The 230,686-nt window shown below is 61.4% G+C and carries 211 protein-coding genes, 2 tRNA genes, 1 pseudogene and 1 riboswitch (1 of these 215 cut by a window edge); of the genes and pseudogenes, 125 read left to right on the top strand and 89 right to left on the bottom strand.

What is annotated here, in order from left to right:
* A protein-coding gene (locus IC609_RS08860) for a ferredoxin--NADP reductase (RefSeq protein WP_191819143.1) crosses the window boundary here: on the bottom strand, window positions 1-562 show its 5' portion. It extends 215 nt beyond the left edge of the window; only the first 562 of its 777 coding nucleotides appear in the window; it begins with the start codon at window positions 560-562; its stop codon lies beyond the left edge, outside the window.
* A gap of 208 nt (window positions 563-770) precedes the next feature.
* On the opposite strand from IC609_RS08860, the gene IC609_RS08855 reads away from it, so the two are divergent.
* Window positions 771-1,046 carry an oxidative damage protection protein gene (locus IC609_RS08855; protein WP_191819142.1) on the top strand — a complete coding sequence of 92 codons (276 nt, stop codon included), beginning with the start codon at window positions 771-773 and terminating at the stop codon, window positions 1,044-1,046.
* Between the two features lie 6 nt (window positions 1,047-1,052).
* Entirely contained in the window at window positions 1,053-2,855 is a 1,803-nt protein-coding gene (gene mnmC / locus IC609_RS08850; RefSeq protein ID WP_333473670.1) for an FAD-dependent 5-carboxymethylaminomethyl-2-thiouridine(34) oxidoreductase MnmC, read from the top strand.
* A 6-nt stretch (window positions 2,856-2,861) separates the two neighbouring features.
* Here mnmC and IC609_RS08845 read toward each other — a convergent pair whose 3' ends face one another.
* Window positions 2,862-4,802 carry a M61 family metallopeptidase gene (locus tag IC609_RS08845; protein ID WP_225224100.1) on the bottom strand — a complete coding sequence of 647 codons (1,941 nt, stop codon included), beginning with the start codon at window positions 4,800-4,802 and terminating at the stop codon, window positions 2,862-2,864.
* A 139-nt stretch (window positions 4,803-4,941) separates the two neighbouring features.
* Between IC609_RS08845 and IC609_RS08840 the strand changes: the two genes are divergently transcribed.
* The gene (locus tag IC609_RS08840) at window positions 4,942-6,537 is read left to right on the top strand and encodes an FMN-binding glutamate synthase family protein (protein ID WP_408611016.1); all 1,596 of its coding nucleotides are present in this window, start codon (window positions 4,942-4,944) and stop codon (window positions 6,535-6,537) included.
* A gap of 39 nt (window positions 6,538-6,576) precedes the next feature.
* Here IC609_RS08840 and IC609_RS08835 read toward each other — a convergent pair whose 3' ends face one another.
* Window positions 6,577-8,424 (bottom strand): methyl-accepting chemotaxis protein, encoded by a 1,848-nt coding sequence (locus IC609_RS08835; RefSeq protein WP_191819140.1) that lies wholly within the window; start codon window positions 8,422-8,424, stop codon window positions 6,577-6,579.
* A gap of 301 nt (window positions 8,425-8,725) precedes the next feature.
* Window positions 8,726-9,898 carry an ABC transporter substrate-binding protein gene (locus tag IC609_RS08830; protein WP_191819838.1) on the bottom strand — a complete coding sequence of 391 codons (1,173 nt, stop codon included), beginning with the start codon at window positions 9,896-9,898 and terminating at the stop codon, window positions 8,726-8,728.
* A 158-nt stretch (window positions 9,899-10,056) separates the two neighbouring features.
* Here IC609_RS08830 and IC609_RS08825 point away from each other — a divergent pair, with 158 nt between their 5' ends.
* The 12 genes from IC609_RS08825 (at window position 10,057) to IC609_RS08770 (ending at window position 22,026) form a co-directional block, all read left to right on the top strand.
* The gene (locus tag IC609_RS08825) at window positions 10,057-11,295 is read left to right on the top strand and encodes an MFS transporter (protein WP_191819139.1); all 1,239 of its coding nucleotides are present in this window, start codon (window positions 10,057-10,059) and stop codon (window positions 11,293-11,295) included.
* Between the two features lie 105 nt (window positions 11,296-11,400).
* Complete coding sequence (locus IC609_RS08820) at window positions 11,401-12,192, top strand: sulfite exporter TauE/SafE family protein (protein WP_191819138.1); 792 nt, start codon at window positions 11,401-11,403, stop codon at window positions 12,190-12,192.
* Between the two features lie 21 nt (window positions 12,193-12,213).
* Window positions 12,214-14,025, top strand: coding sequence for a nitrite/sulfite reductase (locus IC609_RS08815; protein WP_191819137.1), 1,812 nt, complete (start codon window positions 12,214-12,216; stop codon window positions 14,023-14,025).
* 18 nt (window positions 14,026-14,043) lie between these two features.
* Complete coding sequence (locus IC609_RS08810; protein WP_191819136.1) at window positions 14,044-14,421, top strand: DUF934 domain-containing protein; 378 nt, start codon at window positions 14,044-14,046, stop codon at window positions 14,419-14,421.
* Entirely contained in the window at window positions 14,421-15,176 is a 756-nt protein-coding gene (locus IC609_RS08805; protein WP_191819135.1) for a phosphoadenylyl-sulfate reductase, read from the top strand. The genes IC609_RS08810 and IC609_RS08805 overlap by 1 nt, the downstream gene beginning before the upstream one ends.
* 146 nt (window positions 15,177-15,322) lie before the next feature.
* Window positions 15,323-16,252 carry a sulfate adenylyltransferase subunit CysD gene (gene cysD / locus IC609_RS08800; RefSeq protein WP_191819134.1) on the top strand — a complete coding sequence of 310 codons (930 nt, stop codon included), beginning with the start codon at window positions 15,323-15,325 and terminating at the stop codon, window positions 16,250-16,252.
* Between the two features lie 16 nt (window positions 16,253-16,268).
* On the top strand, window positions 16,269-17,549 hold the full coding sequence (locus tag IC609_RS08795) for a sulfate adenylyltransferase subunit 1 (RefSeq protein WP_191819133.1): 1,281 nt from the start codon (window positions 16,269-16,271) through the stop codon (window positions 17,547-17,549).
* 64 nt (window positions 17,550-17,613) lie between these two features.
* On the top strand, window positions 17,614-17,943 hold the full coding sequence (fdxA, locus tag IC609_RS08790) for a ferredoxin FdxA (protein ID WP_191819132.1): 330 nt from the start codon (window positions 17,614-17,616) through the stop codon (window positions 17,941-17,943).
* Window positions 17,944-17,950: 7 nt separating this feature from the next.
* On the top strand, window positions 17,951-18,979 hold the full coding sequence (locus tag IC609_RS08785) for an NAD(P)/FAD-dependent oxidoreductase (RefSeq protein WP_191819131.1): 1,029 nt from the start codon (window positions 17,951-17,953) through the stop codon (window positions 18,977-18,979).
* A 199-nt stretch (window positions 18,980-19,178) separates the two neighbouring features.
* The gene (locus IC609_RS08780) at window positions 19,179-21,314 is read left to right on the top strand and encodes a TonB-dependent siderophore receptor (RefSeq protein ID WP_191819130.1); all 2,136 of its coding nucleotides are present in this window, start codon (window positions 19,179-19,181) and stop codon (window positions 21,312-21,314) included.
* A gap of 78 nt (window positions 21,315-21,392) precedes the next feature.
* A tRNA-Asn gene (locus IC609_RS08775) sits at window positions 21,393-21,468 on the top strand.
* A gap of 63 nt (window positions 21,469-21,531) precedes the next feature.
* Window positions 21,532-22,026 (top strand): hypothetical protein, encoded by a 495-nt coding sequence (locus IC609_RS08770; RefSeq protein WP_191819129.1) that lies wholly within the window; start codon window positions 21,532-21,534, stop codon window positions 22,024-22,026.
* A 48-nt stretch (window positions 22,027-22,074) separates the two neighbouring features.
* On the opposite strand, the gene IC609_RS08765 is transcribed toward IC609_RS08770, so the two are convergent.
* Entirely contained in the window at window positions 22,075-22,320 is a 246-nt protein-coding gene (locus IC609_RS08765) for a helix-turn-helix domain-containing protein (protein WP_191819128.1), read from the bottom strand.
* Between the two features lie 152 nt (window positions 22,321-22,472).
* Between IC609_RS08765 and IC609_RS08760 the strand changes: the two genes are divergently transcribed.
* The gene (locus tag IC609_RS08760; RefSeq protein WP_191819127.1) at window positions 22,473-23,216 is read left to right on the top strand and encodes a Crp/Fnr family transcriptional regulator; all 744 of its coding nucleotides are present in this window, start codon (window positions 22,473-22,475) and stop codon (window positions 23,214-23,216) included.
* 98 nt (window positions 23,217-23,314) lie between these two features.
* Here the strand turns inward: IC609_RS08760 and IC609_RS08755 are convergent.
* The 6 genes from IC609_RS08755 to cysS all read right to left on the bottom strand — a co-directional run bounded on the left by IC609_RS08755 (window position 23,315) and on the right by cysS (window position 28,841).
* Window positions 23,315-23,407: transfer RNA gene (locus IC609_RS08755), tRNA-Ser, on the bottom strand.
* Between the two features lie 18 nt (window positions 23,408-23,425).
* The gene (locus IC609_RS08750; RefSeq protein WP_191819126.1) at window positions 23,426-24,688 is read right to left on the bottom strand and encodes an aspartate kinase; all 1,263 of its coding nucleotides are present in this window, start codon (window positions 24,686-24,688) and stop codon (window positions 23,426-23,428) included.
* Window positions 24,689-24,808: 120 nt separating this feature from the next.
* A complete protein-coding gene (gene tilS, locus IC609_RS08745) occupies window positions 24,809-25,753 on the bottom strand; it encodes a tRNA lysidine(34) synthetase TilS (RefSeq protein WP_191819125.1) in 945 nt (314 codons plus the stop codon).
* A gap of 45 nt (window positions 25,754-25,798) precedes the next feature.
* Window positions 25,799-26,773 (bottom strand): acetyl-CoA carboxylase carboxyltransferase subunit alpha, encoded by a 975-nt coding sequence (locus IC609_RS08740; RefSeq protein ID WP_191819124.1) that lies wholly within the window; start codon window positions 26,771-26,773, stop codon window positions 25,799-25,801.
* Between the two features lie 44 nt (window positions 26,774-26,817).
* Window positions 26,818-27,459, bottom strand: coding sequence for a DNA-3-methyladenine glycosylase family protein (locus IC609_RS08735; RefSeq protein WP_333473669.1), 642 nt, complete (start codon window positions 27,457-27,459; stop codon window positions 26,818-26,820).
* Window positions 27,456-28,841, bottom strand: a complete 1,386-nt coding sequence (cysS, locus tag IC609_RS08730; protein WP_191819123.1) for a cysteine--tRNA ligase — start codon at window positions 28,839-28,841, stop codon at window positions 27,456-27,458. The genes IC609_RS08735 and cysS overlap by 4 nt, the downstream gene beginning before the upstream one ends.
* Before the next feature lie 221 nt (window positions 28,842-29,062).
* Here cysS and IC609_RS08725 point away from each other — a divergent pair, with 221 nt between their 5' ends.
* From IC609_RS08725 to IC609_RS08705, 5 genes are read left to right on the top strand one after another with little or no spacing between them, the layout of a single operon-like run.
* A complete protein-coding gene (locus IC609_RS08725; RefSeq protein WP_191819122.1) occupies window positions 29,063-29,590 on the top strand; it encodes a tetratricopeptide repeat protein in 528 nt (175 codons plus the stop codon).
* A 15-nt stretch (window positions 29,591-29,605) separates the two neighbouring features.
* Complete coding sequence (locus IC609_RS08720; RefSeq protein WP_191819121.1) at window positions 29,606-30,283, top strand: peptidylprolyl isomerase; 678 nt, start codon at window positions 29,606-29,608, stop codon at window positions 30,281-30,283.
* Window positions 30,284-30,288: 5 nt separating this feature from the next.
* On the top strand, window positions 30,289-30,795 hold the full coding sequence (locus tag IC609_RS08715; protein WP_191819120.1) for a peptidylprolyl isomerase: 507 nt from the start codon (window positions 30,289-30,291) through the stop codon (window positions 30,793-30,795).
* A gap of 16 nt (window positions 30,796-30,811) precedes the next feature.
* A complete protein-coding gene (locus IC609_RS08710; RefSeq protein WP_191819119.1) occupies window positions 30,812-31,600 on the top strand; it encodes a UDP-2,3-diacylglucosamine diphosphatase in 789 nt (262 codons plus the stop codon).
* On the top strand, window positions 31,597-32,310 hold the full coding sequence (locus tag IC609_RS08705) for a phosphatase PAP2 family protein (RefSeq protein WP_191819118.1): 714 nt from the start codon (window positions 31,597-31,599) through the stop codon (window positions 32,308-32,310). The genes IC609_RS08710 and IC609_RS08705 overlap by 4 nt, the downstream gene beginning before the upstream one ends.
* Before the next feature lies 1 nt (window position 32,311).
* Here IC609_RS08705 and IC609_RS08700 read toward each other — a convergent pair whose 3' ends face one another.
* Window positions 32,312-35,005 (bottom strand): DUF349 domain-containing protein, encoded by a 2,694-nt coding sequence (locus IC609_RS08700; RefSeq protein ID WP_333473668.1) that lies wholly within the window; start codon window positions 35,003-35,005, stop codon window positions 32,312-32,314.
* Between the two features lie 364 nt (window positions 35,006-35,369).
* On the opposite strand from IC609_RS08700, the gene IC609_RS08695 reads away from it, so the two are divergent.
* From IC609_RS08695 to nrdR, 3 genes are all read left to right on the top strand, one after another.
* Window positions 35,370-36,140 (top strand): transglycosylase SLT domain-containing protein, encoded by a 771-nt coding sequence (locus IC609_RS08695; protein ID WP_191819117.1) that lies wholly within the window; start codon window positions 35,370-35,372, stop codon window positions 36,138-36,140.
* 34 nt (window positions 36,141-36,174) lie between these two features.
* Window positions 36,175-36,333: riboswitch (ZMP/ZTP riboswitch) on the top strand.
* A 52-nt stretch (window positions 36,334-36,385) separates the two neighbouring features.
* Window positions 36,386-37,630 carry a serine hydroxymethyltransferase gene (gene glyA, locus IC609_RS08690; protein WP_191819116.1) on the top strand — a complete coding sequence of 415 codons (1,245 nt, stop codon included), beginning with the start codon at window positions 36,386-36,388 and terminating at the stop codon, window positions 37,628-37,630.
* 10 nt (window positions 37,631-37,640) lie between these two features.
* Window positions 37,641-38,087 (top strand): transcriptional regulator NrdR, encoded by a 447-nt coding sequence (nrdR, locus tag IC609_RS08685; RefSeq protein WP_191819115.1) that lies wholly within the window; start codon window positions 37,641-37,643, stop codon window positions 38,085-38,087.
* A 5-nt stretch (window positions 38,088-38,092) separates the two neighbouring features.
* On the opposite strand, the gene IC609_RS08680 is transcribed toward nrdR, so the two are convergent.
* On the bottom strand, window positions 38,093-38,641 hold the full coding sequence (locus IC609_RS08680; RefSeq protein ID WP_191819114.1) for a GspH/FimT family pseudopilin: 549 nt from the start codon (window positions 38,639-38,641) through the stop codon (window positions 38,093-38,095).
* A gap of 125 nt (window positions 38,642-38,766) precedes the next feature.
* On the opposite strand from IC609_RS08680, the gene IC609_RS08675 reads away from it, so the two are divergent.
* From IC609_RS08675 to ribD, 5 genes are all read left to right on the top strand, one after another.
* Window positions 38,767-39,228, top strand: coding sequence for a type IV pilin protein (locus tag IC609_RS08675; protein ID WP_191819113.1), 462 nt, complete (start codon window positions 38,767-38,769; stop codon window positions 39,226-39,228).
* Window positions 39,229-39,259: 31 nt separating this feature from the next.
* Window positions 39,260-39,883, top strand: a complete 624-nt coding sequence (locus IC609_RS08670; protein WP_191819112.1) for a PilW family protein — start codon at window positions 39,260-39,262, stop codon at window positions 39,881-39,883.
* On the top strand, window positions 39,880-41,103 hold the full coding sequence (locus IC609_RS08665) for a hypothetical protein (protein ID WP_191819111.1): 1,224 nt from the start codon (window positions 39,880-39,882) through the stop codon (window positions 41,101-41,103). Before IC609_RS08670 ends, IC609_RS08665 begins: the two co-directional genes overlap by 4 nt.
* Window positions 41,100-41,495, top strand: coding sequence for a type IV pilus modification PilV family protein (locus tag IC609_RS08660; RefSeq protein WP_191819110.1), 396 nt, complete (start codon window positions 41,100-41,102; stop codon window positions 41,493-41,495). The genes IC609_RS08665 and IC609_RS08660 overlap by 4 nt, the downstream gene beginning before the upstream one ends.
* Window positions 41,496-41,590: 95 nt before the next feature.
* Complete coding sequence (gene ribD / locus IC609_RS08655) at window positions 41,591-42,691, top strand: bifunctional diaminohydroxyphosphoribosylaminopyrimidine deaminase/5-amino-6-(5-phosphoribosylamino)uracil reductase RibD (RefSeq protein WP_191819835.1); 1,101 nt, start codon at window positions 41,591-41,593, stop codon at window positions 42,689-42,691.
* A gap of 82 nt (window positions 42,692-42,773) precedes the next feature.
* Here ribD and tsaD read toward each other — a convergent pair whose 3' ends face one another.
* The gene (gene tsaD / locus IC609_RS08650) at window positions 42,774-43,817 is read right to left on the bottom strand and encodes a tRNA (adenosine(37)-N6)-threonylcarbamoyltransferase complex transferase subunit TsaD (protein ID WP_191819109.1); all 1,044 of its coding nucleotides are present in this window, start codon (window positions 43,815-43,817) and stop codon (window positions 42,774-42,776) included.
* Between the two features lie 111 nt (window positions 43,818-43,928).
* Here tsaD and IC609_RS08645 point away from each other — a divergent pair, with 111 nt between their 5' ends.
* The 3 genes from IC609_RS08645 to cobA are packed head-to-tail and all read left to right on the top strand — an operon-like array spanning window position 43,929 to window position 46,355.
* Entirely contained in the window at window positions 43,929-44,618 is a 690-nt protein-coding gene (locus IC609_RS08645) for a substrate-binding domain-containing protein (protein WP_191819108.1), read from the top strand.
* Between the two features lie 52 nt (window positions 44,619-44,670).
* Window positions 44,671-45,579 carry a DNA-binding protein YbiB gene (gene ybiB / locus IC609_RS08640; protein ID WP_191819107.1) on the top strand — a complete coding sequence of 303 codons (909 nt, stop codon included), beginning with the start codon at window positions 44,671-44,673 and terminating at the stop codon, window positions 45,577-45,579.
* On the top strand, window positions 45,576-46,355 hold the full coding sequence (gene cobA, locus IC609_RS08635) for a uroporphyrinogen-III C-methyltransferase (RefSeq protein ID WP_191819106.1): 780 nt from the start codon (window positions 45,576-45,578) through the stop codon (window positions 46,353-46,355). Before ybiB ends, cobA begins: the two co-directional genes overlap by 4 nt.
* A 2-nt stretch (window positions 46,356-46,357) precedes the next feature.
* Here the strand turns inward: cobA and IC609_RS08630 are convergent, their stop codons facing one another.
* A complete protein-coding gene (locus tag IC609_RS08630) occupies window positions 46,358-46,687 on the bottom strand; it encodes a CcdB family protein (RefSeq protein ID WP_191819105.1) in 330 nt (109 codons plus the stop codon).
* Window positions 46,688-46,697: 10 nt separating this feature from the next.
* On the bottom strand, window positions 46,698-46,943 hold the full coding sequence (locus IC609_RS08625) for a type II toxin-antitoxin system CcdA family antitoxin (RefSeq protein WP_191819104.1): 246 nt from the start codon (window positions 46,941-46,943) through the stop codon (window positions 46,698-46,700).
* 66 nt (window positions 46,944-47,009) lie between these two features.
* Between IC609_RS08625 and IC609_RS08620 the strand changes: the two genes are divergently transcribed.
* Complete coding sequence (locus tag IC609_RS08620; protein WP_191819103.1) at window positions 47,010-48,236, top strand: BaiN/RdsA family NAD(P)/FAD-dependent oxidoreductase; 1,227 nt, start codon at window positions 47,010-47,012, stop codon at window positions 48,234-48,236.
* Here IC609_RS08620 and IC609_RS08615 read toward each other — a convergent pair.
* The gene (locus IC609_RS08615) at window positions 48,226-50,397 is read right to left on the bottom strand and encodes a patatin-like phospholipase family protein (RefSeq protein WP_191819102.1); all 2,172 of its coding nucleotides are present in this window, start codon (window positions 50,395-50,397) and stop codon (window positions 48,226-48,228) included. The genes IC609_RS08620 and IC609_RS08615 overlap by 11 nt on opposite strands.
* Before the next feature lie 334 nt (window positions 50,398-50,731).
* On the opposite strand from IC609_RS08615, the gene rpsU reads away from it, so the two are divergent.
* Complete coding sequence (rpsU, locus tag IC609_RS08610; RefSeq protein ID WP_092756237.1) at window positions 50,732-50,944, top strand: 30S ribosomal protein S21; 213 nt, start codon at window positions 50,732-50,734, stop codon at window positions 50,942-50,944.
* A 110-nt stretch (window positions 50,945-51,054) separates the two neighbouring features.
* Window positions 51,055-51,501: a GatB/YqeY domain-containing protein gene (locus tag IC609_RS08605; RefSeq protein ID WP_191819101.1), complete on the top strand. Its 447-nt coding sequence runs from the start codon at window positions 51,055-51,057 to the stop codon at window positions 51,499-51,501.
* Window positions 51,502-51,568: 67 nt separating this feature from the next.
* On the opposite strand, the gene pmbA is transcribed toward IC609_RS08605, so the two are convergent.
* Entirely contained in the window at window positions 51,569-52,981 is a 1,413-nt protein-coding gene (gene pmbA / locus IC609_RS08600) for a metalloprotease PmbA (RefSeq protein ID WP_191819100.1), read from the bottom strand.
* Between the two features lie 69 nt (window positions 52,982-53,050).
* Here pmbA and yjgA point away from each other — a divergent pair, with 69 nt between their 5' ends.
* From yjgA to rpoD, 3 genes are all read left to right on the top strand, one after another.
* Window positions 53,051-53,710: a ribosome biogenesis factor YjgA gene (gene yjgA / locus IC609_RS08595; RefSeq protein ID WP_191819099.1), complete on the top strand. Its 660-nt coding sequence runs from the start codon at window positions 53,051-53,053 to the stop codon at window positions 53,708-53,710.
* Window positions 53,703-54,305: a molybdopterin adenylyltransferase gene (gene mog / locus IC609_RS08590; RefSeq protein WP_191819098.1), complete on the top strand. Its 603-nt coding sequence runs from the start codon at window positions 53,703-53,705 to the stop codon at window positions 54,303-54,305. The genes yjgA and mog overlap by 8 nt, the downstream gene beginning before the upstream one ends.
* Before the next feature lie 288 nt (window positions 54,306-54,593).
* The gene (gene rpoD / locus IC609_RS08585) at window positions 54,594-57,038 is read left to right on the top strand and encodes an RNA polymerase sigma factor RpoD (RefSeq protein WP_191819097.1); all 2,445 of its coding nucleotides are present in this window, start codon (window positions 54,594-54,596) and stop codon (window positions 57,036-57,038) included.
* A gap of 81 nt (window positions 57,039-57,119) precedes the next feature.
* Here rpoD and IC609_RS08580 read toward each other — a convergent pair whose 3' ends face one another.
* The 4 genes from IC609_RS08580 to IC609_RS08565 all read right to left on the bottom strand — a co-directional run bounded on the left by IC609_RS08580 (window position 57,120) and on the right by IC609_RS08565 (window position 62,104).
* Complete coding sequence (locus tag IC609_RS08580) at window positions 57,120-58,559, bottom strand: hypothetical protein (protein WP_191819096.1); 1,440 nt, start codon at window positions 58,557-58,559, stop codon at window positions 57,120-57,122.
* Between the two features lie 114 nt (window positions 58,560-58,673).
* Complete coding sequence (gene paaZ / locus IC609_RS08575) at window positions 58,674-60,719, bottom strand: phenylacetic acid degradation bifunctional protein PaaZ (protein WP_191819095.1); 2,046 nt, start codon at window positions 60,717-60,719, stop codon at window positions 58,674-58,676.
* A gap of 182 nt (window positions 60,720-60,901) precedes the next feature.
* On the bottom strand, window positions 60,902-61,747 hold the full coding sequence (locus IC609_RS08570; protein WP_191819094.1) for a class III extradiol dioxygenase family protein: 846 nt from the start codon (window positions 61,745-61,747) through the stop codon (window positions 60,902-60,904).
* A 15-nt stretch (window positions 61,748-61,762) separates the two neighbouring features.
* A complete protein-coding gene (locus IC609_RS08565) occupies window positions 61,763-62,104 on the bottom strand; it encodes a protocatechuate 4,5-dioxygenase subunit alpha (RefSeq protein ID WP_191819093.1) in 342 nt (113 codons plus the stop codon).
* Window positions 62,105-62,180: 76 nt separating this feature from the next.
* Here IC609_RS08565 and IC609_RS08560 point away from each other — a divergent pair, with 76 nt between their 5' ends.
* From IC609_RS08560 to IC609_RS08535, 6 genes are all read left to right on the top strand, one after another.
* The gene (locus IC609_RS08560) at window positions 62,181-63,089 is read left to right on the top strand and encodes a LysR family transcriptional regulator (protein ID WP_191819092.1); all 909 of its coding nucleotides are present in this window, start codon (window positions 62,181-62,183) and stop codon (window positions 63,087-63,089) included.
* A 113-nt stretch (window positions 63,090-63,202) separates the two neighbouring features.
* On the top strand, window positions 63,203-64,414 hold the full coding sequence (locus tag IC609_RS08555) for a 3-hydroxybenzoate 6-monooxygenase (RefSeq protein WP_191819091.1): 1,212 nt from the start codon (window positions 63,203-63,205) through the stop codon (window positions 64,412-64,414).
* 18 nt (window positions 64,415-64,432) lie between these two features.
* Complete coding sequence (locus IC609_RS08550; RefSeq protein WP_191819090.1) at window positions 64,433-65,470, top strand: cupin domain-containing protein; 1,038 nt, start codon at window positions 64,433-64,435, stop codon at window positions 65,468-65,470.
* A gap of 21 nt (window positions 65,471-65,491) precedes the next feature.
* Window positions 65,492-66,193 (top strand): fumarylacetoacetate hydrolase family protein, encoded by a 702-nt coding sequence (locus IC609_RS08545; protein ID WP_191819089.1) that lies wholly within the window; start codon window positions 65,492-65,494, stop codon window positions 66,191-66,193.
* Between the two features lie 7 nt (window positions 66,194-66,200).
* Entirely contained in the window at window positions 66,201-66,839 is a 639-nt protein-coding gene (gene maiA, locus IC609_RS08540) for a maleylacetoacetate isomerase (RefSeq protein WP_191819088.1), read from the top strand.
* A gap of 99 nt (window positions 66,840-66,938) precedes the next feature.
* Window positions 66,939-67,319, top strand: a complete 381-nt coding sequence (locus IC609_RS08535; protein ID WP_191819087.1) for a BLUF domain-containing protein — start codon at window positions 66,939-66,941, stop codon at window positions 67,317-67,319.
* Window positions 67,320-67,324: 5 nt separating this feature from the next.
* On the opposite strand, the gene IC609_RS08530 is transcribed toward IC609_RS08535, so the two are convergent.
* The 3 genes from IC609_RS08530 to IC609_RS08520 all read right to left on the bottom strand — a co-directional run bounded on the left by IC609_RS08530 (window position 67,325) and on the right by IC609_RS08520 (window position 72,397).
* Entirely contained in the window at window positions 67,325-68,326 is a 1,002-nt protein-coding gene (locus tag IC609_RS08530; RefSeq protein WP_191819086.1) for an aldo/keto reductase, read from the bottom strand.
* 57 nt (window positions 68,327-68,383) lie between these two features.
* Window positions 68,384-69,781, bottom strand: a complete 1,398-nt coding sequence (locus tag IC609_RS08525) for a helix-turn-helix domain-containing protein (protein WP_191819085.1) — start codon at window positions 69,779-69,781, stop codon at window positions 68,384-68,386.
* 351 nt (window positions 69,782-70,132) lie between these two features.
* Entirely contained in the window at window positions 70,133-72,397 is a 2,265-nt protein-coding gene (locus IC609_RS08520; protein ID WP_191819084.1) for a polysaccharide deacetylase family protein, read from the bottom strand.
* Between the two features lie 199 nt (window positions 72,398-72,596).
* Here IC609_RS08520 and IC609_RS08515 point away from each other — a divergent pair, with 199 nt between their 5' ends.
* From IC609_RS08515 to IC609_RS08475, 9 genes are all read left to right on the top strand, one after another.
* A complete protein-coding gene (locus tag IC609_RS08515; RefSeq protein ID WP_191819083.1) occupies window positions 72,597-73,970 on the top strand; it encodes a glycosyltransferase in 1,374 nt (457 codons plus the stop codon).
* Window positions 73,967-74,716: a bactofilin family protein gene (locus IC609_RS08510; RefSeq protein WP_191819082.1), complete on the top strand. Its 750-nt coding sequence runs from the start codon at window positions 73,967-73,969 to the stop codon at window positions 74,714-74,716. The genes IC609_RS08515 and IC609_RS08510 overlap by 4 nt, the downstream gene beginning before the upstream one ends.
* The gene (locus IC609_RS08505; protein ID WP_191819081.1) at window positions 74,713-75,666 is read left to right on the top strand and encodes a hypothetical protein; all 954 of its coding nucleotides are present in this window, start codon (window positions 74,713-74,715) and stop codon (window positions 75,664-75,666) included. Before IC609_RS08510 ends, IC609_RS08505 begins: the two co-directional genes overlap by 4 nt.
* The gene (wecB, locus tag IC609_RS08500; RefSeq protein ID WP_191819080.1) at window positions 75,663-76,802 is read left to right on the top strand and encodes a non-hydrolyzing UDP-N-acetylglucosamine 2-epimerase; all 1,140 of its coding nucleotides are present in this window, start codon (window positions 75,663-75,665) and stop codon (window positions 76,800-76,802) included. The genes IC609_RS08505 and wecB overlap by 4 nt, the downstream gene beginning before the upstream one ends.
* 10 nt (window positions 76,803-76,812) lie before the next feature.
* Window positions 76,813-77,628, top strand: coding sequence for a YaiO family outer membrane beta-barrel protein (locus tag IC609_RS08495; RefSeq protein ID WP_191819079.1), 816 nt, complete (start codon window positions 76,813-76,815; stop codon window positions 77,626-77,628).
* A 74-nt stretch (window positions 77,629-77,702) separates the two neighbouring features.
* Complete coding sequence (locus tag IC609_RS08490; protein WP_191819078.1) at window positions 77,703-78,449, top strand: hypothetical protein; 747 nt, start codon at window positions 77,703-77,705, stop codon at window positions 78,447-78,449.
* Window positions 78,446-80,296, top strand: a complete 1,851-nt coding sequence (locus tag IC609_RS08485; RefSeq protein WP_191819077.1) for a polysaccharide deacetylase family protein — start codon at window positions 78,446-78,448, stop codon at window positions 80,294-80,296. Before IC609_RS08490 ends, IC609_RS08485 begins: the two co-directional genes overlap by 4 nt.
* A gap of 95 nt (window positions 80,297-80,391) precedes the next feature.
* Window positions 80,392-80,676 (top strand): hypothetical protein, encoded by a 285-nt coding sequence (locus IC609_RS08480; protein WP_191819076.1) that lies wholly within the window; start codon window positions 80,392-80,394, stop codon window positions 80,674-80,676.
* Window positions 80,673-81,752 carry a hypothetical protein gene (locus IC609_RS08475; protein ID WP_225224096.1) on the top strand — a complete coding sequence of 360 codons (1,080 nt, stop codon included), beginning with the start codon at window positions 80,673-80,675 and terminating at the stop codon, window positions 81,750-81,752. The genes IC609_RS08480 and IC609_RS08475 overlap by 4 nt, the downstream gene beginning before the upstream one ends.
* Before the next feature lie 51 nt (window positions 81,753-81,803).
* Here the strand turns inward: IC609_RS08475 and IC609_RS08470 are convergent, their stop codons facing one another.
* Entirely contained in the window at window positions 81,804-82,838 is a 1,035-nt protein-coding gene (locus IC609_RS08470; protein ID WP_191819075.1) for a TadG family pilus assembly protein, read from the bottom strand.
* Window positions 82,839-82,842: 4 nt separating this feature from the next.
* Window positions 82,843-83,286, bottom strand: coding sequence for a TadE/TadG family type IV pilus assembly protein (locus IC609_RS16230; protein WP_191819074.1), 444 nt, complete (start codon window positions 83,284-83,286; stop codon window positions 82,843-82,845).
* A gap of 297 nt (window positions 83,287-83,583) precedes the next feature.
* Here IC609_RS16230 and IC609_RS08460 point away from each other — a divergent pair, with 297 nt between their 5' ends.
* The 9 genes from IC609_RS08460 to IC609_RS08420 are packed head-to-tail and all read left to right on the top strand — an operon-like array spanning window position 83,584 to window position 91,523.
* Complete coding sequence (locus tag IC609_RS08460; RefSeq protein WP_225224095.1) at window positions 83,584-83,763, top strand: Flp family type IVb pilin; 180 nt, start codon at window positions 83,584-83,586, stop codon at window positions 83,761-83,763.
* Window positions 83,764-83,791: 28 nt separating this feature from the next.
* On the top strand, window positions 83,792-84,328 hold the full coding sequence (locus IC609_RS08455) for an A24 family peptidase (protein ID WP_191819073.1): 537 nt from the start codon (window positions 83,792-83,794) through the stop codon (window positions 84,326-84,328).
* Window positions 84,329-84,355: 27 nt separating this feature from the next.
* Complete coding sequence (gene cpaB / locus IC609_RS08450; protein ID WP_225224094.1) at window positions 84,356-85,207, top strand: Flp pilus assembly protein CpaB; 852 nt, start codon at window positions 84,356-84,358, stop codon at window positions 85,205-85,207.
* 44 nt (window positions 85,208-85,251) lie between these two features.
* Window positions 85,252-86,670 carry a type II and III secretion system protein family protein gene (locus IC609_RS08445; RefSeq protein ID WP_191819072.1) on the top strand — a complete coding sequence of 473 codons (1,419 nt, stop codon included), beginning with the start codon at window positions 85,252-85,254 and terminating at the stop codon, window positions 86,668-86,670.
* Window positions 86,667-86,969, top strand: a complete 303-nt coding sequence (locus IC609_RS08440; RefSeq protein WP_191819071.1) for a hypothetical protein — start codon at window positions 86,667-86,669, stop codon at window positions 86,967-86,969. The genes IC609_RS08445 and IC609_RS08440 overlap by 4 nt, the downstream gene beginning before the upstream one ends.
* Window positions 86,970-86,977: 8 nt before the next feature.
* Complete coding sequence (locus IC609_RS08435) at window positions 86,978-88,237, top strand: AAA family ATPase (RefSeq protein WP_191819070.1); 1,260 nt, start codon at window positions 86,978-86,980, stop codon at window positions 88,235-88,237.
* Between the two features lie 16 nt (window positions 88,238-88,253).
* Window positions 88,254-89,585: a CpaF family protein gene (locus tag IC609_RS08430; RefSeq protein WP_333473694.1), complete on the top strand. Its 1,332-nt coding sequence runs from the start codon at window positions 88,254-88,256 to the stop codon at window positions 89,583-89,585.
* A complete protein-coding gene (locus IC609_RS08425) occupies window positions 89,582-90,553 on the top strand; it encodes a type II secretion system F family protein (RefSeq protein ID WP_191819069.1) in 972 nt (323 codons plus the stop codon). Before IC609_RS08430 ends, IC609_RS08425 begins: the two co-directional genes overlap by 4 nt.
* Before the next feature lie 13 nt (window positions 90,554-90,566).
* Window positions 90,567-91,523, top strand: coding sequence for a type II secretion system F family protein (locus IC609_RS08420; RefSeq protein WP_191819068.1), 957 nt, complete (start codon window positions 90,567-90,569; stop codon window positions 91,521-91,523).
* Window positions 91,524-91,530: 7 nt separating this feature from the next.
* On the opposite strand, the gene IC609_RS08415 is transcribed toward IC609_RS08420, so the two are convergent.
* From IC609_RS08415 to IC609_RS08345, 15 genes are all read right to left on the bottom strand, one after another.
* Entirely contained in the window at window positions 91,531-92,484 is a 954-nt protein-coding gene (locus IC609_RS08415; protein ID WP_191819067.1) for a hypothetical protein, read from the bottom strand.
* Between the two features lie 135 nt (window positions 92,485-92,619).
* Window positions 92,620-93,498 (bottom strand): sugar phosphate isomerase/epimerase family protein, encoded by an 879-nt coding sequence (locus tag IC609_RS08410; protein WP_191819066.1) that lies wholly within the window; start codon window positions 93,496-93,498, stop codon window positions 92,620-92,622.
* A gap of 8 nt (window positions 93,499-93,506) precedes the next feature.
* Window positions 93,507-94,388 carry a 4-hydroxyphenylpyruvate dioxygenase gene (locus IC609_RS08405; protein ID WP_191819065.1) on the bottom strand — a complete coding sequence of 294 codons (882 nt, stop codon included), beginning with the start codon at window positions 94,386-94,388 and terminating at the stop codon, window positions 93,507-93,509.
* A gap of 34 nt (window positions 94,389-94,422) precedes the next feature.
* On the bottom strand, window positions 94,423-95,256 hold the full coding sequence (locus IC609_RS08400) for a shikimate dehydrogenase family protein (RefSeq protein WP_191819064.1): 834 nt from the start codon (window positions 95,254-95,256) through the stop codon (window positions 94,423-94,425).
* 98 nt (window positions 95,257-95,354) lie between these two features.
* Window positions 95,355-96,389 (bottom strand): TRAP transporter substrate-binding protein, encoded by a 1,035-nt coding sequence (locus IC609_RS08395; protein ID WP_191819063.1) that lies wholly within the window; start codon window positions 96,387-96,389, stop codon window positions 95,355-95,357.
* Window positions 96,390-96,468: 79 nt separating this feature from the next.
* Window positions 96,469-97,746, bottom strand: coding sequence for a TRAP transporter large permease subunit (locus IC609_RS08390; RefSeq protein WP_191819062.1), 1,278 nt, complete (start codon window positions 97,744-97,746; stop codon window positions 96,469-96,471).
* Between the two features lie 21 nt (window positions 97,747-97,767).
* A complete protein-coding gene (locus IC609_RS08385; protein ID WP_191819061.1) occupies window positions 97,768-98,307 on the bottom strand; it encodes a TRAP transporter small permease in 540 nt (179 codons plus the stop codon).
* A gap of 97 nt (window positions 98,308-98,404) precedes the next feature.
* Window positions 98,405-99,007, bottom strand: a complete 603-nt coding sequence (locus IC609_RS08380) for a TetR/AcrR family transcriptional regulator (RefSeq protein WP_333473667.1) — start codon at window positions 99,005-99,007, stop codon at window positions 98,405-98,407.
* Between the two features lie 226 nt (window positions 99,008-99,233).
* Window positions 99,234-100,064 (bottom strand): shikimate dehydrogenase, encoded by an 831-nt coding sequence (aroE, locus tag IC609_RS08375; RefSeq protein ID WP_191819059.1) that lies wholly within the window; start codon window positions 100,062-100,064, stop codon window positions 99,234-99,236.
* Between the two features lie 99 nt (window positions 100,065-100,163).
* On the bottom strand, window positions 100,164-101,114 hold the full coding sequence (locus IC609_RS08370) for a Gfo/Idh/MocA family oxidoreductase (protein ID WP_191819058.1): 951 nt from the start codon (window positions 101,112-101,114) through the stop codon (window positions 100,164-100,166).
* A gap of 12 nt (window positions 101,115-101,126) precedes the next feature.
* Window positions 101,127-102,005 carry a class III extradiol dioxygenase subunit beta gene (locus IC609_RS08365; protein ID WP_191819057.1) on the bottom strand — a complete coding sequence of 293 codons (879 nt, stop codon included), beginning with the start codon at window positions 102,003-102,005 and terminating at the stop codon, window positions 101,127-101,129.
* A 2-nt stretch (window positions 102,006-102,007) separates the two neighbouring features.
* Window positions 102,008-102,445, bottom strand: coding sequence for a protocatechuate 4,5-dioxygenase subunit alpha (gene ligA, locus IC609_RS08360; protein ID WP_191819056.1), 438 nt, complete (start codon window positions 102,443-102,445; stop codon window positions 102,008-102,010).
* Window position 102,446: 1 nt separating this feature from the next.
* The gene (locus tag IC609_RS08355) at window positions 102,447-103,379 is read right to left on the bottom strand and encodes an amidohydrolase family protein (protein WP_269902670.1); all 933 of its coding nucleotides are present in this window, start codon (window positions 103,377-103,379) and stop codon (window positions 102,447-102,449) included.
* Window positions 103,380-103,389: 10 nt separating this feature from the next.
* On the bottom strand, window positions 103,390-104,073 hold the full coding sequence (gene ligK / locus IC609_RS08350) for a 4-carboxy-4-hydroxy-2-oxoadipate aldolase/oxaloacetate decarboxylase (protein WP_191819055.1): 684 nt from the start codon (window positions 104,071-104,073) through the stop codon (window positions 103,390-103,392).
* 29 nt (window positions 104,074-104,102) lie between these two features.
* Window positions 104,103-105,131: an amidohydrolase family protein gene (locus tag IC609_RS08345; RefSeq protein ID WP_191819829.1), complete on the bottom strand. Its 1,029-nt coding sequence runs from the start codon at window positions 105,129-105,131 to the stop codon at window positions 104,103-104,105.
* A 167-nt stretch (window positions 105,132-105,298) separates the two neighbouring features.
* Between IC609_RS08345 and IC609_RS08340 the strand changes: the two genes are divergently transcribed.
* The 3 genes from IC609_RS08340 to IC609_RS08330 all read left to right on the top strand — a co-directional run bounded on the left by IC609_RS08340 (window position 105,299) and on the right by IC609_RS08330 (window position 107,243).
* Window positions 105,299-106,210 carry a LysR substrate-binding domain-containing protein gene (locus IC609_RS08340; protein ID WP_191819054.1) on the top strand — a complete coding sequence of 304 codons (912 nt, stop codon included), beginning with the start codon at window positions 105,299-105,301 and terminating at the stop codon, window positions 106,208-106,210.
* A gap of 185 nt (window positions 106,211-106,395) precedes the next feature.
* The gene (locus IC609_RS08335) at window positions 106,396-106,896 is read left to right on the top strand and encodes a cyclic nucleotide-binding domain-containing protein (protein WP_191819053.1); all 501 of its coding nucleotides are present in this window, start codon (window positions 106,396-106,398) and stop codon (window positions 106,894-106,896) included.
* Complete coding sequence (locus IC609_RS08330; RefSeq protein WP_191819052.1) at window positions 106,893-107,243, top strand: cyclic nucleotide-binding domain-containing protein; 351 nt, start codon at window positions 106,893-106,895, stop codon at window positions 107,241-107,243. Before IC609_RS08335 ends, IC609_RS08330 begins: the two co-directional genes overlap by 4 nt.
* A 59-nt stretch (window positions 107,244-107,302) precedes the next feature.
* On the opposite strand, the gene IC609_RS08325 is transcribed toward IC609_RS08330, so the two are convergent.
* The 10 genes from IC609_RS08325 to IC609_RS08280 form a co-directional block, all read right to left on the bottom strand.
* Window positions 107,303-108,256 (bottom strand): AEC family transporter, encoded by a 954-nt coding sequence (locus IC609_RS08325; protein ID WP_191819051.1) that lies wholly within the window; start codon window positions 108,254-108,256, stop codon window positions 107,303-107,305.
* Window positions 108,257-108,264: 8 nt separating this feature from the next.
* On the bottom strand, window positions 108,265-109,215 hold the full coding sequence (locus tag IC609_RS08320; RefSeq protein WP_225224092.1) for a Bug family tripartite tricarboxylate transporter substrate binding protein: 951 nt from the start codon (window positions 109,213-109,215) through the stop codon (window positions 108,265-108,267).
* Window positions 109,216-109,347: 132 nt separating this feature from the next.
* Complete coding sequence (locus tag IC609_RS08315; RefSeq protein WP_191819049.1) at window positions 109,348-109,656, bottom strand: 2Fe-2S iron-sulfur cluster-binding protein; 309 nt, start codon at window positions 109,654-109,656, stop codon at window positions 109,348-109,350.
* Window positions 109,653-110,705 (bottom strand): aromatic ring-hydroxylating oxygenase subunit alpha, encoded by a 1,053-nt coding sequence (locus IC609_RS08310; protein ID WP_191819048.1) that lies wholly within the window; start codon window positions 110,703-110,705, stop codon window positions 109,653-109,655. Before IC609_RS08310 ends, IC609_RS08315 begins: the two co-directional genes overlap by 4 nt.
* An 11-nt stretch (window positions 110,706-110,716) precedes the next feature.
* The gene (locus IC609_RS08305; protein WP_191819047.1) at window positions 110,717-111,424 is read right to left on the bottom strand and encodes an ABC transporter ATP-binding protein; all 708 of its coding nucleotides are present in this window, start codon (window positions 111,422-111,424) and stop codon (window positions 110,717-110,719) included.
* Window positions 111,421-112,182 (bottom strand): ABC transporter ATP-binding protein, encoded by a 762-nt coding sequence (locus IC609_RS08300; RefSeq protein WP_191819046.1) that lies wholly within the window; start codon window positions 112,180-112,182, stop codon window positions 111,421-111,423. The genes IC609_RS08305 and IC609_RS08300 overlap by 4 nt, the downstream gene beginning before the upstream one ends.
* Window positions 112,179-113,150: a branched-chain amino acid ABC transporter permease gene (locus IC609_RS08295; RefSeq protein WP_191819045.1), complete on the bottom strand. Its 972-nt coding sequence runs from the start codon at window positions 113,148-113,150 to the stop codon at window positions 112,179-112,181. The genes IC609_RS08300 and IC609_RS08295 overlap by 4 nt, the downstream gene beginning before the upstream one ends.
* A complete protein-coding gene (locus IC609_RS08290) occupies window positions 113,150-114,016 on the bottom strand; it encodes a branched-chain amino acid ABC transporter permease (RefSeq protein WP_191819044.1) in 867 nt (288 codons plus the stop codon). The genes IC609_RS08295 and IC609_RS08290 overlap by 1 nt, the downstream gene beginning before the upstream one ends.
* 49 nt (window positions 114,017-114,065) lie before the next feature.
* Window positions 114,066-115,232, bottom strand: a complete 1,167-nt coding sequence (locus IC609_RS08285) for an ABC transporter substrate-binding protein (protein ID WP_191819043.1) — start codon at window positions 115,230-115,232, stop codon at window positions 114,066-114,068.
* A 47-nt stretch (window positions 115,233-115,279) separates the two neighbouring features.
* Window positions 115,280-116,050 carry a GntR family transcriptional regulator gene (locus IC609_RS08280; protein ID WP_191819042.1) on the bottom strand — a complete coding sequence of 257 codons (771 nt, stop codon included), beginning with the start codon at window positions 116,048-116,050 and terminating at the stop codon, window positions 115,280-115,282.
* Window positions 116,051-116,234: 184 nt separating this feature from the next.
* On the opposite strand from IC609_RS08280, the gene IC609_RS08275 reads away from it, so the two are divergent.
* From IC609_RS08275 to IC609_RS08250, 6 genes are all read left to right on the top strand, one after another.
* On the top strand, window positions 116,235-116,588 hold the full coding sequence (locus IC609_RS08275; RefSeq protein ID WP_191819828.1) for a hypothetical protein: 354 nt from the start codon (window positions 116,235-116,237) through the stop codon (window positions 116,586-116,588).
* Complete coding sequence (gene chrA, locus IC609_RS08270) at window positions 116,585-117,913, top strand: chromate efflux transporter (RefSeq protein WP_191819041.1); 1,329 nt, start codon at window positions 116,585-116,587, stop codon at window positions 117,911-117,913. Before IC609_RS08275 ends, chrA begins: the two co-directional genes overlap by 4 nt.
* A gap of 157 nt (window positions 117,914-118,070) precedes the next feature.
* Window positions 118,071-118,382, top strand: coding sequence for a hypothetical protein (locus tag IC609_RS08265; protein WP_191819040.1), 312 nt, complete (start codon window positions 118,071-118,073; stop codon window positions 118,380-118,382).
* A gap of 109 nt (window positions 118,383-118,491) precedes the next feature.
* Window positions 118,492-118,824 carry a GYD domain-containing protein gene (locus tag IC609_RS08260; protein WP_191819039.1) on the top strand — a complete coding sequence of 111 codons (333 nt, stop codon included), beginning with the start codon at window positions 118,492-118,494 and terminating at the stop codon, window positions 118,822-118,824.
* 92 nt (window positions 118,825-118,916) lie between these two features.
* The gene (locus tag IC609_RS08255; RefSeq protein WP_225224091.1) at window positions 118,917-119,288 is read left to right on the top strand and encodes a nuclear transport factor 2 family protein; all 372 of its coding nucleotides are present in this window, start codon (window positions 118,917-118,919) and stop codon (window positions 119,286-119,288) included.
* Between the two features lie 121 nt (window positions 119,289-119,409).
* Complete coding sequence (locus IC609_RS08250; protein ID WP_191819037.1) at window positions 119,410-119,733, top strand: antibiotic biosynthesis monooxygenase family protein; 324 nt, start codon at window positions 119,410-119,412, stop codon at window positions 119,731-119,733.
* 33 nt (window positions 119,734-119,766) lie between these two features.
* On the opposite strand, the gene IC609_RS08245 is transcribed toward IC609_RS08250, so the two are convergent.
* The 9 genes from IC609_RS08245 to IC609_RS08205 are packed head-to-tail and all read right to left on the bottom strand — an operon-like array spanning window position 119,767 to window position 130,445.
* A complete protein-coding gene (locus IC609_RS08245) occupies window positions 119,767-120,735 on the bottom strand; it encodes a Bug family tripartite tricarboxylate transporter substrate binding protein (RefSeq protein WP_191819036.1) in 969 nt (322 codons plus the stop codon).
* A gap of 24 nt (window positions 120,736-120,759) precedes the next feature.
* Window positions 120,760-122,094, bottom strand: coding sequence for a glucarate dehydratase (gene gudD / locus IC609_RS08240; RefSeq protein WP_191819035.1), 1,335 nt, complete (start codon window positions 122,092-122,094; stop codon window positions 120,760-120,762).
* A 25-nt stretch (window positions 122,095-122,119) separates the two neighbouring features.
* Window positions 122,120-123,592, bottom strand: a complete 1,473-nt coding sequence (locus IC609_RS08235; protein WP_191819034.1) for an aldehyde dehydrogenase (NADP(+)) — start codon at window positions 123,590-123,592, stop codon at window positions 122,120-122,122.
* 26 nt (window positions 123,593-123,618) lie between these two features.
* Window positions 123,619-124,740, bottom strand: coding sequence for an L-talarate/galactarate dehydratase (locus IC609_RS08230; RefSeq protein ID WP_191819033.1), 1,122 nt, complete (start codon window positions 124,738-124,740; stop codon window positions 123,619-123,621).
* A 10-nt stretch (window positions 124,741-124,750) separates the two neighbouring features.
* Window positions 124,751-125,731 (bottom strand): Bug family tripartite tricarboxylate transporter substrate binding protein, encoded by a 981-nt coding sequence (locus IC609_RS08225; protein WP_191819032.1) that lies wholly within the window; start codon window positions 125,729-125,731, stop codon window positions 124,751-124,753.
* Window positions 125,732-125,784: 53 nt separating this feature from the next.
* A complete protein-coding gene (garD, locus tag IC609_RS08220) occupies window positions 125,785-127,359 on the bottom strand; it encodes a galactarate dehydratase (protein ID WP_225224090.1) in 1,575 nt (524 codons plus the stop codon).
* Window positions 127,360-127,361: 2 nt separating this feature from the next.
* Window positions 127,362-128,651: a glucarate dehydratase family protein gene (locus tag IC609_RS08215; RefSeq protein ID WP_191819031.1), complete on the bottom strand. Its 1,290-nt coding sequence runs from the start codon at window positions 128,649-128,651 to the stop codon at window positions 127,362-127,364.
* Between the two features lie 21 nt (window positions 128,652-128,672).
* Window positions 128,673-129,584, bottom strand: a complete 912-nt coding sequence (gene kdgD / locus IC609_RS08210) for a 5-dehydro-4-deoxyglucarate dehydratase (protein WP_191819030.1) — start codon at window positions 129,582-129,584, stop codon at window positions 128,673-128,675.
* A gap of 57 nt (window positions 129,585-129,641) precedes the next feature.
* Window positions 129,642-130,445 carry an NAD-dependent epimerase/dehydratase family protein gene (locus IC609_RS08205; protein WP_191819029.1) on the bottom strand — a complete coding sequence of 268 codons (804 nt, stop codon included), beginning with the start codon at window positions 130,443-130,445 and terminating at the stop codon, window positions 129,642-129,644.
* 84 nt (window positions 130,446-130,529) lie between these two features.
* Here IC609_RS08205 and IC609_RS08200 point away from each other — a divergent pair, with 84 nt between their 5' ends.
* From IC609_RS08200 to IC609_RS08190, 3 genes are all read left to right on the top strand, one after another.
* Complete coding sequence (locus tag IC609_RS08200) at window positions 130,530-131,276, top strand: FadR/GntR family transcriptional regulator (RefSeq protein ID WP_191819028.1); 747 nt, start codon at window positions 130,530-130,532, stop codon at window positions 131,274-131,276.
* An 86-nt stretch (window positions 131,277-131,362) separates the two neighbouring features.
* Entirely contained in the window at window positions 131,363-131,701 is a 339-nt protein-coding gene (locus IC609_RS08195) for a zinc ribbon domain-containing protein YjdM (protein ID WP_191819027.1), read from the top strand.
* Between the two features lie 6 nt (window positions 131,702-131,707).
* The gene (locus tag IC609_RS08190) at window positions 131,708-132,049 is read left to right on the top strand and encodes an ATPase with chaperone activity (RefSeq protein ID WP_191819026.1); all 342 of its coding nucleotides are present in this window, start codon (window positions 131,708-131,710) and stop codon (window positions 132,047-132,049) included.
* Here the strand turns inward: IC609_RS08190 and IC609_RS08185 are convergent.
* The gene (locus IC609_RS08185; RefSeq protein ID WP_191819025.1) at window positions 132,046-132,918 is read right to left on the bottom strand and encodes an amidohydrolase family protein; all 873 of its coding nucleotides are present in this window, start codon (window positions 132,916-132,918) and stop codon (window positions 132,046-132,048) included. The genes IC609_RS08190 and IC609_RS08185 overlap by 4 nt on opposite strands.
* Before the next feature lie 196 nt (window positions 132,919-133,114).
* Here IC609_RS08185 and IC609_RS08180 point away from each other — a divergent pair, with 196 nt between their 5' ends.
* The 15 genes from IC609_RS08180 (at window position 133,115) to IC609_RS08110 (ending at window position 150,525) form a co-directional block, all read left to right on the top strand.
* On the top strand, window positions 133,115-133,921 hold the full coding sequence (locus IC609_RS08180; protein WP_191819024.1) for a crotonase/enoyl-CoA hydratase family protein: 807 nt from the start codon (window positions 133,115-133,117) through the stop codon (window positions 133,919-133,921).
* A 32-nt stretch (window positions 133,922-133,953) separates the two neighbouring features.
* Complete coding sequence (locus IC609_RS08175) at window positions 133,954-135,807, top strand: feruloyl-CoA synthase (protein WP_191819023.1); 1,854 nt, start codon at window positions 133,954-133,956, stop codon at window positions 135,805-135,807.
* Window positions 135,808-135,831: 24 nt separating this feature from the next.
* On the top strand, window positions 135,832-137,082 hold the full coding sequence (locus IC609_RS08170; RefSeq protein ID WP_191819022.1) for a thiolase family protein: 1,251 nt from the start codon (window positions 135,832-135,834) through the stop codon (window positions 137,080-137,082).
* Window positions 137,083-137,112: 30 nt separating this feature from the next.
* Window positions 137,113-137,877 (top strand): SDR family NAD(P)-dependent oxidoreductase, encoded by a 765-nt coding sequence (locus tag IC609_RS08165; RefSeq protein WP_191819021.1) that lies wholly within the window; start codon window positions 137,113-137,115, stop codon window positions 137,875-137,877.
* Window positions 137,878-137,887: 10 nt separating this feature from the next.
* Window positions 137,888-138,307 (top strand): acyl-CoA thioesterase, encoded by a 420-nt coding sequence (locus tag IC609_RS08160; RefSeq protein WP_191819020.1) that lies wholly within the window; start codon window positions 137,888-137,890, stop codon window positions 138,305-138,307.
* A 77-nt stretch (window positions 138,308-138,384) separates the two neighbouring features.
* The gene (locus IC609_RS08155; protein ID WP_191819019.1) at window positions 138,385-139,386 is read left to right on the top strand and encodes a Bug family tripartite tricarboxylate transporter substrate binding protein; all 1,002 of its coding nucleotides are present in this window, start codon (window positions 138,385-138,387) and stop codon (window positions 139,384-139,386) included.
* A 72-nt stretch (window positions 139,387-139,458) separates the two neighbouring features.
* Entirely contained in the window at window positions 139,459-141,180 is a 1,722-nt protein-coding gene (locus tag IC609_RS08150; RefSeq protein WP_191819018.1) for an acyl-CoA dehydrogenase family protein, read from the top strand.
* A 17-nt stretch (window positions 141,181-141,197) separates the two neighbouring features.
* Window positions 141,198-141,710 carry a MarR family winged helix-turn-helix transcriptional regulator gene (locus IC609_RS08145; protein ID WP_191819017.1) on the top strand — a complete coding sequence of 171 codons (513 nt, stop codon included), beginning with the start codon at window positions 141,198-141,200 and terminating at the stop codon, window positions 141,708-141,710.
* 95 nt (window positions 141,711-141,805) lie between these two features.
* A complete protein-coding gene (locus IC609_RS08140; RefSeq protein WP_191819016.1) occupies window positions 141,806-142,975 on the top strand; it encodes a fumarylacetoacetate hydrolase family protein in 1,170 nt (389 codons plus the stop codon).
* Window positions 142,976-143,028: 53 nt separating this feature from the next.
* On the top strand, window positions 143,029-143,379 hold the full coding sequence (locus IC609_RS08135) for an FKBP-type peptidyl-prolyl cis-trans isomerase (protein ID WP_191819015.1): 351 nt from the start codon (window positions 143,029-143,031) through the stop codon (window positions 143,377-143,379).
* A 138-nt stretch (window positions 143,380-143,517) separates the two neighbouring features.
* Window positions 143,518-144,063, top strand: a complete 546-nt coding sequence (gene grpE / locus IC609_RS08130) for a nucleotide exchange factor GrpE (protein WP_191819014.1) — start codon at window positions 143,518-143,520, stop codon at window positions 144,061-144,063.
* Between the two features lie 135 nt (window positions 144,064-144,198).
* Complete coding sequence (gene dnaK, locus IC609_RS08125) at window positions 144,199-146,118, top strand: molecular chaperone DnaK (protein WP_191819013.1); 1,920 nt, start codon at window positions 144,199-144,201, stop codon at window positions 146,116-146,118.
* A 101-nt stretch (window positions 146,119-146,219) separates the two neighbouring features.
* Window positions 146,220-147,359 carry a molecular chaperone DnaJ gene (dnaJ, locus tag IC609_RS08120; protein WP_191819012.1) on the top strand — a complete coding sequence of 380 codons (1,140 nt, stop codon included), beginning with the start codon at window positions 146,220-146,222 and terminating at the stop codon, window positions 147,357-147,359.
* A gap of 91 nt (window positions 147,360-147,450) precedes the next feature.
* On the top strand, window positions 147,451-148,815 hold the full coding sequence (locus IC609_RS08115; RefSeq protein WP_191819011.1) for an MBL fold metallo-hydrolase RNA specificity domain-containing protein: 1,365 nt from the start codon (window positions 147,451-147,453) through the stop codon (window positions 148,813-148,815).
* A 63-nt stretch (window positions 148,816-148,878) separates the two neighbouring features.
* Complete coding sequence (locus IC609_RS08110) at window positions 148,879-150,525, top strand: phosphoethanolamine transferase (RefSeq protein ID WP_191819010.1); 1,647 nt, start codon at window positions 148,879-148,881, stop codon at window positions 150,523-150,525.
* A gap of 4 nt (window positions 150,526-150,529) precedes the next feature.
* Here IC609_RS08110 and IC609_RS08105 read toward each other — a convergent pair whose 3' ends face one another.
* The gene (locus tag IC609_RS08105; RefSeq protein WP_191819009.1) at window positions 150,530-150,991 is read right to left on the bottom strand and encodes a cyanophycin metabolism-associated DUF1854 family protein; all 462 of its coding nucleotides are present in this window, start codon (window positions 150,989-150,991) and stop codon (window positions 150,530-150,532) included.
* Window positions 150,988-153,279: a cyanophycin metabolism-associated ABC transporter gene (locus tag IC609_RS08100; protein ID WP_191819008.1), complete on the bottom strand. Its 2,292-nt coding sequence runs from the start codon at window positions 153,277-153,279 to the stop codon at window positions 150,988-150,990. The genes IC609_RS08105 and IC609_RS08100 overlap by 4 nt, the downstream gene beginning before the upstream one ends.
* 152 nt (window positions 153,280-153,431) lie before the next feature.
* On the opposite strand from IC609_RS08100, the gene IC609_RS08095 reads away from it, so the two are divergent.
* Window positions 153,432-155,609: a cyanophycin synthetase gene (locus tag IC609_RS08095; RefSeq protein ID WP_191819007.1), complete on the top strand. Its 2,178-nt coding sequence runs from the start codon at window positions 153,432-153,434 to the stop codon at window positions 155,607-155,609.
* A 24-nt stretch (window positions 155,610-155,633) separates the two neighbouring features.
* The gene (gene cphA / locus IC609_RS08090) at window positions 155,634-158,198 is read left to right on the top strand and encodes a cyanophycin synthetase (RefSeq protein ID WP_191819006.1); all 2,565 of its coding nucleotides are present in this window, start codon (window positions 155,634-155,636) and stop codon (window positions 158,196-158,198) included.
* Here the strand turns inward: cphA and IC609_RS08085 are convergent.
* The 5 genes from IC609_RS08085 to IC609_RS08065 all read right to left on the bottom strand — a co-directional run bounded on the left by IC609_RS08085 (window position 158,190) and on the right by IC609_RS08065 (window position 163,971).
* Window positions 158,190-159,335 carry an acyltransferase family protein gene (locus IC609_RS08085; RefSeq protein WP_225224089.1) on the bottom strand — a complete coding sequence of 382 codons (1,146 nt, stop codon included), beginning with the start codon at window positions 159,333-159,335 and terminating at the stop codon, window positions 158,190-158,192. The two genes, cphA and IC609_RS08085, sit on opposite strands and share 9 nt — an antisense overlap.
* Before the next feature lie 4 nt (window positions 159,336-159,339).
* Entirely contained in the window at window positions 159,340-160,293 is a 954-nt protein-coding gene (locus IC609_RS08080) for an NAD(P)H-dependent flavin oxidoreductase (protein WP_191819005.1), read from the bottom strand.
* Between the two features lie 79 nt (window positions 160,294-160,372).
* Entirely contained in the window at window positions 160,373-162,196 is a 1,824-nt protein-coding gene (locus IC609_RS08075) for an acyl-CoA dehydrogenase (protein WP_191819004.1), read from the bottom strand.
* A gap of 75 nt (window positions 162,197-162,271) precedes the next feature.
* Window positions 162,272-163,204 carry an electron transfer flavoprotein subunit alpha/FixB family protein gene (locus tag IC609_RS08070; protein WP_191819003.1) on the bottom strand — a complete coding sequence of 311 codons (933 nt, stop codon included), beginning with the start codon at window positions 163,202-163,204 and terminating at the stop codon, window positions 162,272-162,274.
* An 11-nt stretch (window positions 163,205-163,215) separates the two neighbouring features.
* Window positions 163,216-163,971, bottom strand: a complete 756-nt coding sequence (locus IC609_RS08065; protein WP_191819002.1) for an electron transfer flavoprotein subunit beta/FixA family protein — start codon at window positions 163,969-163,971, stop codon at window positions 163,216-163,218.
* A 273-nt stretch (window positions 163,972-164,244) separates the two neighbouring features.
* Here IC609_RS08065 and IC609_RS08060 point away from each other — a divergent pair, with 273 nt between their 5' ends.
* The 3 genes from IC609_RS08060 (at window position 164,245) to IC609_RS08050 (ending at window position 167,115) form a co-directional block, all read left to right on the top strand.
* On the top strand, window positions 164,245-165,261 hold the full coding sequence (locus tag IC609_RS08060) for a TRAP transporter substrate-binding protein (RefSeq protein ID WP_191819001.1): 1,017 nt from the start codon (window positions 164,245-164,247) through the stop codon (window positions 165,259-165,261).
* A gap of 88 nt (window positions 165,262-165,349) precedes the next feature.
* Complete coding sequence (locus IC609_RS08055; protein ID WP_225224088.1) at window positions 165,350-165,826, top strand: TRAP transporter small permease; 477 nt, start codon at window positions 165,350-165,352, stop codon at window positions 165,824-165,826.
* On the top strand, window positions 165,823-167,115 hold the full coding sequence (locus IC609_RS08050; RefSeq protein ID WP_191819000.1) for a TRAP transporter large permease: 1,293 nt from the start codon (window positions 165,823-165,825) through the stop codon (window positions 167,113-167,115). Before IC609_RS08055 ends, IC609_RS08050 begins: the two co-directional genes overlap by 4 nt.
* A gap of 65 nt (window positions 167,116-167,180) precedes the next feature.
* Here the strand turns inward: IC609_RS08050 and IC609_RS08045 are convergent, their stop codons facing one another.
* Genes IC609_RS08045 through IC609_RS08035 form a run of 3 tightly spaced genes read right to left on the bottom strand, consistent with a single transcriptional unit; the run spans window position 167,181 to window position 170,236 of the window.
* Entirely contained in the window at window positions 167,181-168,461 is a 1,281-nt protein-coding gene (locus tag IC609_RS08045) for a mechanosensitive ion channel family protein (protein ID WP_191818999.1), read from the bottom strand.
* Window positions 168,449-169,261 (bottom strand): enoyl-CoA hydratase, encoded by an 813-nt coding sequence (locus IC609_RS08040; RefSeq protein ID WP_408611014.1) that lies wholly within the window; start codon window positions 169,259-169,261, stop codon window positions 168,449-168,451. Before IC609_RS08040 ends, IC609_RS08045 begins: the two co-directional genes overlap by 13 nt.
* 21 nt (window positions 169,262-169,282) lie before the next feature.
* A complete protein-coding gene (locus IC609_RS08035) occupies window positions 169,283-170,236 on the bottom strand; it encodes a histone deacetylase family protein (RefSeq protein ID WP_191819824.1) in 954 nt (317 codons plus the stop codon).
* Window positions 170,237-170,376: 140 nt separating this feature from the next.
* Between IC609_RS08035 and mltB the strand changes: the two genes are divergently transcribed.
* Both mltB and IC609_RS08025 read left to right on the top strand, forming a co-directional pair.
* Complete coding sequence (gene mltB / locus IC609_RS08030; protein WP_191818997.1) at window positions 170,377-171,522, top strand: lytic murein transglycosylase B; 1,146 nt, start codon at window positions 170,377-170,379, stop codon at window positions 171,520-171,522.
* 500 nt (window positions 171,523-172,022) lie between these two features.
* Complete coding sequence (locus IC609_RS08025; protein ID WP_225224087.1) at window positions 172,023-172,880, top strand: DUF6671 family protein; 858 nt, start codon at window positions 172,023-172,025, stop codon at window positions 172,878-172,880.
* A 111-nt stretch (window positions 172,881-172,991) separates the two neighbouring features.
* Here IC609_RS08025 and IC609_RS08020 read toward each other — a convergent pair whose 3' ends face one another.
* Window positions 172,992-173,903 carry an SDR family NAD(P)-dependent oxidoreductase gene (locus IC609_RS08020; RefSeq protein WP_191818996.1) on the bottom strand — a complete coding sequence of 304 codons (912 nt, stop codon included), beginning with the start codon at window positions 173,901-173,903 and terminating at the stop codon, window positions 172,992-172,994.
* A gap of 162 nt (window positions 173,904-174,065) precedes the next feature.
* Here IC609_RS08020 and IC609_RS08015 point away from each other — a divergent pair, with 162 nt between their 5' ends.
* The gene (locus IC609_RS08015; protein ID WP_191818995.1) at window positions 174,066-174,950 is read left to right on the top strand and encodes an NUDIX hydrolase; all 885 of its coding nucleotides are present in this window, start codon (window positions 174,066-174,068) and stop codon (window positions 174,948-174,950) included.
* Window positions 174,951-174,994: 44 nt separating this feature from the next.
* Entirely contained in the window at window positions 174,995-175,354 is a 360-nt protein-coding gene (locus IC609_RS08010) for an Hpt domain-containing protein (RefSeq protein WP_191818994.1), read from the top strand.
* A 27-nt stretch (window positions 175,355-175,381) separates the two neighbouring features.
* Here IC609_RS08010 and IC609_RS08005 read toward each other — a convergent pair whose 3' ends face one another.
* Both IC609_RS08005 and IC609_RS08000 read right to left on the bottom strand, forming a co-directional pair.
* A complete protein-coding gene (locus IC609_RS08005) occupies window positions 175,382-176,329 on the bottom strand; it encodes a tRNA dihydrouridine synthase (RefSeq protein ID WP_191819822.1) in 948 nt (315 codons plus the stop codon).
* Window positions 176,330-176,373: 44 nt separating this feature from the next.
* Window positions 176,374-176,892, bottom strand: coding sequence for a GNAT family N-acetyltransferase (locus IC609_RS08000; protein WP_191818993.1), 519 nt, complete (start codon window positions 176,890-176,892; stop codon window positions 176,374-176,376).
* Window positions 176,893-176,983: 91 nt separating this feature from the next.
* On the opposite strand from IC609_RS08000, the gene IC609_RS07995 reads away from it, so the two are divergent.
* From IC609_RS07995 to bktB, 5 genes are all read left to right on the top strand, one after another.
* A complete protein-coding gene (locus IC609_RS07995) occupies window positions 176,984-177,736 on the top strand; it encodes a c-type cytochrome (RefSeq protein WP_191818992.1) in 753 nt (250 codons plus the stop codon).
* Window positions 177,733-179,058, top strand: coding sequence for a c-type cytochrome (locus IC609_RS07990; RefSeq protein ID WP_191818991.1), 1,326 nt, complete (start codon window positions 177,733-177,735; stop codon window positions 179,056-179,058). Before IC609_RS07995 ends, IC609_RS07990 begins: the two co-directional genes overlap by 4 nt.
* A complete protein-coding gene (locus tag IC609_RS07985; RefSeq protein WP_191818990.1) occupies window positions 179,006-179,704 on the top strand; it encodes an RluA family pseudouridine synthase in 699 nt (232 codons plus the stop codon). The genes IC609_RS07990 and IC609_RS07985 overlap by 53 nt, the downstream gene beginning before the upstream one ends.
* Before the next feature lie 46 nt (window positions 179,705-179,750).
* Entirely contained in the window at window positions 179,751-180,509 is a 759-nt protein-coding gene (locus IC609_RS07980; protein WP_191818989.1) for an SDR family NAD(P)-dependent oxidoreductase, read from the top strand.
* 96 nt (window positions 180,510-180,605) lie between these two features.
* Complete coding sequence (gene bktB, locus IC609_RS07975) at window positions 180,606-181,790, top strand: beta-ketothiolase BktB (protein ID WP_191818988.1); 1,185 nt, start codon at window positions 180,606-180,608, stop codon at window positions 181,788-181,790.
* Between the two features lie 301 nt (window positions 181,791-182,091).
* On the opposite strand, the gene IC609_RS07970 is transcribed toward bktB, so the two are convergent.
* Entirely contained in the window at window positions 182,092-182,862 is a 771-nt protein-coding gene (locus tag IC609_RS07970) for an IclR family transcriptional regulator domain-containing protein (RefSeq protein WP_191818987.1), read from the bottom strand.
* Between the two features lie 148 nt (window positions 182,863-183,010).
* Between IC609_RS07970 and pobA the strand changes: the two genes are divergently transcribed.
* A complete protein-coding gene (pobA, locus tag IC609_RS07965; RefSeq protein WP_191818986.1) occupies window positions 183,011-184,210 on the top strand; it encodes a 4-hydroxybenzoate 3-monooxygenase in 1,200 nt (399 codons plus the stop codon).
* A gap of 128 nt (window positions 184,211-184,338) precedes the next feature.
* Window positions 184,339-185,208 carry a CoA transferase gene (locus tag IC609_RS07960; protein WP_191818985.1) on the top strand — a complete coding sequence of 290 codons (870 nt, stop codon included), beginning with the start codon at window positions 184,339-184,341 and terminating at the stop codon, window positions 185,206-185,208.
* 6 nt (window positions 185,209-185,214) lie between these two features.
* On the opposite strand, the gene IC609_RS07955 is transcribed toward IC609_RS07960, so the two are convergent.
* Window positions 185,215-186,438, bottom strand: coding sequence for an MFS transporter (locus IC609_RS07955; RefSeq protein WP_191818984.1), 1,224 nt, complete (start codon window positions 186,436-186,438; stop codon window positions 185,215-185,217).
* Window positions 186,439-186,519: 81 nt separating this feature from the next.
* The gene (locus IC609_RS16240) at window positions 186,520-187,686 is read right to left on the bottom strand and encodes a Crp/Fnr family transcriptional regulator (protein WP_333473664.1); all 1,167 of its coding nucleotides are present in this window, start codon (window positions 187,684-187,686) and stop codon (window positions 186,520-186,522) included.
* Between IC609_RS16240 and IC609_RS07945 the strand changes: the two genes are divergently transcribed.
* From IC609_RS07945 to IC609_RS07935, 3 genes are all read left to right on the top strand, one after another.
* A complete protein-coding gene (locus IC609_RS07945) occupies window positions 187,630-189,732 on the top strand; it encodes an alpha/beta hydrolase domain-containing protein (RefSeq protein ID WP_191818982.1) in 2,103 nt (700 codons plus the stop codon). The genes IC609_RS16240 and IC609_RS07945 overlap by 57 nt on opposite strands.
* Window positions 189,733-189,978: 246 nt before the next feature.
* Window positions 189,979-190,464 carry a cyclic nucleotide-binding domain-containing protein gene (locus IC609_RS07940; RefSeq protein WP_333473663.1) on the top strand — a complete coding sequence of 162 codons (486 nt, stop codon included), beginning with the start codon at window positions 189,979-189,981 and terminating at the stop codon, window positions 190,462-190,464.
* Window positions 190,461-190,847: a cyclic nucleotide-binding domain-containing protein gene (locus IC609_RS07935; protein WP_191818980.1), complete on the top strand. Its 387-nt coding sequence runs from the start codon at window positions 190,461-190,463 to the stop codon at window positions 190,845-190,847. Before IC609_RS07940 ends, IC609_RS07935 begins: the two co-directional genes overlap by 4 nt.
* On the opposite strand, the gene IC609_RS07930 is transcribed toward IC609_RS07935, so the two are convergent.
* From IC609_RS07930 to IC609_RS07885, 10 genes are all read right to left on the bottom strand, one after another.
* Window positions 190,822-191,262 carry a hypothetical protein gene (locus IC609_RS07930; RefSeq protein ID WP_191818979.1) on the bottom strand — a complete coding sequence of 147 codons (441 nt, stop codon included), beginning with the start codon at window positions 191,260-191,262 and terminating at the stop codon, window positions 190,822-190,824. The two genes, IC609_RS07935 and IC609_RS07930, sit on opposite strands and share 26 nt — an antisense overlap.
* 5 nt (window positions 191,263-191,267) lie before the next feature.
* Window positions 191,268-194,489 carry a chemotaxis protein CheA gene (locus IC609_RS07925; RefSeq protein WP_191818978.1) on the bottom strand — a complete coding sequence of 1,074 codons (3,222 nt, stop codon included), beginning with the start codon at window positions 194,487-194,489 and terminating at the stop codon, window positions 191,268-191,270.
* Window positions 194,490-194,551: 62 nt separating this feature from the next.
* Window positions 194,552-194,956 (bottom strand): response regulator, encoded by a 405-nt coding sequence (locus tag IC609_RS07920; protein WP_191818977.1) that lies wholly within the window; start codon window positions 194,954-194,956, stop codon window positions 194,552-194,554.
* Between the two features lie 19 nt (window positions 194,957-194,975).
* Window positions 194,976-196,058 carry a chemotaxis-specific protein-glutamate methyltransferase CheB gene (gene cheB / locus IC609_RS07915; RefSeq protein ID WP_191818976.1) on the bottom strand — a complete coding sequence of 361 codons (1,083 nt, stop codon included), beginning with the start codon at window positions 196,056-196,058 and terminating at the stop codon, window positions 194,976-194,978.
* Window positions 196,055-197,086: a CheR family methyltransferase gene (locus IC609_RS07910; protein ID WP_191818975.1), complete on the bottom strand. Its 1,032-nt coding sequence runs from the start codon at window positions 197,084-197,086 to the stop codon at window positions 196,055-196,057. Before IC609_RS07910 ends, cheB begins: the two co-directional genes overlap by 4 nt.
* A gap of 16 nt (window positions 197,087-197,102) precedes the next feature.
* Entirely contained in the window at window positions 197,103-198,479 is a 1,377-nt protein-coding gene (locus tag IC609_RS07905; RefSeq protein WP_191818974.1) for a chemotaxis protein CheW, read from the bottom strand.
* 11 nt (window positions 198,480-198,490) lie between these two features.
* Entirely contained in the window at window positions 198,491-199,993 is a 1,503-nt protein-coding gene (locus IC609_RS16100) for a methyl-accepting chemotaxis protein (protein WP_225224086.1), read from the bottom strand.
* Window positions 199,959-200,489 (bottom strand): PAS domain-containing protein, encoded by a 531-nt coding sequence (locus IC609_RS07895; protein ID WP_191818973.1) that lies wholly within the window; start codon window positions 200,487-200,489, stop codon window positions 199,959-199,961. The genes IC609_RS16100 and IC609_RS07895 overlap by 35 nt, the downstream gene beginning before the upstream one ends.
* A 41-nt stretch (window positions 200,490-200,530) precedes the next feature.
* Window positions 200,531-201,709, bottom strand: coding sequence for an adenylate/guanylate cyclase domain-containing protein (locus tag IC609_RS07890; RefSeq protein WP_191818972.1), 1,179 nt, complete (start codon window positions 201,707-201,709; stop codon window positions 200,531-200,533).
* Between the two features lie 22 nt (window positions 201,710-201,731).
* Window positions 201,732-202,106, bottom strand: coding sequence for a response regulator transcription factor (locus IC609_RS07885; RefSeq protein ID WP_191818971.1), 375 nt, complete (start codon window positions 202,104-202,106; stop codon window positions 201,732-201,734).
* A gap of 158 nt (window positions 202,107-202,264) precedes the next feature.
* On the opposite strand from IC609_RS07885, the gene IC609_RS07880 reads away from it, so the two are divergent.
* The 5 genes from IC609_RS07880 (at window position 202,265) to IC609_RS07860 (ending at window position 211,477) form a co-directional block, all read left to right on the top strand.
* Window positions 202,265-205,975 (top strand): PAS domain S-box protein, encoded by a 3,711-nt coding sequence (locus IC609_RS07880; RefSeq protein ID WP_191818970.1) that lies wholly within the window; start codon window positions 202,265-202,267, stop codon window positions 205,973-205,975.
* A 202-nt stretch (window positions 205,976-206,177) separates the two neighbouring features.
* Window positions 206,178-208,127, top strand: coding sequence for a HAMP domain-containing methyl-accepting chemotaxis protein (locus tag IC609_RS07875; RefSeq protein ID WP_333473662.1), 1,950 nt, complete (start codon window positions 206,178-206,180; stop codon window positions 208,125-208,127).
* 39 nt (window positions 208,128-208,166) lie between these two features.
* Window positions 208,167-208,631, top strand: coding sequence for a cache domain-containing protein (locus IC609_RS07870; protein ID WP_225224085.1), 465 nt, complete (start codon window positions 208,167-208,169; stop codon window positions 208,629-208,631).
* A 66-nt stretch (window positions 208,632-208,697) separates the two neighbouring features.
* On the top strand, window positions 208,698-210,641 hold the full coding sequence (locus tag IC609_RS07865) for a methyl-accepting chemotaxis protein (RefSeq protein ID WP_225224084.1): 1,944 nt from the start codon (window positions 208,698-208,700) through the stop codon (window positions 210,639-210,641).
* Window positions 210,642-210,649: 8 nt separating this feature from the next.
* Complete coding sequence (locus IC609_RS07860) at window positions 210,650-211,477, top strand: hypothetical protein (RefSeq protein ID WP_191818969.1); 828 nt, start codon at window positions 210,650-210,652, stop codon at window positions 211,475-211,477.
* A gap of 39 nt (window positions 211,478-211,516) precedes the next feature.
* On the opposite strand, the gene IC609_RS07855 is transcribed toward IC609_RS07860, so the two are convergent.
* Window positions 211,517-213,517, bottom strand: coding sequence for a methyl-accepting chemotaxis protein (locus IC609_RS07855; RefSeq protein ID WP_191818968.1), 2,001 nt, complete (start codon window positions 213,515-213,517; stop codon window positions 211,517-211,519).
* A 458-nt stretch (window positions 213,518-213,975) separates the two neighbouring features.
* Here IC609_RS07855 and IC609_RS07850 point away from each other — a divergent pair, with 458 nt between their 5' ends.
* From IC609_RS07850 to IC609_RS16225, 12 genes and pseudogenes are all read left to right on the top strand, one after another.
* Window positions 213,976-214,386, top strand: coding sequence for a hypothetical protein (locus tag IC609_RS07850; protein WP_191818967.1), 411 nt, complete (start codon window positions 213,976-213,978; stop codon window positions 214,384-214,386).
* Window positions 214,376-215,002, top strand: a complete 627-nt coding sequence (locus IC609_RS07845; RefSeq protein WP_191818966.1) for a helix-turn-helix transcriptional regulator — start codon at window positions 214,376-214,378, stop codon at window positions 215,000-215,002. The genes IC609_RS07850 and IC609_RS07845 overlap by 11 nt, the downstream gene beginning before the upstream one ends.
* A 993-nt stretch (window positions 215,003-215,995) precedes the next feature.
* Window positions 215,996-218,146, top strand: coding sequence for a hybrid sensor histidine kinase/response regulator (locus IC609_RS07840; protein ID WP_191818965.1), 2,151 nt, complete (start codon window positions 215,996-215,998; stop codon window positions 218,144-218,146).
* 37 nt (window positions 218,147-218,183) lie between these two features.
* The gene (locus IC609_RS07835; RefSeq protein ID WP_191818964.1) at window positions 218,184-218,903 is read left to right on the top strand and encodes a LuxR C-terminal-related transcriptional regulator; all 720 of its coding nucleotides are present in this window, start codon (window positions 218,184-218,186) and stop codon (window positions 218,901-218,903) included.
* An 82-nt stretch (window positions 218,904-218,985) separates the two neighbouring features.
* The gene (locus IC609_RS07830) at window positions 218,986-219,612 is read left to right on the top strand and encodes a response regulator (protein WP_191818963.1); all 627 of its coding nucleotides are present in this window, start codon (window positions 218,986-218,988) and stop codon (window positions 219,610-219,612) included.
* 100 nt (window positions 219,613-219,712) lie between these two features.
* Window positions 219,713-221,737: a hybrid sensor histidine kinase/response regulator gene (locus IC609_RS07825; protein ID WP_191818962.1), complete on the top strand. Its 2,025-nt coding sequence runs from the start codon at window positions 219,713-219,715 to the stop codon at window positions 221,735-221,737.
* Between the two features lie 312 nt (window positions 221,738-222,049).
* Window positions 222,050-222,763, top strand: coding sequence for an autoinducer binding domain-containing protein (locus tag IC609_RS07820; RefSeq protein ID WP_191818961.1), 714 nt, complete (start codon window positions 222,050-222,052; stop codon window positions 222,761-222,763).
* A 33-nt stretch (window positions 222,764-222,796) separates the two neighbouring features.
* Window positions 222,797-223,210: a DUF4902 domain-containing protein gene (locus IC609_RS07815; protein ID WP_191818960.1), complete on the top strand. Its 414-nt coding sequence runs from the start codon at window positions 222,797-222,799 to the stop codon at window positions 223,208-223,210.
* Between the two features lie 48 nt (window positions 223,211-223,258).
* Window positions 223,259-223,828, top strand: coding sequence for an acyl-homoserine-lactone synthase (locus IC609_RS07810; protein WP_191818959.1), 570 nt, complete (start codon window positions 223,259-223,261; stop codon window positions 223,826-223,828).
* Window positions 223,829-223,837: 9 nt separating this feature from the next.
* Complete coding sequence (locus tag IC609_RS07805) at window positions 223,838-225,112, top strand: phage integrase SAM-like domain-containing protein (RefSeq protein WP_191818958.1); 1,275 nt, start codon at window positions 223,838-223,840, stop codon at window positions 225,110-225,112.
* Window positions 225,113-225,136: 24 nt separating this feature from the next.
* A pseudogene (locus IC609_RS16095) lies at window positions 225,137-226,189 on the top strand (putative Ig domain-containing protein); the annotation flags it as partial.
* Between the two features lie 84 nt (window positions 226,190-226,273).
* Window positions 226,274-230,686, top strand: a 4,413-nt coding sequence (locus tag IC609_RS16225) for a beta strand repeat-containing protein (RefSeq protein WP_191818957.1), incomplete at its 3' end; no start/stop codon positions are given.

Here is a 230,686-nt window from a genome sequence, read left to right as displayed (position 1 = left end):
TTTTGTAGGGCTCACGGGTCACGGTGGGGTAGTACAGCAGCTGGTTCGTGACCATCTCGCCCAGGAACTCGTTGGCGGGCAAATCTTTCGTGATGTACTCGTGGTAGGCCAGTTCGTTGACCTGACGCACGCCGTGCACCAGGATGACCTTTTCGAAACGCTCATAGGTCTCGGGGTCGCGGATGATGCTCATGAACGGGGCCAGGCCCGTGCCGGTGGACAGCAGGTACAGGTGCTTGCCGGGCAGCAAATAGTCGCACAGCAAGGTGCCGGTGGGCTTGCGCCCCACCACAATGGTGTCGCCCACCTGGATGTGTTGCAGCTTGGAGGTCAAGGGGCCATCAGGCACCTTGATGCTCAGGAATTCGAGGTGTTCTTCGTAGTTGGCGCTGGCGATCGAGTAGGCGCGCAAGAGCGGTTTGCCGTTGTCCTGGCGCAGGCCGATCATGGTGAAGTGGCCGTTGGAAAAGCGCAGGGCCTGGTCTCGGGTGGTGGTGAAGCTGAACAGGCGGTCGGTCCAGTGGTGAACGCTCAGCACGCGTTCTTCAAGAAAAGCACTCATTTGGGTCAAGCAGGTTGGACCGGGGTCAGACCCCAAGTCACGAGGGGGATGCAGAAGATTGCTACAGTTGCGGTCTGAGAGACCACTGAAAAGGCAGCCGCATCATGCGACAGGGCTGTATTTTCCAGTGATTCGCACACAACTGGAAATATGAAGATTTTATATCCCTATAACCAGCACTCATAAAGACACCAAAGGCAACACACACATGGCACGCACCGTTCAATGCATCAAACTCGGCACCGAAGCAGAGGGCCTGGACTTTCCGCCCTACCCCGGCGAGCTGGGCAAACGCATCTGGGAAAGCGTCAGCAAGCAGGCCTGGGCCGACTGGCTCAAGCACCAGACCATGCTGGTCAATGAAAACCGCCTGAACCTGGCCGACCTGCGCGCCCGCCAGTACCTGGCCCGCCAGATGGAAAAGCATTTCTTTGGCGAAGGCGCTGACGCGGCGCAAGGCTTCGTGCCCCCACCCCAAGCCTGAACTGCAGTGACTGCTGCACCCGTGCCCAGCGGCTGGCAGGGCCAGCGGCACTGGCATGTTCTGGGCATCGGCCAGGGGCTGGCGCTGGACTTTCTGCAGACCTGGCAAGCCTGGCAGCAAGATCCCCAAGGGCCTGAACGTCTGTTCTACACCGCCGTGACGGACAGCCCGGACTCGGCCAGCGAACTGGCCCGCCTGGGCCACGCGAACCCCACACACCAAGACCTGATGGCCGAGCTGGGCCCGCTCTGGCGCGGCCTGCTGCCGGGTGTGCACCGCCTGGTGCTGGGCCATGGGCGTGTGCAACTGACACTGTGTGTGGGCCCGGCCGACAAAATGCTGCGCGAAACCGATGTGGCAGCAGACCGGGTGTGGCTGGCGCAATGGCCCACAGCGGGCGATGCTGCGCAGCACATGCTCAAGGCGATCTCGCGCCTGTGCAAACCAGGCACCCACTTGCACTGCGGCACGGCATGGCCTGACGATGCGCCAGCTGTGCTGCTGCCTTGCGGATTTGACACCGACAACGCCTCCCAGGGCGGGACCATGCGGCACGCCGTGTTTGCCCCCCGCTGGACAACGCGCACACGCCAGCGCAGCGCCAGCCGCCCTGATGGGCAACCGCGCCAGGCACTGGTGTTGGGTGCTGGCCTGTCGGGCTCGGCCACGGCTTTCAGCCTGGCGCAGCGGGGCTGGCAGGTGCACGTGCTCGATGCGGGCACAGCCCCCGGTGCCGGGGCTTCGGGACTGCCTGCGGGCCTGACCGCACCGCACGTCTCGCCCGACGACAACATCCTCTCGCGCATCACCCGCGCCGGGGTGCGCGCCACCGTGCAACGGGCACGCCAATTGCTGAAGACCGGGCAAGACTGGGCGCCCACGGGCGTGCTGGAGCACCGGGTCGAAGGCAAACGCAGCCTGCCTGTCAGCGAGGCCTGGCCCCTTGCAGGCCACGAATGGAGCACCCCAGCCAGCAGCGAACACCTCACCCAGGCGGGCTTGCCCGCGCATGCCCAGGCGCTGTGGCACAGCCTGGGTGCCTGGATACGCCCCCGGCAACTGGCCCGCGCCCAACTGCAGGCCTGTGGCGTGCAGGTGCACTGGCAATGCCGCGTGGCCCGGCTGGTCCGCACGGGTCAGGACTGGCAGGCGCTCGACGCCCAAGGCCAGGCACTCGGCCGCGCGCCCGTGCTCATCGTCGCGGGAGGCTACGACACACGGGCCCTGATGCAGGACCTGTCGCCAGCGCATGCGCCCTTGCCCCTGAACCCCTTGCGGGGCCAGATCAGCATGGGGCCGCTGTCAGCGCTGCCCGAGGCCATCGCCCAGCAGTTGCCGCCCTTTCCGGTCAATGGCCACGGCAGCTTCATCACGGGCGTGCCCATGCCGGGACACGCGCCAGACACTCCCGGCGAAGCCGGGTGGTACCTGGGTTCCACCTTCGAGCGGGCCTGCCCCGAGGCCCTGCTGCGGGATGAAGACCACGCCGCCAACCATGCACGCCTGGCCACTTTGTTGCCCGCCTTGAGTGAGCCTATGCGACCGGCTTTTGCCTTGGACCAGGTGAGCGGCTGGGCAGGTTTGCGCTGCACCCTGCCCGACCGCGTCCCTGCGGTGGGCGAACTCGATGCCGAGCGCTGGCCGGGCCTGCACATTTGCGCAGGCATGGGGGCCCGGGGCATCAGCCTGTCGGTGCTGGCGGGCGAGCTGATCGCCGCGCAGCTCGAAGGCGAGCCCCTGCCGCTGGCGCCGTCTCTGGCGCAGCACCTGGCGGCTTCTCGCTTCGCGGCACGCCAGCTGCAGGCCTGAGCCACCTCACTGGCGGGCCTTGAGCACCCCGGCGTCGAGTCCTTCGGGCATACCCTCGATGCGCACCAGGCGCGGGTAACGCAGGCCCTGGCGGTAGTCCAGCGTCAGCGTGCGGTACTGCTCGCCTTCCTTGACCAGCAGTTGCAGCGGGGCTTGGCCCGACTTGTTGGCAGTGATGGCGGCAGACAGCCGCTCGGCCTTGTAAGCCTTGCCCTGCACAGCGACCACCGAGAGTGCCGGGCTCATGCCGGCTTCAAAGGCGGGGCTGTTCCAGCGCACCTGCTGCACCTGCCCATCGGGCTGGAGCACCAGGCCCAGCGAGTAGCTGAAGTCATCGGCCTGGCCTCGCCCGTTGCCGCTGCGCGACCACTCGCTGGGAGTTTCGGCCCAGTCCAGACGCCAGCCAGCGCGCTGCAAACCGTCCAACGGTGCGGCCAGCGCGTGGCTGTCGAGGCGTTCACGCAAAAAGGCTTTCCAGTCGTGCGGCTGCACTTTGTTGAGCGCCGCCACGATGTCGTCGAAGGTGTAGGTCAGTGGCGCCACACGGTCGGGTTCCACCCCGAAAAACAGCTTGGCAAAGTCGTCCAGCGAACGCTGCCCCTTACTCTTGTCACGGATCAGGGTGTCGGCGTCCAGCCAGATCAAGGATGACTCGTCGTAATAGTCCGAGCCCCGCTGCCAGTCGCGCCAGGTCGCATTGCGCCCAGAGCGCATCGTGCCTTCGTTGGTGGTGTCCTGCAGGTTGCGCCACAACTTGCCTGCCCGGTAGGTGTACTCGGCGGCCGTGCGCGCCATCAGGTCGCGGGTCTGCTCGGGCGTGACCAGGCCACTGCGCGCGGCCAGCACCCGTCCCCAGTACTGGGTCTGCCCCTCATAGAGCCACAGCAAGCTGTTGCGCATGGGCTGGTTGAAATGCGGGGTCCACAAGTCGGCGGGGCGACGGAATTTGCCGTTCCACGAATGCACGTACTCGTGGGGCAACAGTTCGCGGGCACCGACGGACTTGGCCCAGTCCTTGAAGTAGTCTGGAAGCACGCCGTTTTCGCTGCTTTCATGGTGTTCCAGACCGATGCCGCCCATGCGCTCGGACAGGGCCAGCAAAAAGTCGTAATGCCGGAAGTGACGCGAGCCCATGAGCCGATCGGTCTGCTGGACCAGCTGGCGGTGGGCTTCGATTTGCGCGTCGGACGCCTGCAACTGCTCAGGCGCGTCGGCAAACAGGTGGAGCACCACGGGCTTGGCCGCGCCCTGGGGATCAAGCGCGATTTGTTGGTGGTGGCGACCGGCAAAAATGGGCGAGTCGACCAGGGTCTCCAAAGAAGTGGGCTCAAACTGCCAGGTGTCGCCCTGGCGGCCTGTGACGCGCAGTGCCGTCGCGGCGTGCCAGCCTGCGGGCAGCGTCACGCTGGCCTGCACCGCAATGCCTTTGGCTTGGAAGCCGCCGGGATAAATCACCTGGCTGATCCATTGCAGGTTGAGCATGTCGCGGGTCATGACCACGCGGCCTGTCTGCCCGCGCACCTCGCTCAAGAACTGGAACTCCAGCCCCAGCTCATTCACCCCGGCAGGCACCTGCACATGGAAGCTGTAGGGGTCCACCGTGTCCCGCTGCCAGGCCAGGGTCTGGCCTTGGGCGCGGATCTGCAACCCGGCCATGCGCTCGATCTCGCCGTAGGGACCATGCGTTCCAGGCAAAAAACGCGGGTAGTGGAGCGTCAACGCGCCGGGCTTGACGGGCAAGGTCTGCTGGATGCGGAAGATGCGGCGATCCAGGTCGGTGGCATCCACATGCAGGCGCAAGACGCCGGGATAGCGCTCACCTGATGCGGAGTGCGAAGACACAACCGTGCCCCCCTGCGCCAAGACAGGCTGCGCCACGGCCGATCCCAGCATGGCCAGCAGCACGCACAACAAGGCCCTGCGACACCCCATTCCTGCCAATCTCATCACCGCCCACTCCGCCAGACAAAAACATGATTTTGTCGCAAACCCGCGATGGCCCAAAAATCAAATAACTGAAAAATTTGCCAATCCAAACGGCCATGTGACATGATCCAACCCTCCCCCAGCGCAGGAACTTTTGCCCGTGCACAGCATTGTCCGATTCACCCCTTGGCTGGTCACTGCCCCTGTGGCCGTGGTGTGCTGGCCTGTTTCGACACCCTTATCGCTGGTATTTCTGGGTTTGTTTGCCCTGGGTGTCCAGGATGTCTTGCAGACCAAGCAGGCCGTTCGCCGCAATTACCCGGTCACTGGCAGACTGCGTTACGCACTCGAATACATCCGCCCGGAACTGCGCCAGTACTTTCTGGAAGACGATGAGCAAAAGCTGCCCTTCTCGCGCAGCGAGCGTGCCATGGTCTATGCCCGATCCAAAGAACAAAACGACCAACGCGGTTTTGGCAGCATCAAGGACATGTACCAGGCTGGCACCGAGTGGATCACGCACTCGATGCGCCCTGAACAGCTCGACCCGGCGTCGCTGCGCATCACGGTGGGTGGATCGGACTGCCGCCAGCCCTATGCGATGTCGCTGCTGAACATCTCGGGAATGAGCTTTGGTGCACTGTCCCCCAACGCCATCAAGGCCCTCAACAAAGGTGCCGCCAAAGGCGGCTTTGCGCACGACACCGGGGAAGGCAGCATCTCGGTGCACCACCGCGAGCACGGTGGCGACCTCATCTGGCAAATCGCGTCGGGCTACTTTGGCTGCCGCACGCCCGAAGGGCGCTTTGACCCCGAACGCTTTGCCGCTCAGGCCCAGTCACCTCAGGTGAAGATGATCGAGATCAAGCTCTCGCAAGGCGCGAAACCGGGCCATGGCGGCGTGCTGCCCAAGGCCAAAGTCAGCGCGGAAATTGCCGAAGCACGGGGCGTGCCCATGGGCCAGGACTGTGTTTCACCCGCCCGACATTCGGCGTTTTCGACCCCGGTGGAACTGCTGAATTTTGTGAGCGAGTTGCGCCATTTGTCTGGCGGCAAACCGGTGGGCATCAAGCTGTGTGTGGGCCATCCTGGCGAGTGGTTCGCCATCGTCAAGGCCATGCTGCACACCGGGCAGACGCCAGACTTTGTGGTGGTCGACGGCAGCGAGGGCGGCACGGGGGCGGCCCCCATCGAGTTTGCGGACCACGTGGGCATGCCGCTGCGCGATGGCCTGCGGCTGGTGCACAACAGCCTGGTGGGGACGGGCTTGCGCGATCGCATCAAGATAGGTGCCTCCGGCAAGGTGATCTCGGCCTTTGACATGGCGCGTTGCCTGGCCTTTGGCGCGGACTGGTGCAACTCCGGACGGGGGTTCTTGTTCTCGCTGGGCTGCATCCAGTCACGCAGTTGCCACACCGACCACTGCCCCACAGGCGTGGCCACACAAGACCCCGTGCGCCAGCGTGCCCTGGTGGTGACGGACAAGGCCGAGCGGGTGTTCCACTTTCACAGCCACACGCTGCAGGCCTTGGCAGAACTGCTGGGCGCAGCGGGCCTGAGCTCGCCGGATCAGCTGCGCTGCGACCACATCATGGTGCGAAACGAGGCGGGACAGGCCCAGCCCTTGTCTGCGCTGATCGACACACTGGCGCCCGGTGCCCTGCTCAAGGACACGGAAACACCCGCTGCCCTGCCCGCTTTGTATGCCAGCCACTGGCCCAAGGCGCAGGCCCACAGCTGGTCTCAATCCGGCTAAAGCGCGCCGGGGCTTGCGCGGCCCCGGGTCTCAAGCCACTCAGACCGAGAAGCGCTGGACTTCGCGACGCGTTGCGTCGGCGATTTTGGACAGCTCGACCACGGTGGCCGCGATCTCCTCAGACGCAGAGGAGTTGCTGCGGGCAATCTGGTCCAGGTTGTTCAGGTTGCCATTGATCTGATCCACCGCTGCGCTTTGCTGGTCCAGCGCCGCGACGATGCGTTGCAGCATTTCGTCGGTGGCCTGGGTTTCGCGTTCGATGCCCGACATGTCCTGGCTGACGTCCATCACGGCAGTGACCGCACTGCGGGCTTCTTCCACCGCCTGCTTGACCAGGGTGGCAATTTCCTGCGAGCTCTCGGCGCTGTTGAGGGCCAATTTGCCCACCTCTTCGGCCACCACGGCAAAACCTTTGCCATGCTCGCCAGCGCGGGCCGCTTCAATGGCCGCGTTGAGGGACAGCAAGTTGGTTTTGTTGGCGATTTTTTCAATCACATCTGTGATTTTGTTGATCTTTTCGGAGTTGGTCGCGATGTTGTTGACCACCTTGACCATCTCATCCATTTTTTCCATGCTGGCGCGCACCAACGCAAACGATTGGCGTGACTTCTGGCTGGCCAGCTCGGTGTTTTGAGACACATCGGCCACGGAAGCCACGGTCTGGCGCACAGCGCTGGAGACGTGGCTGATGGCATCGGTCTGGTGGCGCGCCCCATCGGAAATTTGACCGATGGCATTGGACGCCTCATCGGAGGCGGTGGCCACCTGACGGGCATTTTGGTTGATGGTGGTCATGGCACCACGCAATGCATCGAGCGACTGGTTGATGTTCTGCTTGAGCAGCTCCAGATCGCCCATGGCCTGGGCCGACACGCGGCGCTGCAGATTGCCGTCGGCAACCCCTTGCATGACATGGGTGATGTCCTGGAACACGATCTGCTGGGCAGCCATGCTCTGGTTGATGCTTTGCTTGAGGCCGTCGAGCTCGCCTTTGGCTTCGGCGGTGACCCGCAGTCCGAAATTGCCTTTGGCGACGCCTTGCATCACGTGCGTGATGTCCTGGAACACCGACTGCTGCACCTGAATGCTCTGGTTGATGTTTTCCTTGAGGGCGCCCAGGTCCCCACGGGCTTCGACCGTGACGCGGCGATCCAGGTGCCCCTGGGCAACAGCGGTCATGACCCCCACGATGTCTTGCAGTGTGGACTGCAGCGATTTCTGCATCTGGGAAACTTTGTAAAGCAGGGGCAGCTCCGAGGCACTGACAGCCGGGCCGCGGGGCGAGAAGTCGCCTTCGCTGATCTGACCCGAGAGTTCCGCCACCAGGGCCGATTCCACGGCCTCTCGGCGCAGGATGGTGGCCATGAAGATCAGCATCGCCGCTTCAAAAACCACATAGGCCGCGTGCAGGATGATGGTCGTGACGTGCACATCGCCTTCCAGCACCGTGATGCCCACCGAATCGGTGGCCTGCAAATAACCAAACACCACGTGGTGCACGGCGATCAAGCCCGCAGCTGCCACGATGGGGCGCCAGTCGCGGTAGTACAGCAGGAAAGCCAGCAAGGTGAAAATGCCAAAGTGGCTCTCGATCATGCCCTGGCTTTGCTGGATGGTCAGCGCAGAAAACACCATCAGGGCGCAGGCAATCGACAGCCGGGAGGCCAGCGAGCCCGGCGCGCCCTTGTAAATGGCCCAGGGGACCAGCAGTGCGGGCACCGCCACAACGAGCGTCAACATCCAGGTGGAGGTGAAATAAGCCACCCCGAAACACACCGCCAGCAAAAACACCATCATGCTCAGCATGATCCGGTCCGCGGCGGCGCGCTGGGGTTGCAAAATCTGGTCGCTGCGGCGCGAGGCCGACAAACTGCTGTTCACACTCATTTCATCTCGTCCTGCAAATGCTGCCCATGAGCGCAGGATCGTTCAGGACATACCACCCCAAGGCCGAGAAGGTGTAAATCAGCCAGGCCAGCAACAGCCACCAAACCCAGTGGGGTGTGGCGCCGTTCAGGGAATGAACACGTCTTAAAAGCATCCTGCACGTTCAACAATTAAGTTTGAATTAAATGTCAATTTAATCAAATTTAACGATTTAAACCACTATACAGGAGATGCTTCCCCCCAGCTGCCCGGCATGTGAAAAACCGCCCAGTGCGACGGGGTTTCTTGCCCCGCGACCGCGTCACTTCATCGCGTCTGCAGGGCGGCGGCCTTTGACATACGCGTCGGTGGGCTGGTAGTTCTTGCCGTCGGCGTAGTGCCACTGGACCATGGTGCCCTTGCCGCCGCGCTGGTCGAGCTTGCCCACATAAGCGCCCATGGTGGACTGCTGGTCAATGGCGCGGAACTCGGCTTGGCCAAAGGGTGTGCTGAATTTCAAGCCACGCATGGCGGTGACCAGCTTCTCGTTGTCGGTGGAGTTGGCCTTTTTGATGGCCGCAAAGATGGCCTGCAGGGTGGCATAGCCCACGACCGAGCCGACCTTGGGGTTCTCGTTGAACTTCTTGTAATAGTTGGCGGCAAAGCTGGCGTGCTCCTTGTTGTCGAGCTGGTCCCAGGGGTAGCCGGTCACGATCCAGCCCTTGGGCGTTTCGTCTTTCAGCACCTCCAGGTACTCCGGCTCGCCCGACAGCAGCGACACCACCGGGGTCTTGGGGAACACGTTGCGCTGGTTGCCCTCGCGCACCAGCTTGGCCAGGTCCGCGCCAAAGGTCACGTTGAAGATGGCGTCGGGCTTGCTCGCCATGGTGGCCGTCAGGGTGCTGCCCGCGTCGATCTTGCCTTGGGCGGGCCACTGCTCGCTCACAAACTCCACATCGGGGCGCTTGGCCTTGAGCAGCTCCTTGAAGCTGGCGACGGCGCTTTGGCCGTATTCGTAGTTGGGGGCAATGGTGGCCCAGCGCTTGGCGGGCAGCTTGGCCGCTTCTTCGACCAGCATGGCCGACTGCATGTAGGTGCTGGGGCGCAGGCGGAAGGTGTAGCGGTTGCCCTTGTCCCAGACAATGGCGTCGGTCAAAGGCTCGCTCGCCACAAACAGGCGCTTGTTCTTGGCGGCGTGGTCGGCCAGGGCCAAGCCGACGTTCGACAAAAAGCCCCCGGCCAGCACGTCCACTTTTTCTTTGGAAGTCAGCTCGATGGCGTGGCGCAGGGCCTCCTCGGGCTTGCCCGCGTCGTCACGGGCAATCACTTCAACCTTGCGGCCGAGCAGGCCGCCCTGGGCGTTGATCTCTTCAACCGCCAGTTGCCAGCCTTGTTTGTAGGGCTGGGTGAACTGGGGAATGGCGGAATAGCTGTTGATTTCGCCGATGCGGATGGGGGTCTGGGCCGAGGCCTGCAGGCCGCAGCCCAAGGTCATGAACGCGGTCAATGTGAGCTGGCGCAAGGAAGCGGGCAAAGCCATGGTTCTCTCCAAAAGCCGAGACTCTATCACCAATGTGACAGCCCCACGGTGCACCGGAAAAGGGTGTCGCACAAGGGCTGACCGGGGCAGAACAACGCCCAATAATGGGTGTGATGAAACAAACCGACTTGTCCCGCTACCAGGTGGCATGGATCCTAGGCGGCGCGGCCTTGATGCTGAGTCTGGCCATGGGCATGCGCCAGAGTTTTGGCCTCCTGCAACCGCACATGATCCGCGACATCGGCATCACGGCGGCCGATTTTTCGCTGGCCATCGCCATCCAAAACATCGTCTGGGGGGCCACGCAGCCTTTCGTGGGCATCCTGGCCGACCGACACGGCGCCCGGCCCGTGGCGCTGATGGGGGTGGCGGTTTATGGCCTGGGCCTGGCTTTGGCGCTGACGGCCACCTCGGCCTGGAGTGTGACGCTGGGCATGGGCCTGTGTGTGGGCCTGGCGCTGTCGTGCACTGCGTCCAACATCGCCATGAGCGTGACGGCCAAGGCGGTCTCGCCGCTCAAGCGCAGCATGGCCATGGGTTCGGTGTCGGCGCTGGGCTCGCTGGGGCTGACCCTGGCCTCGCCCATGGCGCAACACCTGATCAGCAGCTCGGGCTGGCAGGCGGCCCTGATCGGTTTCCTGGGGCTGGCAGCGGTCATGGTGCCCGCCGCCTTCATGGCCAGCCGGGCCGACCAGATCGAGGTGCCTGCGCCTTTGGGCGCCTCGCAAACCGTGGGCGAAGCGGTGCGCGAGGCCCTGGGCCACCGGGGCTACCTGGTGCTGGCCATCGCCTTTTTTGTGTGCGGCCTGCAACTGGTGTTCATCACCACACACTTGCCCACCTATCTGGACATTTGCGGCATCGACCCCAGCGTGGGCAGCACCGCCCTGGCGCTGGTGGGCCTGTTCAACGTGCTGGGCTCCTACCTGTTTGGCTGGCTGGGCGGGCTGTATTCCAAGCGGGTGCTGCTGGGCGGCATCTATGTGCTGCGCTCGCTGTTCATTGAGCTGTATTTCATGACGCCACCCTCCCCGACCAGCACCCTGGTGTTTGCCGCCGCCATGGGCACGCTGTGGCTGGGCGTGGTGCCGCTGGTGTCGGGCCTGGTCATCCATTTGTTCGGGCTGCGCTACATGGCCACCTTGTCGGGGGTGGCGTTTTTCAGCCACCAGGTGGGCTCCTTCATCGGGGCCTGGGGCGGCGGGGTGATTTACAGCCGCGTGGGAAATTACGACCTGGCCTGGCAAGGCGCAGTGGCCATTGGCCTGGCCGCGGGCCTGTTCCAGATGACCATGAACGTGCAGCCTTCGGCCCGGATCATGGCCGAGCGCACCCAGCCCCTGCCCGGCTAAAGGGCCCCAGTGAGGCGACGCCCAAGGCCTCTTATGCTCATTTGGAATATATCTACAACGAATAAATCGTTTGTTTTGGCATAAAGAGCGGCTACAGTCGCCGCCATGATCGATCTGGGCTATGTCTTTGCGGGTTTCTTTGTCGGCACCATCGTCGGCCTGACGGGGGTGGGCGGCGGCTCGCTGATGACGCCGCTCTTGATCTTTTTCTTTGGCGTGAAGCCCTACATGGCTGTAGGCACCGATCTGCTGTTTGCGGCCTTCACCAAGCTGGGGGGCACCGTGAGTTTTGCCCGCCAGCGCATCGTGCCCTGGCGTGTGGTGGGGCTGCTGAGTGCGGGCAGTATCCCGGCCTGCCTGGTGACGATCGGCGTTTTGCGCTGGGTGGGCCCGGCCGACCCCAAGGTGCAGGCCCTGATGACCAGCACGCTGGGCGTGGCCCTGCTGCTGACGGCTGCAGCCATGCTCTACAAGGCCGTGCGCGGCAAGCAGGTGCCCCGCCAACTGGCCGCCGAGGACGAAGCCCGCGCCACCACGCCCCGCCACTGGAGCCTGCCTTTACTGTTTGGTGCCCTCATCGGCACCCTCGTCACACTGACCTCGGTGGGTGCTGGCGCCATCGGCGTGACGGTGCTGATGGTGCTGTATCCTCTGCTGCCTTTGCCGCGCATCGTGGCGGCCGACATCGCCTATGCCGTGCCACTGACCTTGGTGGCAGGTCTGGGCCATGCGTCTCTCGGTTCGGTGGACTGGCCTTTGCTGGCCAAGCTGCTGACCGGGTCGATCCCCGGCATCTGGCTGGGCTCGCGCCTGACCCACCACACGCCTGACCGCGTGATCCGCTCCTTGCTGTCCGTGCTGCTGGCATGGGCCGGCACCAAGCTCGTCCTGATCTGATTTTTCTCACACCCGACGCCTATGTACCAGTACACCGAATTTGACAAAGCCTTTGTGCGCGCCCGCGCTGCAGAGCACCGAGACCAACTCGAGCGCTGGCAGGCCGGTCAACTGAGCGACGACCAGTTTCGCCCCCTGCGTCTGCAAAACGGCTGGTATGTGCAGCGCTACGCGCCCATGCTGCGCGTGGCTGTGCCCTATGGCGAAATCAATGCGGCCCAACTCAAAGTGCTGGCCAAGATCGCACGCGACTACGACACGCCCGATGCTGCCCTGCTGGCTGAAGCCCAGGCCACGCAAGACAAGCTCCCTGGCCTGGCCCCCAAGCTGACCACCAACTACGGCCACTTCACCACACGCCAGAACGTGCAGTTCAACTGGATTCCGCTGTCCAAGTCGGCCGATGTGATGGAGTTGCTGGCCACCGTGAACATGCACGGCATCCAGACCAGCGGCAACTGCATCCGCAACACCACCACCGACGAGCTGGCCGGTGTGGCGGTGGACGAAGTGGTCGATCCGCGCCCGTATGCCGAGCTGATCCGCCAGTGGAGCACCCTGCACCCCGAGTTCGCGCACCTGCCGCGCAAGTTCAAGATCGCCATCACAGGTGCCACAGAAGACCGCGCTGCCATTGGCTGGCACGACGTCGGCTTGCAGGTGCTCAAGAACGAGGCCGGTGAAGTCGGCTTCAAGGTGCTGGTGGGTGGCGGCATGGGCCGCACCCCGATCAACGGCGTGGTGATCCGCGAATTCCTGCCCTGGCAGGACATCATGAACTACCTTGAAGCCGTGGTGCGCGTCTACAACCGCTGGGGCCGCCGCGACAACAAGTACAAGGCCCGCATCAAGATCCTGGTCAAGGCCGAAGGCCAGCGCTACTTTGACGAAGTCGAGACCGAGTTCCGCGAAATCCTCGAACGCGATGGCGCACCCCACACCCTGCCACAGGCCGAACTCGACCGTGTGAAAGCCGGTTTTGTCGACCCTGCACTGAACTTGCCTGAGAGCACCGACGAGTGGTTGGCCCAGGCCGAAGCGCAGCTGAGCATCGAAGCGGCCAAGACGCCCGCCTTTGCCCGCTGGCTGGCGCGCAATGTGCGCCCGCACCGCAACCCGCAGCTGCGCGCCGTCTCGCTGTCCTTCAAGCGTCCGGGCTACGCCCCCGGTGACGCCACCGCCGAGCAGCTCGACGCGGCCGCAGCCTTGGTCGAGAAATATTCTGCAGGCGAAGCCCGCGTCTCGCACACCCAAAACCTGCTGCTGCCCTGGGTGCGTCTGGACCAGCTGCACGCGCTGTGGCTCGAAGCCAAGGCGCTGGGCGTGGCCCAGCCCAACATCGGTTTGCTGACCGACATGATCGCCTGCCCCGGCGGCGACTACTGCGCGCTGGCCAATGCCCGCTCCATCCCCACGGCCAGCGCCATCACCGAGCGCTACCAGGACCTGGACGAACTGGAAGACCTGGGCCACATCGACTTCCACATCAGCGGCTGCATCAACTCCTGTGGTCACCACCACTCGGGCCACATCGGCATTTTGGGGGTCGATAAAGACGGCAAGGAGTGGTACCAGGTCACGCTGGGTGGCTCGGACGGCAAGGACCTGTCCGGCGCAGCCACACCCGGCAAGGTGGTTGGCCCGTCGTTCTCTTCGTTTGAAGTGCCCGATGTGATCGAAGCCATTCTGGACACCTACAAGCAGCTGCGCGTGAGCACTGGCCACGGCAAGCAGGAAGCCTTCATCGAGACGCTGCGCCGCGTCGGCCACGAGCCGTTCAAGGCCGCAGCCAATGCCGCACGCCACCCGGCTGCAGACGCCGAAACGGTCTGAACGCAGGGAGAACACGACATGAAAATCATCACCGCACAAGAACACCAAACCGCTGAATCACCGGCCGTCCTCACGCTGGCCAACGACGTGGACCCCCGCACGCTCGACCTGAGTGGCGTGACCCGCATCGACCTGCAGTTTCCGGCCTTCACCGATGGCCGCGCCTACAGCCAGGCCTTTTTGCTGCGCCGCCGCCTGCGCTTTGCGGGCGAGCTGCGCGCCACGGGCGATGTGCTGATCGACCAGTTGGTGCAAATGCAGCGCACTGGCTTTGACGTGGCTGTGCTCAAGGAGGGTGTGGATGCCAGCGCCGCCCAGCGCCAGCTGGACCGCTATGCCGGCTTCTACCAAGGTTCGGCCGTGGACACGCAACCGCACTTTGCCAAGGCCGCGTGATGTCCTCCAGCCTGATTTCTTCGCGCAACGCCCCGGCCAAAGCCACCGAGCTGCACGCCCAAGCCAGCCCCGACTTTGCCGCCAAGCTGGCCGAGACCGAGGCGCTGCTGCAGCGCGCTGCGGCCGAATTTGCCCCCGTGACGCAGGCGTCCAGCCTGGGCGCCGAGGATGTGGTGATCACGCACCTCATCAACGGCTTGCAATTGGACATTCCGGTCTTTGTGCTGGAGACCGGCGCACTGCACACCGAAACCCTGGCCCTGCTGGAGCGCACCCAGGCGCATTCGCGTGCGCCGATCAACGTCTTCCGCCCGGCGCAGGAGTCGGTGATCCGGTTCGTGCGCGAGCGTGGCCAGGACGCGATTTACAAAACGATCGAGCTGCGCAAGGAATGCTGCGGCGTGCGCAAGATGGAGCCTCTGGGTCGTGCGCTCAAGGGCCAAAAGGCCTGGATCACGGGTCTGCGCCAGGAGCAGTCCGCTGCCCGGGCCGAGGTACCTTTGCTCGACGAGAGCGAAGTGGCCACCAAGTCGCTGTACAAGTTCAACCCTTTGGCCAAATGGACATGGGGGGATGTGTGGCACTACATCGCCACGCACCAGGTGGACTACAACCCGCTGCACGATCAGTTTTTCCCGAGCATCGGTTGCGCGCCATGCACGCGGGCCATCAGTCTGGGCGAGGAGTTCCGCGCCGGGCGCTGGTGGTGGGAGGACGAGGCGGCCAAAGAATGTGGACTGCACGTTAAGCAATGATTTTTGGGGTGTGATGTGTGGGGCGCGGCAGGCTCCTCAGAAGTCGCTTCGCGCCACACATCGTCGCCTCCCGCGCCCCACACATCAAGTCGATCGCCTTTGGATATTTTGGACGTCTCCTTGACCGCATTTAAAGAGCAATGAACATGAACGCCATGACACAAAACGAGTTGCACACCCTGAGCAACAGCCACCTGGACGCGCTGGAAGAAGAAACCATTTTCATCCTGCGCGAAGTCGCCGCCGCTTTCGAGCGCCCCGCCCTGCTGTTTTCGGGCGGCAAGGACTCGCTGGTCATGCTCAAGTGCGCCGAGAAGGCGTTTGGCGCAGGTCGCCTGCCCTACCCGCTGTTGATGATCGACACCGGGCACAACTTCCCTGAGGTGACCGATTTCCGTGACTTCCGTGCCAAGGAGCTGGGGGCCGAGCTGATCGTGCGCAGCGTCGAGGACTCGATGAAACGCGGCACCGTGCGCCTGGCCCACCCGGGCGAGAGCCGCAATGTGCACCAGTCGGTCACGCTGCTCGAAGCGATTGAGGAGTTCCGCTTTGACGCGCTGATCGGTGGTGCCCGCCGTGACGAAGAAAAGGCCCGCGCCAAGGAGCGCATCTTTTCGCACCGCGACAGCTTTGGCCAGTGGCAGCCCAAGGCCCAGCGCCCCGAGCTGTGGACGCTGTTCAACACCCGCCTGCAGCCGGGCGAGCACTTCCGCGTGTTCCCGATCTCCAACTGGACCGAGCTGGATGTGTGGCAGTACATCGCCCGCGAAAACATCGCCCTGCCTTCGATCTACTACACCCACAAGCGCGAAGTGGTCGACCGCCGCGGCCTCTTGGTGCCAGTGACCGAGCTGACCCCCCCCAAGGACGGCGAGCAAGTCGTGCTGCGCGATGTGCGTTTCCGCACCGTGGGCGACATCACCTGCACCTGCCCGGTGGAGAGCGATGCGGCCACGCCCGAGCAAATCGTGATCGAGACACTGGCTGCCGACGTGAGCGAGCGCGGCGCAACCCGCATGGACGACAAGACGTCCGAGGCTTCGATGGAGAAGCGCAAAAAAGACGGCTATTTCTGATCAGGGAGCCAAAGACATGAGCAACAACCAACACTTTTCTGCCCTCAAATTCATCACCTGCGGCTCGGTCGACGACGGCAAAAGCACACTGATCGGCCGCCTGCTGGTGGACACCAAGGCCGTGCTGCAAGACCATCTGGCGGGCGTGCAACGCTCGGGCGAAACCGATCTGGCCCTGCTGACCGACGGCCTGAGCGCCGAGCGCGAGCAAGGCATCACCATCGATGTGGCCTACCGCTACTTCAACACCGAAGCGCGCAAGTTCATCATCGGTGACGCGCCCGGCCACGAGCAGTACACCCGCAACATGGTCACGGCGGCATCGAGCGCCGACGCGGCAGTGGTGCTGGTCGACGCCATCAAGCTCGACTGGGCCAACCCCGACCTGCAACTGCTGCCACAAACCCGCCGCCATTCGCTGCTGGTCAACCTGCTGCGCGTGCCGTCCATCGTGTTCGCCATCAACAAGCTCGACGCCGTGGCCGATGCCGCCGTGGCCTACAAGAACATCGCTGGCGCCCTGGAAAAATTCGCCCAAGAAGCCGGGATCACCGTCACCGCCATGGTGCCCGTGTCGGCGCTCAAGGGCTGGAACGTGGTCACCACCGAGAACAACGACCAAGCCGACTGGTGTGGCTACACCGGCCCCAGCCTTTTGAGCATCCTCGAAGACTTGCCGGTCACGCCAGCAGAGACCGATGTGGCCTTCAGCTTCCCGGTGCAGTGGGTCGAGAAGTTCCACGACTCGGGCGTGACCACCCAGGGCCGCCGCGTGTTCTGGGGCCGCGTGGCCACGGGCAGCATCGAGCCGGGCCAAACCATCAAGGTCTTCCCCAGCGGCCAGACCGCCGTGGTGTCGCAAGTGCTGTCGGCCACCCGCCAGCCGCAGGACAAGGCTGCAGGCCACAGCGCAGGCATCGTGCTCGACCGCGAGGTGGATGTGTCGCGTGGCGACTGGCTCTTGGCAGCCGAAGGCGCACCCGAAGGTCAGCGCCAGCTGAGCACCACCATCGCCTGGATGGACGACGAACCCCTGGTCGCTGGGCGCCTGTATTGGGCGCTGCACGGTCACCGCTGGGTCAAGGCCAAAGTGCAACGCGTGGTGCACCGCCTCAACGTCAACACCCTGGCCGAAGAAGAAGCCACCGAGCTGGCGCCCAACGCCATCGGCCACGTCACCCTGGCCCTGCAGGAGCCGCTGGTCACTCTGCCATTCACGCAGTCGCGCATCCTGGGTGCGCTGGTGCTGGTGGACACGGCCAGCCACAAGACCTCAGGCGCCGTGCTGGTGAACTGATCTCCTTTAAAATCACGGGTTTGGCGCTGCACGTGCAGCGCACAGCCCATTTTCCGAGTCCATCATGACCCACGTTGTTTCCGAATCCTGTATCCAGTGCAAGTACACCGACTGTGTGGACGTTTGCCCTGTGGACTGCTTCCGCGAAGGCCCTAACTTCCTGACCATCGACCCCGATGAGTGCATCGACTGCGCCGTGTGCATCCCCGAGTGCCCGGTCAACGCCATCTACGCCGAGGAAGACCTGCCGGCTGACCAGCAGCACATGACCAAAATCAACGCCGAGTTGGCCCTCTTGCCCACCTGGAAGAGCATCACCAAGCGCAAGGCCCCGCTGCCCACCGCCGAAGAGTGGAAAGACAAGACCGGCAAGCTGGCCGAACTGATCCGCTGATCTCCCCATGGCCACGCCGATCGAAACCGATGCTCTGGTGATCGGCGCTGGCCCGGTGGGCCTGTTCCAGGCCTTCCAGCTCGGCTTGCAAGGCATTTCATGCCACGTGGTCGACGCCCTGCCCCATGTGGGCGGTCAGTGCGCCGAACTCTACGCCGACAAACCCATCTACGACATCCCCGGCATCCCGGTCTGCACTGGCCGTGAGCTGGTCGAGCGCCTGCAAACGCAGCTCACCCCTTTTCCCCCCACCTTGCACCTGGGCCAAACGATCGACAGCCTGCACGCCACCGCCAGCGGCGCCTGGGCGGTCAGCACTTCGCAGGGCACGCAGTGGTTGGCGCGCACCGTGTTCATTGCTGCGGGTGTGGGCGCCTTTGTGCCGCGCAGCCTGCCCATCGAGGGCTTGGGCCCACACCTGGGCCGTCAGGTCTGGTTCGGCTCGCAAGCCTTGCCCGACTGGACTGGCCAGCACCTGTTGGTCACAGGAGACGGTGACACCGCCCTGCAAACCTGCCTGAATGCCATGGCCAGCGCCGCCAGCGTGACGCTGATGCACCGACGCGAACACTTCAGCGCCGAGCCCGAGCGCCAGCAGGCTTTTCGGGATGCCTTGGCCGCAGGCCGTGTGCGCTTTGTGGCGGGCCAGCCCACTGGCCTCGTGCAAGAGGCAGCGCAGCTCAGCGGCCTGACTTACCTCAACGCCGAAGGCCACGACGCCGCGCTCACCTGCACGCAACTGGTGATGGCCCTGGGCCTGTCCCCCAAGCTCGGGCCCGTCGCGCAATGGGACCTGGCCATGGAACGCAAGCAACTGGTGGTGAACACCGAAAACTTCGGCACCTCGGCGTCTGGCATCTTTGCCGTGGGTGACATCAACACCTACCCGGGCAAAAAGAAGCTGATCTTGTGCGGCTTCCACGAAGCCACGCTGGCCGCCTTTGGCGCCTTGGCCTTGCTGCGGCCTGCCGAAAAAACCCTGCTGCAGTACACGACAACCTCCACGCTGCTGCACCAGCGGCTGGGCATCGCCTAAAATCCAATCCGCGCCACCGCATGTGTGGCGCACCCGCTGGGGGTGTTGGGGGCCAAAAGGCCCTCGACTGAGAAAGTCCCTTTGAACCTGATTGAGGTAATCCTCGCGCAGGGAAGCTTGTCCAAGGAACCGTGCCACCTCTCCAGGCACGACCACGTTCCCAGTCAGCCGACCTGCCATAACGTTGAAGGAAAACGTCATGGCAACACATACGCCATCCATGCCCATGGGCCGCATCGCTGCGGCCACTGCCCTTTGCATTGCCAGCACGACCGCCTGGTCGCAAGCCGGCCAAGAAATCGTCATCACCAGTCCCTTGCCATTGCAAACCAGCGATTTTGGCGACACCCCGCTGGCCAAGGCACCGTTCAGTGGCATCAGCATCGATGCCCAGACGCTGCGCGACATGGGCGCCACCCGCATCTCGGACGCCCTGCGCCTGGACGCGAGCGTGACCGACAGCTACAACTCGCCCGCCTACTGGGACATGCTGAGCGTGCGCGGCTACACACTGGACAACCGCTACAACTTCCGCCGGGAAGGCTTGCCCATCTCGGCCGAGACCATGATCCCGATGGACAACAAAGAGCGCATCGAACTGCTCAAAGGCACCAGCGGCATCCAGGCGGGCACCAGCGCCCCTGGGGGCCTGGCCAACTACGTGGTCAAGCGCGCGCCCAGCGGCAACGACGAAACTATCCGAGCCGTCACCGCCACGTATGGCAACGGCAAAAGCAGCAGCATCGCCCTCGACCTGGGTGCCCGCTTTGGCGAAAACAAAGATTTCGGGTACCGCTTCAATGCGGCCTATGAAGACCTGAACCCCTACATCCGAAACACCCAGGGCCACCGCCAACTCATGGCCCTGGCCATGGACTGGCGCATCACGCCCGACAGCAAACTGGATTGGGAATTCGAGACCAGCGAGCGCCAGCAAATGGGGGTCAACGCCTACAGCCTGCTGGGCAACACGCTGCCTGCACCGGTGGACGGCACCTTGAACCTCAGCCGCCAGCCGTGGTCGGTGCCAGGGGTGTTCAAGGCCAACACAGGCAGTCTGCGCTTCAAACAAAACCTGGGCGAAGGCTGGCTCTGGACCACGCAGTACGGCGGACAACGCCTGCGCACCGATGACCGTCTGACCTTTGCCTACGGTTGCAGTGCCGAAAACCTCTGGGACCGATTCTGCAGCAACGGCTCGTTCGACCTGTACGACTACCGCAGCGACAATGAGCGCCGCATCTCCGATGCCTTCAAGACCGAAGTCACCGGGCAAACCCGCTGGGCAGGCCTGCGGCACGACGTGGGCGTGAGCTTCATGCGCCAACGCCAGCTCGATCGCCTCGCCCCGATGCAGGCCTACAACTGGGCTGGCACGGGCGACATCCACGGCATGGCCGACAGCGCAGCCAACCCCACACCGGGTGACCTGAACACCAACCGCAGCGAATACAGCAACGAAGTGGCTGTGCGTGACCGCATTGCACTGAGTGCGCAAACCGCCCTGTGGCTGGGTCTGCGCCACACCGCCATCCACCGCAGCAGCGCCCGCACCGATGGCAGCCGCGCCGTTCAGGACCAGCGCAGCTTCAACACGCCCTGGCTGGCCCTCTCGCACCAGATCACGTCCGGTGTGACCGCTTATGGCAGCTACGGTGAAGGCATTGAATCAGCGGTCACTGCCAACCGCAGCCTCTACACCAATGCGGGCCAAGCCTTGCCCGCATTGCGCAGCCAGCAGCTCGAAGCCGGGCTCAAAGGCCTGAGCCCGTCGTTGCGCTGGCAAGCCACTTACTTTGACATCACCCGCCCACAGGCCGGTGATGCGGGCACCTGCGACGGCGCCAACACCTGCACCCGACAGATCGACGGGCAAGCGCACCACCGGGGCATCGAACTCGGTGGCGGCGTGAGCCATGGCCCCTGGCTGGCCGAGTTGAGCGGCACCTGGATCCATGCACAACGCGAGAACGCCGTCATCGACACCATGGTCAACGGACAGCGCGCCCTCAATGTGCCCAATGTGGTGGTTCGCGCTTTGGCCCAATACCGTTGGGCCGATGTACCTGGCCTGCGCACCAGCCTGCGCCTGAGCCACGAAGGCTCGCGCCGGGTGCTCGAAGACGGCAGCATCACGCTGCCTGCATGGACCACCCTCGATCTGGCAGCGCACTACGACACCCGCATCCAAGGGGTTCGCACCGAATGGACGCTGGCCGTGGACAACCTCACGGACCGACACTACTGGCGCGAATCACCCAAACAATTCAGCCACTATTACCTCTACCCTGGCGCGCCGCGCACAGGTCGCATCACGGTGCGAACGAGCTTTTGAATGGTGCGGTGAAATTTTTCAAAAAATCATCGCCCCATTCGAGAATGGCCAAAAATTGACGCTATAATTCATGTCTATTCCCCGATAGCTCAGTCGGTAGAGCGCCGGACTGTTAATCCGTAGGTCCCTGGTTCGAGCCCAGGTCGGGGAGCCAAAAAGTAAAGCCTCAGCATTCACGTGCTGAGGCTTTTTCTTTGGCAGACCAGGCAGACGCACCATGAATACAAATCTCACCCTCCGGCGATTGCAGGCCTGTGCCCTGGCGCTGCTTTGCCTGACGGTCACCACCGCCCACGCCCTGTCTTTGACCGTGCCCAAACTGTTGATCGACGCTGCCGTGGGCAAGAAGTTCCCTAAAGAAAAGTACAGCATCCGGCTGGACAACCCGGTACTGCAACTGAGCCGCGAACGACAGAAAATCGAACTGTGCGGGCAATGGTCCAGCCCACTCGTGCAGAAGAACGGTGACTTTTGCATCGACTTTCAGCCACAGTGGAACAAGGAAACGGGTGAAGTGGAAATCGCCAAGGTCAAACTCTTGAAGCTGACGGTTGGCGAAAACAAGGCCCTGCCGACACCGCTGGCCAGCGCACTCAACGGCAGCCTGCTGCAATTGCTGGACGGCACCGCCATCTACAAAGTGCCCGAAACCGTGGGCAAGCACCTCGAAAGCATCGAGGTGCAGGACAGCGGCATTCGGCTGAACTTCTGAAATGGCGGCCCGAGTCGCCACCTGCCTGCACAGCGCTGCCCGGACTCTTCAATAGCCCGCCGCTTGCAATATCTTGGACGGCTGGGTACCCAGTGCCGTGGCGATTTTCTGCAAATTGATGAGTGTCAGGTTGTGCTCGCCGCGCTCAATCCCGCCCATGTAGCTGCGGTCAAGCTCCGCATCGACCGCCAAGGCTTCCTGTGAGCGCCCGATTTCTGATCGCAACTCACGAATGACCGCCCCCAGCCCGGTGAGAACCGGACTTTTTGCGTACTTTGGTGAGGGCTTGGCCATGCTTTTCATCGTGCATGGGCAACGGAGAAAGTACCACGGGATAAAATACCCAAATATGTCAAGTGACAAGTGCGGATGCACCCACGACTTCCCTGCTGTGTGTCTGAGCGCACAGCGCAAGCCTGATCCGCTGATGCTTGCGGAGTCATGAAATGAAGACCGCCAGTGACCCCGCGGGGCTGACCCCCTCTCGTCACCAACAAGCGAAGGCGGGCAGATCCCCCAAAGACAACCTGATCCTTCGACAACTGGGCGAAGCCGCATACCAGCGTTTGCTGCCACACCTGCAGCCGGTATTGCTCAAGAAAAACACCCTCTTATCCGAGCCGGGCTCCAGCAAGCCGCACGTTTACTTTCCCATCGATGCCGTGGTGGCCTCTCAACGTCATCTGGCCGACGGATCCATGATCGACGCGAGCATCATCGGATGCCATGGCCTGTTGCTGGCCGGACCGTGCTGCGGGGTGGCCACTGATGATTCAGCGGTGGTGCGTGTCACGGGCATGGCGTATCGGTTGGAGACGCCCCAATTCATCGACATGATTCGGCACGATGAAGTGACCCTGATGAAGTTTCTTTCATTGAGCCAAATCCATCATCAAAAGATGGCCAAGCAACTGGCTTGCAACCAGCACCATACCGCCAGACAAAGGGTGGCCAAGCTGCTGCTCCAGTTCATGGACCTGGTGGACAGCGACACCATCGCTTGCACACACCAGGAAATGGCTGACTCCCTTGGTGTTCGCCGCGAAGCCGTCAGCCTCACCCTCAAAAGCCTGGACCAGGAAGGCATACTCCAAATCCAACGCGGTGCAGTGACCGTCCTAGATCGTCAACTGCTGAGCGCATGCGCGTGCGAGTGCTACGGGGAATGGCTGTCCATGAGGGGGCACTGACTGGCTTGATCAGCATGGGACTGGCCATGCATCGTGCTTCAATGATGGGAATGACTTGCAAAAAAAACGCCCCGTGAGGGGCGTTTTTGCTTGATACCTGGCGGAAACGGAGGGATTCGAACCCTCGATGAGGCTCTACACCCCATACTCCCTTAGCAGGGGAGCACCTTCGGCCACTCGGTCACGTTTCCAGGTGGCTGAATTATAGCTCAGGCTTGGTCCAGATCGAAGGCCTTGTGCAGGGCGCGAACGGCCAGTTCCATGTATTTTTCGTCGATCACGACCGAGGTCTTGATTTCAGAAGTCGAGATCATCTGGATATTGATGCCTTCTTCGCTCAGCGAACGGAACATCTTGCTGGCCACACCCACGTGGCTGCGCATGCCGATACCGACGATGGACACTTTGCAGATCTTGGTGTCGCCCACCACTTCGGTCGCGCCCAGCGCGGGCAGCACTTTGTCCTTGAGCAGGTCGGTGGTGCGGGCGTAGTCGTTGCGGTGAACGGTGAAGCTGAAATCGGTCTTGCCGTCCTTGCTCACGTTCTGGATGATCACATCGACTTCGATGTTGGCATCGGCCACAGCGCCGAGGATCTGGTACGCGATACCGGGTTTGTCGGGCACGCCGAGCACGGAGATTTTGGCTTCATCGCGGTTGAATGCGATACCGGAAACGATGGCTTGTTCCATTTGTTCGTCTTCTTCAAAAGTGATCAGGGTGCCGGATTTGGCTTCTTCGTGGATGTCGATGTCCCAGGGCGTGAAGCTCGAGAGTACACGCATGGGCACTTTGTATTTGCCCGCAAACTCCACCGAACGGATTTGCAGGACTTTGGAGCCCAGCGAGGCCATCTCGAGCATCTCTTCAAAGCTGACCTTGGCCAGGCGGCGCGCTTCGGACACGACGCGGGGGTCGGTGGTGTAGACGCCATCCACGTCGGTGTAGATCAGACATTCATCGGCCTTCATGGCCGCAGCCACGGCCACGGCAGAAGTGTCAGAACCGCCACGGCCCAGCGTGGTGATGTTGCCGTTTTCATCCACACCCTGGAAGCCGGTGATGATGACCACCTTGCCTGCGGCCAGGTCAGCACGCACGCGCTGGTCGTCGATCGACTCGATGCGGGCCTTGGTGTAGGCGTCGTTGGTTTTGATGGCCACCTGCCAGCCCGCGTAGCTGACCGAAGGCTGGCCTTCGGCTTGCAAAGCGATGGCCAGCAAGGCCGAAGACGCTTGCTCGCCCGTGGAGGCCAGCATGTCGAGTTCGCGGTTGTAGGCGGTGTCGGGCTTGGCGGGGGCCAGCTCCTTGGCCAGGCCCAACAGGCGGTTGGTTTCGCCGCTCATGGCGCTGGGGACCACCACGATCTGGTGGCCAGCGCGCGCCCATTTGGCCACGCGCTTGGCGACGTTGCGGATGCGCTCGGTCGAGCCCATCGAGGTGCCGCCGTATTTGTGAACGATCAAAGCCATGTGTATTGTCTAAAGAAGGGTAAAGCGGTCATTGCGCGGCTTGAACATCCGGCAAAACCCTGCAATTGTACCAACCGGACTGACGCTTTATTGACCCGCCGGGCCGGGCTGGCGGCAGACTCAGACGGGCTGCCAGTTCAGCACATCCCCCTCACGCCGAACAAAGCCGCCGCCGACTTTGAGGTGCAAGCGATGGCCCCGCGTGGTGCAGTCGGCCAGCTGAGCCTGCAGCTCCTGCAACTGGGCGGTGCTGGGCGTCACCTGGTGCTGACTTTTGAGCCAGTGGCGCAGTACCAACGCCTGCCGGGCCGGGCTGAGTGCCCGCAGCGCGGCAATCGCGGGCGGCAGACCCACCTGCTCCAGCACTTCGGCCGCGAGCTCGTCAAGCAAAGCCTGGGCCTGGGCCGCGTGGGCAGCGCTGCGGGCAAAGGTGTCCCTGAATGCAGGCAAGGCCTGCGCCAGCGCTGGCAAGACCTGCGCGCGGATGCGGTTGCGGGTGAACTGCTCATCGCTGTTGGTGGGGTCTTCCACCCAGGCCTGCCCCCGATCGCGCAGCCACTGGCGCACATCGGCCCCAGCCACTTGCAGCAGCGGCCGATGCCACTGCCAACCTGCTCGGGCCCAGTGCGCAGGCATGGAGGCCAGGCCAGGCAGGCCCGCACCGCGTGATAAGGCAATCAGCAAGGTTTCGACCTGGTCATCGGCGTGCTGAGCCAGCACAATACCTTTGGCATCAGGCCAGTGGTCTTGGGCCGCCTCGGCCAGCGCGGCGTAACGGGCCCGGCGGGCCGCATCTTCGGGGCTTTGTCCTGGGGCCGGGCGCGCATCGACGTGGCAGACGGCCAGAGGCACATGCAGTTGTGCGCACAGTTGTCGGCAATGGGACTCGAACCCATCGGCCGCGGCTTGCAGGCCGTGGTGCACATGCACCGCCCTCACCTGCCCGGGCCATCGCTCGGCGCAGGCGCACAAGAGCGCGGTCGAGTCCGCCCCGCCAGAGAGGGCGACCACAAAAGGAAGGCCCGGGCTGAAGCCAGCCAGGGCCTGATCGAGCGATTGCGTCATGGGCACTGGCCCATGACGGCCGCGTCAGAGGGCGTGTCCGAAGACTTATTTGCCCGCTTTGGAGTCGGTGTAGCGGCCGTAGCTTTGCAGGCGCTCATAACGGCGGTCCACCAGTTCCTTGGGCTTGAGGTCAGACACCTGACGGAATGCGTCGGCCAGCGCCCGCTTGAGGAAGGACATCATCTGCGCATGGTCGCGGTGGGCGCCGCCCACAGGCTCGCTCACGATCTTGTCGACCAGGTTCAGGGCCTTGAGGCGGTGGGCGGTGATGCCCAGGGCTTCGGCCGCCACTTCGGCTTTTTCGCCGGTCTTCCACAGGATGGAGGCGCAGCCTTCAGGGCTGATGACCGAATACACCGAATACTGCAGCATCAGCACCTGATCGGCCACCGAGATGGCCAGCGCACCGCCGGAGCCGCCTTCACCGATGATGGTGGTGATGATCGGGACTTCGAGCTGGGCCATCTCGAAAATGTTGCGGCCAATGGCCTCGGACTGGCCGCGCTCTTCGGCATCAATGCCTGGGTAAGCGCCAGGGGTGTCCACAAAGGTGAACACTGGCAGTTTGAACTTCTCGGCCGTCTTCATCAGGCGCAGGGCTTTGCGGTAACCCTCGGGCTTGCTCATGCCGAAGTTGCGCAGGGCACGCTCTTTGGTGTCGCGGCCTTTTTGATGGCCCAGCACCATGCAGGCCTGGCCATTGAAGCGGGCCAGACCGCCCACGATGGACAGGTCATCGGCAAAGTGGCGGTCTCCGTGCAGCTCAACAAAGTCGGTGAACAAGGCGTTCACATAGTCCAGCGTGTAGGGGCGCTCGGGGTGGCGGGCAATCTTGGTGATCTGCCAGGGGGTCAGATCGCTGTAGATGTCCTTGGTCAGCTGCTGGCTCTTTTTGGTCAGCTGGTCGATTTCATCGGTGATGTCGACCGCCGATTCGCTTTGCACGTAGCGCAGCTCTTCGATCTTGGCTTCAAGTTCGGCAACCGGTTGCTCGAAGTCGAGAAACGTTCGTTTGGCCAAGTTATTCTCCTCAATTCATGCGGACCCGAGGGTCCTGCGTGGCATCAATAAGCCACGGGCAGCGGGTCCAGCGACCGCCAAATATACCAAGTCGCCACCGTGCAGTAAGGCGCCCAGGCTTGGGCGACCTCGCGCACATCGCTGCGGCTGACCGGTTCACCCGAAAAATAGTTGCGGCTGATGCCGTTGATGAGCCCGATGTCGTCCAGTGGCAGCACATTGGGGCGCATCAGATGGAACATCAGGAACATTTCAGCCGTCCAGCGACCAATGCCGCGGATGGCCACCAGCTCTGCAATGATGGCTTCGTCGTCCATGTCGGCCCAGCCTTTGACATGCAAGGCCCCCGAATCAAAATGCAGCGCCAGGTCCACCAGGTACTCAACTTTGCGGGCCGAGAGGCCTGCCGCGCGCATGTCGTCCACCTTCAGTTTGAGCACGCCCGCCGGAGTCAGCTTGCGAGAAAGTACGGCAAAGCGGTCCCAGACGGTTTGCGCCGCCTTGACCGAAATCTGCTGACCCACGATGGAACGGGCCAGGGTCACAAACGCGTCCCCGCGCGACTCCAGGATGGCATCGCCAAACTGCGGGATGAGTTTTTTCATGACCCGGTCCTTGCGCGCCAGGTGCGCGCAGGCCTGAGCCCAGTACTCGGGCGTGACCGAGACGGTGGCCGCTTTGCTCACTGCGCGGCCTCCCAAGTGGTGCCTGTGGGCGAGTCCTTGAGCACAATGCCCTGCGCCAACAAGTCGTTGCGGATGCGGTCGGCTTCGGCGAAGTTTTTGGCTTTTTTGGCGTCAGCCCGGGCTTGGATCTGCGCCTGAATGGCCGCTTCATCCAGCCCAGCGCCGGACTGCAGATAAGTGGTCGGGTCGCTTTGCAGCAAGCCCAGCACGCCACCCAGCGCCTTGAGCAAACCCGCGCGCTCGGTCGACTGGCTGCGGTTGACCTCGCTGGCCAGCTCGAACAGCACGGCCACGGCTTCAGGCGTGCCAAAGTCCTCGTCCATCGCCGCCTTGAAGCGCGCCGCCATGGGCTCGGTCCAATCGATCGTCACCTGGGCAGGCGGCACGGCTTGCAGCGCGGTGTACAGGCGCTTCAAAGCGCCTTTGGCGTCTTGCAGGTGCACATCGCTGTAGTTCAGCGGGCTGCGGTAGTGGCTGCGCACCACAAAGAAACGCACCGTCTCGGCATCGAATTCCTTGAGCACATCACGGATGGTGAAGAAATTGCCCAGGCTTTTGGACATCTTCTCGTTGTCCACATTGATGAAGCCGTTGTGCATCCAGTAACGGGCAAATGGCTTGCCGGTGGCACCTTCGCTCTGGGCAATTTCGTTTTCATGGTGCGGGAACTGCAGATCGGCCCCACCGCCGTGAATGTCAAAAGTCTCGCCCAGCAACTGGCAGCTCATGGCCGAGCACTCGATGTGCCAACCCGGCCGACCCACGCCAAAGGGGCTGTCCCATTTGCAGTCTTCAGGTTCTGTGGGTTTGGCCGACTTCCACAAGACAAAATCCAGCGGATCGTTTTTGCCGCCCTCTTCGGTGTTCACTGCCACGCGCTCTCCCGCGTTGAGCTCGTCCAACGACTTGCCCGAGAGCTTGCCGTAGCCCGGGAATTTGCGCACGGCGTAATTCACATCGCCATTGCCCGAGCGGTACGCCAGACCTTTTTGCTCCAACGTACCGATCATGCTCAGCATCTGCGGCACATAGTCGGTCGCGCGGGGTTCGTGCTGGGGTCGCTCGATGCCCAGGGCATCGGCATCTTCATGCAGCGCATCGATCATGCGGTCGGTCAGGCCACGGATGGTCTCGCCATTTTCAAGTGCGCGCTTGATGATCTTGTCGTCAATGTCGGTCACATTGCGCACATAAGTCACCTTCAGACCGCTGGCCTTGAGCCAGCGCTGGACCACATCAAACGCGATCATGGAACGGGCATGGCCCAGGTGGCACAGGTCATAGACCGTCATGCCGCAGACATACATGCGCACATGCCCAGGCTGCTGGGGTGAGAAGTCATCCACTTTGCGGTTGAGCGTATTGAAAATGCGCAAGCTCATGTCAGGTCAAAAATCCAAATGCCCACGCCAGACCGCCTGGGCAAGGCAGACCGGTTGGGAGGGGTACAGCTGAAAATGAATCGGGCCCGATACGGGCCATACAGACAAGCACGGGCAGCCATCCGACGGACAGGCCTCCGCTACAATGGCCCTCAGTATAGCCCGTCAAAAAGTCTGCGTTTCAGACCCGGGGCTTGGACTTCACCCTCTTCGCCCCACCCATGGCCCTGCACCCTGCCCGCCCCCTCCGCCATGCCCTGATGGCTGGCCTGATCTGGCTTTGCCTGACGCCTGCGCAGGCCGATGTTTACGACGATGTGCAGCGCCTGATCAAGCGCGAGGAATGGCCGCAAGCCCAGGCTTTGGCCAGACAGCACCTCACCAACCGGGCGCAAGACCCGCAAATGCGCCTGCTGCTCAGCCGCATCCAGCAAGGGCTGGGGCAAAACGATGCGGCCACGGCCACCCTGCTGGAGCTGACCCAAACCTTCCCTGAACTGGCCGAGCCCCACAACAACCTGGCCGCCCTCTATGCCCAAGCCGGTCGTTATGACGACGCACTGGCCTCACTCAACCGGGCTGTGCAGGCCCGCCCCGACTACGCCACAGCGCTCGAAAACCTGGGCGACCTGCACGCGGCCCTGGCCAAGCAGGCCTACGACCGCGCCAGCCAAGCCGCACCCACCTCGCCCCGGCCCCGCGCCAAAGCGCAGGCCATCGGTCAAATACAGCAAGCCGATTCACGCTGAACCATGAAACACACCATGAAACGCTCTTTTTTACGCGCCTCTGTCGCACTCGGCCTGTGCCTGGCCACCGCCTTGCCTGGCGCCTGGGCCCAAACGGCCAACCCGCGCGTGCGGGTGACCACCAACCTGGGTGACATCGAGATCGAGCTGCAAGCCGACAAAGCCCCCAAGACCGTGGCCAACTTCCTGCAGTACGTCAAGGACAAGCACTACGACGGCACCATCTTCCACCGCGTGATCGCCAACTTCATGGTGCAAGGCGGCGGCTTTGACACCCGTTACAAGCAAAAGCCCACGCGTGCCCCCATCCAGCACGAAGGACGTGCGGCCACAGCCGCGGGCCTGAAAAACCAGATCGGCACCGTGGCCATGGCGCGCACGGGCGACCCGCACTCGGCCACCTCGCAGTTTTTCATCAACGTGGTGGACAACGCCTTCCTCGACCCGGTGCTGATCCCCGAAGGGGACCCGGTGCCGCGCTTTGAATACCGCGGTCAGGTCGTCGAAAATGTCCCGCGCAACCAGCTGCTCAACCACCCCCAGCTGTGGGGTTACACCGTTTTTGGCAAAGTCACGTCCGGCATGGACGTGGTCCAGAAAATCCGCAACACGCCCACGGGCGCTGGCGGCCCCCTCCCGACCGATGTCCCGCAGACACCGATCGTCATTCAATCCATCACTTTGATTCCTTGAACACCATGAGCAACCCACAAGTTGAACTGCACATTGCCGGCTACGGCGTGATCACCCTCGAACTCGACGCCGAGAAAGCGCCCAAGTCCACCGCCAACTTCCTGGCCTATGTGAACAAGGGCCACTACGACAACACCATCTTCCACCGCGTGATCCCTGGCTTCATGATCCAAGGCGGCGGTTTCGAGCCCGGCATGGAGCAAAAGCCCACCGCCGAAGCCATCGAAAACGAAGCCAACAACGGCCTCAAGAACGACAACTACACCGTGGCCATGGCCCGCACGCAAGCGCCCCACTCGGCCACGGCACAGTTCTTCATCAACGTGGCCGACAACGGCTTCCTGAACCACACCGCACCTTCGCTGCAAGGCTGGGGCTACGCCGTGTTCGGCAAAGTGGTCAAGGGCACCGAAGTGGTCGACCAGATCAAGGGCGTCAAGACGGGCCGCAAGGGCTTCCACGATGACGTGCCGAAAGAAGACGTGATCATCGAAAAAGCCGTAGCGCTTTGATCTGACACGCGTTGCGATGACCGCCACCCAGGCTTTCGGCACCTTGCAGGCGCCTGCCAGCTGGCAAACGGTGGACTTGATCTCTGACCTGCACCTGCAGGCCAGCGAAACGGCCACTTTTGCCGCTTGGCGCGACCACATGGTCCGCACGCAGGCGGACGCTGTGCTGATCCTGGGCGACCTGTTCGAGGTCTGGGTGGGCGACGACGCCGTCGCCTCGGACCCGTTCCTGCAGCAGTGCGCAGAAGTGCTCAAACAGACTGCGCAGCATCGCGCGGTGTATTTCATGCCGGGCAACCGGGACTTCCTGGTGGGTCCGGCATTCCTCGGCGCATGCGGTGTGCAGGCCTTGCCCGACCCCACAGTGCTGGTCTGGGGTGAGCGCCGGACTGTGCTCACCCATGGCGACGCCCTGTGCCTCGATGACGAGGCCTACCAGCGCTTTCGCCTGCAGGCGCGTGACCCGGCCTGGCAAGCGGCCTTCCTGGCCCGACCACTGTCCGAGCGTCTGGCTCTGGCGCAATCGATGCGCGAGCAAAGCAAGGCCCACAACCAGAACGTCGCCTACTTCGCCGATGCCGATGCAGCCATGACGCAAGCCTGGCTGCAAGCCGCCCAAAGTGCCCACATGGTGCACGGGCACACGCACCAGCCTGCCGACCATGCGATCCCTGCGCCCAGCGCAGCTTTGCGCCAGGTGCTATCGGACTGGGCGTTAGACCATGGCGCGCCACGTGCCGAGGTCTTGCGCCTGCACGCCGATGGCTCGCACCAGCGGACCCTCCCCCTTCACGCGCGACCATGACCACACAAGCCAGCAGCCACACCATGCCATGGGTGCAGACCCGTGGGTGGCACATCACACTCTTGCTGTTGGCGCTGGTGGTGATGTGGGACTTGTCGGGCTGGGACCTGCGGGTCATGCCGTGGTTTGGCTCAGCTCAAGGCTTTGCACTCAAAGAAAACTGGTGGTTGTCGACCGTCATGCACACGCGGGCGCAGCAACTGTCTGTGTTGGCCTATGTTTTTTTGCTGGTGATGGTGTTCTGGCCACTGGGACCCTTCAGGGCAGCCAGTCGCAGGCAGCGCGCGGCATCCCTCCTGGCCATCACGGCCAGCCTGGTGGCGGTGAGCATCCTCAAGCGCATCAGCCTGACCAGCTGCCCTTGGGACCTGAGCCTTTTTGGTGGCCCGGCCAGCTACGTCTCTCACTGGAGTCTGGGCGTGAGCGACGGCGGCGGTGGCCGTTGCTTTCCCAGCGGGCATGCTTCATCGGCATTGGCCTTTATGGCGGTCAGTTTCCCCGCCTTGTTCAGCCACGACGCCACACGACACCGCCATGGCCGCGCTTTGCTGCTGCTGGTCGTGCTGCTGGGCCTGGTGTTTGGCATGACGCAAACCGTGCGCGGTGCGCACTACCCCAGCCACACCTTGTGGACCGCCTGGATCTGCTGGACCACCGGCTGGCTCACTTACCGCTGGACAGCCGGCCAGCCGGCCAGTCCAGCGGACTGACTCAGCGGCGCAGCAGCTGCTTGAGCACGTTCTGCAAGCGGCGGGCGCTGGTCGCATCGTGCGGGCCCGACAACACCGCCGTCACATCGCGCGCCCAGGTGTCCTGCGGACCGGCTTCGTTACGGCGGGTCAACAACTGCAGCTGCAAGGCGCGGCGGTCATTGATGAATTCGGCAGGCGTAGGCACTTCAGCGGCCATTTCCAGACGCATCAAAGACGTGGCAGCAGCTTCCCCTGCGGGTTGGCTCAGGGCCTGTGACCAGGCCTGACGGGCAGCGGCATTGACCGCCTTGCCGAGCTCCTGAACGGTGGGCAGCGCGTCGGCCTGGCGCTCCTGCCATGCCGTCAGAATGCGCGTGAGGGTTTCGCCATGGGCCTGAGCGGCCAGCTTGCGCAAAGCCATTTCGGCGCGTTCGCGCGCTTCGCGCTGGGCGCGGAAGGCCTCGTCACCCAGACGTGGGCCACGGTCCTCACGGCGCTCGGGGCGGCTAAAACGATCACCATTTCGGTCACCACCTCGCTCGGCACCGCGTTCACCCGGGCGGCCATCACGGCGGCCTGGCTTGCCTGCGGCTGCGGGCTCGGTTTTTTTCTGGCCGGGGCGGTCATCGCCGCGCACAGCCACCACCGGTTTGGCGGGTTTGGGTACGGGTACAGCCACAGCGACTTCAGCAGGCGCAGCCTCTGTGGCGTCTTCCGCAACCGAGGCTGCGGGCTCGGCATTGGCAGAAGCAGCCTCCACAGTGTCTGCCGTTGGTTCAGCCACCACGGCAGCAGGTGCTGCAGAAGCAGCGGATGCCGCGGCCTGTTGGGCGGCGGCCTGCTCTCGCGCTTGGCCTTTGAGCGCGGCTTCCAGCGCCGACATGGCCGCGCGGATCGCGCCAGCATCGCCCTTGGCGTTGGCCGCATCCAGGGCCTTGGAGGCTTCAATGACGGCGCGGTCATGGGCGGTCAACGGGGCTTGGGCATGGCTGCGCTCGGAGCCCTTGCGCTGGAAAGCCTCGTCGATCGGCTTGCGGAACACTTCCCACAATTTTTGTTCGGTCTTGCGGTCCAGGGGCACCGCCTGGGCTTCGGTCTGCCAGCGCTGCTGCAAGGCCTTGACCGCGTCCACGCGCAGGCCAGGGGCTTCGCCCAGCGCCGTGGCTTCGGCGATCAGGGCTTTGCGGCGTTCGATGCTGGCTTTTTGCGCGGCGTCCAGTCGGGCTGCTGCAGCCTGGATCAGAACCTTCCATTGAGCCTGCATCTCGGCAAAGGTTTTTTCATTCAGGTGCCCCGCATTGCGCCAGCGGTCAGAAAACTGGTGCAGCGTGCGCACCTGCATGCGCCAGTCGCTGTTGTCGGCGTGGGCTTCGGTCCAGGCCTTGACCTCGTCCATCAGAGCCACGCGCTGGGCCTTGTGGGCGGCCGACTCTTGTTTGGCATTCGCCAGCCAGGCTTGCACAGTTTGGTAGGCCTCGTTGCAAGCGGTGTCAAAACGCTTCCACAAACCATGGTTGGGCAAGCCGCCCTGGTCGGTTTGCTTCCAGGCTTCGCGCAACTGGCGCAGGCGCTCTTGCATCTTGCGGCCTCCCACGGCCGGGGTCTTGTCAGCGCCCAGCAGGGCTTCGGCCTGGGTCACCAGCTCCAGACGGTGCTGGTCGGTCACCCAACGCTGCCAACCCTGTGCATCGCCTGCGGCGATCAGCGCAGCGTGCACGCGGGCGTCCACGGCGGTGTCGAGGTGCTTGCCGTGGGCCTTGAGCACATCGTGCAGGCTGGCTGCCGCGTCCGGGGCGACAGTGCCCTCGGTCACGCTTTTTTCAACCACTTCGAGGACCAGCAGCACGGCCTGGGTGGCTTCTTCGCGCAGCGCCTGGCGCTGGGCGGCGTCCATTTTGGGCTTGGCCGCTTTGGCGGGCTTGTCGGCGGCAGGCGCGGTATCGACCGCCACCACCTCGCCGCGGGCGCGGCGAATTTCATCTGCCCAGACGGGCACCGAGGGCAAAGCCGCTTGCGCGTCGGTCATCGCCAGCAGCGCTTGCTGCAAAGCCGCCGAAAAACCGTCCCACACGGCCTGCAGCTGGCTTTGCGCCGCCTCGACCTGGGCCGGGAATTTGAGGTCCACACTGGGCCAGACCGCGTCTTGGGTCAGCGCCTGCGCCTGGCTGAGCCAATGGGCCACATCGGTCTGCAGCGCCGCTTGCGCGGCCTGGGCCTCGGCCATGGGCTTGGTGGACTGCACTTCGATGCGCTGGGCCAGGAGCACGGCGGCTTCGCGCTGCACCATCACCTGGTGCTGCAGATCTTCGACCCGCTTGACCACATCGGCCAGGCGCGTCTTAAGGCTGGCCAGCGGCTCACGCGAGAGCGGCGCGCCCGCTTTGGCCGCGTCGCGCTGCCAGGCCAGGGCGTCGGCGATGTTCAGGCGGGGAGCTTGCAGCAGTTGTTCGGCGCGGCTGGCCCAATCGGCAGCCAATGCTTCCTGTCCGCGGGTGCGTTTGACTTCGTCAAGCTTCTCGCGCAGGGCCTTGGCGGCGCCTTTGTCCCGGCTGGACAGCTCATGGTAGACCTCGTTCATCTGCTCCACCGAGGGCTCTGTGAGCAACCAGTCGCGCAGACGTGCGCTGCGCTCGCCCGAGGTGGCAGCGGTGAACACGCCGCCCGTCAATTGGTCAAGGGCTTGGAAGTCAACAGGTTTGGAAGAAGAGGTCACGGTCAAACGCCAGAAAGAAAAAAAGCCGCGAGGGCATCGGGATCGGCAACAAAGCGCCAATGAACAGCGCGTATTTTCGCCGGGATTTGCCCCGTTTCCCTGATCTGTATCGCATCGGGACACCTCCGTTGCGCTTCTTTTTTTATTCTTTCAAAGAATACTTAACCAATTCTTTATAATTGACACGTTATTAAATGGCTTTTTAGAATCCACCCCGAATTCAAAAACCCGGAGTCGGGACCCTCATACAGAGGCCTCGAAAATCCCACAAGCCAAGGGCGTCCAGAGCCAAACGACGCCCCCAACCCACACCGTGACGCCCCCAGGCCCGCACAGGGTCAGCGCACGGATTCCCACAGGACACATGGCAAAGCCCAACACACAGGCCGCTTCTTGGGGCCAGATCGCACAAAGCATCGCATCGGACATCCGCGCAGGCTTTGTCGAGATCACGCGCCACGGCATGGCCGCCTTGGGCATGGCCGTGATCGCGGTGGTGATCCTGTTTGTGGCGCGTCCCGGATTGCAAACAGCCGCCAACGAATTCCTGCTCGGCTGGATCCAGTCGCAACAACACGATGGTCCGGCCGCAGCAGTGGGGCCTGGCGCCAGCCGATCCACAGCGTTGGCGACGCAGGCATTGACCCCCGAACAGCGCAGCGTGGCACTGTGGCTCAGCCGCAAATACCGGATCTCGGCCGAGCCCATGGCAGCTTTGGTCACCGAAGCCTGGTCGGTGGGCGAACTCAGCCAGGTCCCGCCCACCCTGATCCTGGCCGTGATCGCCGTGGAATCGAACTTCAACCCCTTTGCGCAGCGCAGCGACAACAACCGGGGCCTGATGCAGATCGACAGCCCGTCGCAGCAAGACACCCTGAGCCGCTTTGGCGGCCCTTTGTCGGTGTTTGACCCGCTGACCAACCTGCGTGTGGGCTCGCGGGTCTTGCAGGGCTTCATCCAGCAGACGGGCTCCATCGAGGACGGGCTGCGGGCGTATGCCCAGACCTCGCCGCAAGCGGCCGACAGCACCTACACCGAGCGCGTGCTGAGCGAACACAAGCAGCTCGAACGCCTCATACAAACCCAAGCGACGGCGGCTTCGGCTCCGATCCCGACCTCCGTCAAGCGGCTCTGATCCATCGGCCCAATGGGGCGGGTCGGCTACACTAAGGGGGTTGCGCAACTGGCGATAGGAGACCGGCTCAGACCTTGACCGGGCCTCTGACGTGGAGCCCGGCGGACCCCCGCCAACAACCACTGGGAAGCGCATCACCTTGACCGGACCTCAGGTCCGCAACGGGTATCAGCCGTTCGCCTGGGCAGCCCTTGTCAACAACACCCCTGTTTGAGCCAAGGTTCCATCTCTTTTGAAGGACTGCCATGTACGACCGCAACATTCTGATTGAACAAGCCGACCCCGAAATTTTTGCCGCCATCCAGGCCGAAAACGCGCGTCAGGAACACCACATCGAACTGATCGCCAGCGAAAACTACGCCTCGCCCGCCGTCATGGCCGCGCAAGGCTCGCAGCTCACCAACAAATACGCCGAAGGCTACCCTGGCAAGCGCTACTACGGCGGTTGTGAATTCGTCGACGTGGCCGAACAACTGGCCATTGACCGCATCAAGCAGATCTTTGGTGCCGACTGCGCCAACGTGCAGCCGCATTGCGGTGCATCGGCCAACGAGGCCGTGTTCCTGGCCTTTTTGAAGCCCGGCGACACCATCATGGGCATGAGCCTGGCCGAAGGCGGTCACCTGACCCACGGCATGCCGCTGAACATGTCGGGCAAGTGGTTCAACGTCGTGAGTTACGGCCTCGACAAGAACGAAGCCATCGACTACGACGCGATGGAAGCCAAGGCCCGCGAGCACAAGCCCAAGCTGATCGTGGCTGGCGCTTCGGCCTACTCGCTGCACATCGACTGGGCGCGCTTTGCCAAAGTCGCCAAAGAAGTCGGCGCGATCTTCATGGTCGACATGGCCCACTATGCCGGTCTGATCGCCGCTGGCGTCTACCCCAACCCTGTGCCGCATGCGGACGTTGTGACCTCGACCACCCACAAGAGCCTGCGCGGCCCACGCGGCGGCATCATCCTGATGAAGGCCGAGCACGAGAAAGCCATCAACAGCGCCATCTTCCCCGGCCTGCAAGGCGGCCCGCTGATGCACGTCATCGCCGCCAAGGCCGTGGCCTTCAAGGAAGCGCTGCAGCCCGAGTTCAAGGCCTACCAGGCCCAGGTGATCAAAAACGCACAGATCATCGCTGAGACACTGACCCAGCGCGGCCTGCGCATCGTGAGCGGCGGCACCCAGAGCCACGTCATGCTGGTGGACCTGAGGGCCAAAGGCATCACCGGCAAGGAAGCCGAAGCCGCTTTGGGCGCTGCCCACATGACGATCAACAAAAACGCGATCCCGAACGACCCCGAAAAACCGTTCGTGACCAGTGGCATCCGCGTCGGCACCCCCGCCATGACCACCCGTGGGTTCAAGGACGAGGAAGCCCGCATCACGGCCAACCTGATCGCCGACGTGCTGGACAACCCCAAGGACGAAGCCAACATCGCCGCCGTGCGTGCCAAGGTCAACGCCCTGACCGCACGTTTCCCGGTTTACAAATAAGGCCTGAGCCATGAAATGCCCCTTCTGCGGTCACCTCGACACCCAAGTGGTGGAGACTCGGCTGGCCGAAGACGGGGGCTTCATCCGGCGCCGCCGCCAGTGCGGCGCTTGTGAAAAACGCTTCACCACCTACGAAAAACCCGAAGTGAGCTTTCCGGCCATCGTCAAAAAAGACGGCCGACGCATCGAATACCAGCGCGACAAACTCCGCGCCAGCCTGAACCTGGCCCTGCGTAAACGGCCTGTGAGCACCGAGCAGGTGGATGGCGCGATCGAGCGCATCGAAGAAAAACTGCTGGCCCTGCCCAGCCGGGAAGTCGCCTCCAACCGCATTGGCGAGTTGGTCATGCGCGAGCTCAAAAAGCTCGACAAAGTGGCCTATGTGCGCTTTGCCAGCGTGTACCGCAGCTTCGAAGACATCGACGACTTCAAGACCCTGGTGGACGAAGTCCGCTGAAAACGTCAGCCGCAACTGGGCGCGCTGACCTTCTCCAACCTGGGCCTGCCCAGGGCATTGCTCACCACCTGCCAGCCTGATTCCAAGCCCGGCTTGCAAAAGCGCCAGGTCGCCGCCATGAACGCGCCGTTGAGCGTGGCGCTGCGCCCCTCAGGGCCGTAAGAGAAATAAGCCTTGACCGTGTTGGTCACGGTCAACTGCATGGCTTCGGGCACAGCAGCATGCACCTCCATCAGCATGTCACCGGCATCCAACTGTGCGTTGTCGTTGGCGTCGGCAAACACAAGCCAGCCCAGCTGCCAATCACCGCTGGCGTGACATGCGGTGTCACTGGCGCGGGCGCACAAGCTCACCCGCATCTGGCGGCGCAAGGCTTCGCTGCGCGCCAGCACCAGGCTGTCCAACAAGCCCTCGGCCTGGGCTTGCAATTGGTGCTGCTGGCGCAGCGCCGACATGGCAGGCGCCGCCAGTGACACCATCAGCCCCAGCAAGGCCATGACCACCAGCGCCTCCAGCAAGGTGAAGCCCGCCGCCTTCGGTTTTTTGCCGTTCATTTTTGTCTCCCTGAGCGCCACAGCCTAATCCAGGCGATCAATGCTGCCAAGTTCTTTTGAGGGCCTGTACAAGCGCTGCCCAGATGGCCACAATGGCCTCAAAAAGGATCAGGGAGGAGACAGGCATGCACAAGCCTGAACATCGCCACGGCGGGGCATCGCCCTCGCGCGAAAATGGTTGGACACTGACCGAGCTGCTCATCAGCCTGGCGCTGATGGGAACCCTCGCCGCCCTCGCACTGCCCGCCTACCAGGCGCAACAGCGCCAGGCACGGCGCAGCGACGGCCAGCTGGCTTTGCAGCAACTGCAGATGGACCAGGCGCGCTGGCGCAGCCAGCACGACACCTACGCCGATTCACTCGCGGCCCTGGGCTGGGGCAGCGACCTCTCGCCACGCGGCCAGTACCGGATCAGCATCCCTCAAGCCGACGCTGAGGGCTACACACTCGAAGCCCTGCCCCTCGGCGCCCAGGCGGCCGACCGCGACTGCAGCCCCCTGCGGTTGACCTGGCGGGGTAGCGCCACCGCCACACTCAGCGCAGGCGAGCACACGGGCAGCGACCCGCAGCACTGCTGGCGGCAGTGATGACACGCACCACCCCAAGGGCTGTGACCTCATGCACCACCCCCACGAACGCGGTGAAACCCTGATCGGCCTGCTGGTCGGTTTGGCCGTGGGGCTGATCGTGCTGGCCGCAGGCACGCAAATGCTGGCGCAGCACCTGCGCGGACACCGCCTGAACCTCCAAGCCAGTCACCTGCAGCACGACCTGCGCACGGCCATGGACTGGATGAGCCGGGAACTGCGCCAGGCCCAATACTCGGCCCAGGCCTGGCAAACCCGCTCGCCCAGCGCGTGCGACGACAGCTTTTGCGATGGCTTCGAAGACTTCAGCATCGAAGGCGATTGGATCGACTTCAGCCACGACCGCAACCACAACGGCAGGCAGGACGATGACGAGTGCATAGGTTTTCGGCTCAGCGACAAGGTGTTGATGGCCCGCCGATCGTGCAGCGGCTCGGGCAACTGGCTGGCCCTCACCGACCGCAGCAGCCTGGAGATCACCGCGCTCAGCTGGCAACTGCAATGCGAGCTGCGCCAGGGCTGGTTGCACCGCACTGTGCGCGTCACGCTGACGGGTCAGTGGCCGGGCGACACCACCCAGCCCATCAGCCTGTCGCAGACCGTGCACCTGCGCAACGACATGCCCGCCAGCGCCCAGGCGCTGTACTGCCCATGAACCACTCATGCCCCCAAACCACGGACGCGCAGCATGGCGCCATCACTTTGCTGGTCGCCATCGCACTGGTCGTGCTGGCGGCACTGGCGGGCTTTTACAGCAGCCGCAGTGTGCTGATGGACCAACTGGCCGGGCAAAACCACGCACGCGCCAGCCAGGCGCGCTTGCTGGCCGAAGCGGCTTTGGCCTCGGCGCAGGCAGACATCGCCAGCCGCAGCGCGCCCCTCACCGCCCTGCTTACCACCCCAGCCCCCTGCCCTGCCGGGGTCAAAGGCCCGCAGTGGCAGTGCGCGGCCTTGAGCGTGCCGCCACACCCCGCCTTGCCCCAAGCGCAGGCCAGCGTCACGGCTGTGCGCGACCTGGTCATGGCACCGCATGTGCTGACGCTGCACGCGCAAAGCCATTGGGCTGGACAAAACAGCCGAGGCCTGGTGCGCGAGAGCGTGTTTTTGCCTGTGCTCGCGCCCGCCCCCAGCGACGCACCGCAAGCCGCGCTGGTGCTCAACGGCTGCGTGAGCGAGGCCACCGGGGCCAGCCTGCGCGTGTGCCCGCTCAGCAAGAGCGGTCAGCCCTGCAGCGGCACCGCCAGTGCCCCGGCAGTACAGACGCACTTTGTGATCGACACCAACCGCAACGGCAGCATCTCCAGCGCCGAAAAAACCGCCTGCATGGCCCTGTCCAGCGCCAGCCTGCCCGGCGGCGGCACCCGCAGCGGCCCCAGCAGCGCTGTGCCCCGCAGCCCCTGCAACAGGGCCGCCTGGCGCAGTGTGTTGGGCGACATCACGGCCGAGCAATTGCAGGCCTGGTCTGCCGTACAAGAGCGCAACGGCCTGCACGCGCTGAGCACACCGCCCCGAAGCATTTACTGGATTAACAGCCCCGCCGACTGGGGCCAAAGCGTGGGCACGCCCGACACCCCAGCGCTGCTGGTGTTCTCCAGCCAAGCCTGCGCGCTGCGTTGCCCGCGCATCGCACCGGGCGTGCACATCCACGGCAGCGTGGTGCTCGATGCGGGCTGCGATGACGAAAAAATGCGCGGCTGGCAAGGCGGCTGGATCGAAGGCCAGCTGGTGGTCGAGTCCGGCCTGCCCGAGTGGCGCACGGGCACGCTGTGGGCCAGACCCTACGGGCGCAACGCCTACATCCTCGACTGGCCAGACGGCATCGACGCCAGCCGCGTGCAACGCGTCAACGGCAGCTGGAGCGAAGGCTCACGATGAAACACGCACAGCAAGGCATGGCCCTGATCGAAGCCCTGGTGGCCTCGGCCGTGCTGGGCATTGGCCTCTTGGGTGCCACACAGCTCACGCTCCGCACCATGCAGACCGCCACCGATACCCGACAGCGCGGCGTGGCCCAGCTGCTTGCGCAGGAAGCCATGGACTGCGCCATTTCTGGCGCAGCCTGTCCCAGCCAAGACAACGTGCAGGTTCAAGGCGTGCGTTACACCCGCCAAGCCCGCACGACGCCGCGCGGCAATGGCCTGCAGGACATCCAGGTCACGGTGCAATGGGCCTCGGTCACCCCTTGGGCAGAGGCCAGCAGCGCAGGCCAGTCCAGCCTGGTGTGGCACAGCAGTGCGTCGCCACTGCCCGGCTGGGTCGGGCGCTGAAGCTTTCGGCAGGGCGATGCTCGCGAGTTCGCGTATCCTCAACCCCCAAGAAACATGACCCGCTGACCGCCGTGCCCACGACCACACTTTCACCGATGCAACGCGCCCTGGCGCTGGCCCGACAGGCCCTGTGGCTGACCTCGCCCAACCCGCGTGTGGGCTGCGTCATCACCGCACCCGACGGCACGGTGCTTGGCGAAGGCCACACCCAGCGTGCTGGCGGCGCACACGCCGAAATCATGGCGCTGCGCGATGCGGCGGCGCGTGGCCATGCCGTGCACGGCGCCACCGCCTGGGTCACGCTCGAGCCCTGCGCACACCAGGGCCGCACAGGCCCCTGCTGCGACGCGCTCGCCGCTGCAGGCATAGGCCGGGTGGTGGTGGCCATGTCCGACCCCAACCCCCAGGTGGCCGGTCAAGGTCTGGCACGCCTGCAGGCCGCAGGCGCACAGGTGCAGGTGCTGCCCACAGGCGACCCGCTGGCCGCCGAGGCGCGCGAACTCAACATTGGATTTTTCAGCCGCATGGAGCGGGGGCTGCCCTGGGTGCGCATGAAGATCGCCGCATCAGTTGATGGGCAAACGGCGCTGGCCAATGGCCAAAGCCAGTGGATCACCGGCCCCGAGGCCCGCGCTGACGGACACGCCTGGCGCGCCCGCGCTTGCGCCATCCTCACCGGCATCGGCACCGTGCTCGAAGACGACCCGCAATTGACCGTGCGCGGCCTGGATGCGCCCCGCCAGCCGCACCTGGTGGTGGTGGACAGCCGCCTGGACCTGCCCATCAGCGCCAAACTGCTCGACACACTGGGCAGCGGTGACCAGGCACGCCAGATCTGGGTTTACACCGCCACCACTGAAAATGCCGAAAAACGCGCCGAACTCACGGCCCGCGGTGTGCAGGTGATCGACTGTGCCGGACCCGGCGACAAAGTCGACCTGGCCGCACTGCTGCGCGACCTGGCCCGGCGCGAGGTCAACGAGCTGCATGTGGAGGCGGGCTTCAAGCTCAACGGCAGTTTCATGCGTGAGGGGCTGGTCGACGAATGGCTGGTTTACATGGCCCCGCAGTGGCTCGGCCCCGGTCAGGGCATGGCCAACTTGCCCGCGCTCGCACAACTGGACGACGCACTGAAGCTGCACTTTCACGCGGTGGACCGTGTCGGGCAGGACGTGCGCTTTTTGCTCAGGCACTGAATCCGCAGGGGCCCCGCCCTCGGGGCGATGAATGGCGGTGGGCGAGTGGTCTGTCGCGGCGGGGGCGCCGCTCCCACACTTTTCAGACCAACTCGTGCAGAGGCCAGCGCGGCTTCACGTCGAAGCTGTAGCGGGCTTCGGCCACCTGCGCGCCCGACTGCAAGCGCATGGCGGCAGCCATGGCGATCATGGCGCCGTTGTCGGTGCACAGGTGCAGCTCGGGGTAGTGCACACGCACGCGGGCCTTGGCGCAGGCCTCGTTCAATTGCCTGCGCAGTTCGCGGTTGGCCCCCACGCCACCCGCCACCACCAGCCGCGTGAGGCCACTGCTCTTGAGCGCCGCCATCGACTTCTTCAAGAGCACTTCCACAATGGCGGCCTGGGTCGATGCGGCCAGATCGGCACGCTCAGGCGCACCTTCGGTGTGCGCTGCTGGCCCGATCTTTTTGGTCTGGGTCAGCACGGCCGTCTTGAGGCCCGCAAACGAAAAATCAAAGTCTCCGCTGTACAGCAGTGGGCGCGGCAGCTTGTAAGCAGTCGGATCGCCCTGCTCGGCCAGGCGCGACAAGCCCGGGCCACCGGGATAAGGCAGACCCATGAGCTTGGCCGACTTGTCAAAGGCTTCGCCAGCCGCGTCATCGATCGTCTCACCCAGCAATTCATAGCGCCCCACGCCGTCCACCCGCATCAGCTGGGTGTGCCCACCCGACACCAGCAAAGCGATGAAGGGGAACTCGGGCGGGTCGGCGCTCAAAAACGGCGAGAGCAAATGGCCTTCGAGGTGGTGCACGCCCAGCACCGGCTTGCCCAGTGAAGCCGCCAGCGCACAGGCCACGCCCGAGCCCACCAAGAGCGCCCCAGCCAAGCCCGGGCCCCGGGTGTAGGCCACCACGTCGATATCGACCAATTGCGCGCCAGCCTCGGCCATGACCTGGCGGGTCAGCGGCAAAACCCGGCGGATGTGGTCACGGCTGGCCAGCTCGGGCACCACACCGCCATAGGCCTGGTGCATTTCGATCTGGCTGTAGAGCGCATGCGACAACAGGCGCGGCAGCGCATCGCCCGTGGTCTCCACCAAGGCCACGCCCGTCTCGTCGCAGGAAGATTCAATGCCCAAAATTCGCATAACAGCTAGTTTAAGCGGGCCATGGGCTGCAGGCGGGGGCTTGGTCATAATCTCAGCAGGAGCGACGGGGGCGTCGCTCCCACAACAGTCCTTCATTCCAAGCCCACACCCATGACCACTCTCCGACTGATTTCCTCCATGGCCACCAAGCCGCTGCTGGCCGATCTGGTGGCGCTGTACAAGGCGCAAGCCCCTGGCGTACACATCGAGGTCGAGTCGGTCGGCGGCGTGGACGCGGCCAAACGCGTGCAGGCGGGTGAAGCTTTTGACGGCGTGGTGCTGGCCAGCGACGCCATCGACAAACTGGCAGCCAGCGGCCATGTGCTGGCGGGCAGCCGAGCCGACCTGGTGCGCTCAGGCGTGGCGGTGGTCGTGCCTGCGGGCCAACCCCTGCCCGACATCTCGACCGAGGCCGCACTCAAAGCCGCCATCCTGGCCGCGCCCACGATGGGCTATTCGACTGGCCCAAGCGGCGTGCAACTGGCCAAACAGTTCGAGGCCTGGGGCATCGCTGACGAAATCGCGCCACGCATCGTGCAAGCCAAACCCGGCGTGCCCGTGGGCTCGCTGGTGGCCCAGGGCCAGGTGGCGCTGGGTTTTCAGCAACTGAGCGAAATGCTGGGTGTGGCGGGCATCACCATCGTGGGCGGGCTGCCACCCGAGGTGGAGATCATCACCACCTTCTCGGGTTCGGTGGCCGCGACCTGCAACCAGCCAGACGCCATGCGTGCGCTGCTGGCTTTTTGGCAATCACCCGCGTGCGACGCTCTCAAGCGTCAACACGGGATGACTCCGGCCTGAGCGCCATACCCATATAACCAACAGTTATCTGGTTTCCCGCACAATCGCGGGCATGGGCATTGGTCATTACATCAAAGACATCGGGCGCGGCAAAGACGGCGCACGGGCGCTGGGTCGCGAGCAGGCGGCCGACTTGATGGGGCAGATCCTCGACCAGCAAGTGAGTGACCTGGAGCTGGGAGCCTTTTGCCTGGCCATGCGCATCAAGGGCGAAACCCCCGAAGAGATGGCCGGGTTTCTGGACGCCACCCACGCGCGACTGAACAAAGTTTCCACCCACAGTGCGCCCACCGTGGTGCTGCCCAGCTACAACGGCGCGCGCAAGTTGCCCGTACTCACCCCCCTGCTGGCCCTTTTGCTGGCCCGCGAGGGTGTTGCGGTGGTGGTGCACGGCACGGCCACCGAAGACAAACGCGTGAGCAGCCAGTCGGTACTGGCCGAGCTGGGCGTGACGGCATGCAAGGCATCCCCAAATGTGAAAGCCGGTGAGGTGGTGTTTGTGCCCACGGGCGTGCTGAACACTGGCTTGGAGAAACTGCTGGCCGTGCGCCGTGTGGTGGGTCTGCGCAACCCCGGGCACAGCCTGGTCAAACTCATGAACCCCTGTGATTCAGAAAGCGGCTCTGCCTTGGTGGTGAGCAGCTACACGCACCCCGAATATTTGCAGTCCATGTCAGCCACATTTGCACTGACTGGCCAATACGCCCTGCTGCTGCGCGGCACCGAGGGCGAGCCCGTGGCCGATGCCCGGCGCACCCCGGCGATGGATGTTTTCAAAAATGGCCAGACCTTGCGCGTGCAGGAACAGCAAGAAGGCTCGCTCGCCAAAATGCCCGAGCTGCCCAGTACCGACGCAGCCGCCACGGCGGTCTACATCGAACACGTTTTGCAAAACCTGCTGCCGGTGCCGGAGCCCATAGCACGGCAAGTCCAACACATCCTGCGTGAGGTAAAAGCATGAACACGCCCCTTCAAGGCCGCTGCACGCTCGTGGGCGCAGGCCCGGGCGACCCAGAGTTGCTCACGCTCAAAGCCGTCCGCGCGATTGCCAGCGCCACCGTGCTGCTGGTGGACGATTTGGTCAACGACGCGGTGCTGGCCCATGCCTCGCCCACCGCCCGCATCGTGCATGTGGGCAAGCGCGGCGGCTGCAAGAGCACGCCGCAGGCTTTCATCGACAAGCTGATGATCCAGGCCGTGCAAGACGGCGAGCATGTGGTGCGCCTCAAGGGCGGCGACCCGTTCATCTTTGGCCGGGGCGGCGAAGAGGTGGAGCACCTGCGCCAAGCAGGCATCGATGTGACCGTGGTCAACGGCATCACTTCAGGGCTGGCGGGCATGAGCAGCCTGGGCGCCCCGCTGACGCACCGCGAACATGCACATGGCGTCGTCTTTGTGACGGGCCACGCCAAACCCGGTGACGCGGGCACCGACTGGGTGCAGCTGGCCCAAACCGCCCACCAGGCCAAACTGACGCTGGTGATTTACATGGGCGTGAGCAGCCTGGACCACATCAGCCGGGGCTTGTTGCAGGGCCTGCCCGCGCGCACACCCGTGGCCGTGGTGCAGAACGCCAGCCTGCCCAACCAACGTGAAGCGCTGACCACACTCGGTGATTTGGTCAACACCATGCAAAGCGAGGGACTGGAAAGCCCCAGCGTCATCGTGGTGGGCGATGTGGTGCAGGGTGCACGGGCGTGGATTGCGCAGCCAAACACATCACAAAGAGCGGCCTGACCTCAGCCCCAGCTGCGCGTGAGCAGCTCATCGAGTGCATCGGCAATCACCTGCCCCTGTTCGGCCAGGCTCCCTACACACGGACCCAACTGATCGCTGGCGACAGACACCATGTCCAGGGGATGCAGCACCAATGACTGACCTTTGATTTTGAACACCGGGTTCATGCGGGTGCCTGCGACTTTGGCCCCCGCAGGCAAAGCTGTGCGCAGGACGAGTGGCACCACCACCCGGCGACGGTAACCGTCGAACAGCGAAGACTGCACCAGCACCACCATGGGCACCGTGGCCCTCATGGGGCCGGGGTTCAGATGAACGTCGAATTGCGCCACCGGTCAGGTTTCAGAGCGTGGAGTGGCCATCGGCGTAAGAGCCCGAAGCATCGTGCAAGGCATTCCAGTCTGCCACGATCCGCTGCGCCTGCAGGCGGTGCTCTTGGCGCAGTTGCCGCTCGGAGACGACATACGCTTGCAACATTTCTTCGACCTTGGCCGAGAGGTTGCCACAATACGCGCGGGACTCTTGCACCAGCGTTTCGCTCAGTGAGAGATTGACCGGTTTTTTGGCTGTGGGCTCGAGCGCTGACATGGGGCACACTCCTTTGTGCGCATTGTATGCGCATGAAAGCCAATCAACCAAGCTACACTCCCCCGCATGAACCAATGGGATGCAGTGATTGTGGGCGCCGGGGCCGCCGGATTGTTTTGTGCAGGCGTGGCAAGCCAGCGTGGGTTGAAGGTGCTGGTGATTGACCACAGCCGCGTGGTCGCTGAAAAGGTGCGCATTTCGGGTGGCGGACGCTGCAACTTCACCAACAAAAATCTTGACCCGTCGGCGCCGCAAAAGCATTTCATCAGCCAGAACCCGCACTTTTGCCGCTCGGCACTGTCGCGCTACACGCCACAGGACTTCATCGCGCTGGTCCAAAAACACGGCATCGCCTTCCACGAAAAGCACAAAGGCCAGCTGTTTTGTGACCATTCGGCCGAAGACATCATCCGCATGCTGCTGGCCGAATGCGAAGCCGGTGGCGTCACACTGCGCACCGACTGCAGCGTCTCGGCAGTGCGCCATCTGGAAGACGGCCGCTACGCCCTGAACACCGCGCAAGGCGAGGTGCTCACACGCTCTGTGGTGGTGGCCACGGGTGGCTTGTCCATCCCCAAGATCGGGGCCACGGGCTGGGGCTACGAGGTGGCCACGCAGTTTGGTCTGCGCCTGGTCGAGTGCCGCCCGGGCCTGGTGCCCCTGACGTTTGACGGCGAGGGCTGGGCCCCTTATGCCCAGCTGGCGGGTCTGGCTTTGCCCGTGGGCATCGCGACCGGTGAGAAAAAAAGCCGCATGCACTTTGACGAAGACCTGCTGTTCACACACCGCGGCCTGTCCGGGCCTGGTGTGTTGCAGATCTCAAGCTACTGGCAGGACGGCACACCGATCCGCCTGAACCTGGCTCCCGAAGTGGACCTGCCTGCTCGATTGCAAGAGGCCAAGCTGCGCTCCAGAAAACTGCTGGGCAACGAGCTGGCCACACTGGTGCCCGCCCGCTTGGCCGAGGCCTGGGTGGGTCAGAACCCGGCCTTGCAGCGCCCCTGCCCGGATGTGCCCGACAAGGCGCTGACCCAACTGGCCGAAGCCCTCTCGAACTGGTCCCTCACGCCCACGGGCAGCGAGGGCTACAAAAAAGCCGAGGTGACGCTGGGCGGTGTGGACACGCGTGATTTGTCTTCACAGACCATGGAATCCAGACAACCGGGGCTGTACTTCATTGGCGAGGTCATCGATGTGACCGGTTGGCTGGGCGGCTACAACTTCCAGTGGGCCTGGGCCAGTGCGCACGCCTGCGCGCAGGCGCTGCCATCGCAAGGGGACATCAGAAACTGAAGCGCCTGCCCAATTGCAAAAACAGGTTGCTGGCACCTGCCGTGCCCCGTGCAGCGCCAAGGTAAATGTCACCGATCTTGCTGTCCAGCGCGATGAACAAGCTGGTGCTGTATTTGGTGCTGTGGGCTTGACCGGCGAACCAGGCGTCTCCGGCTTCCAGCACCATGCCCACGTGGGTTTTCTGTTTGAACAAGCCCCCATCAAACAAGCGGTACATGTAGGTGCCGTAGACATGGGCCAGGCGATCCCCTGAGAGCTGGCCCATGCGGTAAGCCCCCATCAGCTGAAAGCCGCCCAGGTAGAGGCTGGTGGGCGTGACACACTGCACACACACCGAAGACAGGTCTTCACGCCCCAGGTTCACCCCCAGGTTCAGGGTGTGCGCCTGCAGTGGCACAGCCCAGCGGGCACTCAGACGGGCACTGCGGTAGTCCGAGCCCGTCAAACTTTGCTCGAGCGCCCCGCTCACAAAATAACCCCGGGAAGGGAAATTGGCCGAGTCGAGCTGGTCGGCCTCGAACTGCAAACGCCACGCCGTGGCGTTGACATGGCGATCGGTCAGCGTCAAAAGCAAGTCCTGCCCATTGGCCTGCATCACGATGACCCGGGAAGGCGTGTCCATGGCGTAAACAGTGTTGCTCTGGGTGAGCCCCAGCTTCACAGTGGCTTGTTGCTCCAGCCGGTAAACCAGATGGGTCCCCAGTTGACTGCGCCCCAGGCGCATGTACCCCAGCTTCTGGTCTTGCGAAACCTTGACCATGTCGGTCGGTGCATACAGGGGCACGACATTGCGCTCGTAACCCAGCGCTGCATCCACACCCCAATGCGGGCCCAGCGGCTGGTACAGGCGCGCGGCCAACTCGGACTGTGTGCCTACACGCGCATCCAGACCCAACTCCAGCCCGGAAGCTGTGAGCCACGGGCGGCGGTAGCCCACCCCCACCGAGAACTGGTTGACGCCACCCAGCTCTGATGAAAAACCCAAGCTGGTTTTCATGAAATGCGGCGCGTACGGCTTTTCACGCACATGCACGACCAGTTCGTAACGCTCATCCTTGAGTTGCTCCAGGGCATAGTGGACCGTCTCGAAATAGCCACTGGTGTAGAGCTCATCAATGCGCCTGGCGATGTCGTCTGCATTGAAGTCTTGCCCCAACAACACGGCCATGCTGCGCTCAATGAAACGGGCCGGCACATGCTGGGTACCACTGGCGCGGACCGAAACAATCCGTTTTTCCCGCTGGTCAAACGCCAGACGGGACGACGGCGTCAGGGGCTGCGGCCCCACACTGCGCGCCAGCGCCTGCCAGCGGGTCTGCTGAGCCGCCACCGCTTTTTCTGCGCGTTCCACGATTTCAGCCGCCCGGTTGAAATCGGCAAAGCCCACATCCTTGAGCTCGGGCTGCACCAGAATGTCCTGCGGACGCAACATGGCCAGGTTGCGCTTTTCATTCTGGCGGATCAGGATGTCCAGCATCCGGTTGGCCACCATCAAACCATTGGCTGGATCATCGGCCTGGGGTCCGGCAGGGTCTTGCGCCAGATAGGAGGCCACCACCACATCGGCCCCCTCCTTCAGTGCCACCTCGATGGGCAAATTGGCCACCAGGCCACCATCCACATAGGTTTCGCCATCGATCTCCACAGGCGCAAAAACTGCAGGCGCGGCCATGCTGGCCCGGATGGCCAAATGCAAAGTGCCGTGGTCAAACACCTGTTGCTCGCCATCGCGGTACCGGGTAGCCACTGCCCTGAAAGGAATTTTCAGATCATTGAACGACACCCCTGCTGGCACATGGGTGGTCAGCTGCTGAAGCAAGGCCAGAAAGCGCTGTCCATCACTCACGCCACGGGCAAAACTGAGCGCACCGTGGCGAACGCCGAACTCCAGCTCAATCGGGTATTGCCGCTGGTACGCCCGAGCCCGCTGGGGCAGCTCCAGCCGATCAATTTGATCGAGTGCCACTTTGGCCGGATCCAGGCTGCCCACCACCCGCTCGATCTCCTCAATCGACAAGCCGCTGGCGTACAGCCCTCCCACCACAGCCCCCATGCTGGTGCCGACAATCCGTGCAATCGGGACTTTGTCCCGCTCCAGCCGCCGCAGCACCGCCAGGTGCGCAAACCCTTTGGCCCCGCCCCCTGCCAACACCACCACCACTTGGGGTGGGCTGGGTGCCGCACAGACTGACAGGCCGCTTGCGCTCAGTGCAAGAGCGCAGCCAATTGCCCGCCAACCCGGGAAAAACCTGAAAAAATGCATATAAAGGTCCGCAGGGGCAAGAATTCCTGGATTTTAGGCACCTCCAGCCGACCGCAGGAGCAGCCCGCTGCCCCTGCGTAAAAAAGCCAGACTCCGCGCTATAATCGCTGTTTTTGCTGGCAATCCCCCGTCTGCCAAATACTAGTTCGTGACGGGGAACCCGCCGGTGTCGGAATTCGAAGGCCCGATCTTCCTCGAATTTGCGACCGGCACATTTTGGAAATTTGATTCAATGACCACCATCCGCGTGAAAGAAAACGAGCCGTTTGACGTCGCCCTGCGTCGCTTCAAGCGCACCATCGAAAAACTCGGCCTGCTGACCGACCTGCGCGCCCGCGAGTTTTACGAGAAGCCCACCACAGAGCGCAAGCGCAAGAAGTCGGCCGCCGTCAAGCGCCACTACAAGCGTGTGCGCAGCATGCAGCTGCCCAAGAAGCTGTACTGAGCACTTCTTTTTGTATGACCCGCAAGGGTCTGCAAACAAGCCCGCTGGAGGACGCTCAGGCGGGCTTTGTTGTTTATGCCTCCCCCCTTTGACCCCACCAGGAGCCCCACATGAGCCTGAAAGACCAGATCACCGAAGACATGAAAACCGCGATGCGCGCCAAGGACAGCGAGCGTCTGGGCACCATCCGGCTGCTGCAGGCGGCGATGAAGCAAAAAGAGGTGGATGAGCGCGTGGTGCTGGACGATGTGGCCGTGGTCGCCATCGTCGACAAGCTGATCAAGCAGCGCAAGGATTCGATCACTGCCTTTGAGGGTGCAGGCCGTCAGGACCTGGCCGACAAGGAAAAAGCGGAGATGGCCGTGCTGCAGGCCTACCTGCCAGCACGCATGTCGGCCGAAGAAGTGACCGCCGCCGTGCAGGCCATCGTGGCAGAACTGGGTGCCAAAGGCCCAGGCGACATGGGCAAAGTCATGGGCGCAGTGAAAACCCAATTGGCTGGCAAGGCCGACATGGGCCAGGTGTCTGCTGCCGTCAAGGCTGCGCTGGCGGGCTGAACGCACTCGCGCCTCAACAAAAACGGGAAGCCTGGGCTTCCCGTTTTTTGTGGGTTCCGCTGACTGCTCAGCTGCCGGCGAGCTTCATGCGGTTGACCAAGACCGAGCCAATGCTCTTGGCACCCATGTTGTAAACATCAGCGCCAATCGCTTCGATGCCCATGAACATGTCTTTGAGGTTGCCCGCGATGGTGATCTCGTGCACCGGGTAGGCGATCTGACCGTTCTCGACCCAAAAGCCGCTGGCACCACGTGAATAGTCGCCCGTGACGTAGTTCACGCCTTGCCCCATGAGTTCGATCACAAACAGGCCTGTGCCCAGCTTGCGCAGCATTTCATCCAGATCGTCCGTGGCCCGGGTCAGGCGCGATGTCATGGTCAGGTTGTGCGAGCCCCCGGCGTTGCCGGTGGTCTTCATGCCCAGCTTGCGGGCCGAGTAGCTGGAGAGGAAATACCCTTCCACCCGACCGCCCTTGACCACATCGCGCGGCACCGAGCGCACGCCTTCGTCGTCAAACGGCGAGCTGCCCTTGCCGCGCAGCACAAACGGGTCTTCGTGAATGTCGATGTGTTTCGGGAACACCTTCTTGCCCAGCGAATCGAGCAAAAAACTGCTCTTGCGGTAAAGCGCCCCACCGCTCACGGCCTGCACAAAGCCGCCCAAGAGGCCTGCGGCCACGGTCGACTCGAACAACACCGGGCACTCGGTGGTCGCGATCTTGCGCGAGCCCAGGCGCGACAGCGCACGCTCTGCGGCGTAGCGGCCCACGGCCTCGGGGCTGGCCAGCTCATTGGCATCGCGCATGGAGCTGTACCAGGCGTCACGCTGCATTTCAGCGTTGCGGCCTGGCAGCGAGGCGATCGGCGCCACCGAAATGCTGTGGCGCGAGCTGGCGTAGCCGCCTCTAAAACCGTGTGTATGGGCGCTGAAAAAATGGCTTTGCTGGGCCGACACGGCCGCGCCTTCGCTGTTGGTGATGCGTCGGCTGGTTTTGAGCGCTGCCGCTTCGCACGCCAGCGCCAGTTTGGCCGCTTCCTCGCTGGTCACCGCCCAGGGGTGGAACAGGTCCAATTCGCGGGCTTGTGTTTCGATGTCAGCCTCGTCAGGCAAGCCTGCCGTGGGGTCTTCGGCGGTGAAGCGGGCGATGTCGAAAGCGGCCTGCACAGTGCGTTCGATCGCCGCCTGGGAGAAATCGGATGTGCTGGCATTGCCGCGGCGGTGCCCGACGTAGACCGTCACGCCCAGAGATTTGTCGCGATTGCGCTCGACGTTTTCCAGCTCGCCCTTGCGCACGGACACGCTCAGACCACAGCCCTCGGAAGCCTCGGCCCCGGCATCGGTGGCACCCAGCTTTTTGGCATGCTTGAGCGAGCGGTCCACCAAGTCTTCAAAAAAGGCACGGCTATAGCTGAAGCCATTGTTCTCGGTCGCAGTCAAAGCGGGAGCTTTCGGGTTTGTTTTTTTCACGGCAGCAAACATGTTGGAGGTGGCAGCTATGATACTTGCCAGTCAAGAAAGAAGGGCCGCCCCGGCCCGAGAACCCCCAACATGTCCCGTAAACCCAAAAAAGGTTACTTCGTCAAAGGCCAATTCGTGGCCGAAGGCAGTGAACTCGACCTGGAACTCAAGCGCGAACTCAGAGGCGGCCAGGAAATCAGCAAGACCGACCTCAAGCGCGAAAGCACAGAGCTGCAGGCCCTGGGCGAGCAGCTGATGACCTTGCGCAGCGACCTGTTCAAAGCCCTGCCCCTGACCGACAAGCTGGTGGAAGCATTGGCCGAAGCCAAACGCATCACCAACTTTGAGGGCAAGCGCCGCCAGATGCAATTCATCGGCAAGCAAATGCGCCTGCAAGAGCCCGAGACACTGCAAGCCGTGCGCGAAGCACTGGAGGTACAACGCCTGGGCAGCGCCAAAGACACGGCGGCCCTGCACCTGGCCGAAGCCTGGCGTGACCGCATGATTGCCAGCGACGATGCCGTGGGCGAATGGATCGCCCAGAACCCGGGCACAGACACCCAGCAGCTGCGCGCCCTGGTGCGCCAGGCCCGCAAGGACGCGCCACCGGCTGACAAGGCAGCCGTGTCGCAAGGCCTGGCACCGCGACAAAGCCGCGCTTACCGCGAGATTTTCCAGCTGGTCAAATCGGTGCTGTCACCCGCCAAGTCCGAACAAATGGAACAAGATGAAGAGGTCAGCGATGAGTGACGCCAGCTTGCACGATGCGGTGAAGATCGGCATCGTCTCGATCAGCGACCGCGCCAGTACAGGCGTGTACGAAGACAAGGGATTGCCTGCCCTGCAGGACTGGTTGGGCCGCGCACTGCTCAACCCGATCACCTTCGAGCCGCGCTTGATCCCTGACGAAAAAGACCGCATCAGCGCCACCCTGATCGAGCTGGTGGATGCCGGTTGCAGCCTGGTGCTGACCAGCGGCGGCACGGGCCCGGCGCTGCGGGACGTGACGCCCGAGGCCACGCTGGCCGTAGCCGACAAGGAAATGCCCGGTTTTGGCGAACAGATGCGCCAGATCAGCCTGAAGTTTGTGCCGACCGCCATCCTGTCACGCCAGGTGGCGGTGATCCGAGGTCAGAGCCTGATCATCAACCTGCCCGGCCAGCCCAAATCGATCGCCGAAACGCTGGAAGGCCTCAAGGACGAGAACGGTCAGGCGGTGGTGCACGGCATCTTTGCCGCTGTCCCCTATTGCGTGGACCTGATCGGCGGCCCTTACATGGAAACCCGGGACGAGGTCTGCAAGGCCTTCCGTCCCAAAACGGCGGTTCGCCCGCACCGGGCTTAAGACCTGCCCACCCCAAAGGCCCCTCGGTCTTTGGGTATAATCCTTTTTCTCTGGCAAGAGCGACAGCAGCACCTCCGGCCCGGCCAACGCCATCAGCGCGACGCCCCCATGCGGGCAGGCCACCGTACCGCAAGGACTGCATTCCAAATGTTCGCCCTCCCATCTTGCCTGTGCAGTCTCTGACCCCATCTGGGGGTTCTTGATCTGTGTCCCCATGAGCCCGCGCCGGCAGTTTTGGCGCTGACTGTGTCTGTTTCCTTGTCCGTTTTGATGTCTTGAGGTTGTTTCATGCCCGCTCAAAAGCCGAAGAAGTCCGTCCAGGCCCCCGCCAAAACCCGACCTGCAGCCAAGGCCGCCCCCGCCAAAGCCCCATCTGCCGCGAAAGCCGCTGCCAAACCCGCAGCCAAGCCCGTGCCAGCCAAGGCCAAGCCGGTCGCCAAAGCCAGCAGCGCCAGCGCGAAAACCGCCAAGCCTGTGAAGAAAGCCGCCCCTGTGCCTGCGAAGAAAACCGCTGTCAAAGCCGTAGAAGCCGAAAAATCAACCAAATCCAAGACCAAGGCCGCCGCTGCGGAAGTCGAAGTCAAGAAAACCACCAAAGCCAAAGCGGCTGCCGAAGAAGAAGCCCCGGTGAAAAAAGCCGCGGCCAAAAAAGCGCCCGCTGCCAAAACCGGTGCCAAGCGCGGCCCCAAGAAAAAAGGGGATGCCCCAGCCGATGACGATCTGGGCGACATCGAATCCGACCTGGAGGGCGAACCCGTCGCCGCCGAGCCGGGTGAAAAAGCCAAGCCCCTGCGCATGAAGATCAGCAAGGCGAAAGAACGCGCCTTGATGAAGGAATTCGGCCTGGACGAAACTGTCCTGACCGAAGCCGAAATGAAGCAGCGCCGCGAGCGCCTGAAAGCCCTGATCAAGCTCGGCAAGACCCGTGGCTACCTGACCAACGGCGAAATCAGCGACCACCTGCCCGACAAGTTGGTCGATGCAGAAACCCTGGAAGTGGTGGTGGCCACCCTGAACGACCTGGGTGTGGCGGTGTACGAGCAAACGCCCGACGCCGAGACCCTGATCATCACCGACAACGCCCCCACCGGCTCGACCGAAGAGGAAGCCGAAGAAGCCGCTGAAGCCGCCCTGTCCACCGTGGACAGCGAATTCGGCCGCACCACCGACCCCGTGCGCATGTACATGCGCGAGATGGGCACCGTCGAGCTGCTGACCCGCGAAGGCGAGATCGAGATCGCCAAGCGCATCGAAGGCGGCCTGATGGACATGATGGCCGCGATCAGCGCATCGCCTGCCACCATCGCCGAAATCTTGCGCATGGCCGCTGAAATCCGCGAAGGCAAGGTTGTGATTTCCACCGTGGTGGACGGTTTTGCCAACCTCAACGAAGCCGACGACTATGTGGCCGAAGAAGACTTTGACGAATTCGACGAAGCCGACGATGACGATGGCAAAGGCGGCTCCAAGGCCCTGACCAAGAAACTCGAGGAGCTGAAAAACCAAGCCCTCGAACGATTTGACCGCATCACCGAGTACTTTGAGAAAGTGCACAAGGTCTACGACAAGGAAGGCTGGGGCACCCCCGCCTACGTCAAGGCCCAGACCGCACTGTCGGAAGAGCTGATGACCATCCGCTTCACCGCCAAGACGATTGAAAAGCTGTGCGACATGGTGCGCAGCCAGGTGGACGACGTGCGCAAGAAAGAGCGTGAACTGCGACGCATCATTGTGGACAAGTGCGGCTACCCGCAAGACCAGTTCATTGCCGACTTCAGTGGCCGTGACAAGAACGGCAAACGCGTTGAGTCGCATCTGCTCAACCTCAAGTGGATCGAAAAGCAGGCCGCTGCCGGCAAGAGCTGGAGCGCCGTCATGGGCCGGAACATCCCGCCCGTGCAGGACATCCAGCAAAAGCTGATGGACCTGCAATCCAAGGTGGTGGTGCCGCTCGATGAGCTCAAGGACATCAACAAGCGCATGAACGCCGGCGAGCGCTCCTCGCGCGACGCCAAGAAAGAGATGATCGAGGCCAACTTGCGCCTGGTGATCTCGATCGCCAAGAAGTACACCAACCGTGGCCTGCAGTTCCTCGATCTGATCCAGGAAGGCAACATCGGTTTGATGAAGGCGGTGGACAAGTTTGAATACCGCCGGGGCTATAAGTTCTCGACCTACGCCACCTGGTGGATCCGTCAGGCCATCACCCGCTCGATTGCAGACCAGGCCCGCACGATCCGCATCCCGGTGCACATGATCGAGACCATCAACAAGATGAACCGCATCTCGCGCCAGCACCTGCAGGAGTTCGGCTTTGAACCCGATGCCTCTGTCCTGGCCGAGAAGATGGAGATCCCGGAAGACAAGATCCGCAAGATCATGAAGATCGCCAAGGAGCCGATTTCGATGGAAACCCCCATCGGTGACGACGACGACAGCCACCTGGGCGACTTCATCGAAGACAGCACACACACCGCCCCCATGGACGCGGCGCTGCAAGCGGGTCTGCGCGACGTGGTCAAGGACATCCTCGACAGTCTCACGCCCCGCGAAGCCAAAGTGCTGCGCATGCGCTTCGGCATCGAAATGTCCACCGACCACACGCTGGAAGAAGTGGGCAAGCAGTTCGATGTGACGCGTGAACGCATCCGTCAGATCGAAGCCAAGGCGCTGCGCAAGCTCAAGCACCCCAGCCGCAGCGACAAGCTGCGCAGCTTCATCGACTCGATGTAAGCCACTCAGCCCTCAAAAGCACAAAGCCTCCCCGCTGTACAGCGTGGGAGGCTTTTTTTCTGGATGCGCGTGTTTCAGTGCTCAGTGAGGCGCATCGGCCACAGCACTGATGGCATCTGTTCTGGAACGCATGACGGTGACAATGCCCTGCACGATGCCATCCACGATGGTCGGGCCTGCAGCATCGAGCAATTCGCCCGCCTTGGTCGGATCGTTGAAGAATGTCCGGGCAATTCCGACCAATCGCAGGCACTCGTCAAAGCCCTTGAGGCGTGCCATGAATGTCCCCACCGGAGAATGCCTGGTATCGTGTGGCGTGTCTTCCGTCCGACCGGACTCGAGCAAATGCATGACATGCTTTTCGATGTCGTTTTGTGGCTGATATGGTTTGTCCACAGTGGGCAACAGGTCCTCGATGCGGACGGACAGCTCACCCGGCATCGGTCTTTCTCCCATCAAGCTGGTCAGAGAGACGTTGTGACCGATACGCAGTGACAAGGCCTCCAGAACACCGATGGACAGCAGCTTCACACGCAAATACAGCCGCGCCACCTCCAGATTTCGGCGTGTCAGCTGCAAGCGCTGCTGATGCACATCCTCAGAGGGCTCGTCACCAAAACGGCGGAACACCACTTCGGGATTGAGAAAACTCAAAAACCCTTCCATCTTCTGCAGGGCGACGCGGTAACCATTGACCGTGTAGGTGCTGGCGTTGAGCAGGCCGTGGTTGGTCTCTGGAATGAGGTTCCAAGTGTTGTTGAGGAAATCCGCAGGATTCTCACTGCCAAAGTTGTCGATGTCGCGGTTGGCCACGCGCACACACTTTTCGACAATGCGCGTGCACTCTTGTGCATCCAGCCCCAATGACAGGCGCTGGCTCACCGTCAGCAGCCGCTGGTGCAACTGCTCGGAACATGTCAGCCCTTCAGGCGAAGCTGCGCGAAACGGGATGGTGGCCTCGATACAGGCCGCAATTTGCACCAGGGCAGAGGTGGGCAGAATGCTGCTGAGTGCCTTCACGCCGACCAGCGCGCTCAGGAATTCATTTTGTCCCGCAAACGGGGAAAGTTTTTGACCGTGACTGAACCCAAAGAGCGTCATCAGTGCTTCAAACAATTCGTCCGCACTGCCAGGCTCTGGATCGATGACCAAAGCCATCTCGTCTTCGCGCACATAGGGAGCAATGTAGCGTGACAGATTGACGTGAATTCCTTGATCAACCTGCACGTAGACCATGTCGTGGAAAAGTGCCGCCAGCACTTCCACCGCGGAGCCACCGCGTCCTACATCAAAAATGTGTTGGGGGGTATGGAACGAACGCCATGGCCCCGTCATGGACCGGATGATCAGTTCGGCCGTTTCGGTCAAAACGGGGGAATCGGGGTCCCCTCCCAATTGCGCAACAGACTGCTGGAGTTGCTGCAGGCATTTGGCTTGGTATTGGGCTTGGTCCATGGGTGGTGCCACGCTGACTATGAAATAAACCATTTTATTCCGCAGTTTTGATGGATTTTCATCCAAAACTGCAGCAAAAAGGGGTTTATTGACATTTCTAAAGGATTTTTGGTGTCATTCGCTGATTTCGCATCACCCATGGGAAGCTGCCATCGCGGCCCCCCAAAGTGCTCACACCCATCAGGCTCTCTTGGCCACCAGGGTCAGGATGTCGTAACTGGCCACCACTTCGCCGAGCTGGTTGATGACTTCCACATCCCAGGCGACCACGCCTTGGCCAACACCGTTGGCGTCTTTCTTGTGGCGGTCAATCTTGCGCTTGGCCGTCAGGCGCGCCTGGATGCTGTCGCCGATGCCCACGGGCTTGACGAAGCGCAGCGTGTCCAGACCGTAGTTGGCCAGCACCGGGCCGGGGGCGGGCGACACGAACAGGCCCGCCGCCGCCGACAGCACGAAGTAGCCGTGCGCGATGCGCTTGCCAAAAGGCGAATCCTTGGCCGCGATCTCGTCGAAGTGCATGTAGAAATAGTCGCCCGACAGGCCGCCGAACATGACGATGTCGGCTTCGCTGACGGTGCGCCGGTGGGTGAGCAGGCTCTCGCCGATCTGCAGGTCCTCAAAGTGGCGGCGGAAGGGGTGGACCTCGGTCTCGATCAGCTTGGCCCCGCGCATGTACTCGCCAGTCACAGCGGCGATCATGGTGGGCGAACCTTGCAGTGCGGTGCGCTGCATCAGGTGCTTGACGGCGCGGATGCCGCCAAGTTCTTCACCGCCGCCGGCGCGGCCGGGGCCACCGTGCTTGAGCGGAGGCAGCGGCGAACCGTGGCCGGTCGATTCGACCGCAGCTTCGCGGTCGAGAATATGAAGGCGGCCATGCAGCGCAGCGGCCACTGGGATCACGCGGGCGGCGGTTTGCGGGTCTTTGGTCACCAGCGTGCCCACCAGGCTGCCCTGGCCGCGTGCGGCCAGTTGCAGGGCCTCGTCGATGCCGTCGTAAGGCATCAGGGTGCTGACGGGGCCAAAGGCTTCCACGTCGTGCACGCTGTCGGTGTGCAAGGGCTTGTGGCACAGCAGCAGCGTGGGCTGGAAGAAAGCGCCGTTGCCCACGCCCTCCCCCACCGGCTTGAAATCGGTACCGCCGCCAAACACCAGCTCGGCGCTCTGGCGCAGCAGGGCCACACGCTCGGCCACGTCGACCTGCTGCGCATGCGAGGCCAATGCGCCCATCTTCACGCCTTCGACCGACGGGTCGCCCACCACCACTTTGGCCAGACGGGCTTTGAGCTTCTCGGCCACAGCGTCGAGGTGCTGGCGCGGCACGATGGCGCGGCGGATCGCGGTGCACTTCTGACCAGCCTTGACGGTCATCTCACGGGCGACTTCTTTCACGAACAGATCGAACTCTTCGTCGTCGGGCGTCACATCGGGCGCGAGGATGGCGCAGTTGAGCGAATCGGCTTCGGCGTTGAAGGGGATGCTGTGCTTGACCACATGGGGGTGCACGCGCAGCATGGCCGCGGTGTCGGCCGAACCGGTGAAGGTCACCACATCTTGGCCATTGAGCCGGTCCAGCAGGTCACCGGTGGAGCCGATCACCAACTGCAAGCTGCCCGCAGGCAGGATGCCCGATTGCTCGACCAGGCGCACCATGGCTTCCGTCAGGTAACTGGTGGATGACGCGGGTTTGCCGATGCAAGGCATGCCCGCCAAAAAGCTGGGCGCAAACTTTTCAAGCAAGCCCCAGATGGGAAAGTTGAAAGCGTTGATGTGCACCGCGATGCCGCCGCGCGGCACCAGGATGTGCGTGCCTGCAAAGCCCCCCTTCTTGCCCAGCGGAAAAGCCGGGCCTTCGTGGATCAGGTTGCCGCTGGGCAGCTCGTTGCTGCCCATGCTCGAATACGCGAACAAGGTGCCCGCGCCGCCTTCGATGTCCACCCAGCTGTCGGCGCGGGTGGCGCCGGTGTGGGCCGAGATGGCGTAGAGCTGCTCCTTGTGCTCGCCCAGGTACTTGGCCAGGGCCTTCAGGCGCTGTGCACGCTCCTGGAAGTCCAGCTTGAGCAAATTGGGCAGGCCCACGGTGCGGGCGTAGTGCACCGCATCGCCAAAGTCGATGGCCTCGGCATGGGTCTGGGCCACGGTCTGACCGTTGATCGCGCTGCGCAGGGCTTGTGCGCCTTGCTGGCCGATCCAATGGCCACCGATGAAACTTTGCAGGACTTGGGACATGGGAAATGCTTTCTGAAAAGAACAAAGCCCGGTCCACAAGAATTAACCAACCGAGCGGTCGGGAAATTCTAGTCGCATTTGCCCAGATCCCCCAAGTTGGTTTTTTGTAGGCGCCCCGCCCTCGAGGCAAGGGTCGAGGACTGCGGGAGGCCTATCGCGGCGGGGGCGCCGCTCCCACAGTGTCAAGCCACCTCGAACGCCATCAGGCCGGTGGCCGTGTTGGAGATCGGGATGTGGTAGTTGCGGTGCACCTCCTTCACCGCAGGGCCTGCCACGGTCAGTGCGGCGCGCATGGCCAGCCACATCAGGAGTTCCACGCCCTGCGTACCCGTTTTCTCCACCAGGTCCAGCGTGCTGAACTGGGTGGCCCACTCAGGATTGCTGACGAGGCTGTCCATGAACTGCAGGTCGAACGCTTTGTTGATGAACCCGGCGCGCTCACCGTCGAGCTGGTGGCTCAGGCCGCCCGAGGCGCAAACCACCACTTTCTTGCTGCTGTCCCAGGCGGCAATGGCCTCGCCCACGGCCCGGCCCAGCGCGTACACGCGCTTGGCGGACGGCAAAGGAAACTGCACGGTGTTGATATTGACCGGCACGATGGTCACAGGCGCTTCACCCTCGGGCCAGAAAAGCTTGAGCGGCAAGGTGCAGGCGTGGTCCACCAGCATCTCCTGGCAAGTCACCATGTCGAAGTCCTGACCCACCAGGTGGTTGATGATCTGCCAGGACAGATCGACCTCGCCCTTGAACGGCGGCAGCGTGGGGATGCCCCAGCCTTCATCGGCGTTGTTGTACTGCGCCGCAGCACCCACGGCAAAGGTGGGCATCTTGTCGAGGAAGAAGTTCAGGCCGTGGTCGTTGTAGAACATGACCACCACGTCGGGCTTTTGCGCGCCCAGCCACTGTTGCACAGGTGGATAACCGGCAAAAAACGGGGCCCAATAGGGTTCGTTTTGCAGGCCTTTGTGGATGGCGTTGCCGATGGCGGGGATGTGGGATGTGGCGAGACCGCCGATGAGTTGGGCCATGGTTATTCCTTTCAGTCAGTCCGCGTAGGCCTGGAGCTTGGCCTTGAATTCGTCTTTGCTCATGCCGGTTTGCTGGGCACCGATGTCCTGCATGTCCAGACCAAAAATGCCCGCGAACTTGGCCAGGTAATAGGCATTGCCCCCGGCGTCAATGAGCTGCAGCACCTGGCGCGAGCGGATGGCGGCTTTTTGTGGCTCAGTGAGGCCGTACTGGGCCATGTAGCCCTCTTCATCGTTCTTGAATGCCGCGCGGTTGTCGGCCGAATTGAATGAAAAACACATTTTGTTGAGGGCATAGCCTTTGCGGGCGGTATCCCCGTCAAACGGGGTGGTGCCCTCGATACATCGTTTTTGCATGCGGATCTCCAGATGAATAGCCCTCAGTTTCGCCACCTCAATTCATTCAATCAACCGATGTTTTATCATCATATGCATGAGTAATTTCGATTGGTTGGATCTCGATGCCAAACTGCTGAGGCTGCTGGTCACGGTGGTGGACACCGGCTCGATCACGGGCGCCGCCCAGCGCCTGGGTGTCACACAGTCGGCGGTGAGCCACCTGCTGGACAAGCTGCGGGGCATCACGGGCGACGCGCTGTTCACCAAGTCAGGGCGCGGCATCGTGGCCACGGCCCGCGCACAGGTGCTGGCCGAACGCGCCCGTGAGTTGCTGGGCGATCTGGAGCGTTTTGCGCAGGCCGAGCAGTTTGATCCCGCCAACTGGCAGACCACCTTCACCGTTGCGGCCAACGATTTCCAGCGTGACGCATTGCTGCCCTTGCTGATGCAGCGCCTGCGCCAGCTGGCCCCAGGGGTGTCATTGCGCGTGATCGCCTCAGACGTGCCCACCCCCGAGATGCTGCGCCAGCAGCAGTGCCAGCTCATCATCAGCCCGCGTCCCCCCGAGGGCGCGGACATCCTGCAAAAACGCCTCTTTGCCGACCGTTACCGCGTGTTCTACGACCCTGCCGTGCGTGTCGCCCCCCGCACGCGCAAGGACTATCTGGCGGCCGAACATGTGACGGTGCTCTACACGCCCCAGCGCGCGTTGGATCTGGACCAGCACTTGCTGAACAAGGGCATCGCACGGCACTTTCGTGTCACGGTGCCGGGCTTTGCCGGGCTGGCCTCCTTTGTGCGAGGCACCGAGCTTCTGACCACCGTACCTGGGCTGCTGCGCGATCACCTGATGCGTGGCCTGGCCGACGCCGAAGTCCCGGTGCCCTGCCCGGTCATGCCCATGTACATGATCTGGCACCTGCGCCACCAGCAGGATGCAGCGCACCGCTGGCTGCGCGGCCAGATCGAGGATGTGGCCCGCCCGCTGGGCGAGCGAACCTGAGACACCACCGGTGGACCCTCCATCACAGACACACATCTGGTCAAGCTTGGATTTAATAAGTATACTTACGATATGCACACATGCCTTGTGCTGTCCACCTCCAAGGAGAACCCATGAGCACTGCGAACAACAAACTGCCCGTCATCGTTGCCGGTGGGGGCATTGGTGGCCTGGCCGCCGCCCTCGCCCTGGTTCGCCAGGGCTTTCAGGTCACCGTTCTGGAGCAAGCTCCCGAGATCGGCGAGATCGGCGCGGGCATCCAGCTCGGCCCCAACGCCTTCCACGCCTTTGATGCGCTGGGGGTGGGCGACAAAGCCCGTGGCCGCGCCGTCTACACCGACTACATGGTCATGCACGACGCGATCGACGAGTACCAGGTCGGCAAGATCCCTACGGACGACAAGTTCCGTCTGCGTTTTGGCAACCCCTATGCCGTCATTCACCGCGCCGATGTGCATTTGTCCTTGCTGGAAGGCGCACAGGAGACTGGCCAAGTCGAGTTTCACACCAACACCCGCGTGGTGCGCATCGAGCAAGACGACCACAGCGTGACCGTGTGGGATCAGAACGGCAAGGCCTTCCAGGGCTGTGCACTGATCGGTGCCGATGGCGTGAAGTCGGTGGTGCGCGAGCAGTTTGTGGGCGACCCGGCCCGCGTGACTGGCCATGTGGTTTACCGCGCCGTGGTCGACAAAAAAGACTTTCCTGAAGACCTGCAGTGGAACGCCGCTGCCATCTGGGTCGGTCCCAACTGTCACCTGGTGCACTACCCGCTGCGTGGTGGCGAGCAGTACAACGTGGTCGTGACCTTCCACAGCCGCCAGCAAGAAGAATGGGGCGTCACGGACGGGAGCAAGGAAGAAGTGCAAAGCTACTTCCAGGGCATTTGCCCCAAGGCACGCCAGCTGATCGACCTGCCCAAAACCTGGAAGCGCTGGGCCACCGCCGACCGCGAGCCGATTGGCCAGTGGACATACGGCCGCGTGACCCTGCTGGGCGACGCCGCGCACCCCACCACCCAATACATGGCGCAAGGCGCCTGCATGGCCATGGAAGACGCCGTGACCCTGGGCGAAGCCCTGCGCACCCACCACAACGACTGGCCCAAGGCGCTGGACATGTACCAGCGCGCCCGCGTGGCCCGCACCGCCCGCATCGTGCTGTCGAGTCGCGAAATGGGCCGCATCTACCACGCCAAAGGCGTGGAGCGTTTGGTGCGCAATGACCTGTGGCGCGGCCGAAGCGCAGAGCGCTTTTATGATGCGATGGAATGGCTGTACGGCTGGAACGTGGGCAACTGCCTCCAGGCAGCCCAAAACACCTGATGGCATGGAGACCAGACAATGAACGAACTCGGCCGACTCGAAGACCTGCCCAAAGACTATGTGCAAGACCTGCGCGACTTGAACCTCGTGCCCCTGTGGCCAAGCCTGCGCGGCGTGCTGCCACCCCAAGTGCCCACCCGCCAGACCCAGCCCACCTGCTGGGCTTACAAGGACATCAAGCCGCTCTTGCTCCAAGCGGGCGAGCTGACCCCGATTGAAAAGGCCGAGCGCCGCGTGCTGGTGCTGGCCAACCCCGGTCACGGCCTCGAAAAGATGCAGGCTTCTGCCGCCATGTATTTGGGCATGCAACTGCTCATGCCTGGCGAATGGGCCCCCAGCCATCGCCACACGCCGAACGCGGTGCGCATGGTCGTCGAGGGCGAAGGCGCCTGGACCACGGTGGACGGTGAGAAATGCCCCATGAGCCGGGGCGATTTGATCCTCACGCCCACGGGCCTCTGGCACGAGCACGGGCACGACGGCAGCGAGCCCGTCATCTGGCTCGATGTGCTGGACCTGCCGCTGGTCTATTACATGGAGGCCAGCTACCACATCAACGGCGAGCGCCAGACCGTGGTGCCTGGCCAGGGCGACAAGCAATACGCCCGTGGCGGTGTGGTGCCCTCGCATGTGTTTGAGCGCAGCAAGAAGGCTTACCCCATGCTGCGTTATGCCTGGAAAGACGCCAAGGCCGCGCTCGAATCGCTGGCGGCTGACAACGCCGGTTTGGAACAGGTGCAAGTGACTTACACCAACCCCGAGACCGGCCGAGACGCTGAAAACATCCTGGGCTTTTACGCCCTCATGCTGCGCCCCGGCCAGACGCTGCGCTTGAGTGCCCGCTCACCCGCCCAGGTCTTCCATGTGATTGAAGGCGCGGTGCAGGCACAGATTGTGGCCAGCACCTTCACGCTGGCCGAAGCAGACACCTGCTGCGCGCCCGGCTACGAAGCCGTGACACTGAGCAACCTGAATGCCAGCCAAGCGGCGTTCATCTTCATCGCCGACGAGTCGCCCCTGCACCGCAAACTGGGCGTCTACGAGAACCGCGGCTGACCTGTTATTTCATTGCAACCCATGACCTCTTACATCTTCAATCCCCCCGCCGTCCAATCCCTGCCCATCCGTGGTCAAACCGAACGCTTCCCGATCAACCGCATCTTCTGCGTCGGCCGCAATTACCATGCCCATGCCGTCGAGATGGGCCGCCCTGTCGACAAGAGCGTTGAGCAGGCCTTTTACTTCACCAAGTCGCCACAGACCCTGGTGGAGAGCGGCCAGGTCGTGGCCTACCCACCGCGCACGAACAACTACCACTTCGAAATGGAGCTGGTGCTGGCCATTGGCAAAACAGGCTTCCGGGTGAGCGAGGCCAACGCCCATGAACTGGTGTATGGCTACGCCGCAGGCCTGGACATGACACGCCGCGACCTGCAACTGGTGGCGCGAGACAAGGGCCGCCCCTGGGACACGGGCAAGGACATCGAACAAGGCTCGGTCTGCTCCGAGATCGTGCCCATGCCCGGCGTGGTGATTGACAACGGCGCGATTGCCCTCGAAGTCAACGGTGTCACCCAGCAGTCGTCTGACGTGAACAAGCTGATCTGGAACATCCGCGAAATCATCGCCGATCTGTCGACCTACTACCACCTGCAGCCCGGTGACCTGATCTATACCGGCACGCCCGAAGGCGTGGGCGCCGTGGTGCCCGGCGACAGGATCACCGGCCGGGTCGAGGGCGTGGCTGAAGTCGCGCTGACGATTGGCGCTGCGGAATAATAGGGCCATGAAACTCTACAACTTCTTCCGAAGCGGCACCTCGCACCGCCTGCGCATTGCGCTCAACCTCAAAGGTATCGCCACGGACTATGTGGCCGTGGACTTGCGCGTGGATGAACAGCAAGGCGATGCCTTCAAATCGGTCAACCCCCAGCAAATGGTCCCCGCGCTCGACACCGGCGAGCAGGTGCTGATCCAGTCGCCGGCCATCATCGAGTGGCTGGAAGAAAAACATCCGACCCCCGCCCTGCTTCCGGCAGGCGTGGACGACCGCGCACGCGTGCGCGCGCTGGCGGCGTTGGTCGGCTGCGACATTCATCCCCTCAACAACCGGCGCGTGTTGCAAACGCTGCGCCAACAATTCGGTGCTAACGAAAACACCATCAACGCCTGGTGTGCCACCTGGATCAGCGCCGGGTTTGACGCCTACGAGGCGCTGATCGCGGCCGACACCCGGCGTGGCCATTTCAGCTTTGGCGACACACCGACCCTGGCCGATGTGTATTTGATTCCGCAGGTGGAAAGCGCCCGCCGCTTCAAGGTGGACATGGCACGCTGGCCCCTCATCAGCGCCATTGATGCAGCCTGCAACGCGCTCGAAGCCTTCCAGAAAGCCGCCCCGACGGCCCAGCCTGACGCCAACTGAACGGCCCGCAGGCGACTGACAGCGTAGCCCGTGCTGTCAGTTTCAATCAATCTGACTGCGGATAATCCAGCTGTTTGATTGCCAGCCTGAGAGCCGTCCGTGTTAGAGCGCCTTGTTTACCGTTCACAAGCCACCCACAAGCTGGGTAGCCTGCACTTGTTCAACCTCCTGAGCCTGTGCCGCGAAAAAAACAAGCGCTTGGGCATCACCGGGCACCTGCTCTACACCGAAGAGGTGTTTGTGCAATGCATTGAAGGCCCGTCCGCATCGATCGAAAGCCTCTGGCAAAGCCTGCAGCGCGACGAGCGCCACTACAACATCGAACTGCTGTCGCGTGGTCCATTGACCGAACGGCGTTTTGCCGAATGGAGCATGGCTTTTTCAAGCTACGCACACTTCAACAAATACAACATCCCCGGCTTCTTCCCAGTGGACCATGGCGGCATGAACGAAGCGGCACAGCGCTGCGCTGCGGCCTGAGCCATTCAGGCAAAGGTCTCGGTATCGACTTCGCTGTTGGCCTGCGCGTTGTAGCGGTCGCCTGACACGGTGTGCTGGTTGATCAGCGCCCCCAGACGGGTCAGCAGATAGGCCTCCAGCTGCACATCCACAGCCCCCAGATCGTCCAGCAGGTGCTCGACCGAGGTGGTGCCCGGGATCGGCAGGATGTCTTGCCCCTGGTGCAGCAACCAGGCGAGCGCCAATTGGGAGGGTGTGCAGCCCGCTTCATGCGCCAGGGCGTTGTAGGCCGGTAAAAGTCTGAGGTTGGCCGCATGGTGCTCGGGGGCAAAACGCGGCATGCTGCGGCGAATGTCCTTGGCATCGAAACCGGCGATGTCTAGCGGTCCGCACAAAAAGCCCCGTGCCACCGGACTGAAGGCCACAAAACTCACCCCCAAGTCGCGGCAGGCCTGCAGCACGGCGATTTCGGGGTTGCGTGTCCACAGCGAATACTCGGTCTGCACCGCCGCGATCGGGTGCACCGCATGCGCCCTGCGCAAAGTGGTGGCCGACACCTCCGACAAGCCAATCGCCTGAATCTTGCCTTGACGCACCAGATCGCTCAAAGCGCCCACGCTGTCCTCGATAGGCACCTGCTTGTCCCAACGGTGCAGGTAATACAAATCGATCACCTCGGTCTGCAAACGGCGCAGTGCGTCCTCGCAAGTCTTCTTGAGGGTTTCAGGGCGGCCATCGATCACGCGCACTTTGGTGCCATCGCCCTTGTCCACCCCCTGCATGCCGCATTTGCTGGCCAGGGTGAATTTCTGGCGATGCGGCTTCATGACCTGCCCCACCAGGGTTTCGTTGACACCAAAACCATAGAGGGCCGCTGTGTCAAAGTGCGTCACCCCGGCGTCCAACGCCGCGAGCAACACACGCTCACCTTGTTCACGTGAAACCGGGGCACCATAGGCGTGGCTGAGATTCATGCAGCCCAGGCCAATGGCGCTGACGTTGAAGGGGCCAAGTGCTCTGTTTTTCATGGCCGCATCTTATGCCGAAAATCACCATCGCATGCGCTCGATGAGAGCCTCCTCGGATCAGTTTTTGAACGTGGCAGACCGGGCGGCTTCAGCGCCATGGGCTGCACCGTAGTGGCGAGCCCCGTCAACGGTCGGCACCTGCGTTGGCGAGCCTCCTGGCGCAGCCGGTGCGCTGCGCCCAGCCAGGTGATTGACCGCGACAAAACGCCCCAACTCGTCCTTGATCCAGAACACGCCAGGCAAATGCTCCAGCAAAGACCGCTGCTCGCGCTCGCGCTCGGCCAAAGCGTGCGCTTGCTGTACTTGCTCTGTGATGTCAAACATGACCATGCGGTTTTCAAGCCCTTCTTCGTCCACCGTGGCGTGGACGCGCACCACCATCAAGGGCCGCTGGGGCGTAGCCTGCAGCGTCAGTTCACAGTGCCTTCGGCACTTGCCGCTCATCACCTCTGCATGGAAAGCCAGAAAATCGCCTTGGGCAGCATTGGTGAGGAACTCGGTGAAGGCATGGCGTGCGCATTGCGAGCGCTGGATCCCCAGCAAGATGGCTCCCGCCATGTTCAGCTCCAGTATCTGGCCCGCCGAATCAAGCGACAACAAACCCACCGGCGCGAAGTCATAGATGTCGGCGTATTTTCGATCCGACCCTCCGTGCAGGCTGGCCCCATCGGTTGGGTGATCGCGGTGCAGCGGGTCGTGCCCATCGGTCATCCAAGCCTGGGCACCATCCGCGTCTGACGAGACGGGCTGCTGCAACCGTTCGTACTCGGCTTTGACCAGCCCATAGCACTCACAAGCGCGGCTGCTCAAGCCACTGGGGTTTTCAATGAAAATTTTGCCCCGGCTGGTGCGGATCCAGCCCGAGGACTGCAGCTGGCCCGCCGCCTGAGTGATCGACTCGCGCCGCACACCCAGCATGTGGGCCACGGTTTCATGGGTCACCTTCAACTGATCGGATGCCGATCGGTCCTGATTGAACAGCAGCCAGAAACTCAAGCGCTGCAACACCGAGTGGTGCCGGCTGCACACAATGCTTTGCGCCATCTGACTCATCAAGGCCTGAACATAGCGCAGTGTCAAGCGGCGCAAAGACGGAGACTGCCCCATCGCCAACGCGAAGGCATGGGCAGACATGCGGTAGGCCTGCCCGTCACACATGACGATCGAGTGGTGGTTCACTGAGGGCATCCCCAACACGGCAGCCACCCCCACCAGGCCTTCATGCCCCGTGATGGCCAACTCAGACATTTCACCCTCCTGCGTGCTCGACACGAGCGAAGCCGTGCAAGAGACCGGGAAATAGACGAACCCTTGAACCGCACCGGGCTCATCGATCACTTGCCCAGCCACCAGGTCGACAGACTCCAGCGCATCGGCGATGTCCACGTAATCCGAGATGGGCAGGGCCGCCAGGATGCCATTCTGACGAGCGCTTTTTTCAACAGGGTAGGCCATGCTCATGCCTTTCCTGTGCAGATGCCAACACCGTCGGCGCCAGGCTGTGCTGCCTCCGGCAGCGACGAAAGTTTGCAAAAGAGAGGCGTCTGGTCTTCGTCACCGTGCAGGGCATCACCCGACAGCAGCGCCCGCAGCTCCTGCGGGCTGATCAAAGGCCGTGAAGTCATGAAGGGAAACAGCGATGGTTGTGGATGCATACAAACTCCTTGAAACACTGCCGAAAAATTCAAGCAGCCAGGAGGCCTATGCTGAGGGCCAACCCGCTTGACGTCCATTGATCTAAGGATCAGCTCAGACCTGTCAGAAGGACTACACCCTTTGGCTCACCCCGAGGCGGCCAGGGGCCACTCAAGCCCGAAACACGAGCCGCGTTCCGGCACCGGCCTTGACCAGCCAGTACTCGGCATGGGTGCCATCCACCGTGGCCTTGCCACTCACAATGCGCGGTGCATTGGCAAAGCGCCACTTGGGCAGACGCCAGACCATCTCCGACAAACTCAGAGGATGTGTCGCGGTGAAAACCGTCACACCTGTTGCCGCATCCTTGGCTTGCGACCAAGTCACCGACAAGCGCCGGGTCATGAAATCTGCCAACCTGGGCATCGTGTACCAGGCAAATTGCGCATTTTTGGCTTTGGCATAGGCCAACATGTCGATGAGCACCGAACTCCACAGCTCCGCACCAGGAGGGTGTGCATAAACCATGCGACTGGTGTTTTGCTCCAGACTGAAATCAATCAGGCTCTTGTACCAGTCAAGCACATCGGCCTGGGGCACACCATACGCCTGAAACTCTTCAAAGGTGGCGTACAGCCCTTGAGGCGTCACGGGAAAAACCCAAATTTTGGGATTGAGAAGCTGCCCGTCCCGGTATTGCCGTGTGGCCCCCAATCCGGTGTGCCCCCCAAAATAAGTGGCCACCACGCCTTGCTGCTCCAACCAGTTCATGGCCCACACAGGGTTATTGCCCTCGGGCGCCGAGTAGCTGCGCGAGGGGTGCCCCACCACGCCATCGACCGCTTGCCGGTTCAAGACCAGGCATTGCTGGAAATTGTCCAGCTTGGCGGCGGCGTTGACACATGCGCCACCTGTGCTGACAAGCTGATTGGTCTCGGTCACCTGGGTACCGTAATAGTCATGGATCCAGCCACCATGCGCCCCCACACTGTGGCCCTGGGCATCAAAGCCCTTGAGCAGTTGCCGCGCTGTCTTGTTCGCGGTCAGGTTCCAACCCAGCAAATCTCCCGGCACGATGGCATCGGGCCCGGCGGTCATGTCGATCGAAAAAACGGCGGCCGGGTTGTTGAACACATTGAGCTTGATGAGGTTCTGTGTGGGGGTCTGGGCCGCCATCGAATCCAGATGCCAGTCCAATGTCAAACCACCCACCCCATTGGGCATGGGTGACAAATGCGCCATGCCCACCACCTGCCGCGTGAAGTAATGCAAAAAACCGTGCATCGGCAAGGCATCGGTTCGGCCTTTCAGGTAGGTCAATGGCAAATTCACAAACATCACCTGCCCAGCCCCAACCGGGTTGATGCCCGCGACCAAGCCGAACTGAGGGGAAGTCACCAACACCTTCTGCCCTGCCAACTGGCCAAAGTTGCCTTGCGTCACATAACTGGAGTACATCAAGGCGCCCAGCAGGTAACCCGAGTAGCTCTCCGTCGGATCAGCTTCAGAGAGCAAGGCGGTCGATGCCAGGGGCGAGCTGCTGGAGGGCGACAGTGCTGTTGTCGTCACCCCCACCAGGGGGGCGCCTCGCATGGCCCGACCGAGGTCTATGCGTGTGCTGCTGGCCAGTCGCCTGCCCACACCTGCAAGCGCACTGCCCGCATAAGGCAAGCTGGCGTATTGCTGAGGATCAAAGCCACGTGCCCCCCCTGGGTCCTGCATGCTGACGGGCAAATACAGGGCCGAGCGGTCTGTCACGCCACTGGCACTCAGCAACGGGCTGACCGATGGATCTGTGGATGGCGAGACCGACACGTTGCCGAGTGTGGAACCCGAAGCCAAGGGGCTGGTCGCCCCCGCCACGCCAGCCCAAGCCATCGACTTGCCTGGCGGCACCAACAGAGACCGCAATGTGCTGCGCAATGCCGTGATGGGGCCGAGACCCGTGGTGTTGTCGCGCAACTGGTCGTAGAGGATGTAATCCACCCCGGCCAAGCTGCTCAAACGGGATTTGGGCACCGGATAGACCGGCACATTGCCCGACAGCGTCAGCGCACCGAAGTCGAAGACCAGCAGCGTCTTGCCGCCGGCCACCGTGTAATTCTGGATGGCCGCGATCAGACTGTCACTGGCCACCGCATGCAGGCTGTCCGGCAAGACCAAGCCTGCATAGCCCAGCGCGCTGGCCCCCATGCCCATGAAAGCCGTGTCCATCACAGGCTGGATGCGAACGCCCTCTTCATTCGCCGCGTCCATCCAGGCCATCACTTTCGGATCCCTCACATCCTGCCCATCGGGCAGCAAAAGCAACAGGACACCCGGATCGGACACAGCAGCGAGTGCCGGCTGGGACCCAAACCCGCAGAGGGTCATCGCCATGCTGACCACCAGACCGAACATCCGAAAGAATTGAAAGAAACCACGCGCTTTGTTCATCACCACACTCCTTGCCTGATCACCAAAACAGGCGAAGGGTCAATGTAAAAAAAAGCTCGCCCACCGACTGTTCGGCAGTGGACCATGCTGGCCAAGCCCATGTATGCCAGCACACCCTGGGGGGTGGAGTGTGCGTTTTCGTCCTGAACGCCATCACGGAGGCCAGGAAGATGACCTCTCCTTCACCGATGAGTTTTCCATGCGACTGAATCGACATGCCGGCCTTCTGCCCTGTTGTGTGGCCTTGCAGACATGGCCATTGCAGGCACTTGCACAAACCCAGGCATGGCAGCACGAATGGGCGCAGCGCCCAGGCAGTGTGCTGCTGTCGGCCGCGCTGGCCCTTGTGGTGGTGGTCATGATGGTCTACGGCGCGCGGCAATGCGTCTATTCCCTCAATCGGGTGTTTGGCACCCACCGTTACCCCTATGCCGGCATCGATCAGGCCGCCTGGCCAATGGTGACGGTCTTCGTGGCAGCCCACAACGAAGAGAAAGTCATCGCCAGCAATTTGAACGCCTTGCTCGCATCGGACTACCCTCAGGAACGCATCAAGGTGGTGGTGGTCAACGACCGCTCCAGCGATCAGACCGCCAGCATTGTGGATGCGTTTGTCCAGACTTGGCCAGGGCGCATCGAGGCTTTTCACCGCGCCCAGGGTAAAGCTGGCAAAGCCGCTGCACTCAAAGACGCCATGGCGCATGCCGCAGGCGACATCGCGGTCATTTTCGATGCCGACTACACCCCTGGGTCAGCGCTGATCCGGCAGCTGGTGGCGCCGTTCTTCGACCCAGAAGTCGGTGCGGTCATGGGCCGCGTGGTGCCGCGCAATGTGGGCAAAAACCTGCTCACACGCCTGCTCGACATGGAGCGCTCGGCAGGCTACCAGGTCGATCAACAGGCGCGCATGAACCTGCGCGCCGTGCCCCAGTATGGCGGCACCGTGGGGGGTGTTCGGCTGTCTGCCGTGCAGGCCGTCGGAGGTTGGAGCGACGACGTTTTGGCCGAAGACACCGACATCACATTCAGGCTGCTGATTGCCGGCTGGAAGACGGTCTACAACAACGCTGCAGCCTGCCACGAAGAGGTGCCGGAAGAATGGTTCGTTCGCTTGCGTCAGGTTCACCGTTGGGCCAAAGGGCACAACCAGGTGCTGATGAGGCAAGCCTGGGCCCTGCTGCGCAGCCCTTTCGTGACGTCACGAGAGCGGATCGATGGTTGGCTGCTGTTGCACATTTTCCTGATGCAACCCCTGCTTGTGCTGGGCTGGCTTTTGGCCATCACACTGTATTACCTGGACGCGGCAGAAGCGGTGACGCTTTTCATCCCTGCGCCCGTGCTCATGGGCTACGCCGTCATGGGCGGGTTTGCCGCCTTTTTGCAAATGGCCTACGCCGTGCTGGTGGACGGCCACCGGGACCGCATTCGCTTGCTGCCGATCCAGCTGTTGAATTTTCTGGGTACCCTTCCCGTCATTTCCACTGCACTGGCTTCGTGCATCCATGACCGTCTCACAGGGCAGGAGCTGGTCTGGCACAAAACCGTTCGTTACCAAGCGCAGGTGGCGCCATGACCCATGACCCCGCCCTCTGGGCCGGACTTTTTCTGGCCGTGACCACCGCGCTGCTGCTGGCGCCTCTCTACCCAGCTTGGAAGGAATGGCTGCGGCCTCAGGACAGCGACGCACTGTCACTGACACCCCAGGCAATTTCTGCCGAATTGCTGGCCGTACCGCACTTCCGGCTGACCGCCGACATGCCCATGCGCCCACTGATCGAAGCCACCGAAAGCATCGAGGCCTTGCCAGGCAGCCATTTTGTAAAGCTCGCTGCACCGCGCATCGATTTTGGTGAGATGCATTCTGGCTTCGCTGACGCGCCCCCCCACACCTCTGAGGCACGCCACGTCGACCTGCATCACCTGCCCCATGCCACTGCCTGGGGCCATGGCTGGCGGGTAGAGGGCGACTGCCGTATACCTGCTGCCCACCGCCTCAAGGGTCCGCTGGTGGTCACGGGCGCCTTGTCGGTTGAGCCTGACTGCCTGATCGAAGGCGACATCAAGGCCCATGGTGACATCCGACTGGCGCCACGCACCGTGGTCACTGGCGCCGTCGTGGGCGAGAAAAACATGGCGCTGGACAACCATTGCAGGGTGCAAGGGCCTGTGGTCTGTGAAAACCACCTGTCCCTCGGAAACGCTGTTGTGCTGGGCCAAGCACAGCAAGCCACCAGCGTCAGCGCAGAGCACATCACCACCGCATCCGGCGTCCGGGTCCATGGATCGATCTGGGCCCGCACATGCGGGAACGTGACATGAACGTCGGAACCATGCCAGGCTTTTGGACCCAGCTCACCCTCTGCCTGGCCTTGAGCATCCCCGGTCTGGGTCAGAGCAAAGCATTGAATCTGAATGGCTACATGGACAACACTGGGGCCATCACCGTGCAGCACGGGGGCGACACGGTCGACCCCTATTTCGCCTTGCAGGCCCTGTTGCTGGCCAAAGCGCATGGGCTCGACATTGCCCATCTGGCCCCTCTGTGGACCCACTGGCTGGCCACACACCACCTGGCCACAGGGCAGCTGGGGCGCTACTGCAAAACAGGTCTGGGCTGGGCGCAATGCAAGTCGGCCGATGCCGAAGATGCCTCGCTGGCCTTGTGGCTGGCCTTCTTGAAAACGGTGCCTGTCCAGCAACTGAAAACCCCGCACCTGGCCATCCTGAAAAAACGGACCCAGCAGGCCTTGCGGGCGCTCCAAGACCCCAGATCCGGAATTTACAGGGTGTCGCGCGACATCCCCCACAGCCTGCTGATGGACAACCTCGAAATCTGGTCAACCCAGCCAAGCCCAGCACTGGCGCAGGCCATCCAGGACACGTTCTGGGATGAGGCGCTGCAGGTGTATCGGGTCAGCACCCAGGCGACGCACCCGCACCCCATGGCGGTTTTTTACCCGGACGCCACGGCACAGATGTACCCACTGCTGCTGAAGTTTCCTGCCATTCCCGGTGGAGCATCGGCTTTTTACAAGCGATGGATGGCACAACACCGCCACCGCTGGCTCAGCCAGATGGCCAGCGACTTCCCTTGGGGCTTGATCGCCCTAACCGCCTGGGAGCGCGGCGATCTGCAGACCGTGCAGTGCTGGCAACAGCACGCCTTGCCCCTGCGCCACAGCGCGCACTGGACGGTCACTGACGAAGTGGTCGCACAGATTCTCCCCTCCCCCAACGATGCTGCATTGCCTCAGAAAGACTGTTCATGACCTCTTACCTTGCCTGCATGGGCACGCGCCCAGAAATCATCAAGATGGCGCCGGTGTACCGGACCCTCAAAGAACGGGGCCAGACCGTTCGGGTTCTGCACACCGGACAGCATGACGGCATGGCGCAGGCTCTTTACCGCTTTTTCGACATGACGCCCGACTACAACATGCACATCGAGCGCAAGGTGCCGACCTTGTCTCACCTGACGGCCGAATTGATGCAGGGCATGGACGAACAAGTGGCACGGGCCCAACCTGATGTGGTGCTGGTCCAGGGCGACACGGCCAGCGCCTTGGTGGGCGCCATGGTCGGCTACTTTCGTCACATCCCAGTTGCACACATCGAGGCGGGCTTGCGCACAGGACTGCCCGAACCCTTCCCTGAAGAAAAAAACCGGGAACTCATCGGCAGACTGGCGAGCTGGCACTTTCCGCCCACACCAAAGGCCACGGCCAATCTGCTGCATGAAGGCATCCCGGCGCATCAGATCCATGAAGTCGGCAACACCGTGATCGACACCGCACTGTGGGTCAAGCGCCGCATGCTGCATGAGCAACCGGATCCCGGGCTGGCACCGGATGCTTTGCAGTTCCTGGCCAAACACTTGCCAGCCCGGTTGCTGCTGGTCACGGCCCACCGACGCGAAAACTGGGGCCAACCCATCCGGCTGATCGCCTCTGCTGTTGGGGAACTGTTGAAGCGCCACCACGATCTGGTGGTGGTCTGGCCCATGCACCCCAATCCGGATGTGCGCCAAGACATCCACACGGCATGCAACGCACTGTCCGCCGAATGCCGCAACCGTTTGTGCCTGACCGAGCCGCTGAACTACCCATCGCTGATCAGCCTGCTGGCACATTGCCATTTCACATTGACCGACTCGGGCGGCATACAGGAAGAAGCTTCGGCCCTCCGAAGGCCTGTGCTGATCACACGTGAAAGCACGGAGCGACAAGAACTGGTCGATGCTGGCGGGGCCTGGCTGGTCGGCACCGACCCTGACTGCATCGTCGAACACGCATCGAAGCTTCTGAACGACAAGGCCACCTACCAATCCATGCAATTGAGCCAAAGTCCGTTTGGCGACGGCCAGTCGTCCCAGAGGATTGCAGACATCCTGACCCGCATGCATTGACTGGCACACCATGAAAAACACACACCTCCATCTCTGGTCTCAGCTCACCACTGCCTTGCTGCTGGTCTCTGGCGGCACCGTCCATGCGCAATTGGTGGAGCCCTCCCCTGAGCACAAGGGACTGCACAGCATGCAGATCTATGAAGACCAGAACCAGCTGAGCGCTGGCTATGACCGATGGCGCGAATTCGGTTTGCGTGGCATTTACCAATGGGGCCATCACCAATTGAGCGCCGAAGCCATCAACATGAATCGTTTCAATGAGAACGGCAACTACCTGGGCCTGGGCGACACCTGGGTGTTCTCTCCTGACTGGTATGGCGCCTTGAATGTGGGCGCGGGTGATGGCGCACCTTACTTGCCCAGGTACAGGGTGGATGGTTTCATCCATCGAAAATTTCTCGATGAACGGCAAATGGTGGGCAGCCTGGGTCTGGGGCGTTACCGTGCACCTGACGGGCACCAGGACGACAACGCCAGCATGGGACTGACGTATTACTTTGGCCCGCCCTGGGTTGTTCAAGCCCAAGCCAAACGCACGAAAAGCCAACCCGGCAGCATCGTGACCCAGCAGTATTTCATGGCCCTCACCTGGGGAAGCCACCAGAAAACCCAGATCACGGGCCGGTATGGGTGGGGACAAGAGGGCTACCAGTCTCTGGGCGATGCCCGCTCCATCTCCCAGTTTGCGAGCCGGCAGAAAACGCTGACCCTCCAGCACTGGCTCGGTATGGACTGGGGTGTCAAAGTCACCGTGGACAACTACCACAACCCTTATTACGACCGCAACGGTTTGAGTCTGGCCGTTTTCAAGGACTTCCGATGAGCAGCCTGCCCTTGAAACGACAAAACACCACTCAGGCGGCGGATTTCACGGCTGCTGTACCACAGGGGCCGACCATGGCACCCGACCGACCCACTGGGCTGAGCCAACGCCATCGCGTCGCAGCGCTGTTGCTTGAATGGACGCTGTTGTCCAGTCTGCCGCTGCTCGCTGTGTTGATGCTCAAACCCCAACTGATGCACTGGTGGACCCGGGTGATCGCACTGTGGTCTGCCCGACTGGAGCTGCCCATCCACAGCTTTGCCATGGACACACGTCATGGCCGCTTCTGGGACACGCCATTCGACGGCACCTTCATGCCCTCCAGCCAGACCTTGGCGTGGACCTGGCTGGGGCTGATCGGTCTCTGGACGATCACCTTTTTTTTCAGTGATCGTTTTCACCCACTGAAAGTCATCCTCCGCGCGCTGTGCCTGATCCAGGCCACGGCTTGCATTTTTTTCTTGGTTTCACCCGCACACTTTCCGTACACCGTGAACCAGCACATGCACGCATTGCTCGACATGGGCTTCGGACTGATGCTGGCCACAGGTCCCATGCTGGCCTTGGGCTGGGGCATTTTGACACCCTCACGCACACAAAAAATCCTCGTCCCCCTGGGGATACTGGCCTACTTTGCGTGCATGCTGCCACACAAGGTGTTGCTGCATGCCTGGCTGCTGGCCCATGGATCGGCTTTGTTCATGCCAATCCTGTTTCTGTCTTTCGGCACACTCTTTGACCTTTGGGTGTTCATCGCGCTCTATGCCTGGCTGGCCAGCAGCTTGCCGATGCCAGTCAAGGCAATTGGAGAGGCACCATGACCCTGACGATCCGTACTTGGCTGCTGTCCGGTCTGATGGCCGCTGCAGCCCTGACCAGCTGGGCCATCACACAGCGGCAGGCCAGCAGCGGCCCTGCCGCCGTCGATGCGGGCGTGGTCTTGCTGCTGCCCGACGCCAAAGCATCCAGCCATCCCGCCACGCACGCCTGGCTGGACGCGGCGCGGGAAGAAGGGATTGCCCTCCAAACCATGACCGATGATGTTTTTGTGAAGGCGCTGGCCAACCACCAGGTGCTGGCGGGTGTGGTCTTGCCCGACACCGTGCATCGGCAGGCCTCCGACGTGCTGGTCGCTGCGCTTTACCAATATGTTCAAAAAGGTGGGCACCTGCTGGTGGCATTTGATGCAGCCTTGCTCAACCCGCAACAAGGCACTTATGCGGCGCCCCAGTCCAGGCTGTCTGCACTTGTGGGTAGCGCTTATGCCCTTTACGACCAAATGGGTGATGACACCACGGCCCAAGGACCGGTGTATGTCTCACGCATGGCCGAAAAGGCGCTGGCCATACAACCTGGAAAACTCGACTTCGCAGACCGTGGTGCATCCGCTTGGGGTGAACTCACGACCTATGGTTACAAGACACTCAACTACAGCCACTTTCGCACACAAGCACTTGAGGGCGGCGACACATTGGTGAAGTCAGCGCAAGGCGATACCGTTGTGGCAACACACCCGTTTGGCCAAGGTGCCGTGCTGTTTGCCAACTTGCCGCTGGGCTACCTGAAAACACAGACAGACAGCTATTTGCTGCACCGTTTGCTGTCGCACTTTGCCGTGACCATGGTGCGACAACCCACCCTGGCCAGCACACCAGGAGCCCAGGGAGGGATGGTGTTGAACCTGCACGTGGACTCTAATGCCGCACAAAACCATCTCGAGGCGCTCGAACAATCCGGATGGTTCGATCAAGGCCCCTACGCCATCCACATCACGGCCGGACCGGACGCCTACGCCCCAGGCGACCACCTGGGGATCGACCTGCCCCACAACCCCTGGATGCAGGGTTTCCTCCAAAGGCAGCATGCCAAGGGACATGAGATCGGCAACCACGGAGGATGGATCCACAACATCTTTGGTTACGGCGTCACGCAAGACAACCGGGATCGGTTTGAACCTTTTTTGCGTCTGAACCACGAAGCGGTCAGTCTGGCCATCGGTGAGCGGGTCATCAGTTATTCGGCTCCCATGGGCAACCAACCTGACTGGGTCACCGATTGGCTCAGCGCACACGCATTCAAAGCCTATTACTCGACCTCTGATACAGGACTGGGCCCAACACGTTCCTACATCCAGGGCCGGCGCTCAAGCGCCACACGCCTGTGGACTTTTCCCATCTCGAACTTCAAACAAATCGCCACCATGGACGAGTTGAGTACGCACCAGATCCAGGAAAGTGAAATCACTGAATTCATCGAAGACTTGCTGGTGCATGTGAGCCGCGAGGGTATCGCCCGACTTTTTTACTTTCACCCCCCCATTTCCAAAGCCTACAAACACACCCTCGAGACTTTGAACACCAGCGCCCAAGAATTGCAGCAGCAAGGCCGATTTCGCTGGTACAGCATGGGCGAACTTTCAGACTTCCAGAACCAGCGAATGACGGCCGAGTGGCAGTTCCGCCGCAATGCCAGCACACGCCTGAACACCATCACAGCCAGCAGCGACAGCACACTGGATCAAATGACCTGGCAGATCCCCCAAGGCCGCCTCCAGGCTGCACCGCTGATCACCCAGGGGACCGGACGCGTTCTCGAACGCGAGGGCCGGTGGCTGGTCATTGCGGGCGACTGCCAGATCCTTCAGATGGCGTGGACAGATGGCCCCTGAATGCAGGCTTCCAACGCGCAGCATGCGTCTGCCACCGCACCAACACAGCGACGCCTTTGCGAGATATTGAGGTTTCACCTCGGATGGAGAAAAAAATGTGTTCATTGAAGACCCACGGTCAAATTGATCTGGCGCATTGGGACATTCCCAATGATTTTTTCATCATCGACGCTCATCTCAAAAAAGCACGTGCATCCAGTGAAAAAGCCAGTCGCCTTCACCGATGCGGAAAACAACACGAAGCGATCGTGCAAAACAAACTCACACGCGTCTTTATCCACAACGCACTGACCCGGCTGAATCGGCAGTGCGAAGCGCCCGGCCCTGGAGGTCACATGCAACTGCCACCCCAAACAACCGCACGAGGAGGCTCCTCATGAAACGCCGAGACTTTCAAATCGCACTTCTTGGTTCAGCCCTGGGAAACTTGGCCGAGGCCAAGAGAAAACCACACATCCCCCCTGCAACCGCCCCGCCCATCGATGCCATGGCCCAGATCAAGGCCTTGCACATCACCACCGGGCCCCTGGCCAACGGCTACCTCGTCGCGCCCCACGGACGGCTCAATTGGTATTTCACCAACCTGGGGCTGATATCGATCGTGCAGTATTTGACGCCATCAGAGCTGGACACGTACATCCGGACCTATCTGGACCTGTACCTGAGCCGAACGGAGAGCAATTACACGATCCAGGACGTGAACTTCAACGACCTCAGCCTGCAGAACATCACGCTGGTGCCATCCGATTCGGACAACTCTTATGCAGCCACGCTGTTGACGTTGGTCAGCCGTTACCTCAAAGCCAGCAGCAACTGGGCCTGGTGGGAACTGCACAAGGCCCAGCTCAAGAACATCATCTACGCCAACATTGCCACCGTGCAAAAGCCCAATGGGCTCTGCCGAGTATTCCAGCTGCCGCGCACCAGCCCCGTGTCGAATTTTGGCTACCTGATGAACAACATCGAAGACTACCGAGGGCTGCGCGATTACGCCGCCATACTGGCCCAGCGCGGTGAATCGGCCGATGCCAATTACTACAACAACATCGCCACCACCATCACCCAAAGCATCATCATCTACCTCTGGGACAGCGCACGAAGTGGTTTTCGCGTGAGTGATCAGGATGCACGCGCCGACACCAGCACGTTCTACCCTGGTGCCACATGCCAAATATTTCCGCAAGCCTTCAATGTCCCCGAACTGTCGAGCTATTACACCCAGGCCTACCAGTTCCTGAACACCTACGCGCCCCAGTGGACTCAAGAGGTTTACGACCCCTACCCCTGGACCATCCTGGGCTATGTGGCCGCCAAGCGTGGCGATACGGCGCGGGCCGTTCTGCAACTGCAGGCCAGCGACCTGAAGTTTGCAACGCACCCGGAATACCTGACCATCAACGAACTGGGGTTCTACCAGCGTACACGCAGCCTCCTCAATGGGTTCGCAGACACCTGAGAGCCCTCAGGTGCCGGCCCGCATCCTGGGCCGGAAAACTGCCCCCACACTTCATTTGAACAAGGCCGGAGACGATTTGGCGCCATAGTAAAAAGCCGACAGCCCTTGGCCCGGCATCACCGGGCATTGGGTGCTCATCTCGGCCAGGATGTACTGCTGCCCCTGGGCGGCATCCAGTACGTGCATGCAGGCAAAAGCCAGAACAGGCACGGCCGTCTTGGCCTGAACGTCCGCAAGGATCGGCATGTAAACGTATTCACAGGCACGATTGGCTGGATTTTTGGCTGCCGCACTGCATGCACTCATATCCTTGTAATTGGAGGCTTTGGCCCCGGGCTGCGGCCAGACCTCCTGCCCGACACGGGTCAACACCGGCTCTGTGGCCAGCAGCCAATCATTGACCAGCCCTGCCGAATTGGACGTTGCAGACAGGTCCACCCAGCCGCCCGAAGCGCCTGTGAGCTGGAAGACATAGGGCTTGCCGGTCTTTGGATCGATGCGGGGGCCGACAGGTAAGGAAGAGGCATTCCAGTAGGTCTGGAACAGCGCGTTGGCCACTGCAAACGGAAAGATCCGGGTGGCCCCGGGGCTGGCCACGCCGGCCACTGCGCTGACCTGCACAGTCTGATTTGAAATACCAAAGTAGTTCAAAAAGATGGTTCTCACCGGACCACCATTGACACCCGTTGCCCTGGAGACGCTGACCTCAACCGCGGGGGCCTCGTAGGCTGCAGGTGGGGCCGTTGTCGTTCTGAGCGCAGGATGAACTTCCGACAGGTTCCAGTAGCCTGAGCGGACGGTCGCATCTTGCAAAGGCGCTCCGGCGGCCCGGTTGAAAGTCACTGCAGACATGGCCTTTTGCTCGGCCACGGTCCAGCTTGGAGTCGAGGTCATCCCGTCGTACAGGTGGCGGGCCCCGGCCAGCGCCGCAGCGTCAGCATCGTTCTGCAATTGGTGGCGTACCAGAAAAAAATAGGCCACATCGATGGCATAGGCAGACACCCCGATGAACAGCGGCAAGAGCAAAGCCAGCAAGAGGATCACGGCACCGCGTTGCCGCACCAGGGGATTCAGGTTGTTTCGCATGGTCTTACTCGCAAGCCATTGTGGTTTTGGCTGTCAGCACAAGCGGCTGGCTGAAAGCCGCAGCCACGGCCCCAATGGCAAAGCCTTTGAAGCTGTAACTCATCTGCACAGTCAATTGACCATTGGCATCCACACAAGGCGAAGGCGGTGTGAATGCCAGCGTACCGAACTTGTCCACCGACCCCAGACTGTTTGACAAGTCGGTCTGCACCACCGCTGCAATGGCCTGGCTGCTGGGACGCGTCAAGGCCAGAACCACGCCGGCCCTCGCCCCCTCGCGGCTGGCATGGGAAAGCACCGACTGGGTGTAGACCGCGAGCCCCAGATCCACCACCCCCAGGACCAAGGCCAGCAGCAAAGGCAGCACGAGGGCGAACTCCACTGCAGCGACGCCCCTCTGGTGATGGGCACGTGGAGGCCAACGCAAACATGTGTCAAACCAAATCATGGCGACCTTTCCAACTATGGCGGGCCACAGCTGTGTCCCTGGCCAGACAGCGTAGTGGCGCGTCTTTGACAGTTCAGTGCGCTGGAACGCCAGCACGTTCAGCGTGCAATCCACCAGCGCCAGCCTGCGTGGCGCAACGCACCGACCCCACAGACCGACCGTCCTACATTGGTATCGCGATGCATGCCATGCAATGTGTGCACCGTGGCTGAGCGACTGTGAAGCAAGACCTCCCTGATGTGCGGTCTTGGCAACGCAAGCGCTCAGTCCATCCAACCTTCTTCTGGAGTTCCACTCATGAAACATTTTCTGAAATCCATCCAAGCCTTCACCCAAGATGAATCAGGCGCCACGGCCATCGAATACGGTCTGATCGCCGGCATCCTCTCGGTCGGCATCGTCACTGTGCTGGGCACCGTCAAGACGGACCTGGTGGGTGTATTCACCAAAATCGGTACGGCGCTGACAGGCGTCTGATCGTCCGATCTGCCGAGTACGACCGACCATGCTGCACAACACACCCGACACGGTGCGTTTCATCACCATGAGCATCCTGCTTTTGGTTGCGCTGTATCAGGATGCGGTTCATCGAAAAATCCCAAACACCCTCACTCTGGCTGGTGTACTGACCGGCCTGGGTTTGTCCCTGACACCCATGGGCATTGGTGTGGGTTCTTCATGCATCGGCGGCATGGTCGGTCTGCTGGGATTCGGCGTTTTTTACATGTTTCGATTGCTCGGTGCAGGCGACGTCAAGCTGGTGTCTGCGATCGGCTTTTTCACAGGCTATCCGAGCATCCTCATGGTGTCTTTGAGCATTCTTTTTGCAGGCGGTGTATTGGCGCTTGCATGGGGGGCCTGGACCTCACAACTGCTTCCTGCATTGGCCAATCTGCACTCGTTCTGGCAGCGCTTGCTGGGTCAATCCATGTCCACCATGCCATGGCCCCGCTTCATCCCCACACCAGAGCGCTTGCCCTATGCGTTCGCCATCGCCGCAGGCGCTTGGTGGCAGATGGCCTGGCCCTGGCATCCCTTTTGACTGAATGGACCACGGAATCAATTGAGCATGAGAAATACCCGCCCCATCGCGATGATCGCTGTTTCAGGCCTTCTGGGTCTGGCTGCCGTGGCTTTTGCCGCAAACTGGCTTCAAAATCAGGAGGCCACAGACACCCTTCAGGTGGTCGTGGCCACACGTGACTTGCCCATGGGCACTCGACTGCAGGCAGACATGCTGACGACGATTCGCTGGCCCAAGGCCGCGCCCATCGATTCGCCATTGACAACACTGGAGCAAGCGGTTGAGCGTGTGATCAACATGCAGATTCTGCGAGGCGAACCCTTGCTGAAAAACAAACTGGCAGCGGTCGGCGAAACAGGCGGCCTGTCATCGGTGTTGCGTGAAGGCCAGCGGGCAGTCACTGTCAAAGTCAACGAAATCATGGGCGTGGCCGGTTTCGCGCTGCCGGGCAACTATGTGGACCTGATGGTCAACACACCGGATGAGCAGGACAACCCGGTCTCCAAAATCGTGATCGAACGCATCAAAGTGCTGGCTGTCGCCCAGGATGTGGCCAACAGCGAGAACAAACCCCGTGTGGTGAACGCCGTGACGCTCGAAGTCACGCCCGGGCAAGCTGAAAAAATTGATCTGGCACGCAGCGTTGGCACCTTGTCACTGGTGCTGCGCAGCCAGGTCGACACCGACAGCGTGAGCACCGAGGGTGCCCGAAAGACCGACCTGCTGCCAGGCCCGTTGCGCGGGGAACTGGGCAGCCCGTCCAATCAGCAGACCACGGCAAAGTTCGGCCGCGCAACCACAGCCACACGGAAAACTGCCCTTTCGACGGCACAAGGGACGTTCATGCCTGTGGCGCAGACCGAGGTCATCCGAGGCCTGAGCAGGACAGCCGAATGAATCAGCACCCCATACCGACACGCCTTGTCCGAAAGACCTTGCCCATGCATTTCCCCATCCGAGCCCGCGCAGTGCTTTTTACCGTTTCTCTGGCCGGCCTCTTCTGCCTGTTGCCCACAGCACAAGCGACAGCCGTCGGTGCCGACAAGTCGGCCAGCACGACGCCTCCCAAGGACAGCCTGCCCAACAAACCCGTGGACAGAGCGCCGCCCGTGCACTTGACCCTCGGCAAATCACTGCTGCTGAGCTTGCCAACGCATGCCCAGCGCATTTCGATCGGCAACCCCGAGGTGGCCGATGTGACCCTGATCAGCGCCCGCGAGCTTTACCTGCTGGGCAAGAAAAGCGGCACCACCAACATGCTGGTGTGGAGCCCCAGCGGCCAAGCTACCTTGCGCGACGTGCATGTCGGCATGGACATCGACGCGCTGCAGACCAAACTGCAGGAACTCGTTCCGATCGATCCGCCAATCAAGGTGGACACCCTCGCCGACAAAGTGGTGATCAGTGGCCTGGTCAGTGATGGCATGAAAGTCAAGCGGATCATGGCCTTGAGCGAGGCCTTCCATGGCAGCAACCAAGTCATCAACATGATGCGCGTGAGCGGTACACAGCAAGTGATGTTGGAGGTCAAGGTCGCTGAAATTTCCAAATCGCTGCTCGACCAACTGGGGGTCGAAACCAACATCACGCGGGCCGTGGGCGGCACCTCGGTGAATCTGCTGTCACAACTGCTGTCCACAGGCAGCAGCACCCTGACCCTCAGTCGCCCCAACGGAGCCACCACCGTCACCCTGAATGCCGAGATGAAAAAAGGGTTGGCCAAGGTGCTGGCCGAGCCGACCATCACCGCCATCAGCGGTCAGGAAGGCTCCTTTCTGGCTGGCGGGAAAATCTTCATCCCCGTGCCTCGCGCAGACCCAGCGGGCGGAACGGTCATCACCCTGGTGGAAAAAGAGTTTGGCGTCGGCCTGCGCTTCCTGCCCACCGTGCTCGAAGATGGCTACATCAACCTGCAGGTCACGCCCGAAGTCTCGGAGCTGTCACAAATGGGCACGCTGATCAAAGGACTCAATGGGCAAACCAGCCTGCTGCCGTCCATCAACACGCGTCGCGCCTCGACCACGATCCAGCTGCGCGATGGGGAGAGTTTTGCCATCGGTGGGCTGATCAAAAACAATGTGACCCAGACCATCACCGCTTTGCCCCTGCTCGGCGAGATCCCGGTCCTGGGTGCCCTGTTTCGCAGCACCGCCTTCCAGACCGACCAGTCGGAGTTGCTGTTTGTGGTCACGCCCAGACTGGCCAGACCGTCAGCAGCCCCTTACAACCTGCCCACCGACAGCTTCAAAACACCCAGCCGGGCCGAGTTTTTTCTGCAAGGTCAGATGGAAGGTGCCGCCGCCGACACGTCCCACAGCACCCCAGCGCTTTCGCCCGTTCCTGCAGGAGTACAGCCATGACATTTTCTGCCCATGCACTGCGATGCACGTTCCTGCCGGCGCTGCTGGTGTGCAACCTGAGCGCCTGCAACACCCCCACAGCAATCGACCGCGATTTTGGCCTGGCCGTGCAAAAAGCCCAGCGTGCCCAAACACTGGCCCCCAGCATGCATCCGCCCGTGGCCATGACACCCGGCACTGACGCAGGCATTGTCCGATCGGGCATCGTGCGCTACGAAAAAACCTATGTCACGCCCCCCAGCCCGATCAGCAGCCTTGACCAGGGTTTGGGCACCGCCAACACCGGCTCGCCGCGCTGAGGTCCCCCATGGTCATCCACCTGATCACCTGCGCCCCCCAACTGCTGAACACGCTGCTGCAGCAAATCCGGATGCCTGCCGCTGCCCCCCATGGGCACATCGGCACGGCCATATGCCGCGACCCCCAGCAGTCGCTGACCTCATTGCTGGCGCCACTGGAAGATGGCCTGCTGCTGCTCGAAACCGATGGGACATCGCAGGGCACGCCATGGGAATCCCTGGCCAGCCTGACAGCACACCGCCCAGGTCTGAACGTGGTCCTGATGAGCCACGATGCCCACAAGGAGCAGCTGCTGTCGGCGATGCGTGCAGGGGTTCGTGAAGTCATCCCCTGCCCGCCCGATGACGCCACACTGCAGTCCACCTTGAAAAGATGGACAGAACCGCACAAGGACGCGTCACGCAGCAACCCTTGGAGCGCACGACCCCGAGGAAAGCTCATCGCCTTCATGGCATGCAAAGGTGGGGCGGGTTCCACGGTCCTGGCCACCAGCCTGTCCCACATGCTGGCCACCGAGTTTGACCGCCCATGTGCTTTCATCGACATGGATCTGCTCTACGGCGATGCGTCTTTTTACCTGGGCCAGGCCACGCATCCCAACACCATCGCAGACCTGGCCACCCCCGCCGAAAGACTGGACCCCTTGCTGCTGGCCAGCTGCATGTCCACCGTTGCACCGGGACTGCAATTGCTGAGTGCCCCGCCCGATATGGCAGCCTCCACCCTGCTGCAGGCTCACCACATCGACAGCGCACTCTCTCTGGCCTGCGCCGAACACCCCCTGGTTGTGATGGACCTACCACGGAGCATGGACACCCGCTGCATGGCGGCACTGACCATGGCAGATGTGATCTATATCGTCATGGACAACACGATGGCCGCCGTGCGCGACGCTCAACGCTGCCTGCAGTTCATGCAGACCCATGGCTGCGACAGCACCCGGGTTCGGCTGATCGTGAACAAATGCACCACCGAAGCCCCCATGAACACCCAGACCGTGGAGGCTGCACTGGGCATGCCGATCAGGCACCAGATCCCCACACAAACCGAAGCGGTCAACGAGTGCATCGCACTGGGACAAGCCTTGGGCCAGCGCCATCCCCACAACCCCGTCACCATGGCCCTGCGCCAGTTGGCAAGCGATCTTCTCCAAGTGCCTGTCCCCAGCCAGGCGGGCTGGCTGTCACGCTGGCTGGGCCGCTCATCGGGCAAACGTGGATTCACTCTCAGCATGCCAGGAGCACCACTTGAAACTCGCCAGCCCTGAACCATTCGAAGTGACCGTGGCGCCTGTCGTCCAGACCGGCGACGAAGAGAGCGCCAGACCGCAGGCCACGACACGCTTTGAGCAAATCCGATCCCGGATCCACCGCGATGTCCTGGCGCAGCTGGACCTGCGGCGGCTGGACTCGGTTCCCGTTCCCGTGTTGCGTGCTCAGCTGCAAAACCTCAGCCAGACCTTGATGGACGAACACAGGCTGGCACTCAACGAGCAGGAAAGACGGCAGATCACGCAAGGCATACAGGACGAGATCCTGGGCCTGGGACCCATCGAGCCCTTGCTGTCCGATGCCAGCGTGTCAGATATCCTGGTGAACGGCCCTCGCCAGGTGTATGTGGAGCGGCGCGGAAAAATCGAAGCCACCCCCATTCGGTTTGACAATGACCAGCACCTGCTGCGCGTGATCGACAGGATCGTCTCGCGTGTGGGCCGACGCATCGACGAAATGAGCCCCATGGTCGATGCACGCTTGCCCGATGGCTCGCGCGTCAATGCCGTCATCCCGCCCCTGGCCATTGACGGCCCGCTCTTGTCGATTCGGCGCTTCTCTGCCACGCCACTGGGCATGCGTGATCTGCTGAAATTCGAGGCGCTCAGCCCTGAAATCGCAGACCTGATCCAGGGTCTGGTCAGGGCACGTGTCAATTTGCTGGTTTCAGGCGGTACAGGCAGTGGCAAAACCACCTTGCTCAATGTCATGTCCTCCAGCATCCCGACCGATGAACGGATCATCACCATCGAAGATGCGGCGGAGCTGCAACTGCAGCAACCCCATGTGGTGCGCATGGAGTCGCGGCCCCAAAACATCGAGGGCAAGGGTGAAATCTCCCAGCGGGCCCTGCTCATCAACAGCTTGCGGATGCGCCCGGACCGGATCATCCTGGGAGAAGTGCGTGGTGCGGAAGTGCTGGACATGCTGCAGGCCATGAACACCGGACACGATGGCTCAATGACCACCATCCATGCCAACTCTGCGCGAGACGCCATCACCCGCCTGGAACACATGTTGGGCATGGCTGGTCTGCGGGTCGATCCCCGCTCCATGCGCCAGCAAATCAGCGCTGCGCTGTCTGTCGTGATCCAGGTGTCACGCCTGTCGGACGGCAAACGCAAGATCACCAGTCTGCAGGAAATCACCGGCATGGAAGGCGAAGTCGTCACCATGCAGGAAATCTTCCAATTCAAACAGACAGGATTGAACAGTGAAGGCGCGGTCGAAGGTCATTTTTCGGCCACCGGCATCAGACCCAAATTCATGCAGCGCCTCATATCCCGCGGCATCCATTTGCGTGAGGATCTGTTTTCACCCGCCTCCCCCAGGGGCATGGCATGAGCCATTCCCTCTGGGCGTTTGCAGGCACGGCCATTCTGGCTGTTGTCTTTTTCCTGTGGGGGCTCTCCAGTCTTTGGCGCCGCAGCTGGGGCCAACAGCACAAGATCCTCACTCGCCGCTGGCAGTCCTTGTCGCCGCACGGTGCCACGCCATCGGCGCCTGCCGACAGCTCGATGCCACGCAGTCCAGCGACCTGGCTGGGCCAAACCTGGCAGGGGCTGCCAGGCGCCATGGCCTGGGCGCGCTGGCTGCAGCAAACAGGTCTGCCGCTCGAGCCCGGCCAAAGTCTCATCATGGCCTTTGTGCTGTTGCTCGGATCGGGGGCATTGGGCCTGCTGCTCGGACTGGGCAAAGCCTGGAGCCTGGGACTCATGGTCATGAGCATGGTCGGACCTTTGTGGTTTTTGATGCACCGACGGCACCAGCAGATCCAGCGGATGGAGACCCAATTGCCCGATGTGCTGGACCTGATTGCGCGCTCCATGCAGGCTGGACATGCGTTCACCAGTGCGCTGCTGATGGCAGCCGACGACGCCAAGCCACCCCTGTCGACCCAGCTGCACACAGTGTTCGACGAAATCCATTTCGGTCTGGATCTTCGCCAAGCCATGTCCGGACTGGCACAGCGCGTCGACAGCGACGATGTCCGTTTTTTCGTCATCTCCGTGCTGGTCCAGCACGAAACAGGAGGCAACCTGGCCGACGTCTTGAAGAACACCGCCAGCTTGGTACGCGAGCGTCAAAAAATTCGCGGGGTGATCCGGGTGCTTTCAGGTGAAGGGCGGATATCGGCGTGGATCCTGTCGCTGTTGCCTTTTGCGCTGGCGGGCTTGCTCAACCTGGTCAACCCCGAATTCATGTCCGCACTGTGGCGCACGCCCCAAGGGCTCCAGATGCTGCATGTCAGTCTGTTGCTGATGTTCGCAGGCATCGTCTGGATGTGGCGATTGATCGACATTCGCATATGAACGGATCTCCCCTATGAACTGGCTGAACATCGTGCTCGCACTGTGCATCTTCATGACCGTGGTCAGCACAAGCTACTGGATGCTGCAACGCTGGGTGCCCGATGCCGGCGATCGCCGTCTGCAGCTGTTGGCCAAACCGTCTGGCTCGCGCATGAGCGCATGGTGGCATCAGGTGCAGCCACGGCTGGGTGCGCTGCTGCACTGGCTCAGTGACTGGGCCACCCCGCCGGAAGTCAGCAGCGCAAGCCACAACCCGGCACCCCATCTGTTGCGCCAGCGTTTGGTCCACGCCGGCATCCGTCAGCCACAAGCGCCCATCGTTTTTTATGGCTTAAAAACCGCCTTGTGCCTGCTGCTTCCAGCTGTGGCTTATGGTTTCTGGTGGGCGGTGTCAGCCTCCGCCCCGGCCGGGCTGTCCCGCTTGGCCTTCTTGCTCTTAGCCTGCGCCACAGGTTACTACCTGCCCGACGTGCTGCTGCAATGGCAAATTTCACGCCGCCAGGCCCGCCTGTTTCGTGGTTTGCCAGATGCCCTGGATTTGCTGCGGGTGTGTGTACAGGCCGGGCTGGGTCTGGACGCGGCCATAGAACGGGTGGGCCGCGACATGCAGCTCAGCCATGGCGGGATTTCCGGTGAATTTGCATTGACCAGTCTGGAATTGCGCGCAGGGCTCTCACGCGCAGCGGCCCTGCAGCACCTGTCGGACCGCATCGGTCTGCAAAGCATCGAATCCCTGGTGGCGGTGCTCATTCAGGCCGATCGGTTCGGCTCCAGCATCTCGGATGCTTTGGTGTTGTATTCGCAAACCCTGCGCACCCAGCGTCGACTCATGGCCGAAGAGGCTGCCGCCAAGCTGCCGGTCAAGCTGTTGATTCCCCTGATTTTCTGCATATTTCCATCGCTGCTGACCGTGCTGCTGGGGCCGGTGGTCATCAGCTTTCAGCAGCATTTTCAGGGTGTGGGCGGCTAAAGCAGGCTCATTTACCACCCAGCCCTGCTTTTTCCTTGAGTCCGTCGTAAGTTTTGGCAAACCAGCTGCGTTTTTCCAGGCGCTCTTTTTCTTCTTTTTCTTTTTGTTCGGCCTCGCGTGCTTTTTCAGCCTCGGCCTGTTCTTCCTGCGCCTTGGCTTCGGCGACACGGCGGGCTTCTTCTTCGCGCTGCTGTCTGGCTTCGGCTTCCAGCTTGGCCGCAGCCTGAGCTTCCAGGCGCAGCTGTTCTGCAAGCTCTCGCTTGAGCCGCTGGGCCTTGACTTGCGGCTGCTCGCGCACACCTGTCGTCCAGGCCAGCCCTTGCAGCTGCCTTGCGATCGCCTGCTGCTGGGTGATCACCTGACCTGACTTGCCTGGCTCGGCATAGTAGCCTTCACATTGGGTTTTCAGGCCGGATGCCAACACGCACGGATGGCGCATCGGATCTTTGCCCCCCCATGCGGTGGCGCGGGTCACAAATGACTCGCACTCCTGCAGTGACGCGTTGATTTTGGCGTCTTCCCCACTGCTTTGAGGGGCCCGAAGGTCAAACCAGCTGTAGCGAACCTGCTGCAATTCGAGTGCCGTCCGAACGCAAGCCGACAGGGAGGGACCCAGCTTCGCAAACAAGGCATTCCAGTCGGACAGAATGCGTTCATTGCTGACTGAGGCCATCAGCTCTGTCTGCCCTTCGGTCGGACAGGCGTTGATCACCTCCGAGCCCACGCGCCGGGATACCCCGATCCAGCGCACAGGCACGGGGCCGGCCTGTTCAGGGCGGATCACCAAGCGGGTTTCGTAATGGGGCGCCTTGAGTACCCGCTCTTGCGGCGGCTGGTCCGCCACCTGAAGCTGCAGATGGCACTGCGTTTCGTTGTTGCGCACGGTCACCGCGATGGGAATGGATTGCGCCGTTCCCAACATCAATTGGTATTGCCCGGCCTGCGCCGAACTGGCCGCCATGAGCCCGAGGGCAACCCACCCGTGAACTTGATTGAAACCCAGCATCACACCCTGTCTTTCAAGGCGCAAACGCACCTTTGATGAAAGACATCGGCATCAAGCCAGGCTTCTTGAGCCCGCAGCGGCAGACCTGCCTCAGTGTGCACGCGTCCAGGCAGGCAGCGGCGCCGACTTGTGCAAGACGTCCTGATGCAACCAGGTCGCGCTCTTGCGGGCGCGCTCGGCCACCGTGGCCAGTGGCAGCTGCTGGTAATCGTCATTGAAGACTTCGAAGCTGTAGTCCCCCCGGTAACCAATGCGGTCCAGGCGCAGCACCAGATCAGCCAGCTGCTCGCTGTGCACGCCCTCGCCCGGGAACACGCGGAAAGTGCGGGCGGTGGTCATGCGTTCCTCAAAGGTGGGGGTTTCCTGCCACATGAAGTCCGACAGTTGCACCAGAAAAATCTTGGACGGATCCAGCTCTTCAATCGCGTCCAGCGGCGTCTTGGCCGCAAAGATGTGGAACGAGTCGATGCCGATGCCCAGATTCGGACAGTCGGCCCGGCACACCACATCCCAGCTGGTGGGAAATTCATTGACCGTCCGCCCCCAGGACAAAGCCTCGTAGGCCACCTTGATGCCCAAGGGCACGGCCAGCATGGCGAGTTTTTTCAGGTCTGCAGCGATCTGGTCCAGGTCTTGTGTGGCGTGACGCGAGGTGGACGAACACGCCAGCAAGACTTTGCTGCCCGTGGCAGCACACATCTCGAGCATGGCCTTGGCGATGTCGAGCTTGTAGCTGTGCAGGTGGCCGGACAAGCCCTCAAAGTCGCGCAGCACCTGGAAACCCGTGGGACGCATACCACTCGCACGCACGGCCTGCACGGCGGCGTCCACGCCACCGGGGTGTGTGACCAGATCGCGGGCCATCAGCATCACCTGAGAAAAACCGGCCCCCTTCATGGCGGCCAGTTTGGCTTCCAGCGTACCAGCCATGGTGATGGTGTCCATGCCGTAGCCGTCGAGCAAGTTCATAACGGCTTTCATTTTGACTGGTGGACAAGTTCAAAAGCGACAGAGCCCAGAGCATGGCGCGTCAGCGCACCACGGTCCTCGGGGTGCAACTGACTCGACTCGACAAACTCCACGCCACGGGCCTTGAGTGTCGCCACGGCCTCGGCCACATTCGCCACGCCAAAGCCGATGCGCTGCAGGCATTCGGGACTGTCGTCGCTGTCCATCCAGACATCGGGTTCGATCAATTGCCAGAGGAAGGTGCCGCAAGGGCTTTTCATCAGCTTGCCTTTGGGCAGGATACCGAAACGCTCGTCGTCCGGGATGCTGCTGAAGTCGAACATGTGCTCGTAATACGTCTGCCAGTCGGCGCTGCGGGCTGCGCCGATGTACTGCACCACACCAAAGTAACTCATGCCGGCCAGTGCAGGCGGGTTGGGATCCACCGTGGGGATCGGCTTGAAATCGATGTCGTAGATCGAAAACTCTTGCCAACGGTCCACAAAGTAAAACCGGCTGCTGCCAGGGCCATGGATGGCGGGAATGTGCAACTCCATGGCCTGCGCGTGGCTGCCCACGGTCCAGGCCCCCAGCTCCATGCATCGGTTGTACGCCTTGAGCGCGTCCTGCACGCGGAACGCCACAGCCGAAATGACCGGCTGACCGTCCACCGTGCCGCTCACGCGCGCATCGTCCGGGTTCGCGTTGACCACCAGGTTCATCGTGCCCTGGCGGTACAGCGTCACCTCGCGCGAGCGGTGACGGGCCACCGGGCGAAAGCCCATGTTTTCGAGCACCTGCCCCAGAGCCTGCGGGCGGCTGGTGGCGTACTCGATGAATTCGATGCCGGCAATGCCCAGGCGGTTGGGCATTTCCGGTACAGCTTCACGGTCAACTTTGTTCAGTGTCATGTCCACGCTCCAGTCAGGCACGCCAGGCGCCGGTTCAATAGCTCAGTTGGGCCACACGGCGCAGCACATCGGCCGTGGTGGTCGGCAAGCCGAAATACTCCAGATAAGCTGGAATCTGCTCATAGAGCATGTCGGTGCCCACCTGGGTGCGACAGCCGCGCGCCTGCGCCGCAGCCAGAAAGGCGGTGGTTTCGGACTTCATCACCACCTCGCCCACAAAGGTGTCAGCAGACAAGCGGGACACATCCATGGGCAGCGGGTCGCCTTCGTTCATGCCCATGGGGGTGGCGTTGACCACCAGGTCATGGTCTGCAGGGTCGTTGGAGCCGGTGCGCACATCGATCTGCGGGTAATGGGCTTGGAGGCGCTGGGCCAGCGCCTGGCAGCTGGCGGTGTTCACATCGAACAGGCTGATCGCAGCGATGCCCGCGCCCGCCAGCGAGGCGGCAATCGCGCAGCCCACGCCCCCGGTGCCCACCACCAGCACCCGCTTGCCCGCAAGGTCAAACCCCTTGCGCTGCACGCCACGCACAAAACCGGCACCGTCGAACATGTCGCCCACCAGGCGACCGTCGGCCAGTTTCTTGACGGCATTGCAGGCCCCGGCCACGCGCACCGTGGCGGTGACGTCGTCGAGCAGGCCCACGGTGGTGACCTTGTGCGGCATGGTGATCAGTGCGCCCCGGATATTTTCCAGCGTGAAGACCGACTTCAAAAAGGCGGGGTAGTTCTCCGCCTTGCAGCCCATGGGCACCACCACCGCGTTGATGCCCGCCTCGTCAAAGTACGGGTTGTAGATCATCGGCGACTTGAAGGTGTGGGTCGGGTAGCCGATGTGGGCAATGAGGTCGGTGTTGCCGTTGATCATGGCTGGCGTTCAAAAAAAGGGAAACAGGGGCGCGGCAGTGCTCACTGCCGCGCCATGAAAGCTTGGCCATGGCAGGCATGGGCCCGCCATGGTGCGCATCACTTGCCGGATTTCTTGGCCGGTGCGGCCGCGGCGTTGCGGGCTTTTTCGATTTCGGCCTGGACTTCCTTGACCATGTCCTGACCCACGGTCACGCCGTACTTGGCGGTCACGGGACGCATCTTGTCGCGCATCTTGGCCATTTCGGCTTCGGACAGCTGGGTCACCTGCATGCCGTTCTTTTTCAGGTTATCCAGGAGGCTGGCTTCGAGCTTGCGGGACTGCTCACGCTGGTACTTGGCCGACTCGGAGACGGCGTCGCCCACGATCTTCTTCTCGGCAGCCGAGAGTTTTTCCCAGAATTTCTTGCTGATGATCACGGACTGCGGGTTGTACTGGTGACCGGTGAGGACCAGGTTCTTCTGCACTTCATACAGCTTGGCACCGTTGATGGTGGCCACCGGATTTTCCTGGCCATCAACGGCTTTCTGCTCCAGCGCAGCGTACAGCTCAGGGAATGGCAGCGGTGTGGGGTTGGCACCCAGGGCCTTGACCCAGTCCACGTTGATCGGGTTGGGAATCACGCGCAGTTTCAGGCCTTCCAGGTCTTCCACCTTTTGGATCGGACGCTTGCTGTTGGAGATGTGGCGGAAACCAAGTTCGTAATAGCCCAGACCCACGATGCCCTTGTCTTCCAGCTTGGCGTGCAGTTTCTTGCCAATCGGGCCATCCACCACTGCGTCGGCTTCCTTGGCGCTGCCGAACATGAAGGGGAAGTCGAAGATCGCAAATTCCTTGACCTGGTTGGCAAAGATGCCCGAGTTCATGGAAGCCATTTCCAGCGTGCCGCCCTGGATGGCCGACACATTGGCCTGGTCGCTGCCCAGGGTGCCGCCCGGGAACACGTTGACCTTGATCTTGCCGCCGGACTGCTTCTCGACGATTTCCTTGAACTTTTCCATGCCCAGCACGATCGGATGACCGGCCGCATTCTGGTTGGCGAACTTGATGGTCTTGCTGTCCTGTGCCAGCGACACGCCAGCGGCTGTCAGGGCCACGGAAGCGATCAGGGTCTTGATGAAGATGCGTTTCATGCTTGTCTCCGAAATGAAGGACGTACGCGAACCAAAACCGCTGCCACACGGCGTACCCGGACGGATGGCAGCGAAGAAATCAATAGAACCAATGCGCAGGCACCATAACGATGCTGGGGAACAGCACCATCAGGAACATGACCACGAACTGTACCGCCATGAAGGGCATCACACCACGGGTGACATCGTCCATGCGCATGCGGCCCACACCGGCCACCACGTTGAGCACCGTGCCCACCGGCGGGGTGACCAGGCCAATCGAGTTGTTGATGATGAACAGCACACCGAAGTAAACCGGGTCGATGCCCGCCGCCTTGATCAGGGGCATCAGCACCGGGGTCAGGATCAGAATGGTGGGGGTCATGTCCATCGCCGTGCCCACGATCATGCACAGGACCATGATGGCCAGCATCAAGAGGGTGGGGCTGTCCAGCAGCGGCTGCAGCAGGCTGATGACCTGATCGGGCAGATTGGCCACAGTGATCATCCAGGCCGAGACCATGGCCGCCGCCACCAGGAACATGACCACGGAAGTTGTTTTGGCCGAAGCCACAAACACGTCACACAACTGCTTGAAGCTCAGTTCGCGGTAGATCACGGTGGCCACAAACAAGGCATACACCGCGGCCACCACGGCGGCCTCGGTCGGCGTGAACACGCCCATGCGCAAGCCCACCAGAATGATGACCGGCAGCATCAGCGCCCAGGTCGCGCGGCGCAATGCGGCCATCACCTCGCTCAGGGGCTGCTTGGGTGGAGGCGACAGTTGTTCCTTGCGGGTCAGCCACCACCAGGTGATCCACAGGCCAGCGCCCAGCACCACACCGGGCATGATGCCGGCCAGAAACAGTTTGGAGATCGACACGTTGGCGGCCACACCGAAGATCACGAAACCGATCGACGGCGGGATGATCGGGCCGATCACACCGCAGGCGGCGATCAGGCCACCGCTGCGCGCCTTGTCGTGGCCGGCCTTGACCATCATGGGCAAGAGCAGCGAGGTCAGTGCAGCGGCATCGGCCACCGCCGAGCCCGACAGGGCCGACAGCAGGCAGGCGGCCAAAATCGTCACGTAGCCCAGGCCACCGCGGATGTGGCCGACCAGCGCCATCGCAAAGTCAACAATGCGGCGCGACAGGCCGCCAGTGTTCATGATCTCGCCGGCCAGCATGAAGAAGGGCACAGCCAGCAGCGGAAAGCTGTTGGAGCCCTCGATCACGTTTTGCGCCAGGATCTGCGCATCGAACATGTCCATGTGCCACATCAGGGCGGCACCGCACAGCAGCAAAGAAAAAGCGATGGGAATGCCCAAGGCCATGGCCCCAAGCAGGGCTCCGAGGAAGACGGCGATCGTCATGGTGAAAGTCCTGTTGGGTTGTTATTTGAGGGGCGCGGGCACGTCGATCGGCTCTTCTTCCGATTCACGCACGCCAATGAGTTCGGCTTCGGACAGCTGACCGGTCAGCATGCGCCAGAGGTTGTGCACCAGGATCAGCGCGATGGAGACCGCCGTCACCACGCCACAGGCGTAGAAGATGGCCATGGAAGTCTCCATCACGGCACTGGTAGTTTCCAGGTTGATGAGCGCCTGCTCCCAGGCCCCCCTGAACAGCAGCCAGCAAACAAACAGCATGAGTCCGTGGCCCGCCACAAAAAACACTTTCTTGATCGCCAGCGGCATGCGCGAGACCAGGGTGTCCGAGCCCAGGTGGGCCCCTTCTTTCATGGCCACGATGGCCCCCAGGAAGGTCATCCACACGAACAGCCAGCGCGACAGTTCCTCGGACACCGTGATGCCGGAATTGAAGCCGTACCGCATGATCACGTTGCCGAAAACCAGCACCACCATCACGGCCAGGCTGGCGGCAATCAACCAGCTGAGCCACTTGCAATAGCCATTGATCAGTGTGTTGAGCATGGCGTTTCTCCTTTTGTTCAGGCACTAATGTACGAACTGGTTAGTTTTCGCAGATCAGGGCTAACCCTTATTCAAAACCAACACCATCGCCTAGCTGTTATTTGGTTTCGGCATAACCCACAAAGCGCAGCAGCAGCTGAACCACATGCTCGCGTTGCAGGGTTTTGGCCTGGGTTTGCCGGTCATCGCGGTCAAAGATCATGCCGAAGGTGTAGCGGTTGGAGACATTGAACACCGTGAGCGCCGAAATGGCAGCATGGATGTCCACCGGATCGAGCCCAGGTCGGAACACCCCCTGCGCCACACCCCTGTCGTACAGGTGCCGGATCGAGTCGATCGCCTGGATGTTGAGCTGCCGAATGCCCTTGCTCTGGCGCAGGTACTCGGCGCGGTGGATGTTCTCGCTCATCACCAGCCGGATGAAATCCTCGTTGTCGCGGTGGTGGTCATAGGTGAACTCGACCAGTTTTCGCAAGGCAACCAGCGGCGCCAGATCGTCCAGGTGCAGTTCGGCCTCGATGCTGCGCATGCGGCGGTAGGCCTCTTCGAGCACCGCCAGGTACAGGCCGTCCTTGCTGCCGAAGTAGTAATAGATCATCCGCTTGCTGGTGCGGGTGGCCGCCGCAATGGCGTCGATGCGGGCACCTGACAGACCTTTGTCCGCGAACTCGTGCGTCGCCACTTCCAGGATCTCGGCCATGGTCCGTGCAGGATCGTTGGTGCGCCCGGCCTCCCGGGACGTTTCAGCCGGGACCGCAGGCGATGGTGCGGAATGTACCGTTTGGTTCATCCGCACAAGTATAGGTGGGTTTGCAGGCCGTAGGGCGACATTGCCTTGACAGCAGACAAGGGTTCACCGAGACCGCCGGGATCCCGAACCGCGGACGCATGATCACGGTGCGCACCCAGTAGGCGCGGCGTGGCGCTCAGACCAAGGGCACGGTGATTTGCGCAATCACGGACCGGGTGTCGGGGCGCACGCCACGCCACCATGCAAACGCCTCCGCGGCCTGCTCCGCCAGCATGCCCACCCCATCGGCCAGATGGGCCACCCCGGCCTGCCGGGCCAAGTGCAGGAAAGGGGTCAGTCCTTTGCCGTAGGTGAGGTCATACGCCAGACAACCCGGTGCAAATGCCGTTGCGGACAAGGGCGGCATTTGGGCCGTGAGGCTGGACGACGTGGCATTGAGCACCACATCGAACGCGCCGGTCACGTCCTCGTAGCCCAGCCCGTGAACCGGCACAGTGCCGCCCTGATGCGCCAGCGCCAGTGCAGCCAGCTCCTGGGCTTTGCTCACGGTCCGGTTGGCAACCACGACTTCGGCAGGGGCCTGCGCCAGCAGGGGCAGCAATGCCCCGCGCGTCGCCCCCCCTGCCCCGAGGATCAGCACCCGTTTTCCGCGCAGTGCAAAGTCCAGGTTGTGGACCACATCGCGCACCAGACCCACGCCATCAAAATTCTCGGCGTACACACGGTCACCTTCGAACTTCATGGCGTTCACGGCCCCCGCCATGCGGGCACTCGGGGCCAGATCGGTGGCATAGGCAAAAGCGTCCAGCTTGAAAGGGGCCGTCACATTCATGCCCTTGCCGCCTGCAGCGCGGAAAGCGTCCACGGTTGGGGCAAAGCCCCCCAGAGGACCCAGCACCTTGGAGTATTCGATGTCCTGCCCGGTCACCTGGGCGAACGCCATGTGGATCAGCGGGGACTTGCTCTGCTCAATGGGGTTGCCGATCACGGCATAGCGGTCTGTCATGGCGAACTCTGAAAACAACTTGGGGGCCGAAGCCCCCAGATGGGACAGGCCGAGCCCGTCCAAATGACTTGCGCAGAGTTTACCGCGCAGGTGCTGCCATCAGCCGTTCAACTGCTGCTCCAGCTGGTGCAGCACCTGGTAGCAAGGCAGCACCTGTGCCAAACTGGAATTGGGCTCACGGCCTTCGCGGATGGCCGCAAAGAATTCGCGGTCCTGCAGCTCGATGCCGTTCATCGACACATCGACCTTGGACACGTCGATCTGCTCGTCCTTGCCGGTGAACAGGTCGTCGTAACGCGCGATGTAGGTGCCGGTGTCACCGATGTAGCGGAAGAAGGTGCCCAGCGGGCCGTCGTTGTTGAACGACAGGGAAAGCGTGCAGATGGCGTCGTTGGCCGCTTGCAGCTGGATGCTCATGTCCATGGCGATGCCCAGCGTCGGGTGGATCGGGCCCTGGATGGCGTTGGCTTTGACGATGGGGCTGCCCGCCTGGTAGGCGAACAGGTCCACCGTGTGGGCGGCGTGGTGCCACAGCAGGTGGTCGGTCCAGCTGCGCGGCTGGCCCAAAGCGTTCATGTTGGTGCGGCGGAAGAAGTAGGTCTGCACATCCATCTGCTGGATGTTGAATTCACCGGCGCTGATCTTCTTGTGCACCCACTGGTGGCTGGGGTTGAAGCGGCGGGTGTGGCCGCACATGGCCACGAGACCCGTCTGCTTTTGCAGAGCCAGGACTTCTTCGCCTTCCTTCAGCACGTCGCACAGCGGGATTTCGACCTGCACATGCTTGCCCGCCTCCAGACAGGCCTTGGTCTGTGCGGCGTGCATCTGCGTCGGCGTGCACAGGATCACAGCGTCCACTTCCTTGATGGCCAGGCTGTCGGCCAGATCGGTGGTCACATGCTGGATGCCGTACTTGTCGGCGACTTCACGGGTCTTGTCCAGGTCTCGGCTGATGAGGGAGACGACTTCGACATCGGCGATGTTCTTGATGCCGTCCAGGTGCTTGATGCCGAAGGCACCGGCACCGGCGAGTGCGACTTTGATGGTCATGGTGTTTCCTTTTCAGGTGTTCTCAAGAATGGCGTGGCCGACAGCGGTGTTGCTGGCAGGCACATGGTAGAAGCGGTGCGCGAGTTTCGGAGCCTTGCCCGTCACTTTGCCGTCGTTCACATCGGACATGGCACCACGGGCGATCAGCCACATGACCAGCTCGATGCCTTCGCTGCCGGCTTCGCGCACATAGTCGATGTGCGGTGTCTGGGCACACGCCACCGGGTCGTTGATCAGCTTGTCCAGCCAGGCGTTGTCCCACTCGCGGTTGATCAGGCCCGCGCGCGCGCCCTGCAGCTGGTGGCTCATGCCACCGGTGCCCCAGATGTGCACGTTCAGGTCTTCGTCATAGCTCTCGACCGCCTTGCGGATGGCCTGCCCGAGGTTGAAGCAGCGCTGACCGCTGGGCACAGGGTACTGCACCACGTTCACGGCAAACGGGATCACCGGGCAGGGCCAGGCGTCTTTCTGGGGGTCCAGCTCGCCACACATCAGGCTGAGCGGCACGGTCAGGCCGTGGTCCACGTCCATCTTGTTGACGATGGTCAGGTCAAAGTCCTGCTGGATCACGCTCTGCGCAATGTGCGAGGCCAACTCCGGGTGGCCCTTCACCACAGGTACCGGGCGCGGGCCCCAGCCTTCGTCGGCCGGCTGGTACTGGGCCGCCGTGCCAATCGCAAAAGTCGGGATCATGTCCAGGCTGAAAGCCGTGGCGTGGTCGTTGTAAACCAGAAAGATCACATCAGGTTTGTTGTCCTTCATCCATTGCTTGGAGAAGTCGTAGCCCGCAAACAGCGGCTTCCAGTAGTCTTCTTGGGTCTTGCCCAGGTCCATGGCCGCGCCGATGGCGGGGACATGCGAGGTGTAGACGGATGCGGTGATCTTGGCCATGCTTATGCCTTTTTTCCTGCTGCGCCCTGAGGCTGGTTCTGCGCTTGCGCGTCGCCGTTTTCGCCGATGTAGCGGTTGCCTTCAACCGAGCGGCCGCCTTTCATCATCATGGCGCGGTATTCGTCTTCGGTCATGCCAGTCATGGAGCCGGCCATCTGCTGGAAGCTCTTGCCGTCGGTCGCGCCGATCTTGGCCAGGAAGTAGATGTTGCCGCCGGTGCGCATGCACCAGTTCAGGTCGCGCGCCAGCACGGCCTGCTTTTGCTCTTCGGTCATGGCCCACCCGTCCAGGTAGGCGCGCTCGTTGGCCTTGAACTTCTCGCGGTTCTCGGCCTTCATCAGCGACATGCAGAACTGGTTGAGCCAGTAGCCTTTGCGCGATTGCTCGGCATCAAAAATGATCGTGCCGGGCACGTCGGTGTAGGGTTTGTCCAGTGCCATGTCAGAGTTCCTCGGGCCAATACAGGCGCATCGGATTGTCCACCAGCAGCTTCCTTTGCAGCTCTGCCGTCGGTGCGATGTGCGGGATGAAGTCCACCAGCAGGCCGTCATCGGGCATGTGGTCCTTCAGGTTGGGGTGCGGCCAGTCGGTGCCCCACAGCACGCGGTCGGGAAACTCTTGCACGATGCGCTTGGCAAACGGGATCACGTCCTGGTAAGCGTTTTGCTCGCCGTTCAAGGCCTTGGGGCCAGTGACGGACAAACGCTCGGGGCAAGACACCTTGCTCCAGACATTGGGGTGCTCGCGCATGAACTTCTGGAACAGCGCAAACTGCGGGCCATCCACGGGCAGCGACACATCAGGGCGACCCATGTGGTCCACCACCACGGTGGTGGGCAGTGCGGTGAAGAAATCCCACAGCTCGGGCAGGTCCACCGCTTCAAAGTAGATGACCACATGCCAACCCCACTTGGCGATGCGGCTGGCAATCTCCATCAACTCGTCTTTGGGCGTGAAGTCCACCAGGCGTTTGACGAAGTTGAAGCGCACACCGCGCACACCGGCGTCGTGCATGGCCTGGATTTCTTCGTCCGTCACGCTGCGCTTGACGGTGGCCACACCACGCGCTTTGCCGCCAGAGTTGACCAAGGCATCGACCATGGCGCGGTTGTCCGCACCGTGGCAGGTGGCTTGCACCACCACATTGCGCGCAAAACCGAGGTGATCGCGCAGGGCGTAGAGCTGGTGCTTGCTGGCATCACAGGGCGTGTACTTGCGCTCGGGCGCATAGGGGAACTCAGCGCCCGGGCCAAACACGTGGCAGTGCGCGTCCACTGCGCCAGCGGGCAGTTGGAAGGTGGGTTGGCTGGGGCCGGTGTACCAGTCCATCCAGCCCGTGGTTTTGGTGAAATCACCGGATGTGGGTTTGGTCATGGTGTTTGCCTCAATCGATGTATTTCAGGCCCGCAGCGGCCAGGGGCTCGCGCATCTTGTACATGTCCAGGCCCAGAACGCCTTGCGCCAATTTCTCGCGCTTGGCGCCTTCGTTGGCCTCACGGGCCTGGGCGGCTTCGAGCGTCTTGGCGGCCAGCGCCTTGGGCACACAGACCACACCATCGTCATCGGCCACGATCACGTCGCCAGGGTGGACGATCATGCCCGCGCACACCACGGGGATGTTCACCGAGCCCACCGTGGCCTTGATCGTGCCCTTGCTGCTGATGGCTTTGCTCCAGACCGGGAAACCCATTTTGGTCAGCTCTTTCACATCGCGCACACCGGCGTCGATGATCAGGGCGCGGGCACCACGGGCCATGAAGGACGTGGCCAGCAGGTCACCAAAATAGCCATCGGTGCATTCGGCCGTGATGGCCGCGACCACGATGTCGCCGGGCTGAATCTGCTCTGCCGCCACATGCATCATCCAGTTGTCGCCGGGGTGCAGCAACACCGTCACCGCGGTGCCGGACACCTGCGCGCCTGCATAGATGGGGCGCATGTAAGGCTTCATGAGGCCGACGCGGCCCATGGCTTCGTGCACGGTGGCCGAACCCAAAGCGGCCAGGCCGTCAGCGGCTGCGCGGTCCGCGCGGGTGATGTTGCGGTAAACAACGCCGAGTTCGTACATGGTTTTCTCCTGAATTTCTAGAAATTGGCTCACTGGCCTTTGGCTTTGAGCCGGTCGTCCAGGCGCTTGAACACGCGACGGGCATTGCCTTCGTAAACCATGTAACGCTCTTGGTCGTTCAGGTTGGCCGTGGCTTGCACATAGCGCTTGGTGTCGTCGTAGTAGTGGCCGGTTTCGGGGTCGATGCCACGCACCGCACCAATCATTTCCGAAGCAAACAGGATGTTCTTGACCGGGATGACCTTGGTCAGCAGGTCAATGCCTGGCTGGTGGTACACGCAGGTGTCAAAGAAGATGTTGTTCAGCAGGTGCTCGGACAACAAAGGCTTTTTCAGCTCCTGTGCCAGACCCCGGAAGCGGCCCCAGTGGTAAGGCACCGCGCCGCCGCCGTGAGGGATCAGGAACTTGAGCGTCGGGAAGTCCTTGAACAGATCGCTGGTCAGGCACTGCATGAAGGCGGTGGTGTCGGCGTTCAGGTAGTGCGCGCCGGTGGTGTGAAAACAGCTGTTGCAGCTGGTGCTCACGTGGATCATCGCGGGGATGTCGTACTCGACCATCTTTTCGTAAATCGGGTACCAGGCCTTGTCCGACAAGGGCGGCGAAGTCCAGTGCCCCCCCGACGGATCAGGGTTGAGGTTGATGCCGACGTTGCCGTATTGCTCGACGCACTTGACCAGTTCGGGAATGCAGGTGGCGGGGTCCACGCCGGGTGACTGGGGCAGCATGGCCGCAGGCACAAAGTTGTCGGGGAAAAGCTGGCTCACGCGGTAGCACAGCTCGTTGCAGATCGCCGCCCAGGTGGACGACACATTGAAGTCGCCAATGTGGTGGGCCATGAAGCTGGCCCGGGGACTGAAGATGGTGATGTCCGAGCCGCGCTCTTTCATCTTGGCCAGCTGGTTGGTCTCGATGGTCTCGCGCAGTTCGTCGTCGCTGATCTTCAGCTCGGACACTTTGGGCATGGACGCGGGGTCCTTGATGCCAGCGATCTGGCGGTTGCGCCAATCTTCCAGCGCCTTGGGAGCGGTGGTGTAGTGACCGTGCACATCAATGATCAAGGGCTGGGTTTGGCTCATGTCTGTTTCCTTGTTGGACCGAATTTCTGTGGGCAATTGTGCAGGCACACCCTGCCCCCACAAAGGCCTCCGCGCATCTACCAGCTAGAACAAATTCGCATAACCAATACCTGGATATGACAAAATCAAGCCATCGGAGCCGCATCAGCATGGACCTCAGACAGCTTGAATACTTTGTACGCGTGGCCGAAATGGGCAGTTTTACCCGTGCGGCCCAGGTGCTGGGAATCGCCCAGCCCGCACTCAGTCGCCAGGTGCGCTTGCTCGAAGTCGAGCTGCGGCAAAACCTGCTGGTGCGCAATGGCCGGGGGGCCAGCCCCACCGACGCTGGGCAACTGCTGCTCGAACATGGCCGCGGCATCCTGCACCAGGTCGAGCGCGCCCGAGAAGAACTGGGACGGGTGCGCCGCGGCCTGTCCGGGCGGGTGGCTCTGGGCCTGCCGCCCAGCCTGGCTCGCGTGTTGACGGTGCCTCTCACGCGTGCCTTTCGTCAGAAACTGCCTGAAGCCCAACTGTCCATCAGTGAAGGGCTGTCAACGGCCATGCAAGAAAACCTGCTCAATGGCCGACTGGACATCGCCGTGCTCTACAACCCCAGCCAGCTGCCGGGCATTGAACTGCAAGACCTCCTCGAAGAGGAGCTGTTGCTGGTCCAGCCACGTCCACCGGGACTGCAGGAAGATCCTCCGCCTGCACCCATCACCCTGCAAGAAGTGGCTGCCTTGCCCCTGGTGATTCCGAGTCGACCCAATGCCATCCGCATGCATGTCGAGTCCGAAATGGCGGCCATTGGCTGCCGTCCGCAGATCGCCCTTGAAATCGATGGTGTGAGTGCCATTCTGGACCTGGTGGCCGATGGCGCTGGTCACGCGATCCTGTCCCACAATGCCGTGATGCGCTCGGTACGGCCATCGGCCTATACCGTGCGTGCCATCAGCAAGCCTCCCCTGCGCATTGCGCTGACCACGGCTATCAGTTCCTTGCGGCCGAGCACCTTGACGCAACAGGCCACACTGGAATTGCTGCGGCAAACAGCCCTGGCCTGGCATTCCCCGGCTTGAGGGACAAGCGCCCACGCAGGGATAAAATGCAGCCGCAACAAGCCAACTCTCCGTGAATGGACGGCAAACCAGCAGCAACAGCGCCAGTCCACTGCCCCATTTTCTGAGAAATAGCTCAATTATTCATGGCTGCGGCCGATCCTACGTATCTATGCCTCACCAACGTCGACCTGAAATGAATCAGCATGAGCACCTCTAAGACTGTCACGGCTGAGTTTTCCGTCAACATTGAACACCTGCATGCCTTGGGGGTGGTTGACCCCCATTCCAAGCAAAGTCTTGAGCTTTACCACTCCGGGAAGCTCAACGCCAATGAACGGCTTTATTTCTCTCTCTGGGGCTCCTCCGAACTGTCCACATCCCTCATCAGGGCCAAAACCCGTTTCGCCAAGCAAGGCGAACCCGTGAGCTCGGCGTACTTCATTGTGAAAGGAACGGTTCTGGGCATCAGGGACGAGGAAATTTACCGACTCGGTCCTGGCAGTGTGATCGGCCTGGCCGAAGGCATTGGCGCATTGCCCCACTACATGACCGTGGTCACGGTGGATGATGTCCAAGTGCGTGTGTTCCCTGTTTTTTCAATTTCCAAAATGGTCAAGAACATGCCTCCGGGTTTGCGCGGCATTCTGAAGTCCACAGTCATGCGCACACTCAAACTTGAGACGCCTCCAGCGGTATTGATGTGAATTCATTTGACGAAATACAACTCGAAGAAGGCCAGATACTTTTCGAAGCCGGCGCCCCTGCGGACAAGCTTTACTTCATCCAGTCAGGCAGCATCAACATGGGTGACAAGAACACCGGTGTGGTGTTTGCAACGCTCAAAGCCGGTGATTCGTTTGGCGAACAGGCCATGCTGCAAGGTGGCATTCGGGGTGCCACCGCCACTGCCGCCGAAGCCACCGTGTGCCTGGAAATCACGGCCGAGGGCCTGCGGCACATCCTGAAAACAGCCTCACCCATTCTGACCGCCGCATTTGAAGCGCTGATGCTTCAACAGAACATGCAAAACGCTTTGCGTCTGAGAAAGTAAGGCCACGGGCAGCCACAGGCGTCGGTGCGACGCCTGCCTTCAAGTCCGCATGCGGCCCATCAAACGGGCAAATGTCGCAACAACCACAAAAGAGCACTGAGCGAAAAAAACGACGCCACTGTGGTCACCAGCAAAGTGGCTGCACTGGTCGCGCCATGACCATGGCGTTGGCTCAGGATGGTGTAAATGCCCAGCATGGGCAAGGCTCCCGAGATCAAGGCCGCCGATCGCAGTGAAGGGTCCGCGACAGGGAACACCCAGAAAAGCATGGCCGCCATCGCCAATGGGTGCAGGACCAGCTTGCCAAACGTGATTTGCGATAGGGTGCCATGAAGTCCCTGCACCTTGAGGCCCACCAGTGAACCCCCGATGACGAACAAAGACAGCGCACCACTGGCCGCAGCGAACAAGTTGACCGAACGCGCCAAAGGTGCAGGCAACTGCCAGCCTGACAAAGACCATGCAAAGCCGCCCACGATGCCCCAGATCATCGGGTTCTTGAGCAAGCCCATGAGTGTCTGCCCCAACACACCCCAGGCATGCCTGGCCTCGGATCCGTCACGGTCGGCAAGCGCCAGCAGCAGCGGAATGAGGAATAAATTTTCCACAATCATGTTGAGTGCCAGAGCCACACCGGCCACAGGCCCCAAAGTCAGCAGCATGATGGGGTAGCCCACGAAACCACTGTTGGGGCAAGACATACCCATGGCCATCATGCTGCTGTAACTCCAGCTGTGGCCCTGCACCTTGCGCGCCCACCACAGACCGCACCCCATCACCAACATGGACCCCGCGGCATAAGCGCCCAGGTATTGAAGATTGAAAATTTCACTCACACTGCGTTGCGACAGCGCGTTGAACAACAGCGCAGGCAAGGCGATTTGAATGGTGAAGCGGCCAAACACGGGCATGTCCGCCTGGGTGAAGAGGCCGCGCCGCGTGGCCACATAACCAAGCGCAATGGCCAGGTAAATCGGTCCAGTGATCCCGAGGATGTCCAACGCAGTGTCCATGGCTCAGCTCATTGCAACGGGATGCCGGCTTTGTGGATGACGCCACTCCAACGGGTCATGTCCGCATCCAGCCATCGCCCCAGCTGTTCAGCACTGCTGTGCTTGGCCACCACGTTCAAATCGGCCAGCCGTTTTTTCACATCCGGATGGTTCAGGGCCTTCCTGGCTTCCTGATTCAAACGCGCAATCACAGCCGAAGGCGTCTTGGCAGGCGCTGCCAGGGCATTCCATGAAGTGACATTGAAATTGCTCAGTCCCGGAAGACTGCTGACCAGCACCGCTCCGGGCAAATCGACGGGCAACGTCTCACCCATCACGGCCAGGGCGCGCACAGCTTTGGCCTGGATCTGGGGTTTCATGGGGCCCAGAATTTCCACGGCCGCATCGACCTGACCTCCGCGCAGTGCATTGATGACCGCAGGTGTGCCGTTGTAAGGTATGACCTGCGCAATCAAATTGGCTTGCGAGCGAAACAATTCGGCCGCCAAGTGCTGGGTACTGCCAATGTTGATGGTGCCCAAATTCATCTTCCCCGGATGCGCGCGACCCCATGCAAGCAAATCCGTGAGGCTCTTATAGGGAGAGGACTCAGGCACAAGCACCGCCAGATCAAACTGACCGAGCAAGGACACGGGTGCCAGATCCTGGCGGGGATCAAAGGGCAACTTCTTGAACAAGCCAGCGCTCACCGCCGTGCCATTGGAAATCAGCAGCAGGGTGTGACCGTCGGGCTCGGCTTTGAGTACAGACTCCGCTGCCGCGATTCCACCTGCGCCAGGTTTGTTCTCAATCACGATGGCTTGACCCAGGTTCTCAGCCATTTTCTGGGCCACGGTGCGGGCCGTCAGATCGGCCACACCGCCCGGCCCAAAAGGCACAACGATCTTGATGGGTCGCGTTGGAAAATCCACCTGCGCGTGGCCCAAACCACAGAAGATGGACAAAAGGACGCCGTGCAAGAAGCTTACAAAACGGGGATGTTTCATCATCAAGGGTTGGAAGGGAAACCGACTCATGCGCTATTGTGATGGATGCCCACCCCCATCAGGCGTGCAGGAATCGGGCTGACAGCACCGGGGAGCTCCGCCCGATCACAGGTCCAGCACCAAGCGCGCCGTCTGACTGCGCGAGCAGCAGACCATCAGGCAGTCGCCTTTTTCCTGCTCTTCCGGGGTGAGGTACATGTCCCAATGGTCAGGCTTGCCTGTCACAACCCGTGTCAGGCAGGTACCGCAAATGCCCTCCGAGCAGGAAAACGGCACTTCTTTCCCGGCGTCTTGCAACACCTTCAGGATCGACTGGTCTTTGGTAACGGTCAAAGTCTGACCGCTCTTTTGCAGCAGGATTTCAAAGCTGCCATCGGCAGCAATCGGTATCTGAGTCAAGTCTGAGGCGTTCATGCGCTCACTCCGTTTTGATTTTCTGCAGCCAACAGGCGCTCAATGATGCGACGCGATTGCACGCCCCCTGAATCGATGTTGAGCATGAGCAATTTGCGATCTGGCCACTGGGTGATGTTGGCCTGCTGCAACTCCAGCATCTCCATGTCTTCGTTGAATATGCCGCCCTGTCCCGTACGGATCTTGTCGGTCAGCGCCACATCTTCGGGCTTGAACTGGCGCGCCATGCCCCAGTGGTACCAGTGCGAGGTTTCGGTTTCGGGCGTGATGAAGTCCACCACCACGCTGTAGGCTTTCTTGTCGGCCGGTGCATCAAAACCACCGTGGCCCGCCAGGGCCACGCCCACGTCGATCATGATGTGACTGGGCGGCGAGAAGCGGCAGATCTGCCAGCGGTCCACCTTGGCCTTCGGGTCCAGGCCGTTGGCACTCATGGCCATTTGCCAGAACGGTGGTGCCTGGATGTCTTGCATGTGACGCTGCAAGATGACCTGGTTGCCATCCACCGAAGTGGTGCAAGGCGTCTCGTCGATCTCGGGTTGACCAATGCTGTTGGCGTGCACATAGGTTTCGTGCGTGAGGTCCATCAGGTTGTCGATCATCAGGCGGTAATCGGCCTTGACGTGGTACAGCCCTCCGCCATAGGCCCATGCCGGGTTATCAAAGAACTCAAAGACCGGCATCTGAGCCACATCGGCTCTGGCCTGATCGCCGGGCCAGACCCAGACAAAGCCATAGCGTTCGACCACAGCGAACGACTTGACCGCAGGAAAACCCCGAACCCGTTGGCCGGGCATGTGCACCGTCTTGCCATCGACGCCCATCTCCAGACCGTGGTAGCCACACTGCAGATGACCTTTGCACACTTTGCCCAATGACAAGGGCGCGCCGCGGTGCGGACAAAAATCTTCTACCGCAGCGACTTGGCCCTCTGGGCCTTTGAAGAAGGCCATCTTCTCGTTGCAGATGGTGCGGCCTAGCGGTTTGTCGCCGAGCGCTTCGAGTTCGGCCAGCGAGCAGGCCACATACCAGGTGTTCTTGATGAACATGATCTTTCCTTTCAATGGCGGGACACGCCCAGCAGGCGGTCCAGCAGTTCAGGGTCTTGCCGCAACGTGTCGGCGTCGCTCGCGTGCACCACGGTGCCGTGGTCCAGCACCACCGCTTGGTGGCTGATGGCCAGAATGGCCTGCGGGTGCTGTTCAACGATGATGGCCGACAAGCCCTCCTCGCGGGTGATGCGGGCAATCGCACGCAGCAGCTCTTCCACGATGATAGGCGCCAGGCCTTCGAGCGGCTCGTCCAGCAAGAGCAGCTTGGGGTTCAGCACCAGGGCGCGGGCCACGGCCAGCATTTGCTGTTCGCCGCCCGACAGCTGCGTGCCCAGATTGCCCTTGCGTTCGGCCAGGCGCGGGAACATTTCATACGCGCGCTGCGGCGTCCAGGCACCCGGGCGCGTCACGGCGGTGAGGTTCTCATCCACCGTGAGCGATTTGAAGATGTTGCGCTCCTGCGGCACCCAGCCGATGCCTGCAGCCGCCCGGGCATGCGAAGGCAGGCTGTGCAGCGCCACACCGCCGAGCGTGATGCGCCCAACATGCTGGCGCGTGGCCCCGGCCAGCGTGTCCATGAAGGTGGTCTTGCCCACACCGTTGCGGCCCAGCAGGGCCAGGGTCTGGCCTTCAGCGAGCGACAGACTCACATCGTGCAGCACCACGGCATCGCCGTAACCTGCGCTCAGTTGTTCAACTTGCAGCAGCTGTGTCATGTGCGCACCTCTTCGCCATGCCCCAGATACACCGCCTTGACCTGCGGATCGTTGGCAATCACGTCGGGCGTGCCCTCGGTCAAGACCGCGCCATTGACCAGCACGGTGATGCGGTCGGCAAATTCAAACACCAGGTCCATGTCGTGCTCGATCAGCAAGACCGACACATCGGCCGGCAGTGCGGCCACGGTCTGCAGCAGTTCTTCGCGCTCGCCTGCGGGCACACCGGCCACCGGCTCGTCGAGCAGCAGCACCTTGGGCTCGCAGGCCAGGGCAATCGCCATTTCCAGCAGGCGGCGTTTGCCGTAAGGCAGCGCCGCCGTGTTCTGGTGCATCACTTCGGTCAGGCGGAACAAAGCCAGCAGTTCTTCGCAGCGCGCTACCACGGCCGCATCCTGACCCAGCTTGGGCCACCAGCGCGCGCCCAAGCCGCGCCGTTGCGACACCACCATGGCCAGGGTCTGCAAAGGCGTCATACTGGCAAACAGCTGGTTGATCTGGAAGGTGCGCACCAGGCCACGCGCCACCCGCTGGTGGCTGGGCAAATGGCTGATGTCCTGACCCAGCAGCTCGATGCGGCCTTCGGTGGGCGGCAACACGCCGGTCAGCAGGTTGATCAGCGTCGTCTTGCCTGCGCCGTTGGGGCCGATCAGCGCATGGCGTGCGCCGAGCTGGAGCGACAGGTTCACGTGGTCGGTAGCAGTGATGCCCCCGAAGCGTTTGACCAGGCCATGGGCCTGCAACACGACTTGGCTCATGCCTGCCCCCCTTTGAACCAACGGGCAGGACTCAAGCGCTCACGCCCCACCAGCATCAACACCACCAGGAACAGGCCCATCCAGAAGGTCCAGTACTGCGGCGTGATGCCCGAGATGATGTCGTGCAGCAGCTTAAACACCACCGCACCCAGCACGCCGCCATACAGCCAACCCACACCGCCAATCACCAGCATCAGCACCGCATCGGCCGAGCGCTCCAGCGCGAACACGTCGAGCGAAGCAAAGCCGGTGGTCTGCGCCAGCAGTGCGCCGGCCGCGCCCGCCACGCCTGCGGCCAGGGTGTAGACCACGGCCAGGCGCGACGGCACCGAAATGCCAATCGCCGCAGCCCGCAACGGGTTGTCGCGCACCGCCATCAAGGTGGCGCCCCAGGGCGAAGACACCCAGCGCCGCGCCAAGGCAAACAGCAGCAGCAAGACCGAGAGCGAGTACCAGGCGGCGGTCTGGCCGTACAGGTCGAATTCAAACCGGCCAAAGAGCGGCCCCATCATCACGCCCTGCAGACCGTCCGAGCCGCCGGTGAGCCAGTCGAGCTTGTTGGCCAGTTCGAGCAAGAGCAGCGCTACGCCCAGCGTGACCATGAGCCGCGTGAGGTCCGAGCCGCGCAGGATGGTGACCGAGCAGACCGCGCCCAGCACCGTGGCCGCCGCCATGCCCACCGCCAGACCCAGCAAAGGATCGGGATGGATGAACTTGGCAAACAGCGCCGCGCAATACGCGCCAAAACCCAGAAAGGCCGCATGCCCCAGTGTGACGATGCCGGTGTATCCCAGCACCAAATCGAGCGAGACGGCGAACAGCGCCACGATGGCGATCTCGTTGACGATGAGCGCATGGCCCGGCAGCAAAGCAGGCAGGGCGAAGGCCACCGCCCAGAGCAGCGGCTCGTACCAGCGCCAGCGAGAGGCCGACAACAGTCGGGAACGTGCATCTTTTGGATGTGCCATCACTTGCCCCCCTTGCGCACAAACAGACCTTGCGGCCGCCAGATCAGAATGGCGATCATCAGCGCATACACAATGAAAGCGCCCAGCTTGGGCACGTAATATTTACCCGCCACATCGGCCACACCCAGCAGCAGCGCGGCCAGCAGCGGGCCAGTGATGGACGAGGTGCCGCCCACGGCGACCACGATCAAAAAGTACACCATGAACTTGAGCGGAAAAGTCGGGTCCAGCCCCAGCACTTCGGCACCCAGTGCACCGCCCAGGCCCGCCAGGCCCGAGCCCACCGCAAAGGTCAGCGCAAACACCTGGTTGACCGGGATGCCCAGGCCTGCGGCCACGCGACTGTCGTCCACACTGGCGCGCAGGCGGCTGCCAAAGCGGGTGCGGGTGAGCACGTATTGCAGCGCCACCGTCAGCACCGCGCACACGGCGATGATGAACAGGCGGTAGTGGCCCATACCCAGGGCCCCATCCCACAATTCAGTGCGCCCCCGCAACCATTCGGGCAGCTGCATGATCTGCTGCTGCGAGCCCATGAAATAGTCCACCGCCGCCACGGCCATGAAGGCCAGGCCGATGGAAAACAACACCTGGTCCAGATGCGGCTTGCGGTACATGGGCCGGTACACCGTGCCCTCCAGCACCGCGCCCAGCAAGGCCGCACCGGCAAAGGCCAATGGCAGGCACAAGAGGAAGGGCACATCGAAGCGCTGCATCAGCACCACCGTGATGTAGCCACCCACCATGGCAAAAGCGCCGTGGGCCAGGTTGATGAAGTTCATCAGGCCCATGGTCACCGACAGGCCCACGGCCAGGATGAAGAGCAGCATGCCGTAGGCGATGCCGTCAAAAAGAAGGGTCAGCATGAAAGACTTTCGAGCAGACCAGAAGGGTTGTTCCGGTCAAGCGCTGTGCTTACTTGGTCTTGCCTGGATCTTTCACGTCCTTGATCGTCGCAAACTCCTGGTTGTAGAGCTGGCCATTGACCTTTTCGACCTTGCGGATGTAGATGTTGTGCACCACATCACGGGTTTGTGCATCGATGAACATCGGGCCACGTGGACTTTCAAAGACCTGACCCTTCATGGCCTCAAGCAAGGCCTCACCCCCTGCACCTTTGGTGGCTTTGGCAGCTTCGTAAATCACGCGCATGCCGTCATAGCCGCCCACCGCCATGAAGTTGGGGCGCAGACCGTTGTTGGCCTTTTCAAAGGCTGCCACAAATTTCTTGTTCAGCGGCGAGTTGTGTGAGGCCGAATAGTGGTGCGAGGTGACCACGCCGTTGGCCACATCGCCCATGCTGTTCAAGATATCGTCGTCGGTGATGTCCCCCGTGCCGATGAGCTTGATGCCGGCCTTGTCCATACCGCGCTCGGCAAACTGTTTCATGAGCGCAGCACCTGCGCCCGATGGCACAAACACATAGACCGCGTCGGGTTTGAGGTCACGCACTTTTTGCAGGAAAGGTGCGAAGTCCGGATTGCGCATGGGCACGCGCAGTGAGTCAAGCACCTGCCCGCCGTTGAAAAGCAAGCGCTCCTTGAAGTACTTTTCAGCGTCGATGCCTGGGCCGTAATCCGACACCAGGGTCACGACCTTCTTGATGCCGTTGTTCGGTGCCCAGTCAGCGATGGCGACCGCGGCCTGAGGCAGCGTGAAGCTGGTGCGCACGATGAAGGGCGAAGCCTGGGTGATGCTCGATGTGGCCGCAGCCATCACCACCAGCGGCGTTTTCGATTGCGTGGCAATCGGGGCCGTGGCCAGTGCCAGCGGCGTCAGGCCAAAACCGGCCAGCACGCTCACCTTCTCATTGACCACCAGCTCTTGCGCGATGCGCTTGGTCACGTCCGGTGCGCTGGTGTCGTCCTTGACGATCAATTCGACTTTCTTGCCTGCCACGGTCGAGCCATTCTGGGCCATGTACAGGCGGGCAGCGGCTTCGATCTGCTTGCCCGTCGAGGCAAACGGCCCGGTCATGGGCAGGATCAGGCCGATCTTGAAAGTGTCTTGGGCCATGGCTGTCTGCGCGGACAGCGCCAGCGCAGCACAGGCCACTGCGCTCAGGAATTGTCGTTTTTGCATGGAAGTCTCCTGGTTGAAATGAAGGGGTTGAAAATCTGGTCTGGGCATCATGTCTGCCGAATCAGCTGCACGCCAGGCATGGCTGTGGCCTGTGGGTCGCGCACCGCCAGCTGCATGTTGTGGCGGGCGATGCGCGAGTGCTCCCGCATCAGCGCTTCTGCCCGCCCGGCTTCGCGACGCTCGATCGCATCCAGCACCTGCCGATGCTGGTGCTGGGCCACCACCAGCATGTCGCGCGCCGGGGCATTGTTGACCTGCACCCCCACAAAACCCGAAGGTGATGCAAAAGGCAAGCTGGCAGCACGCTCGATCTCGCGCGAGAGCACCTCGCTGCCGGGCATGTCGGCCAGCAAGCGGTGAAATCGCGCATTGAGCTGCACATATTCGGAAAACATCTCGTCGCTGAGCGAAGGGTCCTGCAGCACGCGGTCAATCTGGTCCAGGCAATCACGGGCTTGCGCCAGCGAGACACGGCTCACCCCGCGCTCGGCCGCCAGTCGCGCAGCCAGGCCTTCGAGCGTGCCACGCAGCTCGATGGCATCGCCCACCTCGCGCTCGGAAAACGTGCGCACGGCATAGCCGCCACCGGGCAAGGCCTGCAGCAGACCCTCCTGCTCAAGCCGCATCAGGGCTGCACGGATCGGTGTGCGCGAGACACCCAGCAAGTCCACCAACGCCAGCTCCGCGATGCGGGCTCCCGACGCCAGCTGCCCGGCCAGGATCAATTCACGCAGGCGCTGCTGTGCCTTGACGGCTTGGGAGCCGCCCTCATCGCTGGGCATCAACACCTGACGTGATCGAACGGGTACGGCTGACATGGAACAGGGCTTGGGCATCGAGATGCGGATTATGTATACAGAAAGCACCAAACAAGCCCAATTTCGCCCATTTTTTAAGCAAACAAGGGTTTCTCTGTATCCAAAGCAGGTTTTCTACACACCTCTTGCATAAATGAGCGACGCAAACACCCTGCGACAATCGGGTTTTACCGATTCAGCGGTCATGGCATTGCAATTTCTTGAGTTTGACCAGAGCGAAGACACGCACGGCACCGTCGGCTGGGACGCTTTGGCCAGCCCTGCGCCAGCGCACAACACGGCTTTGTTGTCCGAAGTGACCCGTCTGCTCGATCACCTGCACGCGCAGCACGGCCAACCCGGCCCACTGGACGAGGGCCACGCTTGGGACTGCGACTTGCAAGTTCGCCACGAAGACGGCGCCCCGCTGGACTGGCACTGGGATGCGCAACATGTACAGTGGTCTTCGGTACCTGCCACCCGACTCACGCTGAGTCTTTGCCTGACTGGCGACTCGGCATTCGTGCACACCCTGGAACAAGAAGTCATCCCGACATGAACACCCCTGCTGCTGCCCCGGTCTCATTCCGCGAAGCCCTCCGATTCTGGTTCTGGCTGGGCTGTGTCAGCTTTGGCGGTCCTGCAGGACAGATCGCATTGATGCACACGGAGCTGGTGGAGCGCCGTCGCTGGATTTCCGAAAAACGCTACCTGCACGCTTTGCAGTACTGCATGTTGCTGCCCGGCCCCGAAGCCCAGCAACTGGCCACCTACATGGGCTGGCTCATGCATGGCACGCGTGGGGGCATCGCGGCCGGCGCGCTGTTTGTGCTCCCGTCATTGCTGCTGATGATCGTGCTGGCATGGGCCTACAGCGCCTGGGGCCAACACCCCTGGGGGCAGGCCATTTTGTGGGGCCTCAAGCCCGCCGTGACGGCGCTGGTGATCCAGGCCGTGCACCGCATCGGCATGCGCACACTCAAAGCGCGCTGGCTGTGGTGGGTGGCAGGACTGTCCTTGCTGGGCATGATCTGGGAGGTGCCCTTCCCGCTCATCGTGGTCGCAGCGGCATTCACGGGCTGGCACATGCAAAAGAAAAACGCTCTGCCCGCAACCGCTTCAGCGCACGCTGCGGCCAAGCCCACAGTGACCAGCGACGGCCCAGCCTGGCTGGACGACCACAGCCCTGCGCCCGCACACACTCTCTCCGGCCATGACCGTCTGATCAAAACCAGTGCCATCGGCGTGGGCCTGTGGGTGGTGACGCTGGGCGCATTGGCCTTGCTGCTGGGCGGACACCACACCCTGACCCGCATGGGCGGCTTTTTCACGCAAGCGGCGCTGCTGACCTTTGGCGGGGCCTATGCCGTGCTGCCCTTCGTGACCCACGCTGCCGTGACGCAATACGGCTGGGTCACCGCCGCCCAGATGATGGACGGCCTGGCGCTGGGCGAAACCACGCCCGGTCCGCTGATCATGATCGTGGCTTTCGTGGGCTTTCTGGGCGGGCACAGCCAGGCCATCACCGGGTACCCGCTGCTGGGCGGCATCATCGCCGCGTGCGTGGTGACCTGGTTCACCTTTTTACCCTCGTTCGTGTTCATCCTGGCTGGTGGCCCGCTGGTCGAATCGACCCGCCAGATGCCCGCCTTGCAAGGTCCGCTGCAGGCCATCACCGCCGCTCTGATTGGCGTCATGGTGCAACTGGCCGGGGTGTTTGCCCGCCAGACCTGGCTACCCGGTGGCTGGCACATGCTGCCCGACTTCTGGGCCTTTGTGCTCACCGGCGTGGCGGCATGGCTGCTGATCAAACAGCAGCGCAGCATCTATCAGGTGCTGGGGCTGTGTGTGGGGGTGGGCTTGGTGGTGCAGGTGTTGCGCTGATAGCTGTCATCCAGCGGACGCAAGCAACGGCCAAACGCGGCCACTTGCAGCCACAGGGCATGAAACTAAAGCACTAGGAAAAGCTAGGGTAACTGCTAATCTCAAGAAAATTAACAAAGATCAAGATGAATCTCCAATCAACCTCATGGAGAACATCATGGCATCCGTTGCATTGCAAATCGTGTCCAAACCCCTGCCCGGCTCCGACATGAGCAAAATCATGGCCAACATGAAAGAAGCTGCTGATTTATGGCGAAGCGCTGGCGCCGAAGTCAAGGTCTACACGGTCTCTGTGGGCGAGATCGGCAATTTGGTCTTCACGGCGCACTGGGCCAGCTACGAAGCGTATGGCAAAAGCCTGGACAAGATGGTGGGCGAACAATCTGTCCAGGCCTTGATGGCAAAAATCAATGCTTCAGGGACAGCTGAATGGATCCGCAGCAACCTGGTTCGTGAAATGCCCATCTGAATCGTGAACCGCGCCAAGGGTCAGGCCTGCACAGACCCTTGGCCTCGGGCTTGATCAGTTGGGCCCACATCAATCAAGAAATTGTCAAAAAACACCAGGAGAATCAAACATGGCAACCTATCTGGTTCATGGCCGCTACAGCCCTGCGGCTTTCCAAGGCATGCTCGCCGCCTCCCACGATCGCGGGCAAGCCGCAAAGACCTTATTCAAATCTCTGGGCATCAAGACAAAAGAGATCATGTTTTCGGTGACAAGCGGTGACATTGTTTGCTTGCTTGAAGGCTCTGCAGCGCAAATCGCAGAAGCTCAGATGATCACCATGGCCAGCGGCGGTTTCAGTCAAGTCCATGTCCAGGAATTGATAACCACAAAAGACATGTTGGCCGCAATGAAGAATGCCGCTTCCAAGGCTTCCAAATACGCTGCGCCCAACAAAAAATAAACCGCGGCAGCAGTCGCCCGTCAAACGCCGTGTGCAGCTGAAAAAGCATTTCACGGCGAAACAGCTTTATCCCCTCCTCCCAAGGAATGAACATGTCCCAACCCACCTACGTTGAAGAAGTCAATGCCATCACACAGACCATGCAGTACTACATCGATGGCGCTCGCACTGGCAAAGGCGCGGCGATGAAGCCCGCATTCCATGACGATGCCACCATTTATGGTTACGTCGGGCCTGATTTGTTTGGAGGGCCCATTCAAGGCTTGTTCGACTGGAATGATTCGAATGGTGCCGCCAAGGACATCCAGTCAAGGATCACCTCGATCGATGTCGTGGGCACATGCGCCAATGTCCGCGTTGACTCTGACAATTGGACCGGCCATCGGTTCACCGATTTCTTCAATCTCGTCAAGTTCGACGGGCACTGGAAAATTGTCAGCAAGGTGTTTTACCTGCATCCATGATGTGCACCGCAGGACTCTACCGAAGCGGTCGGGCGAGTCCTGTTTTGCATCCATTGCGGATGCAGACATCTGGCCATGGTGAGTTCCATGCCCTTCGCTTCCTGCTGAACCCGGAGAAAATATGGTGAACGAAATTGTTGTGATCGGTGGGCTCACCATGCGTGAGGACGTCAACATGGAGGAGTACAACACTTTGCTGGCAAAGATGTACAAAATCGTTGGCTCCCTGCCGGGCTTTCAGTCAGTCAAGAAGTACAAGGCCGATGATGGAGAAATCATCAGCCTTTATCGCTTTGACTCAGAAGAATCGTTGGAGGCGTGGCGCACCCATCCCGAGCATGTGGAAGCCATGAAGCGGGGGCATGCCGATTTTTATGCTTCGGGCTTCCTGCAAATCTGCAAGGTGATCCGTGAATCGAGGGTCAATCCACCCCAAGGCCAGTGAACCGGCTCGGCCTGTGCAGCTGCTTGCGCCTGTTCAGTCCGCCGTGATCTTCTCGTCCTTGACGATCTTCGCCATCGCCGGGATTTCGGCCTTGAGCCAGTTGCCAAAATCGGTCGTGCTCATGCTGGAGGGCTCTGCGCCCAAAGTGTTCAGCCGCTCGCGCACTTCAGGCAGGGCGGTGATGCGCTGGACTTCGGCGTGCAGTTTGTCAATGACCGCCTTGGGTGTGCCCGCCGGAGCCAGCAACCCCTGAAAACTGCCCGTCAAAAAGCCGGGCAGGCTTTCGGCCACGGTGGGGATGTCGGGCATCTGCGCATGGCGTTTGGCACTGGAGAGGGCGATCAATTTGATCTTGCCCGCTTTCACATGCGGGTAGGTGGCGACCATGCCGTTGAACATCACGTCCACCTGGCCGCCGATCAAATCGGTGATGGCTTGCGCGCCACCTTTGTAGGGCACATAGCCCCACTCGATGCCGCTGCGCTGGGCGTACATGACGCCCGCCAGGTGCGATGCGCTGCCCATGCCTGCGGCCACCGCGTAGTTGAGCTTGCCTTTTTGCGCTTTGGCGTAGGCCACCAGTTCAGCGGGCGTGTTGGCGGGCACCTTGGTGCTCACGGCCAGCAGGTGCGGTGAATACGCCACCATGGCCACAGGCGCAAAGTCGTTGGCCACGTTGAAGGGCAGCTTGAACAAGGCCGGGCTGATGACCAGGTTGCCCACGTCCATCAGCACCAGGGTGTGGCCATCGGGCGCAGACTTGGCCACCGCGTCAGCGCCCAGGTTACCGCTCGATCCGGGTTTGTTCTCGATGACCACCGGCTGCCCCCAGCTATCGGCCATCTTCTGCCCGATCATGCGGGCCAGCACATCGGACGTGCCGCCTGCCGGGAAGGGCACGACGATCTTGATGGGCTTGGCGGGGTAGGTCTGCGCAACCGCTGGCAAAGCGATGGCCGTCAGCGCTGCGCTCAGGGCGATGGTGAAAAGGCGTTTGTTCATGTTTGTCTCCTGTTGTGTATGTGCTTAACGCACCATGCAAGGCCGCTTGTTGTCGAATGTCCAGCCAGGGATCAAATACTGCATGGCCTGCGCGTCGTTGCGTGCGCCCAGACCACGCTGCAGGTACAACTGGTGCGCGGCTTCGACTTTGACCATGTCCAGCTCAATGCCCAGGCCGGGCTTCTTGGGCACTTGCACCATGCCGCCCACGATCTGCAGCGGCTCTTGGGTCAGGCCCTGGCCGTCCTGCCAGATCCAGTGGGTGTCGATGGCCGTGACCTTGCCCGGTGCGGCGGCCGCCACATGGGTGAACATGGCCAGCGACACGTCAAAGTGGTTGTTGGAGTGCGAGCCCCAGGTCAGGCCCCAGTCGCGGCAGGTTTGCGCCACGCGCACGCTGCCCGCCATGGTCCAGAAATGCGGGTCGGCCAGCGGGATGTCCACGCTTTGCAGGCTGAGCGCGTGCGTCATCTGACGCCAGTCGGTGGCCACCATGTTGGTGGCCGTGGGCAGGCCCGTGGCACGGCGGAACTCGGCCATCACCTCGCGGCCACTGAAGCCCTGCTCTGCCCCGCACGGGTCTTCGGCATAAGCCACCACGCCATGCATGTCGCGCATCAGGCGGATCGCGTCTTTCAGCAACCAGCCGCCGTTGGGGTCGAGCGTGATGCGCGCCTGCGGAAAACGCTCGTGCAGCGCCACGATGGCCTGGACTTCCTCGTCGCCGCGCAGCACACCACCCTTGAGCTTGAAGTCGTTGAAGCCGTAGCGCTCATAAGCCGCCTCGGCCAGACGCACGATGCGCTCGGGCGTCATGGCCTCTTCGTGGCGCAAGCGGAACCAGGCGTTGTCGGCATCGGGTTCACTGTGGTAGGGCAAGTCGGTCTTGTGGTGGTCGCCCACGTAAAACAGGTAGCCCAGCATCTCGACGGCGTCGCGCTGCTGGCCCTCGCCCAGCAGCGCCGCCACGGGCACCCCCAGGAACTGGCCCAGCAGATCCAGCAAGGCCGACTCGACAGCGGTCACGGCGTGGACTGTCGTGCGCAAGTCAAAGGTTTGCAGACCACGGCCACCCGAGTCGCGGTCGGCAAAGGTCTGCTGCATGTTTTGCAACACGGTCAGATGCTTGCCCAGGGGCTGGCCCATGACGAGTTCACGCGCGTCTTCGAGCGTTTGGCGGATGGCTTCGCCACCGGGCACTTCGCCAATGCCGGTGTGGCCCAGGCTGTCGGTCAGCAGCAGCAGGTTGCGGGTGAAGTGCGGGGCGTGCGCGCCACTCAGGTTGAGCAACATGCTGTCGCGGCCCGCGACAGGGATCACGCGCATGCCAGTGACGATGGGGGTGGAAATGGCAGTCATGTCAGTGTTCTGGGCAAATATCGGTTCAGCAAGGACGTCCCTGGCGTTGCACCAGCCAGGCGGGCATGTCCTGCAGGCACACAGGGCGCAGGAAACGATCGAGCGCGGCATCACCGACCGAAGTGCTCATCGGCTCGGTGCTCGACGGCCAGGGCCCGCCGTGCTGCTGGGCAACGGCGACGGCCACGCCGGTGGGCACACCGGCAAACAGCACACGCCCGGCAATCGACATCGCACCGCGCACGAGTTGGCGCGTTTCGGGTGTGTCGTTGTCAGCGCCCCAGAAGGTCACGGTCAGCGTGCCCCCCACGGCGTGCAGCACCTGCAGGGTCTGCTGCACCGAGTCGGTCCAGACGATCAGGCTTGCGGGGCCAAACACTTCTTCCTGCAGCTGTTGCTCGGCAATGAAAGTGGCAGCATCGACCTCGGCCAGGAAAGGCTTGGGGGCGATGTCGGTCACCGGGCTGTGCAGCAAGGGCTTGGCACCGGCGGCGAGTTGCTTGGCCGTGCCCACGTCCAGTGCTTCACGCATGCCACGGGTCAGCATCGCGTGCGGCTGGATGGCTTTGAGCGCTTCGGTCAGCGCGGCCACAAAGGCCTGGCTCTCGGGGCTGCGCTGCAGCACCAGCAGGCCGGGGTTGGTACAGAACTGGCCGCAGCCCAGGGTGATGGAACCCGCCAGCGTCTGCACCAGGGCATCGCCGCCCTGGGCCAGCGCAGCCGGCGTGGCCAACACCGGGTTGATGGAGCCGAGTTCGCCGTAGAACGGGATCGGACGCGGACGGGCGCGTGCCGCATCGCGCAGTGCTGCACCGCCACGGGTGGAACCGGTGAAAGCCGCCGCCGCGATCAAGGGGTGCTGGATCAGCGCCACGCCAATCGGGTTGCCCACCCCCTGCACCATCTGGATCAGGCCTTCGTGCAAGCACAGCGATGCCAAGGTCTGGCGCGCCAGCTGGTACACGCGGGCCGAGGTGTGCGGGTGACCCGAATGGACCTTGACCACCACGCTGCAACCGGCAGCCAGCGCCGAAGCGGTGTCACCGCCCAGCACCGAAAAAGCGAAGGGGAAGTTGCTGGCCGAGAACATGGCCACCGGACCCAGTGGCACGCGCACACGCATCATGGCCGGGTGGCCAGCGGGTGGGGCACCTGCCACAGCAGGGTCGTCGGTGAAAGCGAACGCACCGCCGCTTTGCGCGATGTGGGCAAAGCGGCGCAACTGGAAAGCCGTGCGGTCGAGCTCGCCGTTCAGGCGCGGCAGACCCAGACCGGTTTCGGCATCGGCCAGTTCCACCAGTTTTTCGCGATCTTGTTCCAGGGCTGTCGCCAAGGCGCTGAGCAGGCTGGCGCGCTGGTCGCCGTCGCTGGCTTGCCAGCTGTCAAAAGCGGCATGGGCTTTTTCAACGGCGGCATTCAGTTCGTCTGTGGTGTTGGCGGGCAGGGCCGCACCAAAGGCCTCGCCCGTGCGGGCATTGAAAGATTGGAGTGTGGACATGGAATGCAATTCGCAGGAAAGAAAAATCAGGCTTGGGTTTCAAAGCTGGCGGTGGTCCAGCGGCGCGTTTGCTCGCTGATCGACACGCCCAAGCCAGGCAAAGTGGGCACCAGCATGCGACCGTCCTGGATCTGGATGCGTTCGTTGAACAGCGGCTCCAGCCACTCGAAATGCTCCACCCAAGGCTCGGTCTTGTAGTTGGCGGCAAGGTGGATGTGCAGCTCCATCGCAAAGTGCGGGGCCAGCATGACACCAGCGTGTTCGGCCAGTTGGGCTATCTTGAGGAATGGTGTGATGCCGCCCACGCGCGGGCCGTCGGGCATCAGGAAATCGGCGGCGCGGTGGCGGATCAGGTCCCAGTGCTCCTGCACGCTGGTGAGCATCTCGCCGGTGGCAATGGGGGTGTCAAACTGCGCGGCCAGTGCGGCATGGCCTTCGTGGTCATAGGCGTCCAGCGGCTCCTCGATCCAGATCAGGTTCATCGGCTCCAGACGGCGGCACATGCGCTGCGCCGTAGGGCGGTCCCATTGCTGGTTGGCGTCGACCATGATCGGAAAACGGTCCCCCAGGTGCTGGCGCACGGCGCTCACGCGCTCGATGTCCTTGTCGCAATCGGGCTGACCCACCTTGAGTTTGATGCCGCCAATGCCCTTGGCCACCGAGGCAGAGGCATTGACCAGCAGCTGATCGAGTGGCGTGTGCAGAAAGCCCCCCGAGGTGTTGTAGCAGCGCACGCTGTCGCGATGCGTCCCCAGCAGCTTGGCCAGGGACAGGCCAGCACGCTTGGCTTTGAGGTCCCACAGCGCCACATCAAAGGCACCGATGGCCTGCACGCTCAGGCCACTGCGGCCCACCGAAGCACCGGCCCAGCACAGCTTGTCCCACAGTCTGGCGATGTCGCTGGGATCTTCCCCCATCAACACCGGAGCAATTTCCTTGGCGTGCGCGAACTGGCCGGGGCCGCCCGCGCGCTTGGAATAGCTGAAGCCCACCCCTTCTGCACCATCTTTCGTCTTGATTTCGACGAACAGGATGGCGATTTCGGTCATTGGCTTCTGGCGACCGGTCAGCACCTTGGCGTCACTGATCGGGTTGGCCAGGGGCAGCGTGCAGGCGCTGACGCGGACCCAGGAGATGGCATCACTCATTCTTGCTGACTCACTCGGGTTTGATGCCCGCGGCCTTGATCACGCGGGTCCACTGGTCCAGTTCGGACTTGAGGAAAGGCACATACTGTTTGCTGCCCGAAGGCGGCACCACAAAACCGACCGAGGTCAGGCGGTTCTTGAAAGCGTCGGTTTTCATGGCCAGGGCCAGGCTGGCTTCGAGCTTGTCCACAATGGCTTGCGGCGTGCCCTTGGCCACGGAAATGCCGGACCAGGACGTGGCTTCAAAGCCTTTGTAGCCCGACTCGGCCACCGTGGGGGTGTCGGGGTACAGCGGGTTGCGCTCCTTGCTGGACACCGCAATCGCACGCAGCTTGCCCGCTTTCACATGGGGCAAGGCCACATCCTGGTTCAGGAAGACCATGGGGATGGTACCGGCCAGCAGGTCATTCATCATGGGACCGCCGCCTTTGTAGGGGATGCCCGTCAGGAAGATGCCCGCAGTCTGCTTGAACAGCTCCATCGCCATGTGGCCCGAAGCCGCGTGGGTGAAACCGTAGTCCAGCTTGCCCGGATTTTTCTTGGCGTAGTCCACGATGTCCTTCACCGTCTTGAACGGCTGGGATGGATGCACCAGCAACACGTTGGGGCCGGAGTTCACCTGCGACAGGTGGATGAAATCGGTTATCGAGTTGTACTTGAGGTTGGGGTCCAAGCCGTGCGCTACGGCGTTCTGCCCCACCCCGCTCTGGATCAGGGTGTAGCCATCGGCCGGCAACTTGAGTGCACGCTCCATGCCCACAATGCCACCGGCACCGGCGATGTTCTCGACCACGATGGGCTGCTTGAGCACCTTGCCCAGCTCTTCGGCCACCAGGCGACCCATGATGTCGCTGGTACCGCCGGGCGGAAAGGCCACGATCAGTTTGATCGGCTTGTTGGGGTAGTCGGCTTGGGCCAGGGCTTGGCCCTGGCTGAACAAGCCCAGACCGGCCAGGCCGATAGCGATCAACAGTTGGCGTTTTTTCATCATGCTTGTCTCCTTGTCTTGTCGTGTCGAAAAATTCAAATCGGGTCGCAGGTGTTTCAGGTGATCGGTGCCGGGTTGAACAGGACCAGCGCGTTGTGCAGCTTCCAGTGCTCGGCCCAGGTGCGTTTGCCGCTGGCGGTTTCCAGCAGCATATGAAACAGGGCCCAGCCGGCCTCTTCAATCGTCATCTCGCCATCGGCAATTTGCCCGGCGTTGAAGTCCATCAGATCGTGCCAGCGGCGTGCCAGATCACTGCGCGTGGCCACCTTGACCACGGGGCAGGCCTGCAGGCCATACGGCGTGCCGCGACCCGTGGTGAACACGTGCACGTTCATGCCCGCTGCCAGCTGCAGGGTGCCGCAAATGAAGTCGCTGGCGGGCGTGGCTGCAAACACCAGGCCTTTTTGATCGGCCTTGAGCTTGTCGCCGGGCGCGAGCACGCTGGCAATGGTGCCGCTGCCGCTCTTGATGATCGAGCCCATGGCTTTTTCGGCGATGTTGGACAGGCCACCCGCCTTGTTGCCCGGTGTGGTGTTGGCGGTGCGGTCCACACGACCACGGTCCAGGTACTGGTCGTACCAGCCCAGTTCACGCACGATGTCTTCAGCCACTTGGGGTGTGGCGGCGCGGCTGGTGAGCTGCTCCACCGCATCGCGCACTTCGGTGTTTTCCGAGAACATGACGGTGCCACCGGCACGCACGATCAGGTCAGCCATGTATCCCACGGCGGGATTGGCGGTCACGCCCGAAAAGGCATCGCTGCCGCCGCACTGCACGCCCACCACCAGCGCGCTCGCGGGCACGGTCTGGCGCTGGCGGGCGTTCAGGCGTTCGAGGTGCGATTTGGCACGCTGAACGATCTCGTCAATCATGGACATGAAACCCACGTGCACATCGTCCTGCAGGCACACGAGGTCGGGCCCCTGCTCTGCTTCGCGCGCATCGTGAATCGGAAAAGTGCCCGGCGGCAGCAGTCGCGCGGGTTGCAGCTTTTCGCAGCCCAAGCTCACCACCATCACTTCGCCACCAAAGTTGGGATTGAGGCTGATGTGGCGCAGCGTGCGGATGGGGATCTCTGCACCGGGCGCGTCAATCGCAACACCGCAGCCATAGGTGTGTTCGAGTCCGGCCACGCCATCCACGTTCGGATACAAAGGCAGCAGCTCGCGCTCGATGCGTTCGACCGCCACCTTGAGGACACCCGCCACACACTGCACCGTGGTGGTGATGGCCAGCAGGTTGCGTGTGCCCACCGAGCCATCGGCATTCACATAGCCTTCAAAGGTGTGGCCCTCCAGCGGTTCCCATCCGGGTGCGGCTTGGGTGGCCATGGGCAAGCCCTGCAGTTCCCGGGCGGGTGGGATGTCCAGCAAACGCTCATGCACCCAGCTGCCTGCGGCAATCGCCTCGCGGGCAAAGCCCACGGGCACGTTGTAACGCAGCACAGCAGCACCGGCGGCGATGTCTTTGAGGGCCACCTTGTGGCCTTGTGGCACTTTGTCGCGCAGCGTGATGCCCGCAGCCGGGCCATCCTGCATGAACGTGCCGGCGGGCAGGCCACCGTCGTTGGCGATGATGGCCACGTTGTCATGCGGGTGCATGCGAATGGCGAGAGGTTTGGAAGTGCTCATGGTCAGAAACGGGGTTGCTTACCGGTAAACGTCGGGTCGTACTTGCGCATCTGGCCCAGGTCATCGCGGTTGCGGATGCCGCAGTGCAGGTAGTTGTCGTGCAGGCGGGCCAGTGCCTCGCGGTCCATCGTCACCCCCAGGCCCGGACCACGGGGCACGCGCAGGCTGCCGTCTTCAAACTTCAGGCGACCGCCCTGCACCACCTCTTCGTCTTGCCAGGGGTAATGCGTGTCGCAGGCGTAGGACAGGTGCGGCACCGAAGCGGCCAGGTGCGTCATCGCCGTCAGACTGATGCCCAGATGCGAGTTGGAGTGCATGGACAAGCCCATGTCAAAGGTCTGGCACAGGCGCGAGAGCTGCTGCGTGGCGCGCAGGCCTCCCCAGTAATGGTGGTCACTGAGTACGATGCGGACGGGGCAACCCAAGCGCACATTGTCAGCAAACTCTTTGTAGTCGGTCACCACCATGTTGGTGGCCAGGGGCACATCACATTGACGCGCCACCTCGGCCATGCCGTCCAGTCCCGGTGCCGGGTCTTCGTAATACTCCAGCACGCCGCGAAGCTGCTCCACCGCCTTCAAGCTGGTGGCCACGGTCCAGTTGGCGTTGGGGTCGATGCGCAGCGGCGTGCCCGGAAAGGCCTTGGCCAGCGCCAGCATGGCGGCCACTTCCTGCTCGGGCGGCAGAGCACCGGCCTTGAGCTTGATACTTTTGAAGCCGTATTGGTCGATCATGCGACGCGCCTGCGCCACCATCTGCTCAGGAGAAATACCTTCACCATAGGGGTCGGCGGCATAAGGCTTGTCGATGTGCTCGGCGTACTTGAAGAACAGGTAAGCACTGAAAGGCACGGTGTCGCGTGCTGCACCACCCAGCAGGTCCACCACCGGTGCGTTGGCCAGTTGGCCTTGCAAGTCGAGCATGGCGACCTCAAAGGCGCTCACGACCTTGGCCACGTTCTTGGACACATGCGTGCCCGGGGCCAGCGAGATCAGCTCGCCCAGAAACTCGGACGAGCGCCCCGAGGGTTGCACCAGCGCCTGCACCCGCATTTCCATCGCGTTCAGATCCCACGGCGACAATCCCTGCAAAGCGGGTGCGACTCTGGCCAGCACGTCGAGCATGGACTGGTCGCCATAGGTCTCGTTGATGCCCACCCGTCCGCAAGCGGTTTCGACCTCGATGATCGAACGCAGCGCCCAGGGCTCGTGGATGCCCGCCGCGTTGAGCAGTGGCGGATCACGGAACGCGATGGGCGTAACGCGGATTTGGCGGATGGCGTGAGCTGTCATGCGGAGCCGCTTCAGGACGATTTATTGCGGACCCAGCGCCTTGATCAAGGCATCCAGCGCTTCCATCTCGGCTGGCTTGAGGTCGGTCAGCGGTGCGCGCACCGGACCGGCATCGTGGCCGACCAGCTTGGCACCGGCCTTGACGATGCTGACCGCATAGCCCTGACCCTTGTTACGGATGGCCAGATAGGGCATGAAGAATCGCTTGAGCAGGCGGTGCTGCGTGGCCATGTCGTCATTGGCGACGGCGTGGTAGAAATCCATCGCGGTTTTCGGGATGAAGTTGAACACGGCCGACGAATACACCGGAGTGCCCAGCGCCTTGTAGGCGGCCGCGTACACCTCGGCGGTGGGCAGGCCACCCAGATACGCGAAGCGGTCGCCCATCTTCATGTAGATCGAGCTCATCAGTTCGATGTCGCCGATACCGTCCTTGAAGCCGATCAGATTGGGACAACGATCAGCCAGAATGGCCAGCGATTCGGGAGTGAGCTTGCAGACGTTGCGGTTGTAGACGATGACGCCAAACCTCACGCTTTTGCAGACGGCTTCGACATGGGCGATCAGGCCTTCCTGACCGGCTTCGGTCAGGTAATGCGGCAGCAGCAAAATGCCATGGGCACCGGCGCGTTCGGCGGCCTGGGCACACTGGATGGCAAAGCGCGTGGGGCCGCCAGCACCCGCAATGATCGGCACCTTGCCGCGGCAGGTGTCCACAGCGGTCTGGATGATCTCGGGGTATTCGTCACCGGTCAAAGAGAAAAACTCACCCGTTCCACCTGCGGCAAACAGGGCAGTGGCACCGTAAGGCGCCAGCCATTCGAGCCGTTCAATGTAGCCCTTCTTGTTGAAGTCACCATTGGCATCGAAGTCGGTCAAGGGGAACGACAACAGGCCATGGGACATGATCGCTTTGAGTTCTTGGGGGTTCATTTCGTGGGTCCTTGTGAGAAGCGTGAGGATGTCAGGGGAAAAAGGTTCAATGCCGGTTCACAGCGGGCCGATCTTCACAAAGCCGCCCCCCTGGAACTGGACAGCAGGATCGTTCAGGTCAGGCTCGGGGGTTCGTGCGTAGACCGCATCGCGAAAAACGTCCGAGCTGTCCTGCGGACGGTACCCAATGTGGCGGGCCAACCGGTTGTCGTACCAGGACACGCTGTTGTCGGATGTGCCGTAGATGATGCTGTGCCCCAGCACCGGCGTGGTCAGGCAAGCGGTGATCAGGCGATGCAGGTCGTCGTAACTCATCCAGGTGGCCAGCATGCGGCGGTCTTTGGGCTCTGGGAATGACGAGCCGATGCGCACACAGGCGGTCTCGATGCCGTAGCGGTCAAAGTACAGACGCGCCAGGTCTTCACCAAACGCCTTGGACAGGCCATACAGACCATCGGGCCGCGGTGGGCTCAGGGCATCCACCACTTCGCCCTGACGGTAAAAACCCATCACGTGGTTGGAGCTGGCAAACACCACACGCTTGACGCCATGGATCCGCGCGGCCTCATACAGGTTGTAGGCCCCCATGATGTTCGACTGCAGGATCGGCGCCCAGGGCTGCTCGGTGGACACACCGCCAAAATGCACGATGGCCTGGCAACCGGCCACGAGCGCATTCACCGCTGCAGCATCGGCCAGATCGGCTTGCACGACTTCCTCATCGGCCTGCGCGGGTGCCATCGGGCTCACATCGCTCACGCGCAGCACGCTGCAGTTGGCCTTCAGGCGTTGGCGCATGGCTTGCCCCAGACCGCCAGCTGCGCCCGTCATGAGCAGGGTGTGGTGCGATGCAACATTCATTTTCTGAATCCAACAGTTGTTAGTTGTCTGATGACCTATAATTCTGTATGCTTGAAGCATCGTTGTCAAGAACCTGGACCAAAAATGATTCAGCCCCCCAGTAGCCCCCCAGCCGGCACCAGCCGCAACCGCCGTGGCGGCCTGGTTCAGGAAGTGGTGGTGTACCTGCAGCAACTGATCCAGTCTGGCCACATCAAGCCAGGCGACAAGCTGCCCACCGAGTCGGCCGTGATGTCCGATCTGGGGGTCAGCCGCACCGTTGTACGCGAAGCGATTTCCCGTTTGCAGGCTTCTGGTCAGGTCGAAACGCGGCACGGCATTGGCACGTTTGCCCTGGAAGCCCCCACGACACACAATTTCCGTATTGCCGAACAGGACATGGCCACCATCGACGATGTGATCGCCGTTCTGGAACTGCGCATCAGCCTGGAAACTGAGGCTGCAGGCCTGGCCGCGCAGCGTGCCACGCCTGAGCAACTGAACGCGATGGCCGCGGCACTTCGTGACTTTGCCACCGCCATCCACAGCCATTCAGACGCTGTGCCCAGCGACTTCCAATTCCACATGGAAGTCGCCAAGGCCACCGGCAACCGGCACTTTGCCGATCTGATGACCTACCTGGGCACACACATCATTCCGCGCACCCGCATCAAGACAGCCGACCAAGCCCCCGAAGGTCGCCAGGCCTATCTGGAGCGGGTGCACGGCGAGCACGAGAGCATCTGCAACGCCATCCGCAACCACGACCCGGAATCGGCCCGGGCAGCGATGCGCACCCACTTGTCCAACAGCCGGGACCGCCTGCGCAAAGCCCGGGATGAGGCCGTCTGACAACTTGAGTTGTACGATGTCCAGTGGAATTCGAGAACAAGTCCTGGGTGGACAATCCTCGGGTTTCTCTGAAAGTCCAAATCGCCATGAGCATCCTCCCCCCCTGCCCCCAATGCCAGTCCGAATTCACCTACGAAGACGGTAACCTGCTGATCTGCCCCAGCTGCGGCCACGAATGGAACCCCGCCGAAGCCGCTGTTGCTGATGTGACCAAGGTCTGGAAAGACGCCAACGGCAATGTGCTGCAGGACGGCGACACCGTCACCCTGGTCAAAGATTTGAAGATCAAGGGCTCGTCGTCGGTCGTCAAAGTCGGCACCAAGGTCAAAAACATCCGGCTGATCGAAGGCGACCACGACATCGACTGCAAGATCGAGGGTTTCGGGCCCATGCAGCTGAAAACCGAATTCGTCAAAAAAGCCTGACCCGGCATGAGCGACGACAACCAGATCTACCTGCCCGAGAGCTTCACGACGCTGTACGTGCCGCCCGGCAAAATCAAGCCCAGCATCGGCCAGCGCGAGATGGCCGAGCGCTATGAGCTGTGCGAGGATCTGGCCAACCTGCTGACCGAAAAAGCGGCCAACATGCAGTTCACGTTGGGCATCACCGAGGAGCTGGTGCTGGCGCAATGCGAGCTGGGCCTGTTGGCCGAGCCTGCGGTGGTGTCGCCCATGGAAGCTCGCTGGGTGGTGTGCCGCCTGGGCGAACTGCTGAACTGGCCCATAGACCAGCTGCTGCAAAACCCTGCGACGCAGGACCCGGTGGCTTAAACAGCCTTGTCCAGCCCCAACAAACGCACCGCGTTGTCTTTCAAGATGCCAGGCATCACCTCGGGGCGGAAACCAGCGACTTCAAAGTCTTTCATCCAGCGCTCGGGGGTGATGAGCGGGTAGTCGCTGCCAAACAAGATGCGGTCCTTGAGCAAGGTGTTGGCGTACTGGATCAGCTGCTTGGGAAAGTACTTGGGGCTCCAGCCCGACAGGTCAATCCACACATTGGGCTTGTGCGTGGCCACACTCAAAGCCTCGTCTTGCCAGGGAAAGCTCGGGTGGGCCATGACGATTTGCATGTCGGGCCAGTCGATGGCCACATCGTCGAGGTGCATCGGGTTGCTGTAGGCCAGGCGCAGGCCTCCGCCGCAGCGCATGCCCGAGCCAATGCCGCTGTGGCCGGTGTGGAAGATCGCAGGCAGCTTGTATTCGTTGATGACCTCGTAAATCGGCCAGGCCATCTTGTCGTAAGGGTGGTAGCCCTGCACCGTGGGGTGGAACTTGAAGCCCTTGATGCCCTCTTCCTTGATCAGGCGCTCGGCTTCGCGTGCGCCCATCTTGCCCTTGTGCGGATCGATGCTGGCAAAGGCGATCATCATGTCGCTGTTGTCGCGTGCGGCCTTGGCGATCTCTTCGTTGGGAATGCGCCGGCGGCCCAGCTGCGATTCGCTGTCCACAGTGAACATCACCAGGCCAATCTTTTTCTCGCGGTAATAGGCCACGGTTTCCTCGATCGTCGGGCGACGGTTGCTGCTAAAGAACTTGTCCGCGGCGCGGTCGTATTCCTCGCCATAGTTGTCAAACGGGTTCCAGCAACTCACTTCGGCATGGGTGTGGATGTCGATGGCGATCAGGTCTTGGTGTTTCATGGTTCGGTGTCTCCGTGCGTCCAGTGGACGATAGCCGATGTCGGCCGCTCAGGTCGATGCTTGCGCGCCCAGATCCCGTTTTTCCTTTGCAACCTAGGGAAACTCCCAAGAAACAAAGTCCATTGATCTGCTCACAATATCGTTATCAATAATAACCTTCTTGGCCATCTGGTCAAGTCATTTGAGAGACCCACCGATGACCAAGCAAAGCAATCCCATCCTTGACCGTGCCGCTGCCAATGGCGTTTCTCTGGAGATGCAAGGCGCTGTCGCTGTGGTGCGTCTGTGCCGCCCAGCCAAGCGCAACGCGCTGAGCGATGGCCTCATCGAAGCCCTGCGCGATGTCTTCCAGAATTTGCCTGCCGAAGCAGGCGCCGCCGTCATCCATGGCGAAGGCGACCACTTCTGTGCCGGTCTCGATCTGTCCGAACTCAAGGAACGGGATGCTGGCGAAGGCATTCACCATTCACGCAGCTGGCACGTGGCCTTGAATGCTGTCGAACAAGGCCGCGTACCGGTGGTGGCTGCTTTGCACGGCGCGGTGGTCGGTGGCGGTCTGGAGCTGGCCAGCGCCAGCCACATCCGTGTGGCCGATGAAAGCACCTTCTACGCCCTGCCCGAAGGCACACGCGGCATCTTCGTGGGCGGCGGCGGCTCGGTGCGTGTGCCCAAGCTGATTGGCGCAGCCCGCATGACCGACATGATGCTCACAGGCCGTGTGTACAACGCGCAAGACGGTGAACGTGTGGGCTTTGCCCAGTACCTCGTGCCCACCGGCACGGCCTTGACCAAGGCCATCGAGCTGGCCACCCGCATCGCCACCAACGCGCCCTTGACCAACTTTGCCCTGATGCACGCCCTGCCGCGCATCGCCGAGCAGCCCGCCGACCACGGCTTCTTCACCGAAGCATTGATTTCGTCGATTGCGCAGGCTGCACCTGAGGCCAAAGCCCGTGTGCGCGCTTTCCTCGAAGGCAAGGCCGCCAAAGTGCAAAAGGCCTGAGCCCGCGCACCCCAGAACACCGGAGACCCACCATGAGTGCACCCCAATTCCGTCCATTGAAGTTCGGCGTGACCCGTGTCAGCCTGCGCGATGGCGTGCCTGGCACACACTACCTCCAAGCCGACCAGGAACTGCAAGCCTATCCGGAGCGCCTGACAGACCGGCTGAAGCACTGGGCCAGCGTCAAGCCCGAGCACAGCTTCATGGCACGCCGCGTCAAGCAGGCCGACGGTTCGCTGGGCGACTGGAAACACATCACTTATGCCGAGGCCTGGGCCGCGGCCCGCAGCATCGCACAAGGCCTGATCGACCGTGGCCTGAACGCCGAGCGCCCTGTGGTGATCCTGAGCGAAAACAGCCTGGAGCATGCGCTGCTGGCTCTGGGCGCCATGGTCGCTGGCGTGCCCTTTGTGCCGACCTCGCCGCCCTACTCGCTGGTGAGTGTCGACTACGACAAACTCAAGCATGTGCTCAAGACCGTGACTCCTGGCATGGTGTTCGCCTCTGACACGCGTTATGCCAAAGCCATTGCCGCCACGGTCAGCGGCGACATGGAAGTCGTGATGGTCGAGGGCAGCGTGGAAGGTCGCCAAGTGACCACCTTTGAGAGCCTGTGCGCGACAGCCGCCACGCCTGCGGTGGATGCGGCCATGGCCGCCACGGGTTCCGACACCATCGTCAAGTTCCTGTTCACCAGCGGCTCGACCAAACTGCCCAAGGCCGTCATCAATACCAACCGCATGTGGTGCGCCAACCAGCAACAAATGGCGCAGTCCATGCCCGTGCTGGCCGAAAAGGAGCTGGTGCTGGTCGACTGGCTGCCCTGGAACCACACCTTTGGCGGCAACCACAACTTCGGCATGGTCGTCTTCCACGGCGGCACCCTGTACATCGACGACGGCAAGCCCACGCCTGCCCTGATGCACGAGACCCTCCGCAACCTGCGCGAGATCGCACCCACGGTGTACTTCAATGTGCCCACAGGCTTTGAAGCCATTGCCAACGCGATGAAAACCGACGATGCCTTGCGCAAGACGCTGCTCTCGCGCGTGCAGATGTTCTTCTATGCAGGTGCCGCGTTGGCGCAGCCGATCTGGGACAGCCTGTACGAATCGCAAGAGCGTGAAATCGGCGAACGCATCGTCATGGGCACGGGCCTGGGCATGACCGAGTCCGGTCCGTTCGGCATCTTCGTGACCAACCCCTTTGTGCATGCTGGCGATCTGGGTGTACCCACGCCGGGCCTGGAACTCAAGCTGGTGGACATGCAAGGCAAAACCGAAGTGCGTTACCGTGGCCCCAACATCACGCCCGGCTACTGGCGCAATGCCGAAGAAACCGCTGGCGCTTTTGACGAAGAAGGTTTCTTCAAAACCGGCGATGCAGTCAAGTGGATCGACGAGACCGATGTGCACCTGGGTCTGAAGTTCGACGGCCGCATCGCTGAAGACTTCAAGCTGGCCACCGGCACCTTTGTGAGCGTGGGCCCGCTGCGCGGCAAGATCATCGCCGCCGGGGCTCCTTACATCCAGGATGCGGTGCTCACCGGCCTCAACATGAAGGAAGTCGGCGCCATGATTTTCCCGACACCCGCTGTCCGGGCGCTCAGCGGCTTGGGTGCCGATGCTCCCATGTCGGACGTGCTGGCCTCGGCCCCGGTGCTGGCCAAGTTCCAGGAGATCGTCAACGCGCTGGCCCAAACCAGCACCGGCAGTGCCAACCGCATTGCGCGCCTGTGCCTGCTGAGTGAGCCACCCACCATCGACAAGGGTGAAATCACCGACAAAGGCTCGATCAACCAGCGCTCGGTGCTCACCCACCGCGCTGACACCGTGGCGGCGCTGCACGCCGATACGCTGCACTACATCGTCAAGCCCCAGGCTTGAAACCAGTCCAGAAAGAAGAAAAACATGGCCTCCAAAGGATTTTTCAACGCGTTTGCTGATGTGTGGATGCACGAGGGCGTGCGCACGCCCATGGTCGATTACTGTGGCGCATTGGGTCACATCTCGCCCACCGATCTGGGCATCAAGGCCGCCCGCGAAGCTTTGAAGCGCGCAGGTATTGCCGCCACCGAGATCGGCTCGGTCATCACCGGCAACATGGCCCCTGGCGACTTTGACCAGTTCTTCCTGCCCCGTCACATTGGCTTGTATGCCGGTGTGCCGCAAGAAGTGCCCGCCATCATGACCCAGCGCATTTGCGGCACAGGCTTTGAACTGTTCCGCCAGGCCGGTGAGCAGATCGAAGCGGGCGTGTGCGACGCGGCGCTGGTGGTCGGTACCGAAAGCATGACGCGCAACCCGATTGCCGCCTTTGACCACCGCACCGGCTTCAAACTGGGCGCACCCGTGGGTTTCAAGGACTACATGTGGGAAGCGCTGAAAGACCCGGCGGCTGGTATCAACATGATCCAGACCGCCGAGAACCTGGCCAAAAAATACAACATCACCCGTGAAGACGTGGACCAGTTCGCCTCCGATTCGTTCGCCAAGGCCGTGGCCGCGCAAGCAGCTGGGTTCCATGCGGGCGAGATCGTGGCCGTGGTCACCGAAAAGTTTGAACTCGAAGGTTACAAGGCCCGTGGCATCAAGCTGCAAGGCAAAGTGACCGAGGTCAGCACCGACACCCACCCCCGCATCTCGCCACCCGAAGTGCTGGCCAAGCTCAAGTCCGTCTACGAAGGCGGCGTGCAGACCGGTGGCAACAGCTCGGCCCTGGTGGATGCGGCAGCGGCCTGCGTGGTCACATCGGGTGCCTATGCCAAAGCGAACAACAAAAAGCCGCTGGCCCGCGTGGTCGCCGCCGCGGCAGTGGGCGTGCCACCCGAGATCATGGGCATTGGCCCAGCCCCGGCGATCCGCCTGCTGCTGGAACGCACGGGCCTGAAGCTGTCCGACATTGGGCGCTTTGAAATCAACGAAGCCCAAGGCGCACAAACCCTGGCCGTGGGCCGTGAGCTGGGCCTGGACTTGTCCAAGCTCAATGTCAACGGCGGCGCGATTGCCCTGGGCCACCCGCTGGCCGCCACCGGCGTGCGGCTGACCATCACGCTGGCACGCGAACTCAAGCGCAGCGGCTTGCGCTACGGCATCTCCAGCGCCTGCGTGGGCGGAGGTCAGGGCATTGCGCTGCTGATCGAAAACCCCGAAGCTGTCTGAACCACTCAACCCTCATTTGAAAGACACACCATGAACATCCAAGGACAAGCCGCATTGGTCACCGGCGGCGGCTCCGGCCTCGGTGAAGCCACCGCCCGCGAACTCGCCCGCCTGGGCGCCAAGGTCGCGGTGCTCGACCTCAACATGGACAACGCCGAACGCGTGGCCAAAGACATTGGCGGCCTGGCGGTGCATTGCAACGTGTCGGACCCGGACAGCATGGCCAAAGCCATCGAGACCGCCGCAGCTGCACACGGCCCCGCCCGCATCCTGATGCAAATCGCTGGCATCGGCACCGCCAAACGTGTGGTCGGCAAAGACGGCAACGCGGCACCGCTCGAAGACTTCGCCAAGGTCATCAACGTCAACCTGATCGGCACTTACAACGCAGCCCGCCTGTTTGCAGCCGCCTGTGCCAAGCTGGGCCCCATGGACGACAACGCCCGTGGCGTCATGGTCTTCACCGCCTCGGTCGCAGCCTTTGATGGTCAAGTGGGTCAGCAGGCCTACAGCGCCTCCAAAGCGGGCGTAGCGGGCATGACCCTGCCCATGGCGCGCGATTTGGCCCAACACGGCATCCGCGTGTGCACCATCGCCCCTGGCCTCTTCGCTACACCTTTGCTCAAGGGACTGCCCGAGCCCGTGCAGCAATCGCTGGCCGCCAGCATCCCCTTCCCTGCCCGCCTGGGCAAACCCAGAGAATTTGCCGAACTGGCCTGCCATATCGTGAGCAACGACCACCTGAACGGCGAAGTCATCCGCCTGGATGGCGCACTGCGCATGGCCCCCCGTTAAGAGAGCCCCCATGAGCAAAACCGTTGTTTACGAAGTGCAAGTGATGTTCGGTGACTGCGACCCCGCAGGCATCGTCTTCTTCCCCAACTTCTCCAAGTGGATGGACGCTTCGTCTTTGAATTTCTTCGTCCAGTGTGGAGTACCGCCCTGGCGCGAACTGGTCAAGACGCGCGGCATCATCGGCACACCGCTGCTGGAGATCAACACCAAGTTCATCCGCCCCGCTACCTATGGTGAAACCCTGCAGATCCACACCAGTGTGCAAGAGTGGCGCGAGAAGGTCATCGTGCACAAGCACGTGGTCATGCGCGGCGACACTGTGTTGTGCGAAGGCACCGAAGTGCGCGCTTTCTGCATCAAGCACCCCGACGACCCGGACCGCATCAAAGCCATTCCAGTGCCTGAGGACATCAAGGCCCTGTGCTCATGATCCGGGCATGGGTGGTGTTCAGCCTTTCCATTTTTCCCTAACCTGCGTTTTCCAACTAACCCATCGAGGAGACAAGCATGACCAACCGTCGTGAATTCATTCAATCCGCCGTCAGCGCTGCAGTGCTGGGCAGCACCGCATTCCAGCAAGCCTGGGCCCAAAGCGGTCTGCCCATTGAGCAAGTGAAGGTGCTCTATGGCTTCCCGCCCGGCAGCGCTGGCGACATCTGCGCCCGCCGTGTCGCTGAAAAATTTGGCGGTACGCCCTACAGCAAAAACGCCGGCATCATCGACAGCCGCCCGGGGGCTGGCGGTCAGATTGCCTTGAACTTGCTCAAAAGCGCGCCCGCAGACGGTTCCGTGCTGGCAATGACCCCGTTTTCTCCCATTTCGCTCTACCCCCACATCTTCAAGAACCTGCAATACAAGCCGTTTGAAGACTTCACCCCCGTGGGGACAGCCTCCATGATCCACCACGGTTTTGCTGTGGGCCCCATGGTGCCTGCCAGCGTCAAAAACGTGAAAGACTTTGTGGCCTGGGCCAAAGCCAATCCTGCACAGGCCAGCTACGGCTCACCTGCTGCAGGCTCCACACCGCACTTCATTGGCGCTTTGCTGGGTCTGAACCAGAACTTCGAGTTCAAGCATGTGCCTTATCGTGGATCCGTGCCCGGCGTGACCGATGTGGTCGGCGGCCAGATCGCCTGCATGTTCACCCCACACGGCGACTTCATCGCCAACCACAAAGCCGGCAAGATGCGCATCATCGCCACCTCGGGCAAAACCCGTTCGCCCTTTGTGCCCGATGTCCCCACATTCGCAGAGCAGGGCTTTCCTGAGTTGACGGTGGAAGAGTGGTTTGGTTTTTACGCTCCTGCCAAAACACCGGCCAACGTGATCCAAGCCGTGAATGCGGCCATCAACGCAGCACTGAAAGACAAAGGCGTGCAAGACGCCCTGACGGTGGTCGGTTTGATCCCCTACGGCGGCACACCCGCCGACCAGCTCAAGAGTTCCCAAGTGGAACTCGAACGTTGGGGTCCGCTGATCAAGCGCATTGGTTTCACTGTGGACTCCTGATCTGCGGGTCTGACGTTCCCCTCCGGAGCACCCTTGTGGTGCTCCGGCGTTCTTGATTGACTCACCTAAGCCATGACCGCCTACCAACCCCGCACCGACGACATGCAGTTTGTGTTGTCCCGCGTCCTGAACGCGCCCGCCAAGCTGCAAGCCCTGCCCGCCTTTGCCGAGGTGGACCCGGACTTGATGCAGCAAGTGCTCGATGAAGCAGGCAAGTTCGTGGGCGAGGTGATTGCCCCGCTCAACCGCGATGGCGATGAAATCGGCGCGCAATGGAAAGACGGCGCGGTCACCATGCCACCGGGCTTCAAGGACGCCTACCAATCCTTTTGGCAATCAGGCTGGCCCGCGCTGGCCGCCAGCGCCGAAGACGGCGGCCAAGGCCTGCCCAGCGTGCTCGAAGCCATGCTGTACGAAATGCTGTCGGCCGCCAACCACGGCTGGACCATGGCACCCGGCCTGCTGCATGGTGCCTACGAATGCATCAAGCACCACGCCAGCGACGAGCTGAAATCACAGTATTTGGAGAAAGTCGCTACCGGCGAATGGCTGGCCACCATGTGCCTGACCGAGCCGCATGCGGGCTCCGACCTGGGCCTGGCCCGCACCAAGGCCGTGCCCCTGCCCGATGGGAAGTACGCGGTCAGCGGCACCAAGATATTCATCTCGGGGGGCGAACACGACCTCACCGACAACATCGTGCACCTGGTGCTTGCCCGCCTGCCCGACGCGCCGCCCGGCCCCAAAGGCCTGTCGCTGTTCCTGGTGCCCAAGTTCTACCCGGACGGCAGCCGCAGCCGCGTGCATTGCGACCGCATCGAAGAAAAAATGGGCCTGCACGGCAGCCCCACTTGCGTGATGCGTTTTGACGAAGCGGTGTGCTCGATCGTGGGCGAGCCCGGCAAAGGCCTGAACGCGATGTTCGTGATGATGAACGCCGCACGCCTGCACGTGGCCCTGCAAGGCATTGGCCTCTTGGATGCGGCTTGGCAAAAAGCCGATGCCTATGCACAAGAGCGCCGCCAGATGCGTGCGCCGGGCAAGGGCAAGTCAGCGGCAGAAGCCGACTTCATTGCCGAGCACCCCGCCATGCGCCGCATTCTGGACACGCAGCGTGCCTGGGTCGATGCCGGTCGTGTACTGGCCTACCGCACCGCGCTGGAACTCGACCTGATCAAGCACAGCCCCGACACCGCCACGCAGGTCGCCGCCCAGCGCTGGTGCGCGTTGGTCACGCCGGTCATGAAATCGGTCTTCACCCACCAGGCCTTCCATGGCGGCAGCGACTGCCTGCAGGTGTTTGGCGGCCATGGCTACGTGCGCGAATGGGGCATCGAGCAAATCGTGCGCGACGCCCGCGTGGCCATGATTTACGAAGGCACCAACGAGATTCAGGCGATTGACCTCTTGGTGCGCAAGGTTTTGGGCGATGGCGGCCAAAGCATGAACGCCCTGCTCGACACCCTGGCGGCCGACCTGCCCCCAGCCGCCAAAGCCAGTACCCCAGCGCAAGCACGCATCCAGACCCTGCGCGCCGTGACCGAGCAGATCGTCAAAGCCGCGCCGCAAGACGCAGCCCTGGCCTTCCGTGTGGCCGACGACTACCTGCGCGCCGTGGCCCTGGTGCTGATGGACTGGGCCTGGTTGCGCATCGAGGCGGGCGTCGATGCCGACACACCCCACGCGCAGACGCGCTGGCAAGCGCCAGCCCAAGCCTTGCGCCAATGGGTGATGCCCGAATTCCAGATGCGAAGCTTCATCATCGTGCAGCAATGCACGGGTGTGGCGACCTGATCCGTCCAGGACGCACCATGGCCAACGCCAACCCGTCCCGTACCCAACGCCCAAGCCGCCGCGCCTCGTCAAGTGCCCCAAGCCTGCCTGTGGTCAGCGCCGTGGAACAGGTCGACACCTCTTACCTGCAAACCCTGCTGGGCTACAACGCCCGTCGCGCGGCCCTGACCATCATCGAAGGCTTTCTGGAGCGCATGGCCGAATTTGGTCTGCGGCCGGTGGACTTTTCGGTGATGTCGGTCATTCAACACAACCCCGGCGTGACCTCGCGCCAGCTGTGCGCCGCGTTGAACCTGCTGCCACCCAATCTGGTGGGGCTGATCCAGTCACTCGAAACACGTGGCCTGATCCACCGACTGCCTCACCCTACCGATGGCCGGGCGGTCGGATTGCACCCCACACCCGAAGGCGCCGCGCTGATGCAAAAGGCCGAGCAGGCGGCCACCGACCTGGAAGAGGCCCGCTCGGCCCGACTGACCGCCGCCCAGCGCAAGACACTGCTGGAATTGCTGCAAAAAATCTACCTCTGAGGTGCTGCCACGCCGCCCATGATGGCGTCTGAGCGACAGCCTGGTGCAGCCGGCTCTGGCAGGATGGTGCCTCCTCACCAACGCATGCCCCCCCAATGAACACCTCTTTGCCCGTTGACAGTGCCCAGGCTTTGCTGATCGCTCGTGTATGGATGCCCGGTGCAGGCCCCACCCTGGTGGCCGTGACCGAGGCGGCGGTGCATGACCTCAGCACGCTGGCCGCCACCTGCAGCGATTTGCTCGACCTGCCCGATGTGGCGGCCCAGGTGCGCCAGTGTCTGACCGAAGGCCGTGCCGCTCCAGTCGCCAGCACGGCCGCTGTGCTGGCCAACAGCGATGCCGCTGAGCGCGACCCCCAAGCGCCCTGGTTCATGGCCCCTTGTGACCTGCAAGCCATCAAGGCCGCAGGCGTGACTTTTGTGGCCAGCATGCTCGAGCGCGTCATCGAAGAACAAGCCCGTGGCGACGCCAGCCGTGCCGAAGCCGTGCGCCAAGCGGTGGTGGCCGTGATCGGCGACAACCTGCGCAGCGTCAAACCCGGCTCGCCCGAATCGGCCAAGCTCAAAGAGGTGTTGCTGGCCCAAGGCATGTGGTCGCAATACCTCGAAGTGGGCATTGGCCCGGACGCAGAAATCTTCACCAAAGCCCAAGCCATGAGCGCCGTGGGCAGCGGCAGCCCGGTGGGCATCCACCCCGGCAGCGCATGGAACAACCCCGAGCCTGAAGTCGTGCTGGCGGTCAACTCGCGTGGCACCGTGGTGGGCGCCACCTTGGGCAACGATGTCAACCTGCGCGATTTTGAGGGCCGCAGCGCCTTGCTGCTGGGCAAAGCCAAGGACAACAACGCCAGTTGCGCCATCGGCCCCTTCATCCGGCTGTTTGACGCGCACTTCGGCATCGACGATGTGCGCCGCTGCGAGCTGACCTTGACCGTACAGGGACCCGAAGGCTTTGTCATGCAAGGGAGCAGCTCACTCGGCCAGATCAGCCGCGACCCGCTCGATCTGGTCAGCCAGGCGATGGGCCCCTGCCACCAGTACCCGGACGGCATGATGCTGTTCCTGGGCACCATGTTCGCGCCGACCCAGGACCGCCACGGCCCGGGCCAGGGCTTCACCCACGTGGTGGGTGACCAGGTCTGCGTTTCCACCCCGCTGCTCGGTGCTTTGGTCAACCAGGTCACCACCTCAGACCAAGCCGCGCCATGGACCTATGGTGTGCGGGCCTTGATGCAGGATCTGGCGCGCCGGGGTCTGCTGGCATAATTTCGGGCTTGAACGAGGCCTGTTGTGGCCTCTTTTTTTCCTGAAAGAACACCATGAACACCACCCCCTCCGGCCTGCAATATGAAGACACCGTGGTTGGCGAAGGCGCAGAAGCCACCCAAGGCCAGGACGTCACTGTGCACTACACCGGCTGGCTCTACAAAGACGGCCAGCAAGGCGCCAAGTTCGATTCCAGCCGCGACCGCCGCGATCCCTTCGTGTTCCCACTGGGCGCGGGCATGGTCATCAAAGGCTGGGACGAAGGCGTGGCAGGTATGAAAGTGGGCGGTCAGCGCACGCTGATCATCCCTGCCGAGCTGGGTTACGGTGCCCGTGGCGCAGGTGGCGTGATTCCGCCCAATGCCACCCTCAAGTTCGATGTTGAACTGCTGGCATTGAACTGATTCCCGATCTGCTCAGGCTTTTGCTCACCTACCGCCCGCATTTTTGCGGGCGTTTTTCTGCCTTTTTCAGATGCCCTCTTGAAACAAGGCATTTCAGCCTTATTTGGAATAAGTATTACTTTTTTGCGGACATTGTTCATGTCAGAAGCCACCCCCAACCCCGAAAACAAACCTCTGAACGACGAAGAGCTGGCGGCCACTGCTGCAGCCCCCGTTGACCCGCTGGCCGACGCCCAGGCCGAACTGGCCAACCTGAAGGCCCAAAACGCCGATCTGGCCGACCAGTACCTGCGTGCCCAGGCCGATGTGCAAAACGCCCGCCGCCGTGCGGACGAAGAAATCAGCAAAGCCCGCAAGTTTGCTGTGGAAGGCTTTGCCGACAGCCTCTTGCCCGTGCTTGACAGCCTGGAAGCCGGTCTGGCCATCCCCAACGCCACGCTGGAACAAATCCGCGAAGGTTCTGAAGCCACCCTGCGCCAGCTCAAAAGCGCGCTGGAGCGCAACAAGGTGGTCGAGATCGCCCCGGCTGCGGGCACCAAGTTCGACCCACACCACCACCAAGCCATCAGCGTGGTACCGGCCGAGCAGGAGGCCAACACCGTGGTCACCGTGCTGCAAAAGGGCTACCTGATCGCCGAGCGCGTGTTGCGCCCGGCCCTGGTGACGGTCACCGCCCCCAAATAAAGCGGCCTTGGAACACGGCCTCTGAACGCGGCCTCAAAACCGCAAAAACCTTTTTTGGCGTGGGGGGACTTGAAAAGTTGCCACCCCGCCCCACTTGCAGACCATCTGCACTTTCACTGAATTTTGGAGAAAAACATGGGAAGAATCATCGGTATTGACTTGGGTACCACCAACTCGTGCGTGGCCATCATGGAAGGCAACACCACCAAGGTGATCGAGAACGCCGAAGGCGCGCGCACCACGCCTTCGATCATTGCCTACCAGGAAGACGGCGAGATCCTCGTCGGCGCCTCGGCCAAGCGCCAGGCCGTCACCAACCCCAAGAACACACTGTACGCGGTCAAGCGCCTGATCGGTCGCAAGTTCACCGAGAAGGAAGTCCAGAAAGACATCGACCTGATGCCCTACACCATCGCCAAGGCCGACAACGGTGACGCCTGGGTCGAGGTGCGAGGCAACAAGATGGCCCCGCCCCAGATCAGCGCCGAAATCCTGCGCAAGATGAAGAAAACCGCCGAAGACTACCTCGGCGAAGACGTGACCGAGGCCGTCATCACGGTGCCGGCCTACTTCAACGACGCACAACGCCAGGCCACCAAGGACGCGGGCCGCATCGCCGGACTCGACGTCAAGCGCATCATCAACGAACCCACTGCGGCCGCTCTGGCTTTCGGTCTGGACAAGAACGAAAAGGGTGACCGCAAGATCGCCGTGTACGACCTGGGTGGCGGCACGTTCGACGTGTCCATCATCGAAATCGCCGACGTGGACGGCGAGAAGCAGTTCGAAGTGCTGTCCACCAACGGTGACACCTTCCTGGGTGGTGAAGACTTCGACCAGCGCATCATCGACTACATCATCGAAGAGTTCAAGAAAGAGTCCGGCGTCAACCTCAAGCAGGACGTGCTGGCCCTGCAGCGCCTGAAGGAAGCCGCCGAAAAAGCCAAGATCGAGCTGTCCTCGTCTTCGGCCACCGACGTCAACCTGCCCTATATCACGGCCGATGCCACCGGCCCCAAGCACCTGAACGTCAAGCTCACCCGCGCCAAGTTCGAGTCGCTGGTGGAAGACCTGATCGAGCGCTCCATCGCCCCCTGCCGCATCGCCATCAAGGACGCCGGCATCAGCGTGGGTGACATCGACGACGTGATCCTGGTCGGCGGCCAGACCCGCATGCCCAAGGTGCAAGACAAGGTCAAGGAATTCTTCGGCAAGGAGCCCCGCAAGGACGTCAACCCCGACGAAGCCGTGGCCGTGGGTGCTGCCATCCAGGGTCAGGTGCTCTCGGGTGACCGCAAGGACGTGCTGCTGCTGGACGTGACCCCTTTGAGCCTGGGCATCGAGACCATGGGCGGTGTCATGACCAAGATGATCACCAAGAACACCACCATCCCGACCAAGTTCGCCCAGACCTTCTCGACCGCCGAGGACAACCAGCCCGCCGTGACCATCAAGGTGTTCCAGGGTGAACGCGACATCGCCAGCGGCAACAAGCTGCTGGGCGAGTTCAACCTCGAAGGCATCCCGCCCGCAGCCCGTGGCACACCTCAGATCGAAGTGTCGTTTGACATCGACGCCAACGGCATCTTGCACGTGGGCGCCAAAGACAAAGGCACCGGCAAGGAAAACAAGATCACCATCAAGGCCAACTCCGGTCTGTCTGAAGAAGAAATCCAGCAAATGGTGAAAGACGCCGAGCTGAACGCTGCCGAAGACAAGAAGAAGCTGGAACTGGTGCAAGCCCGCAACTCGGGTGAAGCATCGGTGCACAGCGTCAAGAAGAGCTTGACCGAGCATGGCGACAAAATCGAAGCGGCTGAAAAAGAAGCCATCGAGAAAGCCATCAAGGAGCTCGAAGAAGTACTGACGGGCGAAGACAAAGACGCCATCGAAGCCAAGACCGAGGCCCTGATGACGGCCAGCCAGAAACTGGGCGAGAAGGTCTATGCCGAAATGCAGGCCCAACAAGCCGCCGCAGGCGCAGGCGCTGAGCAAGCCAAGCCCCAGGACGACAACGTCGTGGACGCTGAAGTCAAGGAAGTCAAAAAGGGCTGATGCCCCTGTCCTGCAGCTTCGGCTGCCATCCCGCCGCGCAAGCCGATTCAGCCCCCTGAATCGCCTTCGCGGCGTTCTTGTTCTAACGGTTTGATTCCCACATGGCCAAACGAGATTTTTACGAAGTGCTGGGCGTTGCCAAAAACGCCTCGGACGATGACATCAAAAAGGCTTATCGCAAGCTGGCGATGAAGTTCCACCCTGACCGCAACCAGGGGGATGCCGCCAAGGATGCCGAAGCCAAATTCAAGGAAGTCAAAGAGGCCTACGAAATGCTGTCCGACTCGGACAAGCGCGCGGCCTACGACCAGTACGGCCACGCCGGGGTCGACCCCAACATGCGCGGCGGCCCTGGTGGCGCTGAAGGCTTTGGTGGTTTTGGTGAGGCTTTTGGCGACATCTTTGGCGACATCTTCGGGGGCGGCGGTCGTGGTGGCCGCAGTGGCCGCCAGGTCTTCCGGGGCAACGACCTGAGTTACGCCATGGAGGTCACACTCGAAGAGGCTGCCAACGGCAAGGATGCCCAACTGCGCATCCCCAGCTGGGAAGAGTGCGACACCTGCAGCGGCTCCGGCGCCAAACCTGGCACCAGCGCCAAGACCTGTTCGACCTGCCACGGTCAGGGCCAGGTGCAGATGCGCCAGGGCTTTTTCAGCGTGCAGCAAACCTGTCCGCACTGCCGCGGCACGGGCAAGATCATCCCCGACCCTTGCGGCACCTGCCACGGCCAAGGCAAGCTCAAAAAGCAAAAGACGCTGGAAGTCAAAATCCCGGCCGGCATCGACGACGGCATGCGCATCCGCAGCGCAGGCAACGGTGAGCCCGGCACCAATGGCGGCCCCGCAGGCGACCTGTACATCGAAATCCGCCTCAAAAAGCACGACATCTTCGAGCGCGATGGCGACGACCTGCACTGCGCGGTGCCCATCAGCTTCACCAAAGCAGCACTGGGCGGCGAGATCGAAGTGCCCACGCTGGGCGGCAAGGCGGCCATCGACATCCCCGAAGGCACCCAAACCGGCAAGCAGTTCCGTTTGCGCGGCAAAGGCATCAAGGGCGTGCGCGGCAGCTACCCCGGCGATCTGTATTGCCACATCACGGTCGAGACGCCCGTCAAGCTCACCGAGCACCAGAAAAAACTGCTGAAAGAGTTTGACGAGTCCCTGAAAAAGGGTGGCGCCAAGCACCAGCCCAGCGAAGGCAGCTGGACCGACAAGCTCAAAGGCTTCTTTGGCGCTTGAACGCACACAGTCATGAAAAGGCCCGCCAATGCGGGCCTTTTATCTTGATGCGGATCAAGAACGCCTCGGCAAGGCGACCTAACATGGGGGCATGAGCGCCACCATCACCTTCCTCGGCGGAGCCGACACCGTCACCGGCTCCAAATACCTGATCGAGCACAACGGGCAGCGCCTGCTGGTCGACTGCGGCTTGTTCCAGGGCTACAAGCAATTGCGGCTGCGCAACTGGAACCCCTTGCCGGTGCCCGCCAAAGAGATCGATGCGGTCATCCTGACGCACGCCCACCTGGACCACAGTGGCTACCTGCCGCTGCTGGTGAAGGACGGCTACACAGGCGACATCCACGGCACCACAGGCACCTGTGACCTGTGCCGCATCCTGCTGCCCGACAGCGGGCACATCCAGGAAGAAGACGCCTTCTTTGCCAACCGGCACGGTTTCTCCAAACACTCACCCGCCCTGCCGCTGTACACCAAGCAGGACGCCTTGGACAGCCTCAAACAACTGCGCGCCGAAAAGCAAGGCCAATGGTTCGAACCCATCCGAGGCTGGAAGGCCCGTCTGCAGCCTGCGGGCCACATTTTGGGTGCATCCAGTCTGCTGCTCGAAGTGGCTGGGCGCCGCATACTGTTTTCGGGCGATCTGGGCCGCCCGGACGACACCTTGATGAACCCGCCCGAGCCGCCGCCCCAGGCCGACACGGTGCTGATCGAGTCCACCTACGGCGACCGCCAGCACCCGCAGGAGAAACTGTTTGCCGAACTGGGCCCTCTGCTGCAAAAACTGGCCAAGCGCGGCGGCGTGGCGGTGGTGCCGGTGTTTGCCGTGGGCCGCGCTCAAGCCGTGCTGCACACCATTGCGCAGCTCAAGGCCGCGGGCGAATTGCCCAAGAGCCTGCCCATCTTTCTGGACAGCCCGATGGCGATCCACACCACGGCCTTGTTTGAACGGCACATGGGCGAGCACCGGCTGAGCCTGGCCGAGGTCCACGCCATGGACCGGGTGGCCACCATGCTCGAAACGCCAGAACAGTCCAAGTCGCTGGCTGCACGCCACGGCCCCATGGTGATCCTGGCCGCCAGCGGCATGGCCACGGGCGGGCGGGTGCTGCACCATCTGGCCAACTATGTGGGCGACCACCGCAACATGGTCATCCTGACCGGCTACCAGGCTCCGGGCACACGCGGCGCCACACTGGCCAGTGGCCGCAACACGGTGCGCATCCATGGGCAAGACGTGGCGGTGCGAGCCGAGGTGGTGCAGATCGAATCGGCTTCTGCCCACGCAGACGGCAACCAGCTGCTGAGCTGGCTGCACAAAATGCCCAGCGCTCCTGGACAGATCTATGTGGTGCACGGGGAGCGCGAGGCGTCGGACATGCTGCGCCAGCGGATCGAGCACGAGATCAAGTGGCGCGCCGTGGTGCCGGAGATGGGGTCGGTTTGGCCCCTGTGAGCCAGGGACATGAAGCGGTGCACTGAGTGAGGGACAATCGGGGTCTGCTTTGCACACCTTGCCATGATCCAGAAATTTCTGCGCACCCATGCCCCTTCGGGCGTTCATCCGCTTTGGCTCACCACCTTGACCACGCTGTGGCTGGTCACCCTGGCCAACATCCCACTGTGGCGACAGCTGCAGCAACTGCCGGAGGTCAGCGGCCTCAGAGGCCTGCTGTTTGGTCTGGGCATGGCGACCACGATCGCTGGGCTGACCCACGCCCTGCTGAGCCTGCTCAATGTGCGATGGCTGATCAAACCCGTGCTGACCGTGTTCCTGCTGAGTGCGGCGTCCGGCGCTTACTTCATGATGAGCTACGGCATCGTGATCGATCCGACCATGATCCAGAACGTGGCCCAAACCGACCCCAAGGAAGCCGCCGACCTCTTCAATTGGCGCATGTTGGTGGTGATGGGCCTGCTCGGGGTGTTGCCCGCCTGGGCCCTCTGGCAGGTTCCCGTCAAACCCATTGCCCCCCTCAAAAGCCTGGTCGCCAACACGCTGGCCTTGATCGCATCGGTCGTGGTCATGGTGCTGAGCCTGCTGGCCATCTACCAGGATTTCGCCTCGGTCATGCGCAACCACACACAGGTCCGCTACCTGATCAACCCCCTCAACAGTTTCTACGCGATAGGCAAAGTGGCGGCGCAACCCTTGCAGCGTGAGAACAAAGTGATCCTGCCCTTGGGTGAAGATGCCCGCCTGACCCTGGCTGACAGCCAAGCGCCTGCCACGGTGGTGCTGGTGCTGGGTGAAACCGCCCGCATGGGCAACTTTGGCATCAATGGCTACGAGCGCAACACCACCCCGCGCCTGGCGCAGGAGTCCGTCATCAGCCTGCGCAACGTGATGTCGTGCGGCACCAGCACCGCCGCATCGGTGCCCTGCATGTTCTCGCACCTGGGCCGCGAGGGCTACGACAAACGCAGCGCCAACCACGAAAGCGTACTGGACGTGCTGCAACGTGCCGGACTGGCGGTGTTGTGGATCGACAACCAGTCGGGTTGCAAAGGCGTTTGCGACCGCGTGCCCCACGTCAACACCAGTGACCTGAAAGTCAGCCCCCATTGCGACGGCGGCGAGTGCCACGACGCAGTCATGCTGCACGATTTGAACGCACGCATCGCCCAATTGCCAGCCGAGCGGCGAGCCAAGGGGGTGGTGATCGTCATGCACCAGATGGGCAGCCACGGGCCCGCGTACCACAAGCGTGTGCCCGCCAGTTTCAAGAAGTTCCAGCCCGAATGCACCAGCAACGCCTTGCAACAATGCTCACGCGAGCAGGTGGTCAACGCTTATGACAACACCATCCTGTACACAGACCATTTTCTGACCGAAACCATCCACTGGCTCCAGCAGCAAAAAGGCCCCAGCGCCCTGATGTATGTGTCAGACCACGGTGAGTCCCTGGGTGAAAACAACCTCTACCTGCACGGCTTGCCTTATGCGGTCGCACCCGATGTGCAAAAACGCGTGGCCTGGATCAACTGGTTTTCGGACAGTTTTGAACGCCAGCGGCAGATCGGCCGCAGTTGCCTGCAGCAAAAGCTGCAAGCCCCCTTGAGCCACGACAACTACTTTCACTCGGTGCTCGGGCTGACGGGTGTGCACACCAGCGTTTACCAAAGTGCGCTGGACATCTTTGCCAGCTGCCGCCCCGCCCCTTGAGGGTTCAAAGGAAACGGTCGAGCAGCTTGCGTGAATGGCGGTCCATGGCCGCCAGATCACGGATCAGGTATTGCACGCCATCGGCGTCGTTGATCAGGAGCACACGGCCCGTGAGGCGGCGGATGTCTTCCTCGCCCTTGAGCATGAAACGGGTCGTTCCCCGGTCGGTTTGCACCGTCCAGGTGCTGGGTGTCACCAGACTGCTCACGCTTTTGAGCTGCTGGATTTCGGGCAGAAATTCGCGCTCCTGCATGGCTTCACGCAAGCGTGTCTGCAGTTCAGCTTCCACCTCGTCCAGACGGTCAAACCAGGCCAGCTCGTGCCCTTCGATGTCCATCACCCCAGCACCCAGCTCAGGCGCTGTGACGGGGTAGGCCCTCACCACCACCACCTGCTCGTGTCGCACACCTTGTGCATCGGTCCAGACCCAACGGCCCAGCGCGTCGCGTTGCAAATCGCCGCTCATGCTGTCACTCCTTGCGCTTGACCCGAACCGAGCACGGCACCTTCGGCTTCGGCCTGCCGTTGCTGGGCTTCATAAAGGCGCCAGTAAGCCCCCTGGGTTTGCATGAGCTCGTCGTGCGAGCCCTCTTCGACCACCAGACCTTTGTCCATCACCACCAGACGATCGGCCTTGCGCAAGGTCGACAGACGGTGGGCAATGGCGATGGTCGTGCGTCCGCGCACCAGGTTGTCGAGTGCGCGCTGGATTTCCTTTTCGGTTTCTGTGTCGACCGCCGAAGTGGCCTCGTCCAGGATCAGGATGCGCGGGTTGATCAGCAATGCTCGGGCAATCGAGATGCGTTGGCGCTCACCGCCCGACAAACCTTGTCCGCGCTCGCCCACCAGCGAGTCGTAGCCCTGCGGCATGCGCAAAATGAACTCATGGGCGTGTGCTGCACGGGCTGCTGCCACAATGTCTTCACGCGTGGCCTCGGGTTTGCCGTAGGCGATGTTGTCCGCAATCGTGCCAAAAAACAGGAAGGGTTCCTGCAGCACCAGCCCGATCTGGCGGCGGTAATCCGCGATTTTGAGCTGGCGGATGTCCACGCCGTCGAGCGTGATCGCGCCCTCGCTCAGGTCATAAAAACGGCAAATCAGGTTGACCAGCGTGCTCTTGCCCGAGCCGCTGTGGCCCACCAGGCCAATCATCTGCCCGGGCTGGATGTCGAGGTTGAGCTGGCGGATCACGGCCCGGTTGCCATAGCGGAACCCGGCATCACGCACGGCAATGTGCCCTGTCACCTTGGCGGGCAAGGCCACAGGCTGTGTCGGCTCAGGCACGCTGGAGACCTGGTCCAGGATGTCAAAAATGCGCTTCGCACCCGAAGCAGCCTTCTGGGTGTGCGAGACGATGCGGCTCATGGAGTCCAGCCGCGTGTAAAAGCGACCGATGTAGGCCAGGAACGCCGTCATCACACCCACGGTGATCTTGTCGTGGGCCACCAGCCAGATGCCAAAGCCCCAGACCACCAGCAAACCCACCTCGGTCATGAGCGTGACCGTGGGAGAGAACAGCGACCAGACCCGGTTGAGCCTGTCATTGACCTGCAGGTTGTGGCGGTTGGCGTCCTTGAAGCGTTGGGCTTCGCGGTCTTCCTGGGCAAACGCCTTCACCACCCGGATGCCCGGAATGGTGTCGGCCAGCACATTGGTCACCTCGGCCCAAACACGGTCGATTTTTTCAAAGCCGGTGCGCAACTTCTCGCGGACCACATGGATCAGCCAGCCAATGAAGGGCAACGGCAGCAAGGTCACAGCCGCCAATGTGGGGTTGATGGAAATCAGGATCACGGCTGTCATCGCGATCATCAACACATCGGTCGCGAAGTCAAGCAGGTGCAGCGACAAGAACACGTTGATCCGGTCGGTCTCGTTGCCAATGCGGGCGATCAGGTCACCCGTGCGGCGCTCGCCAAAGTATTCCAGCGACAGGTTCAGCAGATGCTGGTAGGTGGTGGTGCGTAAATCGGCGCCAATGCGCTCGGAGACCAGCGCCAGGATGTAGGTCTTGGCCCAGCCCAGTCCCCAGGCCAGCATGGCCGAACCCAATAGACCGAGCAGGTACCAGGACACCTGGGTCGGGTCGATCGGCTTGCCACTCTGGTAGGGGATCAGGACCTCGTCCATCAGCGGCATCGTCAGATAAGGCGGCACCAGCGTCGCGGCCGTGGCCGCGAGGGTGAGCACAAAGCCCAACAGCAGGGATTGGCGGTAGGGTCGGGCAAAACGCCACAACTTGAGCAGCGTCCAGGTCGACGGCGGGGTCAGGTCTTCTCGGCCGCAGCTGGTGCACTCCTCGTCGTCTTCGCTGAGCACCGCCTGACACACCGGACAGACCGAGCCGGACAGGCGTTTTTGAAGCGGAACCCCCTCGGCCTCCTGGGCCAGGTGCAATTCCAGCTGCCCGACCATGCGTGCTGCGGCGGCCTGCAAGCCCAAAGTGAAGCGCCAAACGCCCAAACGCTGGGCACCATCGGTCAATTCCAGAGTCCCCACACCGGCGTGGTCGCTCAATTTCAGCGTTAAATGAGGCTTCAAGTCCCAACTTTGCCAATTTTTTTGATCTTCAAAGCGCGTCAAGAGCCGTTGATCGGTCAAAATAAGGGCAGTTTTTGCGAACTTCAGTGCCTTGTTCAGGTCAACTTCAAGAAAGGCTGAGACGTTTTCATCAGGTCGAAACAATGCTTTGACCTCCATTAGCCAAGCATCCGGGATGACCGGACGTGACGCAGAGGATGTGTTTGGAGTCATGTAATACAAACCTGAAGCGGACCGGGATCTCCCGGCACCACGAAATCTTCCGATTGATAAACGGCACCGTTTATGCCCATGCACCCAGTCATCACTGAGAGAAAAGCCGGAACCATGAATGGTCGGCCATTGTATCGCCGAGCCCTTTTTTCATGAGCGCCAAAGACATCCTGTTCCTGCGCATGACCTACCTGCGCGGACCCAACATCTGGACTTACCGTCCTGTCATCGAAGCCCTGATCGACATCGGCGAGCTCGAAGACTTCCCCTCCAACACCCTGCCCGGCTTCAACGACCGGCTCAAAGCCTGGTTGCCCACCATGATCGAGCACCGTTGCACCCCGGGGGTGCGCGGCGGCTTCTTCCAGCGGCTGGACAACGGCACCTGGCCGGGCCACATCCTCGAACACGTGAGCCTGGAGTTGCAAACCCTGGCAGGCATGCCCACCGGGTTTGGCAAGGCCCGTGAAGCCGGGCCAAGAGGCGTTTACAAGGTGGTCATCCGCACCGACCACGAAGATGTGGGCCGTGCCGCCCTCGAAACCGCCCGCGAACTGATCCTGGCCGCCATCCACGACACGCCTTTCGATGTACCCGCGGCCGTGGCACGACTGACCGACATGGTCGACAGCCTGTGCGTGGGCCCCAGCACCGCCAGCATCGTGGAAGCGGCCATCGAGCGGCGCATCCCTTTCATCCGACTCAATGCGGGTAACCTGGTGCAACTGGGCCACGGCGTCAACCAGCGCCGCATCTGGACGGCCGAGACCGACCGCACCAGCGCCATTGCCGAAGGCATCTCCAAAGACAAAGACCTGACCAAGCAGCTCTTGACCATGTGCGGTATCCCCGTGCCCGAAGGCATTGTGGTCGAGTCGCCTGCTGCAGCCTGGGCAGCCGCGCAAGAGATTGGCGTGCCCGTCTGCGTCAAACCCAGCGACGGCAACCGCGCCCGAGGGGTCTCGCTGGATCTTCGCGAGCAAGCCGACATCGAAGCGGCTTTTGCTGTGGCCCAGGAGCAAGGCAGCGAAGTCATTGTCGAACAATTCATCCAAGGGGTGGAGCACCGCCTGCTGGTGGTCGGCGACCGTGTGGTGGCCGCCAACAAAGGTGAAACCGCCAGCGTGCAGGGTGATGGCCAGCACACTGTGCGCGAGCTGGTCGAACTGCAAATCAATTCCGATCCGCGTCGCGGCAGCGATGGCAGCCTGCCGCTCGAGCGCGTGCGTTTGCGCAGCGGCAGCCCGGAAGTGCTCGAACTGCAGCGCCAGGGCCTGACCCCGGACAGCGTGCCCGAAGCCGGTCGCCAGGTGCTGGTCAAGCGCACCGGCAACATGACCACCGATGTGACCGACACCGTCCACCCCGATGTGGCCAGCCAGGCCGTGCTGGCCGCCCGCATGGTCGGTCTGGACATCGCTGGCGTGGACGTGGTCACACCCGACATCACCCAGCCGCTGGCCAGCGGGGGCGGCGTCATCGTGGAAGTCAATGCTGGCCCCAGCCTGCTCATGCACCTGAATCCTGCAGTGGGCCAGGCGCGCCCCGTCGGCGAGGCGATTGCCGAGCACCTGATCCCTTCGTCAGACAACGGACGCATCCCGGTCGTCGGCATCATGGGCGACGGCGACACCACACGCGCAGCCAAGCTCACGGCCTGGCTGCTGCACATCAAGGGTCTGCACACCGGCCTGGCGTGCGCTGATGGTCTTTACCTGGACCAGCGCTGCCTGCAAACCAGCAAGGCGATGGATTTCGAACAGGCGCAACGCCTGCTCATCAACCGATCGGTTCAGGCTGCCGTGTTCGAAAGCGATGTCCGTCACCTGATGGAGCAAGGCATTCCTTATGACCGCTGCCAGGTCGGCATCGTCACCCGCATGCCCAAGGCCGCAGGTCTGGAAGACCTCTATGCTGGCCCGGACGAAAAAATCCCGACCTATGTCCGCACCCAGATCGATCTGGTGCTGAGCAACGGCCACGCCGTGCTCAATGCCGAAGACGAAGCGGTGGCCGATCTGGCGCAATACAGCGATGGCGGCGTGATTTTCTATGCCCAATCCGAACATGCGCTCCGTCTGGTGGCCCACCGTGAGGCCGGAGGCCGTGTGGCGTTCTGGCGTGACGGGCAGCTGATCCTGGCGCTGGGTGACAACCAGACCGAGGTGCTGTCGATCCACCGCCCTGCGGTGGCCCGCCTGATCAAAGGCGGCCAGCTGGGCACCGATGACATGCTGATCGCCGCCTGTGCTGCCTGGGCCCTGGACACACCCGCCGACATGATCCGTGCCGGCGTCAAGAGTTACGGCCAAAACACCCCCTCCATCTGAGTCGAACGACAGGAACACTGGTTCATGGAAGTGTCAAGAATTCGCGCCTTGCGCGGCCCCAATTTGTGGAGCCGCCATACGGCCATTGAAGCCATTGTGACCTGCCCTGCTGCAGAGTGCACCTTGTCCCCCACCGTGGAGCAGCAACTGCGCCGCATTTTTCCTGAAGTCGGCCCCATCGAAGGCAGCCGCCCGGGACAAATCGCCAGCATGGCCCATGCCCTCGAAAAAGTGACCTTGGGCCTGCAGTCACAAGCTGGCTGCCCTGTCACCTTCAGCCGCACCACCCCCACCGAAGTGGCGGGCACCTACCAGGTGGCGGTCGAGTACACCGAGGAGTCCGTGGGCCGTCTGGCGCTGGAGCTTGCCGAAAAGCTCTGCCAGGCCGCCCTGACCGGCCAGGCCTTTGACCTGAGCGCCGCGCTGGCCCAGCTGCATGAGCTCGACGAAGACGACCGCCTGGGCCCCTCCACCGGGTCCATCGTGGACGCGGCCGTGGCCCGGGGCATCCCGTTTCGCCGTTTGACCCAGGGCAGCCTGGTGCAATTTGGCTGGGGCTCCAAACAACGGCGCATCCAGGCCGCCGAAATCGACTCCACCAGTGCCATTGCCGAATCGATCGCGCAAGACAAAGACCTGACCAAAAGCCTGCTGCATGCGGCCGGCGTGCCTGTGCCTTTGGGTCGCCCGGCCACCTCGCTGGCCGACGCCTGGAGTGTTGCCCAGGACATCGGACTGCCCGTGGTCGTCAAGCCACAAGACGGCAACCAGGGCAAAGGCGTCACAGTCAACATCACCGAACGCGAGGCCTTCGATAACGCCTACAAGACCGCCGAGCGCTACGGCACGGTGATGGTTGAAAAATACCTGCCCGGCCACGACTACCGCCTGCTGGTGGTGGGCGACAAGCTGGTGGCTGCGGCCCGCCGCGAGCCCCCGCTGGTGGTGGGCGACGGCACGCACACCGTGCGCCAGCTGGTCGACCAGGTCAACGCCGACCCGCGCCGAGGTGTGGGCCACGCGACATCGCTGACCAAGATCCGCTTTGACGACATCGCCATCGGCCGCCTGCATGAGCAAGGACTTGAGCCCGAATCCGTGCCCGAAAAAGGCCGCCGCGTGATTTTGCGCAACAACGCCAACCTGTCGACTGGCGGCACCGCCACCGACGTGACCGACGAGGTCCACCCCGAAGTCACCGCCCGCGTGGTGGCTGCAGCCCAGATGGTGGGCCTGGACATCTGCGGTGTGGATGTGGTGTGCGAGTCGGTGCAAAGACCGCTCGAAGAACAGCATGGCGGCATCGTCGAAGTCAATGCCGCACCGGGCTTGCGCATGCACGTGACCCCCTCGTATGGCAAAGGCCGCGATGTGGGCCAGGTCGTGATCGACCAGATGTTCCCCAATGGCGAGAACGGCCGCATCCCGGTCATTGCCGTCACCGGCACCAACGGCAAGACCACCACCGTGCGCCTCACGGCCCACCTGATCAAGGCCCAGGGCCTGCGTGTGGGCATGACCAACACCGATGGCGTGTACGTCAACGGCCGCCAGACCGACAGCGGTGACTGCAGTGGCCCCCGCAGCGCGCGCAATGTGCTGATGCATCCCGAAGTGGACGCAGCCGTGTTCGAGACCGCCCGTGGCGGCCTGCTGCGAGAAGGCTTGGCCTTTGACCGCTGCAAAGTGGCCATTGTCACCAACCTCGGGGCCGGTGACCATCTGGGCCTGAACTACATCACCACACTCGAAGACCTGTCGGTGCTCAAGCGCGTCATCGTGCTCAACGTCGAGCGCGACGGCATGGCCGTGCTCAATGCGGCCGACCCCGCCGTGGTGGCCATGGCCCCGCACTGCCCAGGCGATGTGACCTTCTTTGCGCTCGACGTGAACCAGCCTGCGCTGGCCGCCCACCGGGCCCAGGGCAAGCGCGTGATCTTTGTGGACGACGGCGCCATCGTGGCCCAAAAGGGCAAGCAAATATTCCGCATCCCGCTGTCACAAGTACCGCTCACACGGGGGGGGCAAATCGGCTTTCAGACCGAAAACGTGCTGGCGGCCATGGGTGCGGCCTGGGCCGTGGGCGTCACCTGGGATGCCATCGCCCAGGGCCTGGCCACCTTCATCAGCGACATCCAGGGCGTGCCCGGCCGCTTCAATGTGTTCGATTACAAAGGCGCCACGCTGATCGCCGACTATGGCCACAACCCGGACGCCATCCAGGCGCTGGTCAGTGCCGTCGACAACATGCCCGCAAAAAAACGTGTGGCCGTCATCAGTGGCGCGGGCGACCGCCGCGACGAAGACATCCGCGACCAGACCAAGATCCTGGGTCAGGCCTTTGACGATGTGGTGCTGTACCAGGATGCCTGCCAGCGCGGCCGCGCCGATGGCGAAGTGGTGGCGCTGCTGCGCCAGGGCCTGGAAGGCGCCTCACGCACGCGCCACGTGGAGGCTATTCAGGGCGAGTTCAATGCCATCGACACCGCCCTGGCCCGCTTGTCTGCGGGTGATTTGTGCCTGATCCTGATCGACCAGGTGGAAGAAGCCCTGGCCTACATCACCGAGAAGGTCAAAGCTTCAGTCTGACATCTTCATGGCCAGTGCCACACTGGCCATGAACATCCCAACACCCAGCCCCCAGTGACGCCAGTCCTGTGGGCTTTGTTCTGTCAGCCGGTACAGGCCCGCACCCGCCAGCACCGCGCCGAGCACGGCCATCAACATGCCCAGCGCATTGGCCAGGACACTCTCGGGCCAATGCGCCGTGACCACGGCACTGACCAGCAAGCTGACGGCGTAGTGGATCATGAAGACCGAATACGAAATCCGCGACAAGCGCTGAACGCCTTTATGCCAAAGCCCGGGCACGGCAGGCAAGGCAAACCAGCGCTCAGGCGCTGCCGCCAGCAGCAGGGCTACGCCCCAGGCGGTGGTGACCCGCCAGCGCGGATCGACCCACAGCGCCAGCAAGCCCATGAGGGTCAGGATCAGCCAGCCCTTGAGCGGAATGCGGCTTTGCCGAGCCCTGAAGGCCAGCAGTCCCAGGCCGTAAGCGCCAAAGTAATACAGACCGTAGATGTCCAGATCGTCCTTCAGGCTCCAACGCACCAGAGACACGAGCGTCAACACGAGCCACACCTGCCAGAGCACACGGTTGGCCCGCAAGCTGGTGTGCCGCGCGACAAAGCGGTTGACCAGCACAAAACTGGTCAACACGATCAGGTACAGCTGGAGATCAATCGCCACATACCAGACCCCTGCAGACAGCGACTCCATGCCCAGCAAATGCTCCATGAGGAACACATGGGCCAGCGCCTGCCACGCATCGGGGGTGGCCGACAGGCTTGCAAAATTGAATTCAGGCCTGATCCACTCGGTCACCAGCACGGTCGCACTGAGTGCCACCAAATAAGGAATGACCAAGCGCAGGTAACGGTGGCCGACCATCGGCAATGCCTGACGCCAGTCCAATCCGGACTTTTTTTGCAAACTGGCTGCGGTCAGAAATCCGGAACACACCAGGAAAACCTGCACAGCCAAGCGGCCGTGGTCATACAGCTCGTTGATGAGCCGTGGCCAGGCCAGAAACACCACATCCGACATCGGACCGTAAAAGGCCAGGTGGTGCAAAACAATCAGCAGACAGGCGAACGCCTTGAGTTGGTCGAGCAAAAAAGAGCGCCCCGAAGGGCGCTGCTCTGTGGAGAGTGCAAGGGTGCTCAATGCTTCACAGCGCCAGACGGGCGCGCGCAGCCTGGTACTCGCGCTTGAGGCGCGCCACGAGCTCGGCCGTGCTGACCACCGCACTCACGACGCCGATGCCCTGGCCACAGCCCCAGATGTCTTTCCAGGCCTTCTTGGCATCGCCGCCAAAGTTCATCTTGCTCGGGTCCGACTCGGGCAGGTTGTCAGGATCGAGGCCTGCCGCACGGATCGAGGGGGCCAGGTAGTTACCATGCACGCCCGTGAACAAGTTGCTGTAAACCACATCGTCCGAATTGCAGTCCACAATGGCCTGCTTGTACTCGTCGGCCGCGCGCGCTTCGTGCGTGGCGATGAAGGCCGAACCCATGTAGGCAAAGTCAGCGCCCATGGCCTGGGAGGCCAGGATGGCGTCGCCCGTAGCGATCGAGCCCGACAAAGCGACCGGGCCATCGAACCACTGGCGAATCTCCTGAATCAAGGCAAAGGGACTCTTCACGCCAGCGTGACCACCTGCACCTGCAGCCACGGCGATCAAGCCGTCTGCGCCCTTCTCGATGGCCTTGTGGGCAAACTTGTTGTTGATGATGTCGTGCATCACTACGCCGCCATAGCTGTGCGCAGCTTGGTTGATTTCTTCACGCGCACCCAGCGAGGTGATGATGATCGGCACCTTGTACTTCACGCACAGCGCCATGTCGTGCTCCAGCCGGTCATTGCTTTTGTGCACGATCTGATTGATCGCAAACGGGGCGGCAGGCTTGTCAGGGTTGGCCGCGTTGTAAGCCGCAAGGGTCTCGGTGATTTCGGCCAGCCAGTCTTCGAGCTGCGCAGCTGGACGGGCATTGAGCGCAGGCATGGAGCCCACCACACCCGCCTTGCACTGCTCGATGACAAGCTTGGGGTTGCTGATGATGAACAGCGGGGAAGCAATCACAGGGAAAGGCAAATTCGCCAATACGGCGGGCAACTTGGACATGGGGTCTCCTCAATCTGGGTGATGCATTGTCAAAGACAGCCCCTTGCGGGGCTGTCTGCGGGGCGACATGCCCTTGAGATCAGAAAGCGTCGAGTGCCAGCTCGGTCACGCTGCCAGCACCTTCCACGATGCTGTCGCGGATGCCCGGCACCTTGGACAGGATGTGGTCGGCATAGAAACGCGCCGTGGTGACCTTGCTGGCCATGAAGGCGGCGTCTTGCGCCTGCGCCTCTGGGCTCAGGGCCACCAGCATGGCGCGGCCCATCTGCCAGCCGGCCATCAGGTTGCCAGTGAGCATGAGGTAAGGCACGCTGCCTGCGAACACATCGTTGGGCTTGGCTTTGGTGTTGCCTGCGACAAAGTTGACCACATCCACATAGGCTTCACGGGCGGCCTTCAAACGCTTGGCCATGGCCAGTGCGTCTGCGTGGCCAGAAGCCAGCAATTGGGCTTCGGTCTGTGCCACTTGATCGGCCAGGGCTTTGGCGGTCTGGCCACCATCGCGCGAGGTCTTGCGGCCGACCAGGTCGTTGGCCTGGATGGCGGTGGTGCCTTCGTAGATCGTCAGGATCTTGGCGTCACGGTAGTACTGCGCACAGCCGGTTTCTTCGATGAAGCCCATGCCGCCGTGCACCTGCACGCCCAGGCTGGTCACTTCCAGGCTCATCTCGGTGCTGTAGCCTTTGACCAGGGGCACCATGAATTCATAGAAGGACTGGTTTTGCTTGCGCACTTCGGCATCGGGGTGGTGGTGCGCGGCGTCATAGGCGGCTGCGGCCACAGAGGCCAGCGAGCGGCAGCCTTCGGTGTAGGCGCGCATGGTCATGAGCATGCGGCGCACATCGGGGTGGTGAATGATGGGGCCTGCGGCGGGCAAGCTGCCATCGACCGGGCGGCTTTGCACGCGGTCACGGGCGTACTGCACGGCCTTTTGGTAAGCGCGCTCGGCAATCGAGATGCCCTGCACACCCACCGCGTAACGGGCCGCGTTCATCATGATGAACATGTATTCGAGGCCACGGTTTTCTTCGCCCACCAGGTAGCCCACAGCGCCGGGTCCGGTGCTGTCTGCAATGCTCGCCGCCATGCCGTCACCGTACTGCAAGACCGCCGTAGGGCTGGCCTTGATGCCCATCTTGTGCTCGATGCTCACGCAGTGCACGTCGTTGCGCTCACCCAGCGAACCATCGGCCTTGACCAGGAACTTGGGCACCACAAACAGGCTGATGCCCTTGACGCCCTCGGGCGCGCCCTGCACGCGGGCCAGCACCAGGTGCACGATGTTCTCGGCCATGTCGTGCTCACCGTAGGTGATGAAAATTTTGGTGCCGAACACCTTGTAGGTACCATCGGGCTGGGGCTCGGCACGGGTGCGCACAGCAGCCAAGTCCGAACCAGCTTGTGGCTCGGTCAGGTTCATGGTGCCGGTCCATTCGCCAGAGATCAGTTTTTCCAGGTAGGTGGCTTTGAGTTCGTCCGAACCTGCGGTCAGCAGCGCTTCGATCGCGCCGTCGGTCAGCATGGGGCACAGGGCAAAGCTCATGTTGGCCGAATTGAGCATCTCACCGCAGGCCGCGCCAATGGTCTTGGGCAGGCCCTGACCGCCAAAGTCAGCCGGGTGCTGCAGGCTCTGCCAGCCACCTTCGGTGAACTGCTTGTAGGCGTCCTTGAAGCCGGGTGTGGTCGTGACCTGGTTGCCGTCGTGGTGGAATGACGGGTTCTTGTCGCCTTCCCAGTTCAATGGCGCGATCACATCGCGGTTGAGCTTGCCGCACTCCTCGAGCACCGCTTGTGCGGTTTCCAGACCGGCGTCTTCAAAGCCGGGAATCTGTGCAATCTGGTCAATGCGTGCCAAGTGCTCGATGTTGAACAGCATGTCCTTGAGGGGGGCGGTGTAGCTCATGAAAGTCTCCGGTAAGTCTGTGTGAAGTTACAAAAAAGGCATCGCGAACGATGCCTTTTTCGGTGCGCTGATGGATCAAAGGGCCTGGGTCAACTCAGGCACAGCGGCAAAGAGATCGGCTTCGAGGCCGAAGTCCGCCACGCTGAAGATCGGCGCTTCAGGATCCTTGTTGATCGCCACGATCACTTTGGAGTCCTTCATGCCAGCCAAGTGCTGGATCGCACCCGAGATGCCACAAGCGACATACAGCTGAGGCGCCACGATCTTGCCGGTCTGGCCCACTTGCAGGTCGTTGGCCGCGTAGCCTGCATCGACTGCGGCTCGGCTGGCACCGATGGCTGCGCCCAACTTGTCGGCCAGGGGCGTCATGACTTCGTTGAACTTTTCGGAGCTGCCCAGAGCGCGGCCACCCGACACGATGATCTTGGCGGCCGTCAGCTCGGGGCGGTCGTTCTTGGCGATCTCGCTGCCCTTGAAGCTGCTCTTGCCACTGTCTGCTTGCGCAGCGGCGCTTTCCAAGGCTGCCGAGCCACCCGTGGCGGCGGCGGCGTCAAAGCCGGTGGTGCGCACGGTGATCACTTTGGTGGCGTCGCTGCTTTGCACGGTGGCGATGGCGTTGCCAGCGTAGATCGGACGCTCGAAAGTGTCGGCCGACTCCACCTTGGTGATGTCGGAGATCTGGGCCACATCCAGTTTGGCTGCTACGCGGGGGGCCACGTTCTTGCCGCCAGCAGTAGCGGGGAACAGGATGTGGGTGTAGTTGCCCGCGATCGTGAGCACTTGGGCGGCCACGTTTTCGGCCAGGCCATGGGCCAGGGCTTCGCTGTCAGCATGAATGACTTTGGCAACACCAGCAATCTGGGCGGCGGCTTGAGCCGCAGCGCCAGCGTTGTGGCCAGCCACCAGCACGTGCACGTCACCGCCGCAGGCGGCCGCGGCTGTGACGGTGTTCAGGGTCGCGCCTTTGATCGAGGCGTTGTCGTGTTCTGCAATGACGAGTGCGGTCATGTTGGGGCTCCTCAGATGACTTTGGCGACGTTTTTGAGCTTGTCCACCAGGGTGGCGACATCGGGCACCTTGATGCCGGCGCTGCGCTTGGCGGGTTCAGCGACCTTGAGGGTCTTGATGCGGGGGGCCACATCCACGCCCAGGTCTTCAGGCTTGAAGGTGTCGAGCTGCTTTTTCTTGGCCTTCATGATGTTGGGCAAGGTCACATAACGTGGCTCGTTCAGGCGCAAATCGGTGGTCACCACTGCAGGCAAAGACACCGACAAAGTCTCCAGACCTCCGTCGATCTCGCGGGTCACCTGGGCTTTGCCGTCCACGATCTCGACCTTGGAGGCAAATGTGGCCTGGGGCAAATCGGCCAAGGCCGCCAGCATCTGGCCGGTCTGGTTGCAATCGTCGTCGATCGCTTGCTTGCCCAGAATGATCAGGCCGGGTTGTTCTTTGTCGACCAAGGCCTTGAGGAGCTTGGCCACCGCCAGGGGCTGCAGGTCCAGATCGGCCGGGGTCTCCACCAGGATGCCACGGTCCGCGCCGATGGCCATGGCGGTGCGCAGGGTTTCCTGGCACTGGGTCACGCCGCATGACACAGCGATCACTTCGGTGGCCAAGCCTTTTTCTTTGAGGCGCACGGCTTCTTCGACAGCAATTTCGTCAAACGGGTTCATGCTCATCTTGACGTTGGCGATGTCCACGCCGCTGTTGTCGGACTTCACACGCACCTTGACGTTGTAGTCCACCACGCGTTTCACGGGCACGAGAATTTTCATTTAAGCATCTCCGTTGGATTGATTTTGAAAGCCAGAAAACAATTGACGTTTACGTTAACGTCAATTGTGCACCAAGTCAGATCCCGATGTCTCGAAATCCACACAAAAAAGCACGGTCGTTCGCATTTTACATGGGCTGATGTCTTTTATTGGCACATCCTAACCTCGGGAATTCACCGACCAAACGGTCGGCGAATAAGGGTTAGCATGGAGTGCAGTCTGGCCGACTTCGGATTAGATTATGTTTTGTAACCAATTTGCGTGGAGTCCGCGATGAAAAAAACCCTTGTTTCCCTCTCTTTGGCCGCTCTGGCGGGTTTCACTGGCGTGGCCCAGGCACAGACCGTGCTGACCGTCTCGAGCTGGCTGCCCCCCACCCACACCGCCAGCATGGCGCAAAAAGAATGGTGCGACCTGCTCGAAGCCAACACCAAAGGCCGCATCAAATGCAACATCCTGCCCCGTGGTGTCTCCCCCGCCCCCGGCACCTATGACGCCATCAAGAATGGCCTGGCCGATTTGTCCTACACCGTACACGGCTACACGCCCGGCCGCTTCGTCACCCCTCAAATGGCAGAACTGCCCTTCCTGGGCAACAGCTCTGAAACCATTTCCATCGCTTTCAGCCGCGTCACCAGCAAGCACCCCGAGGTCGCTGCGGAACACCCCGGCGTCAAAGTCATCAGCCTCTTCACCCACGGCCCTGGCATCGTGTTCAACACCAAGCGCGCCATCACCAAGGTGGATGACCTTTCCGGTCTGAAATTCCGCGTGGGCGGCGGCATGGTCAACGAGATGTCCAAAACCCTGGGCATGAACGTGACCCTCAAACCCGCACCCGACTCTTATGAACTTCTGTCCAGCGGCGTGATGGACGGCACGCTGTTCCCGGCTGAATCGACCGAATCGTTCAAGATCGACAAAATCATCAAGCACGCCACCACCTTCCCCGGCGGCTTGTACAACACCAGCTTTGTCTTCATGATGAACCAGGCCAAGTACGACAAACTCTCGCCCGAAGACAAAAAAGCTGTCGACGACATCTCCGGTGAAACCGCTGCCCGCATCTTTGGCCGCGGCTGGGACAAAGTGGACCGCCGCGCTTTTGCGCTGATGCAGGTCAACGGCGTGGTCGTGACCAAAGCCGATGCCAAGTTTGTTGCCGACGTCAAAGCCAAAACCGCGCCCCTGGAGCAAGCCTGGATCAAGGCTGCCGAAGCCAAGGGCCTGAAGAACCCTGCCAAGGTGCTGGCGGACTTCCGCGCCGAAATCGCCAAACTGGAGAAGTGATTCCCGCTTTGCCCCTGTGGGCGTGAAGAACAATGGGCGGTCCCTGTCTGCAAGAAGGGACCGCCTTTGAATTTGAAAGACCCCTGTTTTGAAAAAATTGCTTGAAACCCTTTGCGGGCTGCTGGCCGGTATCGCGCTGTTTGCGATCATGCTGCTCACATTTCTGGATGTAGGCGGGCGCAAACTGCTCGACAACTCGATCACCGGCTCGCTGGAGCTGACCGAGCTGCTGATGGTGGTTGTCATCTTCGGTGCCCTCCCCCTGGTGTCCGAGCGCGGTGAACACGTGGTGTTCGACTCGATGGACCCCTACCTGCCTGAATTTCTCAAGAAGATCCAGTGCGCCTTGGTGCATCTGCTGTGCGGTGCGGCTTTGATTGCGTTGGGTTGGCTGATGTGGAAAACCGGAGGCGACTTCCTCGAAACCGGTGAAACCACAGCACAACTCAAAATCCTCAAGGCCCCGTTCATCTATGGCATGGGCCTACTTTGCGCCTTCACGGGCATCATCCACTTGGGCTTGATGTTCAAGGAACAACAAGACAACGAAGGGGGCGTGCTGTGATTGAAGCGCTGATTGGATTTGCGGCCATCTTTGGCCTGGCGCTTTTGCGCGTGCCCTTGGCTTTCTCCATGGGCCTCGTGGGCCTCGTTGGCATTGGCCTGACCCGTGGCTGGATGCCTGCCCTCGCCAGCACTGCCCAAGTGGTTTACGAAACCGGTTTTGCCTACACCTTGTCGGTGATCCCGCTGTTTATCCTGATGGGCAACTTTGTGGCCCGCGCAGGTTTGGCGCATGAACTCTTTCATGCGGCCTACACTTTCATCGGTCACCGCCGTGGCGGTCTGGCACACGCCACCATCGCCGCTTGCGCGGGCTTTGGGGCCATTTGCGGCTCGTCGATTGCCACAGCAGCCACCATGAGCAAGGTGGCTTACCCGTCGATGAAAAAACTCGGCTACAGCGATGCCTTGTCCACAGGCGTGATCGCAGCAGGCGGCACCCTGGGCATCATGATCCCGCCGTCCACCATCATGGTGATCTACGGCATCATCACCGAAACCCACATCGGCAAGCTGTTCGCAGCAGGCGTCATCCCCGGCATCCTGACCGCCATCTTGATGATGGTGGCGGTGCTCATCATGACCTCGCGCGACCCACAGCATGCACCTGCTGGCGATAAGTTCACCTGGGCCCAACGCTGGGCCGCACTGCGCGGCATCTGGGGCGTTTTGCTGTTGGTGGTCATTGTGCTGGGCGGCATCTATGGCGGCTTCTTCACCGCGACCGAAGGCGCAGGCATGGGGGCCATGGGCGCCTTCCTGTTCGCTGTGGCCCGTGGCGCGCTGAGCTTCAAAGCCCTGTTCGAAGTGCTGGTCGAGTCGGCCCGCACCACCGCCATGCTGTTCACGCTGCTGATCTCGGCCACGGTGTTTGCCAACTTCGTGAACTTCACCAGCATGCCGATGGAGCTGAAAGAGTGGATCACCCACCTGGGTCTGTCCCCTCTGATGATCGTGGGCGCCATGATGCTGATCTATGTGATCCTGGGCACTGTGATGGAAGAGCTGACCATGGTGCTGCTGACCATTCCGCTGTTCTTCCCCATCGTCACCCAGCTTGGCTTTGACCCCGTGTGGTTCGGTGTGCTGATCGTGATGGTGATCCAGATCGGCCTGATTTCGCCGCCCGTGGGCATGAACCTGTTCGTGATCAACACCCTGCTGCCTAAGGTGGGGCTGGGCACCATCTTCCGTGGCGTGTGGCCGCTGGTGGTGGTGCTGGTGATCACGCTGGGCATCTTGCTGATGTTCCCGGGCCTGAGCCTGTGGCTGCCCTCGATGATGGACTGATCGCGTCCAGAACCTCACAAAAACGGCACGCCTTGGCGTGCCGTTTTTCTTTGGTGCGTCACGCTTCAGGTGTGTGCCGCGCTGTGCACCACCCGCTGCGGGAACGGGATCTCGATCTGCTGCGCCTTCAGGGCCTGCAAGATCGCGCGGTTGATGTCCGACTTGAGCTTGAGCGGTCCGTTCTCCGGATCGGCAATCCAGTACGTCACCGTGAACTCCAAACCATCGGCACCGAAACTGGACAGGCACGCAGCGGGTGCAGGCTCGGCCAGCACACGGGACTGCGCCTTGCAGGCGGCTTCGAGCAGCTGCACCACTTCATCCACCGGGCTGTTGTAAGCCACTGCCACCTGCGTCGTCTGCGCCACCTTGGGGTCGGCGAGCGACAGGTTTTCGACCCGGCTGGTGATCAGCATCTCGTTGGGCACGATGGACTCACGCCCCGACAAAGCGCGGATCACGGTGTAGCGCGCCTTGATGTCGGTGATGCGGCCCTCGAACCCATCGACGCGCACCATGTCGCCAATGCGCATGCTGCGTTCGGCCAAGATGACGAAACCGCTGACGTAATTGGCGGCGAGTTTTTGCAGGCCAAAACCAATGCCCACGCCCACCGCACCGCCCAGCACCGACAAGGCAGTCAAATCGATGCCCACAGACGACAGCGCCAACAATACGCCCACGAACATCAGCAAGGCCCGCACCGTGTTGCTGATCACCTTGCGCAGCGACAAATCACTGCCTGTGGCCGAGCGCAGCAGCCGCGACTCCAGCGCGGCCGACACCCACAGCGTGAAAATCAGCACCGCTCCTGCTGTCAACGCCCCTTCCAGCAAAGTGCGCACCGACAGCGTGGAGGCCCCCACCTTCCATTGGATCTGGTCCAGCTCCTCCAGGATCAAGGGCAGAATGCCCGTGACCCACAGCACCACAGCAAACCAGGCGACCCAGGAAATCGTGCGCTCCAGCACCCGCACGAACGGCGCCTCCCCGAACGCCACCTGCAACACCTTGACACCCAAACGGATGAGGGCCAGAGAAATGCACACAGGCAACAAAATGCCAAACAGCGCCAGCGGATGGTCACCGGTCAACAGCGTTCGGGCGACAAAGGTCAACCCCAGCAAGAGTGTTGGGAACAGCACCCCGTCAAACAAACGCTTGCCCAGGAGCACCGACAACTCATGACCCTTCAGGGCCTTGCGCAACAGCCAGACGGCCAGTGCAGCCAAAACCACGCTGGCGGCAAACGCGCCCAACACCTGCAGGGACTCGGCACGCGCCAATGAATCGAGCCAAGCCAAAGGATCGGCGATCTGCACCGCGTGCCCATTCAAAGACGCCATGACGGGTTCCTTTTATCGATGAAGGCCTGCACACCTTCTTGCGCCACCTCGTGCACCATGTTGCAGGCCATGGTCTGTCCGGCCAGTTGGTAAGCGGCCTCGATGCCCATCTCGGCCTGCTGGTAAAACAATTGCTTGCCCATCTGCACGGCCACCCTGGGCTTGGCCACAATCGCGTCCACCAGCTGCTGCACCTGAGCGTCAAGTGCATCGGCGGCCACCACGCGGTTCACCAAACCGCGCCGCTGGGCTTCGGCGGCGTCGATGAAGCCGCCTGTGAGCAGCATCTCCATGGCCTGCTTGGGCTGCATGTTGCGCGACAAGGGCACGCTGGGCGTGGCGCAAAACAGCCCCACATCGATGCCGTTGACACCAAAGCGGGCCGTATCGACCGACACCGCCAGATCGCATTGCGCCACCAGCTGACAACCCGCCGCCGTGGCCACGCCCTGCACCCGTGCAATGACGGGCACAGGCAGGTGACGGATCGCCATCATCATCCGGGTGCACTGCGCGAACAGCTTTTGGTAATACGCCAGCTCGGGCCGGGCGCGCATTTCTTTCAGGTTGTGACCGGCGCAAAACGCCTTGCCATGGGCCCCCAGCACCACGGCGCGGGCGTCCTCGTCGCGGGCCACCCGATCGAGCGCCGCTTGCAGCGCCGCCAGCATGGATTCCCCCAGGGTGTTGAAGCTGGTGGGGTCATTGAGCGTCAACCAGTGCACGCCACGGGCATCGCGCGTGTGCAGCAACTCGCCCGAAGCGAGCGTTTGAATGTCGGTAGAAGTCATGGCGCCCATTGTGGCGCAAAGCAGGCCGCCTCAGACGTCGGCCAGCACCCGCAAGTGCGCTTCCACACTGCGACCCAAGGCACTCAGGCTGTAGCCGCCCTCCAGACAGCTCACGATGCGGCCTTGCGCATGGCGCTTGGCGATGTCCTTGATGCGCATGGTGATCCAGGCGTAGTCCTGCTCCACCAGGCCCAGCTGACCCATGTCGTCCTCGCGGTGCGCATCAAACCCAGCGCTGATGAAAATCATCTCGGGCTGGTGCGCCTCCAGGCGCGGAATCCACATCATCTCGATCAACTCGCGGATGTCCATGCCCTTGGTGTAGGCCGGCACGGGCAGGTTCACCAGGTTGCTCGCCGTCGACTGCGAGCCCCCTTCCGGGTAGAACGGGTGCTGAAAAAAACTCACCATCAGGATGCGCTCGTCACCCGCCACAATGTCTTCGGTGCCATTGCCGTGGTGCACGTCAAAGTCCACGATGGCCACGCGCTTCATGCCATGGCGCTCCACCGCGTACTTGGCCGCAATCGCCACGTTGTTGAAAAAACAAAACCCCATGGCCTTGTCGCGGCAGGCATGGTGGCCTGGCGGCCGGGTGGCGCAGAACGCGTTTTCAAGCTCTCCAGCAATCACCGCATCGGTCGCTTCGATCGCTGCACCTGCCGAGCGCAAAGCCGCGTCCCAGGTGTAGGCGTTGATCGAGGTGTCGGTGTCCAGTGCGGTGTGGGTGGGGCCGCCTGCGGCCATGTCTTCGCGCAGCATGTCGTTGAGGCCACGCAACGAGGCCACATGCATGCGGCCGTGCGCCAGCTCGATGTCTGCCAGCGAGGCCGGTGCAGCCTCGCGGCGGGTGAGCGCCATGTCCAGACCACTGATCAACAGACGGTCCTCGATGGCACCCAGCCGCTCAGGACATTCGGGGTGGCCCGGGCCCATCTCGTGTTTGCGGCAATCGGGGTGGGAGAAATAACCTGTCGCGCCCATGCGGGTGTTTTCCTTTTCAGCCCCCCAAGGCCACCAGCCCTGGAAGATGCTTTTCAGCTTATCACGTCCCGTCATGTGCCCTTTGGATCTGAATCAAACATTCACAGCTTAAACTGAAAGCCTCTTTGCCCAGACTCCCCATGCGCCGCTCACCCCTCTTGCTTTCACTTTTGACTTACGCCAGCGCCCTGCTGGCGAGTAGCCTGCTGTTGGCCGCCACAGCCCAAGCCGCCAGCACCGCTCACAAAAGACACGGCAGTGCCCACAGCAATGCACACCCCAAGCCCAAAGCCAAAGTCTGCAAGGGCGACAAAGCATCGCCCACCGGAACGTCTTACGGCGCGCGCGAAGACGCCAAACTCTGGGCACAAGACGCGGCCAATCGGCTCGACCTGCCCGAGGCCTGGCTGCAAAAACAGATCACTCAGGCCCAGCGCATTGCCGTGATCGAAAAACTCGTGCTGCCACCTGCGACCCCCATCGCCAAAAACTGGGCGGCCTACCGGGCCCGTTTCATCGAAAGCCAACGCATCCAGGCAGGTGCCCGGTTCTGGAAAGCCCACCAAGCGGCGCTGGAGCGTGCCGAGCGCGAATACGGCGTGCCCGCATCCATCGTGGTGGGCATCATCGGCGTCGAAACCCTGTACGGCCAGAACACGGGCAATTTCCGCATCCTGGACGCGCTGGCCACCTTGGCTTTTGACTTTCCAGCGGCCCACCCACGTGCGGCCGAGCGACAGGCATTTTTCCGCTCCGAGCTGGAGCAGTTTTTGCTGCTCACCTCGCGCAGCGGCGCGGACCCGCAAAGCATCAAAGGCAGCTATGCCGGAGCCATGGGCCTGCCCCAGTTCATGCCCTCCAGCTGGGCCCGCTACGCGGTGGACTTTGACGGTGATGGCCGCATCGACCTGTTTGGCAGCCCGACCGACGCCATCGGCTCGGTGGCCAATTACTTCAAATCGTTCCAATGGCAGCCGGGCATGCCCACCCACTACCCGGTGCGACTGGCACCTGGCCAGACCGACATGGACGCCCTGCTGGCCCCCGACATCCTGCCAACCTTCAGCGTCAGCAGCTTCACGGCCAAAGGCGCGCAACTCGATGGCCCAGCACTGCAGCACACGGGCCCCTTGGCCTTGATCGAATTGCGCAACGGCCTGGATGCCCCCAGCTACGTGGCGGGCACCGAAAATTTCTACGCCATCACCCGCTACAACTGGAGCAGCTACTACGCGATGGCGGTGATTGAGTTGGCCGAGGCGGTGGCGCTTGAAGTCAAAAAATAGGATCCAGTGACACCTCCACCAAGCCCCTGACCTAACAAAAACTGCCTCCGAGCAATTGGGCAGTTGCGACCTGAATGGCCCCAAGGAGCAGTTTGTGCTCGACCGCGTGATTCGACCCAACTTTCCCGAAGAACTTGCTGAACTGGTCGAGATTGAAGCGGTGTTCTCGAAAACCAAAAGAATCGTCCACTGCAGGGTAGCAGTACCTGGCGGCACGGAGTTTGACCATCCAAGAGCGCATCGGGACGGCATGACATGCAGGGAAAACCGCAGTGAATCTGTCTGGGTATCGCCTAGTTTTCATAGATCTTTATCTATGTCTTTTTATTCATTTATCGATTTTACAAACTGACGAAGAATTCTTAGCATGCGATCTTGGAGAACACTCATGCAATCTCTGTTCGCACGCTGTCCCCATTTGGGAGCAATGATTTTTGCCTCCCTAACCCATGGCGGCATGCCGCTTTTCTCCGGCGGACGCCATGTGCTCCGAGGCTGAGATGACAGTCCACAAAAAAATGCATTGGCAAGGCTGCGACGTGGCCTTCCTGACGCAACACGGTAAACAACACCTGGTGGGTCCGCCCATCGAAGCCGCCCTGGGCTGCCGAATCCTGCATACCGAGGGCTACGATACGGACAAGCTGGGCACTTTCACCCACGAACTGGCCAGGCCGGGCTCACAAATGGATGCTGCACGCGAAAAAGCCAGAATAGGCATGGCCTTGACGGGTTCGAGCATAGGGATTGCCAGTGAAGGCTCATTCGGCCCAGACCCCGTGGGTGGCTTTGTACCGTGGAACACCGAGGTCTTGCTCTGGATAGATCAAAAGCAAGACCTCGAAATCACAGGCTGGGCACATGGTCACGCCCAGAGCTTGCAAAAACCCATCCAGTCGCTTCAAGAGCTGGAGCTTTTTGCACTGGAGGCCAAATTTCCCGAGCACCGCCTGACGATGCGGCCCTCGCATGAAGATCACCCCGCAATTATCAAAGGTATCCACAATGTGCCTTCGCTGATGGAGGCGTTTGAGCGTTGCAGGAGCCAATCGAACAACGGGCTGGTGTATGTCGAAAATGACCTTCGCGCGTTTTGTAACCCCACCAGACAAAACATCATCCGTAACGCAGCCTCTGATCTCATTCAAAAATTACAGTCGTTGTGCCCGGCATGCGATGCCCCTGGATTTTGGGTCGATCGGCGAATACCTGGGCTGCGCTGCAGGGTTTGCGGTCGCAAGACACGCTTACCCATCAGTGAAGTTTGGCATTGTCAAATCTGCAAGATGCAAGAAGAACGCGCCATCCACACGAAGGCACTGGCTGATCCCGCGCGGTGCGATCACTGCAACCCTTGAGCTTGACTGTATGGCTCGCGGCGCGTGCAGCAGGCTGCCCGTACCAATCCGCCGCACAAAGGGTGCGTCACATAAAGATTACCGTCTCGGTCTGTTCTTCAACACAGACCGTCAAGCCCCATGCGCCTTCATGGCCTTGCCCACTTCCAGCGCGCCCTGCTCGGAACCCGCCTTGGGCACCAGAGCGCTCGTCAGGTCGGTCACCTGCGCCAGCGCTGCGGCCAGGCGCTCAGGAGTGTCGGGGCCCACGCCCAGGTACACGCCCTGGGTCAAGGTGATCTGCGCCGCCTCAAAGCCGCCTGCGCCTGCGCACAGGATGGTGCGGTTGGGCGCATCCTCGCTGGCCATGACCAGCATCGCGGGCACCACGGCACTGGGCTCCAGGGCCTTGAGCACCTGCTCGGGCATCAGGCCTTCGGTCATGCGGGTGGCGGCGGTGGGGGCCAGCGCGTTGACGCGGATGTTGTGCTTCTCGCCTTCGATCGACAGGGTTTGCATGAGGCCCGCCAGCGCCATCTTGGCCGCGCCATAGTTGGCTTGGCCAAAGTTGCCATAGAGGCCGCTTGACGAGGTGGTCATGACCACACGGCCATAGTTTTGCGCCTGCATGATGGGCCAGACGGCCTTGGTGCAATGCACCGCGCCCATGACGTGCACGTCCATCACCAGCTTGAAGTCGGCCAGCTCCATCTTGGCGAAACTCTTGTCACGCAGGATGCCCGCGTTGTTGACCAGGATGTCCACCCGGCCCCAGGCCTCCATCGCCTGCTTGACCATGTTTTGCACGGCTTCAAAGTCGGTGACAGACGCGCCGTTGGCAATCGCTTCGCCACCCGCAGCGCGGATCTCGTCGACCACGGCCTGCGCCGCCGACACCGAGCCACCCACGCCATGCACGTCGCCGCCCAGGTCGTTGACGACCACCTTGGCGCCACGCGCGGCCAGCGCCAAGGCGTGCTGTTTACCCAGACCGCCGCCTGCGCCGGTCACAATGGCCACGCGGCCTTTGAATTCGATGCTCATGGGATTTTTCCTTGTGGGTTGAAAGCTGCGAATGGCTGCCGCTGTCATGTCCTTGACACGCCAACGGCCTGTTGTCAGTGTTCTACTCTACTGGAGCCGCATACTCCGTGCTGTAGCCCGCTTGACAGCGGCCCCCACTCAATTGCGCACTGACCTCAGCCCATGGAACTCAACACAGAAATCATCACCACCCCGCCGCTCGATGCAGCCACCGTGATCCTGCTGCGTGACAGCGCCGAAGGTCTGCAGGTGCTGCTGATGCGCAGGCACCAGGCGTCCAATGTGCTGGGCGGCGCTTATGTGTTCCCCGGCGGCAAGCTCGACGCTGACGACCACCACCCCCAGCTGATCGCGCGACTCAGTCAAAGCCCGGTGCAGCTGCAGCAGCGCTTGAACGAGCCCGAGCTGGCCCCCGAGCGGGCAGCGGCGCTCTTCATGGCGGCCATTCGCGAAGCGTTTGAAGAGTCTGGCGTGCTGCTGTGCCAGTCGGCTGCAGGGGCTGACGCAGCGCACGTCAGCGCCTTGCAGCAAGCCCTGGCCCAGGGTCAAAGCTGGGGCGCGGCCCTGCAAAGCCTGGCCCTGCAGGTGCAGGCCGAAGCCCTGGTGCCCTGGTCGCGCTGGATCACACCGCGCCAGGCCTCGGTCACCAACAAACGTTTTGACACCCGCTTTTTTGTGAGCCACGTGCCCGAAGACCAGATCGCCCAGCACGACAACCACGAGACCACCGACAGCATCTGGATCAGCCCTGCGGCGGCGCTGGGCCGCTACGTGGCGGGCGAGATCGAACTGGCCCCGCCGCAGATCATGAGCCTGGTGCACCTCAAGCAACACGCCAATGCGCACAGCGTGCTGGCCGAGGCCATGCAGCGCAAGCCGCCCGTGGTGCAGCCCGAGCCGTTTGACGACGAGGGCACGCGCGTCATCTGCTACCCCGGCGATGAGCGGCACCCGGTGTCCGAGCGCGCATTCCCCGGTCCAAGCCGACTGCGATTCACAGACGGTCGTTTTGAGCCCGAAGGCGGTTTGGCCCGTTTGCTTGATTAAAATAAGACATTCAAAAATGAAATCTTAATAATTAATTAAATGCCATGAACACCAGTCCCGACTTCCAGTTTTTGTCGATCTCCCGGGCGATGGAATACATCGGGGACGAGACAGGCGTCATGACCCTGATGCAAACCCTGCGCCAAAGCCTGAGCGATGACTTGCCGCGCATTGAACAGTGCCTGGCCGCCAGCGATGTGAAGGGCGCCAATGAATGGCTGCACCAACTCAAGGGCTTCACCCCGGTGTTTTGCACCGAGGCACTGGTGACAGAAGTGGTGAGCGTCGAAGCCCTGAGCAAACACGGCAGCGCCACAGAAGTTCAAGCGGCCTACGCCCAGCTGGCGCCCAAACTGGCTGAGCTGCAAGCCGAAGTCGACCGCCACATCGCTGCCAACCCCTGAGCCGCTCGGCGACCTGAGCGCCTGCGTTCAGTGCAGGTTTGGGGCTTGGGCCTGAATCCAGGCATCGATCTTCGACGAATCGTGCACCAGCCGCATCTCGTCAAACGCCTGCTGTGCCTCGGGGTAGGCGCGGCGCAGGTAGTTCAGCCACTGCTTCATGCGCCCGGCACGGTGCCGGGGCGTCACGCGCCGGGTCACACTCTGCCAGAACACCGGCATCAAGGCTTTGACCTCGCCCCAGCTCAGGGCCGTGCCTGCTGCAGCGTTGTCCCCGGCATCATGGCGTGCAATGGCCAGCGCCAGTCCCGGGTCTGACACCATGCCGCGGCCGATCATGAGCCGCTCGCAGCCCGTCACCTCACGGCAACGCAGGGCGTCCTGCACCGTCCAGATCTCGCCATTGGCCACCATGGGCAGCTTCACGCACTGGCGCACATCGGCAATGCGGTCCCAGTACGCGGGCGGCTTGTAACCATGCACCTTGGTGCGGGCGTGCACCACCAGATCGCTCGCGCCCCCCGCCTCGATGGCCTGGGCGCAGTCCTCGGCGCGGCTGTCGTCCTGGTAGCCCAGGCGCATCTTGGCCGACACCGGGATGTGCGCGGGCACCGCACGGCGCACCGCCGCCACAATGCGACCCACCAGTTCGGGCTCGTCCAGGAGCACCGCGCCGCCCCGGTGCTGGTTCACCGTCTTGGCCGGGCAGCCAAAGTTCAGGTCAATGCCCGCAGGCGCCAACTGCGCCAGCACGGCGGCGTTGTCGGCCAGGCACTCCGGGTCCGAGCCCAAAAGCTGCACTCGCACGGGCACGCCCGAAGGCGTGCGGCTGCCGTTGAGCAACTCGGGCACCACCCGCAAAAACGCACGGCGCGGCAGCACCGTGTTGGTCACGCGGATGAACTCAGACACACACATGTCCACCCCGGGCACCCGCGTGAGCGTGTCACGCAGCCCGTGGTCGAGCAGCCCTTCCATCGGTGCCAGCCAAATGCCCACGACGCATCCATCCTGTGGCGGTTTCAACCGAGCGCGCGTTTGAGGCGCAGCTCTTCCACCTTCACCCCGCCCAAGGGCACAGTGCGGGCGGTGTTCATCTCGCGCTTGAAGCCTGCGGCGTCAAAAAAGCGCAAGGCCTTGTCGCTGCGCAGGGGCACCCACACGGTCACATCGGTGCAGCCTTCGTCTTGCAGGCCTTCGTTGGCTGCGTCCCACAGGGCCAGGCCCACGCCTTCGCCCAGGCGGTCGGGGTCCGCATAAATGGCCCAGATCTCGCCGGTGGTGTTTTTGGACTTGGGGTCACGTGAGCGGTCAAAACCCACAAAGCCCACGATCTCCGAGCCTTCAATGGCCACCAAGACCTGTGGCTCACCGTACTCGATGGCTTCCTTCCAGAAAGCCACGCGTTTGGCGGGTGGTGTGCTGCTCCAGTGCGCGTCAGGCACCACGCCTTCGTAGAGGGTGCGGCTGGCGATCAGGTGCAGGTTGGCCACCGCGGCAGCGTCTTGCAAGGTGGCGTATCGGACTTGGATATCGGACATGGGTCAAACTCGGACAAAAAATCGGACCGGACAGGCCATTCCCGCCGGGCACAAAACCCGACATTGTCGCTGGTTCGGTTATCGTCAGCAGATGAACCTGAATTTCCGTCCCTGGGTGGCCGCCAGTCTGGCCTGTCTGGCGCTGCTGGTGGGCAGCCCCGTCCTGGCCCAGAAAACCCGTACCATCGAAGACAGCATGGCCGAGCGCACCCGCGCCTGCACCGCCTGCCACGGCGACCAGGGACGCGCCGGGCCGGACGGCTACTACCCACGCATCGCGGGCAAACCTGCGGGCTACCTCTACCACCAGCTGCGCAACTTCACAGAGGGCCGCCGCCACTATGGGCTGATGATCCGCCTGGTCGACCCGCTCTCGGACGCCTACCTGCGTGAAATCGCCGAGCACTTTGCCAGCCTGCACCTGCCCTACCCCGCCCCCACACCCTCGACCCTCAAGCCCGAGCAGCTCGCGCGCGGCCAGCAACTGGTCACGCGTGGAAACAAAGCCCTGGGCCTGCCCGCCTGCGTGGCATGCCACGGCGAGCGCCTCACAGGCGCACAACCGAACGTGCCGGGCCTCTTGGGCCTGCCACTGGACTACCTCAACGCCCAACTGGGCGCCTGGCAAACCGGGCAGCGCCGCGCCCACGCCCCCGACTGCATGGCCGAAGTCGTCAAGCGCCTGCCGCAGGGCGACATCATTGCCGTCTCCAGCTGGCTCGCCAGCCAGCCACTGCCCGCCGACACCCGCCCCGCAGCGCAAACGCCCCGGCCCGCACTGGACACGGCGTTTCGCTGCGGTAGCGCGCCCGAATTGAGCGCAGCCACCGGAGGCCGCCCATGAGCAGCGCTGCCCACACCCCACGGTCCACGCTGCTGCGCACCTCTGGCCGACTGCTGCTCGCAGGCCTGGCCCTGCTGGTCGCGGCCGTGGTCTGGGACAACTGGGGCGACCTGCTCAGCTCGCCTGCTGCTGCCCCCACAGCATCGTCACCTGCCACGCCCGAGACCCTGCAACGCGGCCAGTACCTGGTGCAAGCGGGCAACTGCATCGCCTGCCACAGCGATCGGGGCCGCCCACAACTGGCGGGTGGCCGCGCCATCGAAACGCCGTTTGGCCCCGTCTACAGCAGCAACCTCACGCCCGACCCCGACACAGGCCTGGGCCGTTGGAGCGCCCAGGACTTCTGGCAGGCCCTGCACCACGGACGCTCACGCAGCGGTCGCTTGCTGACTCCGGCCTTCCCCTACGAGCACACCAGCGTCATCATCCGCGAAGACAGCGACGCCATGTTCGCCTGGCTGCAAAGCCAAAGCCCCGTCCAGCAAGCCCAACCGCCCCACGAGCTGACCTGGCCGCTGGGCACGCAGGCCGCGCTGGCCGTCTGGCGCAGCCTGTTCTTCAGCCCTGCACCATTTGCGCCCGACGCCCGGCAAAGCGCCGAATGGAACCGGGGCGCTTACCTCGTGCAGGGCCTGGGCCACTGCGCGGCCTGCCACAGCGCACGCAATGCACTGGGCGCCACCGCTGGGGTGAGCGACCTGTCTGGCGGCCTCATGCCCGTGGTCAACTGGTACGCCCCGGACCTCACCAACGACCGCGAAACCGGTCTGGCCAGCACCCCATTGACCGATGTGGTGCGCTTGCTGCGCACAGGCACCAACGGTCAGGCGCAAACCAGCGGCCCCATGAGCGAAGTGGTGCAGCACAGCCTGCAGCACCTGAGCCAGGCCGACGTGCAGGCCATGGCCGTGTACCTGCAGTCGCGCGCCCAGGCCTCCACGACTGCGACGGCTCCCGCCACAGCGCCTGTGCGCATCCCGTCCACCGTGGCCGAACGCGGCCTCAAGGTCTACGACCGCCACTGCGCCACCTGCCACGGTGAGCAGGGCCAAGGCGCGCCGGGCATCTACCCGGCCCTCGCAGGCAACCGCGCCGTGCTGCTGGGCGAGCCGACCAACCTGGTGCAGGCCCTGCTGTACGGCGGCTACGGCCCGGCCACCGCAGGACACCCCCGCCCTTACGGCATGCCGCCTTTTGTGCTGGAGCTGGACGACCGCGACATCGCCGCCGTGCTCACCCACATCCGCAGCCAGTGGGGTAACCAGGCCAATGAAGTCACGCCGCTGCAGGTCAACCGCATCCGGGCCGCCAGTGCGCAGTGATGAACTGTTGCAGGTGGTGCACGAAGACGCCCACTTGCTGGTACTGCACAAACCGGCAGGCCTGCTGACCATTCCCGGCCAAAGCCCGCACCAGCAAGACTGCCTGATCACACGTGCCCGCCAGCGTTGGCCCGATGCCCTGATCGTGCACCGGCTCGACCAGGCCACCTCGGGCCTGCTGATGCTGGCGCGTGGCCCGGCCATGCAAAAAACCCTGAGCATGGCTTTTGAAAAACGCCAAGTCCACAAACGCTACGAAGCCGTGGTGCAAGGCATGCCCGCAGCCCAAGCCCACAGCGATGGCTGGAGCGAGATCGACCTGCCCATCCGCATCGACTGGCAAAACCGCCCACGCAGCATCGTCGATCCCCTGCGGGGCAAACCCAGCCGCACGCGCTGGCAAGCCATCGGAGCGGGGCCCTGGCCAGACACCACGCGCCTGGCGCTTGAACCGCTCACCGGCCGCACCCACCAGCTGCGGCTGCACCTGATGGCGCTCGGCCACCCCATCGTGGGTGACCCGCTGTATGCAGAGCCGCCCTTTCAAACGCTGGCGCCGCGCCTGCTGCTGCACGCCTGCAGCCTGCGCCTCGCCCACCCGGTGAGTGGCGAGCCGCTCGCCCTGTCACTTGCGGCACCGTTTTAGGTCGCTCTGATCCGGAAAATAAGCATTTACCCAGCGGAGACACGCCATGACCCACGCGCTCTACATCCTGACCGGTGCCTCACGCGGCATGGGTCTGGCCATGGCCCAGCGGCTGCTGCAGCCCGGTCACAGCCTGTTGTGCATTTCGCGCCACGCCAACGCCAAGCTGGCCCAGGCTGCTCAAAAAGCCGATGTGCCGCTGGCCCAATGGACGCACGATCTGGCCGACGGCCAAGGCGCCAGCGAACGTGTACGCGACTGGCTGCAAAGCCAGAGCGCAAGCGACTACAGCAGCGTCACCCTGATCAACAACGCGGGCGTCATCCCCCGCATCGCCCCGCTCAGCCACAGCGACCCGGCTGAACTGGCGTGGGCCTTGCGTGTGGGGCTCGAAGCCCCCATGCAACTGTGCGCCGCCTTTCTGGGTGCAACCGAAGCTTGGCCTGTGCCCCGCAAGGTGCTCAACATCTCCTCTGGCCTGGGCCGACGCGCCATGGCATCGCAAGCGGGCTACTGCGCGGCCAAGGCCGGCATGGACCACTTCACCCGCTGCATGGCGCTCGACGAGGCCCTCAAGCCCCACGGCGCGAAAGTGTGCTCGCTGGCCCCTGGCGTGATCGACACCGACATGCAGGTGCAGCTGCGCGGTGCGGCCGCCCAAGACTTTCCGGACCAAGAGGGCTTCAAGCAGCTCAAAACCACGGGCATGCTCAGCACGCCCGAAGAAGCGGCCGCCAAAGTGCTGGCCTATCTGGACCGGGCGGATTTTGGTGCGCAAGCGGTTGGCGATGTGCGCGAGGCCTGAAGCCTGCTGTGTCAGTCCTGTGTAGTCATTGGCACGGACACTGATTCACTGAACCCAGACCCGAAACCCTTTTTTTCAATCCCTGGAGACATTCCCATGAGCCGTGAAGTTGTTGTTGTCAGCGGTGTGCGCACCGCCATTGGTACCTTTGGTGGCAGCCTCAAAGACATCCCCCCCACCGACTTGGCCGCACTGGTGGTGCGCGAGTCGCTGGCACGCTCGGATGTGGACGGCCAAGATGTCGGCCATGTGGTGTTTGGCCACGTGGTCAACACCGAACCCAAAGACATGTACCTCTCGCGCGTTGCAGCGATCAACGGCGGCTGCGCCGAAGGCACACCTGCATTCAACGTCAACCGCCTGTGCGGCTCGGGCTTGCAGGCCATCGTCTCGGCCAGCCAGGCCATCTTGCTGGGCGACACCGACATCGCCATCGGCGGCGGCGCAGAAAACATGAGCCGCGTGCCCTACGCCAGCTTGAACGCTCGCTGGGGTGCCCGCATGGGTGACACCAAGATGGTCGACATGATGATCGGCGCGCTGCACGACCCCTTCCACAACATCCACATGGGCGTGACCGCCGAGAACGTGGCCGCCAAGTACGGCATCACCCGCGAGATGCAGGATGCGCTGGCAGTGGAGAGCCACAACCGCGCCGAGCGCGCCACCGCAGCCGGTTACTTCAAGGACCAGATCGTGCCCGTCATGCTCAAGAGCAAAAAGGGTGACGTGGCCTACGCCACCGACGAGCATTTCCGCGCTGGCTGCAAGCTCGAAGACATGGCCAAGCTCAAGCCCGTGTTCGCCAAGGAAAACGGCACCGTGACTGCAGGCAACGCCTCGGGTATCAACGACGCGGCTGCGGCCGTGGTGCTGATGGAAGCCGGTGCGGCCAAGGCCCGTGGCACCAAGCCCCTGGCCCGCCTGGTGGGCTACGCGCACACTGCGCTGGACCCCAAGATCATGGGCGTGGGCCCGATCTCGGCCACACAAGCCGTGCTGAAAAAGACCGGTCTGAGCGTCCATGACCTCGATGTGATCGAGGCCAACGAAGCCTTTGCCGCCCAGGCCTGCGCCGTGACGCGCGAGCTGGGTCTGGACCCGGCCAAGGTCAACCCCAACGGTTCGGGCATTTCCTTAGGTCACCCCATCGGTGCCACGGGCGCGCTGATCACGGTCAAGGCCATCCACGAACTGCAACGCGTCAACGGCCGCTACGCACTGGTGACCATGTGCATCGGCGGCGGTCAGGGCATCGCAGCGATCTTCGAGCGCATGTGATCTTTGGGCGGTCTCGAGCTTGAACTTCGTTCTTGCTCGTGCCGTCACAGGGTGCAGAGACTCATTGGCGTTTTTGCTGAGACCGCCACAGCCAGGCGCAGCGCAGGGCTCCTCATGGTTCGTGCCTCACAAAATCGTCGCCCTGCGCTGCGCCTGGCTGCGGCTCATGGGTGGTTCGTGCTGCATCGCTCTTGCTGCTTCACAGCGAGATTCTCAGCTCACTGGCGTCCAAAAGTTGTTCAGCGGTCCCTCCCTGTAGGAGCGACGCCCTCGTCGCGAAAGGGCCTCTGCACCCGCCCAGTCACAACAAAGGCCGCAACTCCCGCGCCGCCTCCAGCAGCAAGGGCAGCCACTTGCGCTGCACAGCGGCGTCTGACAGCTGTTCGGCGGTGCCCACCACATTGAGCGCGGCCAAGGTCTGGCCCTGCATGTTGCGCAGCGGCACGGCCAGCGCGTGGATGCCCAGCTCGTGCGCATCGCGGGCCAGGCAGTGGTCGTCGCGGCGCACCTGGTCGATCAGCGCTTTGAACCGCGCCGTGCCCACCTCGGTCTGCGGGGTGATGCGGGCCAGCTCGCGGCCTTTCAGCCAGGCGTTGAACTCGGCCTTGGGCCAGCACGCCAGCAGCATGCGCCCGGTGGACGTGGCATGCGCGGGTAAGCGCGCGCCCAGGTGCAGGCCATAGGCCAGGTGCCGCACGGGCTCGGCCACGCCCGCGCTGCGGGCCACGATCACGCCCTCGCCGCCATCGAGCACCACCGCACTGAAGGCCGCCTGTGTCTGCTGCGCCAAGCGGTTGAGCGTGGGCTGCAAGGTGCGCGGCAGACGCGAGGTGGCCATGTAACTGCCCGCAAAGCGCAGTACCCGTGCCGACAGCCAGTAGTGGCTGCCATCGGTCTCCAGATAACCCAGCTCGGTGAGGGTGAGCAAATGCCGCCGGGCAGCCGCCCGGGTGATGCCCGTGCGCTGCGCGGCCAGCGTGGCGTTCAGGCGCTGACGTTCGGTGTCAAAGGCTTCGAGCACGGCCAGGCCTTTGGCCAGGCCTTCGATGTAGTCCGCTTTGGCGATGGGCATGCATGGCTTTCTTGAGGCACATCAATTGCGCGATCATCGCACAAAGTATCTGTCTTTCGCACAAACTCCCTCAACCGATGCTACCAAGGTCCGGCTTCTTGCCTAAGCTTGCATCCATTGTTTTGAGACCTTTGACGGAGACACCCCCATGACCAAAGCCACCCGCACCCAGGTTGCCATCATTGGCGCAGGCCCTTCGGGCTTGCTGCTGGGGCAGCTGCTCTACAAAGCCGGTATCGACGCCATCATCCTGGAGCGCCAGACCGGTGACTATGTGCTCTCGCGCATCCGCGCCGGGGTGCTGGAGCAAGTCACCATGGACCTGCTCGACGAAGCGGGTGTGGGCCAGCGCATGCATGCCGAAGGCCTGGTGCACGGCGGCTTTGACCTCTTGTTCAAGGGCGCACGCCACCGCATCGACATGCACAAACTCACCGATGGCAAGAAGGTGATTGTGTACGGCCAGACCGAAGTCACCCGCGACCTGATGGACGCGCGCCAGGCGGCAGGCTTGCCCACCGTGTACGACGCACACAACGTGCAGGTGCATGAGTTTGACTCTGCCAAGCCCCGCGTCACTTACGAAAAAGATGGCCAGACCCACACCATCGAGTGCGACTTCATCGCGGGCTGCGACGGCTTTCATGGTGTGTGCCGCGCCAGCGCTCCCAAGGACAAGATCCGCGAATACGAAAAGGTTTACCCCTTCGGCTGGCTGGGCCTGCTGTCCGACACCCCGCCCGTGCACGAAGAACTCATTTACGCCAACAGCACACGCGGCTTTGCCCTGTGCTCGCAGCGCAGCGCCACCCGCAGCCGCTACTACCTGCAGGTGCCTCTGACCGACAAGGTCGAAGACTGGAGCGACGACGCCTTCTGGGAAGAGCTGCGCAACCGCCTGGACCCCGAAGCCCGCCAGCACCTGGTCACCGGTCCCAGCATTGAAAAAAGCATCGCCCCGCTGCGCAGCTTCGTGACCGAGCCGATGCGCTTTGGCCGCATGTTCCTCGCGGGGGATGCCGCGCACATCGTGCCGCCCACCGGTGCCAAGGGCCTGAACCTGGCCGCCACCGATGTGAAGTACCTGTCCACTGCCATCATCGAGTACTACCAGGACAACTCCGAAGCGGGCATCGACGCGTATTCAGAGCGTTGCCTGCGCCGCATCTGGCGTGCTGAGCGCTTCAGCTGGTGGTTCACCAGCCTGATGCACCGCTTCCCCGGGGAAGGCGAAATCTCGCAGAAGTTCCAGGAAGCCGAACTCGACTACCTGATCCACAGCGAGTCGGGCGCCAAAACCATCGCCGAAAACTACGTCGGTCTGCCGCTGGACTTTGGCGACAAGTGACGGTGATGCTTTGAGTGTGGGAACAACGCCCTCGTCGCGATGGAGGGCCCCGCGCCCGTGCACAGGCCCTATCGCGGCGGGGGCGCCGCTCCTACAAAAGACCGGGCCGTTCCCACTATGATCTGCGCATGAGCACCACCCAACCCCTTCGCGGCATCCGCGTCGTCAGCCTGGCCCTGAACCTGCCTGGCCCTGCAGCCCTCATGCGTCTGGCCCAAATGGGCGCGAAGTGCACCAAGATCAATCCGCCCTCTGGCGACCCGATGCAGCACTACACGCCCAGCGGTTACGACTTGCTGCACACAGGCGTCAAGCACCAAACACTCGACCTCAAGACCGCTGCCGGCCAAGCCGCGCTGCACAAGCTGCTGCCCAACACCGACCTGCTGCTGACTTCGTTCCGCCCCTCGGCCCTGACCAAGCTGGGCCTGAGCTGGAAAACCCTGCACAAGCAATACCCCGCGCTCAGCTTGATCGAAGTGGTCGGTGCCCCTGGCCCGCTGGCCGAGATCCCGGGCCACGATTTGACGTACCAGGCCGAAGTGGGCTTGGTCAATGGCATGGACTTGCCCCCGAGTTTGTTTGCCGACATGGGTGGCGCGCTCATGGCGAGCGAAGCCGCGCTCAAAGCCCTCATCTCGCTCAAGACCACGGGCAAAGGCTCACGCCACGAAGTGGCCCTGTCCGACGCTGCCGCCTGGCTGGCCCTGCCCCGGCAGCTGCGCATGACCACACCCGACGGTGCGGTGGGCGGTGCGCACGCGGGCTACCGCATCTACGCCTGCAAAAACGGCCGAGTGGCTGTGGCGGCCCTCGAGCCGCACTTTGCAGTCAGCCTGTGCGAAGCCGCTGGCGTGCAACTGGCGCACCCGGTCAAGGACCTGTTCAAGCCTGCGACCCGCAAAGCCATCGAGACCTTCCTGGCCAGCCAGACCCGGGCCCAGCTCGACAAACTGGCCACAGCCAAAGACATCCCGCTGATGACGCTGCCGCGCTGAACGCGCTCAGTCGGGCAAGGGATCGGGCAAACGCTTCAAAGTGCGGACCTTGGACGCGCTGATGATGATGGCCTGTACGCCAAAGCCCAGCACCACGCACCACAGACTGACCGACACCGGGAAACTCACCCCCACCACACCGCCCAACGCCGCCCCCAGCGGACGCGCGCCTGTGCTGACCACGATGTTGATCGATGTGACCCGCCCGATCATGGCGCGGGGTGTCACCGTCTGGCGCAGCGTGGTCGAGGTGATGGTCCAGATGATCGGCCCTGCCCCGAACAAAAAGTAAGACAACGCGGCCAGCCAGCCGTGCGGCCAGAACAAGGTCAGGGCCATGGTGAACGCCGCCAGCACCGAGAAATAAGGCCCGAGCAAAATCGCCTGCCCGAACGGCAGCGCCCGCACCACACGCGGCGCGAGCAAGGCCCCCACGATCATGCCCACGCCGTAGCACGCGAGCGTCACCCCCACACCGCTGGCGTCCAGGCCCAGGTCGTGGATCGCATAGGGCACATACGCCGCCTGCAGCATGAACCACGATATGTTCCAGGCGATCGAGCAAAACACGATGGGCCGCAGCAAATCGCTCTGCCACACCCACTTGGCACCGTCCTGCAGCTCCAGCAAAGGGTGGCGCGCAGGCATGGCGGCGCGCTGGGGCTCGGCAATGCCACGCAGGCACAGCACGGCCGACACCGACAACATGCCCGACAACACAAACGCTGCAGACGCCCCGGTCCACGCGATCAAGGCCCCGGCCAAGGCCGGGCCTGCCGCAAACGCTGCACTGCGTGCCAGCTCCAGCCGCCCATTGGCCTGCGCCAAACCATCGACCTGCACCAGCGCGGGCACGAGTGAGGGCGCGGCCACGCTGAACGCCACCGTGCCCACCGCCGCCAAAAACCCGATGACCGCCAGCGCCGTGATCGACACATGGCCTGTGATGATCAGCGCCAACAAAAGCAACAAGGCCACCGCCCGCAGCGACTCGGCCAACGCCATCAAGCGGGTGCGCGAGGTGCGGTCGGCCAAGAGGCCCAGCGGCATCGACAGCAGCAAAAACGGCAGCGACTGGATCGAGGCCAGCAAACCGATCTCGCCCGGCCCGGCTTGCAAAAGCAGCACCGCCACGATGGGCACAGCGGCCAGGCTCAGCTGCTCGGCCGATTGAGCCAGCAGATTGGACCAGGCCAACCGTTTGAATGAGGGCGTGAAAAATGAGGACATCCAAGGCCTTTCGATGCCCCCATCGTAATGTGCAGGCCGCCCAGAGCAGGTCGCGTGGGCATCACGCTGACACTCAGACCTTCATGACCAGACAGACGTCGATTCAGCGCGGGGAAAGGCCAGGGAAAGTTGGCTGAAGTTGGGCTTGGTCTTTTCCTGACCGATCCAATAGCAGTCACACACCCGTGCCTCCAAGGCCTGGCGATCGACCACATCGATCACACCGCGTTTGACGAGGATGTGGCCACGCTCCATCAATTTGCCCAAGGCCAGCGTGATCGCTTCGCGCCGAAAGCCCAGACGATCTGCAATTTCCTGGTGCGTCATCGGGATTTCGGACTCAAATGTGCGGTCCAAGGTGATGAGCATCCAGCGCATCATCTGTTTCTCGACCGAATGGTGTTTGCAGCACACAACGGCCTGCGACAGCTGCGCGATTGCCCGCCCCATCAAGCGCATCGCCGACTGCACGAACATCGGGCAAGTGGGCATCAATCGGTGCAGTGTAGAAACCAATAGCTTGTACGCCAGGCCACTGCTGCGCACGTTGGCTCGGTAAAAACACGGGCCGAAAACCGCGCAATGCCCCACCATGGAGGACTTGCCCAACATGTAGGTTTCGACGCTGAAGCCGTCCTCCATGTCTTTCATGACCGAAACCATCGCCCCAATGGGGAAATACACATGGCTGGGCAAATCACCAGGTTGAAACAGGTCCTGCCCTTTGGACAAACTGGTCAGCTCCAGATGGGGCCTGAACTGCTGGTATTCACTGTCGGGCAATTGTGCAAGTAACTCGTTGGCGCGTGGTGGCATAGGGACACTTTTCGAACGGTTTTTAAAATGACAAAACCACTCTAAAACTTCAAATGCACCAACTTTGTGTGGAACAACACATAGGCAAAAATTTATTAACAAAAAATTGTTTTGACATTTTTGCCATGAATCGGTGTGTCCCTTGCTCACAAGAAGTGTCCATCGATCAGATGTGAACTTTGAGACAGCAAGTGCCAGAAAAACAATACCTCTGTCAAAAAACAAAGCATTCAGACACGCGTTTGATTTGTCGCCAAGGTGGCTGCGAACGCAGTGCACGCAGGCCGTTCGCGGGTCAGCACCCTTGTCGCAAAGACGCAAATCCTGTTGAATCCAGGCAACAACTTCAGACCACTGCCCAGACAGGACACCCACATGAGGCCCATCCATCACAAACTGTTCGGCGCCGCCTTGCTCGCTTTGATGGGCCACACCGCCCAAGCCCGCGTCACCCGCATCGTGATCGACGACACCCGGCCTGTGCCTAGCGTGCCCGGCAAACCCGCAGGCATCGCATACGAGCAAGTCGTTGGCCGCGCCTTTGGCGAACTGGACCCCAAGCTCGCGCAAAACGCCATCATCCAGGACATCGAACTGGCCAAAGACACCGACGGCAAAGTCCGCTACGTGGCCTCGTTTGCGATCTACAAACCCGTAAACCTCCAAGACGCCAGTGGCCTCATGTGGCACGACGTGCCCAACCGGGGCCGGGTGGGCTTGCCTGCTGAGCAAGAACTGGCTGTAGGCGACATTGGCCTGTTCAGCGCCTGGCAAGGCGACAACGCAGGCGCCACCACCGTCAAGCCCAAGGCCAGCATCGACGGCATGCAGTTTTTGCAAGTGCCTGTGGCCCGCAACCCCGACGGCAGCCCCGTCCAGGGTCAGGTGTTCGCACGCATCGTCAACCGCACAGGTGCTGCATCGCAGCCGCTCATGGTGCAGACCAACCCCGTACCCTACAAACCCGCGAGCCTCGACACCGCCAAAGCCACCCTGGTCTCACGCGGGCGCGAGAACATGAATGGCGAAGTCTTTGACGAGCAAACCATCGCCCCCACCGACTGGGCCTGGGCCAAATGCGACGCACAAAATCCATTCCCCGGCATGCCCGACCCCACACAGATTTGCCTGAAAAACGGCTTTGACGCCAAGCGCCTGTACCAGGTCGTCTTCACCGCGCAAGACCCCTATGTGTTGGGCATCGGGTTTGCAGCCTGGCGCGATGTGGCCGTGTTCTTCAAGCACGCCAAGGCCGACGACGCGGGCACCCCCAACCCGGTGGCCAACACGGTGACGCACAGCATTGCAAGGGGCATTTCGCAGTCGGGCAACTACCTGCGCGGCTGGCTGCACCTGGGCTTCAACCGGGACGAAACGGGTCGGCAAGTGCACGAAGGCTTGTGGCCCATCATCGCGGGCCGCCGCATTGCACTCAACTTCCGCTGGGCGCAGCCTGACGGCGTGCTGGAGCTGTACCAAGCGGGCAGCGAAGGCCCGCAGTGGTGGCTGCCCCGCCCCGACCCAGTGCGCGGTTTGCCCGCAGCGGGCATCCTGGACCGCTGCACCCAAACCCGCACCTGCCCCAAGATCATGGAACACTTTGGCTCGGCCGAAGTCTGGGCTTTGAAGCTCACGCCCGAATGGATTGGCACCGACGCCAAGCAAGACCTGCCCCTGCCCGCCAACGTCAAACGCTATTACATTGCCAGCAGCAACCACGGCGGTGGCGCGGGCGGCTTTGACACCAGCATTCCCGGCGCAGGCTTGCCCAAGGCAGGCCCCATGTGCCCCGGCAACAACTTTGGCCAGGGCCTGCTGCCCGCCAACCCCGTGCCGCACAAGGAAACGGTCAATGCTCTGCGCCTGCACTTTCGCCACTGGGTCATGAAAGGCACCGAGCCCCCCGCCAGCCGTTACCCCATGCTGAGCAAAAACCAACTGGCGGTGGCCGAAAAAACCGCGCTGGGCTACCCCACCCTGCCGGGCCTGCGCCCCACGGTGCCCGAGCGTGACTTCATCATGCCCGTGCACGACTACGACTGGGGCCCCGGCTTCAAAGCCATTGACGGCTCGGGCGTGCCCAGCAACGCGCCGCCCAAGATCAAACAGGTGCTGACGATGTACGCCCCCAAGGTGGATGCCGACGGCAACGAAGTGGGCGGCGTGCCCGTGGTGCTGCTCGATGCACCGCTGGGCACCTACCTGGGCTGGAACGTGACCGCAGGCGGTGCGCGCCCCTTCCACCAGGGCGAGATCTGCAACTACGTGGGCGGCATGGTGCCCTTTGCCAAGACCGCTGCCGAGCGTCAGGCCAACAACGACACCCGCCTGTCGCTGCAAGAGCGCTATGGCTCACATGAGGGCTATGTGCAAGCCGTGCGCCAAGCCACCGAACGCGCCATGAAAGAAGGCTTCCTCTTGGCCGAAGACGCCCAAGCCCTGATCGACGCCGCCCAAAAGAGCGCCGTGCTGCGCTGACACCCTGGCCGAACTGGCCAGGCAGGCCAAGTCCAAGCCCGGCAATCCACGCCGAATGATGCTCGCAGCTGGCATGCCCACCTGCTCGAGCGGCTATGATCTCGGCACGGGCATTTCACATGCAAGGGCCACTGGATGACCGCATCGCCTTGCTGCTCATCGCACCGGATCTTTTGTATCCCGCTTGAATCCCTTTGACCAAGTGTGCGTGATGTCGTCAACGACCGTTTCAAGGACTAGTTCAACGTGGATTCCTTCTTTTTTGGCATCAATGTTCAAAAACTCTCCCAGATGGGATTGCTTGACAGCCATGGCTTGCCTCTGACCGACGCCGAACAGGACACCAAGCTCAGCAGCGAGGAGCACCTGTTTTCACGCCTTCGCTCCTCGAGTTTTCTGCGCAGTGCCATTTTCAGCAAAGGCCACACCCTGTTCAATCAGGGCGATCTCGTGGACGAGGCACACATCATTTTCCAGGGACAAGTGCGGGTGACTGCTGGCGAGACTTCGTTTTACATGGGCCCCGGCGCGGTGATCGGCCTGGCCGAGGGCATTGCACAAGTGCCCATGCCCTGGACGCTCCAGGCAGAAACACTGCTCAACACCCGCATCATTCCCATCCAGCGCGCGGCCGAAGAAATCCGCAACACCGATGCAGGACTGCGCAGCATTTGCCGCGTAACGGTCATGCGTGCCATTGGCCTGGTCAATACGCCCGAAAGTCTGCGATGAGCGAAGCCTATTTTCCGGTCCAGAGTTACAAGGCTGGCGACGTGCTGTTCTCGCGTGGGGAACAAGCCAATACGTTTTTCATGATCGAGTCGGGCGAGGTCGATCTGTTTGTCCCCCCCGCAAACACGTTCCTGGTTCGCTTGGGCCCGGGAGAAGCATTCGGAGAACAAGCCATTTTGACCAGTGGTGTGCGGGGCGCTACGGCCATTGCAGTGACCGATCTGATTTGTGTCCAGATGACGGCCGAATCGCTGCAGGAAATCGTTCAAAGCCAGACCTCACTGATCCGGCCGGTCCTGGAGGCACTGTTTCTGCAGCTTTACTTGAACAACTCGATCCGTTCAGCGATCCCGGAGCTCAATTTGCGTCGCGATCCGACGTAGACGTCCAGTGAAACAAGGCCCGGTCCAGCGGGCGGCGCAAACGGTACAGCTGTGCATCCGAGTGAAGATCCTGGACCAGCGCATCGAAAAACACCATGGTGGCCGACGGCAAGCGGGGCATGGGCAACCATTCCTGGTCATGGATGTTGCGCAAGCCCAGCACGGCATCCACTTTCAGCATCATCGGGACATCGGCATCGGTGGCGCTGTAGACGACGCCCATCGGACCCTCAGCACCATGGCTTTGTCCAAAAAAAGCTTGCACAGGCACCGAACTCAGGACCTGTTCACGCCACTGGACATGGTCGCCCTGGCCACCAACGGCCAGCGCTTCCAGACTCAGCACTTCATGCACACCCAATGCATCCAGCAAGAGCTGCAATTTGCCAGCTTGAACATGAAGGTAGATGGCCATGGTCGTCAGGCCGCCGCAGCCAGGCTTGGCAATGGCATCTGGTTGCCAATGTTTTCAGCCAATCGGTAAATGGCTGGGCCATCCAGGATCAACACCACGCGACCATCCCCCAGGATGGACGCACCTCCCACACCAGGCAAAGCTGCCAGACGGGGATGAATGTCTTTCGTGAACAACTCCTGGCGACCCACAAATTCGTCCACCGTCACACCCAAAGTGCGCTGACCGTCGGACAGGACCACCACAAAGCGATGCGGTTCATCACTCACTTGCTTGAAGCCCAACAACTCTTCCAGGCGCACAATCGGCAAGAAGCTGCCACGCAAGATGATGGCCGTGCGGCCTTTGACGGTCTGGACATCGGTCTCATTGATCTCGACCAGCTCGGCCACATAGCGCCCGGGCACGGCCAGGGTCTGATTGGCGGTGTTGACCAGCAGCACCTCTTGGACCGCAGCGGACAACGGCATTTGCATCGTGAATGTGGTGCCACGACCCAACTCTGAATCGAGGTGGATGTTTCCACCCAAGCGCATCACATTGGTTCGAACGACGTCCATGCCCACGCCACGGCCTGAAGTTTCTGTGACCACGTCGGCTGTGCTGAAGCCCGCACGGAAAATGAACTTCAGAATGTCATCACGGCTCATCAGCAAGCTGTCTTCGTGCTTGACCAGGCCGCGCTCCACGGCTTTGCGTCGGACACGCTCGGGATCGATGCCTTTGCCGTCATCGCTCACACGGATGATGATTCGGCTGCCTTGTTGCTCGGCCTGAATGCGGATCACCGCCTCTTCGGGCTTGTCGGTGAGTTTTCGTTCGGCCATGGTCTCAATGCCGTGGTCAGCGCTGTTGCGGACCATGTGAAGCAATGGATCGGCCAGGGACTCCACCATGGCCTTGTCAATCTTGACCTCCTGGCCCGTCAATTCCAGGCGAATCTGCTTGCCTTGCGCCTGAGCGAGGTCACGCACCATGCGGGGGAATCGCTTGAAGACCAATTCCACAGGCACGACCCGCAAGCCCATCACGCTGTCCTGCAAACGTGACAGTGCCCCCTGAATCAGGGCATCGGTCTCTTGCAAACGGCGGTTTTGTTCATCAATCAGGTCGATCAGGCGCTGGAACTGCGCCACGCCAGCCATGTCGGCAAGGCCACTGTCGCTGGAGCGGCGAAGCGCGATGGCCTGTTCGCGCAGGCGCTGGTCGGCAATGACGTGGGCCAACTGGCCGCGAACCAACACCATTTCACCAATTTGGTTCATGAACTGATCGAGCATCTCGCCCGGCACACGAATCACATTGGAAGCTGCAGCAGCGGGCGCAGGTGCACGTTTGGCGGCCTCGGGTGCCGCGGCCGCCGTGGGGGCGGTTTGCACAGCTTGCGGTGGCGCAGCTGCCGGGGCCGCGGTCGTCACCTGGCTGACTGGCTCTGTCTTTTCTGCTGGCGCAGCCTGAGCGGCAGGGGCACTTTGAACAGGAGCCACCACTGGGGCTGAGGCTGGCGCAGGTACGGGTGCGGGATCGTCGAGCACTTCAGCAGGGTACTGGATCGCCGCGGGACCACTGTCCACACCGAACTGCCCCAGCAACTTGATCAAATTCTGGTCAGCATCCAGCTGTTTGATTTCGGCATCGATGTCGTCAAAGTCACCCGTCGAGATGAAAAGCATCTCGTACCAGCTCTCATCGTCCACAAAGACCGAACGGTTGGTGATGATGCGTCCACGCTCGGAGACCCATGACAGGAACGAAGTGGCAATTTGCTCTGATGACTCCAGGTGTGCAACCACCAGGTAAGCCTTGGAGCCGCCGTCGATCAAATCCTTGAGTTCGCGTGTGTTCTCCGAAGACAACAGCTGCGCCAATTCGGCACGGATGCCCAAGGAGGCATGGAAAGCCTCGATTTCCTGGGGCGACATGTCACTGGCATTGTCATGCGCCCAGACACAGTCCTTGATGCGCTGTGACAAGGTGTCTTGTTGCTCGACAAAGCCGGCATTGAGCAGCGGTTTTTTCTCCTTGCTCTGACAAACACCGCGGATCAAGGCCACGGCGTCCCGAGCGACTGCGATGATGTCCGCGTCGAGTTTCAGATCGGATCGCGCCGCCCGTGCATAGGCATCCTGCAAAAACAAAGGCAGGTCGCAATGTGCGTCCGGGAACAACGACATCAGGTAGGTGTGCACGCGTGCGAATGCATTGGACACATTGCCAGCCACCGATTCATCCACCTGACCCAGGCTTGCCTCAAGCACTTGCAAGTTGTCGACCACGCTGCTGAGCAAATGGTCCAGACTTTCACGCAGGGTGCGCGACAAGACTTGTGCCAGAGACTCCCCACCCAAATCGCTCCCGGTGGTTTCACCCAAGGTCCGCAAGTCGCTGAGGAAAGCCACGATGGTGTCCACAACGGTTTCGCCTTGCGCCCGGTTGATGTTTTCATCTGCAGGCAAGGCTTCGGAAATGTCTTGAATCCTGCGGGTGATCCCCAGGTAACCGAGCTTGTTGGAAGCCCGCATCATCCAGATCAATGGTCGACGGATGTCGTTCGCCACGGAAAAAATGTGCTTTGGATCTTCGTTGGCTGCAATCGACAGTGCCAGCTGCTCCAGAATGGGCAAACCGTTGGCGAGCAGGCGCAAAAAGATGGACTGGTCATCCGGTGCATCCTCGTCTGTACCAGACGCAGAAATTTTGACCAGCTTCTTGGCTTGCGGAGGTGGTGCTTTTTTGGCAGGCGCTTTGGGCGCTGGTTGGGCGGCAGATGCAGCGGGCGCAGCCGGGGCAGAGGCTGCGGCAGGTGCAGGCGCTTCAGGCTCAGCTGCTCCACCGGTGGCCTTTCGGAATGCCTGCTCCAGCTCTTCGCACAAGGCGGTGGGTTTTTGACCATCGGAACGCTCAGCCACGGCAATGTCACGCAGCCCTTTGATGGCGTCCAGTGCACGCAGCAACAGGTCCACCGTGGATTTGTTCAGACCCGTCACGCCCTCGCGCACCAATCCCAACAAATCCTCGGCACGGTGGGCGACGGCCTCGAGCGCGCCCAACTCCATCACGCGACTCAAGCCTTTGAGCGAATGGAATGCACGGAACAGGCTGGAAATCTCTTCGCCTGAGAGCTCTCCACCATCGGCACGGACCAGGAGTGATTCGATGCCCTCAATATGCTCTTCAGTTTCTACCGAATATTGAGCCCATATGGTCTCGATAAAGTCATCTGACATTGACTTGTGCCCCTTGTGCGCTGATCAGCTCAATCGCGTGTTGTTTTGGTTGTTCGAAAAAATCAGATACCCAGCACTTTGCGGGAGGCTGTCACGATTTCGTGCCCCTTCTTGGCGTTCAGATCCAGGCTCATCGCACCAGAAGGCTTGGCAATCACTTCAGCTGCGCCCAGTTTGCGCGTCTCCAGCGCCTGTGGTGAGCCTGTTTGCGCCACGGAAGACACAATGATCACGGGCACATTGCTGATCAAGCGCAAACGCTTGAGGCACTCGATACCATCCATATGGGGCATTTCAATGTCCAGCAGCACCAGATCGGGGTTGAGTTCCTTGATGCTTTGCAAGGCCTCCAGTCCGTTGGTGGCCTCACCCACCACCGCCAGGTCTGGGTCAGCACTGATGATGCCGCGCAACAAGGCACGCATCACAAAAGAATCGTCAACGATCAGGATATTTTTCTTCGACATATCAATTCACCTCCAAAAATTAAACAACAGGGGTGCTCAGCAGACCACCCACACCCGCCATCCGTGCCAATCGGGTCCCCAGCGCGGCAGGCGCCAAAACCGCTGTGGCCAATCCCGCCTCAATAACCGAAGATGGCATGCCATCGACAATGCAGGTTTCGGGGCTTTGAGCCAATACCGGGCAAGCTTTGCGCGCGACCAGCTCTTGCGAGCCTTTCATGCCATCTTTGCCCATGCCGGTCATCACAACGGCAACCACCGGACAAGAGACCGTCGCCGCCGAGCGGAAAAGCACGTCAGCGTTGGGGTGGATGGGCGCCTCATTGCTGGTGCGTTCGTAGAGCATGATCCGTCCAGGGAATGGTTCCCGGATGACATAGTCGGTGCCCCCCTTGATGATGATCACCATCCCTGGCTTGGCCTCCATGCCATCGGAACTCTCCACCACTTCCAGGCCCGTCTCGGAGCTCAGATGGCGTGCAAATCCACTGGTGAACATGGGCGGCATGTGCTGCGCGACCACCACAGGGCATTTCAATTTGCCCATCGCCTTGAGTGTCTGCGGCAAAGTGGCTGGACCGCCGGTGGAGATGCCCAGAACGACCAATCCGGGGACGCCCTGGTTCTCGGTTTTACGCTGAGACACCGGACGGGAAATGTCCACGCCAGACGTGTCCGGACGCAAGCCGCCCGCGCTGAAACGCGAACGCTTCTTGGCCCAGTACCGGAGCTTGTCCACCAATTCATCGCCAATTTTGACAATGTCCAGTTGCACGAAAGAAGACTTTTTGGCAATGAAGTCCACGGCGCCCAATTCCAGCGCCTTGATGGTGGTCACCGAATTGCGCTCGGTCAGACTGCTGAGCATGATGATGGGGCAAGCGCAACGCGCCATGATCTGACGCGTGGCCTCCAGGCCATCCATGACCGGCATTTCGACGTCCATGGTGATCACGTCGGGGCGCAAGGCTTCGGCCATTTCCACACACATTTGACCGGTGCGGGCTTCCCCGACCACTTCGATGTCGGCATGCCCTTCCACCATCTTGCGAATGGCGATGCGCATGAAAGCGGAATCGTCGGAGATCAGAAGTTTGATCATACGGCCACCCCATTGCGCACGTACCAAGGCCCACCGTTGCCCAAGCGCTGTTCAAAATATTCGGGCACCAGCATCTGAACCGACGCCCCCATGACCAAGACACCGCCGGGGGAAAGCGAGCGGGCCAGCATGGTCTGCACCGCTTTTTTCACGGTGTCATCGAAGTAAATCAGGACGTTACGGCAGAACACCAGGTCCATGCCTTGCACAGGCGGACGGCTGTTCATCAAGTTGAAGCGCTCAAAGCGCACGCAGTTCTTCACCCAATCGCGCACCTTGTGGTAGCGCACACCGGGCATCGCGTTGGAAGGGGCCAGGGAAACCTCCTGGAACATGGCCTTCCAGTGTGCAGGCAGATTGCGGAACGAGCCCATGCCCAACTCGCCATACACACCTTCGCGGGCGGTACGCAGGGCTTGGTTGGACACGTCGCTGCCCATCACGAACAGGGACCAGCCCGGATCCAAGATCACCTGACCATCGGCTTGCTGTCTGGCTTTGCCCGCTTTTTCCAGGCCGCGCAGACACATGAAAGCCAGGTCATACACTTCTTCACCGGTCGAGCTGGCCCCCGACCAGACCTGGAACTGGCGGTTCTTTTCGCGCGCCGCGATCAAATTGGGCAAGATTTCTTTGCCCAGCATCTCCATCAAATCCGGATCACGGCAGAAGTAGGTTTCATGGACTGTCAGGTTCTCCACCAGGGATTGCCACTCGGGGTGCTCGGAAGAACATGTCCCCATGGAGTTGACCCAGTCACGCAAGACCGAGATCGGCATTTCTTTCAAAATGCGCACCAATTTGCGCTCAACCAAGGTCCCTGGCTTGATGCCGAAGCGCGACTCCACGCCCAGCATCAACTGGTTGACGATCTCCAGCTGCGTCGCTCTTTCCGAGCGCTGCTGGGCTGAAATCGGTGCAGCCGCTGGCGACAGCATGTTGTTGGACAACGCCGCTGTACTGCCTTTGGCGCTCTGCACCGCAGAGTGCATTTGCGAAATCAGGTCAGAGATGTCTTTTTTGGACAATGGAATTCCTTTATGTTCAGGCAGCCTTCGACAAAGGCTCCAGAGAAAGCAACGACACCAGCTCGCCATCCAGGCGACCCACTTCGGTCAAATAATCGTTTTGGCTGGTACGCACGGGAGTGATGTCTTTTTCGGCGATCTCGATCACGCGATCGACCTTGTCAACCACCAAGGCCCAAGGTGCCCCTTCGATGCGAACCACCACGTAGGCCGAGGTGTCACGGGCCTCCACGCCCAGCATCTGGCGCATGTCCAGAACCGGCGCAACTTCACCTTTGATTTGAACCACACCGGCCAGCGAGTCATCGCCCTGAGGCAAATTCACGGCAGAGCCGTATTCCTCCACTCGGTCCACCAGCGAAAGCGGCAATGCGCAGCGCTCACTGCCCAGGCGGAAAGAGAGCAAGCGGCGCACCGTTTTCATTTCTTGACCTGTCACTGCAGCCATGTCTATCCCGTGTTGAATCAAATAACCGCGAAATTTCGTCATGTTGTCGACAGAGATCAAGCCGCTCAATGCGACCAGCCCCGTCATGCGACTGTCATGCGAGCCGTAACCGGGCAGATACCCTTCCAACTGGGAGTCTCCGCCAGAGATGGCCTGCAACGCTTCCTTGTCGAAATGCTCGATCCCGACAATGTCCGCCACAGCGATGCCCAAACGCGAGCCATGGGCCGACACAACCAGGACAAATTTGGGCGCTGTCTTGTCCTTGCACTTGAGCAAATGGGACAGCGACAAGACCAGCAAGGCAGACCCTCGCAACTGCATCAAACCTGCCACCTCGGGACCTGCGCCGGGCATGGCCGTCAGCTCACGGATTTCGACGATTTCCATCACGTCTTCCATGTGGAAGGCATAGGTTTCATGCCCATCCTGCACGGTCACGGTCGGCATGTCCTTGCCCAGCGACTCGGCTGCAGCGGTGGCCCCATTGAGCTCCAGCCGACCCACCAGACCGCCGCCGCCCTCAGGCACCCCGACCGGCTCCATGTTTTGCAGCCCCAATGAAGCTTCATTGAGCAGCAGCACCATGCCATCGGGCAAAATGAATTCGCCACAAACCAAGGCCTCCGAATCACCATACATGTGAATCGCTTCAGGCTCGAGGCTGATTTTGTTGAACACACGATCGACCTGCACCACCACGGTATCCTGCCGCGCGGTCACCATCAGCAAATTGCCCTCAGGGTCAGCCGAGCGGTCTCCCAAGCCCAAACGCGATGCCAGGTCCACTTTGAGGTAAACGGCCCCTGCCACATTGACCAGGCCCTCCACGTCGGCAGGCGCATAGGGCAGCGGGGTCACCGGCAAATTGTCCAAAACCTTGCTGACACCAATGGCGGAAAAGGCGAATCGCCCTTTGCCGACCTCAAAAAGAACCAGTTCCATAGCGTGTTCCGTCAGATCTTGAATTTTTCTATTTCTCGACGCGTAGAGTCCGCCACACCCGACAACTCGATCATGCTGGCCGCCAGCTCTTCCGAAGCGGAGGAGTTGGTGTGAGCGATCTTCTCCAGGTTGGAAACACTGTTGTTGATTTCCTGCATGGTGCGGGTTTGCTCTTCGACTGCAGCAGAAATGCGCTGCAGCATGCCATCGGTTTGGGTCGAGCTTTGGACAATGCGCTCCATGTCGCCACTGACCTCACGCACGGCAAACACCGCGCGATTGGCTTCCGAAACGGCTTGCTGGATGAGCTGGGTGATCTCTTTGGTGCTGTCGGCACTGCTGGCCGCCAGCTTGCCCACTTCATCAGCAACCACGGCAAAACCTTTGCCGTGTTCACCCGCACGCGCCGCCTCAATGGCGGCATTGAGTGACAACAAATTGGTTTTGTTGGCGATCTTTTCGATGACGTCGGTGATCTTGTTGATCTTCTCGGAGTTGCGGGCGATGCCATTGACCACCTCGACCATTTGCTCCATTTTTTCGCGACCTTCGCTGACGATGTTCGCAGACTGCTGGGCTTGGGCGCTGGCCGACTCCGTGCTCTTGGAAATGTCACTCACCGCAATCGAGGTTTGACGGATCGCAGTCACCACTTCACTGATGTAGTGGGTCTGACTTTGAGCGCCATCGGCCAATTGCCCAATGGCCGTGCTGGTGTCGTTGGCCGCACCCGCCACTTGCTGGGCATTGTTGCCAATGCTGCGCATCGATTGGGCCAGCGCATCGAGGGAGCGGTTGATGTCATCCTTGAGCTTGGCCAGGCTGCCTTCGCTTTGCGCATGCACACGGCTGGTCAGATCACCACGCACCATGGCATCCATGACGTGCACCACATCGCCGAGCACTGCATCCAGAGAACTCACGGCCATTTGAGCGTGCTCCAGAATCAGCTTGTATTCGCCCTGGTCGTTGCTGGCATCCAGACGAACGGAGAAATCACCACGTGCCATTGCAGACATCGCAGAGCGAAGCGCGGCCACTGTGCGTGACACGCTGTTTTGCGCCTCCGCCATTTTGTGCAGAACTTGGGGATAGATGCCTTTGAGACCTGCGGGCTGAGGTTGGCGAGAAAAGTTGCCCGCACTCATCCGGGACACCACCGTCAAAGACTCACGGAACACCGCCTCAACCTGGTCCAGAACCTCGTTCAGATTCCAGGCGCAATCGGCCAGTGCCCCAGTGCTGCGGATGTTGGTGACACGCGGTTCCAAAACTCCGTTGGCGGCGCCGCTGAGCACTTTGTTCATGCGCTGAACCAATGCATTTTCACTCATGTACCCGCGAACAGACAACGCCAGCACGATGGCGATGGCAACCGCCAATCCAATCGTCAGGGGTGACAAGCTCTCGAGCAGCAGCAAACCAACAGCCACAGCACCCAAAAGCGCTTGCAGCCACACACCTTTGGCCGGACTCAACTCAAGCCGACTGAAGAGAGAGAACAAACTGTTCATAGCTCATATCCTTTTCGCCCAAAAACTTTTCCATGAGTTGAGTAGAAGCCGCGATCGCATCGCGAGTGCCAACCCTGCGCTCCTCCTCCAGCATCTGACGGTACAACTCGGAGATCACCGGGATCGCACGCGGGTGAGGCTTGCGACGCACCGAGTAATAACCCAGCACCTGCCCGGATGCATCCACCGAGGGGGTGACGTTCGCGATCACCCAGTAGAAGCTGCCGTTTTTGCAGATGTTTTTGACGTAAGCAAAGATCTCTTTGCCGTCCTGAATGCTTTGCCACAGCAACTTGAACACGGCCCGGGGCATGTCAGGGTGACGAATCACATTGTGCTGAATGCCCAGAATTTCTTTTTCCTCGAATCCGGAAAACTCGATGAAGGTTTTGTTTCCGTAGGTGATTCGGCCCTTCAGGTCCGTCTTGGACACGATGAAGTCATCCTCACGCATCACGATTTCCTTGTCCGTCGGGACAATGTCACGCAAACCCATGGTTGGTCACTCCTGAAAAAGTTGGATGGTTGGCAGTCACATCAAGCCATTGCATTGATTTTGGCTCCCACGAAAAACGTTTCCACCTGCCCCAGGCTCTTGACTTCGATCATGCCACGGGGTTCCAGCTCGAATTTGCCAGCCAGCAAATCCGCAGTGGCCGATGACACATGGATCTTGCCGGGCTGACCCGTCGACTCCATTCGGCTGGCCACGTTGACTGTGTCGCCCCAGAGGTCATAGGTGAACTTGCGGATACCGATCACACCAGCCACCACTGGACCACTGTGAATGCCAATGCGCATGTTCAAAGCACCATTGGTGCGCTCGTAGAGTTCCTTGAGGGCTTCACACATGTCCTGGGCAGCCAAGACAGTCGCCTCGGCATGGTCATCGCGCGCCTCAGGCACGCCACCGGCGAGCATGTAGCAGTCACCGATTGTTTTGATTTTCTCGAGCCCATGGCGTTCGGTGATCAAGTCAAACCGGGAGAACAAGTCGCCCAGCATTTCGACCAACGCGGTCGCCGTGATGGTGCGGGTCATTTTGGTGAAGCCCACCATGTCCGCAAACAAAACACTCACCGAAGGGCACGCATCTGCAATGCTGGCCTCGCCTTCCTTGAGACGGGTGGCAATTTTTCGCGGCAAGATGTTCAGCAACAAATCTTCGGTTTTTTGCTTTTCCTGACTCAATTGCTCATGCTGCTTTTTCAGCTGGCGCATGCGGAACGCGTTCTGGTCACTCAGCCGTTTCTTGTCGATGCAGGTGGTGACACGGGCACGCAACAACACCGGATTGAACGGTTTGGGCAGGTAATCCTCCGCACCCAACTCGATGCAACGCACAGCATCATCAATGCCTGAGCTGCCCGCACCACCGGAAATCACAATCACGGGAGGCCAAGCTTGGTAAGGCGTCTCCCGAATCACCTCCAGCACCTCCATGCCACTCATGACGGGCATTTCCATGTCCAGGAGCATCAGATCGAAAGGCTCACGCATGAGGATTTCAATCGCTTCCTTGCCGTTGTTCGCTTCGCGGATGTTCTTGAGACCGACCTCTTCGAGCGAACGGCGCAGACCCATGCGCAGCATCACACTGTCATCAACCAGCAAGACGCGCGCACTCTCCAGACCCTTGCGGCCCGTTGCAACGGCTTCCAGAACCAGGTCGGAACTGGATGGTTCAGATGCAAATTTCAGATTCAACGACGACATGGGCAGTGTTTCTCACTCATCCTCAGGCAGGCAGCAGGGACTTGACTTTTTCCAGCAGCTGTTTGGCCGTGAATGGCTTGGTCAAGCTGGCATTGGCACCCGACAGCAGGGCCGAATCAAGGCCAAAGCGTGCGCTGACCACACGGCTACCGCCTGAAATCGTCAAAATTGGCACATCTGGGAACATTTCGCGCAATTTTGTGACGAAGTCCACGCCATCCAGATTGGGCATGACGATGTCTGTGATGACCAAATCCACCTTGTCCGCCAAAGCGAACTGACGCAAGGCTTCCTGACCATCAGGCGCTTCAATCACGGAAAAATCAGACATTTCCAGAATTTCTCTCACACCTTCACGCAACAGGTCTTCGTCATCCACCAGCAAAATCGTCGCCATGGCTAGCATTCTCCATTTGTTTAAAACTTAACAATTCAAGTCTTTTTTAGCAAATTTAGCAATTAGATCACAAGTCCTTGGCGATTGCATGAGAAACTCATAGCAGTTTTGTTATTTCGACGCTTGGTGGATCCAAACGGCGTCAAGGCCCCTCTTGCATGAATAAGCTGTTCAAAAATCCCACCTTCACTTTTGGCGGCGCCCTGCGCTGGATGCGCGCAGGCCTGCTCATGCTCACGGTGGCTTTGGCCTATCTGGCTGGCTCACGCATGCATGCGCTGGAGGCATCGATCGCGCAAATTCATGACAAAAGCATCGTTTCATTGGAAAAAATACAGTCCATGCAGCAGTCCTTGCAGGACTTTGGAGAGGCGCTGACGACCTCCACCGTCTCACCAGCCACTTTGGAACGTTTGGCGCGCAAGATGCAAGCGGCACAGTTGGCACACGAACGCATTCATGGCGCATCGGCCAAGGGCGGGATCGAGCCGGAATTGCAACGCGCTCGCGATGGCTACGCATCCGCCTACGGACAGTGGCAACGTGACATCCAGCAGCGGCTCGGCGACATGCGCGAAGCCAACTCACCCAGCCCTTCCAAGTACGAAGAAATCATCACATCGCACGCGCGCCACGGGGCCACGCTTTCTGCCACGCTGGACGCATTGGTCACCCAGAATCTGGCTCAAGCCCACCAGGATTTTGACCAGATCCACACAACGCAGCAGCGCATGGCCCTGCAGTTTTACGCCCTGCTCGGCTTCATCATGGTTTTGGTTGCGCTCTCATGGCGCTGGTTGACGCAAGGGATCAGGACACTGATCGGAGGCGAGCCCCAGTACCTGGTGGGTGTGACACACCGCATCGTGCACGGCCAACTGGACCAGCCCATCATGGTGGATGCAGATGACCAAACCAGTGCTTTGGCGAACATCCAGGCGATTGCCGAGAACCTGAAAGAAAACCAGGATCAACACCGGCACCGGCTTTGGATCGATGAGGGCCTGGCCTTGATCAATGAAACCGTGCGCAACGAAAACTCCACCTCGCAATTGGCCACAGAGATCAGCCGCAAAATGGCCGACTACCTGCCTTCGCAGACCTGTGCCCTGTACGGTTTTGCCTTTGGTGTGGTCGACGACTCCATGATCCAGCGTCAAAAACTGGTTTTACTGGGCAGTGCGAGCCATGACCCCGTTCCTCTGCCTGCTGAGCTGCCTTTGCCCAGCCAGTTGCTCAAAAAAGCAGCGGGACAAGATCGGATGCTGCGCAACCAGGACTTGCCACCCAACTGTCTGCAGGCACTTGGAACGTCGGCCATCGAGTCCTCGCCGCATTTTTTGATCATCCCTTTCCAATTCAAAAGTCAGGTCCGGGGCATTTTTGTGGCCAAGTCACGCAAGCCCCTGCCGGACCATGTGGCCGAATTGCTGCTGCCGGGTCTGGTGGCGGTGGGGGTAGCTTACGACTCTGCCCAGAACCGTGAAAATTTGCTGGCCTCGCTGATGGACTCGCACAGATTGACCAATCAGTTGCAGGAAAACCAAGAAAAATTACAGGAAAGCCAGAAATCCATTGAACAACAGATTCAATATGTGAACGGGCTGTTTTCCTCCATGCAAAGCGGCCTGATCGTGGTCGACGATTTGGGCAACATCCGAGACTGCAACATCGCCTTGCTCAAACTGGCAGGGCTGAGCCGTCAGGAAGTTATCGGACAGCACAGCGACATCCTGTTTGACGACGACCAGGACAGGTTGTCACAGTTCCTGAAAAGCCTGAGCAACAGTTTGCTGCGTCTCGAACTGATGGAGCCTGGCAGTTATTTGAACCTCCTCAACCAGACCCCCTTGGCTTGCATTCAGATGGACGAGGGGGGCCGAATCCAGTTTGCCAATTCGCGCTCCAACCAGATCACGGGCTATTTCGGGGATGAATTGATCGGGCAACCGTTTTCGGTGCTTTTCCCGGCCCCGTTCGCTGAACAGCAGGCGCAACTGCTCCAGGGGTATCTGTCCAGCCAGGACGACCGGAAAACCGGCTACAGCGGCCTTGTCTACCTGCAATCCAAATCTGGTCAGCAAGTCGCCGTCGAGCTGGGCCTGGTCAACCACAGCGCCGGAGCCAAGCGCACGGTTCTGGCCTTCATTCGCAACCAATTCGATCTGCCCTGGTCTGTGACCATCACCACCACGCTGAACCGCCTGGTGCATGACGACGACGAATCGGTTGTGACATTGCTGAAGAACAAAAATGGCCCCAGCACCCCCGTGCGGATTTCTTCCTCCATCATGTTCAGCACCCGTGGCATCGCGGAGCAGACCGTCATCAACGTTCATGACGTTTCGTCACTCATCCACAAAAACGAGCAGATCAAACTGCAACACAGTCTGCTTGAAAAAACAATGGACGCCATGCACGACGGTGTCTTGCGCATCGATCGCTCTGGCGCTTTGCTCAGTGCCAACCCCAAAGCACTGGAATTGCTGGGGTATGCCAAGGTCCATGTGCTGGGACACACCCTGAGCGCCTTGTTGCCTGCCCATGATCAACCGCTGCAGCTGGATCATTGGGTGCCGGAATACCACGCCGATGTTGTCCAGCGCTTGTATGACTCGGACCCCACACACTTCTGGCAACGCCTGTCAGAAATGCCTTATCCGGTACTGGGGTTTGACGGATCGGAGCGCGTGAAGTTCACCAACGCTGCCAGCCAGGCGTTGCTGGCCTATGAAAATCAGGGTTTACATGGTCACCATTTGCTCTCCATCCTGAGCAAATCCAGCCTGGATGAATTGCCACAACCGGTCAGTTTGCACAGCCTCACCACGCAGGTCACCGAGGCCAAAGTGTTGCAGTGGCTCAAGTCAGACCAGACCGCGGCGACAGAAAACACACGTTTTTTCACAGTCAACACCGAAACCGAACTGTGGGTGATCGCCTGCCTCGGCAACAGCGTTGAAGAGGTCAAGGCCCAGGCCATGCGTGCGGTTCAAAACGTGGAATGGACCATTGAGCAGCAACACGGGCTCAAGGTGCCTGTGGTTCTGACTGCGGCCCCGATGCGCGACAACGAGGGCTACATCACTGGCGCCGTCATCACCATGAGTGACATCCGCGAAATCAAGGAAAAGGAAAACGAAAACCTTCGGATGGTCAAGAAAATGGAGCAATCCCAACGCCTGGACGCTCTGGGTCAATTGGCGGCGGGTGTGGCCCACGACTTCAACAACCTCCTGGGCATGATTCAAAACCATGCCGAATTGGTCGAAATGAAAATCGGCGAAGGCTCTCACGTTGCCAAAAACCTGAGCGCCATCATGCAAGCGACCACCCGCGCACGCGACATCGTGGTCAAACTCAACGGCTTGGGCCGCGAACGCCCCCCGGAAGAAGAGGAAGAAAATCAATCCACTTTCGATCTGGCGCCCGTCATCGAGGAAACGAAATCTCTGTTGCAGGCCAGCCTGAAAGGCATTGAGATTGCCATCGAACCGAAGACGCCTGATGCCGCCGACGTGAAACTGCATGGTCAAAGCGGAAATTTGCAGCAGGTTTTGGTCAATTTGTGCGTGAACGCCAGCCATGCCATTGGCGAGAACCGCCATGGGCGCATCACCATCACCGCCTCCAGACCCACCGAAAAAACCGTGTCGGTCGCGGTGATAGACAACGGCAGCGGTATTCCACCGGAGACACTGCCCCGCATTTTTGAGCCTTTTTTCACCACCAAGGAGGTCGGAAAAGGCACCGGTTTGGGCCTGGCCATGGTGCGCAGCATCATCACCCGCATGGGCGGAACCATCGAGTGCCAGTCGGAGTTGGGTGTGGGCACCCATTTCATTGTCACCCTGCCCTGTTCAGGGTAGACCCCTAATTTCAGCTGACCCATTTATCGAACAGAATCCAAATTCACAGATAAACTATCGTTTTTGTCAATTTAAACAATTTTTGATACACAATGCTGCGGAATGAGTTCGTACCAATCCACCGCAGTGGGATACCACTCCAAAGCGGTTTGGCTGTAGCGAACACGGATGTGATCACGCCTGACATGAGCAAGGAAATAACGTGCTGAAAAATTTGAACGTCGCCAAACGATTGATGCTGCTGGTCTTGCTGCTGGGCCTCTTGTCCGTATCGATCGGCATCAACGGCCTGATGAATCTGGCCGACAGCGTCAAGAGCATGCAAACTGTGTACGACGATCGCGTGGTCCCCTTGCGCGACCTCAAGGTCATTGCCGACATGTATGCCGTGAACATTGTTGACACCTCCCACAAGGTGCGAAACAGCAATATTTCATGGGAAGAAGGTCGGAAAAATCTGGCGGATGCCGAGCAGCAGATTGCCGAAAAGTGGAACAAATACAAGAACACGGTGCTGGTGCCCGAAGAACAACGCTTGGTGGCTGAAATTGAGCCCATGTTCAAGAGCACCCAGGTCGAACTTGACCGCATGCGCGACATCCTGACCCGCGAAGACCGGCATGCGATGGCCGAATTCACAGCTGGCCCCTTGTACCCTGCCATCGACCCGATCAGTGGCAAATTTTCCGACTTGATTGAAGTCCAGCTCAAAGTCGCCAAGCAGGAATACGAAGATTCGATCGACCGTTATGAGTCCAACCGGATTTTCAGCATCGGCCTGATCGTGCTGGGACTGGCCCTGGGCGCGGCTTTCGCACTTTGGATTGTTCGCTCGGTCAGCGGTCCTCTTGAGAAGGTCCGCAAAATGGTTCACGAAGTGGCGAAAAGCGCCGATTTCTCCAAGCGCGTCAAGGTCGAGAGCAACGACGAAGTGGGACAGACCGCCAAAGCGTTCAACGCACTGATGGATTCGCAGCAAACAGCCATTCAAGAAGTGAACCGCACTGTCACAGCCATGGCCCAGGGCAACTTCAGTTTGCGCGTCACAGCCCAACTTGAAGGCGATCTCAAGACCATGAAGGATGCCATCAACACCTCTGTCGAGAGCATCCAGTTGACCATCCAGGACATCGGTCAAATGCTGAACGCCCTGTCCAATGGCAACTTCTCTGCACGCTCCAGCGCGCAGGTGCAAGGCGAATTCAAACAGGCGCTTGACCAAACCATCACGGCCATGGCTTCACTGGAGTCCATGATCGGAGACGTTGGGCAAGTGATGAGCCATGTCGCCCGAGGTGATTTGTCACAGCGCGTGGTGGCCGAGGGTCATGGCGATCTGATCACGCTCAAGGACAACATCAACAGCTCACTCGATGCGATGAGCCAGGCATTGCGCGCCATCCACGGCAACACACGCCAAGTGGCCACGGCCGCCAATGAAACGAGCAATGCCATTGCCCAGATTTCGGACGGCGCACAAAATCAGACACATGCCATCTCGCAGGTGGCAGCAGCTGTTCGTCAAACAGCCACCTCGGTCAGCGATGTGTCCCGCAACACCAGCATCGCCAGCCAAAAGTCGCATGAGTCGATCGCCATCATCCGCGACGGCATGCAAAAGATGAGCGACATGGTCAATGTGGTCAGCAACATTGCCACCAATTCGGACAAGATCAACAAGATCACAGAAGTGATTGAAAAGATTGCCAACAAGACCAACCTGCTGTCCCTGAACGCCGCCATCGAGGCTGCGCGCGCAGGCGAACACGGCAAGGGTTTTTCCGTGGTTGCGGAAGAAGTGGGCAAATTGGCTGCCAACAGTGCAGAAAGTTCTCAGGAAATCGCACAACTGGTCCAACAGGCTGTGACCGAAACCGCCAAGGCGGTGGCCACCGTGAAAGAGGTCAGCGAAGACATGAGCCGCATTGAGCTCGCCTCACGTGAGACAGATCAAATGCTGCAACGCATCTCCGCCGCGCTGGAACAGCAAAGCAGTGCAACAGAAGAAATCAACGCCAACGTCTTCAACCTCGATCGCATTGCCAGCAGCAACGCTTCTGCGGCCGAGGAAATCACAGCCAGTGTGATGGAACTGTCCAAGATCGCCGATGGCACCCGCCGCGAACTCGAGAAGTTCTCGATGACCGACTGATTGGCCACCTGACTGTTTTTTAAAAGAGAGGACCTCGACATGATTCAAAGAAAATTTCTGACCACAATGCTCACCCTGGTGCTGGCATTGGCACACACTTCCGGTTTTGCCGCCGGTGACCGGGCCACCAAAGCAGATGCTGAAGCCATGGTTGCCAAAGGCGTTGCAGCGGTCAAAGCCAAAGGCGAAGCCGCCTATGTGGACTTCACGGCCCCAAGCAAGACCTTTGTGGACCGCGATTTGTACCTGGTGATTTACGACATCACGGGTAAATGCCTGGCACACGGACAAAACCCCAAGCAAGTGGGCAAGGACCTGATCAACCTCAAAGATCCTGATGGCAAAGAATTCGTCAAGGAACGCGTCACCCTGGCGGCCAGCAAAGCCAAATTCTGGCAAGACTACAAATTCACAGACCCGCTGACCAAAACGGTGCAAGCCAAACAGGCTTACTGCGAAAAGCTGGGCAACCTGCTCATTTGCGGCGGCATCTACAAACTGTAATGCCGACCCATGGGCGAAGTGCGTCAAATGCACTTCGCCTTTTTTCATCCATTTTGACTGCGCACGATGATTTCCAACTATAAGAAAATGGGCATTTCAAAGAAGCTCATGATGGCACCGCTGCTGGTCGCAGTTTTACTGCTGTGCTTTGGGGTTTTCAGCTACGTCAACCTGCAATCGTTTCAGAGCAGTGTGAACCTCATGCTGGGCAATTCTGTGGCGACGGAGCGCATGGCGCAAGAGACAGAAGCCACCGTCAACGCCACGCATGCTGCGGCTTACCGAAGCCTGGCCTTGCTCAACCTCAAAAGCGAGAAGGCCGCCCAGTCTGCAGAGCAGATGATGACCGAACAGCTCACCGCCATGGGAGATGTGGGCCGCGATCTGGACGCCAGCAGCAACCCCCAATTGCGCAACCTGATCAAGCCCCTGCAGACTTACGACGCAGCCGTTCGTGAGGCATATGACTCGGCCACATCGGACACCAACTTGGGGGCCATGATGATGCAAGATGCTGATTTGGCCTACGACCAGTTGATTGAAGCTCTTCGGAAAGAAGGCGCGGCCAGCAGGATCGCCGCATCGAACGCCCAAAAAGAGCTCAACGACGGCATCGATCTGCAGCAAAAATTGCAGATCTTCGCTTTGCTTTTGGCCATCGCCATTGGTTTGCTTCTGGCCAATTTTGCAGGGCAAAAGATTGCCTCACCGCTGCGCGCCATGCAAAAGCAAATCGCCGCCATCGAGGATCGTGCAGATTTCTCCCTGCGCATCAAGGTGGAAAGTGAAGACGAAGTGGGGCAAGCGGCCAGATCGCTGAACGCGCTGCTGCAATCGCTCCAAAGCGCCGTGCAAGAGGTCAACCAGGTGGTGACTGCCGTTGCTGCAGGTGACTTCAGTCATCGCATCGAGGCACCACTCAAAGGTGACATGGGCGTGATGAAGTCCGCCGTCAATGGCTCCGTCGAGAGTGTGCGTGCCACCATGCATGGGCTCAACAGCATCATGCAAGCCTTGCAAAACGGCGATTTTTCCAAACAGATCCAATTGGATGTGACGGGCGAATTTCAGCGTGCCATGCTGCAGGCCAGCGAAGCCATGCGCTCCCTCAACAGCATGATGAGCGAAGTGGGCAGTGTCATGAAAGGCGTCTCGCAAGGCGACTTGAGTGCACGCATCCATGCACAAGGCCGTGGCGACCTCCTGACACTGAAAAACGACATCAATGCGTCACTGGACGCCTTGAGTGCCACTTTGCGCCTGATCAATCAAAACGCGCGCCAAGTGGCCACAGCCTCTTCACAATCGAGTCAGGCCATTGGCCAGATTTCCGATGGCGCGCTCAACCAGACCCACGCCATCAGTCAAGTGGCCACAGCGGTCCGTCAAACCGTCACTTCGGTGGCGGAGGTTTCGCACAACACCGAGATCGCCAGCCAGAAGTCCAAGGAATCCGTCCAGATCGTGCGCGATGGCATTCGCAAGATGGACCACATGGTCGAAGTGGTTGGCAGCATTGCAGCCAACTCAGAAAAAATCAACAAGATCACTGAAGTGATCGAAAGCATTGCCAACAAAACCAACCTGTTGTCTTTGAACGCCGCCATTGAAGCGGCCCGTGCCGGTGAACATGGCAAAGGCTTTGCTGTGGTGGCCGACGAAGTGGGCAAGCTGGCCATCAACAGCGCCGAGAGTTCGCAGGAAATTGCACTGCTTGTGCAACAAGCTGTGGAGGAAACCCGTCTGGCCGTGGCAGCCGTTCAAGAAGTCAGCTCAGACATGGCACGCATTGAAAGCGGCTCCCAAGAAACCGACAACATGCTGCAACGCATTGCCGCTGCGCTGGAAGAGCAAAGCACCGCCGTCGAGCAGATCAATGCCAATCTGGCCAGCGTCGATGGCATCGCGCGCAGCAACTCCTCTGCTTCCGAGGAAATCACCGCAACCGTCATGGAACTGTCCAAGCTCGCGGATTCCACGCACCGTGAGGTTCAGAAATTCATTCTCTGAAACGCCACATGGATCTGCCGTACTTGATCGCCTCCTTGAAAAACCTCCGGGACAAATGGCCAGATGGTTGGCCAGGCCTGGATCTGGTGGTTCGCAATGCCTTGGCTCAGTTGGGCCACACCAAGCAAACCCGATTGACGCCACGACATCAGGCACTGCACGATTGCATTTTTTCGGTGATCCAGGCCATTGAGACGGATGGGGTCAAACGCGCGGCCACGCAAGCAGAACCGGCGTATCACAACCGTTTGCACTTTTCCGACACCGTGGTTTCCCTTTGCGTGCTGCTGTGCAATGAGCGCATGATTTCAGGCCGCCCGTCGTCCGCTGCACTGAGCCATGCCGAATGGCTGGGCATGCTGACCATGGTGAGCCATGATTTCATGCACAACGGACGGGTGAATGCCTTTCGCTCTGAAATCGAGACCTTGACGGTACAGGCGCTGTTGCCGCACATGTCACAGCACCGTGTGCATGAAGAAGATCAAGCCCTCATCAGCAGCTTGATCCTGAAAACCGATCCGGCGTTTGTCGCAGAATCTCACCAGGCGATTCAAGGACTGCCGTTCGACATCGCGGACCCACGGTGCATGCTGGTATTGATACAGGAGTCCGACATCCTGGCGAGCGCGCTGCCCGCCACGGGAGGCGGTCTGACAAAGCAACTGTCCCGCGAGTGGTCGACCGTTGCCCCCAAACTGTCGCAGTCCTTGCTGCCGCCCGAAGGTCGCTTGATGTTCTTGAAACATGCCGCCCTGTTCTCAAGTCCCGCCAGCCGCCGGTTGGGCGTGCAAGCCATCATCGACCAGCAAATCGAAGCTCTTCAAGCCATTTGAAGCCAGGAAATACTCCGGGTATTTCCTGGATCGGCGACATCAGATCTTGAACTGATCCACCTCGCGACGCGTGCTGTCGGCAATTTTGGACAACTCAATCACCGTTGCAGTGATTTCCTCGCTTGCAGATGCATTGGATTGGGCGATCCGGTTCAATGTGGAGACATTGGCATTGATCTCTTGCACCGCATTGCTTTGCTCTTCGAGGGCCGCGGAGATGCGCTGCATCATGCCATCGGCCTCGGTGGCGCCAGCTTCAATGCGCTCCATATCGGCACTGACCTCTTGCACGGTGGCCACCGCACGGCGCGCTTCAGCAACGGCTTGCTGAACCAACAAGGCGATTTCCTGCGTGCTCTCTGCGCTGCTGGCGGCGAGCTTACCCACCTCCTCGGCCACCACAGAAAAGCCCTTGCCATGCTCCCCGGCACGGGCCGCTTCAATGGCGGCGTTCAAAGACAACAGGTTGGTTTTGTTGGCAATGCCTTCGATCACTTCCGTGATCTTGTTGATTTTCTCTGAATTGGCTGCGATGCCATTGACCACTTCGACCATGGTGGCCATTTTGGCTTTTCCGTTGCGCACAATCGCCACAGACTCGCGGGAACCGCTGCTGGCCGCCTCGGTATTGCGCGAGACATCGGTGACCGATGCGGCCGTCTCTTTGACAGCGTTGGCCAATTGGGCGATACCGTGCATTTGGTTCTGGGCACCATCGCTGATCTGGCTGATGGCTTGGCTGGTTTGATTGGCAGCTGCCGCAACTTGTCGGGTGTTGCTGTGCACGTTGCGCATCGTCTCTGTCAGTGCATCAAGCGACTGGTTGATGTTGGCCTTGAGACGGGCCAGTTCACCGCGTCCGTCGGCAGTGATGCGCCCAGTCAGATCACCGGCTGCGACATCGTTCATCACCCGCGCCACATCGCCCAGCAGCGCTTGCATCGCCTCCATGGCCTGATCCACTTGACCACGCAAATCGCCTTTGACCTGGCTGGACATGCGCTGACTGAAATCACCGTTGTACAACGCCGACATCACTTCCGCCAAAGCCGCCATGGTCGCTCGCACACTTTGAGCGCTGGCATTCACAGCATCTTTCATCGTCCGCAGATCACCTTGAAGACCTGCCGTGATTTCCACATCGAAATTGCCAGCTGCCAAAGCCTCAACGGCTTTGTTGACCTCGACGATGGCCAGTTGCTGCGCGGACATCAGTTGATTGAAGGCGCGGGCTGTTTGGCCGACTTCATCGTCAGAGATGTCTTTGATGCGCCTGGAAAAATCAGAACTGGTTTCCACAGCCGTGACCATGTTGCGCAAAGCCTGCAAGGGTTTGATGATGCTCTTGATTTGCCATTGGATGACGGCCCCAATGACCAACATGACCAGCAAGACCAGGATCGAAAACTGTGTCGCATGCTGCCAGAAAATCACCTCAACATCGTCGATGTAAATGCCGGTGCCGACCACCCAATTCCAGCCATCCACTTTTTTCACATAGGACAGCTTCTCATAGAGCTCGGTCGTCGTCCCGCCTTCGGCTTTGGGCTTGGGCCAGTTGTAAGTGACGAATCCCTGACCGGCTCGGCTGGCCACTTCATTGAACGCCACAAAAATATTCTTTTTCCCATCCGTTTTTTCTACAGGTGCATCCACCCCGAACTGTTGGCTGGTCGCCGAATTGAAATTGGGCGCATCCAGAACCTTGCCGTCCAGTGCCGGGACAGTGGGGTGCATCAGCATGCGAGGTACCGGCTGGGTCTGGTCATTGATCCAGAAATACTCTTTGGTCTCGTAACGCAAAGCTTTGAGTGCGCCCATGGCGGCGGCCTGGGCATCCGACTCGCTCATGGTGCCCGCTTTCTGCTGCGCCTGGAAATGGTTCACGACCGCGTGCACGGTTTCAACCAGGTGCCGGGTTTTGATCTTGCGGTCTTCCAGCAGCGTGGATTTTTCGATGTAAAGAGCCACCACCGACACCAACACCAACCCCACCAGTGAGCAAACCCCACCCATGATCAGCCGTGACTTGACGTTCATTGAGAAATTCCTTGTTTGTTTTCTGCTGCTGCGTTGAGATGATTTTAAATCGTCAAAGTCATCAAATCGCCAGATAAACGACAAAATCAATGGTTTGCAATGCACCGAACGCGCCCAGAAAAGGATGCCATGCAGCCCTGGCGCAGGGCTGACGGCAGGACGATCCTGGAATGACACCAGCACGAGAAGCTGGCCAGTGCCTGCGCAATCAGCCTGTGCGAACGACAGGCTTGGCAGGTCATGGTTGGAAAGAAGGAATGGTAGTGGGCGGCTGGCCACTGACCAACTTTCTATTCACGTTCCATCATGCTTGGTAGCGCTAGAGAGTGAATGAGAGGAGGCAACTGTACCGGCCAACGCCCTGTCTACGGCCCTGCCGGGCATAGAGAGCGGATTCTCTCGACTTTTCGGCCGAAGTACGCGTGAATGCAGCTCCGTCATCACAAGGAGCATGAAGCTTGTTTACCACCCTGAGCGAAGTCGATCTTGCCGTCCGATGGGGCATGAGCCCCAAGACCCTGCAGCGTTGGCGAACCACGAAACAAGGCCCGGAATATCTCAAGCTCGGCAAAAAGGTCCAGTACCCGCTGGCAGCCATTGAGCAATTCGAAAACCAGGCTAGGACGAACGTTGCATTTGAAGGTGCCGATGAGATCTTGCTGTACCTCCAGCAAACGGGCCAAGCCACCCTCGCTCAAATCCAGGCCGCTTGCATGGGCGGCCAAAAATCATCCAGCCAAATCCAAAACCAGCTTTATCGATTGGCGAATGCCACGCCACCCAAGATCAAAACCCGCTTGGTTCCTTTGGACCCGACTTCCCCGGTCATGACCGCCGTCTACAGCCTCTACACCACCGATGAGCAGTAGACCGCTGTCAACCCAGGAACTTGCTGACCGATTGGGGATTCCCAGCGATGAACTCGCCAGATGGCGACAGCACGGCAAAGGACCCTGCTTCATCAAAATTGGGCGTTGTATCCGCTACACCTTGGCAGAGGTCGAGCTGTATGAGCAACGCTTCAAAAGCAGGACGGACTGGGTGGTTGGACAATTGGCGACCGAACCGGCGCAGCGTGCTGTCAAGACCATCTGCGGGAGATTGCGACGATCAGAATTTTCTGAAAAGCGCGTCGAGGCAATCATCAAGGCTTACCTGAACCATGTGTTCAATCCCAACAAAATCACCCTGCAAGCCAGGGTCATCGAAGACTATGCCAGCCTGATGACTCTTAAGATCACTGCTCACGACCCCATTGACGGACAGATCGAGATCGGCAGGGAACAACTGACCCCTGAAATTTTGTTCGTTGATCTGTTGAACACGCTCGACAAATTGACCGCAAACATCAACACAGTCCTGATTCATGCGCGACGCCAATTGACAAGCTTTGACCCCATTGCCCTACAACGAGCCGTGGACCAGTTCGCTGACATGTCAACCCGCAAAACCATACGGAATTGGGCTGGCGTTCCTTCGATTTGACCGCGTAGATTGTCGGGCATCCCTACCGCCCCACTGCAGCTTTCGCTCAATCCGGTCTTTGAGTCATTCGAGAGCTTTGCGGTTGTAATGCGCTGGGAGCCATTACTTTGAATGGCGTGCAGATGCTTCGACACCAATTTCCAAACGAGGGCCGTCGAGGTGGCCACCTGGTTCACATCCTTATTAAAAATCCAATACCCCACCGACAGTAAATTTCCAAATGTCCCAGCCACGCAATGCACAGGCTTTATCGCGATATGCATCAGGCCGACACACACAAAGATGCACTTGACCCGGGCGTTTTCGTCTGGTAGTTGATGTCATTGCGCAGGTGCAGGACTGCTCAGCCCAAGACCTGTCTTTTTACATTTTTGACAGGTGGGCTCACTCACGCCGAGCCTCCTGCACATCTCGTCGACCTTGGCGCCCCGTCGACTCCTTGCTGAATTGCAACGATCTGGCTTTCACTGAATCTGGATTTCTTCACGTCGGAACTCGGTCACTTGGAATTGACTACTTCCAGCCGACTCAGGTTTCAGGGAGTGCTTCAACCACTGTACGTTTCTGCCAAAAAAATAGATAAAACATGCAGTTAGCGTGACGCAAATTTCGTCATGAATTTGCCTCCACCGTCTCAGTTCTAACAATTGATCAGCAAATCATCAATTAAACGGAAAAAATTTCCTAAGCAAGATTTTCCCATTAATCATAAAAAGTTTACATAGATTAAATTTTCAATCAATAAATTCCAATTTTGCATAAATTCAGTCTACATCCATGAGTCAATCAGATTTTTCAGCAATTCCTCACAACAAAACTGCTTCGATTTCGACAGGCGGAGACCCGGCATGGGCCCGTTCTCGCCGCAGAATCATCTGGGGCAGTTGGGCCGCTTTGGTCTTGGCACTGACGCTGCTCTCACTGTTTTATTGCTTCAGCCTCAAAGATGCGGCGCAAAAAAGTGCCTGGAAAGAAGGGCAAGCCGCCGCTCGCATGCTCCAGTGGCAAATGCAAAGCCAGATACAACACCTGGATGACGTGTTGCTGCACACCTGCGAATCCTTTGAGCGGCTGGGCGCATCGATGACCGAGAAAGATGCCTTGTTCAAAGGCCGCACAGCCAGCACACAACTGCCCTATGACCATTTGTTTATCCTGGGACCCGCAGGCGAATCGATGCTGTCCCTGCCCGCAGGCACATCGGCATGGGGACAAGAAGAATGGCTGACGCAAGCACGACAACTCCCCCTCGGACACATCTTCACCTCGTCTGCACCGGGCAAAAACGGCCCAGGCCTGGCACGCGTGCTGCCCGTTTGGAGTCCCCAAGGCGAATTCAAGGGCGCGGTGGTTGGCATATTGCCCATGCGGCCCCTCAGCCAATGGTTGACAGACACCTCACAGGCATACGGCCTGAGCGTGACCCTGAACCACCAACAACAACCTGTACTGAGCACGGCGACAACACCGGTGGCGCTGCGAGACCTCGAATTTGTGGAGCGCATTGAGCTGCCCGAACTGGACTTGACGCTCGACACCAGCTTGTCGCAAGCGGCCACGACAAAACGCTGGTCGACCGCCTGGCAATTGCTGATGCTGATGCTGATCATCACACTGATCACCCTCACAGCCGGTGCGATCTGGCTGTCGCGGGTTTTGACCCGCCAAGTCAACTCGGCCGCCAAGCTTCAATCCGAAAAAGAATCGGCACAAGTGCGCGCCCGGCTGCTCGCCAACATGAGCCATGAACTGCGCACCCCCCTCATGGGGGTGCTGGGCGCCTCCGAACTGCTGGAACACAAGCAGCTGCCGCCAGAACAAGCGCGTTTTGTCCGCATCATTCAAAACTCCGGCCAACACCTGTTGGGGCTTTTGAACAACGTCCTCGACTTCGCCCGACTGGACGCACACGCCATGCCGCTGGACGCGCAAACGATCGAATTACTGCACTTGCTCGAAGAAGTCAGTCAGACTTTTTGCCCTCACGTCGAATTGGGCCAGATTGACTTCTACAGCACACTGGACATCCCAGAAGGCCTGGAGGTCAAGATCGACGGCTTCAGGTTGACGCAAGTTCTGACCAACTTGCTCGGAAATGCCTTCAAATTCACCAAACAAGGATGGGTCCGCCTGCATGCACAGTTGTCCACTCAAGATGACGCAGCACGTCTGAGCATCAAGATCACCGACACCGGTATCGGAATTTCAGAACCGGCACAACAACGGCTGTTCCAGCCCTTTGAGCAAGCAGACACAGGCAACAGCCGTCAATACGGAGGGACAGGCCTCGGTCTGGTCATCGTCAGGCAACTGGTCGAACTGATGGGCGGGAAAATCACCATGCGCAGCACCGAAGGGCTGGGCACAGAATTTGAAATCGAATTGCCCATCACCATCGTTCAGCCAGCAGCAGCGCCATCCAAACACCCGCAGACATGGCATGTCAACATCGTCAATGACCTGCTCCGAAGCAGCGTCTTGAACCACCTCCAAAAACTGGGAATCCCCTACTGCACCGAGCCTGCAGGCCTGAGCAGTGCAACCGTCTGCGTGCACGACGGAAACAGGCCCAACCAGCCCGCACACCCACACATGGTCATCGAAGTGGGAACCCACCCCGAACACCACCATGATGACCAAGCACTCTTCATCCTCGAGCCAAGCACCCGCAAACAATGGAACGAAGCGCTGACCGCAGCCCAGCAACACACTTCAGCCATCACCCTCGCAGATGCGCCAGCGCAGACAACAACGGGCCACAACAACCTGTTGCGCGTCCTTTTGGCTGAAGACAACCCCATATCCATGCAAATCCTGCAATCCTTTCTCAAAGACATGGAGATTGAGGCCGACTACGCCCTCAATGGCGCCATCGCGCTCGATTACTGGCGAAAAAACAAATACGACCTGGTGATCCTGGATTGCCACATGCCCGTGATGGATGGCTTTGAAGTCTCACGCAAGATACGGGCCGAAGAACCCTCAGGCCAACGCCAGAAAGTCGTGGCACTGACAGCGGCCACGCTCGACGAAGACGTGACCAGCTGCTTGAGCTCGGGCATGGATGCCGTGTGGCCCAAACCCATCTCACGCCACACACTCACCGAAAACATCCAATCCTTACTTCAGTCCGTTCCTCACTGAGCACAAACCCAGCCCCTGACGGCCTGAGGCCACAGCCATGCTGGCCTCGACCTTGGCGCAGGGCTGCAGAAATGGAGGCGCCAGAAATAAAGGATTTAATTTCCCACATAAATCGCAATTCTTGGAAAAAACATGGCACAAGCATGAAAATTTAAAAATGATTGTTTTAGTAATATACCATCATCCGATTGCAAGCGATATGGTATCAATGCTCATACTTAGGGTATGCCCTGCGGCCAAAATTTTCACAGCCAATACATTCAATCAACTGGATGCATTGATGAGAAAACATCATGAACCGGATTTCATATTCATCGAACCGCAATCCACTGGGTTTTCAGGCAACTTAAGCCTAGATTACATCGCCAGAACTGCACCTAACGCGAAAATCATCGCCGTTACAGATATTAACTCAGTTGGCAATCCGACCTCAAACATCAGCCAAGGATTTTTGCAAGTTCTGGACAAAACTTCAAACACAGCAGAAGTTATACTCGAATTAGAAAATATAATAAACCCAGAAAACAACAATTTGCGCACAGAAGATGTTTCAGCCGACCACCTTAGAATCTCAAAACGGCATCGTCAATTGATACACCTTTTGGATAAAGGCCTTACCAATCGTGAAATTGCAAAATATTTAGGAATTAACGAAAGCACTGTAAAAGTTCATTTTGCCAGGATGTTCAAGATTTTGAATGTCAAAAATCGCCTTCAAGCACTTCATTTCGCCAAAAGAAATGGTTTGATTTTGTGATAAACGAGTTGCTCATTTTTTTCAATTTCAGTCAAGTTAAACTCCATTTTCATGCAATAAATTTGAAAAACTCAACCAAGAAATGAATAAACTCACCTCACCACCTAATCCATCAGCTGATCATGCTGATGATTATTGCGGAACGACTTACGCTGCCAAATTACTAGGCCTTTCTGTTGGCTCCATTCAGCATCTGGTTGAGCAGGGCGAATTGGCAGGATGGAAAACACAGGGGGGACATCGTCGCATCTCTTTGTCGTCTGTACGCGCCTACCAAGTTAAGCACAATATCAAAAATACCACTCAAAAAACAGCACCAGACAAACGATTGCGTGTTTTATTGGTTGAAGATGACACATTGACTCGTGAGATGCTTCAGCAGTATATGGACAACACAAGTCCATCCATTGATTGCACCGCAGTTTCATCCGGTTTGGAAGCATTGATGGAGATTTCAAACATCAAGCCGCATCTCATGATTTCGGATTTGAAAATGCCCGGCATAGATGGCTTTGAACTGCTGCGGACACTGCGTCAAAACCCCCAATTCAAAGGCATGAAGATTTTGGCACTCTCCGCCCTGAATTCGGATGAAATAGAAAGTCGGGGGGGACTTCCCATCAACGTCATTTACAAATCCAAACCCGTCAAGGCCGACTGGTTTGACGGTTTCTTTTTAGGATTGAGCATTGACCTAACGGGCTCGTAAATACTGGACTCCATTCATACGAACCAATTCAAATCAGAATGACCAAGCATCCGGTCGAGATCCATGCGATGGCCATGAACCCGTCCTTAGGAATCCTGTCATGCCCAACAGCAACGACCCCCTGGCAAACCTCCCGTCACTGGTGCTAAAGCTCGCACGGCTCGAACGCGAAAACGAACTCTTGCGCACCGCCCTGGACGAAAGTCCTGATGTCGTCGTCCTCAAAGATGCCCAAGGCGACTTTCTGCTGTGCAACCGCACCGTGGCCGACCTCTACGGCACCACCCCGGACGCCATGATCGGCAAGTCCGATGGCGACTTCAGCGCCACCCCTGAACAGGACGCATTTTTCCGCGAAAACGTGCTGGGCATCATGCGCTCGGGCATCACGCAAATCGTCATGGAAGAGTCCACCGACGACCGCACCGGCGAAGTGCGCTACTTCAAATCCATCAAAAAACCCTTCAAGAACAAGGACGGTGACAACTGCATCCTGGTCATTGCCCACGATGTGACCGACATCCGTACCGCCCAGGCCCGCGTGGAAGCCAGCGAACGTCAGCTCAGCCTCGTCATGCAAGCCACCGGCGAAGGCCTGTGGGACTGGCGCATCGACACCGGAGAACTGCGGCACAACAGCCGCTGGTACGACCTGCTGGGCTACACCGCACAGGAAATGACGGGCACCCTGCAAGACTTCACCCGTCTGCTGCACCCCGACGAAAAAGGCCAGATTGAACGGCTGCTGCACGACAGCCTGCAACACGGACGCCCCTACCACCACGAACACCGCATGCGCCACCGCGACGGGCACTGGATCTGGGTGCTCGACCGGGGCGAAGTGGTCGAACGCGACAACCAGGGCCAGCCAATGCGCATGGTGGGCAGCTTCTCCAACATCCAGCAACGCAAAGCAGTCGAATTCGACCTGGTCGAAGCCAAGCAGCAGGCCGAACTGGCCAGCAAAGCCAAAAGCGTTTTCCTGGCCAACATGAGCCATGAAATCCGCACCCCCATGAACGGCATCATTGGCATGCTCAGCCTCTTGCAGGCCTCGGGGCTGCAAGCTGACCAGGCGGACATGGCGCAGATGATCCAGCAAAGCGCCGACGCATTGACCCGACTCATCGACGAAATTTTGGACATCTCCAAAATCGAAGCCGGCAAGCTCGAACTGCGCAGCGAACAGGTCAATCTGCATCAACTCATTCAGAGCTGCACCCAGCTGCATGCAGCCGCCGCAGAAGCCAAAGGTCTGCGGGTGGTCACTCAACTTTCCTGCTGCTTGCCCACGACCCTCCAGGCAGACCCCTACCGGCTGCGGCAAATCATCAACAACCTGCTCAACAACGCCATCAAGTTCACCCCTGCCGGTCAGATACAACTTGAGGCCCGCAGCGATGGCCAGCACTGGAAGTGTGAAATCCAGGACTCGGGCATCGGCATCTCGGCAGCCCAGCAAGCCCGGCTCTTCAAACCATTCTCCCAGGTTGATGACTCCAGCACACGCCACCACGGCGGCACCGGCCTGGGGCTGTCCATCAGCAAACGCCTGGTCGAGGCCATGGGCGGCGAAATAGGGCTCGACAGTACCCTTGGCCAGGGCTCGTGCTTCTGGTTCCGGCTGCCGCTGCACGCGGGCACCAACCTGCCTGAAGACACCCAAGGGGCATCCCAGCCATCGGGCGACACAGCCCGGCCAAGCCATCACCTGCCGGGGCCCGAAGTCCTGGTGGTGGAAGACCACCCCCTCAACCAGAAAATGATCCTGGCCATGCTCGACAAGCTCGGGCTGCGCCATACGCTGGCAGAAAACGGCCTGGCGGCATTGCACGCACTCCAAAAACGCAGCTACGACATCGTCCTGATGGACTGCCAGATGCCGGTCATGGACGGCTACGAGGCCGTGCGCCGCATCCGCAGCGGCGAAGCAGGGGCGGCGGCCGCTCGCACCCGCATCCTCGCCCTCACGGCCAATGCCATGCCCGAAGACGTACTCCGCTGCGAACAGGCAGGCTTTGACATGCATTTACCCAAACCCGTCACCCTGGACACCGTCCGTGCGGCACTGCAAAAGTGGATGTCTCCAAGCTCACTGCAGAATCCCCACAGCAGCCGAGAATGACGTCCACTGTCTGTCGTCCTCGCGAATACGGGGACCCAAGGGCTCAGCCCCAGCTGCGGGTCAACACAACTGTAAAGATTTTGCGCACCACCCCATAAGGTGGACATGGCACTGAATATAGAAACCTTGTTTACTGAACCGGATTGCAGTTGGCTATGATCGACAACAGATTCAATCGCCGACCCAAGAAACGGTTTCGGCTTGGCTCCGGGGCTACCCGCGAGGTATTGCATGCCTCGTTAAATCGTGTTGGACTTCGTTATTGAAGCCACCGTGCCATCGGCAGAAATACGTCTCGACAGCTCAACCTCCATGCACTCCTGGCACGAAGACCTGCTCAATTTGCTGGTGACACCGGTCACCAGCCCACAGGCCATCTTTGCGGACATTGAGCGCGCCGCCTACAAGCTGGGGTTTGAACACGTCGCCTACGGCTTTCAGGCGCCCTACCCGGTCACACAACCCACCGTGACGACGATCAACAACTACCCCACCGACTGGCAGGCGCACTACCACCGCTCGGGCTACATGCACACCGACCCGGCCGTCCTGCACGGCAGGCGCAGTACCCAGCCACTGCTCTGGACCCGACAAACCTTTGCCGACAACCCGGCGCTGTGGCAAGACGCACAGGACCACGGCATCCGTACAGGGTGGGGACAGTCGAGCATCGAAGCCAACGGCTCCGGCAGCCTCCTGTGCGTGTGCCGAAGCCACGAACTGGTCACGCCACGTGAACTGCAGGCCAAAGAGCAGCAAATGCGCTGGCTGGTCCAGGTGGCGCACATCAGCCTCTCCCGCGCCCTCGTGGCAGCACAAAGCGCCTGCGCCTCGACGCTGACAGCGCGCGAACGGGAAACCCTGCAGTGGACCGCCGATGGCAAATCGGCCCAGGACATCGCCGACATCCTGACCCTGAGCAAAAGTGCCGTGGACTTTCACATCGCCAACAGCCTCAAAAAACTCAATACGCCCAACAAAACCGCTGCCGTGGCCAAAGCCGTGCAGCTGGGCTGGCTGCGCTGATCCACTTTTTTGAGACCGGACGCGCATACGGGCATGAAAATCACCCAAACCGGACAAGTCCACACCAGCATGCAGGAGCTGCTGACGCTGCGCCTGACGCATTTTTTTTCAGCTCTGGACACCCCTGACCCACGGGTCCAGCCCGCACAAACCTTGAGCGTCAACCAAGTGTGGAGCGGCTACACCGAATGGCTGGGCCAATGCCACCTGCCCGTCAGCATTGGCTGGGACTGGCAAGTAACCGCCCGTGACCGCCAATTGCATTGGCATCGCGAGGCTCTGCCCAGAACCAATCTGCAGCTCATCAATCATCACGGACAGGCCCTGAGTTGGCACGACAACCTCATGGTGCTGGCCAGTTGGATCGACGCACACAGCTGGCAAACCGAAGTGGCTCAAGCCGTGAACTGTCAACCTGTTATTTTTGGCAGCTTACAGCTGCACTGACCTCTCCCTAGCATGCATTCCTTGTTCAACCCAAGACCAAGGAATGACATGCAACACTACAGCGCAGGCACCCGGCAGCAACTTCCCAGCCCGCTCTTCGAGCAAATGGGTCACTACCGCCGATCCGTCTTCATTGAGCAACTCGGCTGGGAACTGCAGACCACCAACGGCATGGAGCTCGATGAGTTTGATGGCCCCAATGCCGTCTACGTCTGCTCGCACGACGACATGGGTCAAGTCAGCGGCGTCGCCCGACTGCTGCCTACCACAGCGCCCTACCTCATGGAAAAAGTGTTCCCCGAACTCTGGGCAGGCACCCAACTCCCGCATGACCCGAGCATATGGGAACTTTCGCGCTTTGCCGCGGCCGCCTCCACACAGAACCAACAGGCAAGCACACACCAGGCCTCGGCCTACCACGCCGAAGAATTGCTGCTCAGTGTCATGCGCACCAGCCTGGCGCTGGGGGCCCACACGCTGGTCACCGTCTCGCCAGTGGGCATGGAACGCCTGCTACGGCGCAACGGCTACCGTGTGGAGCGTGCCGGCTCCCCGATCATCAACCATGGGCTGCCCATCGTGTCCCTGCTCATTGACTGCAAGCAAGCACGCAACTGAGGACCCGTCATGCAAATCACACAAATCCCCTCCTCATTGGTCACGCCGCTCAGCCAGTTTCTGTCAGACCCGGAAACGGTGCTGCGACAAGGTGGCACATCGGCGGTGACGGTTTTCCATCACAACCAGCCCTACTTTCATGTGCTCACACCAGAAGGCTGGACGCACCATTTTCGTGCTGACGACGAGCCTGCTGAACCAGTCACTCCAAGCGCTCGAAACAAAAACACCGAAAAAATTGAGCAAAACAACTTTCAATTTTTGAGTCATCTGCTCGTCAAAGCAGAAACGCATCGCAGCCAACGCGGAGAAGTCAGTCGTGACAGCGTCAACATTCTGAAAAACCGGCTCACAGCGCATGTTTTGCCATTTTTTTCTAACCATGCGCCATCAATGACCACCGAAACCGTACTCGAAAGCTTCGTCGAATACCTGTGCGAAAAAAAATTCAGTACAACCACCGTCTCACAGTATTTGGTCATTGTGAGAAAACTACTCAAGCTGGCCGTTCGTCAAAAACTGCTGCATGAACTGCCGCAGATTCCCAAGGTACAAATCCTTCACCGACCACGCAGCATGCTGTCTGTCGCAGAGTACAAAACCATGGTAACCACGGCTCACCGCCTGACTCGCCAGAAATTGATCGCCCCCAAAGTCAAGCGAACCGGCCCAACTGCGGGGAAATTCTGGATTGCGCAAAAGCACCTCACGTTAATGCCTGACATGGCGTGGGCCATCCGTTTCATGGTCAACAGCTTTATCCGGCCAGGAGACCTTCGCCAACTCAAACACAAACACATACAAATCTGCCGTGGCGAACACCTCTACCTGAAACTGAATGCACCAGAAACGAAACGGCATGATGCGACCATGGTCAGCCTCAGACCTGCAGTACATGTTTACGAAAAATTACTGCAAAGCGCCCAGCTACAAGGCTTTGGGAACCCAGACGACTATGTATTCCTGCCTGCAGAACAGGATCGTGAGTACGCACTGTCAGTGCTCGGATTCTGGTTCAAGTGGGTCATGCGCGAGGCGGGATTAAACACCGAAGACACCTGGGCACGTCCGCGCACACTTTATTGCCTGCGCCACACCGCCATCATGTTCAGGCTTTTGTACGGACAAGGCATTGACATGCTGACCCTGGCGCGTAACGCACGAACCTCCATACAGGTCATTGAACGCTTTTATGCTTCATCACTGAACGGAGAAATGAATGTGGGGATATTGCAAAGCCGCCGCAACAACAACCAACAGCGCAAGCGTGATCAAGTGATTTGATTTTGCCGTTGGTCCACCCTAACGTACACAGCTAGCCTTGCCGATGGCGGGGCACTGCCGGGGTGGTTGTCGTTTGATGCGGACACCCGAACCTTCAGCGGCAACCCCACCGGCGCAGGTGCCACCACCGTGCGCGTCACGGCAAGCGACGGCAGCCGGACGGCGTATGACGACTTTGTCATCACCGCTGTGGATGCGCCGTCTTTGTCCACCACGCTCAGCAGCGCTGTGACCAACTTCGACGTGCGCTCGAGCATTGTGCTCAGCGTGGGCGAGACCGTCACTGCCAAGGCCGGGGGCACCATCACCCTGACCGATCTGGGCGGCACCGGCTACCAGGGCGAGAGCACCACCCACACCCAGACCTTCAGCGTGACCGACACCAGCCGCGTCACGATCGTGGGCAGCGGGGCCAACACCAAGATCATCATCAACCCCGGTTTTGATCTCGACCTGGCCTCCAACTACAGCCTGGCTGTCTCCACAGGGGCTTTCACCGGCGTCACCACCGGCCAGGACACACAAGCCTTCACCACGGTCAACTTCAGCACCGTGGCACCGGGCGCGGGCTTTGCCAACGCCGTTCAGGCCCAATCCATGAACACCACCACCGGTGCCCTGGAAAACGCCCTCAAATGGTTTGATGCCACGGGCGTGGGTTCACCTACTGGTGCCCAGACCACCCTGGATCTGGCCAGCGGTGACTTCGCTGCCGTGGTCAAAGGCGTGATTCTCACCTCCGGGGCCCAAGCCAACACTGTGCTGCAGGGCGCGGGCAACATGCTGCTCAACAACTTCGGCATCAACGACCTGCTGTATGTGGACAACCAGGACCACACCAACACCGACCCGCAGGCTTCGCTCAATGCCAACGTGTTTGCCGGGGGACAGGGCACTGTCAGTCAGCCTTTGCAGCTGGCGGTGGAAGGCACCGATGCGGTCAATGGGGGGGCCTACTTCATTGACTTTGTCATTGCCAGCGGCATCACCCTGCCGGCATCGGTGGTCACTGACCAGTTGCTGCAAAACGTCATCTCCAACAACTGGAGTAACACCGGCATGGTGATTGCCGCTTAAGGCCTTGCAGCCCCCTGACCCGCAGGGCTGTGCCAGGCGCAGCCTTCCGGGTCTCCAAAACAAACAAATTCAGAGGAACACACCATGTCCACCATCCTTCGTTACTTCATCAGCGGCTCCTTTGCAGACTTGCTCGATCTGCGCACCCCGGGGGCCGAATACGCGCTGGCCGAACAACAGCTGATTGCCACCGGCAGCGGCGGCGTCAACACCGTCTGGGCGGCTGCAGGCGTGGACCTGGATGCCCGTAACCTCTTTGGTGGCACCGATGTGGTCCTCTTCAACCACCGCTGGGACCAGTACACCAAAGACATCACCAGCGTCTCGGGCGCCATCGTCTTCAGCTACACCGACAGCACCAGCGGCCTGACCGAGAAAGTCACCGTGGCCAACGGCGCCACCACCCTGGGCCGCGACCAGCTCATCTTTGCCGACGGCGCCGTGGGTACCCAGCAGGCCAACGCCGCGCTGCAAGGCAGCCTGACGGCAGCGCTGGCCAGCGTCTCGGGCGTCAACAACAGCCTGACCAGCGCCGCCTACAGCCCCACGGCCCCGGCGGGCAACACCCTGCGGGCCTTTGCCTCGACCACCAGCACTACCACCGGCGCCACCTTTGCCATGACCGAAGCGGGCCAGACCACGGTGGCCACCGGCACGGGCCAGGTGGACAAGGTCTACGTCAAGGCCGGCGCCACGGTGGATGCGCGCAACCTCTTTGGGGGAGAGGACCAGATCTACCTGACGGGCAACTGGGCCGACTACACCAAGAGTCTGACCGAAGTCTCGGGCGCCATCACCTTCACCCGCAGCATCAATGGCGGGACAGAAAAAGTGACCGTGGCCAACGGTGCCACCACCCTGGGCCGGGACAAACTGGTCTTTGCCGACGGCGCCGTGCTCACCCACAACGCACGCACAGCACTGACAGCCGATCTCAACGCCGCCTTGAGCGCCGTCACCGGCTTTGACACCGCCACCCAAACACCTTTCCTGGCCTTCGACTTCAGCAACAAGACCCCCACTGAAATCGCCGCCTACCTCAACAACCCGGCCAACGCCGCCAAACTGGGCACCCTGAGCACCGCACAAGGCCAGCAAACGGGTCCGGACGACCTCGACCAGGTCAACACCACCGCCTTTGCCGCCCTGTCCACCGACTTCATTGACGGCTTGTCGGCCCAGGTCGTGGCCAGCCTGCCCAACGAACTGCTGGCCGTCATGACCAGCGCCCAGGCCGCCGTGGCCGACCTGAGCGGGCTCACCGGCCCCCAGGTGCTGCAGCTGCGCCCTGACGCCATCGACAGCGTGCCCAACGCCGTTCTGTCGGCCCTGACTGCCGCGCAAGTCGCAGCCCTGAGCAACGAACAACTGGCCGCGTTCAGCGACGCCCAAGTGGCCCTGCTCAATTTGTCGCTGATCAACAGCGACCAGGCCGCCGCCATGGCCACTGCAGGCAACCTGGACAACCTGAGCGCAGCCCAGGTTCAATCGCTGGCGCCCACCGCCATCGACAGCGTGCCCAACGCCGTTCTGTCGGCCCTGACTGCCGCGCAAGTGGCAGCCCTGAGCAACGAACAACTGGCGGCGTTCAGCGACGCCCAGGTGGCCCTGCTCAACTTGTCGCTGATCAACAGCGACCAGGCCGCGGCCATGGCCAGCGCAGGCAACCTGGACAACCTGAGCGCAGCCCAGGTTCAATCGCTGGCGCCCACCGCCATCGACAGCGTGCCCAACGCCGTTCTGTCGGCCCTGACTGCCGCGCAAGTGGCAGCCCTGAGCAACGAACAACTGGCGGCGTTCAGCGACGCCCAGGTGGCCCTGCTCAACTTGTCGCTGATCAACAGCGACCAGGCCGCAGCCATGGCCACTGCAGGCAACCTGGACAACCTGAGCGCAGCGCAGGTTGCACAGCTCAGCCCCGCAGCCATCGACAGCGTGCCCAACGCCGTTCTGTCCGCCCTGACTGCCGCGCAAGTCGCAGCCCTGAGCAACGAACAACTGGCCGCGTTCAGCGACGCCCAAGTGGCCCTGCTCAATTTGTCGCTGATCAACAGCGACCAGGCCGCCGCCATGGCCAGCGCAGGCAACCTGGACAACCTGAGCGCAGCCCAGGTTCTCTCGCTGCTGCCCGAGGCCATCGACAGCGTGCCCGCAGGCGTCATCGACAACCTCTCGCCCACACAAGTGGCCAATCTGTCCCTGCAGCAAGTGCAGGCCCTCACCGGAGCGCAGCTGCAAGCCCTGGCAGAGGCCGGCCTGCTCGACAACCTCTCGCACAGCCTGAGCGCACAGCAACTCACTGACCCGGCCAGCGGCCTGGGTCTGGACCTGCAAACGGTCAGCCAAACCGCGCTCATGAACAGCGTCATCGACAGCGTCAATGATGCCAACCAGGCGCTGATCGACTCAGCCGCCAAAATCAACGGCATCGCCGATGTGGTCCAGAGCCTTTCTGCATTGGCCGCCATGGACCCCACGGACCCCAACTACGCCATGGACCGCGATGCATTGGGCTTGACCGATGGTGACTTTGCAGCGCTGGGCATCAGCGGCGTCACGGCCGACAACCTCAATGCCGTGCTCTACCAAATCGCCGTCAGCGCCGATAACGGCAGCGGCATCGCCAGCCTGAGCGCCATCCGCACCCTGATAGCCCCTGACGCCATCACCAACCTGAGCCTGAGCGTGGGTGACACCGGCGCCAGCAGCAGCGACCGCCTGACCAACGCGGCCAGCCTGACCTTCTCGGGCACCGCCCGCCAAGGCGCCAGCGTCAGCGTCTGGGTGGACGCCGACGGCGACAACGTGGTCGACAACGGTGAAACCCAAACCGTCACGGCCGACGTCAACACCGGCGTCTTTACCGCCACCGCCACCGCCACCGTGGCCAATGGCCTGGTGCGCGCCACCGCCACACAAACCGACGGCACCGGCACCAGTCCGGTCAGCCAGACCTTGGTGATCGAGCGTGACACCGCAGTGCCGACATTCCAGGGCGCTACGGTCAATGGTGACCAGCTCGTGCTGGCCTACAGCCACCCACTCGATGCCACCAACCTGCCAGACTTGAACAAGTACAGCGTCCGCCTCGAAGACGGCACCATTGCGCCTCCTTCCATTGCAGTCAATGCCCGCAGCGTCAGCGGTAACATCGTGGTGCTGACCCTGGCCACCCCGGTCAATGCCGGGCAGGTCATCAGCGTGAGCTATACCGACGCAGACAACACTGACAACGCCACGGGTGCCCTGCAAGACCGAGCGGGTAACGACGTGACCAACCTCGTCAACCAGGCTGTGACCAACGCCACGGGCGACACCCGCACTTTGGCCGCCCCCACCATCAGCCTGGCAGGCGAGGTGGCAGGGGCCCTCAACGCCACCGAAGCCGCCGACGGCACCACCGTGGTGGTCAACCTGGCGGGCACCGGCGCACGGGCCAACGACACCGTACAACTGCGCTGGGCCAAAGCCGGTGGCAGCACCGAAACGGTGACCCTGTCCCTCACAGGCACCCACATCAGCAGCGGAAGCGCCACCGTCACCGTGCCGCAGTCGGCCATCCTGAGCGTGGGCGACGGCACCGTGAGTGTGGATGCCCGCCTGGTCAAGGCCGGCTTTGACGCCACCGCCAACGGCGCGGCCAGTGCTTACTCCTCAGCGCAGAGCCTGACCGTGGCGGCACAGCCTTCGGCCATTGGCCTCACCTTTGACCTGCTGGCCGCAGATGACCTGGGCAACAGCAACAGCGACAAACTCACCAGCATCACCACTGGCCTGACCCTCACGGGTACCACCGCCAGCGGCAACACCGTGGAGTTTTTTGACGACTTCAACAACAACGGACAGCTCGATGCTGGCGAAAGCCTGGGCAGCGTCACTGCCGATGCCACTGGCATCCAGCGCGACATCACTCTCAGCAAAAACGGCCTGGTCAATGGCACCGACAGCGGCAGCCTGAACGGCGTGCACAACATCCGGGCCAAGGTGACAGACACGCAAGGCAACTTCGTCATCACCAACCCGCTGGCCATCACCATCGACACCACCCGCCCCGCAGCGCCCACCGCCATCAACCTGGCCGCAGCAGACGACAGCGGCGTGCTGGGTGACCTGATCACCAACCAGACCACGGGCTTGACCCTGACCGGCACCACCGCCGCCAACGGTGCGGTGCGTGTCTTCAAAGACAGCAACAACAACGGCCAATACGACGCAGCCACCGACACCCTGCTGGCCAGCGGCACCGCCAACGGCAGTGGGGCATTCAGTGTGGATCTGTCGGGCAGCTTCACGCCCGGCACCCACTCCGTGCTGGTGCAGGGTGCAGATTCCGCAGCAGGTGCCCAAAGCCAGGCTGCTGTGGTCAGCCTGAACATCGACACTGTACTGCCCACCTTGCAATCTGTGGCGGCGGCGGCGGGTGGCAACACCATCACACTGCAGTTCAGCGAGCCGATCGACACCAGCAACACCGCGCTGACAGGGCTGGCCAACAGC

The organism is Limnohabitans radicicola (assembly GCF_014837235.1).
GTDB lineage: Bacteria > Pseudomonadota > Gammaproteobacteria > Burkholderiales > Burkholderiaceae_C > Limnohabitans_A > Limnohabitans_A radicicola.
This window is presented reverse-complemented; position numbering and strand designations above follow the sequence as displayed.

Coding starts and splice junctions, on each gene's coding strand:
- IC609_RS08075 (WP_191819004.1), bottom strand. CDS start 162,196: ATGAGCTACACCGCCCCCCTCAAGGACATGCTGTTCAACATCGAGCAC.
- IC609_RS08455 (WP_191819073.1), top strand. CDS start 83,792: ATGCTGCACAACACACCCGACACGGTGCGTTTCATCACCATGAGCATC.
- IC609_RS08395 (WP_191819063.1), bottom strand. CDS start 96,389: ATGAAACGCATCTTCATCAAGACCCTGATCGCTTCCGTGGCCCTGACA.
- IC609_RS08110 (WP_191819010.1), top strand. CDS start 148,879: ATGATCCAGAAATTTCTGCGCACCCATGCCCCTTCGGGCGTTCATCCG.
- IC609_RS08725 (WP_191819122.1), top strand. CDS start 29,063: ATGGCCCTGCACCCTGCCCGCCCCCTCCGCCATGCCCTGATGGCTGGC.
- IC609_RS08570 (WP_191819094.1), bottom strand. CDS start 61,747: ATGGCCCAACTCATCGGCGGTCTCGCCACATCCCACATCCCCGCCATC.
- IC609_RS08505 (WP_191819081.1), top strand. CDS start 74,713: ATGAACGTCGGAACCATGCCAGGCTTTTGGACCCAGCTCACCCTCTGC.
- IC609_RS08705 (WP_191819118.1), top strand. CDS start 31,597: ATGACCACACAAGCCAGCAGCCACACCATGCCATGGGTGCAGACCCGT.
- IC609_RS08045 (WP_191818999.1), bottom strand. CDS start 168,461: ATGGCGTCTTTGAATGGGCACGCGGTGCAGATCGCCGATCCTTTGGCT.
- IC609_RS08510 (WP_191819082.1), top strand. CDS start 73,967: ATGACCCATGACCCCGCCCTCTGGGCCGGACTTTTTCTGGCCGTGACC.
- IC609_RS07905 (WP_191818974.1), bottom strand. CDS start 198,479: ATGGAACTGGTTCTTTTTGAGGTCGGCAAAGGGCGATTCGCCTTTTCC.
- IC609_RS08765 (WP_191819128.1), bottom strand. CDS start 22,320: ATGGCCAAGCCCTCACCAAAGTACGCAAAAAGTCCGGTTCTCACCGGG.
- IC609_RS08820 (WP_191819138.1), top strand. CDS start 11,401: ATGATCGATCTGGGCTATGTCTTTGCGGGTTTCTTTGTCGGCACCATC.
- IC609_RS08380 (WP_333473667.1), bottom strand. CDS start 99,007: ATGGCCGAGATCCTGGAAGTGGCGACGCACGAGTTCGCGGACAAAGGT.
- IC609_RS07890 (WP_191818972.1), bottom strand. CDS start 201,709: ATGTCGTCGTTGAATCTGAAATTTGCATCTGAACCATCCAGTTCCGAC.
- IC609_RS08180 (WP_191819024.1), top strand. CDS start 133,115: ATGACCAAGCAAAGCAATCCCATCCTTGACCGTGCCGCTGCCAATGGC.
- IC609_RS08515 (WP_191819083.1), top strand. CDS start 72,597: ATGCGACTGAATCGACATGCCGGCCTTCTGCCCTGTTGTGTGGCCTTG.
- IC609_RS07935 (WP_191818980.1), top strand. CDS start 190,461: ATGAGCGAAGCCTATTTTCCGGTCCAGAGTTACAAGGCTGGCGACGTG.
- maiA (WP_191819088.1), top strand. CDS start 66,201: ATGAAACTCTACAACTTCTTCCGAAGCGGCACCTCGCACCGCCTGCGC.
- ribD (WP_191819835.1), top strand. CDS start 41,591: ATGCAACGCGCCCTGGCGCTGGCCCGACAGGCCCTGTGGCTGACCTCG.
- IC609_RS08780 (WP_191819130.1), top strand. CDS start 19,179: ATGGCAACACATACGCCATCCATGCCCATGGGCCGCATCGCTGCGGCC.
- IC609_RS08355 (WP_269902670.1), bottom strand. CDS start 103,379: ATGACCAAACCCACATCCGGTGATTTCACCAAAACCACGGGCTGGATG.
- IC609_RS08150 (WP_191819018.1), top strand. CDS start 139,459: ATGACCGCCTACCAACCCCGCACCGACGACATGCAGTTTGTGTTGTCC.
- IC609_RS07805 (WP_191818958.1), top strand. CDS start 223,838: ATGCAAATCACACAAATCCCCTCCTCATTGGTCACGCCGCTCAGCCAG.
- IC609_RS08310 (WP_191819048.1), bottom strand. CDS start 110,705: ATGTTCATCAAGAACACCTGGTATGTGGCCTGCTCGCTGGCCGAACTC.
- IC609_RS07835 (WP_191818964.1), top strand. CDS start 218,184: ATGCTGGCCTCGACCTTGGCGCAGGGCTGCAGAAATGGAGGCGCCAGA.
- IC609_RS08675 (WP_191819113.1), top strand. CDS start 38,767: ATGCACAAGCCTGAACATCGCCACGGCGGGGCATCGCCCTCGCGCGAA.
- cobA (WP_191819106.1), top strand. CDS start 45,576: ATGAACACGCCCCTTCAAGGCCGCTGCACGCTCGTGGGCGCAGGCCCG.
- wecB (WP_191819080.1), top strand. CDS start 75,663: ATGACCTCTTACCTTGCCTGCATGGGCACGCGCCCAGAAATCATCAAG.
- ligK (WP_191819055.1), bottom strand. CDS start 104,073: ATGTACGAACTCGGCGTTGTTTACCGCAACATCACCCGCGCGGACCGC.
- IC609_RS07990 (WP_191818991.1), top strand. CDS start 177,733: ATGAGCAGCGCTGCCCACACCCCACGGTCCACGCTGCTGCGCACCTCT.
- IC609_RS08830 (WP_191819838.1), bottom strand. CDS start 9,898: ATGACCTTGGGCTGCGGCCTGCAGGCCTCGGCCCAGACCCCCATCCGC.
- IC609_RS08410 (WP_191819066.1), bottom strand. CDS start 93,498: ATGAACTTGCTCGACGGCTACGGCATGGACACCATCACCATGGCTGGT.
- IC609_RS08325 (WP_191819051.1), bottom strand. CDS start 108,256: ATGGACACTGCGTTGGACATCCTCGGGATCACTGGACCGATTTACCTG.
- IC609_RS08190 (WP_191819026.1), top strand. CDS start 131,708: ATGAGCGACGACAACCAGATCTACCTGCCCGAGAGCTTCACGACGCTG.
- IC609_RS08750 (WP_191819126.1), bottom strand. CDS start 24,688: ATGGCTTTGATCGTTCACAAATACGGCGGCACCTCGATGGGCTCGACC.
- IC609_RS07980 (WP_191818989.1), top strand. CDS start 179,751: ATGACCCACGCGCTCTACATCCTGACCGGTGCCTCACGCGGCATGGGT.
- IC609_RS08495 (WP_191819079.1), top strand. CDS start 76,813: ATGAAAAACACACACCTCCATCTCTGGTCTCAGCTCACCACTGCCTTG.
- IC609_RS08305 (WP_191819047.1), bottom strand. CDS start 111,424: ATGACACAGCTGCTGCAAGTTGAACAACTGAGCGCAGGTTACGGCGAT.
- IC609_RS08385 (WP_191819061.1), bottom strand. CDS start 98,307: ATGCTCAACACACTGATCAATGGCTATTGCAAGTGGCTCAGCTGGTTG.
- IC609_RS08000 (WP_191818993.1), bottom strand. CDS start 176,892: ATGTCCGATATCCAAGTCCGATACGCCACCTTGCAAGACGCTGCCGCG.
- IC609_RS08855 (WP_191819142.1), top strand. CDS start 771: ATGGCACGCACCGTTCAATGCATCAAACTCGGCACCGAAGCAGAGGGC.
- IC609_RS08400 (WP_191819064.1), bottom strand. CDS start 95,256: ATGATCAACGGCAACACCGACCTCATTGCCCACATCGGCTACCCGACC.
- IC609_RS08480 (WP_191819076.1), top strand. CDS start 80,392: ATGTGTTCATTGAAGACCCACGGTCAAATTGATCTGGCGCATTGGGAC.
- IC609_RS08255 (WP_225224091.1), top strand. CDS start 118,917: ATGTCCCAACCCACCTACGTTGAAGAAGTCAATGCCATCACACAGACC.
- IC609_RS08605 (WP_191819101.1), top strand. CDS start 51,055: ATGAGCCTGAAAGACCAGATCACCGAAGACATGAAAACCGCGATGCGC.
- mog (WP_191819098.1), top strand. CDS start 53,703: ATGAGTGACGCCAGCTTGCACGATGCGGTGAAGATCGGCATCGTCTCG.
- IC609_RS08040 (WP_408611014.1), bottom strand. CDS start 169,261: ATGGGCGCCATGACTTCTACCGACATTCAAACGCTCGCTTCGGGCGAG.
- IC609_RS08070 (WP_191819003.1), bottom strand. CDS start 163,204: ATGACCGCACTCGTCATTGCAGAACACGACAACGCCTCGATCAAAGGC.
- aroE (WP_191819059.1), bottom strand. CDS start 100,064: ATGACAGACCGCTATGCCGTGATCGGCAACCCCATTGAGCAGAGCAAG.
- ybiB (WP_191819107.1), top strand. CDS start 44,671: ATGGGCATTGGTCATTACATCAAAGACATCGGGCGCGGCAAAGACGGC.
- IC609_RS07825 (WP_191818962.1), top strand. CDS start 219,713: ATGCCCAACAGCAACGACCCCCTGGCAAACCTCCCGTCACTGGTGCTA.
- IC609_RS08165 (WP_191819021.1), top strand. CDS start 137,113: ATGAACATCCAAGGACAAGCCGCATTGGTCACCGGCGGCGGCTCCGGC.
- IC609_RS08015 (WP_191818995.1), top strand. CDS start 174,066: ATGGAACTCAACACAGAAATCATCACCACCCCGCCGCTCGATGCAGCC.
- IC609_RS08100 (WP_191819008.1), bottom strand. CDS start 153,279: ATGACTCCAAACACATCCTCTGCGTCACGTCCGGTCATCCCGGATGCT.
- IC609_RS07960 (WP_191818985.1), top strand. CDS start 184,339: ATGAGCACCACCCAACCCCTTCGCGGCATCCGCGTCGTCAGCCTGGCC.
- IC609_RS08140 (WP_191819016.1), top strand. CDS start 141,806: ATGAACACCTCTTTGCCCGTTGACAGTGCCCAGGCTTTGCTGATCGCT.
- IC609_RS08225 (WP_191819032.1), bottom strand. CDS start 125,731: ATGATGAAAAAACGCCAACTGTTGATCGCTATCGGCCTGGCCGGTCTG.
- IC609_RS08250 (WP_191819037.1), top strand. CDS start 119,410: ATGGTGAACGAAATTGTTGTGATCGGTGGGCTCACCATGCGTGAGGAC.
- IC609_RS08405 (WP_191819065.1), bottom strand. CDS start 94,388: ATGACACTGAACAAAGTTGACCGTGAAGCTGTACCGGAAATGCCCAAC.
- tsaD (WP_191819109.1), bottom strand. CDS start 43,817: ATGCGAATTTTGGGCATTGAATCTTCCTGCGACGAGACGGGCGTGGCC.
- IC609_RS07920 (WP_191818977.1), bottom strand. CDS start 194,956: ATGTCGAAGAAAAATATCCTGATCGTTGACGATTCTTTTGTGATGCGT.
- IC609_RS08525 (WP_191819085.1), bottom strand. CDS start 69,781: ATGGCCTACCCTGTTGAAAAAAGCGCTCGTCAGAATGGCATCCTGGCG.
- IC609_RS08620 (WP_191819103.1), top strand. CDS start 47,010: ATGAACCAATGGGATGCAGTGATTGTGGGCGCCGGGGCCGCCGGATTG.
- IC609_RS07815 (WP_191818960.1), top strand. CDS start 222,797: ATGAAAATCACCCAAACCGGACAAGTCCACACCAGCATGCAGGAGCTG.
- cpaB (WP_225224094.1), top strand. CDS start 84,356: ATGAGAAATACCCGCCCCATCGCGATGATCGCTGTTTCAGGCCTTCTG.
- IC609_RS07885 (WP_191818971.1), bottom strand. CDS start 202,106: ATGGCGACGATTTTGCTGGTGGATGACGAAGACCTGTTGCGTGAAGGT.
- nrdR (WP_191819115.1), top strand. CDS start 37,641: ATGAAATGCCCCTTCTGCGGTCACCTCGACACCCAAGTGGTGGAGACT.
- IC609_RS08435 (WP_191819070.1), top strand. CDS start 86,978: ATGGTCATCCACCTGATCACCTGCGCCCCCCAACTGCTGAACACGCTG.
- IC609_RS07985 (WP_191818990.1), top strand. CDS start 179,006: ATGAAGTCACGCCGCTGCAGGTCAACCGCATCCGGGCCGCCAGTGCGC.
- IC609_RS08545 (WP_191819089.1), top strand. CDS start 65,492: ATGACCTCTTACATCTTCAATCCCCCCGCCGTCCAATCCCTGCCCATC.
- cysS (WP_191819123.1), bottom strand. CDS start 28,841: ATGAGCTTGCGCATTTTCAATACGCTCAACCGCAAAGTGGATGACTTC.
- IC609_RS08105 (WP_191819009.1), bottom strand. CDS start 150,991: ATGAGCGGCGATTTGCAACGCGACGCGCTGGGCCGTTGGGTCTGGACC.
- IC609_RS08680 (WP_191819114.1), bottom strand. CDS start 38,641: ATGAACGGCAAAAAACCGAAGGCGGCGGGCTTCACCTTGCTGGAGGCG.
- IC609_RS08335 (WP_191819053.1), top strand. CDS start 106,396: ATGAGCACCTCTAAGACTGTCACGGCTGAGTTTTCCGTCAACATTGAA.
- IC609_RS08080 (WP_191819005.1), bottom strand. CDS start 160,293: ATGTCCAAGTTGCCCGCCGTATTGGCGAATTTGCCTTTCCCTGTGATT.
- IC609_RS07970 (WP_191818987.1), bottom strand. CDS start 182,862: ATGCCCATCGCCAAAGCGGACTACATCGAAGGCCTGGCCAAAGGCCTG.
- IC609_RS07855 (WP_191818968.1), bottom strand. CDS start 213,517: ATGAACGTCAAGTCACGGCTGATCATGGGTGGGGTTTGCTCACTGGTG.
- IC609_RS07870 (WP_225224085.1), top strand. CDS start 208,167: ATGATTCAAAGAAAATTTCTGACCACAATGCTCACCCTGGTGCTGGCA.
- IC609_RS08025 (WP_225224087.1), top strand. CDS start 172,023: ATGACAGTCCACAAAAAAATGCATTGGCAAGGCTGCGACGTGGCCTTC.
- IC609_RS08035 (WP_191819824.1), bottom strand. CDS start 170,236: ATGGGCGCGACAGGTTATTTCTCCCACCCCGATTGCCGCAAACACGAG.
- IC609_RS07880 (WP_191818970.1), top strand. CDS start 202,265: ATGAATAAGCTGTTCAAAAATCCCACCTTCACTTTTGGCGGCGCCCTG.
- IC609_RS08260 (WP_191819039.1), top strand. CDS start 118,492: ATGGCAACCTATCTGGTTCATGGCCGCTACAGCCCTGCGGCTTTCCAA.
- cysD (WP_191819134.1), top strand. CDS start 15,323: ATGAACGCCATGACACAAAACGAGTTGCACACCCTGAGCAACAGCCAC.
- IC609_RS08440 (WP_191819071.1), top strand. CDS start 86,667: ATGACATTTTCTGCCCATGCACTGCGATGCACGTTCCTGCCGGCGCTG.
- fdxA (WP_191819132.1), top strand. CDS start 17,614: ATGACCCACGTTGTTTCCGAATCCTGTATCCAGTGCAAGTACACCGAC.
- IC609_RS08530 (WP_191819086.1), bottom strand. CDS start 68,326: ATGAAAAACAGAGCACTTGGCCCCTTCAACGTCAGCGCCATTGGCCTG.
- IC609_RS08265 (WP_191819040.1), top strand. CDS start 118,071: ATGGCATCCGTTGCATTGCAAATCGTGTCCAAACCCCTGCCCGGCTCC.
- IC609_RS08425 (WP_191819069.1), top strand. CDS start 89,582: ATGAGCCATTCCCTCTGGGCGTTTGCAGGCACGGCCATTCTGGCTGTT.
- IC609_RS08825 (WP_191819139.1), top strand. CDS start 10,057: ATGAAACAAACCGACTTGTCCCGCTACCAGGTGGCATGGATCCTAGGC.
- IC609_RS08280 (WP_191819042.1), bottom strand. CDS start 116,050: ATGTCAGCCGTACCCGTTCGATCACGTCAGGTGTTGATGCCCAGCGAT.
- tilS (WP_191819125.1), bottom strand. CDS start 25,753: ATGACGCAATCGCTCGATCAGGCCCTGGCTGGCTTCAGCCCGGGCCTT.
- IC609_RS08200 (WP_191819028.1), top strand. CDS start 130,530: ATGATTCAGCCCCCCAGTAGCCCCCCAGCCGGCACCAGCCGCAACCGC.
- yjgA (WP_191819099.1), top strand. CDS start 53,051: ATGTCCCGTAAACCCAAAAAAGGTTACTTCGTCAAAGGCCAATTCGTG.
- IC609_RS08135 (WP_191819015.1), top strand. CDS start 143,029: ATGAACACCACCCCCTCCGGCCTGCAATATGAAGACACCGTGGTTGGC.
- IC609_RS08835 (WP_191819140.1), bottom strand. CDS start 8,424: ATGAGTGTGAACAGCAGTTTGTCGGCCTCGCGCCGCAGCGACCAGATT.
- IC609_RS08145 (WP_191819017.1), top strand. CDS start 141,198: ATGGCCAACGCCAACCCGTCCCGTACCCAACGCCCAAGCCGCCGCGCC.
- IC609_RS08805 (WP_191819135.1), top strand. CDS start 14,421: ATGTCCTCCAGCCTGATTTCTTCGCGCAACGCCCCGGCCAAAGCCACC.
- IC609_RS08115 (WP_191819011.1), top strand. CDS start 147,451: ATGAGCGCCACCATCACCTTCCTCGGCGGAGCCGACACCGTCACCGGC.
- IC609_RS08300 (WP_191819046.1), bottom strand. CDS start 112,182: ATGAGCCAAGTCGTGTTGCAGGCCCATGGCCTGGTCAAACGCTTCGGG.
- IC609_RS08010 (WP_191818994.1), top strand. CDS start 174,995: ATGAACACCAGTCCCGACTTCCAGTTTTTGTCGATCTCCCGGGCGATG.
- IC609_RS08285 (WP_191819043.1), bottom strand. CDS start 115,232: ATGCAAAAACGACAATTCCTGAGCGCAGTGGCCTGTGCTGCGCTGGCG.
- IC609_RS08155 (WP_191819019.1), top strand. CDS start 138,385: ATGACCAACCGTCGTGAATTCATTCAATCCGCCGTCAGCGCTGCAGTG.
- IC609_RS08785 (WP_191819131.1), top strand. CDS start 17,951: ATGGCCACGCCGATCGAAACCGATGCTCTGGTGATCGGCGCTGGCCCG.
- IC609_RS08160 (WP_191819020.1), top strand. CDS start 137,888: ATGAGCAAAACCGTTGTTTACGAAGTGCAAGTGATGTTCGGTGACTGC.
- IC609_RS08760 (WP_191819127.1), top strand. CDS start 22,473: ATGAAGACCGCCAGTGACCCCGCGGGGCTGACCCCCTCTCGTCACCAA.
- IC609_RS08185 (WP_191819025.1), bottom strand. CDS start 132,918: ATGAAACACCAAGACCTGATCGCCATCGACATCCACACCCATGCCGAA.
- IC609_RS08695 (WP_191819117.1), top strand. CDS start 35,370: ATGGCAAAGCCCAACACACAGGCCGCTTCTTGGGGCCAGATCGCACAA.
- IC609_RS08390 (WP_191819062.1), bottom strand. CDS start 97,746: ATGACGATCGCCGTCTTCCTCGGAGCCCTGCTTGGGGCCATGGCCTTG.
- IC609_RS08170 (WP_191819022.1), top strand. CDS start 135,832: ATGGCCTCCAAAGGATTTTTCAACGCGTTTGCTGATGTGTGGATGCAC.
- IC609_RS07945 (WP_191818982.1), top strand. CDS start 187,630: ATGAGGCCCATCCATCACAAACTGTTCGGCGCCGCCTTGCTCGCTTTG.
- grpE (WP_191819014.1), top strand. CDS start 143,518: ATGTCAGAAGCCACCCCCAACCCCGAAAACAAACCTCTGAACGACGAA.
- IC609_RS07860 (WP_191818969.1), top strand. CDS start 210,650: ATGGATCTGCCGTACTTGATCGCCTCCTTGAAAAACCTCCGGGACAAA.
- IC609_RS08060 (WP_191819001.1), top strand. CDS start 164,245: ATGAAAAAAACCCTTGTTTCCCTCTCTTTGGCCGCTCTGGCGGGTTTC.
- bktB (WP_191818988.1), top strand. CDS start 180,606: ATGAGCCGTGAAGTTGTTGTTGTCAGCGGTGTGCGCACCGCCATTGGT.
- IC609_RS08560 (WP_191819092.1), top strand. CDS start 62,181: ATGAGTAATTTCGATTGGTTGGATCTCGATGCCAAACTGCTGAGGCTG.
- IC609_RS07930 (WP_191818979.1), bottom strand. CDS start 191,262: ATGGCCATCTACCTTCATGTTCAAGCTGGCAAATTGCAGCTCTTGCTG.
- IC609_RS08555 (WP_191819091.1), top strand. CDS start 63,203: ATGAGCACTGCGAACAACAAACTGCCCGTCATCGTTGCCGGTGGGGGC.
- IC609_RS08625 (WP_191819104.1), bottom strand. CDS start 46,943: ATGTCAGCGCTCGAGCCCACAGCCAAAAAACCGGTCAATCTCTCACTG.
- gudD (WP_191819035.1), bottom strand. CDS start 122,094: ATGACTGCCATTTCCACCCCCATCGTCACTGGCATGCGCGTGATCCCT.
- IC609_RS08770 (WP_191819129.1), top strand. CDS start 21,532: ATGAATACAAATCTCACCCTCCGGCGATTGCAGGCCTGTGCCCTGGCG.
- IC609_RS08315 (WP_191819049.1), bottom strand. CDS start 109,656: ATGAACGCCTCAGACTTGACTCAGATACCGATTGCTGCCGATGGCAGC.
- IC609_RS08245 (WP_191819036.1), bottom strand. CDS start 120,735: ATGAACAAACGCCTTTTCACCATCGCCCTGAGCGCAGCGCTGACGGCC.
- IC609_RS07865 (WP_225224084.1), top strand. CDS start 208,698: ATGATTTCCAACTATAAGAAAATGGGCATTTCAAAGAAGCTCATGATG.
- dnaJ (WP_191819012.1), top strand. CDS start 146,220: ATGGCCAAACGAGATTTTTACGAAGTGCTGGGCGTTGCCAAAAACGCC.
- cheB (WP_191818976.1), bottom strand. CDS start 196,058: ATGATCAAACTTCTGATCTCCGACGATTCCGCTTTCATGCGCATCGCC.
- IC609_RS07820 (WP_191818961.1), top strand. CDS start 222,050: ATGCACTCCTGGCACGAAGACCTGCTCAATTTGCTGGTGACACCGGTC.
- IC609_RS08005 (WP_191819822.1), bottom strand. CDS start 176,329: ATGGAAGGGCTGCTCGACCACGGGCTGCGTGACACGCTCACGCGGGTG.
- IC609_RS08365 (WP_191819057.1), bottom strand. CDS start 102,005: ATGGCCAAGATCACCGCATCCGTCTACACCTCGCATGTCCCCGCCATC.
- IC609_RS07895 (WP_191818973.1), bottom strand. CDS start 200,489: ATGGGTTTGCGTGACATTGTCCCGACGGACAAGGAAATCGTGATGCGT.
- IC609_RS08550 (WP_191819090.1), top strand. CDS start 64,433: ATGAACGAACTCGGCCGACTCGAAGACCTGCCCAAAGACTATGTGCAA.
- IC609_RS08715 (WP_191819120.1), top strand. CDS start 30,289: ATGAGCAACCCACAAGTTGAACTGCACATTGCCGGCTACGGCGTGATC.
- IC609_RS08095 (WP_191819007.1), top strand. CDS start 153,432: ATGAGCGCCAAAGACATCCTGTTCCTGCGCATGACCTACCTGCGCGGA.
- IC609_RS08710 (WP_191819119.1), top strand. CDS start 30,812: ATGACCGCCACCCAGGCTTTCGGCACCTTGCAGGCGCCTGCCAGCTGG.
- IC609_RS16230 (WP_191819074.1), bottom strand. CDS start 83,286: ATGATTTGGTTTGACACATGTTTGCGTTGGCCTCCACGTGCCCATCAC.
- IC609_RS08720 (WP_191819121.1), top strand. CDS start 29,606: ATGAAACGCTCTTTTTTACGCGCCTCTGTCGCACTCGGCCTGTGCCTG.
- IC609_RS07840 (WP_191818965.1), top strand. CDS start 215,996: ATGCTCCAGTGGCAAATGCAAAGCCAGATACAACACCTGGATGACGTG.
- paaZ (WP_191819095.1), bottom strand. CDS start 60,719: ATGTCCCAAGTCCTGCAAAGTTTCATCGGTGGCCATTGGATCGGCCAG.
- cphA (WP_191819006.1), top strand. CDS start 155,634: ATGGAAGTGTCAAGAATTCGCGCCTTGCGCGGCCCCAATTTGTGGAGC.
- IC609_RS08235 (WP_191819034.1), bottom strand. CDS start 123,592: ATGTCCACACTCCAATCTTTCAATGCCCGCACGGGCGAGGCCTTTGGT.
- IC609_RS07995 (WP_191818992.1), top strand. CDS start 176,984: ATGAACCTGAATTTCCGTCCCTGGGTGGCCGCCAGTCTGGCCTGTCTG.
- IC609_RS08415 (WP_191819067.1), bottom strand. CDS start 92,484: ATGGCGGCCAGTTCGGCGCAGGCCGGGCAATACCAATTGATGTTGGGA.
- IC609_RS08195 (WP_191819027.1), top strand. CDS start 131,363: ATGAGCATCCTCCCCCCCTGCCCCCAATGCCAGTCCGAATTCACCTAC.
- IC609_RS08460 (WP_225224095.1), top strand. CDS start 83,584: ATGAAACATTTTCTGAAATCCATCCAAGCCTTCACCCAAGATGAATCA.
- IC609_RS08815 (WP_191819137.1), top strand. CDS start 12,214: ATGTACCAGTACACCGAATTTGACAAAGCCTTTGTGCGCGCCCGCGCT.
- IC609_RS08175 (WP_191819023.1), top strand. CDS start 133,954: ATGAGTGCACCCCAATTCCGTCCATTGAAGTTCGGCGTGACCCGTGTC.
- IC609_RS08290 (WP_191819044.1), bottom strand. CDS start 114,016: ATGCTGACCCTTCTTTTTGACGGCATCGCCTACGGCATGCTGCTCTTC.
- IC609_RS08275 (WP_191819828.1), top strand. CDS start 116,235: ATGGCATTGCAATTTCTTGAGTTTGACCAGAGCGAAGACACGCACGGC.
- rpsU (WP_092756237.1), top strand. CDS start 50,732: ATGACCACCATCCGCGTGAAAGAAAACGAGCCGTTTGACGTCGCCCTG.
- IC609_RS08565 (WP_191819093.1), bottom strand. CDS start 62,104: ATGCAAAAACGATGTATCGAGGGCACCACCCCGTTTGACGGGGATACC.
- IC609_RS07810 (WP_191818959.1), top strand. CDS start 223,259: ATGCAACACTACAGCGCAGGCACCCGGCAGCAACTTCCCAGCCCGCTC.
- IC609_RS08020 (WP_191818996.1), bottom strand. CDS start 173,903: ATGAGCATCGAATTCAAAGGCCGCGTGGCCATTGTGACCGGCGCAGGC.
- IC609_RS08485 (WP_191819077.1), top strand. CDS start 78,446: ATGACCCTGACGATCCGTACTTGGCTGCTGTCCGGTCTGATGGCCGCT.
- IC609_RS08665 (WP_191819111.1), top strand. CDS start 39,880: ATGAACCACTCATGCCCCCAAACCACGGACGCGCAGCATGGCGCCATC.
- IC609_RS08645 (WP_191819108.1), top strand. CDS start 43,929: ATGACCACTCTCCGACTGATTTCCTCCATGGCCACCAAGCCGCTGCTG.
- garD (WP_225224090.1), bottom strand. CDS start 127,359: ATGAGCACTTCCAAACCTCTCGCCATTCGCATGCACCCGCATGACAAC.
- IC609_RS08810 (WP_191819136.1), top strand. CDS start 14,044: ATGAAAATCATCACCGCACAAGAACACCAAACCGCTGAATCACCGGCC.
- IC609_RS08470 (WP_191819075.1), bottom strand. CDS start 82,838: ATGCGAAACAACCTGAATCCCCTGGTGCGGCAACGCGGTGCCGTGATC.
- IC609_RS16100 (WP_225224086.1), bottom strand. CDS start 199,993: ATGAACAGTTTGTTCTCTCTCTTCAGTCGGCTTGAGTTGAGTCCGGCC.
- IC609_RS08520 (WP_191819084.1), bottom strand. CDS start 72,397: ATGAACAAAGCGCGTGGTTTCTTTCAATTCTTTCGGATGTTCGGTCTG.
- pmbA (WP_191819100.1), bottom strand. CDS start 52,981: ATGTTTGCTGCCGTGAAAAAAACAAACCCGAAAGCTCCCGCTTTGACT.
- ligA (WP_191819056.1), bottom strand. CDS start 102,445: ATGGCACTGGACAAACCCTACACCGACGTGCCCGGCACGATCATTTTT.
- IC609_RS08420 (WP_191819068.1), top strand. CDS start 90,567: ATGAACTGGCTGAACATCGTGCTCGCACTGTGCATCTTCATGACCGTG.
- IC609_RS08795 (WP_191819133.1), top strand. CDS start 16,269: ATGAGCAACAACCAACACTTTTCTGCCCTCAAATTCATCACCTGCGGC.
- dnaK (WP_191819013.1), top strand. CDS start 144,199: ATGGGAAGAATCATCGGTATTGACTTGGGTACCACCAACTCGTGCGTG.
- rpoD (WP_191819097.1), top strand. CDS start 54,594: ATGCCCGCTCAAAAGCCGAAGAAGTCCGTCCAGGCCCCCGCCAAAACC.
- glyA (WP_191819116.1), top strand. CDS start 36,386: ATGTACGACCGCAACATTCTGATTGAACAAGCCGACCCCGAAATTTTT.
- IC609_RS08065 (WP_191819002.1), bottom strand. CDS start 163,971: ATGAAAATTCTCGTGCCCGTGAAACGCGTGGTGGACTACAACGTCAAG.
- IC609_RS08295 (WP_191819045.1), bottom strand. CDS start 113,150: ATGGCACATCCAAAAGATGCACGTTCCCGACTGTTGTCGGCCTCTCGC.
- IC609_RS07925 (WP_191818978.1), bottom strand. CDS start 194,489: ATGTCAGATGACTTTATCGAGACCATATGGGCTCAATATTCGGTAGAA.
- pobA (WP_191818986.1), top strand. CDS start 183,011: ATGACCAAAGCCACCCGCACCCAGGTTGCCATCATTGGCGCAGGCCCT.
- IC609_RS07830 (WP_191818963.1), top strand. CDS start 218,986: ATGAATAAACTCACCTCACCACCTAATCCATCAGCTGATCATGCTGAT.
- mltB (WP_191818997.1), top strand. CDS start 170,377: ATGCGCCGCTCACCCCTCTTGCTTTCACTTTTGACTTACGCCAGCGCC.
- IC609_RS08670 (WP_191819112.1), top strand. CDS start 39,260: ATGCACCACCCCCACGAACGCGGTGAAACCCTGATCGGCCTGCTGGTC.
- IC609_RS07845 (WP_191818966.1), top strand. CDS start 214,376: ATGAGCAGTAGACCGCTGTCAACCCAGGAACTTGCTGACCGATTGGGG.
- IC609_RS08660 (WP_191819110.1), top strand. CDS start 41,100: ATGAAACACGCACAGCAAGGCATGGCCCTGATCGAAGCCCTGGTGGCC.
- IC609_RS08205 (WP_191819029.1), bottom strand. CDS start 130,445: ATGAATGTTGCATCGCACCACACCCTGCTCATGACGGGCGCAGCTGGC.
- IC609_RS08340 (WP_191819054.1), top strand. CDS start 105,299: ATGGACCTCAGACAGCTTGAATACTTTGTACGCGTGGCCGAAATGGGC.
- IC609_RS08445 (WP_191819072.1), top strand. CDS start 85,252: ATGCATTTCCCCATCCGAGCCCGCGCAGTGCTTTTTACCGTTTCTCTG.
- IC609_RS08490 (WP_191819078.1), top strand. CDS start 77,703: ATGGCACCCGACCGACCCACTGGGCTGAGCCAACGCCATCGCGTCGCA.
- IC609_RS08475 (WP_225224096.1), top strand. CDS start 80,673: ATGAAACGCCGAGACTTTCAAATCGCACTTCTTGGTTCAGCCCTGGGA.
- kdgD (WP_191819030.1), bottom strand. CDS start 129,584: ATGAACCCCCAAGAACTCAAAGCGATCATGTCCCATGGCCTGTTGTCG.
- IC609_RS08845 (WP_225224100.1), bottom strand. CDS start 4,802: ATGAGATTGGCAGGAATGGGGTGTCGCAGGGCCTTGTTGTGCGTGCTG.
- IC609_RS08230 (WP_191819033.1), bottom strand. CDS start 124,740: ATGAGTGATGCCATCTCCTGGGTCCGCGTCAGCGCCTGCACGCTGCCC.
- IC609_RS07955 (WP_191818984.1), bottom strand. CDS start 186,438: ATGTCCTCATTTTTCACGCCCTCATTCAAACGGTTGGCCTGGTCCAAT.
- chrA (WP_191819041.1), top strand. CDS start 116,585: ATGAACACCCCTGCTGCTGCCCCGGTCTCATTCCGCGAAGCCCTCCGA.
- IC609_RS08215 (WP_191819031.1), bottom strand. CDS start 128,651: ATGACAGCTCACGCCATCCGCCAAATCCGCGTTACGCCCATCGCGTTC.
- IC609_RS08370 (WP_191819058.1), bottom strand. CDS start 101,114: ATGACCATCAAAGTCGCACTCGCCGGTGCCGGTGCCTTCGGCATCAAG.